This is a genomic window from Aestuariibaculum suncheonense (assembly GCF_014596935.1).
In the GTDB taxonomy this organism is placed as follows: Bacteria; Bacteroidota; Bacteroidia; order Flavobacteriales; family Flavobacteriaceae; genus Aestuariibaculum; species Aestuariibaculum suncheonense.
The window spans coordinates 115,343-346,028 of sequence record NZ_JACVXC010000001.1; the positions used below are offsets into that span (position 1 = coordinate 115,343).

187 protein-coding genes, 1 tRNA gene and 1 pseudogene (1 of these 189 only partly in view) are annotated in these 230,686 nt (G+C 35.9%); 109 read left to right on the forward strand and 80 right to left on the reverse strand.

Annotation, left to right across the window (positions count from 1 at the left end):
- Nucleotides 1-30: 30 nt before the first annotated feature.
- Nucleotides 31-705, reverse strand: coding sequence for an SCO family protein (locus ICJ84_RS00570; protein WP_188215406.1), 675 nt, complete (start codon nucleotides 703-705; stop codon nucleotides 31-33).
- 163 nt (nucleotides 706-868) lie between these two features.
- Between ICJ84_RS00570 and rseP the strand changes: the two genes are divergently transcribed.
- Nucleotides 869-2,215 carry an RIP metalloprotease RseP gene (gene rseP / locus ICJ84_RS00575; RefSeq protein ID WP_188214417.1) on the forward strand — a complete coding sequence of 449 codons (1,347 nt, stop codon included), beginning with the start codon at nucleotides 869-871 and terminating at the stop codon, nucleotides 2,213-2,215.
- 79 nt (nucleotides 2,216-2,294) lie between these two features.
- A tRNA-Asn gene (locus tag ICJ84_RS00580) sits at nucleotides 2,295-2,368 on the forward strand.
- 194 nt (nucleotides 2,369-2,562) lie between these two features.
- Here the strand turns inward: ICJ84_RS00580 and ICJ84_RS00585 are convergent.
- The gene (locus tag ICJ84_RS00585) at nucleotides 2,563-2,856 is read right to left on the reverse strand and encodes a hypothetical protein (RefSeq protein ID WP_188214418.1); all 294 of its coding nucleotides are present in this window, start codon (nucleotides 2,854-2,856) and stop codon (nucleotides 2,563-2,565) included.
- A 226-nt stretch (nucleotides 2,857-3,082) separates the two neighbouring features.
- Here ICJ84_RS00585 and ICJ84_RS00590 point away from each other — a divergent pair, with 226 nt between their 5' ends.
- The 18 genes from ICJ84_RS00590 to ICJ84_RS00675 all read left to right on the forward strand — a co-directional run bounded on the left by ICJ84_RS00590 (nucleotide 3,083) and on the right by ICJ84_RS00675 (nucleotide 40,642).
- Complete coding sequence (locus ICJ84_RS00590) at nucleotides 3,083-3,481, forward strand: Arm DNA-binding domain-containing protein (RefSeq protein WP_241748692.1); 399 nt, start codon at nucleotides 3,083-3,085, stop codon at nucleotides 3,479-3,481.
- Nucleotides 3,482-3,610: 129 nt separating this feature from the next.
- Entirely contained in the window at nucleotides 3,611-3,757 is a 147-nt protein-coding gene (locus ICJ84_RS00595) for a hypothetical protein (protein ID WP_188214420.1), read from the forward strand.
- Nucleotides 3,758-3,880: 123 nt separating this feature from the next.
- Nucleotides 3,881-4,621, forward strand: coding sequence for a helix-turn-helix domain-containing protein (locus ICJ84_RS00600; protein ID WP_188214421.1), 741 nt, complete (start codon nucleotides 3,881-3,883; stop codon nucleotides 4,619-4,621).
- Between the two features lie 12 nt (nucleotides 4,622-4,633).
- A complete protein-coding gene (locus ICJ84_RS00605) occupies nucleotides 4,634-6,349 on the forward strand; it encodes a sodium:solute symporter family protein (protein WP_188214422.1) in 1,716 nt (571 codons plus the stop codon).
- Nucleotides 6,349-8,664 (forward strand): FAD-dependent oxidoreductase, encoded by a 2,316-nt coding sequence (locus tag ICJ84_RS00610; RefSeq protein ID WP_188214423.1) that lies wholly within the window; start codon nucleotides 6,349-6,351, stop codon nucleotides 8,662-8,664. Before ICJ84_RS00605 ends, ICJ84_RS00610 begins: the two co-directional genes overlap by 1 nt.
- 80 nt (nucleotides 8,665-8,744) lie before the next feature.
- Entirely contained in the window at nucleotides 8,745-11,924 is a 3,180-nt protein-coding gene (locus ICJ84_RS00615) for a SusC/RagA family TonB-linked outer membrane protein (RefSeq protein ID WP_188214424.1), read from the forward strand.
- 11 nt (nucleotides 11,925-11,935) lie between these two features.
- Nucleotides 11,936-13,702 carry a RagB/SusD family nutrient uptake outer membrane protein gene (locus ICJ84_RS00620; protein WP_188214425.1) on the forward strand — a complete coding sequence of 589 codons (1,767 nt, stop codon included), beginning with the start codon at nucleotides 11,936-11,938 and terminating at the stop codon, nucleotides 13,700-13,702.
- Between the two features lie 175 nt (nucleotides 13,703-13,877).
- The gene (locus ICJ84_RS00625) at nucleotides 13,878-15,797 is read left to right on the forward strand and encodes a hypothetical protein (RefSeq protein ID WP_188214426.1); all 1,920 of its coding nucleotides are present in this window, start codon (nucleotides 13,878-13,880) and stop codon (nucleotides 15,795-15,797) included.
- A 460-nt stretch (nucleotides 15,798-16,257) separates the two neighbouring features.
- On the forward strand, nucleotides 16,258-19,224 hold the full coding sequence (locus tag ICJ84_RS00630; RefSeq protein WP_188214427.1) for a CBM96 family carbohydrate-binding protein: 2,967 nt from the start codon (nucleotides 16,258-16,260) through the stop codon (nucleotides 19,222-19,224).
- Between the two features lie 331 nt (nucleotides 19,225-19,555).
- The gene (locus tag ICJ84_RS00635; RefSeq protein WP_188214428.1) at nucleotides 19,556-21,322 is read left to right on the forward strand and encodes a DUF4955 domain-containing protein; all 1,767 of its coding nucleotides are present in this window, start codon (nucleotides 19,556-19,558) and stop codon (nucleotides 21,320-21,322) included.
- A 264-nt stretch (nucleotides 21,323-21,586) separates the two neighbouring features.
- Nucleotides 21,587-22,705: a hypothetical protein gene (locus ICJ84_RS00640; RefSeq protein WP_188214429.1), complete on the forward strand. Its 1,119-nt coding sequence runs from the start codon at nucleotides 21,587-21,589 to the stop codon at nucleotides 22,703-22,705.
- A gap of 393 nt (nucleotides 22,706-23,098) precedes the next feature.
- The gene (locus tag ICJ84_RS00645; RefSeq protein ID WP_188214430.1) at nucleotides 23,099-27,208 is read left to right on the forward strand and encodes a two-component regulator propeller domain-containing protein; all 4,110 of its coding nucleotides are present in this window, start codon (nucleotides 23,099-23,101) and stop codon (nucleotides 27,206-27,208) included.
- Between the two features lie 319 nt (nucleotides 27,209-27,527).
- The gene (locus ICJ84_RS00650; protein ID WP_241748652.1) at nucleotides 27,528-28,625 is read left to right on the forward strand and encodes a glycoside hydrolase family 88 protein; all 1,098 of its coding nucleotides are present in this window, start codon (nucleotides 27,528-27,530) and stop codon (nucleotides 28,623-28,625) included.
- 285 nt (nucleotides 28,626-28,910) lie between these two features.
- The gene (locus ICJ84_RS00655) at nucleotides 28,911-32,126 is read left to right on the forward strand and encodes a SusC/RagA family TonB-linked outer membrane protein (RefSeq protein ID WP_188214432.1); all 3,216 of its coding nucleotides are present in this window, start codon (nucleotides 28,911-28,913) and stop codon (nucleotides 32,124-32,126) included.
- 33 nt (nucleotides 32,127-32,159) lie between these two features.
- Nucleotides 32,160-33,905 carry a RagB/SusD family nutrient uptake outer membrane protein gene (locus ICJ84_RS00660; protein WP_188214433.1) on the forward strand — a complete coding sequence of 582 codons (1,746 nt, stop codon included), beginning with the start codon at nucleotides 32,160-32,162 and terminating at the stop codon, nucleotides 33,903-33,905.
- A 221-nt stretch (nucleotides 33,906-34,126) separates the two neighbouring features.
- Nucleotides 34,127-35,818: a beta-N-acetylhexosaminidase gene (locus ICJ84_RS00665; protein ID WP_188214434.1), complete on the forward strand. Its 1,692-nt coding sequence runs from the start codon at nucleotides 34,127-34,129 to the stop codon at nucleotides 35,816-35,818.
- A 3-nt stretch (nucleotides 35,819-35,821) separates the two neighbouring features.
- Nucleotides 35,822-37,351 (forward strand): sulfatase family protein, encoded by a 1,530-nt coding sequence (locus ICJ84_RS00670; RefSeq protein ID WP_188214435.1) that lies wholly within the window; start codon nucleotides 35,822-35,824, stop codon nucleotides 37,349-37,351.
- Between the two features lie 153 nt (nucleotides 37,352-37,504).
- Nucleotides 37,505-40,642 (forward strand): glycoside hydrolase family 2 TIM barrel-domain containing protein, encoded by a 3,138-nt coding sequence (locus tag ICJ84_RS00675; protein ID WP_188214436.1) that lies wholly within the window; start codon nucleotides 37,505-37,507, stop codon nucleotides 40,640-40,642.
- 344 nt (nucleotides 40,643-40,986) lie between these two features.
- On the opposite strand, the gene ICJ84_RS00680 is transcribed toward ICJ84_RS00675, so the two are convergent.
- Both ICJ84_RS00680 and ICJ84_RS00685 read right to left on the reverse strand, forming a co-directional pair.
- Nucleotides 40,987-42,396 carry an SPFH domain-containing protein gene (locus tag ICJ84_RS00680; RefSeq protein WP_188214437.1) on the reverse strand — a complete coding sequence of 470 codons (1,410 nt, stop codon included), beginning with the start codon at nucleotides 42,394-42,396 and terminating at the stop codon, nucleotides 40,987-40,989.
- A 121-nt stretch (nucleotides 42,397-42,517) separates the two neighbouring features.
- Nucleotides 42,518-42,865 (reverse strand): arsenate reductase family protein, encoded by a 348-nt coding sequence (locus ICJ84_RS00685; RefSeq protein ID WP_188214438.1) that lies wholly within the window; start codon nucleotides 42,863-42,865, stop codon nucleotides 42,518-42,520.
- Nucleotides 42,866-42,941: 76 nt separating this feature from the next.
- Between ICJ84_RS00685 and ICJ84_RS00690 the strand changes: the two genes are divergently transcribed.
- Entirely contained in the window at nucleotides 42,942-43,406 is a 465-nt protein-coding gene (locus ICJ84_RS00690) for a DinB family protein (RefSeq protein ID WP_188214439.1), read from the forward strand.
- Here the strand turns inward: ICJ84_RS00690 and ICJ84_RS00695 are convergent.
- Entirely contained in the window at nucleotides 43,383-44,105 is a 723-nt protein-coding gene (locus ICJ84_RS00695) for a DUF3298 and DUF4163 domain-containing protein (protein ID WP_188214440.1), read from the reverse strand. The two genes, ICJ84_RS00690 and ICJ84_RS00695, sit on opposite strands and share 24 nt — an antisense overlap.
- Before the next feature lie 91 nt (nucleotides 44,106-44,196).
- Nucleotides 44,197-44,991, reverse strand: coding sequence for a THC0290_0291 family protein (locus ICJ84_RS00700; protein WP_425549729.1), 795 nt, complete (start codon nucleotides 44,989-44,991; stop codon nucleotides 44,197-44,199).
- Between the two features lie 323 nt (nucleotides 44,992-45,314).
- Between ICJ84_RS00700 and gdhA the strand changes: the two genes are divergently transcribed.
- The 4 genes from gdhA (at nucleotide 45,315) to ICJ84_RS00720 (ending at nucleotide 50,371) form a co-directional block, all read left to right on the forward strand.
- Nucleotides 45,315-46,658, forward strand: a complete 1,344-nt coding sequence (gene gdhA / locus ICJ84_RS00705) for an NADP-specific glutamate dehydrogenase (protein WP_188214442.1) — start codon at nucleotides 45,315-45,317, stop codon at nucleotides 46,656-46,658.
- Nucleotides 46,659-46,783: 125 nt separating this feature from the next.
- Nucleotides 46,784-49,135, forward strand: coding sequence for a type IX secretion system anionic LPS delivery protein PorZ (gene porZ / locus ICJ84_RS00710; RefSeq protein WP_188214443.1), 2,352 nt, complete (start codon nucleotides 46,784-46,786; stop codon nucleotides 49,133-49,135).
- Complete coding sequence (gene recO, locus ICJ84_RS00715; RefSeq protein ID WP_188214444.1) at nucleotides 49,135-49,854, forward strand: DNA repair protein RecO; 720 nt, start codon at nucleotides 49,135-49,137, stop codon at nucleotides 49,852-49,854. The genes porZ and recO overlap by 1 nt, the downstream gene beginning before the upstream one ends.
- 40 nt (nucleotides 49,855-49,894) lie before the next feature.
- Nucleotides 49,895-50,371 (forward strand): regulatory protein RecX, encoded by a 477-nt coding sequence (locus ICJ84_RS00720; RefSeq protein WP_188214445.1) that lies wholly within the window; start codon nucleotides 49,895-49,897, stop codon nucleotides 50,369-50,371.
- A 54-nt stretch (nucleotides 50,372-50,425) separates the two neighbouring features.
- On the opposite strand, the gene ICJ84_RS00725 is transcribed toward ICJ84_RS00720, so the two are convergent.
- From ICJ84_RS00725 to ICJ84_RS00740, 4 genes are all read right to left on the reverse strand, one after another.
- On the reverse strand, nucleotides 50,426-50,920 hold the full coding sequence (locus ICJ84_RS00725) for a DUF6646 family protein (protein ID WP_188214446.1): 495 nt from the start codon (nucleotides 50,918-50,920) through the stop codon (nucleotides 50,426-50,428).
- A gap of 63 nt (nucleotides 50,921-50,983) precedes the next feature.
- Nucleotides 50,984-51,844, reverse strand: coding sequence for a cupin-like domain-containing protein (locus tag ICJ84_RS00730; protein WP_188214447.1), 861 nt, complete (start codon nucleotides 51,842-51,844; stop codon nucleotides 50,984-50,986).
- A gap of 172 nt (nucleotides 51,845-52,016) precedes the next feature.
- On the reverse strand, nucleotides 52,017-53,105 hold the full coding sequence (gene bioB, locus ICJ84_RS00735; RefSeq protein ID WP_188214448.1) for a biotin synthase BioB: 1,089 nt from the start codon (nucleotides 53,103-53,105) through the stop codon (nucleotides 52,017-52,019).
- Nucleotides 53,106-53,111: 6 nt separating this feature from the next.
- Nucleotides 53,112-54,929 (reverse strand): TonB-dependent receptor plug domain-containing protein, encoded by a 1,818-nt coding sequence (locus ICJ84_RS00740; RefSeq protein ID WP_188214449.1) that lies wholly within the window; start codon nucleotides 54,927-54,929, stop codon nucleotides 53,112-53,114.
- 65 nt (nucleotides 54,930-54,994) lie between these two features.
- On the opposite strand from ICJ84_RS00740, the gene ICJ84_RS00745 reads away from it, so the two are divergent.
- Complete coding sequence (locus ICJ84_RS00745; protein ID WP_241748653.1) at nucleotides 54,995-56,494, forward strand: aminotransferase-like domain-containing protein; 1,500 nt, start codon at nucleotides 54,995-54,997, stop codon at nucleotides 56,492-56,494.
- Between the two features lie 51 nt (nucleotides 56,495-56,545).
- Here ICJ84_RS00745 and ICJ84_RS00750 read toward each other — a convergent pair whose 3' ends face one another.
- Together ICJ84_RS00750 and ICJ84_RS00755 are read right to left on the reverse strand one after the other, a co-directional pair.
- Complete coding sequence (locus ICJ84_RS00750; protein WP_188214450.1) at nucleotides 56,546-57,997, reverse strand: flotillin family protein; 1,452 nt, start codon at nucleotides 57,995-57,997, stop codon at nucleotides 56,546-56,548.
- A 4-nt stretch (nucleotides 57,998-58,001) separates the two neighbouring features.
- The gene (locus ICJ84_RS00755; RefSeq protein WP_188214451.1) at nucleotides 58,002-58,580 is read right to left on the reverse strand and encodes a hypothetical protein; all 579 of its coding nucleotides are present in this window, start codon (nucleotides 58,578-58,580) and stop codon (nucleotides 58,002-58,004) included.
- A gap of 273 nt (nucleotides 58,581-58,853) precedes the next feature.
- Here ICJ84_RS00755 and ICJ84_RS00760 point away from each other — a divergent pair, with 273 nt between their 5' ends.
- The 4 genes from ICJ84_RS00760 to ICJ84_RS00775 all read left to right on the forward strand — a co-directional run bounded on the left by ICJ84_RS00760 (nucleotide 58,854) and on the right by ICJ84_RS00775 (nucleotide 61,996).
- Nucleotides 58,854-60,647 (forward strand): M61 family metallopeptidase, encoded by a 1,794-nt coding sequence (locus tag ICJ84_RS00760; RefSeq protein ID WP_188214452.1) that lies wholly within the window; start codon nucleotides 58,854-58,856, stop codon nucleotides 60,645-60,647.
- An 83-nt stretch (nucleotides 60,648-60,730) separates the two neighbouring features.
- Complete coding sequence (locus tag ICJ84_RS00765) at nucleotides 60,731-61,300, forward strand: DUF2975 domain-containing protein (RefSeq protein ID WP_188214453.1); 570 nt, start codon at nucleotides 60,731-60,733, stop codon at nucleotides 61,298-61,300.
- Between the two features lie 2 nt (nucleotides 61,301-61,302).
- Nucleotides 61,303-61,509, forward strand: a complete 207-nt coding sequence (locus tag ICJ84_RS00770) for a helix-turn-helix domain-containing protein (RefSeq protein WP_188214454.1) — start codon at nucleotides 61,303-61,305, stop codon at nucleotides 61,507-61,509.
- A 37-nt stretch (nucleotides 61,510-61,546) separates the two neighbouring features.
- Nucleotides 61,547-61,996 (forward strand): DUF3157 family protein, encoded by a 450-nt coding sequence (locus ICJ84_RS00775; RefSeq protein ID WP_188214455.1) that lies wholly within the window; start codon nucleotides 61,547-61,549, stop codon nucleotides 61,994-61,996.
- Here the strand turns inward: ICJ84_RS00775 and ICJ84_RS00780 are convergent.
- From ICJ84_RS00780 to ICJ84_RS00795, 4 genes are all read right to left on the reverse strand, one after another.
- Nucleotides 61,988-64,021, reverse strand: coding sequence for a beta-N-acetylhexosaminidase (locus ICJ84_RS00780; protein WP_241748654.1), 2,034 nt, complete (start codon nucleotides 64,019-64,021; stop codon nucleotides 61,988-61,990). The two genes, ICJ84_RS00775 and ICJ84_RS00780, sit on opposite strands and share 9 nt — an antisense overlap.
- A gap of 7 nt (nucleotides 64,022-64,028) precedes the next feature.
- A complete protein-coding gene (gene nagB / locus ICJ84_RS00785) occupies nucleotides 64,029-65,954 on the reverse strand; it encodes a glucosamine-6-phosphate deaminase (protein ID WP_188214456.1) in 1,926 nt (641 codons plus the stop codon).
- Between the two features lie 118 nt (nucleotides 65,955-66,072).
- Entirely contained in the window at nucleotides 66,073-67,668 is a 1,596-nt protein-coding gene (locus tag ICJ84_RS00790) for a RagB/SusD family nutrient uptake outer membrane protein (protein ID WP_188214457.1), read from the reverse strand.
- 5 nt (nucleotides 67,669-67,673) lie between these two features.
- Complete coding sequence (locus tag ICJ84_RS00795) at nucleotides 67,674-70,763, reverse strand: SusC/RagA family TonB-linked outer membrane protein (RefSeq protein WP_188214458.1); 3,090 nt, start codon at nucleotides 70,761-70,763, stop codon at nucleotides 67,674-67,676.
- Nucleotides 70,764-71,002: 239 nt separating this feature from the next.
- On the opposite strand from ICJ84_RS00795, the gene ICJ84_RS00800 reads away from it, so the two are divergent.
- The 5 genes from ICJ84_RS00800 to ICJ84_RS00820 are packed head-to-tail and all read left to right on the forward strand — an operon-like array spanning nucleotide 71,003 to nucleotide 75,660.
- On the forward strand, nucleotides 71,003-72,043 hold the full coding sequence (locus ICJ84_RS00800) for a sensor histidine kinase (protein WP_241748655.1): 1,041 nt from the start codon (nucleotides 71,003-71,005) through the stop codon (nucleotides 72,041-72,043).
- Nucleotides 72,040-72,762: a LytR/AlgR family response regulator transcription factor gene (locus ICJ84_RS00805; RefSeq protein WP_188214459.1), complete on the forward strand. Its 723-nt coding sequence runs from the start codon at nucleotides 72,040-72,042 to the stop codon at nucleotides 72,760-72,762. Before ICJ84_RS00800 ends, ICJ84_RS00805 begins: the two co-directional genes overlap by 4 nt.
- A gap of 11 nt (nucleotides 72,763-72,773) precedes the next feature.
- Entirely contained in the window at nucleotides 72,774-73,871 is a 1,098-nt protein-coding gene (locus ICJ84_RS00810) for an acyltransferase family protein (RefSeq protein ID WP_188214460.1), read from the forward strand.
- A 54-nt stretch (nucleotides 73,872-73,925) separates the two neighbouring features.
- Nucleotides 73,926-75,182: a Y-family DNA polymerase gene (locus ICJ84_RS00815; protein ID WP_188214461.1), complete on the forward strand. Its 1,257-nt coding sequence runs from the start codon at nucleotides 73,926-73,928 to the stop codon at nucleotides 75,180-75,182.
- Between the two features lie 37 nt (nucleotides 75,183-75,219).
- Entirely contained in the window at nucleotides 75,220-75,660 is a 441-nt protein-coding gene (locus tag ICJ84_RS00820) for a LexA family protein (RefSeq protein WP_188214462.1), read from the forward strand.
- Between the two features lie 82 nt (nucleotides 75,661-75,742).
- Here the strand turns inward: ICJ84_RS00820 and ICJ84_RS00825 are convergent, their stop codons facing one another.
- The 7 genes from ICJ84_RS00825 to ICJ84_RS00855 all read right to left on the reverse strand — a co-directional run bounded on the left by ICJ84_RS00825 (nucleotide 75,743) and on the right by ICJ84_RS00855 (nucleotide 86,648).
- Nucleotides 75,743-76,036: a FoF1 ATP synthase subunit delta/epsilon gene (locus ICJ84_RS00825; protein ID WP_188214463.1), complete on the reverse strand. Its 294-nt coding sequence runs from the start codon at nucleotides 76,034-76,036 to the stop codon at nucleotides 75,743-75,745.
- A 26-nt stretch (nucleotides 76,037-76,062) separates the two neighbouring features.
- Nucleotides 76,063-77,571, reverse strand: a complete 1,509-nt coding sequence (gene atpD, locus ICJ84_RS00830; RefSeq protein ID WP_188214464.1) for a F0F1 ATP synthase subunit beta — start codon at nucleotides 77,569-77,571, stop codon at nucleotides 76,063-76,065.
- 166 nt (nucleotides 77,572-77,737) lie between these two features.
- On the reverse strand, nucleotides 77,738-79,264 hold the full coding sequence (locus ICJ84_RS00835) for an SGNH/GDSL hydrolase family protein (RefSeq protein ID WP_188214465.1): 1,527 nt from the start codon (nucleotides 79,262-79,264) through the stop codon (nucleotides 77,738-77,740).
- Nucleotides 79,265-79,274: 10 nt separating this feature from the next.
- Nucleotides 79,275-82,022 (reverse strand): TonB-dependent receptor, encoded by a 2,748-nt coding sequence (locus ICJ84_RS00840; protein WP_188214466.1) that lies wholly within the window; start codon nucleotides 82,020-82,022, stop codon nucleotides 79,275-79,277.
- A gap of 201 nt (nucleotides 82,023-82,223) precedes the next feature.
- Nucleotides 82,224-84,071: a glutamine--fructose-6-phosphate transaminase (isomerizing) gene (gene glmS, locus ICJ84_RS00845; RefSeq protein WP_188214467.1), complete on the reverse strand. Its 1,848-nt coding sequence runs from the start codon at nucleotides 84,069-84,071 to the stop codon at nucleotides 82,224-82,226.
- Between the two features lie 8 nt (nucleotides 84,072-84,079).
- Nucleotides 84,080-85,813 (reverse strand): DUF4270 domain-containing protein, encoded by a 1,734-nt coding sequence (locus ICJ84_RS00850; RefSeq protein WP_188214468.1) that lies wholly within the window; start codon nucleotides 85,811-85,813, stop codon nucleotides 84,080-84,082.
- A gap of 28 nt (nucleotides 85,814-85,841) precedes the next feature.
- Nucleotides 85,842-86,648 carry a glycogen/starch synthase gene (locus tag ICJ84_RS00855; RefSeq protein WP_188214469.1) on the reverse strand — a complete coding sequence of 269 codons (807 nt, stop codon included), beginning with the start codon at nucleotides 86,646-86,648 and terminating at the stop codon, nucleotides 85,842-85,844.
- A gap of 254 nt (nucleotides 86,649-86,902) precedes the next feature.
- Here ICJ84_RS00855 and panC point away from each other — a divergent pair, with 254 nt between their 5' ends.
- The 9 genes from panC to ICJ84_RS00900 all read left to right on the forward strand — a co-directional run bounded on the left by panC (nucleotide 86,903) and on the right by ICJ84_RS00900 (nucleotide 98,220).
- The gene (gene panC, locus ICJ84_RS00860) at nucleotides 86,903-87,754 is read left to right on the forward strand and encodes a pantoate--beta-alanine ligase (RefSeq protein ID WP_317173617.1); all 852 of its coding nucleotides are present in this window, start codon (nucleotides 86,903-86,905) and stop codon (nucleotides 87,752-87,754) included.
- A gap of 13 nt (nucleotides 87,755-87,767) precedes the next feature.
- On the forward strand, nucleotides 87,768-88,118 hold the full coding sequence (panD, locus tag ICJ84_RS00865; protein ID WP_188214471.1) for an aspartate 1-decarboxylase: 351 nt from the start codon (nucleotides 87,768-87,770) through the stop codon (nucleotides 88,116-88,118).
- Nucleotides 88,119-88,130: 12 nt separating this feature from the next.
- Nucleotides 88,131-89,090, forward strand: a complete 960-nt coding sequence (locus ICJ84_RS00870; protein ID WP_188214472.1) for a lysylphosphatidylglycerol synthase transmembrane domain-containing protein — start codon at nucleotides 88,131-88,133, stop codon at nucleotides 89,088-89,090.
- 64 nt (nucleotides 89,091-89,154) lie between these two features.
- Entirely contained in the window at nucleotides 89,155-90,303 is a 1,149-nt protein-coding gene (locus tag ICJ84_RS00875; RefSeq protein WP_188214473.1) for an alpha/beta hydrolase, read from the forward strand.
- Nucleotides 90,303-91,661: a DNA repair protein RadA gene (gene radA, locus ICJ84_RS00880; protein ID WP_188214474.1), complete on the forward strand. Its 1,359-nt coding sequence runs from the start codon at nucleotides 90,303-90,305 to the stop codon at nucleotides 91,659-91,661. Before ICJ84_RS00875 ends, radA begins: the two co-directional genes overlap by 1 nt.
- Before the next feature lie 71 nt (nucleotides 91,662-91,732).
- Complete coding sequence (ileS, locus tag ICJ84_RS00885; protein ID WP_188215410.1) at nucleotides 91,733-95,137, forward strand: isoleucine--tRNA ligase; 3,405 nt, start codon at nucleotides 91,733-91,735, stop codon at nucleotides 95,135-95,137.
- A gap of 4 nt (nucleotides 95,138-95,141) precedes the next feature.
- Nucleotides 95,142-95,522, forward strand: a complete 381-nt coding sequence (locus tag ICJ84_RS00890; protein ID WP_188214475.1) for a TraR/DksA family transcriptional regulator — start codon at nucleotides 95,142-95,144, stop codon at nucleotides 95,520-95,522.
- Nucleotides 95,523-95,615: 93 nt separating this feature from the next.
- Nucleotides 95,616-96,242: a lipoprotein signal peptidase gene (locus ICJ84_RS00895; RefSeq protein ID WP_188214476.1), complete on the forward strand. Its 627-nt coding sequence runs from the start codon at nucleotides 95,616-95,618 to the stop codon at nucleotides 96,240-96,242.
- Between the two features lie 91 nt (nucleotides 96,243-96,333).
- Nucleotides 96,334-98,220: a hypothetical protein gene (locus tag ICJ84_RS00900; RefSeq protein ID WP_188214477.1), complete on the forward strand. Its 1,887-nt coding sequence runs from the start codon at nucleotides 96,334-96,336 to the stop codon at nucleotides 98,218-98,220.
- Here ICJ84_RS00900 and ICJ84_RS00905 read toward each other — a convergent pair.
- Genes ICJ84_RS00905 through ICJ84_RS00920 form a run of 4 tightly spaced genes read right to left on the reverse strand, consistent with a single transcriptional unit; the run spans nucleotide 98,217 to nucleotide 101,069 of the window.
- Nucleotides 98,217-98,780: a 5-formyltetrahydrofolate cyclo-ligase gene (locus ICJ84_RS00905; RefSeq protein ID WP_188214478.1), complete on the reverse strand. Its 564-nt coding sequence runs from the start codon at nucleotides 98,778-98,780 to the stop codon at nucleotides 98,217-98,219. The genes ICJ84_RS00900 and ICJ84_RS00905 overlap by 4 nt on opposite strands.
- 9 nt (nucleotides 98,781-98,789) lie before the next feature.
- Nucleotides 98,790-99,764, reverse strand: a complete 975-nt coding sequence (locus ICJ84_RS00910) for a succinylglutamate desuccinylase/aspartoacylase family protein (protein WP_188214479.1) — start codon at nucleotides 99,762-99,764, stop codon at nucleotides 98,790-98,792.
- A gap of 4 nt (nucleotides 99,765-99,768) precedes the next feature.
- Nucleotides 99,769-100,647 carry a 30S ribosomal protein S6--L-glutamate ligase gene (gene rimK, locus ICJ84_RS00915; RefSeq protein WP_188214480.1) on the reverse strand — a complete coding sequence of 293 codons (879 nt, stop codon included), beginning with the start codon at nucleotides 100,645-100,647 and terminating at the stop codon, nucleotides 99,769-99,771.
- Nucleotides 100,644-101,069 carry an ATP-dependent zinc protease family protein gene (locus ICJ84_RS00920; protein ID WP_188214481.1) on the reverse strand — a complete coding sequence of 142 codons (426 nt, stop codon included), beginning with the start codon at nucleotides 101,067-101,069 and terminating at the stop codon, nucleotides 100,644-100,646. Before ICJ84_RS00920 ends, rimK begins: the two co-directional genes overlap by 4 nt.
- 128 nt (nucleotides 101,070-101,197) lie before the next feature.
- Here ICJ84_RS00920 and uvrC point away from each other — a divergent pair, with 128 nt between their 5' ends.
- The 10 genes from uvrC (at nucleotide 101,198) to ICJ84_RS00970 (ending at nucleotide 116,592) form a co-directional block, all read left to right on the forward strand.
- Nucleotides 101,198-102,991 (forward strand): excinuclease ABC subunit UvrC, encoded by a 1,794-nt coding sequence (uvrC, locus tag ICJ84_RS00925; protein ID WP_188214482.1) that lies wholly within the window; start codon nucleotides 101,198-101,200, stop codon nucleotides 102,989-102,991.
- Between the two features lie 6 nt (nucleotides 102,992-102,997).
- Nucleotides 102,998-105,229, forward strand: a complete 2,232-nt coding sequence (locus ICJ84_RS00930; RefSeq protein ID WP_188214483.1) for a patatin-like phospholipase family protein — start codon at nucleotides 102,998-103,000, stop codon at nucleotides 105,227-105,229.
- 202 nt (nucleotides 105,230-105,431) lie between these two features.
- Entirely contained in the window at nucleotides 105,432-106,589 is a 1,158-nt protein-coding gene (locus ICJ84_RS00935; protein WP_188214484.1) for a homogentisate 1,2-dioxygenase, read from the forward strand.
- Nucleotides 106,590-106,636: 47 nt separating this feature from the next.
- A complete protein-coding gene (gene hppD / locus ICJ84_RS00940) occupies nucleotides 106,637-107,797 on the forward strand; it encodes a 4-hydroxyphenylpyruvate dioxygenase (RefSeq protein WP_188214485.1) in 1,161 nt (386 codons plus the stop codon).
- 203 nt (nucleotides 107,798-108,000) lie between these two features.
- The gene (locus ICJ84_RS00945; RefSeq protein ID WP_188214486.1) at nucleotides 108,001-108,780 is read left to right on the forward strand and encodes a DUF3108 domain-containing protein; all 780 of its coding nucleotides are present in this window, start codon (nucleotides 108,001-108,003) and stop codon (nucleotides 108,778-108,780) included.
- A gap of 12 nt (nucleotides 108,781-108,792) precedes the next feature.
- Nucleotides 108,793-109,710 carry a tryptophan 2,3-dioxygenase family protein gene (locus ICJ84_RS00950; RefSeq protein WP_188214487.1) on the forward strand — a complete coding sequence of 306 codons (918 nt, stop codon included), beginning with the start codon at nucleotides 108,793-108,795 and terminating at the stop codon, nucleotides 109,708-109,710.
- Nucleotides 109,668-110,987: a peptidoglycan DD-metalloendopeptidase family protein gene (locus ICJ84_RS00955; protein WP_188214488.1), complete on the forward strand. Its 1,320-nt coding sequence runs from the start codon at nucleotides 109,668-109,670 to the stop codon at nucleotides 110,985-110,987. Before ICJ84_RS00950 ends, ICJ84_RS00955 begins: the two co-directional genes overlap by 43 nt.
- Before the next feature lie 5 nt (nucleotides 110,988-110,992).
- Nucleotides 110,993-112,612 (forward strand): glucose-6-phosphate isomerase, encoded by a 1,620-nt coding sequence (gene pgi / locus ICJ84_RS00960; protein ID WP_188214489.1) that lies wholly within the window; start codon nucleotides 110,993-110,995, stop codon nucleotides 112,610-112,612.
- A gap of 158 nt (nucleotides 112,613-112,770) precedes the next feature.
- A complete protein-coding gene (locus ICJ84_RS00965) occupies nucleotides 112,771-116,055 on the forward strand; it encodes a TonB-dependent receptor (RefSeq protein WP_188214490.1) in 3,285 nt (1,094 codons plus the stop codon).
- A gap of 96 nt (nucleotides 116,056-116,151) precedes the next feature.
- A complete protein-coding gene (locus ICJ84_RS00970) occupies nucleotides 116,152-116,592 on the forward strand; it encodes a hypothetical protein (protein ID WP_188214491.1) in 441 nt (146 codons plus the stop codon).
- 36 nt (nucleotides 116,593-116,628) lie between these two features.
- On the opposite strand, the gene ICJ84_RS00975 is transcribed toward ICJ84_RS00970, so the two are convergent.
- Entirely contained in the window at nucleotides 116,629-117,684 is a 1,056-nt protein-coding gene (locus ICJ84_RS00975; protein WP_188214492.1) for an endonuclease/exonuclease/phosphatase family protein, read from the reverse strand.
- Between the two features lie 132 nt (nucleotides 117,685-117,816).
- On the opposite strand from ICJ84_RS00975, the gene ICJ84_RS00980 reads away from it, so the two are divergent.
- Nucleotides 117,817-120,585, forward strand: coding sequence for a carboxypeptidase regulatory-like domain-containing protein (locus ICJ84_RS00980; RefSeq protein WP_188214493.1), 2,769 nt, complete (start codon nucleotides 117,817-117,819; stop codon nucleotides 120,583-120,585).
- 61 nt (nucleotides 120,586-120,646) lie between these two features.
- Nucleotides 120,647-121,951 (forward strand): DUF5689 domain-containing protein, encoded by a 1,305-nt coding sequence (locus tag ICJ84_RS00985; protein ID WP_188214494.1) that lies wholly within the window; start codon nucleotides 120,647-120,649, stop codon nucleotides 121,949-121,951.
- 53 nt (nucleotides 121,952-122,004) lie between these two features.
- Here the strand turns inward: ICJ84_RS00985 and ICJ84_RS00990 are convergent, their stop codons facing one another.
- On the reverse strand, nucleotides 122,005-122,973 hold the full coding sequence (locus tag ICJ84_RS00990) for an endonuclease/exonuclease/phosphatase family protein (RefSeq protein WP_188214495.1): 969 nt from the start codon (nucleotides 122,971-122,973) through the stop codon (nucleotides 122,005-122,007).
- A gap of 77 nt (nucleotides 122,974-123,050) precedes the next feature.
- Between ICJ84_RS00990 and hflX the strand changes: the two genes are divergently transcribed.
- Nucleotides 123,051-124,262: a GTPase HflX gene (gene hflX, locus ICJ84_RS00995; protein ID WP_188214496.1), complete on the forward strand. Its 1,212-nt coding sequence runs from the start codon at nucleotides 123,051-123,053 to the stop codon at nucleotides 124,260-124,262.
- Between the two features lie 35 nt (nucleotides 124,263-124,297).
- Nucleotides 124,298-126,544 (forward strand): transglycosylase domain-containing protein, encoded by a 2,247-nt coding sequence (locus tag ICJ84_RS01000; RefSeq protein ID WP_188214497.1) that lies wholly within the window; start codon nucleotides 124,298-124,300, stop codon nucleotides 126,542-126,544.
- A gap of 19 nt (nucleotides 126,545-126,563) precedes the next feature.
- On the opposite strand, the gene ICJ84_RS01005 is transcribed toward ICJ84_RS01000, so the two are convergent.
- The 14 genes from ICJ84_RS01005 to ICJ84_RS01070 form a co-directional block, all read right to left on the reverse strand.
- On the reverse strand, nucleotides 126,564-127,040 hold the full coding sequence (locus ICJ84_RS01005; protein WP_188214498.1) for a hypothetical protein: 477 nt from the start codon (nucleotides 127,038-127,040) through the stop codon (nucleotides 126,564-126,566).
- Nucleotides 127,041-127,173: 133 nt separating this feature from the next.
- Nucleotides 127,174-128,118: a DUF3078 domain-containing protein gene (locus ICJ84_RS01010; RefSeq protein ID WP_188214499.1), complete on the reverse strand. Its 945-nt coding sequence runs from the start codon at nucleotides 128,116-128,118 to the stop codon at nucleotides 127,174-127,176.
- 112 nt (nucleotides 128,119-128,230) lie between these two features.
- Nucleotides 128,231-128,737, reverse strand: a complete 507-nt coding sequence (locus ICJ84_RS01015; RefSeq protein ID WP_188214500.1) for a DUF2480 family protein — start codon at nucleotides 128,735-128,737, stop codon at nucleotides 128,231-128,233.
- Nucleotides 128,738-128,771: 34 nt separating this feature from the next.
- The gene (locus ICJ84_RS01020) at nucleotides 128,772-130,610 is read right to left on the reverse strand and encodes an ABC transporter ATP-binding protein (RefSeq protein WP_188214501.1); all 1,839 of its coding nucleotides are present in this window, start codon (nucleotides 130,608-130,610) and stop codon (nucleotides 128,772-128,774) included.
- A gap of 13 nt (nucleotides 130,611-130,623) precedes the next feature.
- Nucleotides 130,624-130,947, reverse strand: a complete 324-nt coding sequence (locus ICJ84_RS01025; RefSeq protein ID WP_188214502.1) for a DUF59 domain-containing protein — start codon at nucleotides 130,945-130,947, stop codon at nucleotides 130,624-130,626.
- A gap of 55 nt (nucleotides 130,948-131,002) precedes the next feature.
- On the reverse strand, nucleotides 131,003-131,425 hold the full coding sequence (locus ICJ84_RS01030; protein ID WP_188214503.1) for a SufE family protein: 423 nt from the start codon (nucleotides 131,423-131,425) through the stop codon (nucleotides 131,003-131,005).
- 39 nt (nucleotides 131,426-131,464) lie between these two features.
- Nucleotides 131,465-131,893 (reverse strand): hypothetical protein, encoded by a 429-nt coding sequence (locus tag ICJ84_RS01035; RefSeq protein WP_188214504.1) that lies wholly within the window; start codon nucleotides 131,891-131,893, stop codon nucleotides 131,465-131,467.
- Nucleotides 131,894-131,966: 73 nt separating this feature from the next.
- Nucleotides 131,967-133,049 carry a zinc metalloprotease gene (locus ICJ84_RS01040; RefSeq protein WP_188214505.1) on the reverse strand — a complete coding sequence of 361 codons (1,083 nt, stop codon included), beginning with the start codon at nucleotides 133,047-133,049 and terminating at the stop codon, nucleotides 131,967-131,969.
- Between the two features lie 140 nt (nucleotides 133,050-133,189).
- A complete protein-coding gene (locus ICJ84_RS01045) occupies nucleotides 133,190-134,404 on the reverse strand; it encodes an aminotransferase class V-fold PLP-dependent enzyme (protein WP_188214506.1) in 1,215 nt (404 codons plus the stop codon).
- A 99-nt stretch (nucleotides 134,405-134,503) separates the two neighbouring features.
- The gene (sufD, locus tag ICJ84_RS01050; protein ID WP_188214507.1) at nucleotides 134,504-135,817 is read right to left on the reverse strand and encodes a Fe-S cluster assembly protein SufD; all 1,314 of its coding nucleotides are present in this window, start codon (nucleotides 135,815-135,817) and stop codon (nucleotides 134,504-134,506) included.
- 9 nt (nucleotides 135,818-135,826) lie between these two features.
- Nucleotides 135,827-136,582 (reverse strand): Fe-S cluster assembly ATPase SufC, encoded by a 756-nt coding sequence (gene sufC / locus ICJ84_RS01055; RefSeq protein WP_188214508.1) that lies wholly within the window; start codon nucleotides 136,580-136,582, stop codon nucleotides 135,827-135,829.
- A 2-nt stretch (nucleotides 136,583-136,584) separates the two neighbouring features.
- Nucleotides 136,585-137,007: a hypothetical protein gene (locus ICJ84_RS01060; protein WP_188214509.1), complete on the reverse strand. Its 423-nt coding sequence runs from the start codon at nucleotides 137,005-137,007 to the stop codon at nucleotides 136,585-136,587.
- Nucleotides 137,008-137,018: 11 nt separating this feature from the next.
- Nucleotides 137,019-138,467, reverse strand: coding sequence for a Fe-S cluster assembly protein SufB (gene sufB, locus ICJ84_RS01065; RefSeq protein ID WP_188214510.1), 1,449 nt, complete (start codon nucleotides 138,465-138,467; stop codon nucleotides 137,019-137,021).
- An 18-nt stretch (nucleotides 138,468-138,485) separates the two neighbouring features.
- Nucleotides 138,486-138,815, reverse strand: a complete 330-nt coding sequence (locus ICJ84_RS01070) for a HesB/IscA family protein (protein WP_188214511.1) — start codon at nucleotides 138,813-138,815, stop codon at nucleotides 138,486-138,488.
- A gap of 228 nt (nucleotides 138,816-139,043) precedes the next feature.
- On the opposite strand from ICJ84_RS01070, the gene thiL reads away from it, so the two are divergent.
- Nucleotides 139,044-140,081 carry a thiamine-phosphate kinase gene (gene thiL, locus ICJ84_RS01075; RefSeq protein WP_188214512.1) on the forward strand — a complete coding sequence of 346 codons (1,038 nt, stop codon included), beginning with the start codon at nucleotides 139,044-139,046 and terminating at the stop codon, nucleotides 140,079-140,081.
- A 99-nt stretch (nucleotides 140,082-140,180) separates the two neighbouring features.
- Here the strand turns inward: thiL and ICJ84_RS01080 are convergent, their stop codons facing one another.
- The 3 genes from ICJ84_RS01080 to ICJ84_RS01090 form a co-directional block, all read right to left on the reverse strand.
- Complete coding sequence (locus ICJ84_RS01080; RefSeq protein WP_188214513.1) at nucleotides 140,181-140,447, reverse strand: hypothetical protein; 267 nt, start codon at nucleotides 140,445-140,447, stop codon at nucleotides 140,181-140,183.
- A 62-nt stretch (nucleotides 140,448-140,509) separates the two neighbouring features.
- Nucleotides 140,510-141,289 carry an alpha/beta fold hydrolase gene (locus tag ICJ84_RS01085; protein ID WP_188214514.1) on the reverse strand — a complete coding sequence of 260 codons (780 nt, stop codon included), beginning with the start codon at nucleotides 141,287-141,289 and terminating at the stop codon, nucleotides 140,510-140,512.
- Nucleotides 141,290-141,306: 17 nt separating this feature from the next.
- Nucleotides 141,307-141,963 carry a hypothetical protein gene (locus ICJ84_RS01090; protein ID WP_188214515.1) on the reverse strand — a complete coding sequence of 219 codons (657 nt, stop codon included), beginning with the start codon at nucleotides 141,961-141,963 and terminating at the stop codon, nucleotides 141,307-141,309.
- 181 nt (nucleotides 141,964-142,144) lie between these two features.
- Here ICJ84_RS01090 and ICJ84_RS01095 point away from each other — a divergent pair, with 181 nt between their 5' ends.
- Nucleotides 142,145-143,470, forward strand: coding sequence for an aspartate kinase (locus tag ICJ84_RS01095; RefSeq protein ID WP_188214516.1), 1,326 nt, complete (start codon nucleotides 142,145-142,147; stop codon nucleotides 143,468-143,470).
- Between the two features lie 162 nt (nucleotides 143,471-143,632).
- On the opposite strand, the gene ICJ84_RS01100 is transcribed toward ICJ84_RS01095, so the two are convergent.
- Entirely contained in the window at nucleotides 143,633-144,925 is a 1,293-nt protein-coding gene (locus ICJ84_RS01100; RefSeq protein WP_188214517.1) for an aminopeptidase P family protein, read from the reverse strand.
- Nucleotides 144,926-145,337: 412 nt separating this feature from the next.
- Here ICJ84_RS01100 and ICJ84_RS01105 point away from each other — a divergent pair, with 412 nt between their 5' ends.
- From ICJ84_RS01105 to ICJ84_RS01120, 4 genes are all read left to right on the forward strand, one after another.
- The gene (locus ICJ84_RS01105) at nucleotides 145,338-146,021 is read left to right on the forward strand and encodes a succinate dehydrogenase cytochrome b subunit (protein WP_188214518.1); all 684 of its coding nucleotides are present in this window, start codon (nucleotides 145,338-145,340) and stop codon (nucleotides 146,019-146,021) included.
- 11 nt (nucleotides 146,022-146,032) lie between these two features.
- Nucleotides 146,033-148,045, forward strand: a complete 2,013-nt coding sequence (locus ICJ84_RS01110) for a fumarate reductase/succinate dehydrogenase flavoprotein subunit (RefSeq protein ID WP_188214519.1) — start codon at nucleotides 146,033-146,035, stop codon at nucleotides 148,043-148,045.
- Between the two features lie 10 nt (nucleotides 148,046-148,055).
- Nucleotides 148,056-148,796 carry a succinate dehydrogenase/fumarate reductase iron-sulfur subunit gene (locus ICJ84_RS01115; protein WP_188214520.1) on the forward strand — a complete coding sequence of 247 codons (741 nt, stop codon included), beginning with the start codon at nucleotides 148,056-148,058 and terminating at the stop codon, nucleotides 148,794-148,796.
- A gap of 119 nt (nucleotides 148,797-148,915) precedes the next feature.
- Complete coding sequence (locus ICJ84_RS01120; protein WP_241748656.1) at nucleotides 148,916-149,797, forward strand: M28 family peptidase; 882 nt, start codon at nucleotides 148,916-148,918, stop codon at nucleotides 149,795-149,797.
- A 3-nt stretch (nucleotides 149,798-149,800) separates the two neighbouring features.
- Here the strand turns inward: ICJ84_RS01120 and ICJ84_RS01125 are convergent, their stop codons facing one another.
- From ICJ84_RS01125 to ICJ84_RS01145, 5 genes are all read right to left on the reverse strand, one after another.
- A complete protein-coding gene (locus ICJ84_RS01125) occupies nucleotides 149,801-149,974 on the reverse strand; it encodes a hypothetical protein (RefSeq protein ID WP_188214522.1) in 174 nt (57 codons plus the stop codon).
- Nucleotides 149,975-150,065: 91 nt separating this feature from the next.
- Nucleotides 150,066-151,211, reverse strand: coding sequence for an efflux RND transporter periplasmic adaptor subunit (locus ICJ84_RS01130; protein WP_188214523.1), 1,146 nt, complete (start codon nucleotides 151,209-151,211; stop codon nucleotides 150,066-150,068).
- 6 nt (nucleotides 151,212-151,217) lie between these two features.
- A complete protein-coding gene (locus ICJ84_RS01135) occupies nucleotides 151,218-155,534 on the reverse strand; it encodes a CusA/CzcA family heavy metal efflux RND transporter (protein ID WP_188214524.1) in 4,317 nt (1,438 codons plus the stop codon).
- A gap of 78 nt (nucleotides 155,535-155,612) precedes the next feature.
- On the reverse strand, nucleotides 155,613-155,972 hold the full coding sequence (locus tag ICJ84_RS01140; protein WP_241748657.1) for a hypothetical protein: 360 nt from the start codon (nucleotides 155,970-155,972) through the stop codon (nucleotides 155,613-155,615).
- An 83-nt stretch (nucleotides 155,973-156,055) separates the two neighbouring features.
- Nucleotides 156,056-159,490 (reverse strand): hypothetical protein, encoded by a 3,435-nt coding sequence (locus ICJ84_RS01145; protein WP_188214526.1) that lies wholly within the window; start codon nucleotides 159,488-159,490, stop codon nucleotides 156,056-156,058.
- A 181-nt stretch (nucleotides 159,491-159,671) separates the two neighbouring features.
- Between ICJ84_RS01145 and ICJ84_RS01150 the strand changes: the two genes are divergently transcribed.
- The 3 genes from ICJ84_RS01150 to ICJ84_RS01160 all read left to right on the forward strand — a co-directional run bounded on the left by ICJ84_RS01150 (nucleotide 159,672) and on the right by ICJ84_RS01160 (nucleotide 162,558).
- Nucleotides 159,672-160,433, forward strand: coding sequence for an exodeoxyribonuclease III (locus ICJ84_RS01150; RefSeq protein WP_188214527.1), 762 nt, complete (start codon nucleotides 159,672-159,674; stop codon nucleotides 160,431-160,433).
- Nucleotides 160,434-160,457: 24 nt separating this feature from the next.
- Nucleotides 160,458-161,414, forward strand: a complete 957-nt coding sequence (locus ICJ84_RS01155) for an OmpA family protein (RefSeq protein WP_188214528.1) — start codon at nucleotides 160,458-160,460, stop codon at nucleotides 161,412-161,414.
- A 103-nt stretch (nucleotides 161,415-161,517) separates the two neighbouring features.
- Entirely contained in the window at nucleotides 161,518-162,558 is a 1,041-nt protein-coding gene (locus ICJ84_RS01160; protein ID WP_188214529.1) for an NADP(H)-dependent aldo-keto reductase, read from the forward strand.
- 24 nt (nucleotides 162,559-162,582) lie between these two features.
- Here the strand turns inward: ICJ84_RS01160 and ICJ84_RS01165 are convergent, their stop codons facing one another.
- Nucleotides 162,583-163,041 carry a hypothetical protein gene (locus ICJ84_RS01165; RefSeq protein WP_188214530.1) on the reverse strand — a complete coding sequence of 153 codons (459 nt, stop codon included), beginning with the start codon at nucleotides 163,039-163,041 and terminating at the stop codon, nucleotides 162,583-162,585.
- 255 nt (nucleotides 163,042-163,296) lie between these two features.
- Here ICJ84_RS01165 and ICJ84_RS01170 point away from each other — a divergent pair, with 255 nt between their 5' ends.
- Nucleotides 163,297-164,076 (forward strand): carbonic anhydrase, encoded by a 780-nt coding sequence (locus tag ICJ84_RS01170; RefSeq protein ID WP_188214531.1) that lies wholly within the window; start codon nucleotides 163,297-163,299, stop codon nucleotides 164,074-164,076.
- Nucleotides 164,077-164,147: 71 nt separating this feature from the next.
- Here ICJ84_RS01170 and ICJ84_RS01175 read toward each other — a convergent pair whose 3' ends face one another.
- From ICJ84_RS01175 to ICJ84_RS01190, 4 genes and pseudogenes are all read right to left on the reverse strand, one after another.
- The gene (locus ICJ84_RS01175; RefSeq protein WP_188214532.1) at nucleotides 164,148-164,666 is read right to left on the reverse strand and encodes a YfiT family bacillithiol transferase; all 519 of its coding nucleotides are present in this window, start codon (nucleotides 164,664-164,666) and stop codon (nucleotides 164,148-164,150) included.
- Between the two features lie 19 nt (nucleotides 164,667-164,685).
- Entirely contained in the window at nucleotides 164,686-165,138 is a 453-nt protein-coding gene (locus ICJ84_RS01180) for a GNAT family N-acetyltransferase (RefSeq protein ID WP_188214533.1), read from the reverse strand.
- A gap of 193 nt (nucleotides 165,139-165,331) precedes the next feature.
- Nucleotides 165,332-166,879, reverse strand: a complete 1,548-nt coding sequence (locus tag ICJ84_RS01185; RefSeq protein ID WP_188214534.1) for an Rne/Rng family ribonuclease — start codon at nucleotides 166,877-166,879, stop codon at nucleotides 165,332-165,334.
- A 421-nt stretch (nucleotides 166,880-167,300) separates the two neighbouring features.
- Nucleotides 167,301-167,600 (reverse strand): annotated as a pseudogene (locus ICJ84_RS01190) (HU family DNA-binding protein); the annotation flags it as partial.
- A gap of 128 nt (nucleotides 167,601-167,728) precedes the next feature.
- Here ICJ84_RS01190 and mutY point away from each other — a divergent pair.
- From mutY to gldD, 4 genes are all read left to right on the forward strand, one after another.
- Nucleotides 167,729-168,769 carry an A/G-specific adenine glycosylase gene (gene mutY, locus ICJ84_RS01195; protein WP_188214536.1) on the forward strand — a complete coding sequence of 347 codons (1,041 nt, stop codon included), beginning with the start codon at nucleotides 167,729-167,731 and terminating at the stop codon, nucleotides 168,767-168,769.
- A 113-nt stretch (nucleotides 168,770-168,882) separates the two neighbouring features.
- A complete protein-coding gene (locus ICJ84_RS01200; RefSeq protein WP_188214537.1) occupies nucleotides 168,883-169,332 on the forward strand; it encodes a single-stranded DNA-binding protein in 450 nt (149 codons plus the stop codon).
- Between the two features lie 48 nt (nucleotides 169,333-169,380).
- Nucleotides 169,381-170,694: a gliding motility-associated protein GldE gene (locus ICJ84_RS01205; RefSeq protein WP_188214538.1), complete on the forward strand. Its 1,314-nt coding sequence runs from the start codon at nucleotides 169,381-169,383 to the stop codon at nucleotides 170,692-170,694.
- The gene (gene gldD / locus ICJ84_RS01210; protein WP_188214539.1) at nucleotides 170,684-171,271 is read left to right on the forward strand and encodes a gliding motility lipoprotein GldD; all 588 of its coding nucleotides are present in this window, start codon (nucleotides 170,684-170,686) and stop codon (nucleotides 171,269-171,271) included. Before ICJ84_RS01205 ends, gldD begins: the two co-directional genes overlap by 11 nt.
- 72 nt (nucleotides 171,272-171,343) lie before the next feature.
- On the opposite strand, the gene ICJ84_RS01215 is transcribed toward gldD, so the two are convergent.
- Nucleotides 171,344-171,724 (reverse strand): heavy-metal-associated domain-containing protein, encoded by a 381-nt coding sequence (locus ICJ84_RS01215; protein WP_188214540.1) that lies wholly within the window; start codon nucleotides 171,722-171,724, stop codon nucleotides 171,344-171,346.
- Between the two features lie 101 nt (nucleotides 171,725-171,825).
- On the opposite strand from ICJ84_RS01215, the gene ICJ84_RS01220 reads away from it, so the two are divergent.
- The 9 genes from ICJ84_RS01220 to ICJ84_RS01260 all read left to right on the forward strand — a co-directional run bounded on the left by ICJ84_RS01220 (nucleotide 171,826) and on the right by ICJ84_RS01260 (nucleotide 180,941).
- Nucleotides 171,826-172,701 carry a DMT family transporter gene (locus tag ICJ84_RS01220; protein ID WP_188214541.1) on the forward strand — a complete coding sequence of 292 codons (876 nt, stop codon included), beginning with the start codon at nucleotides 171,826-171,828 and terminating at the stop codon, nucleotides 172,699-172,701.
- Nucleotides 172,702-172,791: 90 nt separating this feature from the next.
- Nucleotides 172,792-173,232 (forward strand): DUF4199 domain-containing protein, encoded by a 441-nt coding sequence (locus ICJ84_RS01225; RefSeq protein WP_188214542.1) that lies wholly within the window; start codon nucleotides 172,792-172,794, stop codon nucleotides 173,230-173,232.
- Between the two features lie 99 nt (nucleotides 173,233-173,331).
- Nucleotides 173,332-173,814 (forward strand): 50S ribosomal protein L21, encoded by a 483-nt coding sequence (gene rplU, locus ICJ84_RS01230; RefSeq protein ID WP_188214543.1) that lies wholly within the window; start codon nucleotides 173,332-173,334, stop codon nucleotides 173,812-173,814.
- 23 nt (nucleotides 173,815-173,837) lie between these two features.
- Entirely contained in the window at nucleotides 173,838-174,098 is a 261-nt protein-coding gene (gene rpmA / locus ICJ84_RS01235; RefSeq protein ID WP_188214544.1) for a 50S ribosomal protein L27, read from the forward strand.
- Between the two features lie 145 nt (nucleotides 174,099-174,243).
- Nucleotides 174,244-175,818 (forward strand): tetratricopeptide repeat protein, encoded by a 1,575-nt coding sequence (locus tag ICJ84_RS01240; protein ID WP_188214545.1) that lies wholly within the window; start codon nucleotides 174,244-174,246, stop codon nucleotides 175,816-175,818.
- Nucleotides 175,819-175,976: 158 nt separating this feature from the next.
- Nucleotides 175,977-178,832: a TonB-dependent receptor gene (locus ICJ84_RS01245; protein ID WP_188214546.1), complete on the forward strand. Its 2,856-nt coding sequence runs from the start codon at nucleotides 175,977-175,979 to the stop codon at nucleotides 178,830-178,832.
- Between the two features lie 15 nt (nucleotides 178,833-178,847).
- Nucleotides 178,848-179,864 carry a phytase gene (locus ICJ84_RS01250; RefSeq protein ID WP_188214547.1) on the forward strand — a complete coding sequence of 339 codons (1,017 nt, stop codon included), beginning with the start codon at nucleotides 178,848-178,850 and terminating at the stop codon, nucleotides 179,862-179,864.
- Nucleotides 179,865-179,938: 74 nt separating this feature from the next.
- The gene (locus tag ICJ84_RS01255; protein WP_188214548.1) at nucleotides 179,939-180,580 is read left to right on the forward strand and encodes a porin family protein; all 642 of its coding nucleotides are present in this window, start codon (nucleotides 179,939-179,941) and stop codon (nucleotides 180,578-180,580) included.
- 85 nt (nucleotides 180,581-180,665) lie between these two features.
- Nucleotides 180,666-180,941: a hypothetical protein gene (locus ICJ84_RS01260; protein WP_188214549.1), complete on the forward strand. Its 276-nt coding sequence runs from the start codon at nucleotides 180,666-180,668 to the stop codon at nucleotides 180,939-180,941.
- Nucleotides 180,942-181,125: 184 nt separating this feature from the next.
- Here the strand turns inward: ICJ84_RS01260 and ahcY are convergent, their stop codons facing one another.
- Nucleotides 181,126-182,442, reverse strand: coding sequence for an adenosylhomocysteinase (gene ahcY, locus ICJ84_RS01265; protein ID WP_188214550.1), 1,317 nt, complete (start codon nucleotides 182,440-182,442; stop codon nucleotides 181,126-181,128).
- A gap of 129 nt (nucleotides 182,443-182,571) precedes the next feature.
- Between ahcY and ICJ84_RS01270 the strand changes: the two genes are divergently transcribed.
- The gene (locus ICJ84_RS01270) at nucleotides 182,572-183,198 is read left to right on the forward strand and encodes a 4'-phosphopantetheinyl transferase family protein (RefSeq protein ID WP_188214551.1); all 627 of its coding nucleotides are present in this window, start codon (nucleotides 182,572-182,574) and stop codon (nucleotides 183,196-183,198) included.
- Nucleotides 183,199-183,930 (forward strand): phosphoglycerol geranylgeranyltransferase, encoded by a 732-nt coding sequence (locus ICJ84_RS01275; protein WP_188214552.1) that lies wholly within the window; start codon nucleotides 183,199-183,201, stop codon nucleotides 183,928-183,930.
- 130 nt (nucleotides 183,931-184,060) lie between these two features.
- On the opposite strand, the gene ICJ84_RS01280 is transcribed toward ICJ84_RS01275, so the two are convergent.
- On the reverse strand, nucleotides 184,061-185,863 hold the full coding sequence (locus tag ICJ84_RS01280) for a rhamnogalacturonan lyase (RefSeq protein WP_188214553.1): 1,803 nt from the start codon (nucleotides 185,861-185,863) through the stop codon (nucleotides 184,061-184,063).
- Nucleotides 185,864-186,164: 301 nt separating this feature from the next.
- On the opposite strand from ICJ84_RS01280, the gene ICJ84_RS01285 reads away from it, so the two are divergent.
- The 6 genes from ICJ84_RS01285 to ICJ84_RS01310 all read left to right on the forward strand — a co-directional run bounded on the left by ICJ84_RS01285 (nucleotide 186,165) and on the right by ICJ84_RS01310 (nucleotide 191,993).
- Nucleotides 186,165-186,425, forward strand: coding sequence for a thiamine-binding protein (locus tag ICJ84_RS01285; RefSeq protein WP_188214554.1), 261 nt, complete (start codon nucleotides 186,165-186,167; stop codon nucleotides 186,423-186,425).
- On the forward strand, nucleotides 186,409-187,041 hold the full coding sequence (pnuC, locus tag ICJ84_RS01290; RefSeq protein WP_188214555.1) for a nicotinamide riboside transporter PnuC: 633 nt from the start codon (nucleotides 186,409-186,411) through the stop codon (nucleotides 187,039-187,041). Before ICJ84_RS01285 ends, pnuC begins: the two co-directional genes overlap by 17 nt.
- Nucleotides 187,002-187,571 carry an AAA family ATPase gene (locus ICJ84_RS01295; RefSeq protein WP_188214556.1) on the forward strand — a complete coding sequence of 190 codons (570 nt, stop codon included), beginning with the start codon at nucleotides 187,002-187,004 and terminating at the stop codon, nucleotides 187,569-187,571. The genes pnuC and ICJ84_RS01295 overlap by 40 nt, the downstream gene beginning before the upstream one ends.
- Nucleotides 187,571-189,124, forward strand: coding sequence for a DUF4301 family protein (locus tag ICJ84_RS01300; protein ID WP_241748658.1), 1,554 nt, complete (start codon nucleotides 187,571-187,573; stop codon nucleotides 189,122-189,124). Before ICJ84_RS01295 ends, ICJ84_RS01300 begins: the two co-directional genes overlap by 1 nt.
- Nucleotides 189,124-189,531 (forward strand): alternative ribosome rescue aminoacyl-tRNA hydrolase ArfB, encoded by a 408-nt coding sequence (gene arfB / locus ICJ84_RS01305; RefSeq protein ID WP_188214557.1) that lies wholly within the window; start codon nucleotides 189,124-189,126, stop codon nucleotides 189,529-189,531. Before ICJ84_RS01300 ends, arfB begins: the two co-directional genes overlap by 1 nt.
- A gap of 212 nt (nucleotides 189,532-189,743) precedes the next feature.
- Nucleotides 189,744-191,993 (forward strand): TonB-dependent receptor, encoded by a 2,250-nt coding sequence (locus ICJ84_RS01310; protein WP_188214558.1) that lies wholly within the window; start codon nucleotides 189,744-189,746, stop codon nucleotides 191,991-191,993.
- A 48-nt stretch (nucleotides 191,994-192,041) separates the two neighbouring features.
- Here the strand turns inward: ICJ84_RS01310 and ICJ84_RS01315 are convergent, their stop codons facing one another.
- Complete coding sequence (locus tag ICJ84_RS01315) at nucleotides 192,042-192,470, reverse strand: Rieske (2Fe-2S) protein (RefSeq protein WP_188214559.1); 429 nt, start codon at nucleotides 192,468-192,470, stop codon at nucleotides 192,042-192,044.
- A gap of 158 nt (nucleotides 192,471-192,628) precedes the next feature.
- Here ICJ84_RS01315 and greA point away from each other — a divergent pair, with 158 nt between their 5' ends.
- Together greA and ICJ84_RS01325 are read left to right on the forward strand one after the other, a co-directional pair.
- Nucleotides 192,629-193,102, forward strand: coding sequence for a transcription elongation factor GreA (gene greA, locus ICJ84_RS01320; protein WP_188214560.1), 474 nt, complete (start codon nucleotides 192,629-192,631; stop codon nucleotides 193,100-193,102).
- Nucleotides 193,103-193,191: 89 nt separating this feature from the next.
- On the forward strand, nucleotides 193,192-193,581 hold the full coding sequence (locus ICJ84_RS01325; RefSeq protein WP_188214561.1) for an HIT family protein: 390 nt from the start codon (nucleotides 193,192-193,194) through the stop codon (nucleotides 193,579-193,581).
- Here ICJ84_RS01325 and ICJ84_RS01330 read toward each other — a convergent pair.
- Together ICJ84_RS01330 and ICJ84_RS01335 are read right to left on the reverse strand one after the other, a co-directional pair.
- Nucleotides 193,576-193,926 (reverse strand): hypothetical protein, encoded by a 351-nt coding sequence (locus ICJ84_RS01330; RefSeq protein ID WP_188214562.1) that lies wholly within the window; start codon nucleotides 193,924-193,926, stop codon nucleotides 193,576-193,578. The two genes, ICJ84_RS01325 and ICJ84_RS01330, sit on opposite strands and share 6 nt — an antisense overlap.
- Nucleotides 193,927-193,929: 3 nt before the next feature.
- Nucleotides 193,930-195,081, reverse strand: coding sequence for a sensor histidine kinase (locus ICJ84_RS01335; RefSeq protein WP_188214563.1), 1,152 nt, complete (start codon nucleotides 195,079-195,081; stop codon nucleotides 193,930-193,932).
- Nucleotides 195,082-195,197: 116 nt separating this feature from the next.
- Here ICJ84_RS01335 and ICJ84_RS01340 point away from each other — a divergent pair, with 116 nt between their 5' ends.
- The 3 genes from ICJ84_RS01340 to aat all read left to right on the forward strand — a co-directional run bounded on the left by ICJ84_RS01340 (nucleotide 195,198) and on the right by aat (nucleotide 197,175).
- Nucleotides 195,198-196,067, forward strand: a complete 870-nt coding sequence (locus tag ICJ84_RS01340) for a flavin reductase family protein (protein WP_188214564.1) — start codon at nucleotides 195,198-195,200, stop codon at nucleotides 196,065-196,067.
- 35 nt (nucleotides 196,068-196,102) lie between these two features.
- A complete protein-coding gene (locus ICJ84_RS01345; protein WP_188214565.1) occupies nucleotides 196,103-196,480 on the forward strand; it encodes a DUF3127 domain-containing protein in 378 nt (125 codons plus the stop codon).
- Between the two features lie 71 nt (nucleotides 196,481-196,551).
- Nucleotides 196,552-197,175 carry a leucyl/phenylalanyl-tRNA--protein transferase gene (gene aat, locus ICJ84_RS01350; protein WP_188214566.1) on the forward strand — a complete coding sequence of 208 codons (624 nt, stop codon included), beginning with the start codon at nucleotides 196,552-196,554 and terminating at the stop codon, nucleotides 197,173-197,175.
- A gap of 10 nt (nucleotides 197,176-197,185) precedes the next feature.
- Here the strand turns inward: aat and ICJ84_RS01355 are convergent, their stop codons facing one another.
- Together ICJ84_RS01355 and ICJ84_RS01360 are read right to left on the reverse strand one after the other, a co-directional pair.
- Nucleotides 197,186-197,902: a DUF2490 domain-containing protein gene (locus tag ICJ84_RS01355; protein WP_188214567.1), complete on the reverse strand. Its 717-nt coding sequence runs from the start codon at nucleotides 197,900-197,902 to the stop codon at nucleotides 197,186-197,188.
- A 97-nt stretch (nucleotides 197,903-197,999) separates the two neighbouring features.
- Entirely contained in the window at nucleotides 198,000-198,566 is a 567-nt protein-coding gene (locus tag ICJ84_RS01360) for a DNA-3-methyladenine glycosylase I (RefSeq protein ID WP_188214568.1), read from the reverse strand.
- Nucleotides 198,567-198,661: 95 nt separating this feature from the next.
- Here ICJ84_RS01360 and ICJ84_RS01365 point away from each other — a divergent pair, with 95 nt between their 5' ends.
- Nucleotides 198,662-199,279 (forward strand): thioredoxin family protein, encoded by a 618-nt coding sequence (locus tag ICJ84_RS01365; protein ID WP_188214569.1) that lies wholly within the window; start codon nucleotides 198,662-198,664, stop codon nucleotides 199,277-199,279.
- Here ICJ84_RS01365 and ICJ84_RS01370 read toward each other — a convergent pair.
- From ICJ84_RS01370 to ICJ84_RS01380, 3 genes are read right to left on the reverse strand one after another with little or no spacing between them, the layout of a single operon-like run.
- The gene (locus ICJ84_RS01370; protein ID WP_188214570.1) at nucleotides 199,263-199,988 is read right to left on the reverse strand and encodes an energy transducer TonB family protein; all 726 of its coding nucleotides are present in this window, start codon (nucleotides 199,986-199,988) and stop codon (nucleotides 199,263-199,265) included. The two genes, ICJ84_RS01365 and ICJ84_RS01370, sit on opposite strands and share 17 nt — an antisense overlap.
- 46 nt (nucleotides 199,989-200,034) lie before the next feature.
- Nucleotides 200,035-200,736: a tRNA pseudouridine(55) synthase TruB gene (gene truB, locus ICJ84_RS01375; protein WP_188214571.1), complete on the reverse strand. Its 702-nt coding sequence runs from the start codon at nucleotides 200,734-200,736 to the stop codon at nucleotides 200,035-200,037.
- Between the two features lies 1 nt (nucleotide 200,737).
- Entirely contained in the window at nucleotides 200,738-201,535 is a 798-nt protein-coding gene (locus tag ICJ84_RS01380; RefSeq protein WP_188214572.1) for an undecaprenyl-diphosphate phosphatase, read from the reverse strand.
- 117 nt (nucleotides 201,536-201,652) lie between these two features.
- Here ICJ84_RS01380 and ICJ84_RS01385 point away from each other — a divergent pair, with 117 nt between their 5' ends.
- Nucleotides 201,653-202,780, forward strand: coding sequence for a glycerate kinase (locus ICJ84_RS01385; RefSeq protein WP_188214573.1), 1,128 nt, complete (start codon nucleotides 201,653-201,655; stop codon nucleotides 202,778-202,780).
- Here ICJ84_RS01385 and ICJ84_RS01390 read toward each other — a convergent pair whose 3' ends face one another.
- Nucleotides 202,781-203,032: a DUF3098 domain-containing protein gene (locus ICJ84_RS01390; RefSeq protein WP_188214574.1), complete on the reverse strand. Its 252-nt coding sequence runs from the start codon at nucleotides 203,030-203,032 to the stop codon at nucleotides 202,781-202,783.
- Nucleotides 203,033-203,104: 72 nt separating this feature from the next.
- On the reverse strand, nucleotides 203,105-203,983 hold the full coding sequence (locus tag ICJ84_RS01395; RefSeq protein WP_188214575.1) for a cell division protein FtsX: 879 nt from the start codon (nucleotides 203,981-203,983) through the stop codon (nucleotides 203,105-203,107).
- 242 nt (nucleotides 203,984-204,225) lie between these two features.
- Between ICJ84_RS01395 and ICJ84_RS01400 the strand changes: the two genes are divergently transcribed.
- Complete coding sequence (locus ICJ84_RS01400; RefSeq protein WP_188214576.1) at nucleotides 204,226-204,831, forward strand: porin family protein; 606 nt, start codon at nucleotides 204,226-204,228, stop codon at nucleotides 204,829-204,831.
- A gap of 43 nt (nucleotides 204,832-204,874) precedes the next feature.
- Here the strand turns inward: ICJ84_RS01400 and ICJ84_RS01405 are convergent, their stop codons facing one another.
- Nucleotides 204,875-205,789 (reverse strand): DMT family transporter, encoded by a 915-nt coding sequence (locus tag ICJ84_RS01405; protein ID WP_188214577.1) that lies wholly within the window; start codon nucleotides 205,787-205,789, stop codon nucleotides 204,875-204,877.
- Between the two features lie 200 nt (nucleotides 205,790-205,989).
- Here ICJ84_RS01405 and ICJ84_RS01410 point away from each other — a divergent pair, with 200 nt between their 5' ends.
- The 5 genes from ICJ84_RS01410 (at nucleotide 205,990) to ICJ84_RS01430 (ending at nucleotide 213,987) form a co-directional block, all read left to right on the forward strand.
- Nucleotides 205,990-208,986, forward strand: coding sequence for a leucine--tRNA ligase (locus ICJ84_RS01410; RefSeq protein ID WP_188214578.1), 2,997 nt, complete (start codon nucleotides 205,990-205,992; stop codon nucleotides 208,984-208,986).
- A 290-nt stretch (nucleotides 208,987-209,276) separates the two neighbouring features.
- Nucleotides 209,277-210,377 (forward strand): alanine dehydrogenase, encoded by a 1,101-nt coding sequence (ald, locus tag ICJ84_RS01415; RefSeq protein WP_188214579.1) that lies wholly within the window; start codon nucleotides 209,277-209,279, stop codon nucleotides 210,375-210,377.
- Between the two features lie 163 nt (nucleotides 210,378-210,540).
- On the forward strand, nucleotides 210,541-211,239 hold the full coding sequence (locus tag ICJ84_RS01420; RefSeq protein WP_188214580.1) for a zinc metallopeptidase: 699 nt from the start codon (nucleotides 210,541-210,543) through the stop codon (nucleotides 211,237-211,239).
- Between the two features lie 125 nt (nucleotides 211,240-211,364).
- On the forward strand, nucleotides 211,365-213,134 hold the full coding sequence (locus ICJ84_RS01425) for a MutS-related protein (RefSeq protein ID WP_188214581.1): 1,770 nt from the start codon (nucleotides 211,365-211,367) through the stop codon (nucleotides 213,132-213,134).
- Between the two features lie 73 nt (nucleotides 213,135-213,207).
- A complete protein-coding gene (locus tag ICJ84_RS01430) occupies nucleotides 213,208-213,987 on the forward strand; it encodes an amidohydrolase (protein WP_188214582.1) in 780 nt (259 codons plus the stop codon).
- Here ICJ84_RS01430 and ICJ84_RS01435 read toward each other — a convergent pair.
- Both ICJ84_RS01435 and ICJ84_RS01440 read right to left on the reverse strand, forming a co-directional pair.
- Nucleotides 213,974-215,578, reverse strand: coding sequence for an Ig-like domain-containing protein (locus ICJ84_RS01435; protein ID WP_188214583.1), 1,605 nt, complete (start codon nucleotides 215,576-215,578; stop codon nucleotides 213,974-213,976). The two genes, ICJ84_RS01430 and ICJ84_RS01435, sit on opposite strands and share 14 nt — an antisense overlap.
- Before the next feature lie 58 nt (nucleotides 215,579-215,636).
- Nucleotides 215,637-216,314 (reverse strand): ComF family protein, encoded by a 678-nt coding sequence (locus ICJ84_RS01440; RefSeq protein WP_188214584.1) that lies wholly within the window; start codon nucleotides 216,312-216,314, stop codon nucleotides 215,637-215,639.
- Nucleotides 216,315-216,424: 110 nt separating this feature from the next.
- On the opposite strand from ICJ84_RS01440, the gene ICJ84_RS01445 reads away from it, so the two are divergent.
- Nucleotides 216,425-217,969, forward strand: coding sequence for a glycine--tRNA ligase (locus tag ICJ84_RS01445; RefSeq protein WP_188214585.1), 1,545 nt, complete (start codon nucleotides 216,425-216,427; stop codon nucleotides 217,967-217,969).
- A gap of 57 nt (nucleotides 217,970-218,026) precedes the next feature.
- On the opposite strand, the gene ICJ84_RS01450 is transcribed toward ICJ84_RS01445, so the two are convergent.
- Nucleotides 218,027-218,497, reverse strand: a complete 471-nt coding sequence (locus ICJ84_RS01450) for an Lrp/AsnC family transcriptional regulator (protein WP_188214586.1) — start codon at nucleotides 218,495-218,497, stop codon at nucleotides 218,027-218,029.
- Nucleotides 218,498-218,556: 59 nt separating this feature from the next.
- Nucleotides 218,557-219,921: a saccharopine dehydrogenase family protein gene (locus tag ICJ84_RS01455; RefSeq protein WP_188214587.1), complete on the reverse strand. Its 1,365-nt coding sequence runs from the start codon at nucleotides 219,919-219,921 to the stop codon at nucleotides 218,557-218,559.
- Between the two features lie 79 nt (nucleotides 219,922-220,000).
- Between ICJ84_RS01455 and ICJ84_RS01460 the strand changes: the two genes are divergently transcribed.
- The gene (locus ICJ84_RS01460) at nucleotides 220,001-220,387 is read left to right on the forward strand and encodes a DUF423 domain-containing protein (RefSeq protein ID WP_188214588.1); all 387 of its coding nucleotides are present in this window, start codon (nucleotides 220,001-220,003) and stop codon (nucleotides 220,385-220,387) included.
- 73 nt (nucleotides 220,388-220,460) lie between these two features.
- Nucleotides 220,461-222,077 carry a phosphoenolpyruvate carboxykinase (ATP) gene (gene pckA / locus ICJ84_RS01465; RefSeq protein WP_188214589.1) on the forward strand — a complete coding sequence of 539 codons (1,617 nt, stop codon included), beginning with the start codon at nucleotides 220,461-220,463 and terminating at the stop codon, nucleotides 222,075-222,077.
- Nucleotides 222,078-222,159: 82 nt separating this feature from the next.
- Here the strand turns inward: pckA and ICJ84_RS01470 are convergent, their stop codons facing one another.
- Both ICJ84_RS01470 and ICJ84_RS01475 read right to left on the reverse strand, forming a co-directional pair.
- The gene (locus ICJ84_RS01470) at nucleotides 222,160-222,909 is read right to left on the reverse strand and encodes a uroporphyrinogen-III synthase (RefSeq protein ID WP_188214590.1); all 750 of its coding nucleotides are present in this window, start codon (nucleotides 222,907-222,909) and stop codon (nucleotides 222,160-222,162) included.
- Between the two features lie 20 nt (nucleotides 222,910-222,929).
- Nucleotides 222,930-223,577, reverse strand: coding sequence for a DUF4271 domain-containing protein (locus ICJ84_RS01475; protein WP_188214591.1), 648 nt, complete (start codon nucleotides 223,575-223,577; stop codon nucleotides 222,930-222,932).
- A gap of 124 nt (nucleotides 223,578-223,701) precedes the next feature.
- On the opposite strand from ICJ84_RS01475, the gene ICJ84_RS01480 reads away from it, so the two are divergent.
- The 3 genes from ICJ84_RS01480 to ICJ84_RS01490 are packed head-to-tail and all read left to right on the forward strand — an operon-like array spanning nucleotide 223,702 to nucleotide 226,293.
- Nucleotides 223,702-224,424, forward strand: coding sequence for a polyprenol monophosphomannose synthase (locus tag ICJ84_RS01480; RefSeq protein ID WP_188214592.1), 723 nt, complete (start codon nucleotides 223,702-223,704; stop codon nucleotides 224,422-224,424).
- A gap of 13 nt (nucleotides 224,425-224,437) precedes the next feature.
- The gene (locus ICJ84_RS01485) at nucleotides 224,438-225,778 is read left to right on the forward strand and encodes a dihydroorotase (protein WP_188214593.1); all 1,341 of its coding nucleotides are present in this window, start codon (nucleotides 224,438-224,440) and stop codon (nucleotides 225,776-225,778) included.
- Between the two features lie 2 nt (nucleotides 225,779-225,780).
- Nucleotides 225,781-226,293 carry a DUF4296 domain-containing protein gene (locus tag ICJ84_RS01490; protein ID WP_188214594.1) on the forward strand — a complete coding sequence of 171 codons (513 nt, stop codon included), beginning with the start codon at nucleotides 225,781-225,783 and terminating at the stop codon, nucleotides 226,291-226,293.
- On the opposite strand, the gene ICJ84_RS01495 is transcribed toward ICJ84_RS01490, so the two are convergent.
- Nucleotides 226,256-227,263, reverse strand: a complete 1,008-nt coding sequence (locus tag ICJ84_RS01495; RefSeq protein WP_188214595.1) for an NAD-dependent epimerase/dehydratase family protein — start codon at nucleotides 227,261-227,263, stop codon at nucleotides 226,256-226,258. The genes ICJ84_RS01490 and ICJ84_RS01495 overlap by 38 nt on opposite strands.
- Nucleotides 227,264-227,352: 89 nt before the next feature.
- On the opposite strand from ICJ84_RS01495, the gene tyrS reads away from it, so the two are divergent.
- Nucleotides 227,353-228,648: a tyrosine--tRNA ligase gene (tyrS, locus tag ICJ84_RS01500; RefSeq protein ID WP_188214596.1), complete on the forward strand. Its 1,296-nt coding sequence runs from the start codon at nucleotides 227,353-227,355 to the stop codon at nucleotides 228,646-228,648.
- Nucleotides 228,649-228,772: 124 nt separating this feature from the next.
- Here the strand turns inward: tyrS and ICJ84_RS01505 are convergent, their stop codons facing one another.
- Both ICJ84_RS01505 and ICJ84_RS01510 read right to left on the reverse strand, forming a co-directional pair.
- Nucleotides 228,773-229,753, reverse strand: a complete 981-nt coding sequence (locus ICJ84_RS01505; protein ID WP_188214597.1) for a LuxE/PaaK family acyltransferase — start codon at nucleotides 229,751-229,753, stop codon at nucleotides 228,773-228,775.
- Between the two features lie 80 nt (nucleotides 229,754-229,833).
- Nucleotides 229,834-230,686, reverse strand: partial view of a T9SS type A sorting domain-containing protein gene (locus tag ICJ84_RS01510; protein ID WP_188214598.1) — the 3' portion only. It continues 836 nt past the right edge of the window; 853 of the gene's 1,689 nt are visible here — the last part of the coding sequence; its start codon lies off the right edge, out of view; it ends in the stop codon at nucleotides 229,834-229,836.

Here is a 230,686-nt window from a genome sequence, read left to right on the forward strand (position 1 = left end):
ATTTAGGCTAAAAAAATTGTAGGCAAAAAACTATTGCTCGTATTCTTGTTTTAAAATTTCGATATCCTGAAGAAGACGATCAATATCTTCCGGATTGGTGCCGTCGTAAAAGCCGCGAATCTGACGTTTTTTGTCAATCAACATAAAGTTTTCGGTATGTATCATATCGAAAGGACCACCATTACCATCTTCTTTAACCGCCAGATAGCTTTTTCGCGCCAGTTTGTAAATTTCTTTCTTATCACCCGTCACCAGATTCCATTTTCGGTCAATAACTCCTTTAGCAACGGCATAACGTTTGAGTTGTTCAACCGAATCAATTTCTGGAGTGACCGTATGCGACAAGAGCATCACGTCGTTGTATGTCATGGTTGCGGATTGAATAGCGGCCATGTTTTTTGTCATAATCGGGCAAATGGTTCCACAAGTGGTAAAAAAGAAATCTGCCACATAAATTTTATCCTTGTAATCGTCCTGAGTAATCGTTTTTCCGTTTTGATTGATTAAGGAAAAATCGGCAATTTTATGGTACTTTTTTTGATATTGAATTGTGGTGTCTACCAGTTCGGTACTTACCATGGCTGGCTGGTAAATAGGGAGAGGTTGGTAAACATTCAGGGTGTTGTAAATAAGCGATATGATGATAATCGAAATGATGGCAAAAACTATAGCAAAAGTTTTGTATCCTTTAAAAAACGATAGCATTTCTGTAAAATTTGATTCATGCAAAAATACATTGAAAAATACAGACATGGTAATGGAATGAGGCTTAATTTCTTGTTAAAAACCAAGCGATTATATAATTGTCTTTTTAAAGTTGGTTTAAAAGCTTACTTTTGGGCGACATTAAAAAATTGAATGAAGTTATATGGAGTTTGTTATTAAAATATCTCAATTCTTACTGAGCCTTTCGTTACTTATTATTTTACACGAGTTAGGGCATTTTATACCAGCAAAAGCATTTAAAACACGAGTAGAGAAGTTCTATTTATTTTTCGATGTAAAGTTTTCATTGCTTAAAAAGAAAATTGGAGAGACTGAATACGGAATAGGGTGGTTACCGCTTGGAGGGTATGTGAAGATTTCCGGAATGATAGATGAAAGTATGGATACCGAACAAATGGCTCAGGAACCACAACCTTGGGAATTCCGTTCTAAACCGGCCTGGCAACGTTTAATCATCATGTTAGGTGGTGTAACCGTAAATTTCCTGTTAGCGATACTAATCTATATTGGAATGAGCTATTTCTATGGCGATATGTTCCTGCCAAATGCGAATATTAAAGACGGACTTTTAATTGAAAGTACTGTAGCCAATAAGGCAGGGTTATTAACCGGAGATAAAATTTTAGCCGTTGATGGCGAAAAAATAGAAACGTATTCTGAAATTCCTGAGAAAGTATTGTTTGGAAAAGCCGTGACTATCGAACGGGATGGGGTGGAATCTGTTGTGACCTTACCGGAAAACTTTTTAGCGCAGCTAATCGATTCTAAAGAAAAATCATTTATAAGTCTTCGTGAACCATTTGTTGTTGTTCAAGTACCAGATACATCATTTAATATAGACAGTGGATTAAAGAAAGGTGATATTATCGTTGGAGTAAACGGTAATAAGACTAGATACGCCGATCAGGTGAAAGGGTATTTAAATCAATTTAAAGGACAAGAAGTAACAGCAACAGTTTTAAGGGAACAGTCGGAAACAAATGTGTTTTTAAAAATTAGTGAAGATGCTAAGTTGGGTCTTGTCTATGCGGGAAGATCGACGCCAGAAACTTTAGAAGCCTTAGGATATTATACCTATGAAACTAAAGAATATGGTTTATTAGAATCTGTTCCAGTTGGGATAACCAAGTTTAAAGAGCGCATTGTATCTTACTGGGATCAGTTGAGTGCGATTTTCACACCAAGTACAGGTGCTTATAAGGGAGTTGGTGGATTTAAAGCCATTTATGATATATTTCCAAGTTTTTGGAGCTGGCAGGTATTTTGGAGTATTACAGCATTTTTATCCATCATGCTTGGGGTGTTGAATTTGTTGCCAATTCCCGCTTTAGATGGGGGCCATGTTATGTTTTTACTATACGAAATTGTTTCTGGAAGAAAACCTGGAGATAAATTTTTAGAGTACGCTCAAATGGTTGGATTCTTCATTCTCATAGCGTTAGTGTTGTTTGCAAACGGGAATGATATCTTTAAAGCAATTTTTAATTAAAATTTTTTTAAAAAATGTTTGCAGATATCAAAAAGGGTCTTATATTTGCAACCGCTTAGCAAAAGCAAAACATTAACACTCCTCCTTAGCTCAGTTGGTTAGAGCATTTGACTGTTAATCAAAGGGTCCTTGGTTCGAGCCCAAGAGGGGGAGCAAAATTTAAGCCTTACAGAAATGTGAGGCTTTTTTTGTGGAGTGAAATTAAGGGTTTATCCTTATTTACCATACTTTCTCCATATCACTTCAAATTGACAAGTTGCCAAGTTTTATTAAAAAAAGGTGTTTTATTAGGTTTACCATAAAATTCAAAAGGTGTACCATTGAAAAGGGTTAAGGTTTTATATGTTTTATTGAGTTCTCATACTTCTATGTTTTATTGGTCTAATTGAGTTTTCAGAGCTCTCTCCTTCGTAAGAAATTTGAGAAGTTACATTATTTTGCTTTTTTAGTGATTTGCCAACATAATGTAGAAGTTCTTCATGCTCTTCAGGTCTAAGTAAATAACCTTTTCTAGCTCTTTCTTTTTCAGAGCCCCACTTTTTCTTATTAAGAATTATCCATAATACATCACTAATAAAATAACTGATCACTAATAAATCATTTTCAAATAGAATTGTATTATCTCTTACTCTTCTTTTCAAATTATGACTCAAACTTTTTTATAGAAATCTAGTGGTATGCATAATTCTAGTGCTTGAATACGTATAGATTTTCCTCCTTTTCTTCTAATGAAGGATTTTGCTGCTTTTATGATTTTTCTTTTTTTATCCATTCAATCTGAAATGAAGGTGTACGATATTCTTAAAAGTAGTTAAAAAAATAGTACTTAATTAATCAATATGTAAAATAATGAAACTAAATATTCGAATGCTTTTGTATAAATCAAAAGTTAATGCCTCTGGTAAATGTCCTATCCGGTGTAGATTGACTATAAATAAGGTCAGAATGGAATTTTCAACAGGAATTTTTATCAACCCAAAGTATTGGGATAGTAAGCAACAAGTTGTAAAGCCCCCTGAACCAGATGTAGATTATATGAACTCACAGTTAAGCCTTATTAAAACTAAAATTAATAGGGCTTTATTATTGCTTCACGTTAAAGATAATGCTTTTACTGTAGATGATGTTTTTAGCCTGTATAAAGGCGTTAAAACAGTTAAAGAATACAACGTGATTGAATACTCTGAACGTTACTTAAAACGTATTATAACGCTTATAGGAGTTGAGATAAAGCAAGTGACCTACGAGAAAATTGAAATACGTTAAAATGATATTAAAGCTTTTGTGAAATGGAAGTTTAAGACCAAAGATTATCCTCCAAAGAAATTTGATATGAATTTTCTAACTGAGTTATACTACTACCACTAGTACTAGTAGTATAAAATAGGGAATAAAATGATAGGAGAACGAAATATTGGTTTTGCTATTTTGGATTGGCTTGTTCACACAGCTCACCGTAACGATATTAAGGGAGAATCGATGCATGAAGAATTAAAAATAGAACTAAATTTTACCTCAAAAGAATCGATTTTGAGCACTTAGTTTACTATGCTTGGTTTGTCCGCCCTATTCATTTACCCCCTAATTTAAATCGATTTACCCCCTCCTTTTGTTTATCATTATTTATAGTTTTGAATTGCTATAATAGCAACAAAAATATAAAACATGGAAAAATTACCTTCTCAACCAATTTTAGGACTTATTGATGGTATGGAAGTTTTGCAATTACTGGCAGGTGCTGAGGTTCAGATGTCAGGAGCTGATATTTCTAGAACTTTAGGCATTGAAAGAACTAAGGTGAACAGGATTTTAAAAACCTTGGCTTATCAGGGTTTTGCAGAGGTGTCTGTAAATAAAAAATATAGGCTTGGTCCTGCAATTCATGTGTTGTCTGCACAAATCTTACATGGATCTTATTTAATAAAGAAAGCACTTAAATATTTGGTGGAACTTACGGAGTTGAATGTTGTAGTTGCCATGGGGGTATTATGGAAAGATAAAGTCGCTTATACTTACCACTGGGAGCCAGGAATTTCACCTATGGATGGATTAGGAAGGGTCGATTTATTCCCAGCAACGCTTTCGAGTATCGGACTTAAATTACTTGCAGGGAAAAGAGATGAACAGATTCAGGAAATTATCGATTTTAAAAGTGATATTCCAGGTTTTAAGTCTTCTGATGAATTTATGGATAAAATAAACAAAATCCGAGCACAGGGTTATAGTAATACTGTGTATTCTGGAAATAAGAGTATAGCTGTAAAGATAGGAGTGTCTTCAAATGTAGCTATCGCATTGGCTCATATCGGGAACGAAATGCCTATGGAAGACTATATTAAGATTTTAAATGAGAAAGCGCAGTTAATAGAGAAGTGTACTAACAAGGTGCTTTCTAGTAAAGGTTAGACCAATAAAATTATGGCTTTAAAAGATATTATAGTGTTTTTCTTGTATATACTCGGCAATGTTGCTATCAGTGTATATTTAGGTAGAAAAATTAATAACTCAACCGATTATTTTGCTGCAGGTAATCAATCTTCTTGGTGGTTAAGTGGACTTTCTGCTTTTATGACCATGTTTTCAGCAGGAACCTTTGTGGTTTGGGGAGGGATCGCCTTTAAGGCTGGTTTTGTGGCGGTTACCATTTCTATGTGTTTAGGGATAAGTGCTTTATTTGTTGGGCATTATTTAGCTGGAAAATGGCGAAAATTAGGGGTGTCTTCGGCGGCAGAATTTATAAATTTCCGTTATGGAAAATGGGCTCTTAATGTGTACACCTGGTTCAATATTCTTTATAGGTTGTTAGGGATGGCGGTAGCCTTATATTCCTTAGCGGTTGTATTGGAGGCTATTATACCGACAAACTGGAATCAACTTTTTATAAATCATATAGGACTTAGTGCTGTTAATACGATTATAGTGTTTTGTGGTGTTATTATAGTCTTATATACCATATTTGGTGGCTTATGGGCCGTATTGTTAACCGATGTTTTACAATTCGTTATTTTAATGGTAGCTGTCATCTCGGTAATACCTCTGGGCTTTATTAAAATGGGAGGAGTAAATGTCTTTTTAAATGGACTTCCTGATCATTTCTTCAATCCAGTAAATCAAGAGTTTACTTGGGTTTTTATGGCGGCATGGGTGGTTATTCATATGTTTAAAATAGGAGGAGAATGGGCCTTCGTTCAAAGATTTATTTGTGTAACAAATAATAAGGAAGCTAAAAAGGCTACTTATTTATTTGGTGTTTTGTATTTGGTTAGTCCTGTGATATGGATGCTTCCACCCATGATGTATCGTGTAGTCGATTCATCGGCAAATTTCGAACAAGCTTATGTTTTGGCTTGTAAATATGCCCTACCTGAAGGGTTATTAGGGTTAATGATAGCATCCATGTTCGCAGCAACTGTGAGTATGATTGATTCAGAGCTTAATGTTTATGCAGGAGTTTTAACCAAGGATTTTTATAAACGCATTTTTAAAGAAGCTAGTGAGAAGTCACAAGTTTTAGTGGGTAGGTTATTAACATTGATTTTAGGAGCATTAGTTACCTTTTTGGCTATTTTAATACCGAAACTAGGGGGCGCTGAAGATATTGTCTTATCGATTACAGCTTTAGTTGCAGGTGTTACAGTTTTACCTGTTATATGGGGAATGTTTTCTTCTAGAATTAATGAAAAGGGTGTCTTCGTTGCAATTATGGTTAGCACAGTGATGTTGATTTTAATTAAATACGGTTTATTAATACAGAATGGTTGGTTTGTATCTAAAAACACATCAGCTTTTGTTGAGTGGCTCAAAACATACAACAGGACTATTGAAGCCGTTTCAGGTGTTATTGTTCCCATTGTAGTATTAACCTTAGTTGAGATATCTATTAAGACACAGAGTCCTAAGTTCATCAAAATTGATCATGTTGAAGAATCTAATATTAAATTGGAGCCTTCGCTTTTTCCAGGGAAGATTATGGCCGTTGCCATTATGATTTTAGCCTTTATAGTAATGATGCTTGCTATAACTGCAGAAACTAATATTGTATCGCAATGGATTTTATTTAGCACACTTATTTTCATTAGTGTTGTTATTTGGTTTTCAATCAGACGAATAGAAATAAAAAGAAATATAGAATAATGAATAAGAAATTTGAAGATTATCAAATTGTTGTTTGTGGTGGAGGAATGGCTGGTTTTTCTGCTGCAGTAGCTGCGGCCAGACAAGGAAAGAAGACCTGCTTAATTCAAAATAGGCCGGTATTTGGAGGTAATTGTTCTTCAGAAATAGGAGTTACAATTCATGGGGCTGCTGCTTTTCATGCCTATGCAAGGGAGACAGGTATAATATCAGAATTGCTAATCGAGGAACGCGCAATAAATCATGCAGAAATTTATGAAAATGGCTGGATAAATAGCGTTTGGGATATGGTTATGTACGATATGGCTGTTAAAGAAGAGTTACTAACTTTTTATTTAAATACCGAGGTCGTAAATGTTGTATTAACTCCCAATAATAAAACTATTAAATCTGTCGTAGCTAATATTCAAAATGCTGAAACAGAGCTAACTATAAATGGTGAAGTATTTATTGATTGTACAGGAGATGGGGTAATTGCAGATATGGCTGGTTGCGAATGGCGTATGGGAAGTGAAGGACGGGATGAGTTTAATGAAGTTCATGCGCCAGAAAAAGCAAGTGGTGATGTCATGGGGAATTCAATTCATTTTAGAGCTAAAGATATGGGCAAACCAGTGCCTTTTAAAGCTCCAGATTGGGCGGTGAAGCACGAAGATCCTGCTTATTTTTATGAACAAGGACGAATCCCTAAGGAGAAACGCGGCGGGTATTGGTGGATAGAAATAGGAGTTCCCTTTCATACCATCTATGATAATGAAACAATCCGTCACGAATTAACCAGACATACGTTGGGAATTTGGGACTGGATGAAAAATCATGATCCAATCATGAAGGAGCAAACCAAAAATTATGCTTTAGATTGGATAGGGCAGGTACCTGGTAAGAGAGAGAGTCGTCGTATTATGGGCGAATACCTTATAACAGAAAATGATATCCAGAACAAAACCGTTTTTGATGATGAAGTTGGCTTTGGTGGTTGGTTTGTCGATTTGCATACACCTGGAGGATTGTTAGCACAACACGCTGAGGCATCGGCAGCAACCGAAGGAGAAGAATATAATACGTTTAACGAATATATGGTAAAATCGTATTGTGGCCCATATGGTTTTCCGTTAAGATCCTTAATTGCCAAGGATGTAACAAACCTTATGATGGCAGGTAGAAATATAAGTGCTACTCATGCCGCTTTAGGAACTTTAAGAGTAATGGGAACCACAGCGGTTATGGGACAAGCAGTTGGTGTAGCAGCCTCGGTTGCTATTAACAAAAATATGCCATTAAAAAATGTGCCTAAAGATGCAATAAGTGAAGTTCAGCAGCAATTGTTAAGAGATGGCTGTTTTTTACCAAATTACAAAAATCAAGACCCATTAGATTTTGCTAGAACGGCAGTTATCACATCTAGTAGTAACGAAAAGTTAATTGGTGTTGGTCCTGAGTCTAAAGGTATGCATAACGGTTTGGCTATTTGGAAAGATCAACCGCAATATCATAATGAAGTTTTAGAAACTAAGAAAGGGCAAATAATAGCCATTGGAAATACAAAGCTGCAAACTATTTCGGTATGTCTTACCAATACGTCAAATGAGGAACAGTTTGTAGAAGCTTGGATATTTCCTATTCAGCATATTTGGGATTACAGAGTAATTCCAGGTGCAAGCATTGCCAATACTGTTTTAAAAGTTCCTACAGGAGAAAATATCTGGGTTGATTGGCATGTAGATTTAAATGAAAGCAATGGTCTTCTAGATAATCAATATATACGTCTCGATCTAGGGGTTAATGAAAACATAAAATGGAAGGAAGCCGGATGCATAGTGCCTGGTCACACAGCTATGTATCAAATAGGAGAAACAAAGATGAGACGGTATTATAATGGTAATACCCTAAGTTTTAAGGTGTTTCCAGAGCAAGATTGCTTTAAGGCAAGTAATGTTATAAATGGTGTAACACGACCCTATCAATATACAAATGTGTGGATGTCTGATGCTAACCAGCCTCTAGAACAATGGATAAAATTATCTTGGGATGAAGCAAAAGAAGTTGAGTTGATTGAATTAACATTTCCAGGGCATTTACTGCGCGAATATCATGCCTATGCACCATTTTATAAAGACCCTCAATGTCCAAAAGATTATGAAATTTTGGGGTTGGATAATGGTAAGTGGAAAAAACTACTCACAGTAAAAGATAATTACCAACGTCAAAGAAAACATAAACTAACTAAAAAAATTAAACTAAATGAACTTAAAATAATTATTAAAAGCACCAACGGAGATACAAGAGCTTGTATATACGAAGTAAGAGTATATTAAAAAAAAGGCCATTAAAGGGTTGCAGCCTTTAATGGCCTGAATAACCATTATTAAAATAATAATCACTAAACTACAAACTTATGAAAAATTTTTATCGAAAACCCTGTATGACCAAGGGGTTATTTAAAATTTTACTGCTAGTAATTTTAGGCAGTTCAGAGGCTGTTTTTTCCTCGAACGGTTTAATTAAAACGAATGCAGTGAACGATTTTAACGAGGTTCTTCAACAAAGAACAGTAACAGGTAAAGTTACAGACCAATCGGGGATTCCGCTTCCCGGAGTTTCAATTGTTGTAAAAGGAACAACGAGAGGGGTAAGTACAGATTTTGATGGAAAGTACTCAATTAATATAACTGATGGTGAAATCCTAGTTTTCAGTTTTATTGGGTTTATTGAACAAGAGTTTGCGGTTAATGGCAATTCTACTGTAAATATAACTTTAAATGAGGATGTGTCAGAACTTAATGAGGTTGTGGTAGTAGGATATGGAACACAAAGTAAAAAGGATTTAACCGGATCGGTTTCAGTAGTGAAAGCAGATGAAATTATAGCTAGAAGTACTACTAATGTATCTAATGCATTACAGGGAACGGTTTCGGGTGTAAGTGTTACAAGAAGTAATTCGGAACCTGGATCGGGTAATACTATTAGGGTACGTGGTATTACGACCTTACAAGGTGAAAATGGACCTTTAGTACTGGTAGATAATATTCCTGTGGGGAGTATTAATGATGTTAATGCAGATGAAATAGAGTCTATTTCGGTTTTAAAAGATGGGGCTTCAGCATCTATTTATGGGTCAAGGGCTGCAGCTGGAGTAATACTTATTACAACTAAAAAAGCAAAAACAGGCAAATTTACTGCTTCTTATTCTGGTGAATATTTTACCATTACACCAACTCAGGTAAGGCGAACAGTTGGGGCAATACGGTATTTGGAGATGTTTAATGAGCAGGAATGGAACGATGCTGGTAATGCAGCTGGAAAAGAATATCTAAAATATGATGAAGATTTTATCTCAAATTATTTGGCCAATAACCAAACAGATCCAGATAACTACCCAAATACCAATTGGAGGGATTTAATTTTAAAGAAGAACACATCTGGTTATCGTCATAATGTGAGTTTTTCAGGAGGGACAGATAAAATTAAATCTGTGGCCAATTTTGGTTACGAAACCCAGGATGCCTTATATAACCATAGAGATTGGACAAGAATTACAGGGAGGTTAAACAATAGTATGGAGCTGTCTGATAAATTTGGTGCTAATCTTGATTTCGGCTTTAGGTTAACCGATGATAATAGGCCTGTTACAGATCCAACCATAAGAGCAATAGAGTCTGCTCCTATTTATGCGGCTTTATGGCAGGATGGAAGAATTGCAGAAGGGAAAACGGGTGATAATGTTTATGCGAGGCTAGAAGAAGGTGGATTTAGTAAAGATAAAAATTACCTGTTTTATGGAAGATTTGAAGTTTACTTTAATCCTATTAATGATTTAAAGCTGTCTCTTAATATCGCTCCAAGACATCGATTTAATAAATATAAACAATTTAACCAATCCATTCCGTATTGGGCATTCGATAATCCTAACCAAGAAGGAAATCCTGAAGGTTATATATCTTCTCACAATGATGCGCAAATTAGTTTAAAGGAGACCCGCAGGGATGATTTTAGCTTAACTACCCAAGCCTTGGCTAATTATGATAGTTCATTTGGGAAACATAATGTGAGTGCCACCTTGGGCTATGAAGAGTTTTCTTCTAAAAGCGAGAGACTAGGAATCCATGGTCGCTTTTATTTAGACAATAATTATCCCTATTTAAGCCAAGCTCCTGTTGATGGAGTCTTTAATATAGAATATTCATGGCCTGAAAGAGATAATTACACCTATGTGGATGAATATGCCTATCGTTCTGTGTTTGGAAGGGCGGCTTATGATTTTGATAAAAAATATTTAATACAAGGCAGTATCCGTAGAGATGGCTCATCACGGTTTGGTAAAGCATACCGATGGGGATCTTTTCCGTCTGTCGCAGCGGGCTGGGTGGTTTCTGAAGAAAATTTTATGGCACCATTAAAGGGATCTATTGACTTTTTAAAGTTTAGGGCCACTTATGGTAGTCTTGGGAACGATAGGTTGGGTAATTACCTGTATCAATCGGTATTGCAATTTTCAAATGTTTTGATTTCCAATGGATCAAATGTAGAGTCTGTTAGAACAGCGGCACAACGATATCTTGCCGTAGAAGATATTACTTGGGAGACGACCACCTCGTTTAACTTAGGTTTGGACTTAAATATGTTCAATTATAAATTATCGGTTACGGCAGATTATTTCAAAAAAGAAACTACCGATATGTTATTGGATTTAAGTATACCTGCCTTAAGTGGTTATGAAGACCCAACAGATAATGTGGGAAGTATGGATACAAAAGGTTGGGAAGTCGCTGCCATCTGGAAAGATAATATTGGTAAATTAAAGTATTCTGCTTCGTTTAATATATACGACTCTGAATCTATCATTGGAGATATAGCGGACAAACAGTTATTTTCTGAAAATACTATTTCAGAGCAAGGGGTTGAATTTAGAACATGGTATGGCTTGCAATCAGATGGAATTTATCAAACACAGGATGAAGTAGTTAATTCTGCCGTAACAAGTGGGGTTGTAAGTCCTGGAGATATAAAATATAAAGATATAAGTGGGCCGGATGGTGAGCCAGATGGGAAAATAAATGAACATGACAGAACCTATTTGGGAGGATCGCTGCCAAGGTACCAGTATGGCGGGAATATTAATTTGGCGTATAAGGGCTTCGATTTTGGAGTGGCATTCCAAGGCGTTGGTAAATACTTGAAAAACATTGGAACATCTTTTATTAGACCGTTTAAAGAAGACTGGTTGTCTCCTCCTCAGTTATTGGACGGTAACTATTGGAGCGCCTATAACACACCAGAAGAAAACTTAAACGCAATTTATCCAAGATTGTCCAAAACATCGGGAGGGAACAACTACAGGTTTTCTGATTTTTATTTAAAGGACGCTTCCTATTTAAGAATTAAAAATATCACTTTAGGGTATACAATCCCTTCCAAAAGTTTAAAGAGTATTGGGATTTCAAGTCTTAGGCTTTATGTTTCTGGAAACGATTTGTTTACATTCGATAAGTTGCCAGAGGGTATTGATCCAGAACAAGGAGGAGGTAGTTATTTAATTACCAAGTCTTACATTTTTGGAATAAAAGCTAATTTTTAAAATAGTTAAAAATGAAAACATATATATATAAAATACAGTTAAGTTTGGTTTTGGCTTTTATGGCTGTTTCATGTACGAAATTGGATTTGTCGCAACCAGATGTGGCAAGTTCAGGAAACTTTTACCAAACAAAGGAGCAATTTAGACAAGGGCTAAATGAAGGATATAGATCTGGTTTTTGGATTTTTGATAAATCGCAAAATGGGTTTGATGATGATTTTATGCGTCGAACTTTATTAGAGCCAGTAAAGCAAGGGTCTATTTCATCGGAGTATGACCATGCCATAAATACTTGGACCGCTATGTATAAAGGCATTACCAGAATGTTGGTTGTGCTTAAAAAGATTGAAGAGGATACAAGTGTTTTAACCCCTCAGGATAAGGAAACTTATAAGGCAGAAGCGTCTTGTATATTAGGTGCTTATTGGTCTTGGATGATCAATCATTTTGGCGATGTTCCTTTTTATGAAGAAGAATTATCAATTGAGGAATCGTTTGTGATATCAAGAACCAGTAAAAGTGAAATCCTTCAAAAAATTTATAATTATTTTGATGTTGCCATTGCCGGGTTACCTGTAGAACAGGTAGATCGCGACTATTTAACAAAAGGAGCGGCCTATGCCTTAAAAGCCCGTGCAGCTATTTACCAAAACGATTATGCTACGGCTGCCACGGCTGCCAAGGGGTGTATGGACCTAGGGGTTTATGATTTACACCCAAATTTTGGGGAACTTTTTAAAACAGCAACAAGAAGTTCTGACGAAATAATATTTCAAATTCCAAGAAGTGTAGATTTAGGTGAAGCAGAAACTACAAACTGGATGGTGCAAGATTTTCTTCAAAGAAATTTAGGGGGGTATTTAGCTAGAAACCCGACTTGGGAATTATTGGCATCTTTTGAATGTACCGATGGCTTGCCAATTGATGAATCACCGTTATTTGATCCTTTGAATCCATTTAAAAATAGAGATCCGCGTTGTGCCATGACCATTATTCCTTTTGGTTCATTAGAGGATGGTGACGGATTGGATCCAAGCTCTGGATATAATAATTTAGGCATAGAATATACACCGCATCCTTTACGTAAACAGGTGTTAGATTACACTACGGGTAATTTAAGAAGAAATAATGATACTCAATCGGTAGCAGGATTTGCGTCATTCAACGGATTAGGTTGGAAAAAGGGTGTAGATGAAGGCTGGTTAGATTATATAGAAGATAGTAATTTAATTTGGATGCGTTATGCAGATGTACTCCTAATATATGCCGAAGCTAAAATTGAATTAAATCAAATTGATCAAACGGTACTGGACGCTATCAATGAAGTAAAATCAAGAGCTTACAATGGTACTGGAAAATCAGCACCATTGGTTACCACAACCAATCAAAATGAGTTAAGGTTAGAGTTAAGAAATGAAAGACGTATGGAGTTTGCTAACGAAGGGTTACGTTATATGGACTTAATAAGATGGAGGTTAGCAGAAAAAGCATTGTCTAGAGGTATTATTGGGCAGTTGGCTGTGTCAACCAATACAAACCCAAATGTAGTGCCAACAGGACCTCTTATGGATAATGTGGTTAATCCAGGTAAATATTTTTGGGGATTGGTGCCAGAAATTGATGACCAAGATGGGTTGCCTGATTTTACAGCATTGTTAGATGCCAATTTATGTAGAATTCTTGTAGATACAGATTTCCCAGAAAGGCAATATTTATGGCCTATACCAGCAAGTGAAAGGTTGCTAAACAAAAACTTGACCCAAAACGACGGATATTAATTTGTTAGTTATGCTCTCCAACAGTAATCATGTTGGAGAGCTATTTTAATTAGTAGAGAGTACTTTATCTTTAACAAAAGAAGTATATATTGAAGTTTGTTTTGACCTTAAACAGTATTTACTTTACTTATTACGGATATTCATTTATTATTTTAATAATAATAGCATTTATAGTATGAAAAGAGCATTAATATTTTTTGTCGCATTAATTTTTATTGGATGTCATTCTAATTCTACCAAGCAAATCGTTGCCAATAATAATGTAACTATTTATCCAGATAAAATAAAACAAACGGTTTGGGGTATTGGATTCGAAATTCAGAGTGATGCTATCGGTTCAGGAAATACAGGGTTACCAGAAGACAAGCATGCTGTACCTCATGATTTAACCAAGCAAGAAAGAGAGCGATTTGCTACTGAAATGCTAAAAGGCTTTCGGTACTGCAGAATCGCAGGAGGGTTGTATTGGAGAGGATTAGATGCGGAATCTAAATACTTACAACCACGTTGGCCAGAACAGCTGGAAGAGTTAAGAGAAATGATTGATGTTGCCGGAGTTGAAGGTGTTTCCTTGGAATACTGGTCGCCAGCTCCATTTTGGAAAGCCAATAATAGTTATTTAGGCAAAGGAGGTGCAGATAAATACAATACACTACGTTGTTTTGGTCCCGATTTTGGCACAGATCCTATATACAAAGGCGATACCTTAAGGTTTTTAAACGATTTTGCAGAAGCTTGTGTGACCGATTTACAAACCTTAAAAGAAGCTGGTATTAAACCTTTGAAGTGGGGACTTCAAAACGAGCCAATGGTATCTAATAACCAACAATATTCAACCTGTAAGTATTTTTCTAAAGAGGATTATGTTAAGGCTTATGTTGCTGCAGCAAAAGCGATTAGAAACTACGACCCTTCAATTTTATTAATAAGTGATACCGAAAATAAATACCCTGGGAAAATTGGGCCATTTATGTCTGATCCAGAAGTGGCTTCATTGGTAGATGCCTATGTAGTGCACACGGTTGGCTGGGATTCTGAATCAGTAAAAAGTGTAGGCAAACGTATTAACGATAGTTTGCCATATAAACCTTGGTTTCAAAATGAATATGAATATTTAACAGGTGGAGCGACCCCAGAACGCTGTTTAAATACCGTACAACATATTATGAATTCGTTTCAGATAGGTGAAAATCCATCATGGTATTGGATTCATGCCCTTAAGCCTTTTAAAAATTCTGAAGCTAGCGGGTATTCATTGGGGTTCTGGAAATCTTTAGAAGAAAATCATCAAAAAGCTACATCTAATGCTTATCACCGTTGGGTTGGTGGCCCCGAAATTGTAAATCTTCCCGATAAATTTAAAACTATGGAGTTTTTAAATGTTCAACGTAAAACAAACAAAGCCCCTGGTTTAAATTTTAGTTTTATTATTAATAGGCCGGCTACAGCCTATATGCTGGTTGAGCAAAAGGGAGAATATGTTCCAGATGGATGGGAGCTAACAGATATTAAATTAGATAGTGAAAATAGTAATGATCTTGTCTATAAAAAAACCTTAAAAGAAGGAGATCAAAGAATAGCAGAGCATAACGGAGAAGCAAATGGATTTTATGGAGCTCCGCATGCTATTTTTTTAGAATCAGAATTTAAAGACTTTAAGGTAGAGGTTGGTATTAATAGTCCTATAAAGATCCGTTCTGAAGCTTTAAAATTAGAACAAGCTGCGGCTAATTTAAAACCGGGACATTGGATCTATAACGATTTTAACTGGAATGCTGTTGGAAGTTTTGTGAAAAGGATGCCTTGGGACTGTAAGGTGATCGACTTAGTTGAAGATAGTTATAATAAGGATGCCCGAATATTAACTTTTGTTAAGCCAAACGGTAAGCATACTATTGTGGTTTCTAACCGTACCAGTGAAGAATATACATTTAAAATAAATACTGGTATAGCAAACGCTAAATGGAAAGGGTACAGATATTCGCCATTTGAAAGAGGAGAAAACACCATGGGTGTCGAAATTGGAGAACAAAAAGGAGCCATACTGTGTCCATCATTACCAAGCTTGAGCTGGGAATTTTGGGAAGAAGAATAATAATTAATTGAGAGCATGTTAAGGGCTTGACAAGCTTATAGGTTGCTACTTAGTAAAAACCATGGTACTTATTGGGGGTTAAGCCTAATGTGTACCGTGGTTTTTTTCATTTTAATAAACAAGCCATTTGTTTATCTATTTAAAACTATGTTTAGGTATATATAACCACTGTCTAGTAATAGTAATTGGGTAACTTGTTTTCTATAAGTATGGATGCTCATCATGTTTTTAAAGAAATGTTTAAAAGTCGTCATATACAATTAAAAGAGCGACATTAACAGATCAATAAATTAGTAATGCCCTACCAGTATTGACTTTAAGGGAATAAAAAATGATATCCCTCCTAACTTAAACCTAATTTTCCCCTTTTATTTTTTAAATTATTTTTTTCTTTGACATTATGCTTAAGGTATAAGTATTTAAAAATTAAATAATTAACAACCAACTAAACCACTTTTTTATGAAAACAACTTTTACCCAAAGGAGATCCCTTATAACGGTCTTGATACTATTTATAAGTATTGGCATTTACAGGGTTCAAGCGCAAACACCTCAAATATGGAAACGATATACAGGGGAAATAACAGACCCTAATATTCCTGTACTTCCCAATTATTCCTATGCAGGCTATATGAGAGGCGAAATGGCCATACCAGAAACTTTTACTTATCCTATTTTTGATGTTACCGATCCGGCTTATGGTGCTGTTCCAGATGACGCAAATTCTGATCAAGCTGCTATACAGGCTGCTATTGATGCGGCTGAAGCAAACGGAAGTGGGATTGTGTTTTTCCCCCCGGGTGAATATTTAGTCAATACAGACCCTAATAACACATCACCCATTACTATTAATTCCTCCAATATCATTCTAAAAGGTAGTGGATCTACTCCGGGAGGAACCATTATTAATATGAAAAACTATATGCGGTTGCCTTCTGGAGTATCGGCTTGGGATAACAAACCCATGTTTGTGTTTACTCCTGTTAATAGTCCCAGCATAAATACAGCAAATGTTACGCAAAATGCCAGTCGCGGGGATAATTTTATTTATGTGGATAATCCTCAATTGTTCCAAAATGAAAAGTACTGCAAGTTGGTAATGGATGCCAATACAGCAGCCAATAACGACTATTTGGATGGTAAAACACCCAGAAGTATTTGGACAAGCATTATTAACAATGGAGTTGCTTTAAGCGAAACCCATGAAATAGAATCGGTTGATTTGGCAAATAACCGTGTTTATTTAAAAGATCCCATAATAGATGATGTCAATGCGTCGTATAATTGGAGGCTTGAAACGATTACCCTTTTAGAAAATTGCGGATTTGAAGATATCCATTTTAAGGCAAACTTTACAGATAGTTTTGTACATCATCAAGATTACATCCATGACTATGGATGGAAAGCCATAAGATTGAATAAAGCAGCCCATTCTTGGGTTAGGCGAAGTAGATTTAGTGATCTTAGTAATTCGGTAAAATTTACGGGCTCTTCTTACGCCTCATCTATTTTAAATATTTTGGTAGACGGTAATAGTGGACACTCACTATCTATAGTTGATGGTAGTTCTTCCAGAATTCTTCAAGGGTTAATTTGGGATAATACCTCCTCGGGGCAATTTCATGGATCAGATATGTCTGGTAAAGCCTGCGGATCGGTAGTGTGGAGAATAGATGCCCAAAAGGGCAGAGGTATGGATTTACATGCTAGTATGCCAAGAACAAACTTAGTAGACCTTTATACTATGGTATTGGAAAGTGGAGCTGGGGGGAGTTATGTAAACCTCCCTCACCATCTTACTGGACTTACCATGTGGAATATAAAAAGAACGGGAACCTCATCTTTAACACTCGATTTATGGAATGACTGTGGAGGTAATTATTGTGGGCTCACAGTAGTCAACCCCATTATTGTTGGTTATCATGGTAATAGCTCAACGACTTTCGTACAGTCCAATGTTAAGTACGAAGAAAGTAACGGAACTAAAGTAAGCATTGAATCTTTATATGAAGCACAGTTGGAATTCCGTTTAGGAATCAAACCAGCATGGGTAGATGCTGCTATTAGCGAATGGGATACCTTAAGGACAGAATGGTATGCAACTGTTCCACCACCACCTACACCTACAGAATCTACACTTGAACCTATTAATGATGCACATGTAAGAAGTGGTTCTTTTGGAAACACAAACTACGGGAGCTTAACTAGTATGGAAGTGAAAAATGCTAGCGGAAAACAAGCTAGAAAGATTTTTTTATCATTTGATGTTTCTGCCTTAACAAACATTTCAAGTGCTAAGCTGAGGCTAACTCCAGATAGCCCCGGGGCTACAGATTACGATTTAAAATATGTGAGTGACGATAATTGGAACGAAACGAGTATTACATGGAACAATATGCCTACAGCTTCCAATTCGTTGGGTATTCAGCCAGGTGGGTCAGGACCATTAGAATGGGATATTATTAGCCAGGTTCAAAGCGAAATTAATGGCGATGGCATTTTGTCTTTAGAACTAACGGGAGTTAGTTCGAATGTTTATGGCAGCTTTTTTTCTAAAGAACATCAAGATACTAATGTAAGGCCAGTTTTAGTGATTGGCGGAACTTCCAGTACTTCCAGTATAGAATTATTAGCGGAAGAGGACGCCTATGCTCGTTCTGGTAGCTATACTAACACTACTTTTAACGATACAGATTTGATAGCAAAAAATGATGGTGCAGAATATACTAGAGAAGCTTACTTAAAATTTAATCTGTCTTCTATTAGCGATCAGATTGTGAGTGCTAAACTACAACTAGTTCCTAAAACGGGCGTAGATCCAGCCACTAATGTAATCCATGATTTAAAATTTGTGTCAGACGATAGTTGGTCAGAAACTACTATTAACTGGAGCAACAAACCTTTGTCTAGTACACTTCTAGATAGCCAAATTGTTAGTCAAACTGGTACGACAATGCTTTGGGACGTGACCGCACAGGCCGAAAATGAACGTACTGGAGATGGTTACCTTTCCATTCAGTTAAGTACAGCCAGTAATGCATGGGTGGTTTATAATTCAAGTGAATCCGGAAGTGGTGTGCCTAAATTAATTTTAGAGTTGTCCGAAGGGAATTCAAGTAAGCAATCTTCTACAAAGATATCTGCTGAACTTGAAATGTCGATAGCTGATTTAAAATCAGATATCCCCTCTGATTACTTTGGTTATTTTCCAAATCCGACTAAGGATTATTTGAATTTAAAATGGGGCGAGACTATCCGTTCTTATACTATAACAGATTTAGGAGGTCGGGTAATTAAAACAATGAAAAGCATCAACCAAAAAGAAATTTCTATTGACGTTCAAAATATAAAAACAGGAATTTATTTTTTAGAGTTACTTAACTATAGTGCGACAAATAGAAAGGTTGTGAGATTTGTGAAGAAGTAACAACTATTTCGATTCTGTTTAAATAATTTTTAGCAATCGTAAGCAGGAATGCTTACGATTGCTTTTTGTTTTGAAAGCCTAATTTAAGCGTTATATATTCCCTTGTGGTATCTTTTTTCTATAAAAAGAATCTCTTTGAGAACTTGTACTATTTAAGGATAATAACTAAATTTATTAAGGCCTTATATAGATTTGAGAAGCCTTCAGTAAAGGGTTCCAAGTTTAAAAAGAATGATATACCCCCTATCTTAAAGTTAATTTTGCTCTTTTTTTTTAAATATCGTTTATTTCTTTGTTTAGAATCGAAATTAATAGCAAACCCCACCCAATTATGAAAGCAGTTTATACTCAAAAAAATATAGTTATAATAGCTTTAATAGTGTTTATAAATAGTGGTGTTTGTAAAATTATGGCACAAACACCTCAAATATGGAAACGATATACAGGGGAAATAGCAGAGCCTAACATTCCTGTACTTCCCAATTATTCCTACGCAGGCTATATGAGGGGGGAAATGGCCATACCGGAAACTTTTGTATATCCTGTTTTTGATGTTACCGATCCGGCTTACGGTGCTGTTCCAAATGATGAAAACTCGGATCAAGAGGCTATACAGGCTGCTATTGATGCAGCCGAAACAAATGGTGGCGGGATTGTGTTTTTTCCTGCTGGAGAATACTTGGTCAATACAGACCCCAATAAAACTTCTCCCATCACCATCAATTCCTCAAATATTATTTTGAAAGGAAGTGGCTCTGTTCCTGGGGGAACCATCATAAATATGAAAAATTATATGCGCTTGCCTTCTAGAGTGTTGCCTTGGGACAATGTTCCCATGTTTGTATTTAACCCTGTAAACATGCCTGCTGTAGAAAGTACATCAATTACTAAAGATTCTAGGCGGGGTGATAATTTTATTTATGTAGACAACCCGGTACTTTTTTTAAAAGCAAAATATTGCCGTTTGGTAATGAATGCTAACACAGCTGCCAATAATGTGTATTTAGAAGGTAAAAGGCCTAGAAGCATTTGGACAACCATTATTAATAATGGAGTGTCCTTACAGGAAATCCACGAAATAGAATCGATTGACATAGCTCATAAGAAGGTATATTTTAAGGATCCTATAATTGATAATATAAATTCAGCACACCATTGGAAAGCACAAACTTTTACGTTACTTGAGAATTGTGGCTTTGAGGACATCCATTTCAAGGCTAATTTTTTAGAGACTTTTGTCCATCATAAGGACTATATTCACGATTATGGTTGGAAAGCGTTAAAAATGAGTGGAGTGGCACATTCATGGGTAAGACGAAGTCGTTTTTCTAGTGTAAGTAACTCTGTAAAAATTACAGCTTCATCTTATGCTTCCTCCATTTTAAACATTTTGGTAGATGGTAATAGTGGTCATGCCCTCTCTATTGTCGATGATGGCTCTACAAGAATATTGCAAGGTTTAATTTGGGACAATACCTCCTCAGGCCAGTGGCACGGTGCAGACATGTCTGATGAAACCTGTGGATCGGTGGTTTGGAGAATATATGCTCCTAAAAAATATGGTATGGATTTACATGGTAGTATGCCAAGAACTAACCTTGTGGATTTATATACCATGAGTTGGGTAAGTGGTGCTGGTGGCAATTATGTAAACCTCCCTAACCATCTTACGGGGCTTACCCTATGGAATGTTAAAAGAACAGACAGTAGTTCTACAAAAGTTAACTTGTGGAATGATTGTGGAGGTGATTACTGCGGTTTATCTATTGTAAATCCCATTATAGTGGGGTACCATGGTAAGGCTTCTACAACTTTTGATCCGGCTCAGGTTAAGTACGAAGAAAGTAACGGTACAAAAGTAAGCATAGCATCTCTGTATGAAGCGCAATTGGAACACCGTTTAGGGGCTAAACCCGATTGGATTGATAGTGCTTTAGACAAATGGAACACCTTAAAAGAAGATTGGTATGCTACAGATACATTAGAATTGATGCCCAGAGGAGATGCTCACGTAAGGAGCGGAACTTGTGGTTATATCAATTCTGGACAATCTACAAACCTTGAAATAAAAAGAGATGGAGGTAGCTATCAAAGATAAGTCTTCCTAACTTTTGATTTGTCTAGAGTACAACTCTTATCAAGCGCTAAATTATTATGGATGTTCAAGATCTGAACAAAGGCATTTTTATTGTTGAATTATACAAAAGTAATACTGGTAGCAGGTCTGTTTAAAAGTTTGAGAAAGAATAATAATACCCTTAAAATAGATTAGTTACGTTGGTCAATTGCAAAGAACTACCAGCAAAATAAAACGTTCTTATGCTCATTAAATTTTAAATCTTAGTTTTAAATGAAAAGTAAAATGAAAAAAAAGTTATCACATTTTTTTAGCTTGTTAATTGTCACAATTTTATTTGTTAATTGCTCTGGTGATAATCAAGTTGAAGAACAACCAGAAGAAGTAGTCGATGATGGCAAGGTACTAATAGAAAGTCTTATTGCCGAATTCGCCAAAGTAGGTGTTGATGGAGGTATTCCAAGTGGTTTACAGGTTGTAAAAACCTTAACACAAGGTGACGATATTCAAACAGCAATTGATGAAGTTGCGGCTACAGGAGGCGGTGTAGTAGTGTTAAAATCTGGGCAATATCCGGTATATACTACTTTAAACCTTAAAAGCAATGTTGTTTTACGTGGAGAAAACAAAGATGATGTCGTTATTAATTCCCTAATAAGGTCCTACTGGAGTCAAGGTAAGAAAAATACCATAAATTTTGATGCAGTCTCTTATGCGGGTTTAGAAAATTTAACTATTAATTATAAAGTAGAGGGTTTTGAGCCCAAAGACAGGGAAACATGGTTAACCGGATACTGGTGTGGTGAGTGTTTTGAAAATGATCCTGATGGACAAACCGATCTATATGTAAGGCAGGTAGCATTAACATCGTCTGCCAAAAATTGTTGGGTTACTGATTGTAAAATATTAAATTCAGGAACAGACCCTATTTTGGTTGCAGGAGAACATAATACACTTAAAGGTAATTATATAGATAGGTGTTTTAACAAAGGTGGTTCCGGTAATGGGTATTATGATATTAGGGGTAAGTATAATTTAATTATGAGTGAAACTATAAAGAGAATTAGGCATTTGGCTATTCAGCAAGGGGCTAGTTACAATGTTATATCGGATTGCTATATAGAAGGCGATGTGAATTTTCACAATGGAGATAAAGGTAGAAATCTTGTGGAGAAGACTGAAATCTATCTTCCAACTTGGCACGGTTGGGACATATTTGGAACAGGGGCTGCAGAATATGGACACAAACCACCAGGAGATGACAATATTCTTGTAAACAATATTACAAATTATAAAAATGAGGGACCTAGGTATGCCAATCCTAATACTATTTATTCATTTAAAGGATTTGGAAAGCCTGTCATTACCAAATATACTTTACCTGAATCTGGAAAGTTTTATTGAGAATATATAAAGGAATAACACAAGTTGGTTAAGGACAACCATTTGTTTTCAGATATTTTGTTGCGTTAAAATGAAATTAGGTTACCCTTAGTAGGGAAATTGTAAAGAGGAACAAATAAAGAGTAGGCTTTTGGAAATTAGCCTGCTCTTTGTTCGCTATATAATAATGGGTTTCAAAATAAAAACAGGAATGCTTTTTAAGCACTTTTAAGGTTCTGTCTCCATTTTATTAAGTTATGACTATAATTCTTCTTCTTATACTTTAGAGATTTATTATATTATAATTTTTGCTATATTATCCTGTATAAAATGAACCATAACAATTCTTGATACATGCCTAGATGATTATTGGTGAATTACATCTGACCGATGAAAAATAATAAATTTAAACAGATGAAAACTGTCTTTAAAATAGCATTAATATTTTTATGCATTAGCCTAAGTTTTGGACAGGAAGAGCAAAGCCCATATTCAAAATTAAATTTCAAGCACTTTTCAACACAAGATGGACTTTCTCAGAGATCAGTTGTTTCTATATTACAAGACCATCAAGGCTATATATGGTTTGGGACAAGGTATGGACTGAATAAATTTGATGGACAAACATTTAAAAATTATTACTCAAGTTCTACAGACTCTAATAGTTTAAGTAATAACAGAATTTTTTCAATAATTGAAGATCGAGAAAAAAATATTTGGGTTGGAACAAAAAACGGGCTGAATAAATATATTCCTGCTCAAGACAGTTTTGAAAGGGTTTTTTTAGATAAAGACCAAGAGATTCCTTATGATATTGAAATTTTAGACATAAAAGAAGGTAAGGGGGCTTTTTTATGGATTGCAACCAGTAATGGATTACATCGTTTTAATACGAAAACGTATCGCGTACTAAAATTTAAACACAATGAGCATGTTCCTTCAAGTATTAGTTCAAACCAAACCAATTCTTTAGTACTGAATAAAAATTCTGAATTATGGATTTGTACCTCGAAAAGTATAGACAAGTATGAACCTAAAATTAATACATTTATACATTTTTCATACCCTAAAAATGCTTCGCCAAGTGTTACAAAAAGTAATACGACTACGTTATACGGCGATTCAGATAACAATATATGGCTTGGTTATGAAAATGGCTTGGCGCTTTTTGATAAAAAAGATCAGGTTTTTAAAGATTTTAAACTGACTCCACAATCAGAAAAAGCCATTTCCAGTGCAGTTCGAACCATCTATGAAGATCAGTTTAAAAACTTATGGGTTGGTGCTTACAATGGGGTATATTACTTAAACAAAAGCACACAACGTATTTACCATTATACGCATGATAAAAAAAATCAGAATAGTTTAAGTGATAATTCTATATATAAAATCTTTGAGGATACCAAAGGAGATTTATGGGTAGGTACTTGGGCTGGGGGTGTAAACTATCTAGACAAAAACTCCAATGCATTTTCATCTTATGCCGAGGGGATCTACCAATTATCACTAAATAATAATATTGTAAGCTCCATAATAGAAAATCAGAATAGCGATCTATGGATAGGAACTGAAGGGGGGGGCATCAATGTTTATAATCAAACAACTGGGAAATTCTCGTATTATTTGCACGACCCCAAAAACACTAACAGTTTAAGTGGTAATAATGTTAAGGCCATCCTTAAAGATAGTGATGGCAATTTTTGGGTAGGTACTCATGCCGATGGGCTTAATAAGATAGCTTTTAATGGCTCTCAATTAAACTATAAAAGATTTAAAAACATTCTTGGAGATACAACTAGCTTAAGCGATAACAAAATAACCTGTTTGGCAGAAGACTATTTACATAATATATGGATAGGAACCAATAGTGAAGGCTTAACTGTATTTAATAAAAAAATATCTGCTTTTTCTCGAGTTAAGGACCCCGATACCCTAATTGGACCTTTTATTCATACCATATCTAAAACCTATTTAGACAATAAACTTTGGGTTGGTAGTGATAATGGTCTTTTTAAGGTTGATATCAATTCCAGACAAATACATCCCGTCAAATTCCAAGAAACAACAGATAGGGCTTATATAGCAAAAAATGTTATTAGTGTATATCAGGAATCCTCTAATATACTTTGGATAGGTACTGAAGGCGATGGATTGTATAAGTATAACCTGAGCACCCACGAAAGCAAACGGTTTGCTGTACATCAAGGACTTCCAGATGAAGTTATCTATGCCATTCAACCCGATGATAATAATTGTATTTGGGTGAGTACTAATAATGGCCTTAGTAAAATAGACTTAAGAACAAATCAAATTAAAAATTTCAATGAATCGGATGGTCTTCAGGGAAAGGAATTTAACTATGGGGCGTCCTACAAGACCAAAAGGGGAGAGTTGATCTTTGGAGGCACAAACGGATTTACTATTTTCAACCCTAATGAAACTACTCAAGATTCATTTATCCCTCCCATTGTTATTCGTACCATTAGTATTAGCAATAAACCGTATCTTAATGTAACAGATTCTATCCATTCGGTAACCTTAACCCACAAACAAAATGATTTTAGTTTTGACTTTGTGGCCTTGGGATTTTCCAAACCAAATAAAACCCAATATGCTTATAAATTGGAAGGGTTTGATGAGCATTGGAATATGGTTGGAAATAAATCAACAGCTACATATACTAATTTAGAACATGGTAATTATGAATTTAAGGTAAAGGCCGCGAATAGTGATGGTCTTTGGAATAAAAAGCCAGCATCAATAAAATTAAAGATAAGGCCTCCACTATGGAAAACATGGCCAGCTTATGTGCTCTATACTGTACTGGTTTTAATCTTAATATTTATTACCAGAAAAATTCTGCTTACTAGGCTTGCAGAACGAAATGCCTTAAAGGAAGCAAGGCTGGAAAAAGCTAAAATGGAAGAATTGAACAAGCTTAAATTACAGTTGTTTACTAATATTTCCCATGACTTTAGGACTCCTCTTACTTTAATTGTGGGGCCTTTAAAACGATTAATGGATAATACAAAAGAAAATAATTACGTTCAATCACAATTAGAAGGCATTTATAGAAATGCTAATATTTTATTGCAATTAATTAACCAACTATTGGATTTCAGGAAAGCAGAAAGTGGTAAATTAAAAATGCACTTCTCTAAGCGTAACATGGTGTCATTTCTTGAAGGCATTAAATTGTCATTTGACGAATTAGCAGCAGAAAAAGACATTCAATATAGTTTTACGTGCGCAACACCTATATTAGAGGTTTGGTTTGATAAGATAGAAATAAAAAAAGCATTGCTCAATATCTTATCCAATGCATTTAAATTTACGCCTGTTCATGGCATTATATCAATGCACCTATCTGAAGATAACGATTCTAACTCGATTAAACTGGAAATTCAGGACAGTGGTAAAGGCATATCAGAAAAGGATCTTCCGTTTATTTTTGATAGGTATTTTCAATTAGGTCAACACAATGAATTACGATCGGGCACTGGGGTAGGCCTCACGGTGGCCAAAGATATTATAGATCTGCACCAAGGAACCATTAGTGTCAGTAGCCAGATGGGAAAAGGTACTTGTTTTACCATTTTTTTACCTTTGGGTAGCGACCATATAAAACCAGAGGATAGGGTTATAGAAGATGAAGTTACTATAAATGAAGATACATTGGATTATTATGCGCCGCCTTTTACTACTTACGAATGGACAAAAAAGGATGCTAAGAAAGATGAAATAGGATTTAATAAGAACTTACCTTCAATTTTAATAGTTGAAGATAATACAGAAGTAAGAGATCTTTTGGCAAGTATTTTTACAAATGAATTTAATATATTTGAAGCGAAGAATGGGAAAAAAGGAATAAAGGAGGCTGAACTTCACCCCATAGATATTATTATAAGTGATATTATGATGCCAAAAATGAATGGCATCGAATTTTGTAACGCCATCAAGACTAGTATATTAACCTGTCATATTCCAGTCATTCTATTAACGGCCAGAACCTCCAGCAAAATTCAAAAAACAGGTTACGAAACAGGTGCTGACGCATACATTTCAAAGCCATTCGATCCTGAATTATTAAAATTGCAGGTAGAGAACTTGTTGAAATCTAGATTAAAACTTATAGAGAAATTCAAAAAAGATTTTATACTAGAACCGAAGGAACTAAATTTAGTGTCTAAGGACGAAATTTTCTTAAAAAAAGCAATGGATATTGTTGAGGAAAATTTTTCAGATCCAGAATTTATGGCTGTCACCTTTGCGGAAAAAATGCACATGAGTCAATCGGTTCTGTATAAAAAGTTAAAGGCACTTACAGGACAGACTATTTCAGAATTTATAAGAGCAGTTAAATTTAAAAAAGCTGGTCAATTACTTTCTGGAACCGATATGAATGTTGCCGATGTAGCTTATCAAATTGGGTTTAATGATTTGAAATATTTTAGAAAGTGTTTTAAAGAAGCATTTAATCAAACACCTACCCAATACAGAAAAGCAAATACAAAGCAACATTAAAATTGTATTCTACAGACAGTACAAAAGCGTCTTGTTTTTTGTGTCACTTACTAGATTGGTCGAAAATCAACTAATTGTTAAGTTGTATTGAAGAATATCCCCCCTTAATCAAAACTAAGTTTCATCTTAAAAAGAATAAAACATACCGAAATTGCGTCATATATAAAATTGTGAAATCCATTTAGTATTGACGCCCATGAACAAGGTAAAGTATATTTTTCTTATTCCGTTATTAATAGTTTTGCTTTATAGTTTAACATCAAAGAGTAAAACTAAAAGTGAAATTTTACGGAATGATATTATAGATGTTGTTTCAATTTTGAAAAAAGCTGAACAACAATTATCCCTACAGGTATTGCAAGCCGATAAGGAAAACAGAATTCCTAGAACAGTAACTGAAAATGGAGATATGTATTGGGCTAATTCAAAATTTGATTGGACTGAAGGCTTTTTCCCTGGAAGTTGCTGGTATATGTATGAGTATACAAATAACGAAGATTGGAAAGTTACTGCTGAAAAATATCAGGCTTTGTTCGAGTCTCATAAATACATAACAACGAACCATGACCTAGGTTTCGTCTTTAATTGTTCGTTCGGTAACGGTTATAGGATTACCGAAGATGAAGTATTTAAGCAAGTTTTGATTGAAGCAGCAAATTCGTTATCAACACGCTTTAATTCTTCTGTAGGGTGTTTAAAGAGTTGGGATGTTAATGGTGGATGGCAATCCAAAAGAAATTGGAAGTTTCCTGTCATCATAGATAACATGATGAATTTAGAACTTTTGTTTCTAGTGAGTGAAATAACAGGAAATCCTAAATACAAGAAAATAGCAATAGCTCATGCCAATACAACTTTAGCCAACCACTTTAGGGAAAATAACAGTTCCTATCATGTTGTGGATTACGATCCAGAAACTGGTCAGGTTAGAAGTAAGCAAACTGCTCAGGGTTTTGCCGATGGAAGTTCTTGGGCGAGAGGACAGGCCTGGGGACTTTATGGTTACACGGTTTGCTATAGGTATACAAAAGACAAGGCCTATTTAGAGCAGGCCCAAAAAATTGCCAAATATATTTTGCATAACAATGCCATTCCAAAAGATGGAATCCCTTTTTGGGACTATGATGCCGATAATATTCCTAACGAACCTAGAGATGTTTCGGCTGCCGCCATTACCTTATCGGCATTAATAGAGCTTGATGAGTATACGTCCCAATCTTATTTGTCTACAATTAACAACCTCATCAAATCACTTGCTTCAAATGATTATACTGCTCCAATAGACGAAAACCAAAATTTCATATTGATGCATTCGGTAGGTAGTATTCCCCATAATAATGAAATAGATGTACCTCTTAATTATGCCGATTATTATTATTTGGAGGCCTTAGTGAGATACCAAAATCGATATTGGTAAAATCGACCTTTAGATGTTTCAAAACGCCATCGAAAATCCGAAAAAATTATTGACCAACAAAGAAGTGAATCAATTACTATTTTAAAAAAATGAACTATATGAAATAAAATGACCAAAAATTAATGTAACCAATTCTTGTTATGAAATTAAAAAAATAAAACAGTAAATAATTTCATGAAATTAACTAAAAATCAATTAACCAAATATTTTGAAAATATGAATAAACAAGAAAAAATAAAGAGGGATCCTCTAGGTATTTTTAAGCTTAGATTAAAACCAAAGTTTATGATACTTTTTGTTTTTGCAGTAATGTTTAATGTACAGGCAAAAACAGTTATAAAAGATGATGGAGTAGATAAAATTGCAGGACTTAAACTTACGCAGCGATTTGAGATTAAAGGTGTTGTGACAGACCAAAACAATCAACCCTTGCCGGGGGCCAATGTTCTGGAAAAAGGAACTTCTAATGGTGTGCAAACCGATTTTGATGGTAAGTTTTCGCTGGAAGTATCAAATAAAAATGCTGTTTTAGTTGTTTCGTACATAGGCTTTAAAACCCAAGAAGTAGTTGTAAAGGGACAAACAAAATTTTCAATAGCATTAGAGGAAGATGCAGGCAAGTTAGAAGAGGTTGTTGTGGTAGGCTACGGGGTCCAAAAGAAGATAAACGTAACAGGTTCTGTAGCCTCTATTAAGGCAAATGATGTTGTTACCACCCCAGCTACTAATGTTAAAGGTTTAATTATTGGACAGGTTCCCGGGGTTATTACAAATCAGAATCCAGGTTTGCCAGGTGAAGACTCTGTTGACTTAAGTATTCGTGGTTTTGGGAACCCTTTGGTAATTGTAGATGGTGTAGAATCCTCTATGGATAGAATAGACCCTAATGATATTGAAAACATTTCCATTTTAAAGGATGCATCGGCAGCAATTTATGGTGTTAGAGGGGGAGACGGAGTTGTGCTTATTACAACAAAGCGAGGAAAAGAAGGTAAGGTTCAGTTCAATTACCATGGTTATACTGGTATACAAAAACCTGTAAAGTTCCTGACTCCTGCTTCTGCAGCAGATTACATAAAGGCCAAGCGTAATGGTCTTTTTAACGCACAATACGATCCTGCCGATCCTAATGCTGCTATTGCTTATGGAGATTTTACCGAGGCCTATTTGGCAGAATACGAATCTGGTGCAAAGAAAAGTTACAATTGGGTAGATGCCCTGTTAAAACAAGGGGGCAGTCAATTAGCCTCTCATAACTTTAGTGCCAATGGAGGATCAGAAAAAGTACGGTTTTACACGTCTTTAGGGCTTTTGGCTCAGGATGGTATTTTTAAAGGGGATTACAGCTATAAAAAACTAACTCTTACCAACAATCTGGATGCACAAATTACAGATGACCTAACGTTGGCCTTAAATAGTTCTTATATAGACGAAACAAAGGATTATGCGGCCTACGGCGTTAAGACCATTTGGGACGATTTAAAAACGGCGCAACCGTTTTTTAGTCCGCAATTACCGAACCCAAACCGAGCGCCTTACAGTGGTTTTACAGAACGTTCACCAGTGGCCAGGACTCAGAAAAAATTTGGGGGCTACAGTTTAACAACCTCAGAGACCTTGGCTGCTGCAATGGAGCTTAAGTACCAGACGCCCTTTTTAACAGGTTTAACCATTGGAGCTAAGGCTAATGTTAGGATGCGACGGGTCTATTTGGAAGATTTGAGCAAAACATATACCGTTTACCAATATCATGAAGAAGATAACAGTTATTCTCCCGTACAAACTGTAAATGCGAATCCGAGCTTTTCCAAAGGGGTAACCAGTAAAGCTAACGATCCTAGAATGCGTTTCCTGTCACGTTTTTATATGAATTATGATAACACGTTTGGAAAACATAAAATAGGCGCATTGGCATTTGCTGAAAAAGAAGATAATGAGGTAGATAGGTTAGTTGTTTTAAGATCAGATTTATTATCTGATGCGGTTCCAACAATTACGGCTGGAGATAATTCTTTAACTCAAGTATTAAATGATGAAGATGATGAAGAAAGACGAAGTACTGCTTTACCTCAAGAATATTCGCGTATTAGCTATGCTGGACGGTTTAATTATGCATATGATGATAAATACCTATTAGAGGCCACTTTCCGTGCTGATGCCAGTTCTAAAGTATCTCCTAAAGTGAGATGGGGTTATTTTCCATCGGTTTCTTTAGGTTGGAATGTCGCTAAAGAGAACTTTTTGGACGGCTCAATTTTTAATGAGTTAAAGTTACGCTTGTCATACAGTGAAACAGGAAAAGACGATAAAATCGGGAACACCACTTTCGATTACCTTACCGGGTATAATGAATTGAGTTCTGTTTATTATTTAGATGGTAATCCAGTAACCAACATTATTACGGCCGGTTTGGTTAACGACAGACTCACCTGGACAGAAAACACCCTATATAATGCCGGGTTGGATTTTAGGTTATTAAACGGAAAATTCTATGGTAATGTTGATGTTTTTTACAGGCTTAGTGAAGGAATTGTAGCCCCAGATGAAGAAACTGTACCAACCACTTTTGGGGCCGTTTTACCACTAGTAAATTTAAACTCAACCAACGACCATGGTTTTGAATTTGTATTGGGATATAAAGGCAATATAGGTAATTTAAAGTTGGATCTGTCTGGTAATTTTAGTTATGCTCGTCAGCGATATGGCGATTGGGCTCAAGATATCAATATGGATGACCCTAACGTGGTACGTATGGATTTAAAAAACGGGCAGTATGTAAACAGAAGTTTTGGCTTTATAAGTGATGGATTGATAAATACCCAAGCAGAATTGGATGACTATAAGGCTTCACATACATTTCAAACCTTGAGTGGAACACCTAAAGTAGGCGATATTCGCTATTTAGATGTAAATGGCCCCGATGGAGTACCAGATGGTGTAATTAACAACTACGATAGACGTGAGATTGGATATGGTTCCGAGCCTGATATTACCTTTGGATTGAATACTCGCTTAAGCTATAAAAACTTTTCATTGGCTATGCTCTGGCAAGGGGCTTCGCTTTTTAATGTTACTATTGGTGGAGGGAACATGCGGGCACCATTCGGGTCTGAAGATGTACCACTTACCTTGCACAGTAAATACAGCTGGACACAAGATCCGAACAACCCTGGTGTAGGTAACAATCCAAATGCTCAGCTACCCGCATATAACAATGATGGAGGCAGAGCATGGAATAACAACGGTTCAGATTTTTGGAGAAAAGACGGTACTTATGTACGTTTAAAAACGGCTACATTATCTTATGACTTGCCACAAAAAGTTTTAGAAAAGATAGGTTTTAATAACTGTGCATTTTACCTAACCGGAGACAACTTGTTTGCCTTTACGAAGCTAGGTATTTTTGAAGATTATATTGACCCAGAACAAGCGTATAATAATTCGGGCTTTTCGTTGCCGCTACTAAGAACCTATACATTTGGAGTTCGCATAGGGCTTTAAAAGATTGAAAATCATTTATTAAAAATATAAAACATGAAAAAAATCTTATACATATTCAGTTTATCTTTGTTGCTCTTGGGCTGTGAAGATCAATTGATCAAGGACGCTAACTTCATTTCAGAAAATGTTGTTTTCGAATCGGAACCGTTAACAGAGGCTTATATTGCCAACTTATATAGTCGCTTGCAATTTCAATATGCTGAGAATCAAAATATGGGGATGTGGGCCGCTGTAGGTGCAGAACATACTAATTATGCGGACTGGCAAGCACCCAACCATGCCGTTTTAAGGAGTTTTTCAGAGGCGAGAGGACCAGGTGACTTAGACTATTGGAACTATTCACTTAACAGGGATATTAACTTTTTGTTGGAAAAGATAGAAAGCAGTGAAAACTTAGAGCCAGAGTACATAAGGTCCAAAATGGCAGAAGCCCGTTTTTTAAGAGCTTTTAATTATTTTGAAATGGTTAAACGCTTTGGAGGGGTTCCAATCATTACCAGAGTCCAAAATCGGGATGATGCCTATGATGAACTTTACCTACCCAGAAATACTGAGCAGGAAGTTTATGATTTTATTTATAATGAAACACAGGCTATTCTAGGCGATTTTGATGATGAGAGAATAGGAGCAAATGGACGTGTAGATAAATATACTGTACTCATGCTACAAAGCAGGGCCATGTTGTATGCCGCCAGTATTGCCAAAAATGGTAATGTGGGGCCTAATGGTGTTACGGGAATTAATGCCTCATCGGCTACATCCTATTTTCAAAAAAGCTACGATGCTTCTAAAGCTGTTATAAATTCAGGTCAGTTTATTTTAATTAATTCAGGTACTGATAAAGTGTCGAATTACGCATCTATTTTTTTAACTGAAGGTACAGATAATAAAGAAACCATTTTTGCAGAAGTTTGGGAACCTGTTATTAAAGGTCATGGTCTAGATAATTATGCTTATCCTGCGGGTTTTGGTGCATCGTGGAATTCTAATTTCCCTGTACTTTACGATTTTGTTGAGTTGTTTGATTTTACAGATGGACGCTCTGGTAAGATTGACAGGGGCTTATTGACAGCTTCCAATGAATGGGATATCAATGATTTCTTTGGAAATAGAGACCCTCGTTTTAGAGCGTCTGTTTTTTACCCAGAGTGTGAGTTTAAGGGGGAGCGTGTTTGGTTTCATACAAAGACCATATTGGCAGATGGTTCATCGGTTAATAGTACAAGTACAAAGGTTACTCGATTGGATGGTACGGAAATGCCACAGGCCAGTGAACCAAGAAACCGAAGAAATACTTCATTGCTGAGAAGAAAGAAAGTAGATGGAGATAATCCAACCCCAGTCTCTGGTTATTCTGGACAGGACTATATTATATTTCGCTATGGAGAGACTTTGTTGAATTTTGCAGAAGCGGCTTTTTATTTAGGTGAGACAAGCGAAGCCTTGGACGCGATTAATCAAATTCGTGATCGTGCAGGTATGCCATTGCGAACTGAAGTAACAGAGGGTAACATTCGTCATGAACGTCAGGTAGAACTGTGCTTTGAAGATCACAGGTTCTGGGACCTTATTCGTTGGCGAACGGCCCAGCAGTACTTGGATGGTGTTAGAACAAAAGGTTTGGTATTCAATTATAAGTTGGAAACAGACACATATGTTATAACTTTAAAAAATGCAGAGACCCAAGTGAGATCATTTGGTACGGAACGCTTTTATTTACCATTTAGCAGTTCTCGTTTAGGTGATAACCCCAAATTCGTTCAAAACCCAGGTTATTAATTTTTATTAAGGAAAGCATCCAAGGGCATTAGCTCTTGGATGCTTTAAATTTACTTTTTACGGACACTTGAATTACAAAATAGAAGATATAAATAGGGAGCGTGCTTTACTTTAAGGGGAATATTAAATTTTGCCCCAAAGCATATCTTAGGCATACATTGTAGATCCGTTAAAAAATACAAACAACTAGATTGATCTTTAAGAACAATAAAAAAACAAAAATGAAGATTAAATTATTTACTATAGTATTAAGTGTTTTAATATGTTCATGTGCTAACAAGTATGCAGAAATTATCAACGCAGAAAGTGATTATCAAATTATACCTAAACCTGTATCCCAGAAGATATTAAAAGGTAGGTTTTTGGTTGATGGAGATGCCAAAATTACATGTGATGAAAGTTTAGAAAATGAAGCGGACTATTTATCTGAAATTTTAGGCTTGGCAATTGGAAAAAAGGTCCCGATTGATTTTAAAGAAAAGGAAGGTAATATAATATTAAAGTTAGACGATCAAATTTCTAATGAAGAAGGTTATGAATTAACCGTAAGTTATCGAGACATAGTTATTTCAGGAAAATCGGCTACCGGCGTGTTTTATGGTATTCAGACCTTAAAACAGTTAATTCCAACTACCATAGATAAGAATGGCGCTTTAGAAGAAACGATTACGATACCTGCAGTGAATATTGCAGATAGCCCAAGATATAAATATAGAGGAATGCATTTAGATGTTGCGCGTCATTTTTTTCCAGTATCCTATATAAAAAAGTATATCGATTTAATCGCCATGCATAAAATGAATACATTTCATTGGCACCTGACAGAAGATCAGGGTTGGCGCATAGAAATAAAAAAGTACCCTAGGCTTACAGAAGTTGGAGCGTGGAGGAATGGTACTATTATTGGACATAGCCCTGGTACGGGTAACGATCAAAAAAAATATGGTGGCTTTTACACCCAAGAAGAAGTAAAAGAGGTTGTAAAGTATGCGGCAAGTAAGCACATTACAGTCATACCAGAAATTGAAATGCCTGGACATAGTGGAGCAGCTATTGCGGCTTATCCCTATTTAAGTTGTTTTCCGGAAGAGCCTACAGATAAAAACTACAACATGTTATCTGAAAAAAGTAAGGCACTTCAAAAATCAGGAACTCCTAAGGTTGTATATGAAACATGGGGTGTCATAAGAGATGTATATTGTGCAGGAAAAGAAGGGACCTTTACATTTTTAGAAGATGTTTTGTTGGAAGTTATGCCATTGTTCCCTTCGGAATATATTCATATTGGTGGCGATGAATGTCCTAAAGAAAATTGGAAACGTTGCCCAAGTTGTCAAAAAAGAATAAAGTCCCTGGACTTAAAAGATGAGCACGAGTTGCAAAGTTATTTTATCCAACGTATGGAGAAGTTCATTAATTCTAAAGGAAAGAAAATTATTGGATGGGATGAAATTCTTGAGGGTGGATTGGCTCCTAATGCTACTGTTATGTCCTGGAGGGGCGAAAAAGGAGGCATTGAAGCAGCCAAACAACACCATAATGTTATTATGACGCCTTCCCATTCTTGTTATTTTGATCATTACCAAAGTGAAGATAAAGACAATGAGCCATTGGCGATAGGAGGATTAACTACAGTAGCGGAGGTCTATGCCTATAACCCAAGTCCAAGTGAATTAACACAAGAGGAACAGAACTATATTTTAGGGGCTCAAGGTAATGTATGGACCGAGTATATTGGAACAACAAACTATCTCGAATATATGGTTTTGCCCAGGATGACCGCTTTGTCTGAAGTCGTTTGGACACCTCAAGACCTACGTAATTGGGATGATTTTAAGAAACGGTTGCCACATTTAATAGAACGATATAAAGTGCTTAACTTTAATTATGCTAAACATAGTTTAAATAAATAATAAATGAGAAGTTTTAAGTTAAAAACCTTTGGATTACTAATACTTGCTGTTTCATGTAAAAGTAATTCTCATGAACAATTAAATAAACAGAGCACAAGTAAACTGCCCAATATTGTTATTATTTATGCAGACGATTTAGGCTATGGTGATTTAAGTGCCTATGGAGCTACAGAGATTAGCACCCCTAATATAGATAAACTGGCAAATGGAGGTATTAAATTTACCAATGGTTATGCCTCATCAGCTACCTGTACACCTAGCCGATATGCCTTGCTAACAGGTTCATATCCATGGAGAAATAAAGATGCCAAGATATTACCGGGAACGGCTCCACTTTTAATTGACACCGCGCAGGTAACCATTCCTAAAATATTAAAGACTAAGGGATATCATACAGGTATTGTAGGGAAGTGGCATTTAGGATTAGGAAATGGAAATATTAATTGGAACAAACATATTTCTCCAGGACCAAATGAAGTAGGTTTTGATTATAGTTACATAATGGCAGCAACCCAAGATAGGGTGCCAACAGTTTATATTAGAAATGGTTATGTTGAAAATCTAGATCCAACAGACCCTATTGAAGTTAATTATCAAGAAAATTATGATGGACAACCAACTGGATTAGATCATCCTGAGCTTTTAAAAATGAAATGGCACCATGGTCATAATAATAGTATAGTAAATGGCATTCCTAGAATAGGTTTTATGAAAGGGGGAGAATCAGCCAAGTGGAAAGATGAAGAAATGGCCGATACTTTTTTGTCCCAGGCTAAAAGTTTTGTGAAGCGAGAGAAAAACAATCCTTTCTTTTTATATTATGCTTTGCAGCAACCTCATGTTCCTCGAACACCTAGTCCGGAGTTTTTAGGTAAGTCAGGAATGGGACCACGTGGTGATGTTATTTTGGAAGCGGATTGGTGTATTGGACAATTATTAGAAACTCTGGAAGCAGAAGGTTTGGTTGAAAATACTTTAATTATCTTATCTAGTGATAACGGGCCCGTTTTAAATGATGGTTATTATGACGATGCTGTTGAAAAGTTAGGAAATCATAAGCCTGCAGGGCCACTTCGTGGGGGTAAATACAGTTTGTTTGAGGCAGGAACACGAGTGCCATTTATAACCTATTGGAAAGGAAAAATTGAGCCTGGAGTTTCAGAAGCATTGGTTTCACAAATCGATTTGTTTGCGTCATTATCGACCTTAGTGGGTAGTGATGTAAATAATTTTGATAGTGAAGACTTGCTGGAAACATTTTTAGGAAAAACAGATAAAGGAAGAGAAAGTTTGATAATAGAGGCCACCACAAGAATAGCATTGAGGCAGGGCGACTGGGTGATGATACCACCTTATTCAGGACAAGCCTTAATCCAATCGGTCAATATAGAAACAGGCAATTCAAAGGACTATCAGTTGTACAATTTGAGAGAAGATGTTGGCGAACAAAAGAACTTAGCTAAAACCAATACAGAAAAATTTCAGGAAATGGTATTAGAATTAGAGACCATTCTGCAGCGGGATAAAAATTAGTTAAGCATTTAAGAAATATCATTGTACTTGTCATGAAATTTTATAATTAGAAATAAACTGTAAAACCTATTTATACCTTAAATGAAAATGATATGTCATCCTGTTTTTTTATGAAAAACAAATTTATTTGCTAAAACAAAATCTATGTTATTTATGAAGACTAAATCATTCTTGGAATCGAGGCTATCAATGTTAATGTGCCTGTTTTTCTTTTTTGTTGTTATTTGTTCCTCACAAGGTCAAACTCTTGATTCAATAATAGAGAATCCCGATGTGGTTGGCATCAATAAGCTACCTGCGAGAGCCTCTTTCTATGCTTTCGAATCCAAAGAATTGGCGCTAGGAAACGATATTTCCAAAGCATCGAACTATTTATTTCTAAACGGAACATGGAAGTTTCATTGGGTAAGGGATTCGGAAAAGCGTCCAAGGGATTTTTATAAAGAAAGTTTTGATACAAGTAAATGGGATGATATAAAAGTACCTTCAAACTGGGAGGTAGAAGGGTTTGGCATACCAATTTACACCAATACGAGATATCCCTTCAATATAGATAGCCCCAATCCACCCGATATACCTGATGGATATAACCCAGTAGGGTCTTACAAAAGGGACTTTGAGTTGCCTGCTGGTTGGGAAGGCAAGGATATATTTATCCATTTAGGAGCTGTAAAATCGGCCTTCTTTATTTGGATTAACGGAGAAAGGGTGGGTTACAGCCAAGGCTCAAAATTACCGGCTGAGTTTAATCTTACTGAATTTGTAAAACCTGGCAAAAACAGCATTGCTTTAGAAGTTTATCGATGGAGTGATGGAAGTTATCTCGAATGTCAAGATTTTTGGAGATTATCTGGAATAGAAAGAGATATCTACTTGTATGCAAGACCAAAAGTGCAGTTGATGGATTATTTTGCAAAATGTGGATTGGAAAATAATTATTCTGACGGAGTTTTCGATTTAACTATTGATCTTAAAAATACCGATATAGAAAAGCGAAAAGGCTATGTAGCCATCGAAATCACAAAAGACAACCAGATTCTTTTCGATACAAGCACAAATTACGAGTTGGCACCAAATTCAGGTCGTGCCTTAAAATTTAACAAAATCCTTCCAAACATAAAAAGTTGGTCTGCCGAAACACCCGAGCTTTATCAGTTAAATATAGTTATAAAGGATAAAAAAGGAGTTGTTCTGGAAGCTATTTCAAGAAAATTAGGTTTTAGGACTTCAGAGATTAAAAATGGCAGGTATTTAGTTAATGGTCGACCAATTTTGTTTAAAGGCGTAAACAGGCATGAGCATGACCCAAATACAGGGCATGTTATAGCGAAGGAAGACATGTTACGCGATATTAAAATTTTCAAAGAATACAACATCAATGCCGTACGTACCTGTCATTACCCAAATGACCCTTACTGGTATGAGCTTTGTGACCAATATGGTATTTACGTGGTTGACGAGGCCAATATAGAGGCGCATGGTATGGGCTATGAGGTGCACCGTACATTGGGGAACAATCCTGAATGGCTAAAGGCGCATATAGAGCGTACTGAGCGTATGATAGAGAGAGACAAAAATCACCCGTCCATCGTAATTTGGTCATTGGGGAATGAGTCAGGAAATGGTTATAATTTTTACAACACCTATTTATTGGCTAAGAGGTTGGATGACACCAGACCGGTACAATATGAACGTGCTAAGTTGGAGTGGAACACGGATTTATACGTTCCTATGTATGCCACGCCCAAGGACGTAGAGAACTATGCCAATAATGCCGACTTTACGAAATCGCTCATACAATGTGAATACGCACATGCCATGGGAAATAGTCTGGGAGGCTTTAAGGAGTACTGGGATTTATATGAGAAGTACGATAAACTTCAAGGAGGCTTTATCTGGGATTTTGTAGATCAAGGTCTTAGGACAATAAAGAACGGAAAGGAGATTTTTGCCTATGGTGGAGATTTTGGGCCGGAAGGTACACCAAGCGACAACAACTTTTTAAATAACGGTTTGGTACAGCCGGACAGAAAACCAAATCCGCACATTCATGAGGTTAAGCACATACATCAGAATATTAAATTTTATGCCAATAATCCAGAAAAAGGGGTTATCGATATTAAGAACTGGTACTTCTTTAAAGATCTAGGAAATTACAAATTACATTGGGAGATAATCGCTAATGGAGAAGCAGTGGAAAGTGGCGTTTTGAATGATTTGCATGTAGGTCCACAAGAGACAAAATCCTTTACCATTCCATTTGGGACAAAGTTCAATGTGGGAATGGAGTACTTTTTAAATTTAAGGGTTACATTAAAAGAGGACGAGCAGTTGTTGGCCGCAGGATTTGAAATCGCACATGAACAACTAAGATTGACTCCTGATGTCGAGGTTATCGTGCCAGAGCTTGCTACAAGTCCAGTCTCGTACCAAACAAATAAAGGCATGGTAAAAGTAACAGGCAAAAATTTTGAGATTGAATTCAATAGTGAAACCGGTGTGTTAACCTCTTGGACATTTGAAGGTAAGCGTCTTTTGGACAAGGGACCGGTCGTTAATTTTTGGAGGGCACCAGTGGATAATGACTATGGGGCGCAAACTCAAAAAAAATATTCTGAGTGGAAATCTGCCGGAACAACAGAAAAGGTTAAATATGAGATAGAACAAATCTCAAAAAGCGAATTAAAGGTAAGTTTTCTAAAAAATATTTTTGACGGAGATGCAGTTTATACACAAATTTATCATGTCGATGGTAATGGAACCATAAAAGTAATAAACGATTTAAGGGCTATAAAGGGCAATCATTCTGACTTGTTTAAGTTTGGCAACAAAATGATTCTACCCAAGGAGTATGGGAATGTAACTTGGTATGGTAAAGGGCCTTTTGAAGCTTATGTCGACCGACAGCACGCCGCAAAAGTAGGGTTATACAAGGGTACAGTTGCTGAACAATATTTTCCTTACATAAGGCCTCAGGAAACAGGGAATAAACTGGATGTAAGGTGGGTAACTCTTTCTAAGGTGGATGGTTCTGGTATAAAGATATATGGGGATGGATTGTTGCAGGTTTCTGTTTTGAACTACACTGTTGAAGATTTGGATTCGGGCGCAGATAAAGCACAACGGCATGCTAGGGAGATTGTTCCAAGAGAAGAGGTTTATGTAAATATAGATGGATTCCAGCAAGGGTTGGGGTCCATTGATAGCTGGGGTGCATTGCCCTTGGAAAAATACCGTTATCCATACCAGTCCTACAACTATTCGTATTGGATTGTGCCAATATCCAAATAAAAATTAATATAGTTAAATAATTTATTATTAAAGCTCAATTTCAATGTATAGTGAAAAAAAGCTGCTTTTTTAAAAAGCAAACATTTGGAAATTTTAAAATATGATAACAAAACTAAAATATTAGTTAACTGTCCGCAATTTGAAAGGTATACAAAAAGGCTGCTGCAAAAGCTGGAAACCTGACAAATAATTAAAAGTGAATCATTTACCTTGTTCTTGGGGAGCCTAAGAGAGGAGCAAAATTTAAGTCTTACAGAAATGTAAGGCTTTTTTTGTGGAGTGAAATTATTATATAAAAAAGGGAACTATAAGCTCCCTTTTTGTTAATCGAAGAATAGGATATTTTATTTCACACTGCCTATCTCACCACTTAAAATTTTAGCACCTAAAATAGATTCAAGCATGCTGGCTTGTTTGTTGTCTGTACTGCCGCTAAAAACAGTATTAGGTAGTTGAAGTCCATTTGGTCCTGCTAGAGCCTTTGTGCGTTGTACACTAGCGTCTAATTCCATTTGTAATTGCTTTTCCGGTGTAATACCCGCTGATACCTTCTTGGAAATCTCGTAAGCTTCGGCATCAGCTATGATTCTAATTTTTTCAGCTGATTTTTTAGCCGCTGCTAAAAGGTTCGATTCTTCTTGTTCTTTGTAAGAAGCCGTTTTTGCTGCGGTTTCCGCTGTAATAGTTTTTTCTAACTGTATTTTTTCAAGTTTTACACGAGTTTCTGCTTTTTCACGCTCTCCTTTTGCAATGGCTTTTTGAGTGGCATAGTATTCTTTCTCAGCTTCTTGTTTTTCTAATTGCGTTTGAGCAACCTGTTCTTTTTGGTCTTTAAGTCGGTTGTCGAAACTGGCTTCCCAATCAATGCTGGTAACAGCTACTTGTTGTACTGTAAGTCCGTAACGTTTTAATGAGTTTGAAGCATCTCGAATTGGATCGCCATTTTTATCTTTACGAATTCTATAACGTTTTTCGCGTTTTTCATTATTAATTTTTCCTTTGGCAACGGTTCTGGTAGAATCTAAGGTAGTGATTGGACTAATGTCTATATCTTCGTAAACTTCTTCGGTTAAATACATGCCATTTTCCATTTGGTCTTTTAAATAGTAGTCAAATTGCGAAGAAGCTCCTGAGATATAATCCTGAGCATCCATCAATTTACAGGTGTTTTTTAAAGCCTGGTCGTAAACCGGATATATTCTGGCGTAAACCAATTTACTTTCCGATCGGTTTTTATCGGCCATTTCCAAAAACAAATCTTCATTGTTGTAATCTATTGAAACAATTAATGCAGCAGCAATATCGGCTTTAATCGCGTCAGCAAACTCACGGGTTTGCGCATTTCTGTGATAAATTCCTTCCTCGGTACCGCTGTTATCAATAATTCTGTTGCCTTGTTTATCGTATTCGATTATTTGATCTTGTAAGGCAATTTCAAAAGAAATAGGAATGGTTTTTCCCCACAGTTTTAGTTTTACACCTTGTGTGGTTACAGCTGCATCCCCTCCCCATAAATATTGAATGGCGGTTGCTGTACCTGCAGGATTATAAAAAAACATACCGCTAAGACTTACTAAGAAAGCACCTAATAAACCCAGGTAAGCAGATTTTTTTAACGACCAAAGATTAACTAGTTTTTGGATAAAAAGAGGAGTTTTAGATTCTGAATCTGTTGATGTGTTAGATGAAAAAATATTGATGGTAATAGCCAGTAAAATGGCTAGTACGATTAAAATAATACCAGTAATAGTCATGGTTAATAAATTAAGTTTTGATGATAGTTTGTTTGTAAAACCTTAAAAGAAAGATTTTGCAGGTTAGTTGTTGTTTTAAGAATTTTGTTACAACAATTTTATAAAATTTGTAGTTTGAGTGTTACAATGCCGCTTTAGCAGCTTCAACCGTTTTTTTGCTGTTTCCTATAAAAATAGCATCATCAATAATAATCACTGGTCGGCTTAAAAACGTATAATGTTCCAAAATATAGTTTTTGTAGTCACGTTCGGTAAGATCTTGGTTTTTTAAATCCATGTCCTTGTAAAGTTTCGAGCGTTTACTAAATAATGCTTCATAACTTCCTGAAAGCGCATGCATTTCTTCTAATTGCTTAACGGTGATTTCTTCGGTTTTTATATCCTGTAAAATAAAGTCCGATGGTAGGTTTAATGCTTTTAATATTCTAACGCAGGTGCTACAGGTTTTGAGGTAATAGACTTTTTTCATGTTGTTATTTTGTGAAATTTATGCCAAAATAAAAGTAATTTTGTCATTTAAAGTATCTTTATCAAAAAAATAAACCATGCAATTTACTCTAGACGTTTTAACTAAAACAAGACAATTTTTCAATCAGTTTATAGAAAATACTTCACTTGAAGATTTAAATAAAGTTCCGGAAGGATTTAATAACAATATCATTTGGAATATTGGGCATATAGTAGTGACGCAGCAATTATTAGCTTATAAATTATCTGGGTTACCTATGATGATTGATGAGGTTATGATTTCAAAATACATGAAAGGTACAAAGCCAGAAGGAAATGTATCTCAGGATGAAGTCGATGACATTAAAGTATTGCTGTTTTCAACGGTTGAAAAAACAAAAGAAGATGTGGCTAACGATGTGTTTAAGACCTTTAATGCCTATACCGTTTCAACAACAGGAAATACGTTAAATACCATTGAAGACGCCTTCGAATTTATTTTATTTCACGAAGGGATGCACTTAGGCTATGTTATGGCACTAGTAAGGGCTATTAATGGCTAGTACATCATTGACCTTTTCGGCAGGGATTGTATATTCAATAATTCCTGCGGAATAGGATGCAATTTCGTAGGTGTTGTAAAGCAGAATAAGGCCTTCTTCACTGAAACCTATAGTTTGAGCTAATTGAAATGTTTCAGGCTCGAAAAGTTGAGCTTTATCTTCAATAGACTCGTCAAAATACCTTTTAGCTAAAGCTTTAAATGTTTCTTGATTTTTGAAAAGTACTTCATTTTCAAATCGTTTTCCTGTTGTAGGATCAAAATTTAAGAATGAAATATGAACAGTCCCATGAGCGCCTCCAGTATTCATATAGGAGGTGATGGAAATGCTGATGACTTCTGGAGATTGGAAGATAACTTCACCATCTATTTGGGCTTCCCAAGGGAAGGTGCTTTCCGGAAAATCTTTTACGAAATTGTTGTATTCAACATTAAACTTTTCAATTTTCTCTTCAATAGTCGTAGCATTGTCTGGTTTGCCTTCGCCAGTATGTAAGGCTGCTGAAACAGCTTTTGTTATTTCAGTATTTATTTGATTGGATATAGCATCATCGCCTTCTGCGTTTGGAATATTAATTTCAACTAATTTGTTATTAGGCGTAGTAATCGTAATTATTGAAAAGGAGGTATTGCTGTCTTCATTACATGAATAGAGAATGAAAAGTGTTGTAAAGAAGAAAAGTAAGTGTTTAATCGACATGGTAGAAAAGCTTTTGTGCAATAAAGGTAGCTATTGTGAGCTAATCCGACAATAAATGAGATGGACGTTGATGTAAAATTAAAGAAAGGATTTAGTCTAGATAGTAAACGTAGCCGAAATTTAACCAAACCAGCCAGTCGTTTTTGCGGTCGTAGTTTCTCCAGTTATGGTCAAAGCCATCAATCCAGTCACTAAAGTAGTATTGCCATCTTAAATCGAGCATTAAATCTGATAAAATCCCTAATTTGTAACGAACACCAACACTACTCACAACAGACCACGTGCTGCCGCCGTCAACATTAATCGGGTAGGGTGCTTCGCCGGCATTATAAGCGTCAAACCAAAAAGGGTATAGGTTGGATTGGTCATAAATATCCCCGTAGACATCAGGATTTGGGTTGTTGTATCTTGTGCTGGCTTTGGGGTTATATGAAGTATAATGAACACCTAAGCTCACAAAAGGCGCTATTCTGTAGGCAAAAGCTTGAAACGAACGAATACTTAAGGGAAAGTATTCCAGTTGCATCCCAATATCGAAATTTTCGGCTGCACCGCTATGGGCTCGTAACTTATCGGCTTCAACACTGGTTTTGTCTGGGGCTACCCAAAAACCATGATGATCTAAGCGTGTGTAATTGTAAGAGATTTCACTTCGTAGTTTAAAATGGTCGTTAAAGTAAGTGTCAGTGGAATAACAGTTACAATCGGCGGTATAGGCAAAACTGATGTAGTGAATTAAACCGATACCAATGCCTGAATTTCCAAGGTTGGTGGCTTCCTCATTACGACTGCCAAAATCAGAACGAAACTCTACCGGACCAGCAATAACGCCAATTTCGTGAGAAAAACCCAATTGAGAGTACATGGTTTGAGACGTAACAAACATGAAAAAGAGTAGGGCTAAACACTTAAAGTTAAGCATGATAGAAGTTTGTTTAAAGGAGCCATTGTTAAAACAAATATAAAAAAACTGCCCATAGAAACAAATATTATAACTTAGTAGTAGATTAAATGAAAAATAATTGTTATCAAATTCAAAAAATAACAGCAAAATTTTTAAAGATAACGTATATTTGTGGCGATAAATTGTATATTCAATAATTTGATGTCGTTTTTTAGGGGGCTAACGCTCGTAAATAAAATTTCATCATTAACCAGAATTGAACGTTTTATACAGTTTTTTGTTAAACTAAAACATTAAAGTAATTGATGAAAAGTAACATTGAAGCTTTTTTAGATCAAGTTAAAGAGCGTAATGGTCACGAACCAGAGTTTTTACAGGCTGTTGAGGAAGTAGCAGAAACCGTTCTTCCTTATATTGTAGAGCATGATATTTATTACGGTAAAAATATTCTATTAAGAATGGTTGAACCGGAGCGTGTTATCACGTTTAGAGTGTGTTGGGTAGATGATGAAGGAGAGATACAGGTTAACCGCGGTTATCGTATTCAAATGAATTCAGCTATTGGTCCTTATAAAGGAGGATTACGTTTTCATCCAACCGTAAACCTAAGTATTTTAAAATTCTTAGCTTTCGAGCAGGTATTTAAAAATAGTTTAACAACCCTACCAATGGGTGGTGGTAAAGGAGGAAGTGATTTCGATCCAAAAGGAAAGAGCGACAACGAAATTATGCGTTTCTGCCATGCCTTCATGAGTGAGTTATTCAGACATATTGGTCCGAATACCGACGTTCCTGCTGGAGATATAGGTGTTGGTGCTCGTGAAATCGGTTTCCTTTTCGGAATGTACAAAAAGCTAAGAAATGAGTTTACTGGAGTATTAACCGGTAAAGGATTATCTTGGGGTGGTTCCTTAATAAGACCGGAGGCAACAGGTTATGGTACGGTGTATTTTGCTGAAAATATGCTGAAAACTAAAAATAATACAATCGAAGGAAAGAATGTTGTGATTTCTGGTTCTGGAAATGTTGCTCAATATGCTGCCGAGAAAATTTTACAATTGGGAGGTAAAGTATTAACTTTATCAGATTCTTCAGGATACATTTATGATGCCGATGGTATTGATGCTGAGAAATTAGCTTACGTTATGGATCTTAAGAATGTGAAACGAGGAAGAATTAGCGAGTATGTTACTGTTTATCCTTCAGCCCAATTTGTGGAAGGTAAAACACCTTGGGGTGTGAAATGTGACATTGCATTACCATGTGCTACTCAAAACGAGCTTCATGAAGAAGATGCAAATATGCTTTTAGCAAACGGCTGTATTTGTGTGAGTGAGGGAGCTAATATGCCTTCAACTAAAGAAGCTATTGCGGCTTTCCATAAAGCAAAAATTTTATTTGCTCCGGGCAAAGCTTCAAATGCCGGTGGTGTTGCAACTTCAGGGTTAGAAATGACTCAGAACTCGTTAAGATTTAACTGGACAAGAGAAGAAGTTGATAAGAAATTAAAAGAGATTATGGCCAATATTCACGATTCTTGTATTACTTACGGAAAAGGTGAAGACGGTTATATCGATTATGTAAAAGGTGCAAATATTGCAGGATTTGTTAAAGTTGCCGATGCCATGTTAGCACAAGGTATTGTTTAATCAATGGCATTTATAAAATAGTTGAAAAGCTTCCTGAATTTCAGGAAGCTTTTTTGTTTTAATTTATATGATTTTCAGGTAAAACTCGTTACTTATAAATATATTTGACCAATTAAATGGTATTTATGTTTAAAAAACTCGTTGTTTTTATAGTCTGTATAATTCCGGTTTGGCTTCTCGCTCAAGATTTTTCAGCGTCCTGGCAAAGTCACTTTTCATATTATAATATTAAGGAAGTTGCTCAGGGAAACGATAAAATTTATGCAGCTTCAGAAAATGCTATTTTCAGTTTAGATACACAAACCAATCAGTTAGAAGAAATTACTACGATTAATGGTTTGTCTGGAGAAACCATTTCAACCATTTATTATAGCGATACTTATGAATTGCTTGTTGTTGGATATGAAAATGGTTTGATTGAAATTGTTTTTGATAATGATGAGAATGTGTTAACAATTGTTGATATTATCGATAAACCTACTATTCCCCCCACAACAAAACGAATCAATCATTTAAATGGCTATAATAATTTAGTTTATATATCAACCAGTTATGGTATTTCGGTGTTCGATTTGGCGCGTTTAGAATTTGGTGATACCTATTTTATTGGAGATGGCGGAACCCAAATACAGGTAAACCAAACGGCTGTTTACCAGGATTATATTTATGCGGCTTGTTCTGGAGGTAACGGTATACGAAAAGCGTTAACGACTAGTGTCAATTTGATTGATTTCAGTAACTGGCAGACCGTAACTACCGGCAATTTTACAGGAATAGAATCACAGTTGGATAATGTATATGCCGTACGATCAGACAAACGACTGTTCAAATTAGATAATTCAACCTTATCAGAATTAGCTGTTTACCCAGATCAGCCATTAGACTTGCGTTCTGTAAATGATGATTTGATAGTTACTACAAAAAACAGTGTATTTGTTTACGATACCGGTTTTAACCTTTTATCGCAATCAGTAGTCGATCTTGATAATTTCCCTACGGAGTTTACGGCTGCAACAATAGGTGAAAATTATATTTATGTAGGAACTAAAAATTTTGGAGTTTTAAAAACGGAATTTTTAAACCCGATTTCTTTCGAAGAAATTCACCCAGAAGGCCCTTTGTTAAATACTCCGTTTTCTTTACAAGCGACTCCAAATGGGGTTTGGGTAACCTTTGGCGAATATACATTTGATTATAATCCATATCCCCTGAATAGTAGGGGTATGAGTCATTTGAAAGGAGATGAATGGATTAATACGCCTTATAGTGAGGTTTTAGGAGCACGATGTTTAAATACAATAACACTTAACCCATTAAAAGGAAGTCAAGTCTTTATAAGTTCTTTTTTTAATGGTTTGTTAGAAGTGAATGAAGAAGTAGCTACTTTTTTATATAATCAAGACAATAGTGATTTAGAATCTTTGATTTTACCAAGTAATCCAAGCTATATAGATATTAGGTTAGGTAGTACAACTTTTGATAACAATGGGCTTTTATGGACAGTAACATCCAGAATTAAAAAACCTTTAAAATCATATAATCCTACAACAGGGCAATGGAAAAGTTATGATTTTTCTTCAATTATTAGAGATCCTCTTAATGATAATTTAGGGTTTACTGACATTACAATTGAGTCATCAACTGGAACAAAGTTTATAGCCGGATTCCCAAATGGAATTATAGGGTTTAATGAAAACAATGGGAGTCAATTATTAAAAAGTTTGAAAGGGGAAGAGAGTAATATGCCTGATGATTTGGTTTTGGCTTTAGCTTTAGATAAGAGAAATCAATTGTGGATTGGGACATATAGAGGATTGCGGGTGTTGTATAACACATCAAACTTTTTTGATAATGATGTTCAAGTAGATGAAATTATTATTGAAGAGGATGGTATAGCTAAAGAATTGTTATATCAACAATATATTACTGATATAAAAGTGGATGGTTCCAATAACAAATGGATTGGAACTACCGATTCAGGAATTTTCTATTTTTCTTCAGACGGACAGAAAACGATTTACCATTTTACGACCGATAACTCTCCGTTACCATCCAATAGTATTCGAGATATTTCTATTGATGATGTTAATGGCGTGGTTTATATTGCCACAACCCGAGGTTTAGTGTCGTTTCAATCGGGGAGTTCTGGAGCTCTCCAAACATTGGAGAATGCCTATGCGTATCCTAATCCGGTCAGACCAGGATTTGATATTGTTGAAAAGAAAGTTAAGATTAAAGACATTTCAGAAAATGTCAATATTAAGATTACTGATATCGAAGGAAATCTGGTTGCCGAAGGACAATCGAGAACCAATCAAAGATACAGTGGTTATAATCTAGAAATAGATGGCGGTACGGCGTATTGGAACGGTAAAAACCTTGCGAATAATGTCGTGGCATCAGGTGTGTACTTAGTTATGTTATCCGATTTAGATACCTACGAAACCAAAGTGCTTAAAATAATGGTTGTACGATAATGTTAGTTACGACAAATGCCATTGTACTTTCCAAGATAAAATTCAAGGACAATGATTTAATTGTTACCTGTTACACTCAAGAATTAGGTGTTGTTGGCTTCTTGCTTAAAGGGGTTTTAAAAAGTAAAAAATCGGTAAACAAAGCCGCCTATTTTCAGTTGTTATCGCAATTGCAATTGATTATAAATTACAATGCGAATCGGTCGTTACAAGTTGTAAAAGAGTCCAAACCTGTAAATGTATATGCCAGTTTACATATACATATTTTAAAAAGTTCTATTGTGATGTTTTTGGCAGAGGTGTTATATTCTGCGTTGCGGGAAGAAGAACAAAATGAAACGCTTTACAGTTATATTGAAACCGCTTTGCTGTGGTTGGACGAGCAATCTGAGTTTGCAAATTTTCATTTATTATTTCTGTTGAATCTTACTAAATATTTAGGGTTTTATCCCGATACAACCAGTATTGATTTTCCGTATTTTAATTTAGCAGACGGGATGTTCGATTTAAAAGAATACGACAAACATTCGGTTTCTGGAGATAATTTAAAGCTCTTAAAAGAACTGTTAGGTATATCTTTCGACGATTTACCTTCTGTTAAAATAAACGGAAAGCAACGTCAGGCGTTTTTAAATATGTTATTACAGTATTACGAATTGCATTTAGATAGTTTCAGGAAACCAAAATCTTTGGAAATCCTTAATCAGGTTTTTAGTTAATAGTATTTTCAACTTATAGAATTACTATTTTAGCAACGTCATGCAGCAATCAAAACAAACATATACTGTAGAGGAGGCCAAACGAAAGTTAGAACATTACTGTGCCTATCAGGAACGCTGTCATCAGGAAGTGGTTCAGAAACTTATTCAAATGCGTATGATTCCGGAGGCAATAGATGTAATTGTAGTGCATTTACTTCAGCATAATTTCTTGAATGAATCGCGGTTTGCTAAACAATTTGCCAGCGGAAAATTTAAAATAAAGCATTGGGGGAAAAATAGAATTGCATTCGAACTGAAAAAAAAAGACATCAGTAAGATTAATATTCAGGAAGCTCTTAATGAAATTGAAGAAGAGGAATATTTGGAGTTGTTTAATGCAATCGCAGAGAAAAAGGCTGAAAGTATTCGGGAACAAAATGTTTACAAGAAGAAAAAAAAGTTTGCTGATTACTTTTTGTATCGGGGCTGGGAATCTTACTTGGTTTACGAAAAAGCAAACGAACTTATAAAATAAAAAAAGGGTTAAGTTGAAGCTTAACCCTTTTTAGCAATATGTTTTCAGTTTTAATTATAAGCTAAATGACATTCCGAAACTAATAGTAAACTGATTGTGTAATTTTTCAGCAGGTGTTAAATCTTCAGTTTTATATTTTGCTAAAGGCGTATTTAATTCTGTGTAAACACCAAAACCTTGTGTGAAAAAGTAACGCGCTCCTAAATGTCCGCCAAAGTTCTTAAGACTTAAGTTTAAACCAGGATAGAAATCGAAGTTTTCATCAATGTTAATAACGTTTCCTAAGTTCGCATTAAAACGTCCTTTAAGGTCGAAACGATCGCCAAAATCAGCGTTGATATCTTCATTAACCCCTAAAGCATAAGCAGAAGATATACCAATAGAAATGTTATCGCCAAGGCCATAATCGTAAGTAATGTTTAAGCTTGTGGCATTATCTTGTAAGTTTACACCAACTTGAAATTTATTATCATTTACACCACTATAAGCTTGTGCGTTCATAAACGAAAAACTAAGAATGGCAACAGCTAATAAAATTAATTTTTTCATAATTTGAATTTAGTATTTTTGGTAAACAAATATATTACAACTTTTATAAAACGAAGTATTTATTTACAATCCTTTGTGAGTTTTAACAATGGCTCGGTTATTTTTCCAGTCAATCCATTTCTGACCGCGAATTCTACGCATTACATTGTCGAAACTACGCATAAAAATCAGGTTGGAAACAGCCTTACTAAAGTTTTTCGGGTTTCGGGCTATGGCACGTAAACTCATCGAAAATCCAGGCGTAACGTAGCGCATATAGTGCCAGTAACCTTCAGGCATATATAAGACCTCGCCGTGATTTAATTCCGTTTGGAAGCCCTTGGCTTTTTTCAGCATAGGCCATTTTTTAAAATCCGGATTATTAAAATCAATATCTTCTCTGGTAATTAACGAATATGGGATTTTGTATAGATATTGATTTTGTTTCTGGTCGAATAAAATAATCTGCTTTTTTCCTTCAAAATGAAAATGAAAAATGTTAGCCAGATCAATATCGTAGTGCATAAACGTATACGAATCGCGTCCGCCAAAAAACAGCATGGGAATGCCTTTCATCAAGCGTAAACCAAAATCGGGGAAAGTAAAATCGTTTTGTAGTTGTGGAATTTCCTTAATAGCATTCCATAAAAATATGCGGAATTTGGTGGGTTCTCGTTTTAGCAAATCGATATACTCGCCAAGTTTCATTTTGGCATGCGGCTCATTAAAGCCATCTTTATAATCCACAGGTCGGTCATCATACAACGGAATGGTAATATCGCCACCCAGTTCCTTCATATAATCTAAACTCCATTTGCTGTACGCCGGCCAGTCTTCTATAAAACGCTCAATCACCACAGGTTGTTGCGGTATAAAATAATGCTTTATAAAATCCTCCTTGGTGATGGTTTTTACCCGAGGAATGTCTTGTAAGTTTAACGACAAGGTGAAAAATTTAGTGAGCCAAAGTTAAGAAAAGGTTATCACTTGTAAAATAGGCAACAGGGAGTTTCCTTTTTATTCCAAAATCTGCGATTTTAAAATAAAGAGGCCGGACCATACGCTATATCTTTTTAAGCAAAAATTAAAAAAGATGCCGCTGCTATCCCTAACTCACTTATGATTTTCCTTTGACCTTTGCCGCTTGGTTACGGGCAATGGTATGTTCTGGTCGGCTCCATTTAGGTTTTTCACCTAAGCTTTCGTAAGCAGAATCTTTAGCTTCCACGGTTTGTGGTTGCATTTTTTTAATAAAAGGCTTTTGCGGATTTAGACCAAGTAGCTTAAATAATTCCATATCTTCATTGACGTCCGGATTAGGCGTGGTTAAAAGCTTATCGCCCGCAAAAATAGAATTGGCTCCGGCAAAGAAACACATGGCTTGACCTTCCTGTGTCATTTGTGTTCGTCCGGCACTTAAACGCACTTGGGTTTCTGGCATAACGATGCGTGTAGTTGCTACCATTCTTACCATATCCCAGATAGAAACAGGTTTTTGGTCTTCGAGCGGTGTACCTTCAACTGCTACCAAAGCATTGATGGGGACGGATTCTGGTTGCGGATTTAAAGTTGATAGAGCAACCAGCATTCCGGCGCGATCTTCTTCCGTTTCACCCATGCCAATAATACCACCGCTGCAAACCGTAACGTTGGTTTTTCTAACATTATTAATGGTTTTCAGGCGGTCTTCAAAACCGCGTGTAGAAATCACTTGTTTATAATAATCTTCCGAAGAATCTAAGTTGTGGTTATACGCATATAAACCGGCTTCGGCTAAGCGTTTGGCTTGATTTTCGGTAAGCATTCCCAAAGTACAGCACACTTCCATGTCGAGTTTGTTAATGGTTCGAACCATCTCCAACACCCGGTCGAATTCTTCACCATCTTTAACATTACGCCAGGCTGCTCCCATGCAAACACGGGAGCTACCGGACGCTTTGGCACGTAAAGCCTGAGCTTTTACTTGCGTAACGGACATTAAATCGTTGCCTTCAATATTGGTATGATAACGTGCGGCCTGTGGACAATAACCACAATCTTCCGGACAACCACCTGTTTTTATAGATAGCAAAGTACTTACCTGAACTGTATTCGGATCGTGGTGCAAACGATGAATAGTTGAAGCCTTGTAAAGCAATTCCATTAGTGGTTTGTTGTAGATTGCTAAAATCTCTTTTTGTGTCCAGTTGTGTCTAGCCGCAGTCATCGAGGTTTATTTAAAGTTATAACGTAAACCAAATAAGACGTTGCTTGGTGGCATTGGTACAATACCGGTTTCAATATAATCGGCATCGAAAATGTTATTAGCGGTTATGCTTAATTCTAATTGATTAATATTGAAAATAGCCGAAGCGTCTAATACATTATAACTTAAGCCTTGTGTGCGTTCAGCGTATTTGTAAATCACGTTGAAGTTGATGTTTTTTGTAACTCGAGTGCTTAAACGTGATGTGAAATGATGTTTCAGTGAATTGATGGAGTATCTTGAAAAATCAAGATTAATATCACCAATTTTGTCTTCCATAAAAGTATACCCAACCGATAGATTTTGCTTTAAATTACTTATGCTAAAGTTATAAGACGTGTTTACTTCAAATCCTTTGGTTTTCGAATCTCTTATATTTTGTGCCATAAATGGATCGTCGGTATTCGCTTTTACGTAATCAATTAAATTTTCAGCGTCTTTGTAGAAAAATGCAAATGAGGCATTAAATCTTGAAGAGAAAAATTTACCACCAATTTCACCAGACAAAGCCTCTTCAGGTTCTAAATTTTCATTCCCAATAGAAGAAGGATCTCTGTAATATAAATCGGTGTAGGTTGGTACACGGTAAGTATATCCGATATTTCCATACGCTCTAAAACTTTCAGAAATTTTATAACCCATGTCTAAACCTGGGAAAGCGTGAAATTTAAAGTCTGAAAAGTAAGTTATAGCTACACCAGGAGTCACATCTAAATTGTCAAGCTTAAAACGGTGTTCTAAGAAAGCTGTGGTCATGAAACGTTCGCGGTCACCTAAAGTGTTACTCGTCATGTAAATCTGTGATACATCTATACCAAAACCTGTAACTCCAAGATTTGAGGTGTACGAGGCATTAACTTCTGCGCCCACTTTATTGCTTATATGTAAATTCCTGTAAAAGCTTGGTTCGTTACGTCTAAGCATAAACATATCTTGGTTGCGCTTCCAGTACAATCTTGGCTTTATTTTTAGATTTTTAGTCTTAAAAGCTGTTGATAGGCCAATTAAACTATTCTGAGTTTCTTCATATTCATGAAATGTAGCATTACTTGTGTAGAAGTTTTCGGCTCCAAATTTTCTTTCGAAGAATGTTGCAATCATTTCTACAGGTAGTGCGTTTTTATTGAAGATACTTTTTAAGAAGTAATTTGAATTATCGTAATCGGAATTCGTTCTGTAACCACCAGACGATAATTTCCCCATGTGAGCAATATGTGTTGAGTTTTCTAACTCAGATCCTACTGTTACCGATCCATTTAGCTGATTAAAAGAACCAGTTTCAAGATTCGCAGAAACACTATTTTTCAGTTGGTTTTTAGTTACAATGTTTATCGCTCCGGCAAACGCATTTTGGCCAAAAGCTCTGGCGGCCGGCCCTTTTATAATTTCAATACGCTCAATAACTTCAATTGGTAAAGCGGCATTCATGGTATGGTGTCCAGTTTGGGCATCATCCATTTTTATACCGTCGATAAGTAATAATGTTTGGTCGAAACTACCACCGCGAATGTATAAATCGGCCTGGCTTCCAGCTGTACCGCGACGTCTTATATCTACACCTGCAACTTGTTGCAAAAGGTCGGCAACATTAGTAGCTGCACTGTTTTTAATATCTTCTGAAGTTATAATATTTATGGTTCTTGAGTTTTCTTTAAAAGGCAAATCGATTCGTGTTGAGGTAATGGTGATTTCCTGTAGCGAATCTATTTTAACAGGTTCATTTTGTGCTTTAGCGAATATGGTATAAAGCATTACAAATGATATAATTGTCAGTTTGTTTTTCATGATTAAGTTTAAATTTAAAAACAGTGCAAAAGTCGTAACTTAGCGGACTATTAAAGTAGTCCAGTTTGAAAACATTAAATAGTCCGGTTGAGAGTCTTTTTGAAAAACTTGTAGTTTTTGATAAATTGTTATCAAAGCCAGTTTATATGCAGGTTTCCGAACAAATTATTAATTTAATTCAGCGAGGATATTTATTAAAAGGAACATTGTTACCCGGAACACGTAGTTTAAGTCAGTTGCTAAAAGTTCATAGAAACACCGTGGTTGCTATTTACGATGAACTGGCTTCACAAGGCTGGGTAGAAATTTTACCCAACAAAGGCACGTTTGTTTTGGTGCCCGAGCAGCGAACAGCTAAAATTACTGCTCCAACACAGCAAATCGATCAGGCGTATACTTATTCAAAAACCACAGGGTTTCCATTTCAAAAAGCTTTGCATTTGGCATCAACTTCTCAAATAACAAGAGCAAGTTATAGTATTAATGATGGGAAACCCGATTTGCGATTGCACCCTATGCATCAGTTTTCAAGATGGTTTAGTGCGGCAATGAAACGTAAGTCGTTAATCACTAAGTGGCATCGAATAGGAGAGCATACCCATTCTATTTTTGAGCACGAGTTGTGTAATTATTTAAATGCGACCAGAGGTTTTCGTATTCAACCCGTAAATATCATCAATACCCGAAGTACAGAAATGAGTTTGTACATCGTATCTCAGTTACTTATAAAACCAAAAGATGTGGTTTTAGTGGGTCAGTTAAGTAATTATGAGTCGAATATGATTTTTCAGCAAACAGGAGCTTTGATTAAAACTGTTCCGATAGATTCCGATGGATTGGATGTTGATTATATTAAAGCTCACTTTGTAAAAGGAAGTATTCGCTGTTTGTATGTTTGCGCGCAGCGCGATTACCCAACAACGCGAACGTTGAGTGCTGAGCGTCGTTTAAAGTTGTTGCAACTGGCAAAAGATTACGGATTTGCGATTATTGAAGACGATTATGATTATGATTTTCAGTATGAAGGTTCCGCTATGTTACCTATGGCTAGTGCCGATGCCAATGGTATGGTGATTTATCTAGGTAAGTTGGGACAGTCGTTATTTCCGAGTTTCCAAACAGGCTTTGTAGTAGCGCCTGAGAATTTAATTTCTGAAGCAAAAAATTACCTGCAATTGCTCGATAAACAGGGCGATTTAATTCAGGAGCAAATGTTAGCCGAGTTAATTCATGAAGGTGAAATTTCCAGACTAATTAAGAAGAATATTTTAGTTTATAAGGAACGATGCAATGTTTTATGTAGAACGCTTAAAAAGTATTTTGGAGATAAGATTACTTTTGAAATACCTTCGGGAGGCCTGGCGTTGTGGTTACAGTTTGAACCTAAAATCTCTTTAGTAAAACTCACTGAAGAAACTGAAAAATTGGATTTATTCATTCCGAAAATCATTTTATATCAGGATAAAAATACCTGTGCTGTTCGTTTTGGATTTGGTCAGCTAAATGAAGAAGAGATTGAAGCGGTGGTTGAAAAGCTGTATTTGGGTTATAGTCGTTTAGGATAAATAAAGCCCCATTAGTTTATAATGAGGCTTTTAAAAATAAAAATTTAAGTTTTACTCTTTATCGTCAGAATTGTCTTCTATATTAGAAACATCTTCGGCTTGACTTATTGTTGATTCTGATTTCACTTCAACATCTTTTCCTTTTAAATATTCCGGTAATTGCATACCGGCCATATTAAACATGTCCTGTAATGGCGGTACCGATTTATACATGCCCGAAAGGAAATTTGCGGTAGACGATTTACCGTCTTTACTTGTGCTTCCATTATCCCAAACCGTAACTTTATCAATCTTAATGTTTTTAATGGCTTCAGATTGTAATTTAACAAGTTCAGGAAGTTTGTCGGCAATTAATAATAACACAGCATCTCGGGAGTTATTACCGGCAGCTTTAACAATTTCATCAAGACCAGCAGCTTGTTTAGTAAGGACTTCGTAAATACCTTGCGCTTCAGCCTGTGCTTTAAATAAAATGGCATCGGCTTCCCCTTTGGCACGTCTTCTAATACGTTCAGCATCTGCTTCAGCATCGATTTCAACTTTCTTTTTATCAATTTCAGCGGGTACAATAACGTCTGCCATTTGTGATGAACGCTCACGTTCTGCTCTGGCAGTTTCAGCTAATTGTTCGGCAGCATAAGCTTCTTCTAAAGCTTTTGCACTTTGTACTTTTTCTGAAGCGATAGCCACACGCTCAGCTTCCGCCTCTCGTTGACGACGTAAGGAATCGGAATTTGCAACTGCAATTTTAGCGGTATTTTCACCTTCTACAGCCTGTGCATTGGCTGCAGCAACCTGTGTTCTTTCATCTTGTACAGCGTTAGCTTCACCAATCGAACCGTCTCTGTTTTTTTCGGCAACCGATTTACGAGCGGCGTTAATAGCGTGAGCAGCAGCTTCTTTACCTAAAGCTTCGATATATCCGGACTCGTCAACAATATCGGTAATATTTACGTTAATGAGTTTTAACCCCACTTTTTTAAGTTCAGATTCGACACTCTGCGAAATGTTGGTTAAGAATTTATCTCTATCGGAATTAATTTCTTCAATATCCATAGATGCGACCACTAAACGTAACTGACCGAATATAATTTCTTTAGCTAACTCTTGAACATCGTTCATTGATAAACCTAATAAACGCTCGGCTGCATTTTGCATAATACCTGGTTCGGTAGATACACCAATGGTAAAACGCGAAGGTACGTTAACACGAATATTTTGTTTAGAAAGCGCGTTAACCAGATTAACTTCAATGGAAATAGGTGTTAAATCCAGAAACTCATAATCCTGAATGACCGGAAAAATAAAAGCGGCACCACCATGAATACACTTGGCCGATTGTCCGCCGGCAACCTTACCGTAAACCACTAAAATACGATCGGAAGGACAGCGTTTGTAACGGCGAACAAGCACGATGAAAAATACAAAAATGAACATGATGGCTGAAATGACAACCATGGGAAGCCCTAAGCTAAAAGCTTCTTGAGTAATAAGTGTTAGCATTAAATTAGTTATTAAGTTGTTCTACAATTAAAATTCCGTTATCGGTAACATCTTTTACTTTTATAACAGTTCCCGATTTTAAGTTAGTTTGTGAGTCGGTTAAGGCTTCAAGCTCTCTTAAAGCGCCTTGAATTCTTACGTGGGCTTTCCCGATAGATGAACGGTTAGCTCCAATGGTCAGGTATACTTCTCCAACAGCACCAATGGCATTTTTAAAGTTTAGCGTGCCGCTGTGGTTTAGTTTGCGCATATAATAAAACATGGCAGCCATAATAGTCATCATTAATAAACCGGCGATTAAGGAAATGATTATGGTTAATGGTTTCGATAAATTACCGTCGATACATGCTATACCACTCCACCCGAAAATGGTAAAGAATCCTATCAGGTTTTTAAAGGTGATAAACTGAAAGCCAATGCCTGTATCTGTTTCTATTTCGGCATCTGTTTCAAGTTCCAAACTATCTGAATCGCCTCCAATAAAGGTGAGCACAATCATGATGATAAAAATAAGCGAAGCAATTAGAGCAATCCCCCAATAAATTTGAGGAAAAAGCTCAAGACTATAAAACCATTCAGTCATAATAAAAAGGTTTAAATTTTATGATTTCAATATAAAACCTTTTTACGGGTTTATATTACTTTTTTGAAAGTAAAATCGACAAGAATTTCATGAGATTTCTATGTCTGATAATCAACAGGTTCTTAATGAGTTTAATAGTTGATAATAAATTTTACCTTTCAGTTTATATGTAGGTTAAATCGGTAAATTGTTACATAAGAGGGATTATTTTCGATTTTTATAGAAATTGTTGCTGATTCAAAAATGTTATCTTAGTCGTCTAAATCATTAATAATGCGTAGAATTCTTTTTGTCTTCCTTTTTGTTTTTAGTAGTTTAAGTATCACAGCACAAGTTGCTTCAACCTATACCATTTCCTTTGAAAATGCCGCACACCATGAAGCGGTTGTTGAAGCGGATTTCACCAATTTAAAAGAGAAAACTGTCGAGTTTAGAATGAGTAGAACGTCGCCTGGGCGCTATGCCTTGCATGAATTTATGAAAAATATTTATGATGTTAAGGTAACCGATGGCAAAGGAAATGCATTAAAAACCTCAAGACCCGATCCGTATTCATGGACGGTTTCTGAACATGACGGAACGATAAAAGTAAAGTATATTTTATTTGCAAATCGAGGAGGAGGAACCTACTCTCAAATTGATGACACGCATGCGCATTTAAATATGCCGGCGACGTTTATTTATGTGCCAGAATTGGAGGATAAACCCATGGAAGTGACTTTTAAGGTTCGTGAAGATTTAAATTGGAAAGTTGCGACCCAATTAAAACATGTGGAAGGACATACGTATTATGCTAAAAACTTGCAGTATTTTATGGATAGCCCAACGGAAGTGAGCCATTTTAGTAAACGTTCATTTCAGGTTAACGGACAAACCATTCATTTTGTATTGCATCATAACGGAACCGAAGCCGAACTTGATGAATATTTTAGTCGCGTTAAAAAAATTGTTCTCGAAGAAGAGCAGGTGTATGGCGAATTGCCAAAATTCGATTATGGAGAATATACCTTTTTAGTGTGTTATATTCCAAATGCGTCTGGCGATGGTATGGAGCACAGAAACTCAACCATTGTTACGAATACCAGAAGCTTAGCCGATGGTGGCATGGATTCTAATTTAGGAACAGTTGCTCACGAATTTTTTCATTGCTGGAATGTCGAGCGTATCCGTCCCGATGCTCTAGAACCGTTCAATTTCGAAGAGACCAATATGAGTGGGGAGTTATGGTTTGCTGAAGGGTTTACCAGTTACTACACGAATTTAACCTTATGCAGAGCAGGATTAATGAGTGAAGAGAAATATGTTAAAAGTATCACAGGAACGTTTAATTACGTATGGAATTCTCCGGCAAGACAGTTTTTCAATCCTATTGAAATGAGTTACCAGGCACCATTTGTTGATGCTGCACGATCGGTAGATCCAGTGAATAGAGACAATACGTTTATTTCTTACTATTCATATGGGAATATGCTCGGACTTGCTTTAGATTTATCGCTTCGCCAAAACGGATTGAATCTGGATGATTATATGAAATTGGTCTGGAAGAAATATGGAAAACAGGAAAAGCCATATACCGTTGAAGATTTACATAATACCTTAAATGAATATGCAGGAGAAACTTTTGGTTCGCACTTTTTTAAAAATTATATCTATAAAAGTGGTATGCCAGATATGAAGATGCTATTAAATTCTGTTGGAGTGTCTTTAACTCAGAACTTAGACAAACCTGATTTTGGAGGCCCGGTTAATGATGAAGGCTTTATTTCTAAAAATACTATTATAGGGACAGCAGCCTATAACGCTGGTCTGGAAGAAGGTGATAAAATTTTAAAAGTTATCGGAACGGATTTTACATCTTCAAACGATTTCAATGCATTAATAAATAGTTTAAAGCCTAACGATATCATTACTATAGAATATGAACGTTTTGGTTTGCCTAAGCAAACCAAGGTGACTTTATTGCCAAATACAACTTATAGTTTAAACCTCTTTGAGATTAACAACCAAAAGTTAAGCGTCAAACAAAAAGCCGCCAGAAAGGCGTGGTTGGGGTCTAAACAGAAATAGAAATACTTCTTCTTCAATAAATTATTATTGTTTTTCAATAATTTTATTATATTTGTTATTGTTAAACGATAATGATATTTGCTATGACAAAAAATGTTTTGCTTAAAATGACCATTGCGATATGTAACATTTTAAAAAGTCTTTTAGTTTTTTCTTTTTTAGGATTAACATTTCTATTCATTTATATCCAAATAGATAAAAGCCCATTTGATAAAGGAACATTTAATTTTGAAACCAACTCAGGGGGGTATAGTCTGATAACTAAATGGAAAGATAAGTCAGTTGAGGACTATAGTCAGATTTATAAACTCAATAAAATAAAAACGACCTCTTTGTACATAATGTACTTAAAAATGACAGGAATCTTGGTTGTTTTGTTTTTCTGTATAAAAGAATTTTTAAAAGTTATTAAATCTGTAAAGAAAGTTGAAACATTTGGTTTGGGTAATGTGAAATCATTTAGGAGAATAGGTGTGCTGATTTTGATTTATTCTTTTTTAACGAGTTATTATTACATTGGTTTTGAACAGGGAGGAATAAGTAAACTTTCAATTCCATTTGTGCCTCTTTTTTTGGTGTTACTATCATTTGTAATGGCAGAAATATTTAAAGAAGGTGTTTTATTGAAGCAAGAAAACGACTTAACCATATAAATATGTCTATAGTAGTAAATTTAGATGTTGTGTTGGCTAAGCGCAAAATGAAAAGTAAAGATTTGGCTGAAATTATTGGAATTACTGAAGCTAATCTCTCTATTTTAAAATCAGGCAAGGCTAAGGCTATTCGTTTCTCAACGTTAGAAGCCATTTGTAAAGCTCTAAAATGTCAACCAAGTGATATTCTGGAATATGTTGAAGATTAAATTCGTATTTTTGATCATATTCAATCTAAAATATCTTATGAAATCAATAGTTTTTCTTTTATTATTTTTTATCACGTCTGCTACTTTTGCTCAAAATAATTACATTGTTAAAACGGAAGACGGTCGCAGAGTGTTGCTAAAAGCTGATTATACCTGGGAATATATTGATGCCGTTCCTAAAGAGGGAAATAAAATAGATATTAATCATGCGGTAGCAAAGTCAGACGATGCATGCAATCTAGGATCCGATTATGAAGAACCTAAGCTAAATGGTAAAATTCAGTCGCAGTTAAAGAAAGGTAGAGCGACTATTGATGATGTTAAGGCTAAAGTAGCAAAGGACTATAACTGTGCAGTAGAAGAGGTTATTTTATTATCTGCCTCAGAGCAAAAATCTAAAGGCAGATATCAATTTTGTGCTAATGGCAAAAAGGTCGATTATAAGCGAACAGGATTTACCATTATTGAAAATGGCAAGTTATTTTAAGGCTTCAAATAAGTTTTCCATATCGTTTGCAATAACCAATTCTACATCGGCAAAAGGCTGTTTTAAAGTTTCCAATTGAGTTTTGAAGTTTTGCATGTCTTTCTTCGATATCTTTTCATTTTGAATACTTTTCAATAAGAATTTAGAAACCTCCGATAGATTATAGGATAATGATTCCAGAAGCGCTAGCTTAGGGTTTTTATCCATTTTTTGAAAAGCTTTATGATTTTTTGCCCAAGTTTCTAATAGAGAGATAACATCCGATTTGTGTTCTTCGGAAAGTGATATGGTGTAATTTTTAACGACCTGTTTAAATTTCAAAGCATCCTTAGCATCTACATTACAGGCATCGGCGAATAAGGTGAAAGGGGAGAAGGTTTTATATTCTGTGCCACCTTCATTTCGGCTGTAAATTTTAAGCGGTTCACAAACGTTGGATAAGACTTCCAAAGCCGAAATATCCTGATTGTTGCTTAGATTTCTTAAAATCACATTTTTGTTTCTAATATGGGTAATGCCAACCTCTTCCAGTCTGTAATTGATAACTTCTAAGCGTTTAAGCATATTGTCAATATCGGTAACTTCTTTTGGTGACCATAAGCGTTCTGCTATGGCAGCGGTTCGTGGCCAGATTCTGGAGTCAATCGTTAATGGGGTTACCAATTCGCTCCACATGGTTACTTCGCCACCTAAAATGCGTTTGCGTTCTTCAGGCGTTAATTCAATATTCCCAATAGGTTCGGTTAGGTAATGTTTTACCACCGATTCCATGCGGTCTATGTAAAACCCGTTAGATAAAATTGTGTTATAGCCTTTTTTTGCTGCCTCAATTAGTGTTCCTCCTTTAGGTAAGCCTTCATGTTCCCCTCTCCACGAATGAATGATTGCCGTTTTAGGTATGTTTGGTGTCATGATTTCATCCCAACCCACCAGTTTTTTATCTAGTTTATTCAGAATTTGTTCTAATCGAATATTGAAGTACGTTTGTAAATCGTGATTGGTAGCAAGATTATGTTCTCTTTTAAACTTTTGAATATCTTCATTAGCATCCCAGTGTTTACCTTCGTTTTCGTCACCGCCAATATGAAAATAACTATCAGGAAAAAGAGGTGCGATTTCAGTAAACAGATTTTCTAAAAACACATAAACAGCTTCATTTGTTGGGTCTAAAGTCGGGTCGAATACCCCAGAAAAGCGTTCAATTTTATAAGTAGCTCTGGGTTTGCTTCCAAGTTCAGGATAGGCGGTTAAAATGGCTGTAGCGTGACCAGGAACATCAAATTCCGGAATCACCCGTATGCCAAGAATAGACGCATACTCTACAATTTCTTTGATTTGTTCTTGTGTGTAATATAATCCGTCTGAGGCTAGTTTGTGTAATTTAGGATAGGTTTTTGATTCGATTCTAAAACCTTGGTCGTCGGTTAGATGCCAGTGAAATACATTCATTTTAACTGAAGCCATAGCATCCAGATTACGTTTTATCACGTCGATTGGATGGAAATGTCTTGAGACGTCAATCATTAAACCACGCCAAACAAAACGGGGGGCATCGGAGATGGAAACACCGGGTAGATAGTATTCAGAATCGTTATTCGTTAGTAATTGTAAAAGGGTTTCCAGCCCACGAATAGCCCCAACATCTGTATGGGCAACAAGTCTTACTTTATTAGACTCTACATCTAATTGGTAAGACTCGTCGTCTTCAATGATTAACTCAGCAGATTTTTGATATGAAATTTGAATAGGTGCCTGTTCTTCATCGCTTAAGGGAACTGCAAAACCATGACTTAAAAACACTCCACTTCGGTTGGATAGTCGTCTTAAAAAAGATGTTACCGCATGTTGAAGCCGTTTTGGGTCTTCTCCGTCAATGGAAACCGTTAGGTTTTCATTGATAATGAAACGTTGATTGTTTTCCTGTATCGATTTTGGCCAGGGCATTAGATTGAAGTCTGTTTTTAAATCGGATTGTCCAAAACAATTTAATGCGGCAAGGCAAAGTATGGCAAGTAATCTATTCATAGTTATTTTAAAAATGGTAGCGTTTAAAGGCTTCGATAGCGGCATATTCAGCTAAGCCTAAATCATTGTATTTTTTTGCGGTCAGGCGATTGCGATCTTCAGCGCGAACCCAGAATTCTCTTGAATCGTCACCTTGAAACATCACACCGTCCTTTTGCGATTGGTGATAGAAAATAGCATGACGTTTTTTAAGCACCTGATCGGGACTCATAGGAATCGCCATGTCTATTTCGTAGGATTCCCATTCATGCCATGCACCACGATAGAGCCAAACCCAGCAATTGTTCATATAAGGTTCGGTTTTTAATTCATCTAATGCCATAAATAAGGCATTTAAACACACACGGTGTGTACCATGCGGATCGGCTAAATCGCCGGCAGCATATATTTGATGCGGTTTTATGCTTTCAATCAGGTTACACATGATACTGATATCAGCTGAAGTTAAATGCCCTTTTTTAATGGTTCCGGTTTCGTAAAACGGAAGGTCTAAAAAGTGAACATTGTCATCTTTTAAGCCTAAATATCGCGTAGCGCCAAGAGATTCACCTCGACGTATTTTTCCTTTTAAGTTTCGTACTTCCAAGCAATCGATATCACTTTCTCTTTTTGTTTTCAGGTAAGAAATGATTTTATCTATTTCTGCATTCGGTTCAAAAAGACTAGCAATTTCAGCAAATTTTAAAGTCTCTTCATCCGAAACAGCAATGTTTCCAGAAGTCTGATATGCCACATGTACGTCGTGACCTTGCTCCACAAGGCGATCGAAAGTACCACCCATAGAAATGACATCGTCGTCGGGGTGTGGGCTAAAAATGATGATGCGCTTTTTTTCTGGTGTGGCGCGTTCAGGACGGTACGTATCATCGGCATTAGGTTTTCCTCCGGGCCATCCTGTAATTGTATGTTGAAGTTGATTAAACATTTTAATGTTTAAATCGTAGGCCGTGCCTTCTTCGGTTAATAAACCGGACATGCCATTATCGTTATAATCTTTATCAGTTAGTTTTAAAATAGGTTTATTCAGCAATTCGCTAAGCCAAACCACGGCTTTTAATTTTAAAGTGTTGGTCCATAAGCAAGAGGTCACTAACCAAGGGGTTTTTACACGAGTTAGTTCTAAAGCTGCTTCATGATCTAAAACAAAAGTGGTGTTATGGTGTTCCTGTAAATAGGTTGCAGGAATATTTGGAGTTATTTCGCCTTCAATGGCTTGCTGAATAATTTCAGCTTTGTTGTTTCCCCAGGCTAATAAAACAATGCGTTTCGCACTTTTAATGGTTCCAATACCCATAGTAATCGCTTTACGTGGGACATTATCGATTCCTAAAAAAGCAGAGGCTGCGTCTACTCGAGTAATATGATCTAAAGTGATGCTTCGTGTTCCGGAGTTGAGGTGCGATCCGGGTTCATTAAAACCAATATGGCCTGTACGTCCGATTCCTAAAAGTTGAAAATCTAATCCGCCATAGAATTTAATTTTCATTTCATAATCAATACAGAATTGATACAGTTCGTCGGTAGGTACTTTGCCATCAGGAATATTGATGTTTTCAGAAAGGATGTCGATATGATTGAACAGATGTTCATGCATAAAGTAGTAATAACTCTGAATATTGTTTTTATCCATTGGATAATACTCATCCAGATTAAAGGTAACCACATTTGAAAAGCTTAAGCCTTCTTCTTTGTGCATTCGAACCAATTCTTCATACACTTTTACGGGAGAAGATCCAGTGGCTAAACCAAGAATACAAGGCAATCCTTGCGATTGTTTATCCCGAATTAAGGTTGCAATTTCTTGGGCAACAATAGTTGAAGCTTCAAGAGAAGATTCGAAAATTACATTGTGTATTTTTTCGAAGCGTGTTTCTTCAAACTTTCCAGCCTCTCGGTAGGCTATGCTTTTATAATCAGTAATCTCTACTTTCATGTTTATGTGATTTTAAAAGCAAGCAGAACCGAGTTCTGCTTGCTTGTGAAGAGCAAATTCGAATAAGAACGCCCTAACCTAAACTAAACCAAAAAATATATGTGTGTATATGTAAGTTTTAGAAATTGGCAGCACCGGTATCCCACCAAAGTCTTGTGCCGCCGTTATCAGGACCACTTAACATTCCTACAGCAGCGTCGACGTTCGCACCATTGGTGTTTTTTTCGACATCAACAAAATTGATTCTACGAATTTGAATATCGGTATCTATCGTACCACCACTGTTATTTATGACAACCGGGAATACTTTTGGATAGCCTGTTCGTCTGAACTCACTCCATGCTTCTTGCCCATCAGGGAACATGGCAATCCACTTTTGAGTGATTATTTGCTCCAGTTTTTCTTCGTTAGTTCCAGCGTCGTTAAATGCAATGGTAACATCACTTGGATACGCGTAGTCGTTATCAGTATTTAATGAATCAACGAAGTCTGCCGGTGTACTTGTGCTATCGGCTAAATAAGCATCTACACCGCCAACTCCAAATTGAGAAAATGAGGCTTTAACACCCATTTCGTAATTTGTTTTTGCATCGCCTGCGCCTGCCCATCCACGTAAAGCGGCTTCTGCTTTCAAAAAATAAATTTCGGCAGCTGTCATCCAGATTTTATCAGTGCCTTCTACCACCTGACCAATGGTTGAGTGGCTACCGTATTGCGATTTGGCTTCAATTTCTATCCCTTGACGAATCCCCTTGTAATCTCCTAAAGAGGCATCAGCAGGAGCATTGAAGAATTTTTCAATTCGACCATCATTAAATCCTTTTAAAATAGATTCCATTTCAGCACTCATACAGATATCTCCCCAAACATTACTGATGGTATAAACAGGGTGAACGAATCCGCCCATATCAACTAACATGTTTTCTGTTTCCATCAATCCAGCACTGCTTGATAAAGATTTTTCTCCTTCAGCTTTTGCTAAAGTCGCATCAACTTTAGAAACACGAATCGCTAAACGCAAACGTAATGAGTTAGCGAACATGCGCCATTTGGAAATATCACCACCTAAAGACGATTGATCGAAAGGGATGAATTGTGCATCGCCTTCATAAGCTTCGAGACCGTCGATGGCTTCCCCTAATTCAGCAAAGAAGGTTTTATAAGCCGTTTCCTGAGAATCGTATTCGCCAGTTGTAGCAAAATCGTTGAACTTTGAATATCTGATTGGTCCGAATACATCAGAAATTCGATGCATAGCCATGACTTTAATAATGTTTCCTAAGAAAACGAATTTCTCTCCGGAAGGATCGCCTGTTAACTCAACCATTTGTGAAATATCTCTGGCGTAAGGCATAACTCCGTTACCATTTTGAGAATCGTAAGCATCAGCCCAGATAAAGCCATTCCAGCCGTTTACCAAAGCATAAGTTTGATTGTTAATGTTACCAGCAAATGGCGTTGGAGCTGTCATATAACCGGAAAAGATATCGGCATTCAGGTTTTGTTGTAATTGGTAGTTCCATGCTGGTTCTACGCGAATCACATTTGAGAACATTGGAGCAAAATTAGAACCGATATGATTGTTTTGTTGTGTTAACCCTCCAATCAACTCTTCACCGTAAGGATCGGTATTTAAGTCTTCAAAGTGGTCAGTACAATTTGTTAAGCTTATGGCTACAACCGAAGCCAGAGTATATTTTAATATATTTTTCATTTGTCTTAGAAATTTATGTTAATGTTTAACCCTACGCTTCTTGTAGAAGGCTGGTTATAAATATCTACACCTTGTAATCCTAAACCGGTACTTGCTGCAATATTTGGATCGAAAGGAGCATCTTTGTAGAAGAAGAACAAGTTGTTAGCTATTAATGAGAAATTGATGTTGTCTATAAATTTGCTCTGACCCAAGATTAATTTATAACCTATAGAAAGTTCTCTTAAGCTTACGTTAGTCGCATCGTAAACATATTCACCTAACATACCAGCTCTACCACCAATGGCATTGTAGTATTCTTGTGCTGTAATTTGAGAAGCATTTCCTGCTTCGTCAACCACATTAATCATACCACCGTTAGCATTTCTGGCATCGGTAGTAGCTTGAGATACACCATAGTAGTCATTTACAGCTTCAGTAACACTCATAACATCACCTCCAAATTTCCCGTCGATTAAGAAATTGAAATTGAAGTTACCTATCGTAAAGTTATTATTCCATCCTAAAGTAAAATCTGGTTGTGCATGAGCTACAGTTTCAAAATCCGTAGACATTAAAGCTCCAGAATCGTTGATGACAGGAGTTCCGTTTTCATCTCTAACTAAAGAACGCGCTTTAATACTACCAAAGTCTTCTCCTTCTATTAATGAGTACTCATAGCCGTTTACACCACGAGCTGTAATAATCGCATCGCCATTTTGTAACGCTGGGTGAACAGATACTACTTTATTGTCGTTTTGAGCAAAGTTAAATGCTGTATCCCAGTTAAAGTTTTCTCCAGCTACAGGTTTTCCGTTAAGCACAATCTCGAAACCTTTATTGGTAATTTCACCAGCATTAACAATGTTTTGAGAATATCCATAAGGATTTGGTTCTGCTTGAATGTAGAAAATCTGGTTTGTGGTTTTCGTATCGTAGTAGGTGAAATCGAATCCTAAGCGATTACCAAAGAAACGCCACTCGGTACCAAACTCTAACGATTGTTGTAGCTGAGGTTTTAAAGTTTCCCCTTCTTTAGGGCCAACAGATGGTTTAAGAATATTAGAAGATGTTGCACTAATCTGGTATAGTGGGATAGTAGCGTAGTTAGGGATATCGGTTCCTACTTCAGCATACGATACTCTTGCTTTGGCAAAAGAAATAGCTTTAGGAAGCGTTACCATATCACTGATAATACCAGTTAAACCAACAGAAGGGTAGAAGAATGAGTAACTGTCTGTAAGAGCTAATGTTGAGGACCAGTCGTTTCTTCCGGTTACATCTAAAAATAATAAGTTTTTATAACCGAAGTTTACAGAAGCAAATACCGACTGCATTTCTTTTCTTCCAACACTTTGAGCAATATTGTTTGTTGTAGCAAAGTTTGCAATAGTAAAGTAGTTAGGATATTTAAGTCCAACACCATCACGACCAGAATCTAAAAGAATTTTATCCCCAATAGTGTATTTTGTTAAACTGGTCCCTAATAATCCTGTAAAAGAAAAATCATCTCCAAAATCTTTGTTATAGTTAGCAATGAAATCCACATATTGTTGGTTGTTTTCGGTTTTTTCTAGAATGTATCTTCCGTTATCACCAGAGTTTACAGGGTCTGTTCCTGCGTATTGTTTTTTCTCGTAGGAAAAGAATGATTTGTCATAACTTGCTCTAGATTGTAAAGAGAATGCATCGGTAATTTGATATTTAAGCGAAGCGTTAATTAAAACGCGTTGTGCAATATCTTTACTTGGGGTTCTGTAAGCTAACCAATATGGGTTTTGTTGGATGTTTTCATCGAACGACGTGGCATACTGATCCATTTGGTTTAGAGAGGTGTTGAAATATTCAAATTTGTTTTTGTAAATATTTCTGTCAATACCCACAGGGTTTAGGTAATGACCAGTTAACGGGTTGGCATATAATCCATTTGTAGGACGGTTCCAGATACGTTGATCTGATAAGTTAACGCTTGCCGATACGTCTATTTTATCATTTAAAAATTTAGCCGTTTCTCTTAAAGTGATATTGTTTCTTGTCAATCGGTTTTCAGGAATAACCCCTTCACCAATCGTATTAGCATATGATAAGTATGTTTGTGCCTTTTGGTTACCCGCAGTTAACGATAAAGCGTTAATTGAAGTAAATCCTGTATTAAAGAATGATTTTGCATCATTACTTAATCCAGATGTTTTTGCTCCCCAAGATTTAGGATCAGTGATATTTCCGTTTTCAGCAATTGCCTGTCCAACAGAATTGCTTTGGTATTCTGATTGTAGTTTAGGTAAAGACATTACATTATCAGCTGTAAAACTGGAGTTGATGTTTACCGATAAAGCTCCTTCTTTACCTTTTTTAGTCGTAATTAAAATCACCCCGTTAGCACCCTGGCTTCCGTAAAGTGCCGATGCTGAAGCTCCTTTTAATACCGTCATACTTTCGATATCATCAGGATTGATTAAGGACATTGCGTCACCTCCGTCTCGGTTACCTGTCTGGCTACCAAAAATATCGGTACCAGGTTCATTTCCGTTAGCGCCGTTACCACTGTTTAATACGGGAATACCGTCAATTACGTAAAGCGGATCGTTGTAAGTTGTAGAGGCATTACCCCTTAAAACCACTTTGGTCGCTCCACCTAAACCAGATGAACTTCTGGCAATGGTAACTCCGGCAGATTTACCAGATAAACTGTTAATAGGGTTGGTTTGCTTAACACGAGTCAGCTCTTCACCACCCACTTCTTGAGCAGAATAGGTCAGGGCCTTTTTCTCTTTTTTAATCCCTAATGCGGTTACAACAACTTCTGCAAGTTGTTCGTTGTCTTCAGCAAGCTGAACATTGATTGTGTTAGAATCGGCAACAGTTATTTTCTCTGTGGTCATTCCTAAAAAAGAAAATGTTAACACATCGCCTGCTTTTGCCATAATGGTGTAGTTTCCATCAAAATCGGTAAGTGTACCTTTCGTTGTGCCTTGAATAATTACGTTACCTCCGGCAATAGGCATACCGTCCGCTTTCGAGGTAACAATTCCTTTAATTTCCTTTTCCTGAGCAAATAGCTGTATGCTGAAGAATAAGAAGGAAAACAAGAGTGTCGTTTTTAAGTAATACTTCATAATTTGAATTGTTTAGTCTTGTTATTTGCTATCAATGTTATTTATTATAAAAATTGTTTTAAAAAAAAATATCTGAACTACATCATTTTACACATAGAAGACAGATAATTATCGATAAGTGATTTTGTGAATACAAACTCTTAATCAAATTATTGTTAATTAATTATTATATTCTTAAAATTGCTTTAGATAGTGTAAGCCTTTCGTCGATTTTTTAATAATAATTTAAACCAAGAACCTTGTTTAACTTTAAGATAAAGAATACCATTTCCCCTAAATATCATGTCCTTTTTTGGTTTGTTTACTTCATGTTTAATGTCGTAAGGTGGGGAAGTTACTTTAACGATTACTGGTATTCTATCAAGTCTAACCTTGTAGAATTCCCTATTCACATCATTGTGGTTTATATTAATATTTACTACTTAATTCCTCGACTCATACTAAAACGAAGGTATTTAACCTATGTGCTAAGTCTGGTTTTTATGTTGGCTATTGTGTATTTAGTTAGAACCGGTTTGAATTATGTGTTGGTTACCAAAGACATCTGGCCCGAAGCCGGTGGTACGGGGGAGTTTATGCAGCTTAATCATATCATCGCGGTTGTTTTAGGTGAGCTTTATGTGATTGGTTTTGTATCGGCGATAAAACTAGTCATCGATTGGAGTCTGGAAAAGCGCCGGAATGAGAAATTGGCCAAGCTTCAATTAAGTACCGAATTAAAATATTTACGAACTCAGATACAGCCGCATTTCTTTTTTAATACCTTAAACAATTTGTATGCATTAACGTTAAAGAAGTCTGATAGTGCCCCGCAAATGGTAATTAAAATATCAGACCTTATGCAATATGTGCTGTACGAAGTGAATAGCTCTAAAGCCGATTTGCTAGAAGAAATTAATCACATTAATACCTATATTGATGTGGAACGTCTGCGTTTTAATGAGCGTGTAGAATGTGAAATGGATATTATTGGCGACATTGAAGATGTTACGGTACCTCCCTTACTGTTTTTGACGTTCATCGAGAATTGTTTCAAACATGGATTAAAAGGTTGTGAAAACGTAAGGGTAAACATGAGTTTTGAAGTACTTAATAAAGACTATTTAGAATTTAAATTGTCGAATACATTTAATGCCAAATCTAATATAAACAACCAACAAGGTATTGGAATTGCCAATACCAAACGCAGGTTAAGCCTATTGTTTAACAGTGATTACGAGTTTAAAACCACTGTTGAAGACAATGTGTATAACTTGTATTTAAAAATACCTATTCGATGAAAATTAAATGCGTAATTATTGACGATGAAGCACTGGCTATTGAGGTGATAGAAGATCATTTAAAGAACTTCGATCATGTTGAAATCGTAGGCACGTTTACCAATCCGTTAAAGGCTTATGGTGTATTAGAACAGGAAAAAATCGATGTGGTTTTTCTCGACATCAATATGCCACAGCTTAATGGGTTTGCTTTTATCGAAAACCTGAGTTATAAACCGCATGTGGTTATAACCACGGCTTATAGAGAGTACGCCGTAAAATCTTTTGAACTCGATGTTTTAGATTATTTGGTGAAACCTATTCCGTTTAATCGGTTTTTAAAGACAATTAATAAAGTCTATCAGCAGGTATATCTAAATAGCACATCGACCGATATAGGCTTTCAGCAGGAACCACATCTCTTTTTAAAGGTGGGTAAAAAACTGGTGAAGGTAAACCTGAATGATATTCTTTATATTGAAAGTTTAAAAGATTATATCAAAGTCATTACTACACTGGGCGATTATGTTGTGCATAAATCTTTAACGGCCATTTCAGAAGAATTACCACAATCTAACTTTTTAAGGGTTCATAGATCTTATACAATTTCTATAAACAAAGTAAATTCGGTTGAAGGTAATATGATTGAAATTTCAAATCGAAAAATTCCTATCGGAAGAAATTATGTGAAAATAACTAAAGAACGCATACTGAATACAACAGAAGATACCGAAAATTAATTAGTAGCAACATGAATGTAAATCAGAGAATTCAATCGGTCGATATATTACGTGGTATAACCATTGTCGGTATGATTTTAGTGAATAATCCCGGTGACTGGTCGCACATTTATGCACCCTTGTCTCATGCCGAATGGCATGGTTTAACCCCAACCGATCTTATTTTTCCGTTTTTTCTTTTTATAGTTGGGATTTCTATTTTTTATGCATATAAGAGCAAACAACCAAATGCATCAACGTATAAGAAGTTAGGGCTGCGTAGCCTTAAATTAATAGGTTTAGGCTTAGTGCTTAAGGCGTTTACGCCGTTATTTCCTTTTGTTCAAGATTGGGAACATATCCGGTTTATGGGGGTTTTGCAACGTATAGGAATTGTGTTTTTTGTAACTGCGGTGTTGTATTTAAACTGTAACTGGAAAATGCTTTTAGGTGTCGCTGTAACTATTCTTTTAGGGTATTGGTTGTTGTTGGGTTTTGTACCCTTGCCAAATGGTATGGCACCTACATTTGATAGAGCCTCTAATAACTGGTCGAATTATATCGATTTACAGATTTTAGGAACACATATGTGGCAACCCGATTATGATCCCGAAGGTGTGTTAGGAACGGTATCGGCTATTGCAACCTGTATTTTAGGGGTTTTGGTAGGGAAGCTGCTTGATACGCCGCTTAAAAGCAAAACGAAAATTTTATTCCTAACAGGGGTTATTCTACTGACATTAGGTTATTTCTGGAATGCGTATTTCCCAATAAATAAAGCGCTTTGGAGTAGCAGCTTTGTGCTGGTTACTGCAGGTTATGGTACAGTTATCTTGGCTGTTATTTATTATATTGTCGATGTGAAACAATGGCATTTTGGGGCAGTATTTAAGCAGGTTGGCATGAATGCGATAACCATTTATTTTCTTTCAGAATTTATAGCCAAGAGTTTTTATTTAATTCCTGTAGGGGCAGATGCTAATGTGCATTCCTGGTTGTATAATACGTTTTTTAGTTTCGATGGTTTAGTAGCTAAACTCTCCTCGTTGTGTTATGCTTTGGTTATCGTTTTAATTTACGTTGGTTTAGGGACTTACCTTTTTAAAAAGAATATTTTCATTAAAGTTTAACATCACGAACGTATTTTTTGAGTTAGGACTAACAGAAATGACGTAAATTTACACATGTTTGCATTAGTCGATTGTAATAACTTTTACGCGTCCTGTGAACGGGTTTTTAATCCTAGTTTGCAAGGTAAGCCTGTTGCTATTTTAAGCAATAATGATGGTTGTGTGATTTCCAGAAGTGACGAAGCCAAGCAACTCGAACTTCCTATGGGCGCGCCTATTTTTAAATGGGAAGGCTTTTGCAAAGCGAACCATATTCAGGTGTTTTCTTCTAATTACCCGTTGTACGGCGATATGAGTAGTCGGGTGATGTCTATTTTACGACAATTTACACCCGATGTTGAGGTGTATAGCATAGATGAAGCTTTTCTGGAATTCAAGGGGTTTGAGTATTTCAATTTTAACGACTACGGCACTCAAATTCGAAAGCGCATTTTAAAATGGACAGGTATTCCTACCTGTGTGGGTATGGCGCCAACCAAGGCTTTGAGTAAAGTTGCAAATAAAATAGCCCGTAAATTTCCAGAACAAACCAAAGGCGTTTATGTTATCGATTCTGAAGAGAAGCGTATTAAAGCGCTAAAATGGATAAAAATTGAAGAGGTATGGGGAATAGGAAGACGATTGTCAAAGCGATTGAAACTTAAAAACTGCCATACAGCCTTGGATTTTGTGAATTTAGATGACGAATGGGTACGTCGAAATTTTTCAATCACCGAATGGAAACTGAAACAGGATTTAAAAGGCATTCCAGCTTTGCAATTAGATGAAATTAAGAATAAACATGCTATTGCAACCACAAGAAGTTTTGAATATACGTATTCCGATTTAGAGAATTTAAAAGAGCGCATTTCTACGTTTGCTACTAGTTGTGCCGAAAAATTACGAAAGCAAAAGTCGAGTTGTCACAGTATTTATGTAACGATAAGCAGTGACCGGCATAAAACAGATTTAGAGCAGCATAGAGCGGCGAAACAAATAAATCTAACATATCCCACTGATTCCAGTTTAATCATTAGTCAGGAAGCTGTAAAGGCTGTTGCCGAATTGTTTAAAAAAGGGATTAAATATAAACGCGCCGGAGTGATTGTTATGGGGTTGGTACCAACCGATAATCATCAGTTACAATTGTTTGAAACCGAAAACCCTAAACATAAGCCGTTAATGCGAGCCATCGATGGTTTAAATTTTAAATATGCGACCAATAAGGTAAAGCTGGCTAATCAGGATTTACAACGTACCTGGAAGATGCATCAGGAGCGATTGTCGCCTCGATATACCACCAATATTAATGATATAATTAAAGTAAAATGAATACTTTAAATGATTATATTTGATTAAATGATATGTTATGACATTGCACGATTCTAATAGCTTAACTTTTTTTACGCCCGAAGATTCAGATGCGCTTGGTGCTGTGTTTTTCGATACAGGTATTTCTTGTGGGTTTCCTTCACCAGCCGAAGATTTTAAAGAACAACGTTTATCGTTAGATAAAGAGTTAGTACGAAATAAAGAAGCCACATTTTTTGCCCGTGTTAGCGGTCAGTCGATGATAGGTGCGGGACTTGAGGATAACGATTTGTTGGTTATTGATCGAAGTTTAGAGCCACAGAATAACCGAATAGCCGTGTGTTTTTTAGATGGTGAATTTACGGTAAAACGTTTGAGAGTAGAGCAGGGTGAAGTGTGGTTGAAACCTGAAAATCCGAATTACCCGATTATAAAAATCACTGAAGAAAATGAATTTATTATTTGGGGCATTGTCACCAATGTAATTAAGAAGGTGTAATTATACTTCAAAAGATGTATGTATAAAATAAAAAACGCGAAACTAAATGTTTCGCGTTTTTTTATTCTGAATAAAGGAAGGTTTAGTCAACTAAAACAATCACTTTATTATCTTTCATTTCAACAGTGCCAGATTTGATTTTTAAGGTTAAAACTTTGTCATCATCGTGGTGAGGATTAACTTCAGAATGTAACGCATCAAAAACCAGGTGGCTTTGTGTATGTGTATGAATTTTAATGGTTCCTTCAGTTAAAATAGACACGATTGCGGCGTGGTCATTTAAAATCTGAAACTCACCATTAATACCAGGTAATGCTACAGAATCAACTTCTGAGTTAAATAGGGTAGCTTCTGGTGATACAATTTCTAAATTCATAATGTTTTATAATTTTCTATTGAATATTAAGCTTCAGCTAACATTTTCTCTCCAGCTTCGATGGCTTCTTCAATAGTTCCTTTAAGGTTGAACGCTGCCTCTGGTAAGTGATCTAATTCACCGTCCATAATCATGTTAAATCCTTTGATAGTTTCTTTAATATCTACTAATACTCCCGGAATACCAGTAAACTGCTCAGCTACGTGGAATGGTTGAGATAAGAAACGTTGAACACGTCTTGCGCGAGATACTGCTAATTTATCTTCTTCAGATAACTCCTCCATACCAAGGATTGCGATAATATCTTGTAACTCTTTGTAACGTTGTAACAACTCTTTTACACGTTGTGCACAGTCGTAGTGCTCGTTTCCTAAAATATCAGCAGTTAAGATACGAGACGTAGAATCTAATGGATCTACTGCAGGATAAATACCTAACTCAGCAATTTTACGAGATAATACAGTTGTAGCATCTAAGTGAGCAAACGTTGTTGCAGGCGCAGGGTCAGTTAAATCATCCGCAGGTACGTAAACCGCCTGTACAGATGTAATAGATCCTTTTTTAGTTGAAGTAATACGCTCTTGCATCGCACCCATCTCTGTTGCTAAAGTTGGTTGGTAACCTACCGCAGATGGCATACGACCTAATAATGCAGATACCTCAGAACCAGCTTGTGTAAAACGGAAGATGTTATCTACGAAGAAAAGTACGTCTTTTCCTTGTCCGTCTCCAGCACCATCACGGAAGTACTCTGCAATTGTTAAACCAGATAAAGCAACACGTGCACGTGCTCCTGGTGGCTCATTCATCTGTCCGAATACGAAAGTTGCTTTAGATTCTTTCATTTTAGATTTATCTACTTTAGATAAATCCCATCCTCCAGCTTCCATTGAATGCATAAAGTCTTCACCGTAACGGATAATTCCAGACTCTAACATCTCTCTTAAAAGGTCATTTCCTTCACGAGTTCTCTCTCCTACACCAGCAAATACTGATAAACCACCGTGACCTTTTGCAATATTGTTAATTAACTCCTGAATTAATACTGTTTTACCTACACCGGCACCACCAAATAATCCAATTTTACCTCCTTTTGCATAAGGCTCAATTAAGTCGATTACTTTAATACCAGTAAATAAAACTTCAGTAGAAGTTGATAAATCTTCGAATTTTGGAGCTGATCTGTGGATTGGTAAACCCGCTTCACCAGCTTTTGGTAAATTTCCAAGACCGTCAATAGCATCACCAATTACATTGAATAAACGTCCGTAAACATCATCTCCAATCGGCATTTGTATAGGTGCTCCAGTTGCAACAACCTCAGTTCCTCTGCTTAAACCATCAGAAGAATCCATAGCAATTGTACGTACGGTGTCTTCACCAATGTGAGACTGTACTTCTAATACTAATGTAGAACCATCAGCTTTCTTAATTTCTAATGAATCATAAATTTTTGGAAGTTCTGAACCGGCAGCGAACTCAACATCGATAACCGGACCTACTATTTGTGCAACTTTACCTGTAACTTTAGACATTACTTATATGTTTAATATTATGCGTTTTAATTCAATGAAAACACTTTTAGTTTTCGGCTGCAAAGATAATTTTTTTAATTTAAAAAGAAAGTTGTTTTTTCAGGTTTTTTAGAATAAAAAAACACCCTCATTTTGAAGGTGTTAAATTTTATTATTGAAACGCTTGTTATTGCAGAGCTGGCGAATAATTGGTTGGGTAATCTCCGGCTTTTAAAACATTACCAGATTCTGTAAAATTTGAGCCAAACGCTATATCAATAGCTTCTAAAAATTTATTGGCCAAATAAGCATATCCTCTAGCGGTCAGATGTACCCCATCTAAGCTAATGGCACCTCCAGTGGCCAGATTCGCTTTTAATATAAAGTCATCAAAAATGACGCCTGTTGTAGCTAACTGGCTTAATGTCGTATTCAAATCTACCAATGCTAAGTTGTCATTGTTGTTTACTACAGACGCTATGGTTGCGTTGTAAGCATCAGTTGCTGTTTTAATTGATGTTTGTTCTTCTGGAGTTAAAACCCATTTGTCGGCTAAAGGTATTGCAACTCCATTAACAGTTTGAGGATTGCCAGCTACAGCTTCGGTTCCTATAAAATTAGATGCTGTTAATACTATTAAATCATCAGCAGTTGCCTGTCTTATGCTAATTAGGGCTGCATTTAAACTTGTTAAATCTGTTAAACTTTCATCCATTATAACAACCGCATTGGATTCGGAAGCTTCAAAAGTTATTGTTCTTTTTGAAATTTCGGTGTTAGCATCTGCTTGAGACATTAAATTATTGGCTACTAAATAAGCAAAAGCTTGTGTGATCCCTGCATTATATGCACCATATGCAGATGCGCTATTTAAGTAAGCAGCAGTTGCAGCATCTAAAGGAATAGGGTTGTAAGGTACGGTTGTAAAATGTGGCAGGTCTTTTACATAGGGTACATTAGTGACTACTCCTTTGGCGCCATTTGTAGTTAAAGCAGTAACTGCCGCATTAAATGAAGCGGCAAAAACATTAGGGTCAGTAATATCATTTCCTTGATAGGTTGCAGGGTTTGGATTTCCTGTTTGATCTGTGCCATCACCTCCTGCAAGTGCATAACTTAAAACGTCGTTTCCGCCAATTTCAGATAAAGTGAAAAATGTAGGGTTTTGTGCTACTGCTTCTCCTAAAACGGTTGCTGTTTGCGGAGAGGAAGTCATTCTTCCAAAATATGGATTTAGCATGCCATATCCGGAAAATCCTAAATGAAAACTTTTTAATCCTGGTATACCGTAATTGTTAAAGGGTCCGTTTACAGGTGATGTAATTTCGGTAGATGGAGTGGCGTTTAAAACCTTGGGTGAAGACGAAGCAATATCAAAGTATAGTCTTGGAGATGCAGCAACTACTCCGTTTAATAAAAAACCTCCAATATTATCATTCATTAAAGGTTGTTTAAAATCACCACCTTCAGCTAAAGTAAAAATACTGGCGAGCATATTTGGGAATGAATTTTCCTGACCAGCTTTAAATAGAGCGCCATCTGTATATCCCGCTGTAAATGATCCTCCAACAGCTATATAGTTTGAAAAGTCGACATCGCCAGTTGTGAATTCAGGAAAAGTCGTTTCCGCTTCTTCGCGGCTAACATCTTCTATGTCGTTACACGCAGTAAACCCCGATGCAAATAATAACAGGGCTATATATTTTAATTTCATAATGTTCATTTTATAAGTTATTAATTACCCAAGACACATAGTACATAGACCCAATATAACCGGTTCCAAATGCGGTATAATATTCTTTACCGGTTAGGTTAGTCCCTCCAACTTTAAATTGCGATTTAAGGGCAGGAACTTTGTAGCTAATTTGAGCATCTAATACATGGAATTCAGGAACAACACCATCGCCGAAAGTAGCTTCCCAAAAGTAGTCGTCGCTAAAGCGGTAAGCTATATTGAAACCAAAATTCTTAAACAATTCGGTATTACCGAACGAGGCTTTAAATTTATGTTCTGGTGTGTTGAAGTTGGTTACAAAGCTAGGGTATTTAGCCTGATCAAAATCGAGTTTTGCATAGGTGTAACTTCCGCTTAAGTCGAAGTTGCCAAATATTTTTGTAGATAAACCAAGTGAAGCTCCGTAAGAATTAACATCAGCTTCAGAATTTGTATAGGTACCGTAAATTTGATAATCTCCGTTTAAGATGGCATCTTCGGCTAATGCTTCACCGGCAGTTCCGTAAAGGGGAGATACGACTCTACCTTGTGAAATAAAATCTTTGTATTTATTGTAGTAGGCGCTAAAATCAACAATTAAATGGCTGAATTTGCCTCTATACCCTATTTCGGCTGAAGTAACTTGCTCCGGCTTTATGATATCTGGATTTGCAACTTCTAAAATGGCTGTATTTCCTGTAGCTTCGGCAGTTAAGGCAGATGTTGCAGTATATGAATTTTCATAGCCAGCGCGTCCTGTTTGCGTTACTGTTGCTGGTTGTCCTAATAACTGTCCTGAAGTGCTAACGTCATAGCTTCTAGAATAGCGGTCTAAATTGTTAGGTGCAGAACCAACTAAAACATAAGCTCCCGTGTCAAGTCCGATAAACAAATCCTGGGTTGTAGGGTTTCTAAAGCCTGTTTGAACAGAAGCTCTAACATTATGGTCTTTATTGATTGTTAAACCAGCTGAAAGTCTAGGAGAAAAGAAGCCATCGAAAAATTCAGATTTATCGAAGCGTATTGATCCTGTTAGTTTTAATTCTAAAGCATCACTTAATTCTAAGTTTTTCTGAATTTGTGTATAAATTCCAAATTCAGAATAGTCAATTGTTCCGTCTTTATCGGTATAAATAGTTCCAAAGGAATTCAAGTTATACTTTCTGTAGGAACCACCAATTTGAATATCAGCCCAGTCAATTAAATCACTAAAGTTGTAATTTCCGTCGGCATGATAGTATTTTGAAGCATCCTGAAATCGTGAACCTGTTAAAATATCAGGATCGTTTATACTTTTATTAAATGCCGCTTTAAACTCAGGTGAACCAGGTTCAAAACGACCGGTTTCTGCGGCTGCTCTTGCAGCTGCATGAGCCTGATCTTCGGTAGCACCACTTAAAGTAGCGCCTACAAAAGTAGTTATGTAGTCACCAAACCATTGTTCGTCACTTTTCCATGCCCTGTTAATTTGTATGGCTGTGGCAACCATATCGTAAGAATCACCGGCTTTATCGCCCACCATATAACCTCTTAAAAAGAAGTTGTTATTTTTTAATTCTATTTTGTGTTGTTGTTGAAAAAAGCCATCAATATAGTATCTGTTCGTTCCCTGGTATATGGTTGAACCTGTACCTACTTTCCCTTGATAAGATATTTCAAAATCGTTTTCAAACGGACGGTAGTATAACCCCCAGTCAGCTTTAACACTTTCAGCATTGTAATCAGTTAAATCGCTTTCATCGTACCCTGTTCTACTCACAGAAACATTTGGTACGATGCCAAGTCCGCCAGAAGCCGCTCGAATGTTGGTAGAAACGATATCACCATATACGTTTACGCCATTGTAATTTATATTATTCTCTCTCGTGCCTCCAACCATAGTTTTATCTTCAATACTGTTGGCTGCCCAATCCGTTCCTTTTAGGTAACCAAAGTTTATTTTTGCGGCAAATTTGTTACTAAATTTATGGGCGACACGAATTCCAAAGTCAGTATACGGGTTATCTCCTGCTGCTTTTTGGGAGGTTAGACCTTGCTTGTAGTAGGCACTAATGCCCGGATGATCAAATGGATTTTTACTACGCATGAATAAAATACCGTTAAAGGCATTGGCACCATAAAGTGCTGACGATGCTCCTGGCAGCAACTCAACGCTTTCAACATCGGTTTCAATCATACCCACCAAGTTTCCAATTGGGAAGTTTAAAGCAGGCGTAGAATTATCCATACCGTCTACCAATTGCATAAAGCGGTTGTTGGCAAAAGTTGCAAATCCTCGGGTGTTAACCGATTTAAAGGTTAAACTGTTGGTGTTAACATCTACACCTTTTAGATTTTCCAGACCGTCGTAGAAATCGACAGCTGTTGTATTTTTTATGTCTCTTAATCCAAAGCGTTCTACGGTTACCGGAGACTCGAATATGCGTTCTGGTGTTCTGGATGCCGAAATAACGACTTCATCTAATGAGGTTCCTTCTTTTAAAATAAAGGTTATATTTTGTCCGTTTTTAGTAACTTCTACTGTAGCTGAATCAAAACCAACACTACTGGCCTTTACTTGAAAAGGCGGATTCATATTTACAGTTAAATTGAAATTTCCATCAAAATCGCTTACAGTTCCTGTAGATGTTCCCAGAACAACTACATTGGCCCCTGGAACGGGCAGGTCATTGTCGTCTTTGACAATACCAGTTATTGTTGTTTGCGCATAGGAGGCAAAACAGCATAAGAATACATAGAGCGGGAGGAATGTTTTCATTTAATAAATTAGTTAAATTTTAGTTTAGAATAACACAAAACAGATTGCGTATTGATAAAAATATAAAAAATTATGCATGCATAGTATATTTTAGCAAAAAAAATGAATGAATTTTGTGTATTCTGAAATTTGAATAATAAAATAAAAGGCCAGGATTAAATTTAATCTTGGCCTTTTATTTTATAAAGTTATGTTGATTAATTATTCCACGGTAACTGACTTTGCCAGGTTACGAGGTTGATCAACATTTTTGCCTAATAAGACAGCTATATGATATGACAACAGCTGAAGCGGAATGGTTGTTAGTAATGGCGATAAGGATTCTAAAGTTTCTGGAACTTCAATCACATGATCTGCAAGTTCTCTAACTTGTTCGTCACCTTCGGTAACAATACCAATAATTTTTCCTTTTCTCGATTTGATCTCCTGAATGTTACTTACCACTTTTTCGTAATGCCCTTTTTTCGTAGCGATAACAATAATTGGCATATTTTCATCAATTAAAGCAATCGGGCCGTGTTTCATTTCTGCAGCAGGATACCCTTCGGCATGAATATAGGAAATCTCTTTAAGTTTTAAAGCACCTTCCAAAGCTACCGGGAAATTGTATCCGCGCCCTAAATATAGACAGTTGCGAGAATCTTTATATAAATCGGCAATTTGTCTAATATGCGTATCAGCTTCTAATGATTTTTCTACCTTCTTAGGAATCATTTCTAACTCTAAAAGATGCTGACGGAATTCTGAACTACTAATCGTTCCTTTTGCTCTGGCTAATCGTAAAGCCATAAGTGTTAAGACCGTAATTTGAGTCGTAAAGGCTTTCGTTGAAGCCACACCTATTTCAGGTCCGGCATGTGTATAAGCACCAGCATGCGTTTCACGAGCAATAGATGATCCTACCACATTACAAACACCGAATACAAAGGCCCCTTTAGACTTTGCTAGTTTTATAGCGGCTAAGGTATCGGCTGTTTCACCAGATTGTGAAATAGCGATAACAATATCGTTCTCGTTAATTATTGGATTTCTGTATCTGAACTCTGAAGCGTATTCTACTTCAACAGGAATTCTGGCTAAGTCTTCAAATATGTATTCGGCAACTAAACCAGCATGCCATGAGGTTCCGCAGGCTACAATAATAATACGATTGGCATTAAGGAATTTTTTCATGTTGTCCTCAACACCAGCCATTTTAATGATGGCTTCGTTTCTTAAAAGACGACCACGATACGTATCTGTGATAGCTTTTGGCTGTTCGTGAATTTCCTTTAACATGAAATGCTCGTAACCACCTTTTTCAATCTGTTCAAGATTTAATTTTAACTCTTGAATATATGGGTCGACTAAAGAATCGTCTTTTATTTTTCTAACTTTTATCTCTCGATGAAGCCTGATAATGGCCATTTCTTCATCTTCCAGATAAATAGCATTTTTGGTATATTCTAAAAACGGAGAAGCATCACTGGCGATAAAGAATTCATCTTCACCAACGCCAACAGTTAACGGACTTCCCAAACGAGCGATAACAATTTCATCTGGGTTATTTTGATCGAAAACGGCAATAGCATACGCCCCAATAACTTGGTTTAGTGCTATTTGAACAGCTTTGCCAAGTTTAACATTTTCTTGCTTTTGAATTTCTTCAATTAAGTTGATTAAAACTTCGGTATCGGTATCCGATTTAAAGGTGTAACCTCTGGAGATTAATTCTTTTTTAAGTGATTCGTAATTCTCGATAATTCCGTTATGGATAATCGCTAGGTTACCAGAGTTAGAAAGATGAGGGTGAGAGTTTACGTCGTTAGGTACGCCGTGGGTTGCCCAACGGGTATGACCAATGCCTATATTTCCGTATTTATTATTCTCGTTTTCGCAACGTTCTTCAAGGTCAGATACTTTGCCTTTAGTTTTAGATATTTTTAGGTTTTCACCATTATAAAGCGCTACACCGGCACTATCATATCCTCGATATTCAAGACGTTTAAGGCCTTCAATAATGATAGGATAGGCCTCGCGTTTACCTATATATCCTACAATTCCACACATATGTTTAGTTACTTTGGTTCTGTGAAAAATACTTCTAATTTCATTTTTACATCTTCGGAAACATTGTCGTTTGTTCCATGTAAAATAGTTCCTCTTGGTGTGATAATAGATGCAGCAGGGACGTTAGTCACTTCGTCGTTATCACTATTTAGGATTCTTGCATTAGAGGTTGAGTTTACGTTAGTCGATAGAACTAAACCAACTTTTGTGTTTGTTGAGTCTCTTAATAAAATGTTATTTAGATGCTCAGTAATACGAATTTTGTATTTTGCTTGACCATTCTCGTCGTTTTCTCGACGTTGCCCTAAATGTACAATAACAGAATTGTAGGGATCTGCAGTGTTAGAAATTGGGTCTAAAGAATAATCTATTAAAGGAATGTTGTTTGCAATATCGTAAGCATAAATACGGTCATATTTGTGAAAATCTTCATCACCGCCAGTATTCATAGCTTCATCTTCATATATGATTAACTGTGCATCGTTAATTAGACGTTTCAACAAGTAATTACCTCTTTCATCTTTTTTGTAAGTATACTCACCATTAACTTTCCCAAGAGGTATTCTGTGTTTATGTTTAAAAGCATCTAAAGTACTCATGGTTTCACCTTCGTAATCTGAAGTTCCTGCAAATAGGTCTACAATAGCCATAGAACCTTCAGTGCCTTTAAGATATAATTTTGAATCTCCTTCGGTTGAGTTGCCTTCCGGTAAAGTTACCAAATTGTAGTTATTGATAAATGTATTTAAACGTTTTCCGGAAAAACTTAAAGTATAAGTACTGTTCGATGTGGTTGTAGTTGCATTGTCGCCAGTACCTGTTGTTGTTGAGTACGAGTAATATATGGTAATATTCGCATCTGAAGACCCCAAGTTTAACATTAACATTTGACCATCAGTTCCAATCGCTTCAGCTTTAAAGTATAGCCCTCTGAAGTAATTTTGAAAAGCACTAGCGCTTGTTAAAACATCATTATCTTCTTGATTAATGATGTTAGATTCCCAGAAATTGGTATTGTCCAATTTTACGCGAAATGCCGGTGCAATATTAGTGGTAGATGTTATTTCTCCATCTTCATCCTTTGTTTCTAAATTTATTCTTTTTGCACTAGGGGTAAACTCTTCAATTTTTAAAATAGTATCGGTTGTATACTTGTGGTCATCAAAATTAATGGTTGAAGACCCGTTCAATGCAAAATTATCGGTAACATTTATTTCGCCATCAGCTTTAGAATAATAATACTGAGCTTGACCAAGAGGCGCACTAGGATCGAAATCTCTTAAAAAATATTCGTTTTTAAAAACAGTAAGCTTTATAGGTGCTTCGGCATTGCCGTATAGCGAATCTGAAATGGTATATTCATTTAAGCCTTCATCATCAAGTCCAGTAACTCTACTGTAGTACGGAATAGTAATAACTACTGAATCAATAACCGTATTATCACCAAAATTAGGGCTATACGTTGATGGGGTAACCTGTGTGATTATACTTGCCGTGGTTTGACCAAAAGCAGGATCGTTAAAAACACCGAGAAGGTTAGATGTTAAACCATCAATTTGTAACGAGTTTAATTTTTTATTGTAAGCTAGTATGGGTAAGGACTCTTTATTGGTTTGGAAATTCGTGTTGTCTTCTCCTAAAACATCACTATCAACTGAAGCAAAGTCTTTGTCGCAAGCCAGAAAAGAAGATATAACTACTGTACAAACTGCAAATTTAAGGGCGCTAATGGTCTTTTTCATATATAGTTTTGAAAGATATTTGGTTTACTTATAACACGTGTTCATTAAAAAATGTTGTGTAAGCCGTGCCAAATTCATCTTTTGGTTTGTATTCTAAAGTAGGTTTGTTTGATGCGTCTACATAAGCTTTTAAATCTTCAGGAATTTCTTCAGATCCAATAATAAGCGCATCAGAATAATCAATCGCTACTTTCATTAAATTTACGTACGAAGGTTGTTCAAGAACTTTGATGGTGTCTTCGTTAATATTGTCAAATTTAACTTTATTAACCATATCTTCATTTAATGAATTGTTAAAACTTTGGCTGTAAACCGAGGTTACAATCTTACTTTCATTAAATAACGGTTCATCTTTATAGTATTCTTTCAGGTATACTGGTAATAATGAAGCTAGCCAGCCGTGGACATGAATGATATCTGGAGACCAGTTTAGTTTTTTAACTGTTTCGATAACGCCTTTGGCAAAAAAGATAGCGCGCTCGTCGTTGTCTGGAAATAAGTTTCCATCTTCATCGGTTAGGGTTGCTTTTCTCTTGAAATATTCATCGTTATCAATAAAATACACCTGAATGCGCTCTTTTGGTATCGAGGCTACTTTAATAATTAACGGCATATCTAAATCGTTAATCACTAAATTGATACCAGAAAGTCTTATAACTTCATGTAATTGATGTCTTCTTTCGTTAATGTTGCCGTATCGTGGCATAAAAATCCTTATTTGCCCACCTTGCTGATTGACTAATCTTGGTGCTTCAAAAGACATTGAAGAAATTTCGGTTTCCGGTAAATAAGGCACTACTTCAGATGATACATACAATATCCTCTTATCTTTCATGTGTTTTTATTTATTGCTTTATAAGTACTTAATATGTTAAACAGGGGCTAACCTAAATAACGTTTGTTTTAGTTTTTTTTAGTGGCCTAATGCAACAATAATGCGGTATTTCTGCAATTTTAGAAATACAATTTTCTTGTTTAAATAAGGCGTTGCTTTTTTTAATTCAAAATAAAAAACACGCAAAAGTACAAAAATTTATGCAGATTGCTTGTAAAATCTTAAGTTTGCACCCGCTAAATTTAAATAGAACTGTGGAAGTTTACTCAGAAAAACAACAAATTACGAAAGTATTAAGTGCTTTTAAAGACCAAAAGTTAAGCATTGGTATGGTGCCAACTATGGGTGCGTTGCATCAAGGGCATTTGGCTTTGGTAGAAAAAGCATTGAAGGATAACGATAAGGTTGTTGTAAGTATTTTTGTGAATCCAACGCAGTTTGATAATAAAGACGATTTACAGAAATACCCTAGAACTTTAGAACGCGATGTGGAGTTGTTAACGGGGGTTAGTAAAGAGCATATTTTAGTTTATGCACCTTCTGTTGAAGATGTTTATGAAAGTAAACTGGAAGCCGAGCATTTCGATTACGACGGATTGGAGCATGAAATGGAAGGTCGTTTCCGTGATGGGCATTTCGATGGTGTTGGAACTATTGTAAAGCGTTTATTTATAATTGTAAGACCAGATAACGCTTATTTTGGAGAGAAAGATTTTCAGCAGTTGCAAATTGTGAAGAAACTGGTTGAAAAGCATAATATACACGTGAATATTGTGGGTTGCGATATTTACAGAGAAGATTCTGGGTTGGCGATGAGTTCTCGAAACACACGATTAAAACCTGAATACCTTGAAGCAGCGCCATTTATTTACAAAACTTTAACAGTTGCTAAGGAGTATTTTGGTACAAAAAGTGCAGAAGAAGTAACTCAATGGGTTGAAAATGAGTTTAAAAGTCAGCAGTTGTTAGAATTGGAATATTTTATAATTGCCGATGTTGAAACTCTTAAAACCGTAACAGAGAAAGAAAATAACAAACAATACAGAGCGTTTATTGCAGTATATGCAGATGATATTAGACTAATTGATAATATTGCTCTAAATTAATTACCTTTGCCACATGCAAATTCAAGTCGTAAAATCTAAAATTCACAGAGTTAAGTGTACCGGTGCGGAACTTAATTATATTGGTAGTATCACTATCGATGAAGATTTAATGGAAGCTGCCAATATTATACAAGGCGAAAAAGTTCAAATTGTAAATAACGACAATGGTGAGCGTTTAGAAACGTATTGTATTCCAGGTCCTCGTAATAGTGGTGAAATTACTCTTAATGGAGCAGCAGCTCGTAAAGTCGCTGTTGGCGACACGTTAATTCTTATCACTTATGCTATTATGGATTACGAAGAAGCTAAGACTTTCAAGCCTTCTTTGGTCTTCCCAGATGAAGCAACAAACTTATTAAAATAAATTTTCGATTATTTGAAGCTCAGGATAACCAAAGTCTTAAAAATAGTACTTCCTTTATTTTTGGGGGTGTTTTTAGTCTGGTATTCCTTATCTAAAGTTTCGGTTGAAGAAATTTTTCAATACCTAAAAGAATCGGATTACGGTTGGATTCTTTTAGGTGTTTTTTTAGGGCTTTTAAGTCATATGTCCAGAGCCTATCGCTGGCGTTTTCAGTTAGAGCCTATGGGGTATCACGTAAGGTATGCCAATAGCTTTATGGCGGTTTTTGCCACCTATTTAATAAATTACACCATTCCAAGAGCTGGCGAGGTGGCGCGTGCATCGATTCTTTCAAATTATGAAGATGTGCCTTTTGAAAAGGGTTTCGGTACTATTGTTTCAGAACGCATCGCTGATTTGATTGTGATGATGGGGATTATCCTAATCACGCTTTTTGTGCAGTTCGATTTTATTTACGGCTTTTTTATTGAACGATTAGATCCTGTAAAGATTACGGTTTTAGCTCTAGTCGGTGCTGTTGGTTTCTTTTTGTTTGTTACTTATTTAAAGCGAAGCGATTCTAAATTTGCTCAAAAAATAAGAACTTTTGTTTCTGGTTTGGTTGAAGGCCTTTTGAGTATTTTTAAAATGAAGAAAAAATGGCCATTCATTTTTCATACCCTGTTTATCTGGACGATGTATGTGCTTATGTTTTACGTGACGTCGTTTGCGATTCCCGATTTAAAAGGTATTTCTTTAGGTGTTATTTTAGTGGGATTCATATCGGCAAGCTTCAGTATAGCCGCTACCAATGGCGGTATTGGGTCTTATCCGTTGGCGGTTTATGCAGCTTTTTCGTTATTCGGAATTGCTGAAGAGCCAAGTATTGCTTTCGGATGGATTATGTGGGCATCTCAAACCCTTATGATTATTATTTTTGGAGGGCTTTCATTAATTTACTTGCCAATCTACAACCGAAAAAACAAGGAGTAACCCGTTTTATAGTTGTAGTTTATTTCATAACTTGCCCTAATAAATCTCAAATCATTTTCTAACCATGAAATGTATACTTTCTGTTTTAATCCTGTTAGTTTCAATTAATGTGACTCAGGCCCAGGTAAAACTTGAGAAAATTGAATCTTCTAGATTAGGAGATACCCGAGAAATTAAAATCCAGTTACCACGAGGATACGGTAGTGATAAAAACAAAACCTATCCGTTGTTTGTAGTTTTTGATGGTGATTATTTGTTTGAAGCTGTTGTGGGAAACACCGATTATTACGCCTACTGGGAAGATATGCCTGAGGCGATTGTGGTTGGAATTAATCAGTTCGATAAACGTTACGATGATTGTTTGTATTCCGAGCAAAATTCATTACCAATAGAAAGCGGCGCGAGTTTCTTTGAATTTGTGGGCATGGAGTTGATTCCGTATATACAGAATAAGTATAAAGTCGGTAATTTTAAAGTAGCTGTCGGTCACGGAGAAACTGCTAATTTTATTAATTACTTTTTGTTAAAGCCTCAGCCTATATTTCAGGGCTATATTGCGATGAGTCCGGTTTTAGCGCCAGGTATGATTTCATTTTTACCAGGACAATTAAGTAAAACGGTTTCAAAAATATTTTACTATTTATCGTATACCAATAACGATATAGGTTCTGTAAAAGATATGGCTAAGGTGCTAAATCAGGATATGGCTACGGTGAATAATAAAAATGTCGTTTATAAATATCAAGGCTTCGAAGGGCCATCTCATTATTCTGTTCCGGCGCATGCGTTGCCAAATGCTATTGAAACGATTTTTAGCGTGTATAAACCAATAAGTAAACAGGAATATCAGGATGTGATTTTAAAACTTGAAGATTCTCCAGTGGCTTATTTAGAAGCAAAATATCAGTCGATTTACGATTTATTCGGAATTAAAAAGCCAATTTTGGTGAATGATTTTCGAGCTATAGCAGCAGCTATTGAAAAGAAAGAGGCTTTTGAATATTTCGAACGATTGGGCGATTTAGCACGTGATGCTTATCCGGAGACTTTACTCGGAAACTATTATTTAGCAAGGTTCTATGAAGAAACAGGAGACTCTAAAAGGGCTATGAAAACCTATCAGTCGGCTTATATTTTAAAAGAAATTGGAGGTATTACAAAAGATTTAGTATTAGAAAAAGCCGAAGCAATTAAAACAGATTTTGGGTATTAATGGCAAAAGTTAAAACAACCTTTTTTTGTCAGAGTTGTGGTTCGCAGTTTGCGAAATGGCAAGGGCAATGTAATGCCTGTAAAGAGTGGAATACCATTGTAGAAGAGGTGATTCAAACGCCTGAAAAAAGCGATTGGAAATCGCCAACATCACCGGTAAAAAAAGCAGCAGTTCCGCTGCGTGTTAAAGATATTGATGTTTCTAAAGAACCACGATTAGATACGTTTGATGGAGAGTTGAATCGCGTGTTAGGTGGTGGCATTGTGCCGGGATCGCTAACGCTTTTAGGAGGTGAACCGGGTATTGGTAAAAGTACCTTGCTGCTTCAAATTTCATTAAAACTGCCTTATAAAACACTTTACGTTTCCGGGGAGGAAAGTCAGAAACAGATTAAAATGCGTGCCGAACGCATCAATCCAAATAACAACAATTGTTATATTCTAACGGAAACAAAAACCCAAAATATTTTTAAGCAAATTGAAGCCTTAGACCCCGATGTTGTTATCATCGATTCCATTCAAACATTACATAGCGATTATATCGAATCATCTTCAGGAAGTATATCTCAAATTAAAGAATGTACCACAGAGTTGATTAAGTTTGCGAAAGAAACCGCTACACCAGTCATTTTAATTGGGCATATCACGAAAGACGGTAATATTGCCGGACCAAAAATCCTGGAGCATATGGTCGATACGGTATTGCAGTTTGAAGGTGATCGCAATCATATTTTCAGAATTTTAAGAGCGAATAAAAATCGTTTTGGCTCTACCAATGAACTCGGTATTTATGAAATGCAAGGCTCTGGTTTACGTGAAGTAACCAACCCATCTGAAATTTTAATTTCCAAAAAAGATGAAGAACTTTCAGGGAATGCTGTAGCTGCTACATTAGAGGGTATGCGGCCGTTAATGATTGAGGTTCAGGCTTTGGTGAGTACTGCCGTTTATGGTACGCCACAACGCAGTGCTACTGGATTTAATGCCAAGCGATTGAATATGTTGCTGGCGGTTTTAGAAAAGCGAGCAGGCTTTCGATTAGGAGCTAAAGACGTTTTTTTAAATATTACCGGTGGTATTACGGTTGATGATCCGGCGATAGATTTGGCAGTAGTTGCTGCTATTTTATCATCCAATGAAGATGTGGCTTTGGAAAAGGATTTTTGCTTTGCTGCAGAGGTTGGTTTATCAGGTGAAATTCGTCCGGTACAACGTGTGGAGCAACGTATTTTAGAAGCTGAAAAATTAGGTTTCTCAACTATCTTTGTCTCGAAGTACAACAAGATTTCTCTGAAGAATACGGTGATAAAAATTCAAATGATTTCAAAAATAGAAGATCTGGTAGGTTTTATTGTTTAATTTACTTGCAATCGGCACGGCTATTTTGTCAAAATTCCTTAATTTCGCTGCTCGAAATGAAAATTGATAAAATGAGCGCTAAATTCCCTGAATATAAAGGTCTTGACTTGCCAAAAGTAGCAGAAGAAATTCTTAACTATTGGCAGGAAAACAATATTTTTGAAAAGAGTATTTCTACAAGAGAAAATAACGAATCGTTTGTGTTTTTCGAAGGTCCACCTTCAGCAAACGGTCTTCCAGGAATACACCACGTTATGGCACGTGCCATTAAAGATATTTTTTGTCGTTACAAAACGCAAAAAGGATATCAGGTAAAACGTAAAGCTGGTTGGGATACCCACGGTCTTCCTGTGGAGCTAGGTGTTGAAAAGGAATTAGGAATTACTAAAGAAGATATTGGTAAAACCATTTCTGTTGAAGAGTACAATGAGGCTTGTCGTAAGGCGGTTATGCGTTACACCGATATCTGGAATGACTTAACAGAAAAAATGGGATACTGGGTAGATATGGACGATCCGTACATTACCTATAAGCCTAAATACATGGAATCTGTTTGGTGGCTACTAAAACAGATTTACAGCAAAAACTTGTTGTATAAAGGGTATACCATTCAACCATATTCTCCAAAAGCTGGTACAGGTTTAAGTTCTCATGAACTGAATCAGCCGGGAACATATCAGGATGTTACCGATACAACTATTGTAGCTCAGTTTAAAGCAAAGCAAGAATCTTTACCAGAATTTTTACAAAATGAAGGCGATATTCATTTCTTAGCCTGGACGACCACCCCTTGGACTTTACCAAGTAACACAGCGTTGACCGTTGGACCTAAAATCGAGTATGTATTAGTTGAAACATACAATCAATACACATTCGAACCGATTAAAGTGGTGTTGGCTAAAAAATTAGTGAGCTATCAGTTTGCAGGGAAGTTCAAGCAAATTGAAGATCAAATCGAGATTGCGGCTTACAAAGAAGGCGATAAAAAAATTCCATTTTACATTATTAAAGAGTTTGTTGGTAGTGCGTTAGTAGGGATTACTTACGAGCAATTATTACCATATGCCTTACCTAATGATAACCCTGAAAATGCCTTTAGAGTCATTTCTGGTGATTTCGTAACGACTGAAGATGGTACAGGTATTGTGCACACGGCGCCTACTTTTGGTGCTGATGATGCCTTGGTAGCAAAGCAAGCAACGCCTGAAGTGCCTCCAATGTTGGTAAAAGATGAAAACGGAAACTTAGTACCGTTAGTAGACTTACAAGGTAAATTCAGACCAGAAATGGGTGAATATGCCGGTAAATACGTGAAAAATGAGTACTATGCCGATGGCGAAGAACCGGAAAAATCGGTTGACGTTGAAATAGCTATTCAGTTAAAAACAGAAAATAAAGCCTTTAAGGTTGAAAAATATAAACACAGTTACCCGAACTGTTGGAGAACTGATAAACCAATTCTTTACTACCCGTTAGATTCTTGGTTTATTAAAGTTACCGATGTTAAAGAACGTATGTTCGAGCTTAACGAAACCATCAACTGGAAGCCAAAAGCCACTGGAACTGGACGTTTTGGAAACTGGTTAGCCAATGCTAACGACTGGAACTTATCGCGTTCACGTTATTGGGGTATTCCGTTGCCAATCTGGAGAACCGAAGATGGTAAGGAGGAAATTTGTATCGGGTCTGTGGAAGAATTAAAAGCTGAAATGGCTAAAGCTGTTGAAGCTGGTGTTTTAGCTAAAGATGTGTTTGTTGATTTTGAAGTAGGGAATAATTCAGAAGAGAATTATGATAAAATCGATTTACATAAAAATATTGTTGATGAAATCGTGTTAGTTTCGCCAACAGGACAGAAAATGTTCCGCGAAAGTGATCTTATCGACGTATGGTTCGATTCAGGCGCAATGCCTTATGCACAGTGGCATTACCCTTTTGAAAATAAAGAATTAATAGACAACGCAACCTCTTATCCGGCAGACTTTATTGCAGAAGGAGTAGACCAAACTCGTGGTTGGTTCTATACGCTTCATGCGATTGGTACCATGGTGTTTGATTCTGTGGCTTATAAAAATGTGGTGTCTAACGGACTGGTGTTAGATAAGAACGGACAAAAAATGTCTAAGCGTCTTGGAAATGCTGTCGATCCGTTTGAAACTTTAGGAAACTACGGTGCTGATGCGACACGTTGGTATATGATTAGCAACGCCAACCCTTGGGATAACTTAAAGTTTGATTTGGAAGGTGTAGAGGAAGTGAAGCGTAAATTCTTCGGAACTTTATATAACACGTATTCGTTCTTTACTTTGTATACGAACCTGGATAACTTCACATACGCTGAAGCTGATATTCCATTAGAAGAACGCCCAGAAATAGACCGTTGGATTCTTTCAGAATTACATACTTTAATAAAGAAAGTAGATGAATTCTACGCAGAATACGAACCAACAAGAGCGGCTCGTGCTATTTCAGATTTCACTCAGGATTACCTGAGTAACTGGTTTGTACGTTTAAGTAGAAGACGTTTCTGGAAAGGTGATTACCAAAAAGATAAGATTTCGGCGTATCAAACGTTATATACATGTATGGTAACCATCGCGAAGTTGGGTGCGCCTATTGCGCCTTTCTTTATGGATCGTTTGTATTTAGATTTAAATTCAGTAACTAAGAAGGAAGATTTTGACAGTGTTCACTTAGCAGATTTCCCGAAATTCGACGAATCGTTTGTTGATAAGTCATTAGAAAGAAAGATGGAAAGCGCTCAAACCATCTCATCTTTAGTACTTTCATTAAGAGCTAAAGAGAAGATAAAAGTGCGTCAACCACTTCAGAAAATCATGATTCCTGTCGATAGTGAAACTCAGAAAAACGAGATTTTAGCCGTGGCAGACCTGATAAAATCTGAGGTTAACGTAAAAGAGGTTGAAGTTTTAGAAGATGCATCAGATATCTTGGTGAAAACTATAAAACCAAATTTTAAAGTGTTAGGCCCTAGATTTGGAAAAGACATGAAAGCTGTGGCTCAGTTAGTTAATAACTTTACTGCAGATGATATCAAAAAAATAGACCAAAATGGTATTTTAGACGTAGATATCAATGGAAAAAGTATTACTTTAGAGCGAGGAGATGTAGAGATAACATCTCAGGATATTGAAGGATGGTTAGTTGCAAACGAAGGTACTTTAACAGTAGCATTAGATGTAGCGATAACCGACGATTTAAGAAAAGAGGGTATTGCAAGAGAGCTGATTAATCGTATTCAGAATTTAAGAAAAGATTCAGGCTTCGAGCTTACCGATAGAATAGACGTAATCCTTCAAAAAGACGAGCAAGTGGCTAATGCGGTTGATGCAAATATGGCATATATTAAAGCAGAAACGTTAGCTAATGGACTCGAAATAATTGATGAATTAGAAAACGGTATAGATGTTGTATTTGATGATGTAAATACCAAATTGTTTATACAAAAGCATTAAAGTTATGAGTTTAGATTTAAATGTTAGATATTCTGACAAGGATTTAGCCGAGTTCAAAGAACTTATTCAAGAGAAGATTGTTAAAGCACAGCATGATTTAGAGCTTATTAAAAGTGCGTATATGAATGACCATACTAATGGAACTGAAGATACGTCTCCTACTTTTAAAGCCTTTGACGAAGGTAGTGAAGTCATGAGTAAAGAATCGAATTCAGCTTTGGCTATCCGACAAGAAAAATTTATTCGCGACTTAAAAAATGCACTTATTAGAATTGAAAACAAAACATACGGGGTATGTCGCGTTACTGGTAAGTTAATTAATAAAGAGCGTTTAAAATTAGTGCCGCATGCAACTTTAAGCATCGAAGCTAAAAACATGCAATAAATCTTAACGTGTACAATATTAACGTCCCGGTATCATTGTCGGGGCGTTTTGTTTTTATAGAGGCTGGCCTCTAAAGTAATTGCTGAACTATTTATGTCCTTAAAAAAATCAATAGTCTTAATTTTTATAATTCTACTTATCGATCAGGTGAGTAAGATTTACATTAAAACACATTTTAAATTACAGGAGAATATTGAAATTTTTAGTTGGTTTCAAATCTATTTTATTGAAAACGACGGCATGGCCTGGGGCACAAAAATCAGCGATTTTACTTCATTTATTTCAGAACGTACAGCTAAAATAGCCTTGACGATTTTTAGAATTGTAGCCATTTTTGGAATTGGTTACTGGTTGTACGATGCGACCAAAAAACAAAGTTCTAAAATCCTAATTCTGGCGATTACCTTAATTTTTGCCGGCGCCTTAGGAAATATTATCGATTCGGTATTTTACGGTGTTTTATTTGATGATAGTTTTAATCAGGTTGCTCAGTTTTTACCCGAAGCAGGTGGTTATGATACCTTGTTGCATGGTAAGGTGGTCGATATGCTTTATTTTCCATTGTTTTCTGTCGATTTACCTGAATGGTTTCCCATTTCAGCAGGGAAACGCTTTAATTTCTTCGAACCCGTATTCAATATTGCCGATGTGGCTATAAGTACTGGTTTCATCATGCTTATCGTTTTTAACAAAAAAGCGTTCCCTAAAAACAATAAATAAGCTAAAAATACGTACATATACGTATTTATAAAGTTAAAGAGTTTTTTAACTTTATAAATTAATTAATCCAATTTTATAATCTCTCAACTAAATGAAAGGAAAATCCCTCCTCTTTCTATCATTATTGCTATTATCATGTTTCAATGTTTTCTCTCAACACACTTACGACATTGTTTTTCCTGGCAGCGATAGAGACCAAAAATGTAAAACGTGTTTCGATGCGTTCAGACAAAAACCTAAAGAAGTAAAATTTTCAATCAAGCGCGATGGCGCTAAACTGTTTTTTGAAGTTAACGACAAAGATTGGTTTAATACCTTATTTGTAAATTCTGGCGATGGTTTGGCGGTCGATATTGTTTTAAAAGACCGTTATGCCTGCGATCAGGAAGCCATAGAAAATACTCAGTTTCGAGGTTTTCTATTAAAACCTGTCTATGCGCACGCCTTAAAAAGCGGATTAAAAGGAACTTCACAAGACCGTTTTAGTGTGTATATTGGAAATATTCCGGAAGGATTGCTTAACGATGAAATGGAATTCAATATTCTGTTTTTAAGCAATAAGAATCTTTGCCAGTATTATGTAATTTATGATTTGGAATCTTATGCTTGGGATTTACTCGATATGGGAATGTATCTCGACGATTTAACTTATGATACTAAAAAGATTGAATCGGAAACAGGAGAAACCTATGTAGTGAGTAATAAAACCATGAAGTTTATTATTCCGTTTCAAAAAAATAAATCGAATTATTCGCAGGCCGATATTAAACCGATTTACGATTCTTTAAGGTTAACGGATTTCAATATTAAAACTATTGATATCAAAGCATATTCATCAATTGAAGGTATACCGCAACGTAATATCGAATTACAGCAATTACGTGCTAATAGTATTGTTGCTGCTTTGCAAACTTTTCAAACGTCTACTATTAAAACTAATGTAACAGCATCAGAAAACTGGGTAGAGTTTTTTAACGATATTAAAGGAACGAAGTATAATAATCTGTCTAATTTAACGAAAAGCGAAGTGCGTTCAAGGATTGAAGGTGCTGTGTCCAGAGAGCTAGAGCCAATTTTGAAAAATCACAGAAAGGCGGTTATAGAAATGGAACTGGAGAAGAAAGATAAACACAATTCAGAGACGGCAGAGCAGCTATTGGTAAAGTTTAATGAAGCCGTTGCAGGTGGTGATTTAGAAGAAGTTAAAGAGCTTCAAAATTCCATTTTTGAGAAAGTAAAATCTAAAGAGGCGTCACCCGATATTCTGGATAAGATGCAAATTCCACTTCAGGATAAGTTTGTGAAGATATTCAATAAGAATTCGGCGTTTAAATATATGACCGATTTCAGAGAAGCTTTAATTGTGTATAACGAACTTCAGCAATTGGAAAAACTCGCGCCTAAAGATGCCGGAATTAAATATAACATTGCTGCTGTAAAAATTAAATTATGGCGATTTAATGCGATTGATATTGATGACATTGCTCTAAAGAATGAAATTAATGCCTTGAAAAATTACGGTATTGGTAGTGGATTAATAGCCCGAATGCTGGTGAATTACCATATTATTAAAGCTGAAAATGATATGAGTGCTAGAAACTATGCGATTAAGGATAAGGCGGTTGAATATATTAACAGTAACTATAAGAAATTCCCGTTGTCGGATTACGATTATTTAAGTTTGGCGCAATTTTTTAGCTTTTATGCCAATACCGATTTGGCGGTGGAGTTGTTAGATAGAAAAGCTAGAAGTATTGATATCGATGAAGATTTATTGTTCTACTATTTAAATTTAACTTTGATTAATCCGGAGTTGACCAAGGATTCAGATTACAGAACCGTATTACTTAATGCATCTAATATGAATCAAAAGCGTTTTTGTGAACTGTTCAACGCCGTTGAAAAAGGCGGTGTAACATTTCAGTTGTTAGAAGATGAATACCTGCGGAAAAACTACTGCGAAAGTTGCAATAACTAAAAGGTATATATCGCTTTAGGGGTAACGCAATAATCGAGTTTTACATCGTTCTCGTGAGCGTCTTCAATATGCTCTTCGGCATCAAAAAAAGAGAGTCCTATTTTTATGGTTTCGGGTTTACAATCGCTTAAAAAACGGTCGTAAAACCCTTTGCCATAACCAACACGATGGCCTTGTTTGTCGAAAGCCAGTAGGGGGATAAATACTACGTCGATTTTATGGTTTGCGATTTCAATACCGTCAACAGGTTCAGGAATGTTGTAGCTGTTCTTTCTAATAAGTGTGCTGTCAGTTAGGAGATAATTTGTCATGCTTCCCGATTTAAAATCACTTTTAGATACTACAATATGTTTGTCTTTTCCAGATAGAATATTCAAAATGAAATCGGTATCGATTTCTTTGTACTCAGCTATAGAGAGGAAAATATGGTAAAACGACAAATCCCAAATAGGAAGTTTTAAAAGTCGGTTTGCGATTTCTAAACTTAAGTCTTCAATATCATTTATCGATAAATTGTTGCGTAGTAATTTGTAGGTTTTTCGCAGATCCGATTTAAGCATGGCTGTTTTTTAACGTTTTAATTTTTTTGAAATATGAAACAGGGCATCCCCTTGGTATACAATAGGAGCTTCGTTAACATTAATAATATAACCTGAATTTGTGGCTTTTACTTCGTGGTTTAATTTCCCGTAAGGGTCTGTAATATGACCTAAAACGTCCCCTTTCTTTACAGCAACACCAATAGGAATTGTAGCTCTGAACATTCCTGAAAAATGTGCACGAATCCATCGGCTTTCGTTAATAAAAACGGTTTCCTTTTTGGGTTTAGAGGATTTCGATTTAATATTCAGCATTCCAAAATGACTCAAGATGCGTTTAGAACCACTAACACCAGCATTGGTTACCGCTTCGTCGATGTGAAACGATTTTCCGCCTTCAAAAAGTAACATGGGTTTCCCTAGTTTGTAACAGGTATTTCTGAACGATTTGTTTAGGTTTTTGGAGTATAACACGAAGGGTGCGCCAAATATTTTAGCCAAATCGTTGAGTTGCTTGTGTTCTTTTACAATGCGAATTTGCGGCGCATTAAATCGGCCGGAACCACCCGTATGAAAGTCGATAATATAATCGACATAAGGAATAATTTCGTTAATGAGTTTATGTGCCACTCTACTGGCCAGTGAACCATCGGCCGTTCCGGGGAAGACACGATTTAAATCACGGCCATCTGGGAATTCGCGTTTTAAGTTGATGAATCCGAAAATGTTAATTACCGGAATACAAATAATCGTGCCGCATTTGGGTTTGTTGAGCCCTTTGGCAATAAGTTGCCTGACAATTTCAACACCGTTAACTTCATCACCATGAATGCCTGCCGTGAATAAAACAACAGGCCCTGGTTTTTTAGCACGCTCTATGATAACAGGAACATTAACCGGAGATGAAGTATGCAGGTTGGCCACATCAAAATTAACTTCTTTGCTTTCACCCGGTAAAATTCGGGTATCAAGAATAGTTAAAATATCCGGTTTATTGGTGTTCATAGACTTAGCGACGTGTATTTCTTTCTATATAAGTGATGATATTTTTTGCAATATTTTTTCCAGTAGCCGCTTCAATACCTTCTAATCCGGGAGTTGAATTCACTTCTAAAAGTAACGGTCCGCGAGCCGATTGCAGCATATCTACACCACAAACAGGAAGCTTAAGTACTTTTGAGGCATTCATTGCCAGACGCAATTCAGCTTCATTTAATTTAATAATATTTGCCGAACCCCCACGGTGTAAGTTAGAGCGGAATTCACCTTCTTTACCCTGGCGTTTCATCGCGCCAACCACTTGTCCGTCTACAATTAAAGCTCGTAAATCGGCGCCTTTGGCTTCCTTTATAAATTCCTGGACAATTACTCGAGCTTCTAACCCGTTAAAGGCCTCTAAAACCGATTCGGCGGCATTTTTAGTTTCGGCTAATACCACACCTAAACCTTGGGTGCCTTCCAATAGTTTAATAATTACAGGTACCCCGCCAACATGTTCTATAACTTCTTCAACATCGCGAGAATAGTTAGTGAAAACGGTTTTGGGCATGCCAATTCCGGCTTTACTCAAGCGTTGTAAGCTTCGCAGTTTATCACGTGAACGCTGAATAGCATCTGATGTGGCAATGGTAAATACACCCATCATTTCAAACTGTCGCACTACGGCGCAACCGTAAAACGTGATGGAGGCTCCAATTCGCGGAATGACCGCATCGACATAATCTAAATAACGGTCTTTATAAAATATGGTGGGTTTTTCCTTTTCAATAATGATGTCGCATTTTAAAGGGTCGATAATTTCAATGTTATGACCTCTTTTTTCGCCTTCTTCAATAAGTCTTTCTGTTGAGTATAGATTAGGATTTCTAGAAAGAATAACTATGTTCATTTGTTTTTATAATTATAGGAAACATTTTCTAAATCTACATCAACTAAAAATTTGCGTTTTAAAAATTGTCTTCCAATTAATACGGGGAATCTCATGTCGTCGCGTGTGCTTAAAGTTAAGTTAATCTTATATGTTTTCCCAAAAAAGATTACTTCAGATTTAATTTTATATCTGTTTTCCTTAAAGCCATTGCTGCTTTTTACGTTAGTTCGTGAATACTCGTCGAATACGATTTCGGTTTTTCCGAAGTTCTCATGGACATCACTATGAAACGTAACTTTAAGTGTTTTGTTCTCTTCAACAATCTCAGAACAATGAATTGCAGAGGTATAGGCGCCCGTATCAACCTTAACATTGATATCGAATAAGCCCAATTTAGGGAAGCTAATAATGTCTGCCCTGCCTATAATTTTTTTGCTCATCTGGTGTTTTTAAATATGGGCGCAATGTACCAAAATAGTTAATTGAAAAATGATTTACCCATAAAAGTTTGACAGATTTAATATAGTGAATTTTATCAATAAAAAATTAAATAATTACCTTTGAATTGATGGATAAACCTGCTCTAGAAATACAATTAAAAACCCTGCCAAATCAGCCCGGGGTTTACCAGTATTACGATGCTAACGGAACCATTATTTACGTAGGTAAAGCCAAGGATTTAAAGAAACGTGTAAGTTCGTATTTTACCAAAACGCATGATAATGGCAAAACACGAGTACTGGTAAAAAAGATAGCAAGCATTAAACATATTGTTGTAGAAACCGAAACCGATGCATTGTTGTTGGAAAACAATTTAATTAAAAAGTATCAGCCAAGGTATAATGTGATGTTGAAAGATGATAAATCCTATCCCTGGATTTGTATTAAAAAAGAGCGGTTCCCTAGAGTATTTTCAACCCGTCGCGTGTTTAAAGATGGTAGTGAATATTTTGGGCCGTATACGAGCATGAAAACAGTCTCTACATTACTGGATTTAATAAAAGGATTGTACTCGTTACGTACTTGTAATTACGATTTGTCGGAAGAAAAAATAGATGCGGGTAAGTATAAAGTGTGTTTGGAATACCATTTAGGAAACTGTAAAGGACCTTGTGAAGGTTACGAAAGCGAAGAAGTTTACCGCGAACATATTCAGGACATCAAGGAAATTTTAAAAGGAAATTTTAAAGATTCTCTCAATCAGTTTCGAGTTCAGATGAATGCCTATGCCGCCGAAATGCAGTTTGAAGAAGCGCAACGTATCAAAGAAAAAATAGAAGTTTTAGAAAATTATCAGGCGAAGTCTACCATCGTGAATCCAAAAATCAGCAATGTAGATGTGTTTTCCATTGTGAGTGACGAGGGCTATGGTTATGTCAATTTTTTGCAAATATCTTACGGATCAATTATTCGTTCGCATACGCTGGAAATTAAGAAGAAACTGGATGAAAGCGATTTAGAATTGCTTGAATTAGCCATAACGGAAATCAGACAGCGTTTCAATTCAAAATCCAGAGAAATCTACGTGCCTTTTCAAGTCGATTTAGGTGAAGACATAAAAGTTACCATTCCGAAACTTGGGGATAAAAAACATATTCTTGATTTATCCGTCCGAAATGCGAAATATTATCGCATGGAACGTTTCAAACAAATTAAAATTACAGATCCGGACAGGCATGCCAACAGAATCATGGCGCAAATGAAAGCTGATTTACGTTTACATGAAGAACCACGACATATAGAATGTTTCGATAACTCGAACATTCAGGGAACCAATCCTGTGGCAGCTTGTGTTGTCTTTAAAAACGGAAAGCCGAGCAAGAAGGACTATCGCCATTTTAATATCAAAACAGTTGAAGGCCCTGACGATTTTGCGTCAATGGAAGAAGTTGTGTATCGTCGCTATAAGCGTTTGTTAGATGAAGATCAACCTTTGCCACAACTCATAATTATCGATGGAGGTAAAGGGCAGCTAGGTTCGGCTTTGAAAAGTCTGGACGTTTTAGGTTTAAGAGGGAAAATAGCCATAATTGGTATTGCAAAACGTTTGGAAGAACTATTTTACCCAGGCGATCCTATTCCCTTATATCTCGATAAAAAGAGTGAAAGTTTAAAAGTTATTCAGCAGTTACGTAACGAAGCTCATCGTTTCGGAATTGAACATCACCGTAACCGCCGTAGTAAAAATGCTTTAAATACAGAACTTGAAACTATTTCTGGGATAGGTGAAAAAACAATCGTAGATTTATTAAAGCATTTCAAATCGGTAAAACGCGTTGCTAATGCCAAGCTTGATGAGCTGGAAGCTGTAGTAGGAACTTCAAGAGCCGAAAAAATTTATAACTATTACCATAATAATTAGTTTAATATGAGATCCATTTTAATAGTATGTTTTCTTTTTTGTTGTTTTGCAGGATTTTCGCAAGACCTGCAAAAGGAAGATTTTAAAGTGGGACTTGTACTTAGTGGTGGTGGCGCGAAAGGCTTGGCGCATATTGGTGTTTTAAAGGTTTTAGATAGTTTAGGCGTTAAAGTTGATTATATTGCCGGGACCAGCATGGGTGCTGTGGTTGGTGGATTATATGCTTCCGGTTATACCGGAAAACAATTGGATTCTGTTTTTAGAGAAATAGATTTCGATAAATTAATTAATGACGATATTCCAAGATCCTCGAAGGCATTTTTTGAACGAAATAATTCTGAAAAGTACGCGGTAACCTTACCGTTTGAGAATTTAAAAATAAAATTACCATCAGCCTTGTCGCGAGGACAAAACACCTATAATCTGATAGCGAAGTTGACCTTACATGCTAATGAAACTGAAGATTTCTCTAGGCTGCCAATTCCGTTTTTCTGTATCGCAACCAATGTAGAAACTGGTCAGCAAGTGGTTTTAGATCAGGGGAATCTGGCGCAGTCAGTGATGGCTAGTGCAGCGTTACCTTCGTTGTTTCAACCAGTAACCAGAAATAATAAGGTGCTCATAGATGGGGGTGTTGTAAATAATTATCCTATTGATGAGTTGCGCGCAAAGGGTATGGATGTCATTATTGGTGTAGATGTCCAGGATGGCCTGGCAACCAGAGAAGAGCTGTCTTCGGCTTTAGATATTTTGCTTCAAATCAATAATTTCCGAACTATTAACGATATGAAGTTGAAGGGAAAAAAGACAGATGTTTATATAAAACCGGATATAAAGGAATATACGGTCGTGTCGTTTGATGAAGGCAGTAGTATTATTGAAAATGGGGTTCAGGCGGCTTTGGCTAAAGAAGCAGATTTAAAAAAACTGGTGAAATCAACAAATGTTCCACATGGTTCAAAAGTGAAAATTTCAGCCCAGGATTCAATAGCTATTAAAAGTATTGTCGTAAGAGGAAATGATAAATATACCAGGGCTTATGTACTTGGAAAACTGAAATTAAAAAATAATGAAACGGTAAGTTATGCCAAGTTTAATCAAGGAATCAACAATTTAATAGCTACTAATAATTTTGATTCTTTTGAATACAAACTAAAAAAACGTCCGGGAACCAATGGGTATGATTTGGTGACTTACCTTCAGGAGACCAAAGCGACGACTTTTTTAAAACTTGGGTTGCATTACGATGAATTGTATAAAAGTGCCGCCTTAATTAATTTAACTAAAAAGCGATTGTTTTTCGATAACGATCTGGCTTCTTTTGATTTTATTTTAGGAGATAACGTGCGTTATAATTTTGAGTATTTTATCGACAAGGGATTTTACTGGAGTATAGGAGTGAAGTCACGATTCAATCAATTTAATAAGAGTATCAATGCTCAATTGTTGTTGGATAATGAATTTATTGTTGAGCAGGATTTGAATAAAATTGAAACAAGTCTGGAAGATCAAACAAATCAAATTTATGTACAAACGTTATTCAGAAAAGATTTTGCGTTGAGTATGGGGATGGAGCATAAGAGGTTGGAAATGAAGTCAGAAACCTTGTTAGTCGATAATCAGCAAAGAGAAGCCGTTTTTGAAAGCACCGATTATTTGAGTGTGTTTGGTAAACTTAAATTGGATACTTATGATAACAAATACTTTCCGAAACGAGGATTGTATTTTGATGGCGATTTGCATATGTATTTGTGGGCTTCGAGTTTTAATGAAGATTTCGATGATTTTACTATAGCAAAGGCTGATATGGGCTATGCTTTTAGTGTTTCTAATAAACTTGCGTTTAATATTCAGTCTAGTGGAGGGTTTAAAGTAGGTGATAAGTCAACTAATTCCTTAGACTTTGCTTTGGGAGGCTATGGGAACAATTTCATTAATAATCTATCACCATTTTTAGGGTATGATTTTATTGAATTAACTGGTAATAGTTTTGTTAAGGCGACTTTTACTGCAAACTATGAGGTGTTTAAAAAGCATTACATTAGTTTGGAAGGGAACTTCGCGAACATAGAGGACGATATTTTTGACACCGGTGAATGGTTTACTTTGCCCGATTATAGCGGCTATGCCTTGGGTTATTCTGTCGATACTTTTTTGGGGCCTATTCAGGTGAAATACAGTTACTCTCCAGAATTAAAACACAGCAAATGGTATTTTAATGTTGGTTTTTGGTTTTAAAACTGGTAAATAGTTATTTTTTCTATCTTTTTTTTGCGATATTTGTAAAGCTATGCAGATATTTTGGCAAGACTTATTACTGTTTCTACACTTCCTCATCAAGAGAAATCCTGAGTGAGCGAGAGGTTGTGTCTCTGTGTTCATGTAAAGTTTAATTAATAAACTTACATCTTTTCAATTTTTAATTATAAACTTATAAAAAATGCCTTTTTATCATAAATTAGGAAGCATTCCGCATAAGCGTCACACGCAATTTAGAAAGCCGGATGGTTCTTTATATTACGAGCAATTGTTTGGTACTATTGGTTTCGACGGAATGTCTACAAATAGTTATCACGAACAGCGTCCAACGCAGGTGAAAGCGATTAAAAAGCAATACAGTGTTGCTCCTAAAATTGCTAAATCTAATAATATTCAATCCTACCGTTTTAGAGGTTTTCAAGTAAAACCCGAAATGGATTATCTTGAAAGTCGGAAAACTGTTTTAGTTAATAACGATTGTGCCATTATTTTGGCAGCTCCACAACAATCAACCAAAGACTATTTTTATAAAAATACTGATGCCGATGAGCTGATTTTTATTCATAAAGGTTCAGGAAAACTAAGAACCATGTTGGGAAATCTCGATTTCAAGTATGGTGATTATTTATTGATTCCAAGAGGAATCATTTATAAAATGGATTTTGATACTGAAGATAATCGTTTATTTATTGTCGAATCACACCGACCAATTTATACGCCAAAACGCTATAGAAACTGGTTTGGACAATTATTAGAGCATTCACCATTTTGTGAGCGCGATATCAGGCGTCCTGAAGAACTGGAAACGTATAATGAAACCGGCGACTTTTTAATGAAAGTGAAAAAACAGGGAGAGATTATAGAAATGGTTTATGCCACACATCCGTTCGATGTGGTTGGTTATGACGGATATAATTATCCGTATGCCTTTTCTATTCATGATTTCGAACCTATTACTGGTCGTGTACATCAACCACCACCAGTGCACCAAACCTTTGAGACCGATGCTTTTGTAGTGTGTAGTTTTGTGCCACGACTGTACGATTACCATCCGCAGGCTATTCCAGCCCCTTATAATCACAGTAATATTGACAGCGATGAGGTGTTGTATTATGTTGATGGCGATTTTATGAGTCGAAACGATATTGAAGCTGGCCATATTTCGTTACACCCAGCGGGTATACCGCATGGTCCGCATCCGGGAGCTACAGAACGCAGTATTGGTAAATCTGAAACTGAAGAGTTGGCTGTAATGGTTGATACTTTTAAGCCTTTGATGGTTACCGAGGAAGCTATGAAAATAGCCGATGAAGATTATTATAAATCCTGGTTAGAATAGAGATAACCAAAACTAAATTAAACGCATAAATTGTAAAGATTAAAACAATGAGCAAAGACATCAAATCCGTAGATTACGGTTTAGAAAAAATATTTAAAGGGGCAAAAGACTTCCTTCCGCTTCTTGGAACAGATTACGTAGAATTTTATGTGGGTAATGCCAAACAGGCCGCTCACTTTTACAAGACGGCTTTCGGGTTTCAGTCATATGCCTACAAAGGGTTAGAAACCGGATCGAGAGAAACCGTAAGTTATGTTTTAAAACAAGATAAAATCAAGTTGGTGCTAACCACACCTCTAAATAGCAAATCACCAATAAACGACCATATTGTAAAGCATGGTGATGGTGTGAAAGTGGTAGCGCTTTGGGTAGAAGATGCTAGAAAAGCTTATGAAGAAACGACTAGTAGAGGTGCTAAATCATATATGGAACCAACGGTTGAAACCGATGAACATGGCGAAGTGGTGCGTTCTGGAATTTATACCTATGGCGAAACAGTTCATATGTTTGTTGAGCGTAAAAATTATAATGGGACTTTTATGCCGGGATTCCGCGAATGGAAATCAGAATATAATCCAGAACCGGTAGGATTAAAGTACATCGATCATATGGTAGGTAATGTGGGCTGGAATCAAATGAATACTTGGGTAAAGTGGTACGAAGATGTTATGGGGTTTGAAAACTTCCTGTCATTTGACGATAAACAAATTCATACAGAATATTCGGCGTTAATGAGCAAGGTAATGAGTAACGGTAACGGTCGGATTAAATTTCCGATTAATGAACCTGCCGAAGGCAAGAAAAAATCACAAATTGAGGAGTATTTAGATTTTTACGAAGGTGCCGGTGTACAACATATAGCTGTGGCGACTGATGATATCATAAGTACAGTTTCCAGTTTAAGAGCTAGAGGTGTCGAGTTCTTATCAACGCCTCCCGAAGCTTATTATCAGGCAGTACCAGAGCGTTTACAGGCGCATGACCATGAGTTAAGAGAAGATATTGAAACCTTGAAACGTTTAGGGATCATGATTGACGCCGATGAAGAAGGATATTTGTTACAGATTTTTACCAAGCCGGTTGAAGACAGACCAACACTGTTTTTCGAAATCATTCAGCGTATGGGCGCTAAAGGATTCGGAGCAGGAAATTTTAAAGCCTTATTCGAATCTATAGAGAGAGAACAGGCCAACAGAGGGACGCTTTAATTATAATTTTAAGTTTGATGAAAAAGCTATCATTTATTTGATAGCTTTTTTTATGTTTTCATGTAACAATTTAACCTAAAGCTCTTCTTAAATTCACAGGGGGTACAACTAATTTTTATATTTTTGGAATAGTAATTGTAATTCCCTAATTAAAAAACAATAAAACTGTCGTTAGAAAGTTAAATTACATGCACCCGAATCTCATGAAAAAAATTCTACTCATATTATCAGTCATTTTAACAACACCGTTATCACAAGCACAGCAGGAATCCTCTTTTGGTGATGGTGAATGGTTTAAATTTAAAATGAGTTATAGTGGATTTTTAAAGGCAGGAAACGCCACACTTACGGTTAAGGATACTAAATTAGATGGAAAAGACGTGTATCATGTGGTAGGAAAGGGCTGGACAACCGGAATGATAAAATGGTTTTTTCGGGTTGAAGATTTGTATGAAAGTTATTTCGATAAGCAAGCCATTAAACCATATAAGTTTATTCGTAAAATAGATGAAGGTGGGCATATTAAAGACATTGAAATTAATTTTGATCAAACTGCGAATAAGGCGCATGTTTTCAATAAAAGACACAATACAAAACGGGTATTTGATACGCCAGTAAATGTTCAGGATATGGTATCAACTTATTATTATTTGCGTGATAATATTGATATCAAATCGTTAAAAGTAGGACAGGAAATTAGAACCGATATGTTTTTCGATGAAGAAAACTACGGTTTTAAATTAAAGTACTTAGGAGAAGAAACTATTGAAACTGATTTTGGTAGAGTACGCTCGTTAAAATTCAGGCCTTATGTAATGGCAGGTCGAGTGTTTAAAGAGGAAGAAAGTTTAACCCTTTGGGTTTCAAAAGATAAAAATAAAGTACCTTTGCGAATCAAGGCAGACTTAGCTGTAGGGTCTTTACGGGCAGATTTGGAAGCGTATAAAGGTTTAAAGCATTCATTTAAAATTATTGTAGATTAATAAGAAAGCAATTTGAAATCAAAAATCACCAAAGAACTTAAAGAAAAATATGAAGCTATAGACCAGGATGTCGAAGATTATCTGGAAGGTTTATTGCAGAGTAAGCCTTTAAATTATTGGGATTATATACAAACTGATGCTTTGCTGAATCTTCAGGTGCAGCGTACTACTTTTAAGGATGAAATGGTGTTTATCATGTATCATCAGGTCAACGAATTGTTGTTCAAGATGATACTGTGGGAAATCGATCAGGTGGCAAAAACCAAAAAGGTTGAAGCTGATTTCTATACCACTAAAATCATGCGCATAAGTCGGTATTTCGATATGCTTACTTCGTCTTTCAGCATTATGAAAGACGGCATGGATATAGAACAATACAATCAGTTTAGAAAAACTTTAACGCCGGCCAGCGGTTTTCAAAGTGCGCAATACCGAAAAATTGAGTTTGCTTCTACCGAATTAATCAATTTGATTGATAAGCGTTTTAGAGATACTATCGACAGAAACTCGTCTTATGAGAATGCTTTCGAACATTTGTATTGGCAAGCCGCAGGGAAAGACTATAAAACAGGTAAAAAGAGTTATACTTTAACAGTTTTTGAAGAAAAATACAAAGACGAATTCATTAGATTTACCAAATTTTATTTTAAAAACAATTTATACGCGAAATACAAGGCGCTTCCAAAAGAAGCGCGTGAAAATGAAGCGTTAATAAAAGCTATGCGTCATTACGATTATACCGTTAATATTAAATGGGTTATGGCGCATTATAATACAGCAAATCATTATTTAAATATTGGCGGAAAGACCGCCGAAGCAACAGGAGGAAGTGAATGGGTAAAATACATGCACCCGAAATATCAAAAGAGAATATTTTTTCCGGAGTTATGGACAGAGAAAGAAAAAGAAAATTGGGGAACAGATATTTAACAATTATACCGCTATTAGCCTTAGGGTTTTTAAGCTGTAAAGACAAAGAAAAAGAAGTAGTAGTAGACAAACCTGAATTAGCCATAGTTGAGCCAAAGGAGCACATTGAATTCGGATTTAATTTAGACGATTATGTGGTTAAAAGAGATACGGTAAAAGGGGGAGAGAGTTTTGGACAGATTTTAGAACGAAACAAAATAGGCTATCCTCAAATTTTTCATATTGCTGAAGCAGCCAAGGAAACTTACGATATCGCACGTTATTTACAAAAAGGAAGACCTTACACATTATTATGCTCTAAAGACTCTTTAGAAATTCCAGAGAAATTTATTTACCAGCCCAATGTAGAAGAGTATGTTGTGGTGAGTTTTAAAGATTCTATTCATGCGTATTCGAGCAGAAAACCAATAAAGTATGTCGAAAAGATATATACAGGCGTTATTAATAGTAATATTTCTCAAACTTTAGACGATGATGGTTTAAGTTTGGTTTTAGCTTATAAAATGTCTGATATCTATGCCTGGACCATCGATTTTACAAGGCTTCAAAAAGGTGATCGTTTTAAAGTGATTTACACCGATAAATATATTGATGATACCATTTATGCTGGAATAAACAGAATTAAGGCAGCTTATTTTGAGCATAATAACGAACCGTTCTATGCTTTCAGGTTTAAAACGGATAGTGTTAAAGGTTTAACCGATTTCTATAATGAAGAAGCAAAAACGCTGCGTAGGGCTTTCCTAAAAGCGCCTGTGGAGTATAAGCGAATTTCTTCGCGTTATAACTTAAACCGAAGAATTGCTTTGTATGGCAATAAAGTGCGTCCGCACAAAGGAACCGATTTTGCTGCTAATATTGGAACACCAATTGTGGCTACAGCCAATGGCAAAGTAACGAAGTCAAGTTACACAGGAGGTAATGGAAATTATGTAAAAATAAGGCATAACAGTACGTATGAAACACAGTATTTGCATATGCAAAAACGCAATGTGAAACCGGGCGATTATGTGAAACAGGGTGATGTGATTGGTTGGGTTGGAATGACTGGAAATACTTCAGGGCCGCACGTGTGTTACCGCTTTTGGAAAAATGGCGTACAGGTCGATCCGTTTAAGCAAAAATTACCGGAAGCCGAGCCTATTGCCGACAGTTTAAAAACAGAATTTTTAGAGTTTATAAAACCAATAAAGTATCAACTCGATAATACAAACTTTAAACCTCAAAAAAGTGAGGTTGACGAACCAGCACAAACTGTAATTACACAAGCAACTTAATAGTTATGGCATTACCAAACATTAATCCAACCGAAACTACATCTTGGAAAAAACTTCAAGAACACTTTAAAACCATTAGTGATGTACACATGAAAGATTTGTTTGCTCAGGATGAAGAGCGCGCAAATAAATTCACTATTAAATGGGATGATTTTTATGTAGATTATTCAAAAAACAGAATAACCGAAGAAACCCTAAAGTATTTGTTAGAGTTAGCCGATGAGGTAAAATTAAAAGAAGCTATAAACAGTCAGTTTTCAGGTGAAATTATTAATCAAACCGAAGGTCGTGCGGTATTGCACATGGCACTTCGCGCATCAGAATCTGCCGATTTTAAGGTAGACGGGGTTAATGTGATGTCTGAAATATATGAAGTAAAGAAAAAGATTGAAAAGTTTACCAACGAAGTTGTAAACGGACACAGAACAGGGTACACCGGAAAAACCTTTACCGATATTGTAAATATTGGTATTGGCGGATCAGATTTAGGACCTGCCATGGTTGTAGACTCACTACAGTACTATAAAAATCACTTAACCACACATTTCGTAAGTAATGTAGATGGCGATCATGTTAATGAAGTGATTAAAAAACTAAATTCGGAAACTACACTTTTTGTTATTGTTTCTAAAACATTCACAACTCAGGAAACACTTTCAAATGCGAATACTATAAAATCCTGGTTTTTAAAATCAGCCGAAGAATCAGCTATTGCAGATCATTTTGTTGCAGTGTCGACCAATATAGCTAATGTAAAAGCTTTTGGTATTGACGAGAATAATATTTTCCCAATGTGGGATTGGGTTGGTGGCCGTTTTTCATTGTGGAGTGCGGTAGGGTTGTCGATTAGTTTATCTATCGGATATAACAATTTTGAAAACCTGTTGAAAGGCGCTCATAAAATGGATGAGCATTTTAAAAATGAAGATTTCAGTCAAAATATCCCGGTAGTTTTAGCTTTAATTAGTGTTTGGTATAACAACTTCTTTAAAGCCGAAAGTGAAGCGATTATTCCGTATTCACAGTACTTAAATCAGTTTGCGACCTATTTGCAACAGGGTATTATGGAAAGTAACGGAAAAAGTATCGATAGAAACGGAAACTCTATCGATTACCAAACCGGAACGATTATCTGGGGAGAACCGGGAACCAATGCGCAGCATGCCTTTTTTCAGTTAATTCACCAAGGAACTAAATTAATTCCTGCCGATTTTATAGGTTTTGCGCAATCGTTACACAATAATAAAGATCATCAGGATAAATTAATGTCTAACTTTTTTGCACAAACCGAAGCTTTATTGAATGGAAAAACAAAAGCAGAAGTTTTAGCTGAAGGAACCGCCGAAAGTTTAGTACCCTTTAAGGTATTTGAGGGTAATAAACCAACCAATACCATCTTTATTAACAGGTTGTCACCAGAAAGTTTAGGAAAGTTAATCGCCATGTACGAGCATAAAATATTTGTTCAGGGTATTATCTGGAATATTTTTAGCTACGATCAGTTTGGGGTAGAATTAGGTAAACAATTAGCAAACAAAATTTTACATGAATTTAACAATAACGCGGATTCAGCACATGATTCCTCAACTCAAAATTTGTTAAATTATTATAAAGGAATGTTGTAAAACACAGAGATATTCTTATAAAAAGTTAAAAAACGCATCATTATATTTAATAATGATGCGTTTTTTTTATCAATAATTCGCCAAGATATTTAACATGTTGGTAATGAATGTTTTCTGATTATACGTATTTTTACGACGACTAATTCAAATAATTAATTATGAAAAAAAGTTTACATTTTTTATTGTTAACTGTAGTATTCTTGTTTACTACAATTATGATGGCTCAGGTAACTACGTCTAGTATGAGTGGACGAGTTACAGATAATCTGGGGCCTGTTATGGGGGCGAATGTTGTTGCAACGCATACACCATCAGGGACCAGGTATGGAGCTATTACAAATGGAGAGGGACGTTATAACTTACCAGGTATGCGTGTAGGAGGACCGTACACCGTAGAAGTTTCTTTTGTAGGGTATGGTACTAATGTGACCAATAATATCACAATTGGTTTAGGTGCTGCCTATGTTCACGACGTGGTTTTAACGGAAGAAAATGTTTCGTTAGATCAAGTGGTTATTTCTGCTAAAAGAACAAAATTTTCAACTGAAAAAACAGGAGCAACAACTAACATTTCTAGTGAGCAAATGACGTCTTTGCCAACTATTAACAGAAGTATTTCTGACATGGCTCGAGTGTCACCTTATGCTAATGGTATGAGTATGGCAGGAGGAGATGGGCGTTCAACTAATTTTACAATAGATGGGGCTAACTTTAATAATAATTTTGGTTTAAGCTCTAGTTTACCTGGAGGTGGAAATCCTATTTCAATAAATGCTATAGAGGAGGTTCAGGTAGTGATTGCTCCTTTTGATGTTCGTCAGACAAATTTTATTGGAGGTGGTATTAATGCAATTACTAAATCTGGAACGAATAAATTTAAAGGTTCTGCTTATACATATTACACAAATCAAGATATGCGAGGTAACAGAATAGGCGACACAGATTTTGGTGAACGACCAGAAGCATCAACTTCAACTTATGGTGCAACTTTTGGTGGACCAATTATTAAAAATAAACTATTCTTTTTCGTTAACGCAGAGTCTGTGGTTCAACCAGGGCAAGTGGTTAACTGGAGACCTTCAGACGATGGGGTAGCCGATTTAGATTTGTCGCTTTCCCGTACTAGTATTGCAGATATGGAAAGAGTAAGACAACATTTAATAGATAATTATGGTTATGATCCAGGATCATATAATGATTATCCAGCAGATGAAACTAACAAAAAACTTTTAGTTAGAGTAGACTGGAATATTAACGATGCACATAAGTTAAGTGCACGATATAATTACACTAAAAACCAAGGTTGGAATCCTACAAATGGAAATTCAACAGATGCAGGTTTCCGAAATAGAAACATGGATCGTATTTCGCAATACTCTATGGCTTTTTCTAATTCAATCTATTCTATGGATAATCTTGTGAATTCTTTGTCTTTAGATTTAAATAGTAGATTTTCAGATAAGCTTTCAAATCAGTTCTTAGTTACGTATTCTAAAATTCAAGATGCTCGTGGAACAAATTCTTCTCCGTTCCCATTTATTGATATAATGAATGGTGTAACAACAACTGGGGAGCAAATTCTAGAGCCTTATATGTCGGCTGGATATGAGTTGTTTACTTGGAATAATGCTGTTAACAATAATACTTTTACTGTAATAGATAATTTAACCTATTATCTAGATAACCATAAAATTACAGGAGGTTTAAGTTACGAACACCAATTGGCCAACAACTCTTACATGAGAAATGGTACAGGCTATTATCGTTATGCTAGTATTGATGATTTTCTAAGCCAAGCAGCTCCAAGAGATTTCGCGCTAACTTATGGGTATAATGGAGAGAAAAATCCAGCCGCAGAAGTAGCATTTAATCAATTTGGAATTTACGCTCAGGATGAATGGAATGTTAATAATAATTTTAAGTTGTCTTTAGGAATTCGTGCAGATTACTTGAAATATGAAGATAATCTTATTCGAAATAATGCTATTTACGATTTAGATTTTGGAGGTAGAAAAGTCGATACAGGTAAGTGGCCAGATGCTAATATTCAGATATCACCAAGAGCCGGATTTATATGGGATATTAAAGGAGATCAAAGTATGAAACTTCGTGGTGGGACAGGAATTTTTTCTGGAAGATTGCCATTAGTATTCTTCACAAACATGCCAACAAATTCGGGTATGGTACAGGGAAGTTATGCAGCAGTTACAAGATATAATTCTGATGGGTCTGTAAGTAGTGCCGATCCAGCTTTAGCAGGCTTAGCAGGGCCGATGATTACTGATGTAGATGAAATGATTAGTAGGTTAAACTTACCAAATACAATTACCCCTGAAGATGGTGTTTTGCCAAGAGACGTAAACGGTGTTGATCCTAATTTTAAAATGCCTCAGGTATGGAAATCTTCGTTAGCTTTAGATTATGAAATTCCTGTGTCTTTTCCATTATCTGTTAGTGTAGAGGGTATTTACACTAAAAACATTAATGGTGTAATGCTGAAAAATTATAATTTAATGAAGCCTGATGCTTCATGGGAGCGTTTTTCAGGTCCGGATAACAGATATATATACCCTGCAAGTGCAGATATTGAGTATACTTCAAGAGATGCATATGTATTATCTAACACAAGCAAAGGATGGGGGGCCATAGGTAATATTACGGTAAATTCAGAACCTATTGAAGATTTAAGATTAATGGCTGCTTACACATACACCGAGTCAAAAGAAATTTCAGGTATGCCAGGGAGTAACGCAGCTTCTGCATACACAGGCTTAGTTCAGGTAAATGGGCCGCATTTACCAGAACTTCAACGTTCACAATATGTTGTGCCAAGTAAGTTAATCGGATCAGCTTCATATAAAATTCCTTGGTGGAATAACACATTAAAGTCTTCAACCTTGGTTAGTTTATTTTATTCAGGATATTCTCCAAACGGATATAGTTTTGTTTATTCAAATGATATGAATGGTGATGGTATTGCCTCTGATTTAATTTATATTCCTAAAGCTAAAGGGGATATTAATTTTATTACCGCAGAAGATGAAGATGCATTCTTTAATTTTATGGAACAAGATAAATATTTAAAAGCTAATAAAGGAGGATATGCCGAGGCTAATGCTGCTCGTAGCCCTTGGGTTCATAAGTTTGATTTAAGATTGTTACGAGAGTACTATTTTAATGTAGCGGAAACTAAACATACATTACAATTTAGTTTAGACTTTTTAAATGTTGGAAACCTTTTAAATTCTGAATGGGGTATAACTAAAAACAATAATATCTCAAATAATGGTAGAGTTTTGAGATATGAAGGTGTAGATGCAAATAATGAGCCTACGTTTTCTTTTGCTCAGTCTAATAGTAGTTATTTATCAAAAACTTACGATTATAATTATTTCTTTGGAGAAACTTGGAAGTTACAAGTTGGTGTTATGTATTCTTTTTAAATTACTAAGATATAAACTAAAACCCGCTTCAATTGAAGCGGGTTTTTTATGTTTTTAATTAGTACATTTGTTACTCTAATTTAAAAAATAATTTTCATGTTCTACGAAGTTGTAAAAAGCCTGCATTCCTATTGGGCATATTTGGTGTTTATTGTTTTAATCATTACAGTTGTAAATGTTTTGATGAAAGTATTTGGTAAGAAAGAATACGAAGCAAAAGATTTCAGACTAGCGCTTTTTACATTGATTTTAACACACACGCAATTATTAATTGGTATGATACTTTATGTCGTATCACCTCGATTAGAATTGTGGAGTGAATTAGGTGGTGGGGTTATGAAAAATCCGCTTGCACGTTTATATTTAGTAGAACATCCTTTAGTGAATATTTTAGCGATAGCAGCGATTACTATTGGCTATTCAAAACATAAAAAGAAATTAACCTCTCAGGCAAAACTAAAACCTATAGCCATTTTCTATACTATTGGGTTAGTATTGTTATTATCAAGAATTCCTTGGGATGCTTGGATAGGTTAAAAACATAAAAAGGCAGCTATTAGCTGCCTTTTTTATTTATAAATCGACTTCTTTTATTACATAAACATACACCGGAAAATGGTCGCTGTAGCCATCGGTAAAACCACCATTGGCAAAACTACGAAGCGGATAGCCTTTGTACTGGCCTTTATTCCCAATTAAATAATTCTTGTTATAAATACCGGCTTTATATAGTCGGAATGACGAATAGTCTTTATCTAACAAAGGTTTAGTCATCATAATTTGGTCAAACAAACTCCAGGCATCTCTGTAAGCTGTGGTGCCTAAGCCATCTTTAAAAAAAGTTTCATAAGGATTATAAATGCCTTTCAGTTTGATTTTATCACGATCATTTTCGGCTTTTAAAATTTTTTTTATACTGGTGTTGGTGGGGTCATCGTTTAAATCGCCCATAATAAATACTTTAGCATACGGATTGATCACCTGGAGCGAATCTACTAAATGTTTAGTCAGTTTTGCGGCAGCCTCACGTTTAGGTCTGCTTCTGGCTTCACCACCACTTCGCGATGGCCAGTGGTTGACAATAACGCTTATGGGGTCGTCTTCAAGCAGACCACTAACCACCAGTTGATCTCTGGTATAAACGCGTTTTCCACTTTGATCATCATAAATTTTTAACTCGTTACTAGTTGATGCTGTTGGCGTAAATAGCTTTTTCTGATATAATAAAGCCACATCGATACCTCGGGCATCCGGAGAATGGTAATGCACAATACCATAATCTTTATCACGCAGAAGAGAGTCGTTAACCAAATCTTCAATGACTTCTCGGTTTTCAACTTCAGAAATCCCGATAATAGCTGGAGAGTTGTGGGTAACTTCCATGCCAATATCGGCAATAACTTTAGCCATGTTTTGTACCTTTTTTTTATACACTTCAGAACGATTGGTTTTTAATTCCATTATCGGGCTGGATTCATCAAATTTGTTCGGATCGTTGATGGTGTCGAATAAGTTTTCCAGATTATAAAAGGCGATGGTGTGCACTTTAAAGGTTTTTTTAGATTGTGCAAAGGTTATCGTACAAATACTCAATAAAAAAATAGTGAATCCACGTTTAAAATTGTTCATTATAAAAATGTTATGTTATCGTTATTTTGGTTATAAAGATTCAATCAAATTTAAATATTAATTAGAAAAAATGTAAATTAGTGAACATTAAATTGCTGTTAAATAGCAAATTAACTAACTCTATGTTTTAATATGAAAAAAAAACTACTCATTTCTCTTCTTGGGTTTTTTTTAGTTTTCACCGCTTTTGCACAACAAACCATAATTACAGGTAGTGTTAAAGATGCTGTTTCTTTTGAACCCATACCCAATGTTACCATTTCAGTTGAAAAAACAATTTTATCCACACAAACCGATGCCACTGGAAAGTTTATTTTTTCGGATAACGTTCCTTTAGGGGAACAAATGTTAAGCGTATCGAAACCCGGATACTTTTCTAAACGATTTCCAATTGTTGTGAATGAAAACAGAACAGTAGACCTGTCTGATATTACACTGGAAGCCGATATGACAACGTCAGAAGGTTTATTTACCATTACCTTATCTGATGACGAATTAAACGACGATACTAGTGGTGCCGATAATATTTCGGGACTGTTAATGTCATCATTAGATGTATTTCAGCGAACAGCAGCTTTCGAATTTAGCTCGTCATTTTTCAGAGTACGGGGCTTAGATTCTGATAACGGTTTGGTATTGATTAACGGTATCGAAATGAATAAAATGTACAACGGTAGACCGCAATGGAGTAACTGGGGCGGGCTAAATGATGTTGTGCGTAATCAGGAATTAACCACAGGCTTGACCCCTTCGGCTTATAATTTTGGAGGTGTTTTAGGAAGTACCAATATTAATACCAGAGCTACGAATTATAGACCAAGTGGGCAATTGACCTATTCATCATCCAATCGAAGTTATACGAATAGGCTGATGGCAAGTTATTCAACAGGTCTAATGGAAGGCGGCTGGGCTATGACAGTGATGTTGTCAAGACGTTGGGGTAATGAAGGTTATCAAGATGCAACTCTATATGATTCGAAGTCGCTTTTTGCTTCTGTCGAGAAAGTGATTAATGATAAGCACAGTATTAATTTTACGTCTATTTATGCACCGAACCGGCGCGGAAAATCATCACCAAATACTCAGGAGGTTTACGATTTAAAGGGTATTAATTATAACGAATACTGGGGATGGCAAGATGGCGAAAAGCGCAATTCACGTATTAAAGAAGTGGAAGAGCCTATTATAATGTTGAATCACTACTGGGATATTTCGAGTAAGACAACGCTAAATACCAACATAGGCTATCAGTTTGGAAAAACAGGAAATAGCCGACTAGATTACGGAGGAACGCGTCTTAATGATGATGGATTTCCTGTTGGTGGCGGTTCTAACCCAAGTCCGGCTTACTATCAAAAATTACCAAGTTACTGGCTAACACCAACAGCAGGACCTAATTATGCAAATGCCTATTTAGCTGAACAGGAATTCTTGAATGATGGCCAAATAGATTGGAATAGTTTGTATCAAACCAATTTAGAAAACGTAGGGAATTATTCAACCTATATTTTATATGAAGATAGAAATGATGATAAGCAATGGACGTTCAATTCTATTTTAAATTCAGAATTGAATGAAAATATCATTTTAAATGCTGCTGTGAATTATAGAAAGCTGAGGTCTCAAAATTTCGCTGAAATTATGGATTTATTAGGCGGTAACGGTTTTTTAAATGTCGATTCTTTTGATGGCTTCCAGTTCGATTTACAAAACCCTAATCGTATAGCTATTGAAGGCGATAAGTTTAAATACAACTATAACTTATATGCAAACGTGTTGTCAGGCTATGCTCAGGCACAGTTTAAATACAATATAATCGATTTTTATTTGTCAGGAAGCATTACCAAAACCGATTATCAACGAGAAGGGTTGTATGATAACGAAGCCAATACCGGAAATTCACTTGGCAAAGGTGAAAAGTTAGATTTTACAGGAATTGGGGCCAAAGGTGGATTTACTTATAAATTTACAGGTAAGCATTTGTTTGATGTGAATGCGGGGTATATTACGCGTGCATCATCTTTACGTAATACATTTTCAAATGCGCGTGTTAATAATAATATTGTGCCAGACATTACGGAAGAGAAGATTACCTCGTTCGATGCGAGTTATATTTTCCGTTCACCAATCATTAAAGCCAGAGTTACCGGATTTTATATTAAAACGGAAGACGCCAATGAAATTTCGTTTTATTATGCCGATGGTGTAACAGGATTTACCGAAAGTTCAGAGTTTGTGAGTGAAATTCTTCAGGGAATTGATAAAAAGCATTTAGGGGTAGAAACCGGTATAGAAGCGCAGGTTACCCCAACTATTAAATTGAAAGGAGCGGCTTCATTAGGGCAATACACTTACGATAATAACCCGAATTTAATATTAACAGCCGATGCCGCAACCGCACCACAAGGTCCGGCAAATATGAAAGATTATAAAGTAGCCAGTGGTCCGCAAGGTGCGTATTCCGTTGGGTTTGAATATCGCGATCCCGATTACTGGTGGTTTGGTGCTACCGCCAATTTTTTCACGAATACGTATGTTGATATTAGTCCGTTAAACAGAACGGCTAATTTTTATAAAGATCCTGTAGACGGTTTACCATTTAACGATTACGATGAAGATGTGGCCAGGGCATTGTTAAAACAGGAACAGTTTGACGATTATATGGTTGTTAACCTGATTGGAGGTAAATCATGGAAAATAGACGATTATTATGTTGGATTCTTTGCAAGCATTGGGAATGTGCTGGATAAAGAATATAAAACAGGTGGTTTTGAACAAGGACGTGCAGCGAATTACAGAGAGTTAAGAGATGATGTAAATAACGATACTCGAGTATTCGGACCGAAATACTGGTATGGTCGTGGCGCTAATTATTTTCTTAATCTTTATTTCAGATTCTAAAGTATAAAACACAACATTTATGAACTGCGAAGCATTCAAAAAAAATAAAAAAAATAATATCATGAAAACAACGACTATATATTTAACTCTGGCCCTAAGTGTTGTACTGGCCTTTACGTCCTGTGTTCACGACGATGATTATTCGATTCCTAATTTGGAGGTTGAAGAACCAAGCATAGAAGCCAATACCACTATTAGCATTGTAAAAGACATGTATGACGGGAGTCTGGTAGATTTTGATGAAGCGAACAATGGGGGAGAATTGATTATTGAAGGTTATGTGGTGTCTAACGACGAAGCAGGTAATTTTTATAAAATACTGGTTATTCAGGATAAACCGGAAGATCCAACCGCTGCAATTCAATTAGATGTAGATGTTACGTCGTTATACGCTCTATACAAACCAGGACAAAAAGTGTATGTAAAGTTAAATGGTTTAGTTATGGATGAATTGAATAGTGTCCTGCATATTGGAGCCGCTGATGGTACCAGTGTAGGCAGAATTTCAGCTTTTGATTACGATGATTATATTATTCGCTCTACTGTAGTTGCAACAATAGTACCTAAGGTCATTAGTCCATCTGAATATAATGATAATTATATAAACATGTTGGTACAGATTGATAACATGCAGTTAAGCAGTGCCGAAGTAGGGCAACCTTATGCGAATGCCGATAATACATTTACCAAAAACAGATACCTTAAAAATTGTGAAGACAATTCACAAACAATCATTAGAAATAGTGGTTTTGCCGATTTTAAAAACGAGCTGTTTCCAGTTGGTCAAGGATCTATCGTGGCGGTGTTTAGTAAGTATAATTCCGATTATCAATTATTTATTCGCGATACAGAAGATGTTATGTTCGATAGCAGTCGATGTGATCCGTTATTCGAAGATTCTTTTTCTTCAGGAAACTTAAATAAATGGACAACTTACAGTGTTGTTGGAGATCAGGTTTGGTATTATAATACCTTTGGAAATCCAAATGATAGCGCGACAATGTCAGGATATAGCGGAGGAAATAAAGCCAATGAAGACTGGTTGATTTCTAAAGCTATTGACTTATCAGGAGTATCGTCTGCAACCTTAACTTTTCAAACTGTGAAGCGTTATGCAGGTAACGACATTGAATTGTATATGTGTACAGATTATATGGGAGGCGATCCTACAACCGATGGTACCTGGGTGCAATTATCTGCCGATTTCGATACGAACATTAATAGTTGGTCATCATGGACCGATTCTGGTGATGTAGATGTATCAGCAGCTGCAGGAGGAAACTTGTTTGTTGCATTTAAATATACCTCGACAACTTCGGCATCCTCAACCTATGAGATTGATAATGTTCAGGTATTTGGAGAATAGTAATGACGTTTTATAATAGAAAAAACCGCCTGAATGGGCGGTTTTTTTATGTCTTAGTTTTTCTTAAAAATAGCATAAACCGGGAAATGGTCACTGTAACCACCATGGTATTTAGTACCTACGTAAGTTCTGAAAGGTGTACCTTTAAATTTACCGCTAAATTGTTTTAAAAAGTCTTCATCAAAAATATTAGCTTTATAAAATTCTAGGCTATTGGGAGAGTTTTCAAAAAAGTTGGTAGAAATGATAATCTGGTCGAATAAATTCCACTGACGGCTATGATAGGTTGTGCCTCGACTGTAAGAACGAAGCGTTTCCATAGGATTATAGAGATTTTGAGATTCTACCAACGATTTGATACTAACACTAGACGGATCGTCGTTAAAATCGCCCATAATAATCAGTTTAGATTCTGGTTTTTCTGCCCTTAATTTACTAATGGCTTCTTCTAGGCGTTTCGATGCTTCAATGCGTTTGGGTTCGGTTTGTTTTTCGCCTTCTCGTCGTGACGACCAATGATTAACAAGTACGTTTACGGGCAAGCCGTCCAGTAATCCAGATACCAGTAAAATATCTCGGGTGTAATCTGGAGAACCGTCGTCATCAAATAAAGTGATGGTAAAGGTTTCTGAATGGGTAACTTCAAAAACATCCTGATCGTAAATTAAAGCCACATCAATACCGCGCTCGTCCGGGGAGTTGTAGTGTACAAAGCTGTAATTGTAATCTTCAAGGTGTTTGTATTGTATGAGTGCCTGAATAGCTGTGGCATTTTCAACCTCGGCAATTCCAATTAATGCCGGATGTTTACCGGTTTCTCTGCGTCCAATGTTGGAAATAGCATAACTTAATTTTCTAAGTTTGTTCTCATAGCGTTTTGGTGTCCATTTTTTCTTAGAAACAGGTAGAAAATCGTTGTCGTTGGTATGCTGATCGTCGTAGATGTCAAACAGGTTTTCAAGATTATAAAATGCTGTAGTATGTAAATCGGGTCTTACTTCAGCATCGTCAAAATCGGTCATAGAATCTTTTATTTGGCTCTAAAAATATAAAAATTAAAATGGATGCAATTATGTAACTTTGCATATTATTTAGAAGTATGTTAGAGAAAAAAGATATAAACTTAGAGAAAGCTGTATTAATAGGGATTGTCACTAAAGAACAGGACGAAACCAAATCTAAAGAGTATTTAGATGAGCTGGAGTTTTTAACCTATACGGCCGGGGGAGAAGTTGTAAAACGCTTTACTCAGAAAATGGAGATGCCAAACCCAAAGACCTTTATTGGTACGGGTAAAATGGAAGATGTTAGAGAGTTTATTGAAGAAAACGATATAGGTACAGCGATTTTTGATGACGAATTATCGGCTGCTCAAGAGCGTAACATTAGTAAAATATTAAACTGTAAAGTATTAGATAGAACAAATCTGATTCTTGATATTTTTGCGCAACGCGCCCAAACCAGTTATGCCCGTACTCAGGTAGAGTTGGCACAGTGTGAATATTTGTTGCCGCGTTTAAGAGGTATGTGGACTCACCTTGAGCGTCAAAAAGGGGGGATTGGTATGCGCGGACCTGGAGAGACAGAGATTGAGACCGATAGACGTATTGTACGTGATAAAATTTCCTTGTTAAAAGAACGTATTAAAACCATCGACAAGCAAATGTCTGTACAACGCGGAAATCGCGGTGCGATGGTACGCGTGGCCTTAGTAGGATATACTAATGTGGGGAAATCGACGTTAATGAATGTAATTAGTAAAAGTGAAGTGTTTGCCGAAAACAAACTGTTCGCGACATTAGATACGACGGTTAGAAAAGTGGTGATTCAAAATTTACCATTCTTATTAAGTGATACCGTAGGATTCATTCGTAAGTTACCAACACAGCTGGTCGAGAGTTTTAAAAGTACACTTGATGAGGTTCGTGAGGCCGATTTACTGTTACATGTGGTTGATATTTCACATCCTAATTTTGAAGAACATATTGAGTCGGTGAATAAAATTTTAGGTGAGATTGAGAGTGTTAATAAGCCAACCATTATGGTGTTTAATAAAATTGATGCCTATAAACCAGAACCATTTGATGGTGATGATTTCGAGCGTACCAAAAAGAACTATTCGTTAGAAGAATGGAAAAAAACTTGGATGGGTAAAATAGGCGAAAATGCCTTGTTTATTTCGGCAGTTAATAAAGAGAATTTAGAAGATTTTAAAAAACGTGTGTACGATGAGGTACGTAGAATTCATATTACACGTTTCCCTTATAATAATTTCCTCTATCCGGATTACGATGATACTTTAGAGTCGTAATTCGAATGGCTTAGGAAGCCCCAAAAATGAAATGAATGAAAGTACTATTAAAGCGAAAGTGGATTAAGTGGGCGATAATAGTAGGTGTGTCTGTCGTTGGTTTTTTTGCACTTATTTATGTAAGTGTTTTTCTCGGTGTTTTCGGGAAGCTACCAACCAAGGAAGATTTAAGTTCTATCAAGCAGGCTGAAGCCACACAACTTTTAGATAAAAACGGTAAGCTTATTGGTAAATATTACATTTACGACAGGCAGCCGTTAGAATTTAACCAAATTCCAAAACATATTATTGATGCTTTAGTAGCTACTGAAGATGTTCGGTTTTACGAGCATGATGGTGTCGATAATGTAAGTTTGCTTCGGGTATTTGTAAAGAGTATTATTCTTCGTGATCGTTCGTCAGGAGGAGGAAGTACCATAACCTTGCAATTGGCGAAAAACTTATTTGGACGTAAGGATTATGCCGTGTTTAGCATGCTTATCAATAAGTTTAAAGAGTCCATTATCGCCAAGCGTATTGAAGATATTTATTCTAAAAACGACATTCTAACCATGTATTTTAATACGGTGCCGTTTCCTGATAATACCTATGGTATTGAGAGTGCATCCCGCAAGTTTTTTAATAAACCGGCTATCGATTTAAATTATTCTGAAGCCGCTGCTTTAATTGGGACCTTAAAAGCAACCAGTTATTACAATCCCCGTTTACATATAGATCGTACCCAATCACGACGCAATGTGGTATTTCAGCAAATGGAAAAGTATGATTATCTAACGGAAGCTGAAGTTGATTCATTAAGAGCTCAACAACTGGTTTTAAATTACAAATCGTTCAATCACGATGTGGGCTTAGCGCCTTACTTTAGAGAAACCGTAAAAAAAGAGCTTACGACCATTTTAGAAACATTGAAAAAACCGGATGGTGAACCCTACGATTTGTATCGAGACGGACTGGTAGTTCACACCACTTTAGATTCTACCATGCAGGCTTTAGCCGAAGCATCTATGAAAGAGCATTTAACCAGTTTGCAACGAGTTCATGAACAGTCGTATGGTAAATACGCCCCTTGGAATACCAAGAAGGTGGTCGATGCTGCTATAAAGACCTTACCGGCTTATAAAATGTATAAAGCTAATGGCTTAACTGAAAAGCAGATTTTAGACTCCTTGTCTATAAAACGTAAAACGGAATTATTTGAGTGGACTGGAGATACGATAAAAAATGTTTCGACCATTGATAGTTTAAAACATTATCTGAAGTTTTTAAATACTGGAATGTTATCTGTGGAACCACAAACTGGCGCCATTAGGGCTTATGTAGGGGGAATTGATTACCGCTTTTTTAAATACGACCATGTATCTCAAAGCGAGCGTCAGGTAGGGTCTACGTTCAAGCCGTTTGTATATACGGCGGCAATTGAAGACGGTATGAAACCGTGTACCTATTTTTCGTTATCAGCAGTAACCTATACCGATTTTGATGACTGGACACCAACCAATGCCGGCGCTGAAGACACAAATGATGAGTATTTAAACTACAATCTGGAGACTGCGCTAAGTCAGTCGGTGAATACCATTGCAGTTAAGGTATTGAATAAGGTGGGAATTGAAAAAGTAGTTGAGCAAGCGGCAAAAATGGGTATTCAAAAAGAATTACCTCAAGAACCCTCTTTAGCTTTAGGTGTTGCCGAAATTAATTTGAAAGAATTGACCGGAGCTTATGCCAGTTATGTAAACGAGAGCAAACCGGTAAAACCGTACGCGATTAGTAAGATAACCGATAAAAACGGGCACGTTATTGCTGAGTTTAAACCAGAGATTACAGAAGAACAAGCCTATAGCGATTACACACGCGAAGTGATGTTACAAATCATGCAATCGACCGTTAATAGTGGAACAGCTACTCGATTACGTTCGTATTATAATCTGAAAAACGATATTGCCGGAAAAACCGGAACGACTCAAAACAATAAAGACGGTTGGTTTGTAGGGATTACACCTAAACTGGTAACGGTTACCTGGGTAGGGAACGATAATCACAGCATTGGGTTTAAAACCACGGGTATCGGTCAAGGTGCCAACTCAGCTTTACCTATTTTTGCAAAGTTCTATCAAAAACTGAATGCCGATGCACAATTTAATACGATTACCAAATCCAAGTTTGAAACACCTTCCGATGCCGTGCTTCAAGATCTAGATTGTGAACCTGAAAAACGTGATGGTTTCTTAAAACGATTGTTCGGAAACAAGAAAAAGGAACGTAAGTTTAAGAGGAATAACTAAACTAAAGGATTAGATTAATTTAAAAGTTTTGGATTTTATTTTTTTCATCTAAATACTTTTTTTCTGAAATTGATTCAATAGAATTTATATTTCCTTTTTTATCAAGAATTACCTTGGCATATTTTGGCAAATTACTGGTTGTTTGCATAATTGAAGAGTCTATAACAGGAGTGCCCTCAACTACAAATTTTGCTTCACCGTATATATAGGGAATAAACCAAAATTTAGAATAAACAGTTCCATTCATTAAAGCCATACAGCCAGGAAAAGCATCAATGGTGTTGCTAATCGCCCTGTCAATTCTAATTGTTTTAGTTGGAATAAATATAATTATGCTTGCTTTGTCTTCACCTGTTATTTTTTCTGGAGATGTTTGAAGTGAAGCTAGTTTTTCAAGTTCGATATTCTGTGTCGAAACAAGTGTAAAGTTAAATAAGTTTCTAGAGCATCCTGTTAAAAATGTACAAGTAATTATTAAAATGATAATTTTTTTCATTAGTTAAAGTGAAATTTTAAGGGCTTTTTTACTAAATATTTGGCCGGCAAATATACTTTTTATTTATAGATACAAAAGCGGCTGCCTTATTAATTTAAGACAGCCGCTTTTGTATTTTTTAAAAGTTAATTTTTTAGAACTTATAACTCAAACCAAGTGTATAATACGTTTGTAATTTATTGTCTAAATTATCAAACGTAGGTTCTTCTTGAGTAGGAATTGCAGTTGGATCGTATTGACCCAGAGCATAGTCTAATGCTTCCTGTCTGTTGTTTCTTAAGCCAAAATCGAAACCAACACCAATCATTTTCCATAAGGTGTAGCTAAACGAGTTGGTCCAGGTCCAGTTTGAGTAATTGTTACTCTTGTAACTTTGAAACATCGATAGATTGGTTTTAAAATTCACAGCACCGAAAGATCTGGTGTAATCGGCAACAATTTTAGCACCCAGAGACGATTCGTAAATGGTTTCACCACTGCTAAACACAAAATTGTAGTTTAAAGGGTGAATAACCACTATTAAGTTCTCAATTGGCGTCCAGGTGGCACCAATACCTAAATCTAAATAGCCCGGGTCGTTAAAGTTGTCTAAAAGCGTGGTGCGATACTCCATTAATCCAGAAGCGGCCAATGTTTTTGTGATATTTCTACCGTACAGCGATGAGATGTTAAACACATCGGTTGTTGGGTTGAAACTATCATCGTCATTCGGATCATCTTTATCGTCCAGCTTTACCCAGTTTAAGTTTGTGGTTAAGGCATTTCTCCAGAAAAATTTATCCTGAATTAAATTCGCGTAAGCATTTAAAGTAAATCCAATATTTCCGGATTGGTTGTTTGGTGTACCTTGCGAATACCAGTTGCTAAAGTTTGATAAGCTACCACCAATGGTACCAAAGGCACCGATTCTCCAGCCCGGTAAGGCATCAATTTTTGCTTGTATGGCTTTAACTTCAGCAGCTAGTGCATCGGCTTCAGCTTTTTTCTCTTTTTTTTGAGCTTCAAGTTCTTCTTTTGTTTGTGCATTAATGGATACCATGCCAATGAATAATGCCAAGATTAAAAGTGTTTGTTTCATATTGGTTTGTTTATGAATGGAGTATAAATATAATTTTAAATTAAAAGACTTACAATAAAAGCCGTAAATCATTACGGTTTTAGACCCGATTTTTGGTTAGAGTCACTTAAAATTATTTGTTTTTGTAAAGCGGAACGGATGAACAGGCTTCACCATACATAATGGATTTTGCAACAGGTTTTAATTTGGAAGCCAACATAATGTAGGCATTTGGTGGTACCGGCTTTTTCGAGCAGCCTTTAATAATTACGGGCTTATCGTTGTATTCACTAACTTCTAAATTATTAATGATGTCCTGGTACAGGCTGGTTTCTAAATCTTCTAAAGTTCCAATAACCGTATGTTTGGCATAAGGTTCTAAATGCAGGCTGATAAGCATAAAAGCCCATCCCGGAATAATAGCATCACTACTACAGGTTAAAGCGACATAACCGTTTTGGTATTGAGACCAGTCGTGTTCAGAAACCTGAGTTCGAAAATCTTTTTCACGTAAAACAAAGCCTTCAAAAAGCCAGTCTTTAATATCGAGAACAACACGAGGCCCTTTTGGATAGTAATCTTCAAGGTCTATAGTTATTAGCTTACTGTTCGCAACGCGATTTATAATGTCATCTGCCATAATGCAAATTTAAATAAAGTTTAATTAATGTTTTTTATTGATAGCCTTCGGCCTGAAGGGAAAACAAATGCGCATATAAATTGTCATTCTTCATCAGTTCTTGATGAGTGCCCAGTTCCAGAACTTTTCCATCTTGTAACACCAGAACTCTATCGGCCTGCCTTACCGTACTAAAACGGTGTGAAATAATGATACTCGTTTTACCTTCAGTAAGTCCGATAAAGCGCGTAAATACATCGCTCTCAGCTTTGGCATCTAGAGCAGAGGTAGGCTCATCCAAAATCATGACTTCGGCATTTTTCATATAAGCACGTGCTAAAGCTACTTTTTGCCATTGGCCGCCCGAAAGGTCTTGTCCGTTAGCAAAGCGCTTGCCTAATTGCTGGTTATAACCGTGTTTTAATTCTTTAACCACATCATTCGCCAGACTTAACTCCGCGGCGTTTTCAATTTTTGTTTGGTTCTCTAGCTCATCAATATCACCAATAGCAATATTTTCTTTTATCGTGAATTCATATCGGAAAAAATCTTGAAAAATCACTCCGAAAAAGGCTTGATACTCCGCTTTGTTAAATCGGTTGATATTAACTCCATCTAACAAAATGTCGCCGGAAGTCGGTTCGTAAAAGCGTAATAACAATTTAGTTAATGTGGTTTTACCAGCACCGTTTTGCCCCACAAAGGCTAATTTTTCACCAGCTTTAAGGGTGAAATTAATATTTTTTAAAATCTCATGGTCTGAACCCGGATAAGAGAAATGTACGTTTTTAAATTCGAAGCCTTCTTTAATTTTTTTCGGAAGAGGTATATCTTCTTTTGTTTTTGAAGCCACTGAAATATCAATAAAATCGAAATAATCTTTTAGATATAACGCGCTTTCAGAAATGCGTGTAAAACGCGAAAAGAATTCCTGAAGGTTTTTCATTAATCGGTTAAAAGATCCTGATAAAAATGTGAGCTCACCAAGAGTGATTACACCCGAAAGAACGCGATAAATGATAAACATGTAGGCCCCGTAATAACTTAAAGACCCCAGAAGATTAAATAAAAAACCTAAAGCAGAACGTTTAACGGCTAAGGTTCTGTTGAGCTCGTAATATTCTTCCGAAAGATTTTTAAAACGATCGACGATAAAGTCGGTTAAACCAAATAACTTGATTTCTTTGGCGGTTTTATCGTTGGCACCAATAAAGCGTAAATAGTCTAACTGGCGGCGTTCGGCCGTCCAGCTTCTCGCCAAAGAGTATTCCTGTTGACTAAAACGGACTTCGTTTATAAACGATGGAATAATACTTAAAACCAACAATAAAATAAGATACGGTTCAAAGTAAATTAATCCGGCAATTAAAGTAGCAATCGATACAGCACTTTGGGCTTGCCCTAGCACGTTAGACATTAAGCCAACACGACCGGTGGTTTGTGTTCTGGCGCGTTCCAGTTTGTCGTAAAATTCAGAATCTTCTAATAAACTAATATTAATCTGATTCGTTTTTTTTATAATGGTTACCGAGGTTGCAATATTGTATTCATCACCAAGTAATCCATCGGTTAACGAAATGGCTCTGCTTATTAAATCGGATAAAATGACTAAGCCAAATTCAATGGCAACATAAGTCCATAATTGGCTGTAATCGTAAACATCAAGTGAAATTTGATGTATAATTTCGTCGATTATTAATTTACCAATCCATAGAATTATTACGGGAAGCAGGGCGCCAATAAGCCTGCAAAAGGCAGAAAGTAAAAATAGTTTTTTATTGACATTCCAGATTTCTTTAAAGAAACGCGGAATGTAGGTAAGAGCATTAAAAGACGACTTTAAGTTATTTTTCTTAGCGCCGTCTTTTAATGATTTAGGTGTGCGTTTAGCCATCTAAAGTTTGTTATTAAAGCATGCCCAATTCTAATTTGGCTTCTTCACTCATTAAATCCTGTGTCCATGGCGGATCGAAAGTGATTTCAACCTCGGCACTATTTACATCGTTTAACGATTTTATTTTTTCTTCAACCTCGAGAGGTAATGTTTCTGCTACGGGGCAGTTAGGTGTTGTTAAAGTCATTAAGATTTTAACATCGTAATCTTCGTTTACAAAAACATCATAAATTAACCCTAATTCGTAGATGTCTACAGGAATTTCCGGGTCGTAAATGGTTTTTAAAACATTAACTATTTTTTCACCTAAATCGGCAGTGTCAATTGCTTCGCTCATATGTTCAATGTTTACAGGCTTAGTCGGATATTGCTAAGCGACTTAACGAATATTATTATTTTATTTGTGTCTGGTATGCTATGGCATACATTTTAAGTTGTTTTATCATACTAACCAAACCGTTAGCTCGGGTAGGTGATAAGTGTTCTTTTAAACCAATTTTGTCTATAAAACTCATGTCGGCATCGATAATATCTTTAGGATGCTGGTTTGAAAAGACACGAATTAAAATAGCTATGATACCTTTAGTGATAATGGCATCACTATCTGCAGTAAATTCTATTTTATCGTCCTGCATTTCGGCATGTACCCAAACCTTACTCTGGCAACCTTTAATAATATTGCTATCGGTTTTATATTGCTCGTCGATTAGGGGTAAGTCTTTCCCTAAATCAATCATATATTGGTAACGCTCTTCCCAATCTTCAAACATTGAGAACTCGTCAATAATTTCATTTTGAATTTCTTCTATAGTCACAATCTCAAATTTTATGTAAAAATACAATAAGAATATTAGCTATTCAATGTTTTCTGTAATAGATAGTATTTCTTTAACAAGTTCGGCGATTTCCTGTGGCGGATTGCCATGATCAAACGATTGACTTTCATAAATAGAATCCTGATAGGTTATTTTTAGTTTAGCGATGGCTGCAGCATCGTACATACGTTTGTCGGAAGGCGCTTTTAAGTTTGGAATATCCGGAATATCAATAGTTTTTAAGATGTTGTAAATGGTAGACCATTTTTTATCTGAACAGGGCTTAATCAAAGCTTTTGAATTTCTGTTCTTTTGAAATGTGACTTCTTTTTTATTAATGCTTATGTGTTTATACGACCCTCGGGATATTGCAGAATATTCTACAGTAATGGCATCTTCATTGATATTTGAATCGGTACAGCTATTTACATTTAATATTAAACTAATAATGAAGATGAATAGTTTCATAGCACAGTTTTGTTCATTAATAATACAAAAAAGACGCCAAACGAGGCGTCTTTTTAGATATTTTCGATGATTTTTAATTTGATGTTGAAGTCACAAATGAGCTCCTATAACCATCACTAGCGAATAAGGCTCTAGACCTTGTGTGTTGTCCTATGGTAAACATATACATGCAGTCGTCATAAACATAATCCATATAATTCATAGTCATATCATTTGAGTTACATGCAACCATTGGATATGTTGGGCAATAATAATTTGGTCCGTCAGATCTAGGTGTATCGTCAACAAAATCATCATAACTACAACCACCATCACCCCAAATATGTCTTAAATTTAACCAGTGGCCAACTTCGTGGGTAGCTGTTCGCCCATTACCATAAGGGCCTGTTGTTTTACCAAAATAATTAGTACCTATAACAATACCATCTGTTGAAGCTGGTCCACCAGGGAATTGTGCATAGCCTAAAATACCACCTCCAATTTCACAAACCCAGATGTTTAAATTATGGCCAGGGTCAGTAGCATCAATGCCACCTTTTTTTGAAGATTTCATGGCATCTCTGGTACCCCAACTAGCCTTACTTGAAATTTTACGGTAGATGGCATTAACTTTAAAAGATATTTTATAGTCTGCTATTAAACCAGAAAACTCATTGGGCACCCTTGAAGTATTTGGATTATTGTTATTGAAGTCTTCATTTAAAATTGCAATTTGAGATGCGATTTGAGCATCAGTAACCTCACCATTAAATTTCTCTATAATATTTACGACCACAGGAATCTCGATAATGCCATCATATGGAATTGAGGGTTCCGGATCGGGAGAAGGATCATTTGTGTTAGGTCCACCTCCGGGAGTGCCATTTGGTTTTTTCGAAGCTATAAATTTTCTGGTTTGATACTCGATAGAATACATGCGTTGCTCTAAGCCTAGATTTTCATCTAATAGTCTATTTAGATTAGTCATTGTGTAGCAACTACGCCTTGCGATTTTAGAGTTTGTAGTTTTAGCGGTTTGGCTATCGTCTATAGTTGTGTAAACAAAGAAGTCACTCATGTCTATGTCTCGCTCATAGGAATTGTTTTCTGAATCAGAAATGTTACAGGCGACGCATAACAGAGCTAGTGAAATAAGTTTTAAAATATTAGATTTCATCTTGTTAGAGTTTTGTTAGCTCTAATAAAGATATTAATATTTTAAGGAAATTTTAACAAATAATAACTAAGGCTGAAAGTTTTCGATAAAAAGCCAGATAGTGAATTTGAAACGAACTAACAGTAAAGGAAATAATACAGTTAAATAAGCATCATTTTAGCTTTTTTAACGCCTTCAACTAAAGCATCAATTTCGGCTTTAGTATTGTAAAAAGCAAAAGAAGCTCGAACCGTGCCAGGAATAGAATAAAAGTCCATAATAGGTTGTGCACAATGATGACCGGTACGAACGGCAATACCTAATTTATCTAAAATAGTACCCACATCATAAGGATGAATACCATCCAAATTAAAGGAGATTACCGATGTTTTGTGTTTTGAAGTACCGTAAATAGTTAAACCTTCAATGGTTAAAAGTTTGTCTGTAGCGTATTGTAAAAGCTCGTTCTCGTAGGTTGCTATGTTGTCGAAACCAATAGTATTCATATAATCAACGGCAGCTCCAAAAGCGATGCCGCCGCAAATATTTGGTGTTCCGGCTTCGAACTTATGCGGTAAATCGGCATAGGTGGTTTTTTCGAAAGTCACTTCTGCAATCATTTCACCACCACCTTGATAAGGCGGTAATTTTTTCAGCCATTCTTCTTTACCATAAAGCATTCCTTGTCCCGTTGGACCACACATTTTATGAGCTGAAGCTACATAAAAATCGACGCCTAAAGCCTGAACATCTGGTTTTATATGTGGAGTAGACTGCGCCCCATCGATTAAAACAGCAGCACCAACTAAATGAGCCTGTTTAATGATGTATTCGATAGGGTTTATGGTTCCTAAGGCGTTAGAGATATGATTTACGAATACCAGTTTGGTTTTGTCTGAAAGCAGATTGTCGAACTCCGAAATAACCAGTTCCCCATCCTGATTCATTGGAATGACCTTTAAGGTGGCTCCTGTACGTTCACAAAGCATTTGCCAAGGCACAATGTTACTGTGGTGCTCTAATGCCGAAACGATTATTTCGTCGTCTTTGGTGAGTAATGAGGAAAAACCGTTGGCAACTAAGTTAATACCATGGGTTGTTCCTGATGTGAAAATAATTTCGTGCGCATGTTTAGCATTAAAGTGCGCCTGAATTTTTTGTCTGGCCTGCTCATATTTATCGGTAGCTTCCTGACTTAATGTATGTACGCCACGATGAATGTTCGCATTGTAGTTTGAATAATAATCTACAATAACATCAATCACCTGTTGCGGTGTTTGTGAGGTTGCAGCATTATCAAAATATACTAAAGGTTTACCGTTTACTTTTCGTGAAAGGATAGGGAAGTCTTTTCGTATGTTATCTACATTAAACATGGCAGGTATATTTAGCCCCGATAGAGGTATTTGTTGAAGCTCTTCCTGACAGGTGTCGGGAAAGCGACTACCGGTAGCGGGAAAAGCTTCAAAATAATTTTATAAATCGAACCCGATATTAACGCCTAATTTGTTGGCGATAAGCTTGGTGATACGTTGTTTTATTTCTGGAATTTTAACTGAACTTAAAACGTTATTACTAAACGCATACATTAAAAGTCCTTTGGCTTCTTTTTCAGGGATACCACGCGAACGCATGTAGAACATCGCGCTTTCGTCTAACTGACCAATGGTACAACCGTGAGAACATTTTACGTCGTCGGCAAAAATCTCTAATTGGGGCTTGGTATTAATAGTTGCTTTGTCGCTTATTAAAATGTTATTGTTGGCCTGGAATGCATTGGTTTTCTGAGCTTCTTTTTCAACAATAACTTTACCGTTAAATACACCTACAGCACTATCGTCGAAAATACCTTTGTAATCCTGGTGACTTTCGCAGTTAGGCTCGATATGGTGTACCAAGGTGTTGTGATCTACGTGTTGCTTATCACCAATAATGGTCACACCTTTAAGCGTAGAATCGATACGTTCTCCGTTTTGGAAGAAGTTTAGATTGTTACGGGTTAATTTACCACCAAAGCTAAAGGTGTGAACCGAAGCCACACTTTCGCGTTTTTGGTTGATAAAGGTATTATCGATTAATGACGCGGTAAGGTTGTCGTTTTGAATTTTGTAATAATCAACAATAGCACGTTTGTTAGCAAATACTTCGGTCACGCAGTTGGTTAATACCGGGTTGTCGGTTAAACTTTGGTGGCGTTCGATAATCTGCACATGAGAATTCTCGTCAACAACAATTAAGTTACGAGGTTGTAACATCGTGGCAGCTTCATTTCCCGAAGAAAAATGCACAATTTGAATTGGCTTTTCTACCACTTTATTTTTAGGAATGTGAATGAATGCACCTTCACTTGAAAACGCAGTGTTTAAGGATGTTAAACTGTCTTTGCTCGCTATTTTATTAAAATAATTCTCGATCACCAATTGGTATTTAGGTTTGCTTAGTGCCGCAGACATTAAACAGACATCAATACCATCGTGTGTGGTTTGCGATAAGTGCGATGAATATTTTCCATCGATAAATACAATTTTGTAACTATCGATTTCGTGAATGAAATATTTTTTCACATCGCGGTACTCTAAAGCGTCTTCCTGTTTTGGGAATAAGCTATAGTCGTGTTTTAAAACACTGTTTAGTGAGGTGTATTTCCAGGCTTCATCTTTTTTAGAAGGAAAGCCTTTTTCCTCAAATATTTTGATAGCATCGGTTCTAACATCATGAACATAAGCATCGACATCGACGCGATTTTCGAAGGCTAGAAACGATGATACTAGTTTATCTTTTAAATCCATTTTTTCGATTTATTTAGCGTCAACTTCTTCTTTAATCCAGTCGTAACCTTTCTCTTCTAACTCGTGAGCTAATTCTTTTCCGCCAGATTTTACAATACGTCCGTTGTATAATACGTGAACGAAATCTGGAACGATATAATCTAATAGACGTTGGTAATGTGTAATAACCACAACCGCATTGTTTTCATTTTTTAATTTGTTAACCCCGTTGGCAACAATACGTAAGGCATCGATATCTAAACCAGAATCGGTTTCATCAAGAATAGCTAATTTAGGATCTAACATAGCCATTTGGAAAATCTCGTTACGTTTTTTCTCTCCACCAGAGAAGCCTTCGTTTAAAGAGCGCGATAAAAATTTACGGTCGATTTCTAAAAGTTCAGATTTCTCACGGATTAACTTAAGCATGTCTTTAGCAGGCATTTCTTCTAATCCTTGAGCCTTACGAGTTTCGTTAATAGCGGTTTTCATGAAGTTTGTTACTGAAACTCCAGGAATTTCTACAGGATATTGAAACGATAAGAAAATCCCTTTGTGTGCACGCTCTTCAGCAGCTAATTCCTCAATATCTTCACCTTCAAAAAAGATGCTACCATCGGTAACTTCGTACTCTTCTTTTCCAGCGATTACTGAAGAAAGTGTACTTTTTCCAGAACCGTTAGGTCCCATAATAGCGTGTACTTCACCTGGTTTAACTTCAAGGTTAATACCTCTTAAAATCGCTTTATCCTCAACACGAGCGTGTAAATTCTCAATTTTTAACATAACTATTCTTGTCCTAGTTTTACAACATTGTTACTCTCTGGATTGGGTTTTGAAACGTTCAAAATTTCAACTACCTCAACTTTATTATCCCAAAGAATTTTATCGTCTTTTTTATTTGTAATTTTTCCTCTTATTTCTACCGGAACCATGTCGGTAGGTTCGGTTTTATATTTTTCGGCAAGCTTATTCAGCTCTTTCATTTTGTTGGTAATAAATACCCCGTAAATGTCGGCATGTGTTTGTATAACTGCAGCACCATTAAAGTACACGAAGTCACCTTTTAAAAGGGTTAGTCCGTCGCTTTGTTTCGCGGTTCTTTCAGGGCTATCGGCAGTTAAAGTGTCTTCGGTAGTTTCTGTTTTTTTGTCGTTTTTACACGCTGTTAAAACAGTAAGGGATAACAGTAAAACAAATGCTTTCTTCATATTACAGAGATTTATCCAACGCTTCCTTCTAAGCTTATTTCTAATAATTTTTGAGCTTCAACGGCGAATTCCATAGGTAACTTATTAAGTACCTCTTTACTGAATCCGTTTACGATAAGCGCGATGGCTTTTTCGGTATCGATACCACGTTGGTTACAGTAGAAAATCTGGTCTTCACCAATTTTACTGGTTGTAGCCTCGTGCTCGATTTGAGCCGTTTTATTTTTAGCTTCAATATAAGGGAAGGTATGCGCGCCACACTCGTTACCCATTAGTAAACTATCACATTGCGAGAAGTTACGTGCGTTTTCGGCACGACTTGCAATTTGTACTAATCCACGGTAAGAGTTTTGTGATTTACCTGCCGAAATACCTTTAGAAATAATGGTAGATTTTGTGTTTTTACCAAGATGAATCATTTTCGTGCCAGTATCGGCTTGCTGGTAATTGTTTGTTACGGCGATTGAGTAAAACTCACCAACCGAATTATCGCCTTTTAATACACAAGAAGGATATTTCCATGTTACAGCACTTCCAGTTTCTACCTGTGTCCAAGAGATTTTAGCGTTAGTTTCACATAAACCACGTTTGGTTACAAAGTTGTAAACCCCACCTTTACCTTCGGCGTTTCCAGGGAACCAGTTTTGTACGGTACTGTATTTAATCTCGGCGTTGTCTAAAGCGATTAGCTCTACCACAGCGGCGTGTAATTGGTTTTCATCACGACTTGGTGCTGTACAACCTTCAAGGTAACTTACGTAACTTCCTTGGTCTGCAATAACCAATGTTCTTTCAAATTGACCGGTTCCGGCCTGGTTGATACGGAAATACGTTGATAATTCCATCGGGCATCTCACACCTTTGGGAATGTAACAGAAGCTTCCATCACTAAATACAGCACTATTTAAGGCCGCGTAGAAGTTGTCGGTTTTAGGAACTACAGTTCCGATATATTTTTTTACTAGTTCCGGATGTTCTTTAATGGCTTCAGAAATTGAGCAGAAAATAATACCCTGTTCAGCTAAAGTCTTTTTGAATGTTGTTGCTACCGATACAGAATCGACAACGACATCCATAGCCACACCGGCTAATTTTTTTTGCTCATCTAATGAGATGCCTAATTTTGCGAACGTAGCCAATAATTCAGGATCAACTTCGTCTATACTATCGTATTTAGGTTTTTTATTTGGTGCTGAATAATACGAAATCGCTTGAAAATCTGGTTTTTCATAACGTACGTTGGCCCATTCCGGCTCAGTCATACCTTGCCATATGCGAAAGGCTTCTATACGCCACTCAGTCATCCATTCCGGCTCTTCTTTTTTTAAAGAAATAGCACGTACAATATCTTCGTTTAAACCAACAGGAAAAGTTTCAGATTCTATGTCAGTGTAAAATCCGTATTCGTATTCTTTAGTCTTAAGTTCTTCTCTTAAATCGTCTTCAGTATATTTACTCATCAGTCTTCAATTATAGATTTAAAGTGAAAAAGATTCACCGCAACCACAGGTTCTGTTGGCATTCGGGTTGTTAAACACAAATCCGGTACCGTTTAGTCCTCCAGAATATTCTAGAGTCGTTCCTATTAGGTATAAAAAGCTTTTTTTGTCCACAATAATTTGAACTCCATTGTCTTCAAAAACCTTATCGTCATCTGCTTTTTCTTTATCAAACTTTAAATCGTAAGATAGCCCAGAACAACCACCACTTTTTACCCCAACGCGTATATAATCGGTTGTAGGGTTAAAGCCATCTTCTTGCATAAGCTCGACAACTTTTTTCTTAGCTGTTTCAGAAACTTTTATCATAATTATCTATATAAAAATATATATTGTCAAAATTGACTGCAAATATACAATATAAGTCGCGGAATACCATAGAGCCTAACATTATATTCGTATATAGTTTAATAGGTTTTTCTTATTGTTTGAAAAATCAAGTGTTTGTTGTATAATTTTAGTTATTAGGTTAATAATTTGAATTTTTATTAGCCGTTAGGTATTCAATAATCTAAATAAGCTTCTTATTTTTGCAGCATGATAGAAGATAAAAACCAGCAGCGTACAGATTTAAGTGCCTTAGGAGAATTTGGACTAATAGACCACTTAACTAAGAATTTTGTAATCAATCATAAATCGACCATAAAAGGTATAGGCGATGATGCGGCAGTGCTTGGTTTTAAGAAACAAGTTGTAGTAACTACCGATTTGCTGGTTGAAGGCGTGCATTTCGATTTGAGTTATATGCCTTTAAAGCATTTAGGGTATAAGTCGGTGATTGTGAATCTATCTGATGTGTATGCCATGAATGCAACGGCAACACAAATTACTGTGTCTATTGCAGTGTCTAATCGTTTTCCGTTAGAGGCTTTGGAAGAAATTTATGCAGGAATAGAAACGGCTGCAAAAATTTACAATATTGATGTGGTTGGAGGTGATACGACGTCTTCTAATAAAGGACTTTTAATTTCAGTAACGGCCTTGGGTGAAGTCGATAATGCGGTCTATAGAAGTGGGGCAAAACCTAACGATTTGTTAGTGGTTAGTGGAGATTTAGGCGCTGCTTATATGGGACTTCAGGTGTTGGAGCGTGAAAAAGAGGTGTTTAAAGTGAATCCGAATAATCAACCAGATTTAGATCAGTATACCTACTTAATTGAGCGTCAGTTAAAGCCAGAGGCGAGAAAAGATATCGTGAAATTGCTAGCCGATTTAGAGGTGACACCAACAGCAATGATTGATATTAGTGATGGGTTATCTTCTGAAATCATCCATATTTGTACCCAAAGTAACGTAGGTTGCGATTTGTATGAGGAAAAAATTCCTTTAGACCCGCAAGTGATTTCAACCTGTGAAGAGTTTAATATTGACAGTACAACGGTAGCGTTAAATGGAGGTGAGGATTACGAATTGTTAATGACGATTGCTCAGGAGGATTACCCTAAAATTAAAGCGAACCCGCATTTAACAGTAATTGGTTACATGACCGAAGAAAGCGCCGGAATGCATTTAGTGACTAGAGCTGATACTAAAATTCCTATTAAAGCTCAGGGCTGGAAGAATTTTTCAGAGTAATTTCTGTAATTGCCTATTCATAAGGAATAAGGCAATAGTGAGGTTTGTTTAGTGTTTTTTAACCCTAAATCTATTCGTTTATTAAAAGCAAACTAAAGGTTAATATACAGAGGATGTAATTGCTTTTCGTTGTATACGTTCCATTCTGGAATGATGAATACGCTCTAAAATAGCATTGATTTCCTTGAATTTCGGAGTCAGTTCAATTAAGTTGCCATTGCTGTTAGTGGTTAACTGCTTTTTGCAATGCGAACAGGTGTATTCTTTAACGTGGTAGGTGACTTGTTTCGTTACTTTGAAGTTATGACCGAAAAGACTACAATACATTTTCGGTATAAATGCGGTTTTGTTAGTAGTTGTTTTCATGGTTTTTGAGGTTAATTTGTTGGAATAAACATAGTTAAAAAAAACAATACATCGTCAAAACGTTATAAATTTTCGATGAAATGCATAATTGTAGTTGAAAATTCTTTCATATTTTCAATATGACTCATGTGTCCATCGGGTAATTCTACAAGTTTTACATGGCGTCCTTTAGTCTGATTGATGACGTTTTTATAATCTAAAACCGGATCTTTTTTGCTTACAATCATGAGTTTGTCAAATTCATGATCGTCTAAAATGTGGTCCCGATCAGGTCTTATTTTCATGCCTTCCAAAGCGGCAATAATACCTTGCAAAGGCGTTTTCAATGCATTTTCAACTATCTCTTTAATCTTTTCGGAGAAGATTTCTCGATTTTTTGGTCGGAATAAATTATTGATAGCAATTCTTATAAACGTTTTGTGGTTTTGTTTAACGGCTTCTATGGCGCGGTCTCTTCCCAATTTACGTTCTGGGTTGTCAGCTAGAGCTGTAGAATTCATTAAACAAATACCATTGACCATTTCAGGATATTTTTCGGCGAAAGCCAAAGCAACATAGCCTCCCATGGAGTGCCCAATAAGTGTGGCTTTTGTAATATTTAAATCTTTTAGAACGGCTTCTACAGTTTCTGCCATCAATTCCATGATGTGTACATAGCCTAAGCATCCGGTGTCACCATGTCCCAATAAGTCTATGCAGATAATACGGTGTTGTTTAGAAAATTCCGGAAGGAAAGGTTTCCACATGCTCTTGTTTTCCAAAAAGCCATGCAGTAAAACAACGACGCTTCCTTTCCCAGTATCAGTATACGCGATGGAGGTGTTTTTGTATATTAAATTCATAAAATTATCTAAACCTTTTAAGCTTTAACTTTTTTTATGGCGGCAAAGGCTTTATCTACAAATTCGTCTTCAACGAGAATAGTAAACTCGTTGGTGGTTGAGATGACTTCATAAAGAACAATACCCTCCCAGGCTAAACGTTTAAAAAAGTGATAATACAATCCGGCAATTTTCGAGTTGTCTTCGGGAAGGTTTACGCAAATAGCCGATAAACCACTTTGTGAAGCCAAAAACGTTTCGTTGCTCAGGCATTCTTTAACAAAACCATCCAAACTGCTGGAAACAATGAGGTTGCTTTCGTGAATACCACGTGTGAAGGTGTAAAATAATTTTGGTTCCTGATTGATGCGTTCCAGAATTTTGCCGTGGTTATCAATAATGGTGTCTGAATTTTTAACTGTAAAGTCGGTTAGGTTAGAGCGCACGGTAATATCACCCAAATTCTGCATCACCTTTTTCATTTTAACCGAGTTGGTTAAAGTTGTGGGTGGATTGTAGCGTCTTAAGGCCATCATAATCGCACCTGGCTTAACATCTTTCTTCAGCATTTTGCTAATAGGTTCGGTTAATTCAATCGCTAAGGCACTAAAGTTTATAATGTTTCTTGAAAGCGCTTCTTCTAAATAAGGTTGTGTTATTAAAATGTCTTCAACACAGTTTGATACAGTTTTCATGTTAATTATTTAACAATATGTGCAAAAGTAAACATATTTTTTAATAAATATCTTTTTTATAGAAAGGAGTTATAGTTTAGCACCCAAAATAATGAGAATGAAGCTGATAATATGAATTTTCGGTATTTGGAAATTGTAGATATCAGCGTTGAACACTAAATACATTTAAGTATTCATTAATATGAAAGTATTAAAATTTGGAGGGACTTCAGTGGGGTCGGTTGAGAGTATTAGTAATGTGAAAAACATTATTAATGATGGAGATAAAAAAATAGTTGTACTATCCGCAATGTCGGGTACAACAAATCATTTAGTGTCTGTTGCCAAGGATATTGAAGAAGGTAATACAGCTGAAGCAGCTAATAAAGTTAATGCCCTTCATGAAACGTATAAAGTTGTTGTAAATAACCTGTTAAATACGAATGCTGAATTAAATGTTGATGTCCAGGCTTATGTGGCAGGTGTGTTCAATTTATTAATAGAAGCCACTGCTAAGTCGTTTACCAAAGCATTAGAAAATGAAATTTTATCACAAGGGGAAATTTTATCAACGTATATGGTAAATGCCTATTTGAAGCAAGAAGGGGTAAGTTCAACGTTACTTCCAGCTTTAAGCTTTATGCGTATTAATGAAGAGAAAGATCCGGATTTAAATTATATCAAAGCGCATTTAAAAACGGTTTTTGAGAATGCTGAAGAGGCTCAGATTTACATCACTCAAGGCTTTATTTGTTTAGATCACGAAGGTGTTGTTTCAAATTTACAACGTGGTGGAAGTGATTATACGGCAACCATTATTGGAGCGGCTATTAAAGCTGAAGAAGTTCAAATCTGGACCGATATTGATGGAATGCATAACAACGACCCTAGGTATGTTGAAAACACGAGGCCAATTTCAAACTTATCGTTTGATGAGGCTGCTGAGTTAGCATATTTCGGAGCAAAAATTTTACACCCACAAACCGTAACACCTGTAAGGGAAGATAATATTCCGGTACGTTTAAAAAATACCATGAACCCAGAAGCACACGGTACGTTAATTAACGATAACCATTCTGAAGTGGGTATTAAAGCTATTGCTGCGAAAGACGGTATTACGGCCATTAAAATTAAATCGGCACGCATGTTAAATGCGCACGGTTTCTTAAAGAAAGTATTTGAAATTTTTGAAGTTTACAAAACATCAATCGATATGATTACTACTTCTGAGGTAGCTGTATCATTAACGATAGATGATGATAAAAACTTAGATAAAATTTTAGTTGAATTAGAAAAAATTGCAACTATCGAAGTCGATACGAATCAAAGTATCGTATGTTTAGTAGGGCACTCGGTAGTGAATCATCATGATACCTATAAATTGTTCCAGATTTTACAGGATGTAAAAATTAGAATGATTTCATACGGAGGAAGTAACAATAATATTTCGTTGTTAATCAACTCGAATGATAAAATAAAAACTCTTAGCAAGCTAAACGATTATTTATTTGAATTAGTCACTCTGTAAATTATAATTTTAGTATTGTTAAAAAGGGTCGTTGCAAAACGACCCTTTCTTTTCTCGACAATCGAGATTTGAATAATTCTTAAGTTTGAACTTACACCGAAATCAGATTTTTATTTTAAGCTTTTGAGCCGATCTCGATGTGCGTCCTCCTGTATTGTTGAATTAACTATTCATTAAATCTTCAATTTCTTCTACTTCAATCGGAATGTTTGCCATTAGGTTTAATGGTTCTCCTTTTTCCTGAACGACAACATCATCTTCTAAACGAATTCCGAAACCTTCATCAGGAATATAAATTCCAGGCTCAACAGTAAATACCATATTCGCTTGCATTGGTTCTGTTAAAATACCGTAGTCGTGCGTGTCTAATCCCATATGGTGAGACGTACCGTGCATAAAGTATTTTTTGTATGCTGGCCAGTCTGGGTTTTCGTTTTGTACATCGGCTTTGTCTAAAAGGCCTAAACCTAGTAATTCTGAAGTCATCATTTTGCCAACTTCAACATGATATTCACCCCAGAGTGTTCCAGGAACTAGTAATTTGGTAGCTTCGTTTTTAACACGTAACACTGCATTGTAAACGGCTTTTTGTCTATCGTTAAAACGTCCTGAAACCGGAATGGTTCTACTTAAATCACTGGCATAATTAGCGTACTCGGCAGCGGTATCAAATAAAATTAAATCTCCGTCTTTACATTGCTGGTTGTTTTCAACATAGTGTAATACATTGGCATTATTTCCAGCAGCAATAATTGGCGTGTATGCGAAACCTTTTGAACGGTTACGTAAAAATTCGTGAGCCATTTCAGCTTCAATTTCATATTCCCAAACACCTGGTTTTACAAACCCTAAAACACGACGAAATGCTTTTTCTGTAATATTACAAGCATTTTGAATCAGGTCGATTTCAATCTGATGTTTAACAGATCGTAGACGTTGTAAAATGGGGTTGCTTTTTGCTACACTATGAGCAGGATAAGTTTCTTTTAGCCATTTGTTAAAACGGTCTTCACGCGTTTGCGTTTCGACATTAGAGCGGTAGTGTTCGTTAGTATTTATGTAAACCGTATCGCATTGCGACATGACTTCTTTAAAGATTTTGTTGAAATCCTGCAACCAGTAAACGGTTTTAATACCAGAAGTTTGAAAGGCCTGTTCTTTATCAAGTTTAGCACCTTCCCAGATTGCAATATGTTCGTTGGTCTCAGTTAAGAATAAGATTTCACGGTGTTTCGGATTTGGACAGTCCGGGAATAATAATAAAATACTCGATTCCTGATCTACGCCGCTTAAGTAGAAAATATTGCGGTCCTGTTGAAATGGCATCGTACTGTCGGCACCAATAGGGTAAATATCGTTAGAATTGAAAACAGCCAAACTATTTGGTTTCATTTGTGCTGTAAAATTCTTTCTGTTGTGAATAAATAGCGCGTTGTCTATTGGATGATATTTCATGTTATAGAATATTAGATTTTGTGAATGACACAAAAGTAAAAAAATCAAATGTTAATAAATGTTATAATTGGTAATAAGGTATTTAGGAGAGGTTAGGAGGGTGTAATAGGTGGTTGGTTTTAAGTTGACTAAAGTCATTTCAAAGTAATCGATTACATTATTGTTTTGCTGAATTTTTAGTTGAATAGTATAATTCCGATAAAGCGAATACTAAAGATTTGTTAAAGGAAATACTTAGAATTTAATGGTGTTACTTTTGAAAGTATTGATTATTAAAGGGTTTTAATGATAATTAGCTACGTATTTGCTTCTTTAAAACCATTCTAAATACTTAATAAAACCGGGGGTAAAGTTTGTCTAAAATGGGCATGCTCACTACATTTGCATCTAGATATAAACTAACTTCAAAATAATGAGCGGATTTTTTAAATCTTCGATTGGAAGAAAAGTAGCGATGGCGCTATCGGCTTTCTTCCTAATGATTTTCTTATTACAACATTTTGCAATTAACCTTTTATCTGTTTTTAGTGGTGATATTTTCAATGAAGTATCGCACTTTATGGGTACAAATTGGTTGATTCAGTTTGTAATGCAACCAGTTTTAATTTTTGGTGTGGTATTCCATTTTATTATGGGATTCATTTTAGAAATTAAAAACAAAAAAGCAAAAGGAGTAGCCTATGCTAAAAATAATGGAGCTGCAAACTCAACTTGGGTTAGTAGAAACATGATTTATAGCGGATTGGTTATTTTAGCTTTTATCTTGCTTCACTTTATCGATTTCTGGTTTCCGGAAATTAATACAAAGTACATTCAGGGCGATTGGTCTGGTGTTCATGAAGGTGTAGAAGGTTACAGATATTTCCATGAATTACAGGAGAAATTTGTTAATCCGGCAAGAGTAGCAGCTTACATCGTAGCTTTTGTGTTTTTAGCATTACACTTGTTGCACGGCTTTACATCGGCATTCCAATCTATGGGAGCTACAGCTGGAAGAAAGAAAACATTACAAAACATTGGTAAAGCGTATTCAATTATTATCCCTGCAGGGTTTATAATTATAGCGTTATATCATCATTTTAATCATATCCATTAATCTTAGATAATATGGCATTAGATTCTAAAGTACCAAAAGGTCCATTAAAAGATAAATGGACAGATTATAAAAATCATATCAACCTGGTTAACCCGGCGAACAAACGTCACATTGATGTTATTGTTGTTGGTACTGGTTTAGCAGGTGGTTCTGCAGCAGCAACGTTAGCAGAATTAGGATACAACGTTAAAGCATTTTGTTACCAGGACTCGCCTCGTAGAGCTCACTCTATCGCAGCCCAAGGTGGTATTAATGCGGCGAAAAACTATCAAGGGGATGGAGACTCGACTTACCGTTTATTTTACGATACTGTAAAAGGAGGAGATTACCGTTCTCGTGAGGCTAACGTGTATCGTTTAGCAGAAGTTTCAGCAAATATTATCGACCAGTGTGTGGCGCAAGGGGTGCCTTTCGCCCGTGATTATGGTGGATTATTAGATAACCGTTCTTTTGGTGGGGTATTAGTATCTCGTACGTTCTATGCGAAGGGACAAACTGGTCAGCAGTTACTCTTAGGAGCATATTCGGCAATGAACCGTCAAATTGCTCGTGGAAAAATTACCATGTACAACCGTCATGAAATGTTAGACGTTGTGAAAATTGATGGTAAAGCCCGAGGAATTATTGCTCGTAACTTAGTAACCGGAGAAATTGAAAGACATTCAGCACATGCTGTGGTTATCGCCTCAGGTGGATACGGAAATGTATATTTCTTATCTACTAACGCTATGGGGTCTAACGCAACGGCAGCCTGGAAAATACATAAAAAAGGCGCGTATTTCGCAAATCCTTGTTACACGCAAATTCACCCAACATGTATTCCGCGTTCGGGAGATTATCAGTCTAAATTAACATTAATGTCTGAGTCTTTACGTAACGATGGTCGTATCTGGGTGCCTAAAAACATGGAAGATGTTTTAGCGATTCGTGAAGGTCGTAAAAAACCAACCGATTTGTCGGAAGACGAAAGAGATTACTACTTAGAGCGTCGTTATCCGGCATTTGGTAATTTAGTACCTCGTGATGTGGCGTCTCGTGCAGCTAAGGAGCGTTGTGATGCTGGTTATGGTGTGAATTCAACAGGAGAAGCAGTTTACTTAGATTTCGCTTCAGCAATTGAGCGTTACGGAAAAGAGCAGGCTAAGATTCAGAATATTGAAAATCCTTCAGCTCAAAAAATCTATGATTTAGGTAAAAGTGTTGTTGAGGCTAAGTACGGAAACTTATTCCAGATGTATGAGAAAATCGTTGACGAAGATCCATACAAAACGCCTATGATGATTTACCCGGCAACACACTACACCATGGGTGGTATTTGGGTAGATTACAACTTAATGACTACGGTTGATGGCTTATATTGTATTGGTGAAGCAAACTTCTCTGATCACGGAGCGAACCGTCTTGGAGCTTCTGCATTAATGCAAGGTTTAGCCGATGGATATTTCGTATTACCTTATACGATTGGTGATTACCTAGCTAATGATATTAGAACCGGAAAAATTCCAACGGATACTCCGGAGTTTGATGAGGCTGAGAAAAGTGTTAAAGACATGATCGATTTCTTTATTAACAATAAAGGACAGCACTCAGTAGATTATTACCACAAGAAATTAGGTAAAATCATGTGGGATAAGTGTGGAATGTCACGTAACGAGCAAGGCTTAAAAGAAGCAATGGCTGAAATTAAAGCTTTACGTGAAGATTTCTGGAAAAACGTAAAAGTACCAGGAAATGCGAACGAGATGAATCCTGAGTTAGAAAAAGCAGCACGTGTTGCAGATTTCCTTGAGTTAGGTGAGTTATTTGCTAAAGATGCATTAAACAGAAATGAGTCTTGTGGTGGTCACTTTAGAGAAGAATCTGTAGAGTTAGATGGTGAGCAAAAAGGAGAAGCGAAGCGTAACGATAAAGAGTACGCTTATGTTGCTGCCTGGGAATACAAAGGTGAGCCTGCCGATGCTGTTTTACACAAAGAAGAATTAGAATTTAAGGATATAGAACTAAAACAACGTTCGTACAAATAAAATAGACATTATGAATTTAACACTTAAAATTTGGAGACAAAAAGACTCAAATGCAAAGGGTCAAATGGTCGATTATAAAGTTACTGATATTTCAGAACATATGTCTTTTTTAGAAATGATGGATGTTTTGAACGAACAACTTATCAATGCAGGAGAAGAGCCAGTGGCTTTCGATCACGATTGTCGTGAAGGTATTTGTGGAATGTGTTCTATGTATATTAACGGTGAAGCTCACGGACCGGACAGAGGGGTAACTACTTGTCAATTACACATGCGTATGTTTAAAGATGGTGATACTATTACTATCGAGCCATTCAGAGCAGCTGCATTCCCAGTAATTAAAGATTTAGTGGTAGACCGCACTGCCTTCGACCGTATTCAACATGCCGGAGGTTATATTTCTGTAAACACTTCAGGTAATACTCAAGATGCGAATGCTATTCCAATTTCTAAGCATGCTGCTGATGAGGCTATGGATGCTGCAACCTGTATTGGTTGTGGAGCTTGTGTGGCAACGTGTAAAAACTCTAGTGCTATGTTATTCGTCGGCGCTAAAGTTTCTCAATATGCGTTATTACCACAAGGTCAGGTGGAGGCTGCTGACCGTGTACGCAACATGGTTGCTCAAATGGACTTAGAAGGTTTTGGTAACTGTACCAATACTGGAGCTTGTGAGATTGAATGTCCTAAAGGTATTTCATTAGATAACATCGCAAGAATGAACAGAGAATTAATGAAAGCGCAATTCTAAGAATTGTTAATTCAACATATTAATGAAAACCCAGGCTTAGACTTGGGTTTTTTTGTGTAGCTTTAACAGGTTAAATTAATGTGATGAATAAACTGTTCTGCCTGCTCATAATTTGTTTTTTGTCTTTTACTAATGGCTTTTCCCAAACGAAAAGTCAGGTGTATGATCAGCCTTTTTCAGAAGATGCCTTACTTAAGAATTTAGAAAATCTTTCCTCAGACGCTTTCGAAGGTCGAAGAACAGGAACCCGTGGCGGAATAAAAGCCCGAAAGTATATTATTAATGAGTTCCATAAGTTCGATATTCATCCGTTATTGAAGACTTTTGAGCAGCCATTTTCGTTTACAGAAGATGATGTTTATTACGAAGGCGCTAATGTGTTAGGGCTCATAAAAGGAACTAAATTCCCTAATAAATATATTGTTGTTAGTGCGCATTACGATCATGAGGGCATAAAGAACGGAGTAATTTATAATGGTGCCGATGATAATGCTTCCGGAGTGAGTGCGTTGTTTAGTTTTGCTGAATATCTTAAAAACCATCCCCCGCAATATTCGGTGATTTTAGCAGCTTTTGATGCTGAAGAATTAGGACTTCAGGGATCTAAATATTTTGTTGAACATTCAAAAGTAGGGATGAACCAAATCGTTTTTAATATCAATATGGATATGATTAGCCGAAGTGATAAAAACGAGCTTTACGCTGTTGGAACCGGTCATTTTAAATTTTTAAAGCCTATTATTTTTAGTATAAAATCGAAAGAAGGTTTTAAATTGAAAACAGGTCATGATGAAGGAAACTGGCGTGACGACTGGACTCATGCTTCCGATCATGGTTCATTCTTTAAAAAAGGAATTCCTTTTTTGTATTTTGGTGTTGAAGACCATGAAGATTACCATGAACCTACTGACGATTACGAGAATATTCAGCCGGATTTCTATGGAAATACTGTTAAAGCAATACTTTCGGTTTTTGAAAAACTAGATAAAGTAAAATTTTAAATTTTACTTTTTAATGGTGATATAAGAGGTTGGCATCCACCACATGTTAACTCCAAAAGCAACGGTTATAATTTCGTAACCATCTCTAACTTTTTCATTAACTAATCTTTCAGTGTCTGCTCTTAGTGTTTCAGTAGACCACATGGTACTTAGTTTAATAATGCGATGTTCTTTCATTTTTAACTTTTTTAAGAATCGTTTATTAGTTGTTAAAAGTGAAAATTTGTTACAAACTGAAGAATACAAACCTCCTTATATTTATTTTTTACTAATGGTCATGCCCGCCACCTTCCTCGGCCAGAAGCATGTAACCACCTTGTGTTAAAACGGTTTTATTCGTCAAATCATTAGCATTTAAAATTTCGGCATAGGTTTCATTTTGTTGCCCTAAGTTGATTTTAACTTTTTCAAAAGTATAATTTCCATTGTTTTTGTCTTCTAAGACTAGAGCATACATGGCACCTTCGTATTCAATAAGAGCATCTTTAGGTAAGGCTGGTTTATCTTCAGCTCCGCTAATAATATTGGCTTCTACAAACATACCCACAATAAAGTTAGCCTGAGATTCATCTAAAATATGTGCATGCACTTTTACAAATCGGTTTTTTTCGTCAATAGTTGTGCCGACAAGATGAACTTCGGCATCAAAATTTTGGTTAGATGCTTCAGGGATTTTAAATGTTATTTTTTGACCTTTTTTAAGTCGTAATACATCTTTTTCAAACACCGATAATTCCAAGTGAATATGGTCGGTGTCGATAATTTCCATAATCATATCGGAGGGAGATACGTGAATGCCATTGCTCACTTCAACCTTAGTTACATAGCCATTTATTGGAGAATAGATGTTGATGCTTGATGTAAATTGCCCTTGTAGAACAGACTCCGGATTTATGTTGAGCATCTTCAGTTTTTTGTTTAATCCGTTGTATTCTGCTAATACACTTTTATAGGTGCTTTGGGCTTTTAAAAAGTTTTTCTCTGAAGTTATATTTTCATCAAATAGGGTTCGTTGTCTGTTGAATTCTGATTTTAAGTAATTAAGTTGCTCGGCAATTTCTAAGTAACGTTGCTGAATTTCAATAAACTCCGGATTTTCCAAACTCACTAAATGTTGACCTTTTTTTACTTGGTCACCAATTAAAAGTGGCGTTTTAGTAATATAACCATCTACAAAACTACTAATTGTGGCTCTGTTATGCGGTGGTACATCAATGACACCACTGGTAACAATGTTTCTATTAAAGGTGTGCGCTTCCAACTTCCCTAATTGCATCTGTTCGGTTTCAAATTGTTGCTGGGTAACAACAATATCTTCTCTCATATGTTCTTCAGCAACAGGTGTCATGTTATTTTCTGAATTTTTACATGCCATTATCGTAAACAGCGCGATGATTATATGTATGTATTTCATGATCTTTTATTTTATGATAAGATGATTGATGGTGATGATGGTTTGGTTATAAAAATTTAAATTATCGAGATAATTCAATTGAATATCGGTTGTGGTTTCAATGCTTTGTATGTATTGAAAGAAATCGATTTCACCTTCTTTAAAATTGCGATTGGCCGTTTTTATAATTTCGTCTGAAAGTGCCTTACCTTCATTTTCGTAATAGTTGATGGCTTCATTGTACTGTTCTAATTCAGCCAATAATTTTTGGTGCACTGATTTTAATTTCACTTTGTAATTATTTTGTTCGGCTATCGAAGCTTCACGTGCTAATTTGCTAGCTTTAATTTTAGAAGCATTTCCGCTAAACAACAAAGGAATTTTAATTCCGAATTTGTAACCAATAAGATTGTCATTTAACGAACTGTTAGAGCCCTGAAAATACTCCACGCTTAAATCGGGGAGTAGATTTTGTTTCTCCTGCTGATTTAAGGCTTTATAATAATCGTTATAGTGCTCGTAAAAGCCTAATCCGACATTGTCTTCAATAGAAATGCTTTCCAGTTCCAGTTTTTCAAAGTTCGAACTAATTTCAGGTAAGGTATCGGTTTGAACCACTTTTTTAAGCTGTTCTTTAGCCGCAGCAACTTGAAGAAGAGATTGCTTGTATTGGGTTTCCAATTGTTTTTGTTTCGATCGGGCACTAATCATTTCCAGATAATTAGTTTCACCAAGTTCAAAACGACGTTCTGCTGCTTTAGAAAAGTTTTGATACAGGCTATCCAGAAAGCGGTAAGATTCTGCCTTATTTTGCGCATAACACAATTGATAGTATGCCAGAGAAACATCGCGTTTAAGTGTTTCTAGTTGTATGTTATAATCAGTGTTTTGAAGCTCGTATTTCGCTTTGTTCACTTTTTTATCGGCAAAATATAAGGTCGGAAATTTAAAATCTTGACTCACACCAAAGACCTTTAAGGGGATGCCGTTTACTGCCATGTTATTTTCATCGTAATTGTAAAAAAGCTGTGTTTTATCGAAATTGAAAGCACTTCCTATAAGTGCTTTGCTTTCATCGGTTTTTAAGGCGCTGGCTTTCAATCCTGCATTATGTTCTATTGCCAGATTAATAGTTTCTTCTATACTTAAACCACCATTTTGGGCATTGATATTAAAACTAAGCAGCACAATAATAATGGCAGTAATTGCTTTTTTGTTGGGTTTTATATCTTTCTTTTCTTCAAACCAGGCATATAGCACAGGTAATACAATTAAAGTTAAAACGGTTGCTGTAATCAATCCGCCAATTACCACTGTGGCTAACGGACGCTGAACTTCGGCACCTGCGTTGGTAGAAATAGCCATAGGCAGGAACCCTAATGCTGCTGCAGAAGCGGTTAATAAAACTGGTCTTAAACGTTCTGAAGTTCCTCGTTTTATGCGTTCTTCAATATCAAGTACACCAAGTTCTTTAAGTTCTTTAAAATGTTCGATTAGTACAATACCATTTAGTACTGCGATACCAAATAATGCAATAAAACCGATACCTGCCGATATACTAAACGGCATACCGCGTAGCCATAACAAGACGATGCCACCAACAGCCGAAAGCGGAATAGCAGAATATACCATAGCGGCTTCTTTTAGAGAGCCAAATGCGAAGTGTAGCATGATGAAAATTAGAATTAGAGCAACTGGAACTGCCACTAATAAACGGTCTTTGGCACTTTGTAAATTTTCAAACTGGCCACCATAAGTAACGCGGTATCCTACAGGAAGTTTTACTTTTGTATCGATAATATGCTTAACATCATTAACTACCGATTGCAAGTCACGGTTTCTAACATTTATTCCAATTACGATTCTACGTTGGGTATTGTCTCTAGAGATTTTTGCGGGGCCGGTGGTATATTTCACTTCAGCCAACTCGCTTAATGGAATTTTAGCTCCAGTAGGTGTGTCGATGTATAAATTCTGAAGGTTTTCAATATTGGTACGTTTGTTTTTATCTAACCTAATGACCAAGTCGAAACGTTTTTCACCTTCAAAAATATTTCCAACTGTAGCACCGGCAAATCCCATGGTGATAATTTGATTAACATCGGCAATATTCAATCCGTAACGAGCAATTTTACTGCGTTTGAAATTCACGGTCATCTGAGGAAGTCCTTCTACTTTTTCAATAATAATATCTGAGGCACCTTCAACATTATTAATTAGTGATTTAATTTCGTTGGCTTTGCTGGCCAACACCGACAAATCTTCACCAAAAATTTTAATGGCAACATCGGCTCTTACTCCAGTAATGAGCTCGTTGAAGCGCATTTCAATAGGTTGCGTAAATTCCACTTCCATACCGGGAATAATTTTCAGTGCTTCTTTAAACTTATCGGCAAGTTCGTCTTTATTTTCAGCAGATACCCATTGGTCTTTAGGTTTCAGTTTAATAATCACATCACTTTCTTCCATACTCATGGGATCGGTAGGAACTTCGGCGGCACCAATTCGGCTAACCACCTGATCGACTTCAGGGAAATTATCCAGTAATGTCCTTTCTATTTTAGTGGTAATTTCAATAGTTTTACCAAGAGAAGTTCCGGTTTTTAATACCGGTTGAATCACGAAATCGCCCTCGTCTAAGGTTGGTACAAATTCACCACCCATACTGGTGAAAATCCAGATGCTAACAGCTAAAAGAACGCTTGAAAGAGAAACGACTAACGTTTTGTTTTGTAAAGCCCAGTGGATGGTGGGGTTGTAAAACGTGTTTAAACGATTCATAAGTCTAACCGATATGTTTTTGTCACTCTGTTTTACAGGTTTCAAAAACAAAGAAGAGATGACAGGCACATAGGTTAAACATAATAGCATGGCACCGACTAAAGCAAAGCTAAAGGTAAGTGCCATAGGTTTAAACATTTTGCCTTCCACACCGCTAAGTGATAAAATGGGGATAAACACAATAAGAATGATTAATTGCCCGAAAATGGCAGAATTCATCATTTTTGAGGCACTTTTTTGTGTAATATGGTCTATTTTAGCTTGTTGTTCACCTTTGGAAAGCGCATTGATTTTTACACTCTGACTAGTAATTTGAAAAGCTATAAATTCGACAATAATAACAGCTCCATCTATAATGATTCCGAAGTCAATGGCTCCTAAACTCATTAAATTAGCATCAATACCGAAAAGATTCATCAATGAAATGGCGAACAGTAAACACAACGGAATTACGGATGCAACCACTAACCCCGATCGTAAATTTCCGAGCAGTAAAACCACCACAAAAATAACGATGAGCGACCCTAAGATTAAATTTTCGGAAATGGTAAAGGTGGTTTTTCCAATAAGTTCACTACGTTCTAAAAACTCATTGATGTAAACGCCTTCGGGCAAGGAGCTTTGAATGGAAGTAATGCGTTCTTTTACAGCATCAATAACTTGTTTGGAGTTCCCGTTTTTAAGCATCATGACCTGACCAAGTACTTTTTCGCCTTCACCGTTTCCGGTAATCGCTCCAAATCGTGTTGCACTTCCAAAACCAACGTTGGCTACATTCTTTATGTAAATGGGGACACCTTCATTTTTTACCACAATGTTTTCAATATCAGAAATTGAATTGATTAAGCCTTCCCCACGAATAAAATAGGCTTTATTGGTTTTTTCGATATAACCACCACCGGCAATACTGTTGTTTTTTTCTAAAGCATTGAAAATATCAAGATAACTGATATTCATGGCTTTTAACTTTTCCGGATTAATGGCAACTTCGTACTGTTTTAAGTAGCCCCCCCAAGTGTTAATTTCTACGACACCAGGAATTCCGGAAAGTTGTCGTTTTACGACCCAGTCTTGAATGGTACGTAAATCGGCTGTGGAATATTGATCTTTATATTCGGGTTTAACATCTAAAATATATTGATGAATTTCTCCCAAACCGGTCGTAATGGGTCCCATTTCGGGAGTGCCAAAGCCTTCGGGAATTTTTTCCGAAGCCGATTTTATTTTTTCGGCAATTAACTGTCTTGGTAAATAGGTGCCCATATCGTCATTAAAAACGATGGTCACAACCGACAGACCAAATTTAGAAACCGAACGAATTTCGTCAACACCCGGCAAATTGGCCATTTCCAGCTCTACAGGATAGGTAATAAATTGTTCTACATCTTGAGTAGATAAGTTTCGCGAGGTGGTTATCACCTGCACTTGATTGTTGGTTATATCTGGTACCGCTCCAATGGGAATCTGGGTTAGGGAGTAAATTCCAAAACCAGTAATAAAGACGGTGAAAAGTATAACGATTAGCTTATTTTTTAAGCTGAATTTTATAATGTTTTCTAACATAATTCATTGTAATCAAATTAATTAAAAATACTATTTAAAATCTTAAGGTTCTAAATAGTTATAAAAATTGATAAAGAATTATGCTGCTTTAGGAGGTTGAAATACAGAAGGTTTTTCAAATAAAGACACGGGGTCTTTGTAGAAAGAGTCTATTGGTTTTTCTATGACTTCCGAGATTTTAATATCATAGGAAAAATGCTTGTTAAGTATAAACGTTGTGTTTAAATGACATAGCATATGCTGATGTTCTTTAAACGGAAGGTTTTTATGGTCTTCTGGTCTGTCTGGATGAGGCGCTACCTCATTACCATAATGTTCGGCTAAAAACTGAAAAAAATCGTCGCCATATACTTCTTTGTGATATTTTGCATGTTCAATTAAGGTATTGAACTTTGAAAAATCATCAAAGCTGATGTTGAAACTTTGTATAAGTATCAAAAATGAAAATAATATGACGGTTGTTTTGCTCATACTTTGCCACAATAGTACGAAAAATACAGGTGTTTTTTGTTAAGACAAGCTTAAAAGTAAGCTTTCAACTGTATGGTTCCGGTGTGAATGGTTTTACTGGTTTCGGTTTTTCGTCCGTAATAATTTAGGTTTAAATCTAAAAAAGTAGTTAGTTTTTTCTGAGCTAATAAACTCCAGGTGAAGTTTTTTCCAGGTTGTAAACCTTCCAGCATTTGGTAGGCTACAGGAGTATTGGCACTTCCTGAAAAATCGTTTGAAAGAAAATTGAATTCACCAATTATTGAACTTTTTTGATTGTTGGTAAAGGTGAATGATGTGCCGTATTTTGATTGCTTTAAAGCCTCAAAACTACCAATAGTGTTTTCTTTGTTAGCGTATTGATAATAGAGATCAAAGCGTGTATTGTCGTTAAGTAAATAAGACAGTTTCGGGTTCATGCGTGTTTCATCAAAATTATAATTTTTACTGATGAAGTTCTCGCTTAAACTTTCGTTATTCTCAAAATCAGATTGTAAAGTAATCAACCAGCTTTCCTGAATTTTATGGTTGAAATTAAATTGATGACTTTTTAGAGCATTCTCTACAAAACCGGTTGAAAGTATATTTCGTGTTCGGTTGGACAGAAAGGTGTAAGATGTTGTGTAACGCTGTTTGCCTCGGTTGAAAAACAGAATATTTCTAAAATTCAGTTGAAGTCCCAATTGATTGGCTTCATCATTTTCAAACGGATTTAAATTAAAACGATGGCCGTCGCGTTTTAATTTTCGGTCGACTAAATAACTGGTTTGATTATAAAAATGCGACCAGAATTTTTTCGACTTATTATCACTAACCGACCATTGTGCCGGATTTATCGTAACGGTTTGACTCAATCGGTTTTGATGCGTTTTTATATACACTCGGTTTGGTAGAAGTACCCGAATGTATTTTCCTTGGTCTTGAAACTGAGCTATTTCAAATTCTTCCAGTTCTTGAATACCATTACCGTTATAATCAATCCAGGTATAGGTGCCTTGTCCGGGTTCGACTTCTACATAAGTGAAATCCTGTTGTGGTAAGGTCCCCGAATTGGTTTCGAAAAGGGTGTTCCAAAGGATAAGTTGTTTGAATAACTTTTGGCTGAATTGTAATCTGGAATTAACAGAGTTTTCATTAGGAATATCTGCTTCAGTACTTTTTAAGGTTCGGTAATTTGCATATAGAGCCAGATTGGTATTGGTGTTTTGAATAAGTCGCGTATCGAGATAAAAGGTGTTTGAGGTGTTTACTTTTTGTAATTGGTTGTTTCTAATGCTATCGTTTACGCGATTTTTGTAGCCAATTTCAGTAAAAATTTTAGAGCTGTCTCCCACACCAAAAAAGACTTCGTATGATTTGAATTTTTGACTTAATGGTGTTAGTGAATCGGTTAAAAGTTCGCGCTGTTCGTTGTCTTCAATAGCGAGTTTAGTGCCCAGCCAACTGCATTTCATGCTGTAGGTGATGCGATTATATGATCTTAAAAAGGTTGAAGTATTAATGGTTGAATTTGCATCTAAAAGGCTGGAATACGACTGAATATTGAATTTATTTAAATTCATATTTACGTTTGCCAGATGTCGGTTACCATTGAAAAAACCAGAATAGCCGAGGTTTTGAAACTGATAGTTCATATTACCTTTTTCTGGATGAAACAAATTCAGCCCTGAGCTTAGTAAATTCTGGTTGTTATAATCGTTAATAATGGTCCTTCCGTTTAGGTCGCTTAAGTTCCAATCGCGATTAAATTCGGCATTATATAAGCGCTCGATGGTATTAAAGTTTTTCTGAATATAGTCACCATCAACAAAGACATTTAAATTCCAAAGACTATCTTGTTTTATAATGCTTTGGGTGATTTTTAATTTTCCGGCAAAGCCGTCGTTGTTAGTGTCATCAAGATTTGAAAACAGGTTTAAATCTTTTTTACTTCCGGCGATTTCAAAATCGATATTGGTATTTTCGGTAGGGGTGTAGCTTCCGTTTAAAACGGCTATTTGTAATTTGGTAGGCGCCACAAGTTGTACTACAGGTGCATAATTTCCTTGCGGAACACCTAACTGAGGTTCAACATATTCATAAATATTACTAATGGCATTCGTGCTGCTTAAAATATAATCGCCTTGATTGGCTCCAACCTGAGAAAAGGTCACGCGATACAATTCATCATCAGGATTATTTGAAAACACGAAAGCTTCAATACCGTTAATCACTTCTTTTCGGTACAAAATGCGGTTGTCGTTATAAGGTTCCTGAATTTCAGAAGGGGCAACCATTTGTGTGCGGTCGTCTCCAGCTTGTGATAAGATTTGCACCTGATCTTCAGATAGGTTTTGTTGTAAGGGTTGATTTTTGGCATCATTTTCAGAATAAACTGAAACACCAAGTTTTAACTTGTTACTTTCAAAATTCCCACCACCATAAGCGACCAAGCGAGAATAATTACGTTCGCTATATTGATAATCTACCGTTATTCGCATTTCGGAAGTGATAGGGAAGGTGGAGTTGAAAATGATTTCACCGGCGTTATAATCTATAATATAGTCTTTGTTTTCGCCACGTTGTACCACGCTGCCATTCACATAAACGGTTTCACTACCAGAGACGATAAGGACAAATAATTCGCCGTTTTGCCCCTGTAATTTGTATGGACCCTGATTGCCTTCCTGAGCCGTAAACTGGCTTCGTGTAAACTGCCCGCGAACCAGAGCTCCGGCAGCAAAAAGCTGCGTTTGTTTTTCATCGCGTCCAACATCGGCATTTACGAGTAATCCCTGAACCCGTTTTGAGAAATTGGCAAAGTAAGAGGTGTTGTTTTCTAAATCTATATCGCCAGCGCGAACATTCCATTTATTGCTAATTAATTCAATAAAAATCTGATCGAATTCATCCAGACGCTGGCTGTAGCCACTTTCCTGAAGCGGAATGTTAGCATCCTGTATCGAGGCACGTAGCGTTATTTTGTCGTTTAGTTTTCCTGAAACCTGTAAATCCAGTTCACTTTTTAATACCGAGTTTTGGTTATTACCCACCGTAACCCCACGAGAAATACTTCCCGAAGTGGTTAAACCATCAAAAGGGATATAGTTTTTATTCGTATTGGGTTGCGATAGTTGATAGAGTTTTTGAAGGTTATCGGTATTCTCAACAATAATAGTTTCATCTAACTGTTTATAAGTCTTGGTTAAAAAATCAGGAAACTTTAAATAGTTAATTATAATCGAATCTGAAGTTATGCTTTTTTTGAAGCGTAACGTCGCTTTGGGAAAATCTACCGTATAATATGTAGAGTCAATAAGTCGGTTGTCAAGGGTTTTAATCGAAAAATAATTTGGGTTAATACTCACCGAATCGATCGTGATGGTTTCGTTTACAGCTGTCTTTTTGGTTTTATAAGTCGCGTTTTTTTCTTGGGCCATCACCCAAAAACTAACAAAAAACATAAAAAGGAAAACTGTAAATTTCATGTACTACTTAAACAGCAAATTATTTAAAATATTTTGTGAATAGTTTTTGTTAAATGAACCGCAAAATTGTAGTGTAAAAGTAACGCATTATTTAATTTAGCAGAAATTAGATAGACTTATTAGCTTTAGTATGATCATATTTACAGGCAAATAAGTGATTAGTAAAATATTAAAAGACAAGATGAAGATAATATCTTATAACGTAAATGGTATTCGGGCGGCAATAAGTAAAGGGTTTTTAGACTGGTTAAGAAGTGCAAATCCAGATGTGATTTGTCTACAGGAAATCAAGGCTTTAAAGGAGCAATTAGATGTAAATTTGTTTGAAGAATTAGGCTATAAATACAATTACTGGTTTAGTGCTGAAAAAAAAGGATATAGTGGTGTGGCTATTTTAAGTAAAATTGAGCCGAAACATGTCGAGTATGGCACGGGAATTGCTTCAATGGATGCAGAAGGAAGAAACCTTAGAGCCGATTTTGACGGACTTTCGGTGATGAGTTTGTACTTGCCTTCGGGAACTAATGATGCACGCTTAGATCATAAGTTTGAGTATATGGATATGTTTCAGGAGTACATCAATAACTTGAAAAAGGAAGTGCCTAATCTGGTTGTTTGTGGCGATTATAACATTTGTCACGAAGAAATGGATATTCATAATCCAAAAGGATTGAGTAAAGTGTCCGGGTTTTTACCAGCCGAACGTGAATGGATTGGTGGTTTTATCGATAGTGGTTTTATAGATTCGTTCAGACACTTAAATAAAGAGCCGGATAATTATACGTGGTGGAGTTACCGGGCTAATTCGAGAGCCAATAACAAAGGTTGGCGTTTAGATTATGCGATGGTTGCCGAACCGTTACAAGAAAAAATAAAAAGAGCCGTTATACTAAAGGATGCTGTGCATAGTGATCATTGTCCGATTTTAGTAGAAATTGAATAACAGAAACCAAAATAGAACTTAAACATGATTAAAAAATTTGTTTTAGCCACATTCACCTTATCGCTTTTAGCCTCGTGTGTATCGCCAAAAGTGTATAAAGATTTAGAAAATAAATATAATAGTCTAAAAAAGGAGAATCGTAAGTTATTAATGGAAAACGAAACCCTTTTAGATGATAAAACGGTTTGTGAAAACGAACTTAATAAATTAAAAGATTCTTATGCAAGAGCGGTAGAGCAGCGTGATAGGTTAGAAAATGATTACAATGCAGCTAAAACAAATTTAGATAATCTGAAAGCTTCTTATGAAGCCTTAGAACAAAACAGTTCTAAAGCGATTGCAGCCAACTCTCAAAAAAATCGCGAACTTTTAGCAGAATTAGATGCTAAAGAGCAAGCTTTGAATGCCGAGATTACACGTTTAGCGAAGTTGAGATCGGAGTTAGAGGAACGTTCTGCGCGTGTGGCAGAACTGGAACGTCTTATCGCTGAAAAAGAAGAAGCTATGACGGCTTTAAAAGATGCGATTTCTAAAGCTTTAACCGACTTTGAAGGTAAAGGTTTAACCGTAGAACAACGTGACGGAAAAGTGTATGTATCTATGGAAAATAAATTATTATTCAACTCAGGAAGTTGGGCGGTAGGTGTCGACGGTCGCCGTGCGGTACAACAGTTAGGTAGTGTATTAGGACAAAATCCGGATATTGCCGTGTTAATTGAAGGACATACCGACAACGTGCCGTATTCTGGAAACGGACCATTAATTGATAACTGGGATTTATCCACGAAGAGAGCTACAGCTATTGTGAATATTTTAGCCGAAAACGACGATATTTATCCTGAAAACTTAACGGCAGCTGGTCGGGGAGAATTTGCACCGATAGCAAGTAACGAAACACCGGAAGGGCGTGCTAAAAACCGTAGAATAGAAGTGATTTTAACCCCTAAATTAGATGAGCTATCTAAACTTTTAAACGAGTAACAACATTATAAGATTAACATAGATTTAAGCCTTTCAGCTTCCCGTAAGCTGAAAGGTTTTTTTATCTTTAAAGCTTAAATCTTCACAGAAAACATTAAAAGAAATGAAGTATACAACAATACCGAAAACCGATATAAAAGTTAGTAAAATTTGTCTGGGTACGATGACTTGGGGAAACCAAAACACCGAGGCAGAAGGTCATGAGCAACTCGATTATGCTTTAGAGCAAGGGGTTAATTTTATCGACACCGCTGAAATGTATCCGGTGCCGGCAAGTCCGGAAACCCAGGGAGAGACCAGTAGGATAATTGGTAGCTGGTTAAAGAAACGCGAGAATCGCGATCAGGTGGTTATTGCGAGTAAAATAGTTGGGCGTCCAAGTGATTATACCGCACATATTAGAACAACTGGTCTTCAGGGTAATTCGATAGCTGAAGCAGTAGATAGAGAATTAAAACGTCTGCAAACCGATTATATTGATATCTATCAAATTCACTGGCCAGAGCGAGAAACGAATACCTTTGGTAAACGCGATTATGTGCATAATCCGGATGATGAATGGACGGATAATTTTAATGAAGTCTTGCATAAAATGGAGGAACAGATTAAGGCTGGTAAAATCCGTCATGTTGGATTATCCAACGAAAAAGCTTGGGGAACGATGCGTTTCTTGGAAGAATCGAAAACACATGGTTTACCACGTGTAAGAACTATTCAAAATGCTTATTCGTTATTAAACAGAACTTACGAAGGTGATTTAGCTGAAATTTCTATGCGTGAACAAATTGGCTTGTTAGCGTATTCGCCAATGGCTTTTGGTGTGCTTTCTGGTAAATATATTAAAGGAACTGCAGCCGATAATTCCCGATTAAAGTTGTTTCCAAGATTTGCACGTTACAGCAGTGAGCAATGTGCCGAGGCAACGAGACAATACATGAAGATTGCAGAGGATTATGATATGACTTTAGCACAAATGAGTTTAGCTTTTGTGAATCAGCAACCCTTTGTAACCAGTAATATAATAGGAGCAACCTCTATGGAGCAATTAAAGGAAAATATAGATTCAGTTAACTTGACACTAAGTAAAGAAGTCTTAGAGAAAATTAATAATGTACATGCAGTTATTCCTAACCCTGCAACTTAAAAAGTTAAAAGCCTGGATATTAATCTAGGCTTTTTGTTTTACTAATTTTATAACTTGATCTAAATATTCTTTATAAATGTGAAGATTGAATTTGTGTTCTGTATTTTGAATGGTTTTTATATATAGACTATTTTGAAAATCATGTACAGGTAAAAACAGATCTAATAGGTCTTCGGTTAAATCAGATTTTTTAGTAAACTTTCCTTCTACCTCTATTTCTTTAATTTCAGATAATTTAAATTTTGTTTTAAAACTAATAAGTCCAAAAACGTATTTTCGATTTAACTGCAATGTATGTTCATTGATTACAATCTCTTCATAGTAAGTTATGAGAAAAATGAAAAGGATAAAGATGCTTACAGCTAATAAATTCCAATTGAAATTATTCTTTAAAGAGGTTATTGTTACTAAAAGAAGAATAATCAGTAGGCTTTGTATTATAATAGTTTTTAAATAGCGAATGGATGAAAAGGTTGAAAACATGGGTTGATTAATATCTATAAATTAAAATTTAAAGTTAGATTTTATTTGGTGTAATTCAAATGAACTTTTAGTCCATATTGTTTATAATTAAAATCGTTTTTAAAATTTTGTATAAATAAAAGGTGTTTTTTAATTCTCTCCGAAAACGAAATAGTTAATAAGTTTTGTTTTGGGTGTTTATTAACCTGATAAAAGTTAGCTTTTTAAGGACATTCGAGAAGTAATTTTGAAGATATTAACCATCTTTTATTAATTATGATTACTCGATTTTTTAATTATCTGTGTTTTGTTTTGGTTATCGTTTCATGTAATGATACAGTTAACAATTCAAAGGATTTGGCTTTGCATACTGAAAAGCATTGGAGTTATTCCGGAGAAACTTCGCCTATGCATTGGGAAGAAATAAAACGGAATTCGTCTTGTGGAGGTGAATTTCAATCGCCGATAAACATTATACACAAAGATGTAGATTCGGCAAAGCAAACTAATTTGAAAATACTTTATAATGCAACAACTTTTATAAGTAAGGTGGAGAACAACGGGCATTCGATTCAATTTGATTTTGAATTAGGGGATTCTATTAATTACAATAATAATATATCATATTTAAAGCAGATTCATTTTCATGAACCTTCCGAGCATAAAATTAATGGTATTGTTTATCCAATAGAAATGCATTTAGTGCATCTTGATAAATCAGGACAAATTACGGTTCTAGGAGTTTTAGGAGAAGAGGGAGATGAGAGCTCGCTGTTTGAGTTTTTTGAGAGTTTTTTACCTTTAAAAGAAGGTGCGTTTAAAGAAATTAATCAGCATGTAGATTTGTCTGGTTTATTGTTGAATGAGAAACAATATTATTCTTATCAAGGATCGTTAACAACTCCACCTTGTACCGAGGAAGTAAACTGGATTGTTTTTAAGGAGCCTATGATTCTCTCGGTGGATGAGGTTTTAAAGTTAAAAAGTAATATGCCTATTAACAATTATCGTAATGAGCAACCATTAAACGGAAGAAAGGTCGTTTATAATTATTAAAAAAATAGTGCTAAAAAGAAAACCCCTAACTAGAATTAGCAGGGGTTTTTATGTGAGATTTTACTTGGACATTAAGAGGTTTTAGCAATTTTAATGTGTGCTAAATGGTGTTCACAATGCCAGGCATAAATACCAATAGTCGTTTTTAGGTTTACAAAGGATTTAGATTCTGGATGAAAATAGCTTTTGTTTAAATCGTCTGCATTTAGGCTGTCGAGTAGAAGAGTCCATCGCTGATGCAAACCTTCTAAAATGATTAACGAGCTTTCTACTGAAGGATTATTAGCATCAGGTAATGCCGCCCAAAGATTCTCATGATACGGTTTTATGGTTGGCGTATCCTCGGTTAGGGCAAGTTTACATCTGATAAAGCTGTTCATATGGCTGTCGGCACAATGGTGAACCACTTGCATAATGTTCCATCCGTTGGGTCTGTAAGTTTTTTTTAAATCTGATGGAGTTAAATCTTTGATTTCTAATTTGAGTTGTGTAGGGAAATCACGAATTGCTTTTATCCACTCTTTTATTAGTGTTTCGTTAATAATTTCAGGAGATTTAAACTTACCTATTGGATATTTTAAGTGTTCCATTTTGTGTTTATGTTGGAGATTAATTTAAGTGTTTTTCGAAACATTTACTTTCTGAAACATCAGCGTATTGGCCGTAATTTGGTATGTTCTGATAGCCATTTTTTTCATAAAGTTTAATAGCTTCGGGTTGTTTAATACCAGTTTCTAATATGCAGGTGGTATACGATAATTGTGAAGCCCATTGCTCCAATTCGGCAAGTACTAAAGAAGCAATGCCTTTGCCGCGGTAATCTTCGGCGGTGTACATACGCTTAATTTCCATAGTTGTACTATTGCAGGGTTTAATAGCTCCGCAGGCTATGGGAACGTTATCCTTATAAGCAACAACCACATAGTTAATGGAGTCTATTTTGTTGAATTGTGCGTAAAAAGCATGGTCGTCGTCATCGCGTTTAGCTAAATCGGTATCGAGGAGTTTAACCAACGCGATGAAATCGTTGTTGGTTGAGGTTGTTCTGAGTAGCGTAATCATAAAAGCCTATTAGCCCTTCTAAGATAGTTATAACAGTTGAATTTGTATGGATAAATTTGCGTTAGGGATAACAGCGGAAAGCCCACAGTGAGGTACGAACGAGGACATGGAGCGTATAGCCCGACCCGGAGGGTAACGCTATAGCTATAAAAAAGAAAACCCCTAACTAGAACTAGCAGGGGTTTTAAAAAGATTATTTAACCTGATTACCATCTTTATCGAAAAAGTGATATTCTAGGTATGTGTAAGCATCTCTTGGTAAAATTTTCACCCATTTTTTATGTTCAAAAAACCATTTTGAACGTATAGATGGAAAACCTTTTGTTAAAAAGGCTGCTATAAAAGGATGTGTGTTTAAAGTCAACTTTTTATAGTCTTTTTTTAATAGTTTTTCAAGATCGTGAGTTATTTTAGGCACGATACCTATTGGTGCCTCAACCTCTGAATTTTCCATAAGTTCATCAGGGTTTTGTTCCCTAGTTTTTATGTTCATTTCTGGGCGTACACGTTGTCTTGTAATTTGTATCAATCCAAATTTACTAGGGGGCAGTATTTTGTGTTTCGCTCTGTCGTCTTTCATTTCGTCGCGGAAATGGTTGAAGAGCTTCTGCCTGTTTTCTGCATTGGTCATGTCTATAAAGTCGACTACAATAATGCCTCCCATGTCGCGTAAACGCAGTTGTCGGGCAATTTCGGTAGCGGCGATTAGGTTAACTTCTAATGCGGTTTCCTCTTGGTTGTTGGCTTTGTTAGAACGGTTACCGCTGTTTACATCTATAACGTGCAGGGCTTCGGTGTGTTCTATTACCAGATAAGCACCTTTCGCCATAGATACGGTTTTGCCAAACGAGGTTTTAATTTGTCTTTCTATTCCGAATTTTTCGAAAATAGGAACGTTTGATTGATACAATTTAACTATTGATTCTTTGTTAGGTGCAATTTCATGCACGTAATCTTTAATTTTAAAGTAAAGCTCTTCATCATCAATATGAATTGCTGTAAAGGTGTCGTTAAAAATGTCTCGTAATATAGACGAGGCTTTGTTCATTTCACCTAACACTTTACTTGGATGATGGGCTTTATGTAGCTTTTTACACATTGCGGTCCAACGACTCAGCAAATTTTGTAAATCTTTATCTAGTTCAGCTACCTTTTTGCCTTGTGCTACTGTACGTACAATAATACCAAACCCGGCAGGCGTGATACTTTTAACCAAACGTTTCAGGCGTTCTTTTTCTTCTTTGTCTTCTATTTTTTGCGAAATAGAAATACGGTTAGAAAAAGGGACTAAAACAATATATCTACCGGCAATAGATAGCTCAGAGCTTATCCTAGGGCCTTTGGTAGAGATTGGTTCTTTTACTATTTGTACTAATAGCGACTGATTTGATTTTAAGACATCGGCAATTTTACCGTCTTTATCAATATCCTTTTCAAATGGGAAATTTTTTAAAGAAAAATCTTTTAGTTTACCTGTGCTTACACTTTTTGTGAATTTTAAAAGGGAAGGGAGTTTTGGTCCTAAATCATGATAATGCAAAAAGGCATCTTTCTCATAACCTACATTAACAAATGCAGCATTTAGACCAGGAACAGCTTTTCTTATTTTGGCTATAAACACATCACCAACCAAAAAGTTATTACCACCTTCGTCTTTCTGTAATTCAATTAGTTTTCCATCTTTCAATAAGGCAAAATCAACATCATCGGAACTAGATCTAATGATCAATTCTTTATCCATTTAGTTAATTTTTATCCATACGTTTTAGTTAAAAAGTTTAATGTTAAATGTTTGAAACTCTATAAGCTAAAAACCTAAAACCCAAAACCTAAAACCTAAATGGTACAGATGGATTATACTTAATTTTTTAATCTGAGGCCAGTAATAGCAACAGATTTCACAGGATTTTTTAAATCCGTGGAGTTCAGGGAAGGCACAAAATGTACCCACATTCTCTTGAACTCATTTCAAAGAACGTTTTGTTTTGTAAAAACCAAAAAAAGTAGCTATTAACTACTTTTCTTGATTATTTTTTCTTTTTGTGACGATTAGCGCGTCTACGTTTCTTACGCTTGTGCGTAGCAACCTTATGTCTCTTACGTTTTTTACCACTTGGCATAAATAGTGTTTTTTAAATTAATAATTTCTTTTAAATGTTTCGTTATTTAACTTCTACATTAGTTTTAACGCCTTCTACAAATACTTTAGCAGGCTTAAATGCAGGAATGTTGTGAGATGGTATTTTAATAGTAGTGTTTTTAGAGATGTTTCTACCAGTTTTTTCTGCTCTAGTTTTAATGATGAAACTTCCAAAACCTCTTAAGTAAACATTATCTCCCGCTTCTAAAGATGATTTTACTTCTTCCATAAATGTTTCAACCGTCGCTTGAACATCACCTTTTTCAATTCCTAATTTCTCAGAAATTTTTGCTACTAAATCAGCCTTCGTCATTTTAATATATTTTTTTAGATTACTATAATTTTAAAAGGGATGCAAATATAGGAATTTAATATTCAATATTTCAAACCTAATTCATTAAAATTTAAGATTATAAACGTTTATTTTTGTTTGCTGTATTTATTTGATTGATGATATTTTATAAAACTTTAAACAATTGGTACTCAAATAATAAGCGCGACTTACCATGGCGACAAACCACCGAGCCGTATTATATTTGGCTATCAGAAATTATTTTACAGCAGACTCAAGTGAAGCAAGGACTGCCATATTACCGCGCATTTACCGCCGAATTCCCGTCTGTTTTTCATTTAGCAGAAGCCGACGAAAGTCAGGTGTTAAAATTATGGCAAGGTCTCGGATATTATTCCAGAGCGAGGAATTTACATACAACAGCAAAATATGTAGCCAATGAACTGAACGGAAAGTTTCCAGACAACTATAAGGCCTTATTAAAATTAAAAGGTGTGGGTGATTATACGGCCAGTGCCATAGCTTCTATCTGTTTTAATGAACCTTCAGCTGTGGTTGATGGTAATGTGTATCGTGTGCTGTCGCGTTATTTCGGCATCGATACACCTATAAATACCACTCAAGGACAAAAGGAATTTAAAGCTTTGGCTCAGGAGCTTATTGATAAGCAAGATCCGGCGACCTTTAATCAGGCGATTATGGAGTTTGGGGCAACGCATTGTAAACCTAAAAACCCAAATTGTGATACCTGTCCTTTTATTAATAAGTGTATTGCATATAGTAAAGGTGAAGTAGAAAATCTGCCCGTAAAATTGAAAGCCAATAAAGCGAAAACGAAATATTTTAATTTTTTAGTCATACTTTCTGAAAACAATCAAACGGTATTAGAACAGCGCAAGGGAAAAGGAATCTGGCAAAATCTGTATCAGTTTCCTTTATTAGAAACCAAATCAAAGGCCAGTTTTGAAGATGTTTTAGAATTAGCTAAGGCCCACCCAATACTAAAAGATAAACCGTTTGAGTTATCGTTATATAATAAGGAAACGATTGTGCATAAATTATCACATCAGCATTTGCATACGAAATTCTGGATTGTCAAGCTTAATTCTAGTATTGATGAAGGTGTGTCATTTGAAACGGTAACAGATTATGCGGTACCTATTTTAATAGGAAATTTTATTGAAGCTTTTGATTTTTAATTCGGTAATTTATTGCCAGTCGCATTTTTTTGTTAATTTTAAAAAAATGGAAATCGATTCTTATTAATGAAAAGCAATTCTGTAATTTTGCTTTTGTATAAACAACAATATATATGTCTGGAACTTTAAATAAAGTTATGTTAATTGGTCACTTAGGCGATGAGGTAAAAATGCACTATTTTGAAGGGGGTGGATGCGTAGGACGTTTTCCTTTGGCAACTAACGAAACCTATGTTAGTAAACAAACTAACGAGCGTGTGACTAATACAGAGTGGCATAATATTGTAGTCAGAAATAAAGGCGCCGAAATTTGCGAAAAGTATTTAAGCAAAGGAGATAAGGTATATATTGAAGGACGTTTAAAAACCAGAAAATGGCAGGACGAATCGGGTAATGAACGTTACTCTACTGAAATTCAATGTACCGACTTTACGTTTTTAACCACTAAAAAGGAAAGTGAAGCACAAATGGGTAATTCACCAAGTGTGTCACAACCTCAAAAGCCTGTTGAAAGTAAACCTGTTTCGAGCGAGCCTTTAGAAGACGATGATCTTCCGTTTTAAAAAGAAAACACTAAAAGTGTTTTTTATGTTTAACTTAAATATTAGTATTTGGACCCTGAGCCCGCCAGTTTTAGTAGTTTAATAGCCGCAGTTGATTACTCAATTGTATTTGGTTTTGTGTTATTATTTATACTGCTATGTTGTTCCGCACTTATTTCTGGTGCTGAAGTAGCTATGTTCTCGCTTTCGCGCAGTGATATTGAGAAAGGTTTGGAAGAGAAATCCAGACGGATTCAAATTATTTCAGATTTATTAGATCGCCCTAAAAAATTACTGGCAACCATTCTTGTAGCTAATAACTTCATTAATATTGCAGTGGTAATTCTGTTTGCTTATTTAAGTGAATTTTTATTTTCAGGAATAACATCTCCATTAATTAAGTTTATTATCGAGGTGGTTATTGTAACCTTCTTAATTTTATTATTTGGTGAAATTTTACCTAAAATTTATGCCAGCCGAAATAATCTGAAGTTTGCTGTATTTATGGCCTATCCGCTTAAGGTGTTAGATGTGTTATTGTCACCTTTAAGTTTGCCTATGCGAAGTGTTACCATAGCAATTCATAATAAATTAGGAAAACAAAAGTCGAATTTAAGTGTCGATCAGTTATCTCAGGCTTTAGAGTTAACAAGTGAAGAAGACACCACTAAAGAAGAACACAAAATTTTGCAAGGCATTGTGCAGTTTGGTAACACAGATACCAAACAGGTGATGCGTCCGAGAATCGATATTTTTGCTTTAAATATAGAACAGAAGTACGCCGATATTTTACCTGAAATCATTGAGAATGGGTATTCGCGTATTCCGGTATTTCAAGATAATATTGATAACATTAAGGGGATACTTTACGTAAAAGATTTGTTGCCTTATATCGATAGAAAACAGTTTGATTGGACAACTTTAATCAGAGAGCCATTTTTCGTGCCTGAAAACAAAAAACTGGATGATTTAATGGCAGAATTTCAGGAGAAAAAAGTCCATTTAGCAGTTGTGGTTGATGAGTATGGGGGAACATCTGGATTGATTTCTTTGGAAGATATTATTGAAGAAATTGTTGGAGACATTAGTGATGAGTTTGATGATGAGGATTTAACCTATTCAAAACTCGATGACCGTAATTTTGTATTCGAAGGTAAAACGGCACTGAAAGATTTCTATAAGATTATTAAAATTGAAGATGAAACCATTTTCGAGGAAAATAAAGGCGAAGCCGAAACTATCGCAGGTTTTGTGTTAGAGATTTCAAAAAGTTTTCCGAAGTTAAACAGTAAAATAAATTTTAAAAATTTCGTTTTTAAAATTGAAGCTTTAGATAAGAAACGTATAAAGCTCGTTAAATTTACCATTCTTGATGAAGTATAATATTTACTTGTTCCTATTAATTGTATTGTGTGTGTCTTGTGGCGAAGATTATATTCCTAAGCCTAAAGCTTTTTTAAGGTTAGATTACCCCGAGCATAAATACAGCCGGCCAGATTTTACAGGTTTGCCATTTTCTTTTGAAACGAATAAGTTGGCAACCGAAGTTAATGTAAAACCTATGCGATCGTCTGTTGAAAGTTATGGAGTTGATTTGCAATACCCTTCCATGAAGGGAACAATTTTTATTACGTATAAGGCTGTTAATAATGATAAAAAAGTATTGGAAAAGTATTTGCGTGATGCTGAAAAGCTAACTATAGAGCACATGATTAAAGCAGAAGAGGTTCCTCCAATGTTTCCTTTTGAAAACAAGAAAGAGAGAGTTTATGGTGTTTTCTCTGAAGTAAAAGGTGATGTGGCTTCACCAGCGCAGTTTTATGTTACCGATAGTGTGAATCACTTTTTAACAGGGTCGTTGTATTTTTACGCGAAACCTAATTACGATTCTATTTTACCAGCAGCAAATTATCTTGAAAAAGATATTCAGCATATTATGGAAACCTTAAGGTGGAAATAAAAAAACGTCTAGATTTCTAGACGTTTTTTTTAGTTATTATGTATTGTAACGCAACAGGGCTTTGTGTCAGGTTTATTCAGTTGAAAAATGTTCAACGGTTTTCATGTTGCTTACTTTATAAGTGTCGCTAACCAAAGTTACAGTTTCTGTTAAGTTTTCAGGGGTAACAATGGCGTCGTTGTATTCAACCATCGCTAGTTTTTTATCGAAATCTACTTTAGCCGATTTTACGCCGTCCATCTTAGCTAATTTCTTTTCAATGGTTTTAGCACATCCTATCATGCATGTCATACCATCAACGTTAAATTCAGCTTTAGCGTAAGTCGCATTAGGATCTAATTTTTGAGTAGTACTGGTCGTTGCAACTTCTATAGTTTTTATTTCAGCTTCAACTTTATTTTTACAGCTAAAAGTTAAAAGTGTCACTACTGCAACAAGGAATATCTTTTTCATTTTCAATGATTTTAAAAGGTGTTATGGGAACAAAATTACTAAATAATACGGTTTAATGGATTTAGAAGCTTTAATTTTGCGCGCATTAAATAAAATGCTTGGTGAAAACGAATAATTTAAAGTGGGTGTATTTGTTTACACTTTCAGTAATCTGGGGAAGTTCTTTTATACTAATCAAAAAGTCACTTTTAGGCTTAACGCCCATGCAACTTGGGGTTTTACGAAATTTAATCACTTCTCTTATTTTATTGACTTTAGGGTTTAGAGGATTGAAAACCGTGACGCTAAATGAGTGGAAGTGGTTAGCGGTTTCAGGTTTGGTAGGGTCTTTTGTACCGGCCTTCTTATTCGCTATAGCGGAAACTGAGATTGATAGTGCGGTAACTTCGGTATTAAATTCTTTAGTGCCAATGCATACATTTTGGTTGGGCTTGACATTTTTTAATATTCCCTCTTCAAAACGTCAGTTTTTAGGATTGGTTGTTGGGTTTATTGGTTCCTGTGTCTTAATGTTGAATGGAGCCGAGTTGAATCCGAATCAAAACTACTGGTATGCCGGATTTATTCTGTTATCGGGATTAATGTATGGACTCAATGTGAATATCATCAAGCGTTATTTACATAATGTAAAACCACTTACTATCGCAGCTGGTAATTATACCATCATCTTTTTTCCTGCCGTAATCATGTTGTTTTTTGTGGATTTCTTTTCTAGAGAAACTTTTGCTAACCCGGAATTCGGGATGTCTATGATTTATATAACAACTTTGTCCTTTTTTGGAACCGCCATGGCTAAAATTTTATTCAATAAATTGGTGAAAATTAGTACGCCTGTGTTTACATCATCGGTAACGTATGTGATGCCGATTGTCGCTTTAATGTGGGGATTTTTAGATGGAGAGCGTTTTAGTTTTACGCAGGCTGTTGCTGGTTTTGTGATTCTTTTAGGTGTTTTTTTAGTGCATAAAAGGGAGTAATAGTCGGATTTACAGTGAATAATAATTGGGGTTAAATTATTATTATTCAGGAATTTTTACGAAATTTAAGTGAATTAATTTTTGGTAAAAATGAAAAAAATAGCTCTTCCTATCCGATTTGGCCTAGTCACTAGTGCTGTATTAATTGCTTACTTTTTAATTTTAGCATTGTTCCACAGGCACATTTATCCGGCGTTTAGTTTTTTTAATGCGGTTATCACTGCCTTTGGTATTTATGAAGCCATTAAGCTCACCAAACTAGAAAAACCAGAAGCGTTTTCGTATGGAGAAGGTTTTAAAACCGGACTTATTACAGGTTTTATTGCAGCCATTTTATTTACTTTTTTCTTTTTATTTTACATTACCGAAATTAATGCTGGATTTTTATCAGAATTATTTAAAGTACTTAAAGGCGGGTTAGATGCTGATACAGGCTTAGTTACCTTTGTGGTTTTAATCATGGGATTGGCTACAACGGTCATTGCTACTCTGGCAGTTATGCAATTTTTAAAAAATAGCACGCAAACTTAATAAAACGTTTGTTAATTAATTAATTAGCAGTATATTTGCACCCGCCTATTATAGGGCGAGTAGTATTTCATAACAAAATTAATTAATAAACGTTACGCTATGTACGCAATTGTAGAGATAGCAGGGCAACAATTCAAAGTTGAAAAAGACCAGAAAGTCTTTGTTAATCGTTTAGCTACCGAAGAAGGTGAAGCAGTATCTTTTGATAATGTACTTCTTTTAAGCGACGGTGACAATGTTACTGTAGGCGCCCCAGCTATAAACGGAGCTCAAGTAGGAGCAAAAGTTTTAAAACACCTTAAAGGTGATAAAGTAATAGTTTTCAAGAAGAAACGTAGAAAAGGTTACCGTGTAAAAAATGGTCACAGACAAGCTTTAACTGAGATCGTTATTGAAAGTATCGTTGCTTCAGGTGCTAAACCAGCTGCTAAAGCTGAGAAAAAAATAGAAGCTCCTAAAGCTGAAGCTTCTCAAGATTTAAGCGCTTTAACTGTTGCTGAATTAAGAGAAATGGCGAAAGCAAAAGATATTTCAGGATTTTCTACAATGAAGAAAGCTGAATTAATCGCTGCTTTAAGTTAATAATAAAATAAAATCGAAATAAAATGGCACATAAAAAAGGAGTCGGAAGTTCGAAAAACGGTAGAGAATCAGAATCGAAACGATTAGGTGTTAAGATTTTTGGTGGTCAAGCTGCATTAGCTGGAAACATTATCGTTAGACAAAGAGGTAACACTCACCACCCAGGTGAAAATGTTTACCAAGGTAAAGATCATACTTTACACGCTCAAGTTGATGGCGTTGTAAAATTTACTAAAAAGAAAAACAATAAGTCTTACGTTTCTATAGAGCCTTTCGAAGCTTAAGAAACTATTCTTTTTAAGATATATTAACCCTTTCTGTTTACAGGAAGGGTTTTTGTGTTTAATAATTATAGCTTAATATTAAATACACATTTAAGTCATATACAGGATGTTTCTTTAAGGTTTGTTTTAAAAGAAATTTCCAGTTTTGACTTATATTAAACTATTTTTAGTTGCTTTTTTTGTTGCATTGTCTTTTCCAATTAATGCACAGTCTGATACAATAACGTCTCACTTAGTTGATTTAAAATTCAGCCGATTAAAGAATCAATTGCAATCGGCACAAAAGAAGAAGGATTCTGTTGGTATCGCTCATGAATACATTAGATTAGGTGATTTTTATAAGAATTTGTGGTTAGATAGCGAGGCTGTAAAACAATACCATATGGCACAATCGTTTTACAGTAAAACAGATACGGTTTATGTCTATCTCAACAATCAGTTAGCCGAAATTCACCATGGTCTCAAACAATTTGAAGAGGCACAATTGTATTTAAAGCAAAGCCTAGAGGTTTCAAAAACATTGAACTACAAAAAAGGTCTTGCCCGAACTAACGCTTTGTTTGGAAGTGTTGCCGAAAAGGAAAAACGCTACGAAGATGCTTTACGTTATGAAACGACAAGTTTTGAGTTATTTAAAGTATTAAATGATAGTCTAGGGCTTGCTGTTACTAATGAAAACATCGGAAGTATTTATGAAGATTTAGAACAATATGATGTAGCATATCAATACTTCAAAGCGGCTTTCAATTATGTGCAACATAGTAATTCCGATATTAAGATTAACATCATTAATAATTTAGGGGATGTCAATCGAAAATTAGGAAAATACGAGAAGGCACTTGAATATACGCAACAGGCGTTAAAGTTGGCTCGACAAACAAAAAACGGTTCGCAGGAAGAAAGTGCTTTAAAAGATCTGGCCAGGACATATGCTGAAATGGGGGAATTTGATAAAGCATATCATTATTTAACCGACCAGACCATTGCTAATGAACAAGAATTGAAACGCCATAATTCCGAATTGGTTAGCTCGTTGCAAATTTTACATGAGGTTAAAGAACAGGAAACTCAGGTAGAATTACTCAATAAACAAAACCAGTTGAGTCAAACGCGGCAACTCACTATATTGTTATGTAGCGTTGCGTTAACGGTGATATTCATCATCATTCTTTTTTATTTTAAACGGAAAAAAAAGCAGGAAAGCACTATTATTCAATATGAGCAACAATTATTAGAAGCCGATTTAGAACGCAAGATCGCCAAAGAAAAAGCGTTAAAACGTGAAATTGATATTCAGGTTTCAGCCTTAACGAATTATAGTTTAAATCTGGCTCAAAAAAATAAAATGCTTTCTGAAGTTTCAAGAACTTTAGCTAGCCTAAAAGATAGAAATAGTGAGTTAATTAAGAATAAACTTGAAAGCTTGTCAAAGGATATTGAAATAGAATTATCTCAGCAAAATGAATGGAGTGAATTGTTAGGCTTTTTCGGAAAAATTCATCCCGGATTCTTTGAGAAATTAAAAGCAGAGGCCCTTGAAGAGCTGTCTATGTCCGATTTACGTTTATGTATGCTCATCCGTTTGAATTTATCTTCAAAAGATATGGCATCCATACTTCATATCACACCTGATAGCGTTCGAATTGCGCGTTATCGAATGCGAAAAAAATTACCACTTCAACCAAAAGAAAAGTTAGATGTGTATTTGGCTAATGTGTAGCTAATCTTAACGCTATGTTGTGCCAATGTTAATGTTGCTTTGTAATATACCCTGTATACTATGATTTGTTACGGTTTGTTAACATAGGCTTTAGCTAATTGAGTGTGTTGGTAGGTAGTTTTGTTCCTAGAATTTAACTAAAAATAATCAACTTAAAAATGAAACACTATTTAGTTTTTTTAATGTTACTGGGAATCTCTTTCAGTAGCTTTTCACAAACCGGAAATATTCAGGGGGTCATTACCGACGAAAACGGTATTGCGGTACCAGGTGCTACTGTTGCAGTACAAGGTTTTAATAAAGGAGCAGTGACCGATTTCGATGGAACTTATACACTTGTAGAAGTTCGCGAAGGACTTCAAAAATTAATTGTAAGTTTTCTTGGTTACGCCAACGTTGAAAATGAAGTAACCGTTAAAGCAAATCAAACGGTGATTTTAAACATAACTATGAGTTCTAAGTCAACAGAACTGGAAGAAGTATTGGTAACAGGTTATGGTTTGGGAGGACAAGCGAGAGCTTTGAACACGCAGAAGAATAAACAAAATATTACCAACATTGTGTCGACTGACCAGATTGGTAAGTTTCCTGATGCTAATATTGGAGACGCGGTAAAACGTATTCCAGGGATTACCATGCAGGTCGATCAAGGTGAAGCCAGAAACATTATCATTCGTGGTTTATCACCACAATTAAACTCGGTAACCTTAAACGGAAGTCGTATTCCTTCTGCTGAAGGAGATAACCGTAATGTGCAAATGGATTTAATTCCGTCAGACATGATTCAAACTATCGAGGTAAATAAAGCTGTAACGCCAGATATGGATGCAGATGCCCTTGGTGGATCGGTAAACTTAATTACCAGAACATCACCTCAAGGTTTTCGCTTATCTGCTACGGCAGGTTCTGGAGTGAATTTCATTACAGATAAGCGCATCTTAAACGGTTCGTTTTTAGTGGGAGACCGTTCTAAAAATGATAAATTCGGATGGATGGTTTCAGCATCTATCAACGATAATGATTTTGGTAGCGATAACGTTGAAGCAGAGTGGGAAGATGAGTTTGAATACAATACTGGGGTTCAAGATTCAGAAGGAGAGGATATTTTAGAGGAAGTTGTAGTAAACCCGTATGCGAAAGTATTTGAGGTTAGAGAATATTTAGTGCAACGTGTTCGCAGAAGTTTCTCTGCTAACTTCGATTATAAGTTAAACGAAAATAACACCATATATTTTAAATCGATTTATAACTGGAGGGATGACCGCGAAAACCGTTTTCGTTTGGAAAATGAAATTTTAGACGGAGAAGATATTGGTAATGGAGATTTTTCAGTAGATGCTAACGGAAATTTAACCAGTTTCCCTGTGGAAGCGAAACGCCAAACCAAAGGAGGTATTGATGGCGGACGTAATAAAAATGCACGTTTAGAAGATCAGCGTATGCAAAATTACAGCTTAAGCGGAGATCACTTATTTGGTAGTGTAGAATTAGACTGGATGGCATCGTATTCGAAAGCTTCTGAAGAGCGTTTAAATGAGCGTTATTTAGAGTATGAAAGCGAATATGGAGTAGCATTCAATAACAATGGAGATAAGCCGTTATTTACGCCTTTAAGTGCAACAGATTCAGATTTCAGGTTGTTTGAACTTGATGAAATTTCAGAAGAAAATCAGTATACCGAAGAACAGGATGTAAATTTCTTTGTAAATGTTAAAGCTCCACTGACTTTAATTAGCGATAAGGAAGGATTTTTGAAATTCGGATTCAAAAGTCGTTTAAAAAATAAAAACAGGAATAACGACTTTATGGAATACAGCGATGAAACCGGAGCATTAGAGCTTTTAGGCGATATTCCAACAAGAAATTATTCAGATAACGATTTCCTTGCCGGAAGTCAGTATCAGATAGGTAGTTTCGCTTCGAAAGATTATTTAGGAGGTTTAAACTTATACGACAGTAGTCTTTTTGAAGGGGAAGATCTTCCAGATGAATATTTAACAGCTAACTTCGATGTAAACGAAAATGTATACGCTGGCTATGCGATGTTAAATCAGCAATTTTCAGATAAATTCACCGTATTAGCAGGTGTGCGTTTAGAGCATACAGCTATTGATAGTGAGGGAAATACATTGGTATTTAACGAAGATGGTGATTACGATGGTACTCAGGTTGTTAAAGGTAAAGGGAGTTATACAAATCTACTACCGGGTGTGCATTTAAAATACAATGTGGCCGATAATACCGTGTTACGTTTTGCATGGACAAACACTTTAGCACGTCCTAACTATGTAGATTTAGTGCCTTATCAGGAAATTAATAATGAAGATGAGGAGATTTACTTCGGAAATTCAGAACTAAATCCAACAACCTCGATGAACTTCGATATTATGGCAGAGCAGTATTTTAAATCTGTCGGATTATTATCGGGAGGTGTGTTCTATAAGGATATTCAAGATTTCATTTATACTAATGTTTCTGAAGATGAAAACGGTTTTGAAGTTTACAAACCATTAAATGGTAACGGCGCAACAGTTTTTGGGGCAGAGGTGTCTTTGCAACGCCGTTTAGATTTCTTACCAGGTTTTGCTAAAAACTTCAGCATTTATTTAAACTATACGTATTTATCGTCTGATACCGATGGTATTTATAACGAAGATGGTGAAGAGCGTACCGATTTAGATTTACCTAACACTGCGCCAAATATGCTTAATGGATCGTTAGGTTACGCCGATAAACACTTTAGCGTGCGTTTATCAGGAAACTTCTCTGATGCTTATGTTGATGAAATTGGTGGTCGTGCATTCGAAGATCGTTACTACGACAAACAGTTTTTCTTAGATTTCAATGCAAACGTAGCGTTATCAAAACAATTGAGTTTATATGTAAATTTAAACAACATCACGAATCAGCCATTGCGTTATTATCAAGGTGTAAAAGGAAGAACCATGCAAATGGAGTACTACGAAAAACGCCTGAACTTTGGTTTAAAATACGATTTGTTTAAAAAGAAATAAGGTTAGATATAGATGATGAAATTAAAAATAAATTTAGTTTTAGGTGTCGCAGCGTTAATGGTTAGCTGCGGACCTAAACTACCAGAAATTAAAGCTACAATAATAACAGAAACTACACCTCATGATACCGACGACCCTGCGATTTGGGTGAATAAAGTCAATCCGGAGCAAAGTATTGTGTTCGGAACGGATAAAGATGAGGTAAATGGCGGTGTGTATGCGTTTAATCTTGACGGAAAAATAATTCAGGAAAAAAGTTTAACCGGTGTAAGTTATCCGAATAATGTAGATGTGGAATACGGTTTTAAACTAAACGATTCTACCGAAACCGACATTATGGTATTTACTGAAAGAGAAAAGCATCAGGTAAGAGTGTACTCGGTGCCAGATATGACGCCTTTGGATGATGGCGGTTTTAAAGTATTCGCCGATGAAACTGATGTAGAGATGAAACGACCAATGGGTGTTTCAATTTATAAAAATCCGAAAAACGGAACTATTTCCTTTTTTGTAAGTCGAAAAGCAGGACCAACCGAAGGGTATTTACATCAATACGAATTGATGTCTGATTCTTTAGGTGTAAAAGCAAACTTGCTTAGAAAAGTAGGAGCCTTTAGCGGACAAAAAGAAATTGAAGCTATAGCTGTTGATGATGCTTCAGGATATGTGTATTATTCAGATGAAGGTGTTGGCATTAGAAAATACTATGCCAACCCAGAAGGTGGTGATGAGGAAATCAGTTTGTTTGGTAGCGAACATTTTAAATCAGATATCGAAGGGATTGCCATAGCTAAATATGTCGATAAAGGCTTTTTAATCGTATCGAATCAGCAGGCACATACGTTTAACGTGTTCGATTTAAAAACGAATGTGTTTGTTAAGGAAATTAATTTGGGAACTGTTGAAACTGATGGTTGCGATGTTACTAACACCGCTTTAGGTAGTAAATTTCCAAACGGATTGTTTGTATCTATGAGTGATAACAAAACATTTTTATATCACGACTTAGGTTTACTTAAGTTAGTGGATTAGTTAGTTTTTTTGAATGTTTTAAGGCCTTCTCTACTTAAGAGAAGGCTTTTTTGCTTATATATGCAAATAATTATGTGAAATCTTATAATGAGAAAGAGAATTTTCACTTTGTTGCTGGTGCTATCATCAGTTTTTATAAATGTTTTTCCCAATCAAATTTTAAAATTGGCGCTAATATTGGCGGACAGATATCAAGTTTGAGAGGATTTGATTATGACCAACCAGATAATAAATTTGAGTTAGTTCCTGTATTGGGAGTAAATTTTGAGGTTTGTGTAACTTCTTCCTTGTCAGTAATTACAGCTTTTAATTATGAAAGATGGAAAAAGGAAAGAGGTGTTTATTATTATGGAGGCTATTCAAGTTATGAAGGTACAGTAAAAGAGAGTTATGACTTTTTTAATATTCCCTTATTGATGCGGTATAAATTTGGAAATAAAAAACTTTACTTTTTAGAAGGGGGAGGGTTTCTAAATTATTTTAATAAGGGAAATCCAAGTGGTTATATGCCATTATTTATAGATTTTGAAGATTATAATTTTGGATTGGCCTTAGGACTTGGAAGAACTTTTTACTTGAATGATAATTTCGATATTACTTTACAATTGAGAAATGAACTTGGGTTGTCTGATGTCAATAAATATGAAACTATGGTAAGTGGCAATGTTAAAACTAACACATTTAAATTAATAGCTACTTTTAATGTTAATTTGTAAACGTTGGGTGTATAATTCTTTTTTAATTGACTTTTTCGGAATAATTGATTAATTTAAAGCCAATTATCTGCTAAACCATAAGACAATGCAACTTCCTTTTAGATCTGAAATTAGAAATTCCCCAAATCAGCAAATCATTAAAATTTTTTTAGGAGATGAATCATTAGATGAAAAGATAAAAATTCATTTAGAGCGATTTAATGAGATAGAACTAGTAGAAATAGAGGAGACGGTAGGTCAAAATCGTGCGAACGAAAATCTCACGGTCTTTTTGAAGGACGATGTCGATATCAACAAAATGAAATCCGCGATTGACTCCAGTCTGTGGTGGTATTTTGAAGAGGATATGATTGAAGAATAAAACAATGCAATAATGATTGCAGCGGCATACTTTTTTGAAATGCTGAAATACATTCAGTACGAAGAAAAGATAAAGCGGAAAACTTGGCAACTTAGCAATTGCTCAAAATAAAAAAATCCCAAGCCTTGTTGCTCGGGATTTTATGTTTATGTAAGATGCTGAAATAAATTCAGCATGACAGTTTTTAGTATCTGTAGTGTTCTGGTTTGTAAGGGCCTTCAACGGTTACACCAATGTACTTAGCTTGCTCTTCGCTAAGTTCGGTAAGCTCAACACCAATTTTAGCTAAGTGTAATTTGGCAACTTTCTCGTCTAAGTGTTTAGGTAGCATATAAACTTCGTTTCCGTAAGCTTCAGCATTGGTCCAAAGTTCGATTTGCGCTAAAGTTTGGTTTGTGAATGAGTTACTCATTACAAAACTTGGGTGTCCTGTTGCACAACCAAGGTTCACTAAACGACCTTCGGCTAGGATGATAATATCCTTACCGTCTAGGTTGTACTTATCAACCTGAGGTTTGATTTCAACTTTAGTGTTACCGTAGTTTTGGTTTAACCAAGCCATTTGGATTTCATTGTCGAAGTGTCCAATATTACAAACGATGGTTTTGTCTTTCATCGCTTTAAAGTGTTCAGCTCTTACAATATCTTTATTTCCAGTTGTTGTAATTACAATATCAGCATTACCAACAACGGTTTCTAATTTTTTAACTTCGTAACCGTCCATAGCCGCTTGTAACGCACATATTGGGTCGATTTCTGTTACAGTAACAATACTTCCTGCACCTTTAAATGAAGCAGCAGTTCCTTTACCAACATCGCCATAACCACAAACAACAACACGTTTTCCTGCAAGCATCACGTCGGTAGCGCGACGAATCGCATCTACAGCGCTTTCTTTACATCCGTATTTGTTATCGAATTTAGATTTGGTTACCGAGTCGTTTACGTTAATAGCAGGCATTGGTAATGTTCCGTTTTGTACACGCTCGTAAAGTCTGTGAACTCCTGTGGTTGTTTCTTCAGATAAACCTTTAATTCCAGCAGCTAATTCTGGATATTTATCTAAAACCATATTGGTTAAGTCACCACCATCATCAAGAATCATGTTTAATGGTTTTCTATCTTCACCAAAGAAAAGGGTTTGCTCGATACACCAGTCGAATTCTTCTTCGTTCATCCCTTTCCATGCGTAAACAGCAGTTCCAGCAGCAGCAATAGCAGCAGCAGCCTGATCTTGAGTTGAGAAAATGTTACAAGAACTCCAGGTTACTTCGGCACCTAAAGCCTGTAACGTTTCAATTAATACAGCCGTTTGAATAGTCATGTGTAAACATCCGGCAATACGAGCTCCTTTTAAAGGTTGAGAAGCACCATACTCCTCACGTAAACTCATTAATCCCGGCATTTCAGCTTCGGCTAATTCTATTTCTTTTCTACCCCAGTCTGCAAGCGACATATCTTTTACTTTATGTGCTACGTAAGGAATTGTTTTTGTACTCATATCAATACTTTGTTTTGTTTTTAAAACTAAACATTCTTGTGATTAAAACATAAATAGTTAAATTCGCCTGTCAAGAATGTAAAATTGCCTTAGGCGGTGCAAAGATAACTATAACTTTTAGAATATTAAATGCCTCTTTATAAAACCATTACTCCAAATTCACAAACTACTGTTAAAATCTGGAAAATAACAGAGTCGTTTGATGATTTATTACAGGGATTAGCCTTAAAACCAGAAAGTTTGAATCGGGTTTTAGCGATGAAAAGTGAAATGCATCAACGCGGATTTTTAAGTGTTAGGCACCTTTTAAAGGCTTTCGGGTATACAGATTCTGATTTATTTTACGATGAAAATGGTAAACCACATTTAAAGGATGGTAAGCAGATTTCAATTACGCATTCGTTTCAATTTTCGGCAGTAATTGTTAGTGATGGTATTATTGGTATTGATATTGAAAAACAACGAGATAAAATTCAGGTGATTGCTCATAAATTTATCGATTATGAGTACAATTATTTAGATGAAAACTCTGAAGATTACATTAATAAGCTAACTATCATTTGGTGTGTGAAAGAATCGTTATATAAACTTTTTGCAACACCTGGATTAAGCTTCAAACAGCACTGCTTGATGATTCCTGCCTCAGACAATCAGAATGAAACCGTAGCATGGATTGATTACGAAGATAAAAAACACAGATACAACGTTCAGTTTTTAGAGTTTGAAGGTTTTACCTGTGCCTATGCGATGGCTTAAATGAGTGCGGTTTATAAAAACATACTTTCGGCTATTGATTCGGGTAAAAAGTTACTAGCCGTTTTAATTGATCCGGATAAGTTTGCTGTTGAATCGCTTCCGGATTTCATGGCAAAAGTAAATGACTCGTTAGCGACTCATATTTTTGTTGGTGGAAGTACGGTTGAAGATGAGGAGACCGATATTTTAGTTGAAGCGATAAAAAGGTGTTCAAATTTACCTGTCGTGTTATTTCCAGGAGATGTTACTCAGATCACTGAGAAAGCTGATGCACTTTTGTTTTTAAGTTTAATTTCAGGAAGGGATCCGGAATATCTCATCGGGAAACATGTTGAATCTGTTTCCAAGCTACGTAGTTTAGATTTAGAAGTTATTCCAACAGGTTATCTTTTAATTGAAAATGGGAAGGAAACGGCAGTTCAGCGGGTAACAGAAACCAAGCCTATGCCCAGAGCAGATATTCAAAACATTGTTGATACGGCAAAAGCAGGTGAACTTCTTGGCATGAAATTAATTTATCTGGAAGCTGGCAGCGGGGCAATACATTCGATTGCCCCAGACATTATTTCTTCTGTTAAAACAGATTTAAACATCCCTTTAATTGTTGGTGGAGGCATTCGAACCAAAGAGCAATTACAATTAGCTTACAACGCTGGCGCGGATATGGTGGTTATTGGTACTGCTTTTGAACAGGATGAAGCATTTTTTAATGAGTTAAAGTCTGATAATTAAATTCAATTGAATTCCACTTTGAGCATTTCATATTATGAGGCGCAAATTAATTTTGCGATAAATATCGAGAGTCTCTAAATTATCAGATTTAGTCTATCAGAGAATAGGTCTTGAGTTTATCTTAACTAACTTATTTCTTAGTTTTTCTTACAATTCCTACATTCGGTGTTTTAGGTTTTTCCATATCATACCCTAAATAAAAACTAGTGTGCGCTGGTTGATTATAACCCACATTCTGCCACGCAATGCTGACACGATATAGAGGGTCGTGCATCAACGTGAAAATTCGGTGTTCGGTTGGATACGGTGTTGAAAAGATAACAAGCTCAGTATTATCTTCGTTTCTCCAAATAACTTCTTCGCGCCAGTCACCTAAAATATCGGCAATTAAGCATGGATTAGACTTTGTTCCATTGTTGCTTCTTAATCTCATGCCATCATAATCGTAAGCTTGAAGAAGTACGTCGGTAGATTTTTTTTCAGGATTCCATTTGGTAATGACGGTTTTGTCAACAATTTCGCGAAGCAAATCTCCATCCCACCAACCTAACATATTCCAACTTGCCCCACGTCGCCCGGCAGTAGGGTAAATGGTTGAAATAACCTCACCTTTAATATTGTGAATCCCCGAACCATTAGAAGCCCAGCTTTCAGCGCCTAAATGATTAGGATCAATATCGGCTGTAACTCCACGACCAAAATCACCAGCACCTTTTATGCTCCATAACACTTCTCCGGTTTTTGGATCTCTAAAATCGATAGCAGGAATGTTTATTCCATTGGCTTCTTCGTGGCACATAAAATATTCTAACCCTTTGCGGTTGGGATCGAAATCACCCAAATGAGCCGCATCGCCATGTCCGAATTCTGTAGAATATAATCCTGTGCCATCATGATCAATAGCACATGAGCCAAACTGAATTTCATCAAAACCATCACCGTCTAAATCGCCAACTGCTAAATTGTGGTTACCTTGACCAAAATATGCTTCGTTACCTTTGGTATTCGTGTCAAATACCCAACGGCTTTTTAATTTTTTGTTTTTAAAATCGTAAGCAGCGATTACAGAGCGCGTATAATAACCTCTGGTAAATACTAAAGAAGGGTGTTTCCCATCTAAATAAGCAACACAGGCTAAAAAACGATCAACACGATTGCCATAACGATCCCCCCAATCGGCAATATTACCACGTGGAGGATTATAAGATTCGGTGGTTATGGATGCTCCAGTTTCTCCAGAAAATATACTTAAATACTCCGGTCCTTCTAAAATATAACCTCTTTCATTTCTAAAGTCCGCATCAGGGTTTCCTAGAATCTTTCCTTTTCCATCTGTTGTACCATCGGCGGTTTTGCATGCAATTTCAGCTTTTCCATCACCATCTAAATCATAAACTATAAATTGCGTATAGTGTGCCCCTGAACGAATATTTCTTCCTAAATCGATAGTCCATAAAACAGTGCCATCAAACTCAATACCTTGTAAAAAGGTGTTTCCTGTATACCCTCGATGAGAGTTGTCGTGGGAGTTTGTAGGTTCCCATTTTAATACAATTTCATATTGTCCGTCGCCATCTAAATCTCCAACAGAAGCATCATTGGCAGTATATTTATATTCTCGTCCATCAGGAGAAACTCCTCCTTCAGGAGCAGTTATGGAAATGGTTTTGTAAATATTATCCCAGGCTATTACGGGTTGAGATTTTTCCTGCTCTTTGCCGTTAATTATTGCAGAAATACTGTAGGATTCAGATAAGGTTGTCTTATCTACATAATTGCTTGCTCCAGTTATCGGGTTGTCGTTCAGTTTTTTAGATCCACGGTAAATATTGTATGACGCGGTTTCAAATTCGGGAGCTAAAATACGCCAGCTTATTAAAACTTCATTTTCATTTGTTCTAACCGCCAAGGTACCGCGATCTAAATCTTCCATTTGGTTTTGAGCAAAAATGGAAATATTAAATAAAAATAAAGTTGATAAAATTGAGAATATGTTTGAGAGTTTGATTTTTTCTGAATATAACATTTTAGTAAATTATTTAAGTCAGTTATTTGGTTTATAGTGAGTTGGGTTTTGTTTTAAGACTTTGGGAGCTATGAAAAGTTTAATGGCAATAGGTTGGTTTTAATCAAATGTAAATTTTACATATAATAAATCTGTCCTGTACTATCCTGAATCTTAATTTTTCTCTTGATTTAAAAGGTAGTACTTTTAAGGCCTTAAATAATTCTCCATGAAAATATCAGTAGAACTTACGCTAACACCTTTACATGACGATTACGAGCCTGCCATCATTCATTTTATAAAAAAATTAAGGGCTTCCGATTTAACAGTTTTGGAAAATCCTTTAAGTACGCAGATTTATGGCGATTATGATGAAGTTATGCGTTTGCTGACTTCAGAAATAAAAGAAGTTTTTGAATTGATGGAGCGTGGATTATTGTATATAAAGATTGTAAAATCTGATCGTCACGATTATGAGCCACATTTTTAATTGGTTGTTTTCGCAATATCAAGATGTAGACACTCATCTCATTGTACTTGAATTACTCGGAGTTTTCTTTGGCTTTTTAAGTGTATGGTATTCTAAACAGGAAAATATACTGGTTTATCCAACAGGTATAATAAGTACGTCAATTTTTGTTTATATTCTGTGTGTGTTTGGCCTTTTAGGTGATATGCTTATCAATGCGTATTATTTTATTATGAGTATTTACGGTTGGTATTATTGGAGTAGGAAAGATGACCAAAACCAGGAAGTTCCTGTAACAAAAATGACCAAAAAGGAACATATATGGAGTATAGCCATTTTTGTGTTGACCACTTTATTTGTTGTGATTGTCTATGACTTGAATGATAAATTTAATACTTGGACCGCTTATATAGATACATTAACGACGGCCATATTTTTTGTTGGTATGTGGCTTATGGCTAAAAAAAAATTAGAAAACTGGACGTATTGGATTATCGGAGATATTATTTCGGTACCGTTATATTTTTATAAAGGGTTAATTTTTACTTCGTTTCAATATCTCCTATTTACGGTAATCGCCATTTATGGTTATAAAGCATGGAAGAAGACTTTAAACAACAACCTAGCAACTGCATAAAAGTAGTATTGTTTGGACCCGAATCTACAGGAAAAACAACTTTGTCAAGACAATTGGCAAGGTATTATAATTCGGTTTGGGTCCCGGAATATGCTCGGGAATATTTGCAAGATAAATGGAATAACGAACGTAAAACCTGTGAACCAAACGATTTACTGCCAATAGCCAAAGGACAAATAAAGTTAGAAAATGAATTGGCTAAAAAAGTAGATGATATTTTAATTTGTGATACAGATTTACTGGAAACTAAAGTGTACTCTGAAGCGTATTATTTAGGGTATTGCGACCCAGTTTTAGAAAAATATGCATTAGAAAATACGTACAATTTATATTTTTTAACTAATATTGATATCCCATGGGAAGCAGATGATTTAAGAGACAAGCCAAATGACAGAGAGACTATGTTTGAAGCTTTTCACAATGCTTTAGTAGAAAATAATCGGCCTTTTGTATTGCTAAGCGGCGGTAAAAAGGAACGATTAGAAACTGCAGTGGAGTATATCGATAAACTATTGAAAAAGAAAAATTAATGATTACAGAAAAAGAGGTGATGTTCACCGATCAAGATATCCGTCAAATGGAAAATCATGGTCTAACTCAGGATCAGGTTATTGGTCAAATTGAGCGAATCAAATCGGGAATGGTATACTCTAATTTGGTTGAAGCTGCTACTATAAATCACGGTATTTTAAAGCTTAATAAAAACGAAATTCAGCAGTTTGTAAATCTGTATAACGAAAAATTGGAGGGTTTAAATGTTGTCAAGTTTGTGCCTGCTTCAGGTGCTGCAACGCGCATGTTTAAATTCATTTTTCAGTTTTTGAAGGAATATAACGACGATCAAGAGCGTTTAAGTCATTATTTAAAAAATCATAAGAATTTCTGGGTTTTTGTTAATGGGCTTGAAAAATTGCCTTTTTTTGATCAAATAGTAAATAAAATTTCTAATTATAGTCAGTTAGAAATTGAAGAAAAATACATTGCTTTTGTAAAAGTCATGTTGAATGAGGATGGATTAAATTACAGCAATTATCCAAAAGGCTTGTTGCCATTTCATAAATATAAAGATGAGGTCTTAACGGCGTTTCATGAGCATTTACTAGAGTCTACGTTGTATGCTTCTCCAAATGATATTGCGAAATTACATTTTACTATATCGGAAGGGCATACCGATAAATTCCAGAAGGAATTAGATAGAATTCAGGATAAAGTTGAAAATCAAACGGGAACGAAGTTTAACGTGTCATTTTCTTATCAAAGTAAATCTACCGATACCATTGCCATAAAATCGAATAACGAATTATTTCGTACTCCGGAAGGAAAGCTGTTATTCAGACCGGCTGGTCACGGTGCTTTATTAGGGAATTTGAATGCTTTAGATGCTGATATTATTTTTATAAAGAACATTGATAACATTGTTGTTTTAGATCAGAATAAAAAGCAATCTGATTATAAAAAGTTATTGGCAGGTGTGTTATTAGACGCTCAGGAAAAGGCGTTTAATTATTTAAATGAATTGGATAAAGAGTCGGTTTCAGAGCAAAAATTATTGGAAATAGCCATGTTTTTAACACATAGAATGCATGTGAAATTGAACGATGAATTCGATGATTTTCCTTTAACTGAAAAAGTAGTGTATTTACATAGAAAACTGAATCGCCCGATTCGTGTTTGTGGGATGGTTAAAAATGAAGGAGAGCCTGGTGGTGGTCCGTTTTGGGTGAAAGATGCTGAAGGTCATGTATCTTTGCAAATTGTTGAATTCGCTCAAATTAATGTTGAAGACAAGGCTCAAAAAGAGATTGTAAAAAACGCGACACATTTTAATCCAACCGATTTGGTTTGTGGAACAAAAGATTATAAAGGAAATAAGTTTAATCTTCATGATTATGTAGATCATAAAGCGGCTTTTATTACTATTAAATCGCAAAATGGAACCGATATAAAAGCTTTAGAATTACCTGGTTTATGGAATGGAAGTATGGCGGATTGGAATTCTGTTTTTGTTGAAATTCCGTTGTCAACGTTTAATCCGGTAAAAACAGTAAACGACTTATTAAAACCGGCACATCAGGTCCTGTAATGTTTGATAAAAACACCCTAATATTGGAATTGAATTTTAAAGCCGTAAGAAGTTCTGGAGCTGGTGGACAGCATGTGAATAAAGTGGCTTCAAAAGTGGAATTGACGTTCAATTTGCAGAGTTCCGAAGTTTTTAATGACATTCAAAAAAGCAGACTTCAATACAAACTTCAAAACCGATTGACTAATGACGGCCTTTTAATCCTTCAATGTGCTGAAAGCCGAAGTCAGCATAAAAATAAAGAGCTTGTTACTGAGCGATTTCTGGATTTAATAGAAAACGCTTTAAAAGTTCAAAAAAAGCGTGTACCTACAAAAATTCCGAAATCGGTGATCAAAAAACGTTTAAAAGGTAAGAGGAATCAGTCGTTAAAAAAGGAAAACAGAAAAAAGCCCGATTTAGACTAAAATAATCCGTAATTGCTTCTTACCTTTGCGCCGTTCTCATAAAGGGGTGCCAATAATATCGGCTGAGATCATACCCATTGAACCTAGAACAGGTAATGCTGTTTAGGGAGGCGAATAAATCGCTGTTTGGATAAATTTATTTATCAAAAATTTAATCACAATTAGTTAAGAATAATAACCTCTTTTTATTCGATTATAAAGACATAATCGTAATGAAACACATTTTTATTGTTTTAACTGCTTTGGTATTTTCCTTTCAAGTTAATGCCCAAGAGAAACAACAAGATTCAACGCAAGTTGAAAAACTGGATGAAGTTTTACTCTCTGCCACCCGAGCAAAAGATAAAACACCAGTTGCCTTTTCTAATATTTCTAAAAAAGATTTAGAATCAACCAACTTGGGGCAAGATTTACCTATTTTGCTAGATCAGTTACCGTCTGTAGTAACCACCTCCGATGCCGGAGCTGGCGTGGGATATACGGGAATTCGCGTTCGTGGTACCGATGCGACGCGTGTCAATGTAACTATTAACGGTATTCCGTATAACGATGCTGAAAGTCAGGGGACGTTTTGGGTAAATATGCCCGATTTTGTGAGTTCTGTTGAAGATATTCAGCTACAACGTGGTGTCGGAACGAGTACCAATGGTTCTGGAGCCTTTGGAGCGAGCTTAAACTTAAAAACCCTTAATCCGTCAACTGAAGGTTATGCAACCACGACAAATGTTGTAGGATCTTACGACACACGTAAACATAACATCAGTTTAGGTTCTGGTTTAAAAAACGGATTTTATGCCGAAGGTCGCCTGTCTAAAATTATGAGTGATGGTTATATCGATCGTGCATCATCCGATTTATCATCGTATTATGTTGAAGGTGGATTTTTAGATGAAAAAATATCGGTTAAGGCTATTGTTTTCGGAGGAAAAGAAGAAACCTACCAGTCATGGTATGGTACGCCGGAAGCGGTTGTAAAAGGGGATACTCATGGTATTCAGGATTTTATTGATCGAAATTATTTATCGGAAGCTGAAGCTGAAAACCTTTTAAATTCAGGTCGTACCTATAATTATTATACTTACGATAACGAGATTGATCATTACGAGCAAACACACTATCAGTTGCATATATCGCATCAGTTTGATAACCATTTTTCAGCAAACCTTTCAGGAAATTATACACGCGGAAAAGGATATTTTGAGCAGTATAAAGATGGAGAGACTGTTGGTGATTATTTTCCTGAGCGTACATATGCCAATGCGGAAGGAGATGTCATTAGACGTCGTTGGTTAGATAACGATTTTTATGCCATTGTCTCTTCTTTCAACTATAAAAAGGATAACTTAAATCTGTATTTAGGAGGTGGTTACAATAAATATTATGGTGATCATTTTGGTGAATTAATCTGGGATTCGTTTCCTGTTTCTGTGCCAATTCGAACAGATTACTATACAAGTGTAGGGGAGAAAAATGATTACAATGCGTATTTAAAAGCAGAATATACTTTAGATTATAAGTGGTTTTTATTTGCGGATGTGCAGTACAGAGGTGTCGATTATAAATCTAACGGATTAAGTTCCGATTTAGTCCCAATCGATGTGTCTGAAACCTATAACTTTTTCAATCCAAAAGCTGGTGTAACCTATACAATCGACAATTATAATTCGGTTTACGGTTCGTTAGCAATTGCAAATAGAGAACCAAATCGAGACGATTTAACAAAGAATCCGGTATTGCCTCAGCCAGAGCGTTTGTACGATTATGAGTTTGGTTATAAATTAAAAACACCAAACTATTACGCCACTGCTAATTTGTATTATATGAATTATAAAGACCAATTGGTACTAACAGGTGATTTGGATAATGTAGGAGACCCAATTCGAGAGAACGTAAAGGAAAGTTACAGAGCAGGGGTAGAGCTGCAGGTTGGGTATAAGTTTTCAGATATGTTACGTATTGATGCCAATGCAACCTTCAGTCAGAATAAAATTAAAAATTTCGACTATGTGGTTTACGATACACAATACGATCCGAATACATGGGATACGGTATCCTATGAAGCGATTACAACATCTTATGAGGATACAGATATTTCGTTTTCACCAAATGTTGTGGCCGGAGGAACAGTTCGATTTACGCCGCTTGAAAACTTAAATCTGGCGTTTATTTCAAAATATGTAGGGAAACAATATTTAGACAATACCTCAAGTGATAGTAAAAGTATGGATGCCTATTTTGTAAATAATTTTAATGCCACTTATAAGATTAAGCCAAACTGGATTAAAGAAATTGCGTTTAATCTTTTGGTAAATAATATTTTAGATAACGAGTATGTTTCTAACGGGTATACCTATAGTTATTATTACAGACCGCAAGGATCTAATGATAATGCAATAACCGAGAATTTTTATTATCCGCAGGCAAAAATTAATTTCCTTTTAGGGATGACATTAAAGTTTTAAGGAAAGAATTACTATGAAAAAGAAAACGCCCCGATTATGGGGCGTTTTTTAGTTGTTAGAAATATAAAGGATGTTCCCATTTTTTCTCACAGAATAGAATCTCAAACTACACGGAGGAGGGTTGTCTCCTAAAGCTTGTCCGGTTACTAAGCTATATTTGTTTTGATCACTACAACCACAAGTTGCTTCTAAGCCAGACTCTTCTAAAATAGAACATGAACTTTGTTCATGGTTTGGGTCTCGGGCATCCCAGGCATAATAATCAAATCCGGTACTTGCTACAATAATACCCCCGTTACCATAATTTGGAATATAAATAGAGTTGCCGGCAAAGGGCAATTGGCTGTATTCTGGTAAGCTTAAATCAATAGAAAGATTAACATTGATATCTAATAGAAATTTACAGTTTTCATTTTCATAATTGTTGCTACAAGATATTAGTAGAAAAAGGCTAAGTATATATAAAAGAGGATTCATAAAATTCGCAAAATATTCCATTGCAATTTACAACAAAAAGCAAATTGAGATAAATATTTTGTATATTTGTTACTCAATCTCGTGTAAACGGGATTTTTTTTATGCTGAAAATCGATAGACACATTTACAGTATTTTTAATTATTAAATGAATGAAGTTATGAGTAAAGTATCGTACTATACACCGGAAGGATTAAAGAAATTAAGAGACGAATTAAAACAACTAAAAGATATAGAACGCCCAAAAGCATCGCAAGCCATTGCTGATGCCAGAGATAAAGGAGATTTGAGTGAGAATGCAGAATATGATGCTGCAAAAGAAGCACAGGGTTTATTAGAGATGAAGATTTCTAAATTAGAAGAAGTCTTATCTAATGCAAGAATTATTGACGAGTCGCAGTTAGATACGTCTAAGGTTTTGGTGTTGTCTAAAGTGAAGATTAAAAACCAAACCAATGGTATGGAAGTGACCTATACCTTAGTGGCGGAAAGTGAAGCGAATTTAGCAGCAGGTAAAATTTCGGTTAACTCACCTATTGGAAAAGGATTATTAGGAAAATCGGTTGGTGATGTTGCTGAAATTCAGGTACCAAACGGCGTAATGAAATTTGATATCATTGAAATTTCAAGATAAATAACATAGAAAACAACGTTTTTTAAAAGATTCCTGTCTTAATTTAGTCAGGAATCTTTTAAATTTATAACCTCTCATTTTTAATTATTATGGCTTCAATATTCACTAAAATAGTAAACGGAGAAATTCCTTGTTATAAAATTGCTGAAACCGAAGAGTTTTTAGCGTTTTTGGATGTTAATCCCAATGCTTCTGGTCACACACTTTGTATTCCGAAACAGGAAGTTGATAAGATTTTCGATTTAGATGAAGTGACTTATACAGGTTTAATGCAGTTTTCCAGAAAGGTGGCTATAGCCATTGAAAAAGCAATCCCGTGTAAACGGGTAGGGGTAACCGTTATTGGTTTAGAAGTGCCTCACGTTCACGTGCATTTAATTCCGTTAACCACTATGGAAGATGCGCGCTTTATTAAAAAAGTGCCACATACTCCGGAAGATTTTGAAGCTGTGGTAGCGAAAATTAAAGCAGCTTTATAATAGGCTATAAACTACTGTAGCTGCAATACAAACAGCAATAAAAACAATTGAAACAATGGCAAGCCACGTCACCTTTTTTAAATGTGTCGAGGCTTGTTTTGGAGTGAAAGCTTTTTTGTGGTATTCAAAAACACGCTCAATATCTTCAGTCCATTTTACCGGATAAATGGGGGTATTGCAGGTTGTGCAGTCCATTTCGTATTTAATATCGGATGTAATGGATTTGTAAAAACTAGTTTCCACAAACTTCTGTTTAAAGGTGAGTCGTAACCCATCCTTACTGTAGCATTCCGGACAATTGTTGTTAAGATCAACTGCTTTTATTTTGATATAGTGTTCGGCCATAGCTTAAGCGCGTTTAAGTGTTATTTGTATGGTTGTGCCTTTATCTTTTTCAGAGCGTAAAACTTTAATCTTGCCATCATGAAAGTCTTCAATAATACGTTTGGTTAACGATAGTCCTAATCCCCAGCCACGTTTTTTGGTAGTGTATCCTGGTTCAAAAATTTTATTGAAGTCTTTCTTGGCGATACCTTTTCCGGTATCGGTTACGTTAATTTTTACAATATTTTCAATCTGAATAATTTCAACCGTAAGTTTCCCACGGCCTTTCATGGCATCTATGGCATTTTTAACCAGGTTTTCAATTGTCCAGCTATATAATTGTTTGTTCAAATTTACTAAAATACTCCCTTTCGGTACAATAATTTCAAAATCAATTAGTTTCGAGGTGCGCGCTTTTAAGTAATCGTAAGAATCTATAGTCTCTTTTTTAATATCTGCTAATTCTAAGGTAGGAATTGAGCCAATTTTGCTAAAGCGCTCAGTTATAGTTTGTAAGCGGTCGATATCTTTTTCAATTTCAGAAATATAACTCGGATTGACGTTTTCAGATTTCAAGATTTCTGTCCAGCCAATAAGTGATGATAAAGGCGTGCCGATTTGATGAGCTGTTTCTTTAGCCATACCCGACCACAATTTGTTTTGAGTGGCATTTTTATTACTTCGATAGAAAAAGAAAATAACAGCTCCAAACAAGAATACGATAAGTAGTAAAGCTAACGGATAGTATTTTAATTTGTTTAAAAGGGGTGAGTTGCCATAATAAATAGTACTGGCTATACTGTTTCCCAATTTAACAGGGATAGGACGATTCTCCTCAGCAAATTTAGCAATGAGTTTTTGTACATAAAGCGAATCCTGAATTTTAGTTTCATCTAAATTTTTAAAACTGCTTAAACTGCCATCTTCGTTAATAACCAGCATGGGGGTGGTTTCGTTACTGCTCATAATTTTCAGAGTCAGGTCGAGGTTAGTAGCATCGTCATCAGAGTTGATAAACTCGGTTTGAGCGAACGACCAGTTTTCCATTTTGGTACGTTCTTCTTCTTTAAAATGCTGAAAAAACTCGTAAGTTTTCCATAAAATCAAGGAAACGATAATAAGAGAAGCGGCAACAATGACCCAGCGTAGTGTATTACTATATTTAGTAAAAATCATGCGTTATTAATTAGTATCTAATATAATGCAAATCTGTTAATATTATTGTTTAAGTTGTTAGTAAATTGGTTTTTAGTTACAATTTAGATTAGTTACATTTGTTGAAACAAAACTAGATGCTGTCCATAAATCCGAAAGATATAAGAACCAGTTTATTACATGGTTATTTGTTAAGTGCTGTAGCACCAAGGCCCATAGCTTTTGCAAGTACGGTTGATGCTGAAGGCCGTGTAAATTTATCACCGTTTAGTTTTTTTAATGTATTTAGCTCTAATCCGCCTATATTAGTTTTTTCACCATCGCGTCGTGTTAAAGACAATACGATTAAGCATACATTAAAGAATATTCACGCTACTCGTGAGGTTGTTATTAATGTGGTGAATTACGATATGGTACACCAAATGTCGTTGTCGAGTTCAGATTTTGCTGAAGGTGTTAACGAGTTTGAAAAGTCGGGGTTAACTATGTTGAAATCTGATATTGTAAAGCCTTTTCGCGTAGCCGAGTCGCCGGTGCAAATGGAGTGTAAGGTTAACGATATAATTGCCTTAGGAACCGAAGGTGGCGCTGGAAATTTAATTATCTGCGAAGTTGTAAAATTTCATATTGATGAAGACGTTTTAGATAAAGACGGACACGTCATTCAAGAGAAACTGGATTTGGTGGCCAGAGCCGGAGGAAGTTATTACACAAGAGCCAATAAAGGTTTTTTTGAAATTCCGAAGCCTTTATCAACGGTTGGAATTGGTGTGGATCGTTTTCCGGAAGAGATAAAAAACAGCATGGTTTTAACAGGAAATGATTTAGGGATGTTAGGCAATGTGGAAGCTTTACCAAATGAAGATGAGGTGGCTGCATTTGTGCAAGATCTGGGAGGACGTTATCCGAATATAAAAACAGCCTCGCACCGGGAAAAACACAAACTGGCTCAGAATTATTTGAGTTATGGTGATGTAGATAGTGCCTGGAAAATATTATTAAGTTAAGTAAATAAAGTATAAATCTGAATAAATAGTAATACATGGAAGTTCAAGGAAGAATTAAAATGATTGGTGAAACTCAATCTTTTGGAAGTAATGGGTTTAGAAAAAGAGAAGTTGTAGTAACTACTGAAGAGCAGTATCCACAACACATTATGGTTGAGTTCGTGCAAGATAAAACGGATTTGTTAAACAGTTACCAGGTAGGACAACAAGTAAAGGTTAGCATTAACTTACGCGGAAGAGAGTGGGTAAACCCACAAGGTGAAACTAAATATTTCAATACCATTCAAGGGTGGAGAATTGAAGCAGTTCAGACTGGAGCTTCAGGTGAAAATTTACCGCCAGTACCTCCAATGGATGCGTTCGAGCCAGCAGGAAGCTTAAACGAAGATGATCACGACGATTTACCATTCTAGTAAATTGATAGAATATTATAAAAACCTCAATGTTAATGAAATGTTGAGGTTTTTTATTTGATAAAAGACTTATGCATTTTCTAACTCAAGACTTATGGTTCCCTGATTACGATGAAGCTAGTGCCGATGGTTTATTGGCGATTGGTGGCGATTTATCGGTAGACCGCTTGTTGTTTGCTTATGAGTATGGCATTTTTCCTTGGTATAGTGAAGATGAACCTATTTTATGGTGGTCGCCTGATCCGCGGTTTGTGCTATTTCCGGAAAAGTTGAAAGTATCGAAAAGTATGCGCCAAATTCTTAGACGTAATAGTTTTAAAGTAACTGTTAATACAGATTTTCAAAAGGTTATGCAATCTTGTTCTAAAATTAAACGAGAAGGTCAGGATGATACCTGGATTACCAACGACATGATTCAGGCTTATGTAAAACTTCATGAGCAGGGCTATGCAAAATCGGTTGAGGTGTGGCAGGATGATGAACTGGTTGGTGGCCTGTATGGTGTCGATTTGGGTAATGGGGTGTTTTGTGGTGAAAGTATGTTTTCAAAAGTGAGTAATGCCAGTAAAGTAGGTTTTATCACTTTTATTCAAAACAGTAGTTATAGGTTAATAGATTGTCAGGTACATACGAATCATTTAGAAAGTTTAGGGGCAGAAGAGATACCTCGATCTAAATTTTTAGAGTATCTGTAATTCTATATTTTTAAAGTTTCATCGTGGCTTGCGTCAATACAAAGATGTTATGTCTCGATGTTAAATTAAAAGCTTCAAGACGGTACTCTAGTCCTGTTTCCAGTTTCAAATTCTTAGTGAGATGCCAACCAATTTGTGCCGTATAACGCTGGTCTATTTCTGGGCTTAAAACTTTAGAAAAACTCACTAATCCTTCTAGACAACCTTCAAAGTAGGTGTTTTCTGTATCTGGTTTTTTATCGTTTAATGGTATAGTTGCCGAAAGGCGATAGCGTTGCCTGAAAATTGTAGCAAAATCAAGAAGACGTTGTTCCGATCTAAAACGGTGACCAAAGTTTATCCCTTTTTTATGGGTTTTATAATTATACTGCTCTGTAAAGCGTAATTCATCGCTACCAGTTTCAAATATATCCCGGTTTCTGTAATATAAACCTAAACTTACATCGTGGTCTTTACTTAAATTGAAGGTTGAAAAATGAAAAATATCAACTTGTTGCTGGTTGTATTGTGCGATTTGGTTGTGAAGCAAAATGAATCTTGAACGTGTTGTAAAACTCATTTTGTAAAACTCAGATAGGCTATGGTCTATAGATAATATCGTTTCTCCAAAAACAACAGGACTACCCTGGGCTGTGACTTCAAATCCTGTTAAAAGCAGGAATAAGTAAAAAGGAATACAAAAGCGCACGGTAAAGAAACGACGGTAATATGAGGTATGATGCTTCACAATACGGGGTTGTCTTATTCGTTAACTTTAGCAATAATTTAAATCTTCTTTTAGTTTCATAGATTACAAAGATAGAGTAAGATGGAGAATTGATAAACTAAACCTCGTAATATCTGAAGCAGTTTACTTCGTGATCGTTTACCATACCTGTGGCCTGCATATGTGCGTAAATTACTGTAGAACCTACAAATTTAAAGCCTCGTTTTTTTAAATCTTTACTTAAAGTGTCGCTAAGGGGTGTTGTAGCCGGTGCTTCTTTGTAATGCTTTAGTTGGTTTTTTACAGGTTTGCCATTTACGAAATCCCAGATATACTTACTGAAACTTCCAAATTCCTGTTGAATATTCATAAAGGCCTGAGCATTGGTTACGGTCGCTTTAATTTTAAGTTTGTTTCTTATAATACCGGTATCTTCAAGTAAACTATCTATTTTATCCTGACCGTAGTTGGCTATCTTTTTATAATCAAAATAATCAAACGCTTTTCTAAAGTTTTCCCGCTTACGCAAAATGGTAATCCAACTAAGCCCTGCCTGAAAAGTTTCTAAAATTAAGAATTCAAAAAGGGTGTCATCATCATAAACTGGAACGGCCCATTCTTCATCATGGTAAGCCTCGTATAAGGGGTCACCAATGCACCAACCACATCTGCGTTTTTCGTTCATTGTATTTATTGTAAGGATTTATGTAAAAGTATGACAAAAATCATTTTAAATAAAGGGGATAGCTTCTAATTTTGTCCCACATAATAGCATAAACTATGAAGTCTATAATAAAAACTAGTTTAGATCGCAGTATGTCTTATGAGGCATACAGAGATTTAGTAAAACGCTTAGCCGAAGAGCATTCGACTACGGGTTTAGAGCAAACCGAAGGTCATAAGGATTTTACTAAGCTGAATGACAGACGTATGAAACGATGGGATAAAACGATAAAAATCCCTGAAATTTCCCAAAAGCGTATTTCGAAGTTGAGTCAAGATATCACTTGGTTAGTTATTGCTGAGAGTTGGTGTGGAGATGCAGCACATGTATTACCGGTACTTAAAAAGATAGCCGATGTTAATTCACATATCACTTATAGGGTTGTGCTCCGAGATGAAAACCCTGAGTTGATGGATGCCTTTTTAACAAAGGGTGCACGTTCAATTCCTATGGTAATTATTATTGATGATAGTACAGGTGAGGTTTTAAGTACTTATGGTCCAAGGCCGACAGAGGCGACAACATATGTACAACGGTTTATTGCTAAAAACGGAAAATTAACTCCTGAATTTAAAGAAGATTTACAACATTGGTATAACAGCGATAAAGGACAAAATATAGTGAACGATATTACCGAAATACTTTGTGGATTAGAATCTAAGGTTTGCCTATAAAATTAAATGTAATAGTGCCAACTTGTGAAGGTTTTGAGGGGTCTTCGCTAAAAGTGGCTTCTCGGGCATATTCTAAAGCGTGTTCTTTTAGGCATTGATTGTCTGAAGTTGACGATCCGTTTACTGAAGCATCGGTAACGGTCCCTTGGGCGTTTACTGTTATATTCACAACAATTTTTCCACCTTCTTCACACAGATAAATTGGAGTCGGCATAAAGTTGTGCGTTCTGCCTTTAAGAGAGTAACTCATGGTGCTCTTTTTGTTTACGCCTTCACTTTTTTGTTTCTTTAGAAGTTCGCTTACTTTATTAAAAGCTGAAAGTTCTTCTTCCTTGATAGCTTTGTCTTTTGAAAAATTTTCGCCTATAGCATTTGTGTTGTCACTATCACCGGTATCTGTACTGGTATTCGTTTTAGGGACATAGTCCTCTGGCGGTGCAATGGTTTTGTAAGCCTGAGCAAAATGCTTGCTATTGTCGGTTTCGTTAAACGCTTGATTGGTTTCTGCTTTACTACCTTGGAGTTGTTCTAAAGCTTCCAGAACTTTTATTTCCTCTTTGGTAAGTTCTTCTTCTGGTTCCATTTCATAATAGCTCTCAGCGACCAGTTCATTCTGACGTTTTAAATGTAAATTGAACACAAAAAGGAGCACGGTTCCTGCAATAAGAAGCGTGATGAGTAGGGCTTTATGTTGATCTGTTAGGCGCAAATCGGGGTCTATTTTTGTTAGAATACTTTACGAAATATACGTAAAATTACTCTATTTGGTTGTTTAGTGAACTAATGAAGTCTTCAATAGTTATACCGTCAGCCACTTCAAAATCACCAATTTTAGTACGGCGTAACGCCGATAAATGGCCTCCCGAATTCAGAGCTTTACCAAAATCGTTGGCTAAAGAACGAATATAAGTGCCTTTGCTGCAAACCACTCTAAAATCAACATTCAGACCATTAATATTGGTGATTTCAAATTCAGCAATATTGATGTTTCGGGGTTTAATTTCAACGTCTTCACCCGCTCTTGCAAATTCATATAAACGTTTACCGTCTTTCTTTAAAGCAGAAAAAACAGGAGGATATTGTTCAATGTCACCAATAAACTGTTTGGTGGTTTCTTTAATTAATTCTTCTGTAATATGATCGGTTGGAAAGGTCTCGTTGATTTCAGTTTCTAAATCGTAAGAGGGCGTTGTGCTTCCTAAAACAATAGTTCCGGTGTACTCTTTAATTTGCGCCTGAAACGAATCGATTTCTTTAGTCATTTTACCAGTACAAATGACCAATAATCCACTGGCTAAAGGATCTAAAGTTCCGGCGTGACCAACCTTTATTTTCTTCAATTTAAAGGCTTGTTTTATTTCCCAACGGAGTTTATTAACTACTTGAAACGAGGTCCAATTTAAAGGTTTGTCGATGAGTAACACTTTGCCAGCCTGAAATTCTTCCTGTAAACTCATATTAGCCATTTAAAATTGAAAATAGAATAGCAATAATACCAACAATGGCACAGTACACTGCAAAGTAAGTCAGTTTGCTCTTTTTAACCAAGGCAATCATCCATGTACAAGCAAATAAACCCGCCACAAATGCAGCTACAAACCCGATAGAAAGTGACGTGAAATTATTACTATCATAGGTTAAGTCGCCGCTTAAAATATCTTTGGCAATCTTTCCGAAAATTAAAGGTACGACCATTAAAAATGAAAAGCGAGCCGCTTTGGTTTTGTCGTTTCCAAGTAATACCGAAGTTGATATGGTTGCACCTGAACGTGAAATGCCCGGAAGCATCGCGATAGCCTGAGATATACCAATAATAAGTGCATTGGTAAACGATACTTTTTTGTTAGTGTCTTTGGCTTTATCGGCAAAAAATAAAAGGAGTGCTGTTATAATTAACATGCTACCAACCAATAAAATATTGCCACCAAAAAGGGCTTCCAGTTGCTCTTCGAAAAACAAACCGACAATCACCGCTGGAATCATAGAAATAACAATTTTAGCTACAAATTGTAAGTCATCATTCCATTTAAATTGTAATGCGCCTTTAATCAGGCTTAAAATATCTTTTCTAAATACCACGATGGTACTTAAAGCGGTTGCAAAGTGCAAAACAACGGTGAAAAGCAGACTTTCTTCAGGGACAGATTTATCGCCTAAAATGGCTTTCCCTATTTCTAAATGTCCACTTGACGATACTGGCAAAAATTCGGTAAGCCCTTGAATAATACCAAGAATGATAGCGTTTATTATATCCATGGGGCAAAAATATTAAAATAGCGCTATAATTAGTCGCCAATCATCAAAACTTTAAAGGAATAATTAGTAATTTGTTCGATAATCGAAATTTAAATATTTTCATGTTTTCCTTTTTCTATGAAAATCATCATCGCCCCCGATAAATTTAAAAATTCTCTAACCGCATTAGATTTTTGCGATGCGGTTGTGGCTGGTATTTATAAGGTGATGCCCAATGCTGAGATTGTTGCTTTACCCTTAGCTGATGGGGGTGATGGGACTATTGATATTGTTAATCATTACCTTGGAGGGGAAACAGTAAAGGTTATGGTACATAACCCGTTTTTTAAATTGATTGAGGCTTCGTATTTGTATGCTGAACATTCTAAAACGGCATTCATTGAAATGGCGGAAGCATCAGGTTATAAACTACTGAAACCTGAAGAATTGGATTGTAAACAAGCCACGACCTACGGCACGGGAGAATTGATTGCAGATGCAATTAAAAAAGGCGCTAAAACGATTATTTTAGGTATTGGTGGCAGTGCAACCAACGATTGCGGTATTGGTATGGCTAAGGCTTTAGGGTATAGGTTTTTAGATGATTTTGATGAAGGGGTGAAACCTGTGGGTGCTAATTTAAGTCGTATAAAATCTATAGACTATTCTCGCGTGAATCCAAAACTCAAAGATATTACATTTAAAATTGCTTGTGATGTGTCGAATCCCCTATATGGAAAACATGGTGCTGCTAGAGTCTATGCGAAACAAAAAGGCGCTTCGGAGGACGATATTGACATGCTCGATCAAGGACTTAAAGATTTTGCAAAGAGGATTGAAGATACGTTTCATATTAATCCGCAAGAAGTTAAAGGTGCTGGAGCTGCTGGCGGTATGGGTATTGCTTCCAAAATTTTCTTAAATGGCGATTTAAAACCGGGAGTAGAATTAATAAAAGAACTTGCCGATTTCAATAATAAACTTCAGGGAGCCGATTGGATCATTACCGGTGAAGGTTGTTTAGACAAACAAACCTTATCAGGAAAAACGATTCAGGGTGTGTTGTCTTCAGCGAAAGCGAAACAAACACACGTAGCTGCTTTTTGTGGCGATATTCAATTGCCGGAGCAGGATATAAAAGACCTAGGAATAATCTATTCCGATAAGGTGTTAAACTATAGTAAAACGACTGAAGATGCCATGAAAAACGCCAAAAGATATGTGAGTGGAATGGCTGAAACGTTTGCTAAAACGCTTCTCGAATAATTACTTTTCCGGGTTTAATAAAATCGCATACATTTCGATACCAAAACCTAAAAGCACTAGCATAGGCGCCAAACGAATACGACGGAAACTAAAAATGTCTGGGTTAAAAACATTAGGGTCGTCGCTACCGCCGCCAGACATTAAAATAAAGCCCAAAGCGATACAAGCCAAACCAATAAACATGAATTTGTAGTTCTTCTTTCCGAAAATAAACTGGCTTTTATTAGCGTCTTTTTGTTTTTGTTCTCCCATAATGTGTTTAAAAGTCTAACGCAAATTAACGTATTTATTTAAAATGTAAACGTTAACAGGGTTATAAATTATCTAATAATATAATTCGTCGGTTTTTAAATTTAAGAAACGTTGTGTGGCAAAATGGGTGCTTATCCAGGTAATCATGATGCCTAAACCAAATACGAAAGCGAACAATAACACGACTAAAATTGGTGGGTTAAGTAAGCCCAATTCCGGGAAGGTTTTATTTACGTAATACAACACAATGCCCATGCCTATTAAAGCCAAAACGGCGCCGATAACGCCCAAACGGACACTTTTCCAAACAAACGGTCGACGAATAAATTGTTTGGTCGCACCCACCATTTGCATGGTTTTAATGGTGAATCGTTTTGAGTAAACCGATAATCGAATGGAGCTGTTAATTAACAGCACGGCAATTAAGGTGAAAATACTACTTAATACCAGTACCCAGAAACTGATTTTCTTAACGTTTTCGTTCATTAAATTTACTAAGTCGTTATCGTAAGTTACTTCGTCTACAAAGTTTTTCGATAAAGCTTCCTCTGAAATTTTTTCTAGATGTTCCGAAGTGACGTAATCGGCTTTCAAATGTACGTCGATGGAATTTTGTAACGGATTGTATCCCACAAAATCCATAAAGTCTTCGCCGTTTTCAGCTTTCATGAATTCTGCTGCCTGTTCTTTCGAAACGTATTCGGTAGACTTTACGTAATCAGCCATAGCCAGACCTTTTTCCAGCTGTTTGGTCTCAACATCTTTAGCTGAATCTTTCAAGTAAATGGTTACAACCACTTGTTCTTTAAAGTGATCGGAAACCTTTTTCGCATTAAGTACCAGTAAACCTAGTAATCCTAATAAAAACAAAACCAAAGCAATACTTAAAACCACTGAAAAGTACGATGATATAAGTCGGCGTTTTTGGTGTTTCTCGAAAGATGAACTCATAAAAATGTGGGATTAACGATGTAAAAATACTAAAAGAAAAACTAAAAGTATAATTTAATTATTTGAAAGTAATTCTTTGTTCATAGTATAACTTTTAGAAAGGGAAATTGTTGTTCATGGCGTCGATTTTAGCTATTTAAAAGGGGTGTTTTGTAATCTTTAATGCAGCAGTATGCTGCCGTTTTTAGCATTTGTTGGCATGGTTGTTGAAAACCTCAAACTCAAATCGAAAAATAAACATTATGAAAAAGAACATTTTAATTTTATCCCTAATTGCTTTTGCAGCATTCTTTAATCAAGCCCACGCACAGCGTTATAATCAAAGGTATAATAGCAATGATAATTATGTATTTGGCTTAAAAGCCGGGTTAAATGTGTCGTCTTTTCAAGGTGGAAATGATGGAATAAGTCGTAATAGTTTATTAGGATACCATATAGGTTTAACTGCTGAAAATAGAATAAATAGAAACTTTGCGATTCAACCGGAATTTCTTTTTTCTCGTGTTGGGGGCGAAGAAATGTATTCCGATGGTCTGCAAGCAAGATATTTCTTGGATTATATTTCGGTACCTGTGATGGCTAAGTTTTATTTAGGAAATCAACTGAGTTTAGATTTTGGTCCGCAACTAGGGTTTTTGGTGAAGGATAGAGCAAACTATAGTGATGATTATTTCGACTACGATGCTGGTGCCAATACTTTTGATTTGGGTTTTAATTTTGGCCTAAGTTTAGATTTGGATCGTTACTGGTTTGCTCAGGCGCGATATAATATTGGGGTTACCAATGTTTTTAATAATCCAGATGCACAGAACAGTATATTTCAGTTTTCTGTTGGACGCCGATTTTAATTTTGAAAATGATATAAAGAAAATATAATAAGGTCTAAGTTTTTTAGATCTTATTTTTTTGTGGTTTACTCACCAGATATACGCCGATTGCTACCAAGCCACAACTTAATATTTTAATCAGATTAATGTCCTGAGCATATTGGTTTTGCATAAATACATAAGCCATAATGCTTACCATAATAAAACTAATTGCTGGCTGTAAATAAATATAACTGCTGGTTATTGATGGGGCCAGGTGATTTAACGCGTAAATATTAAACAAATAGGCAAAGAAGGTTGTAAATAAAACCACATAACCAATCGTTAGGTAAGTTTCTGTTGTAAAAGCCGAAAAATTGGTGTTTAAAAAGGGGTGTATACCCAAAGGAAATACGTACATAAACCCAAATAAAAAGATCCAGCTTATTACTGTTATCGCATTGTATTTATGCATGAGGGTTTTTGCTAAAATCAAATAGAAGCCATAACTCAAGGCGTTGAGTAATACAAATAAGTTGCCTAAAACCGAGCTAGTACCTGAAACTTTATTTCCGTATAGAATTAATAGTACAGCACCTGTACCTCCGAGAATTATACCTAATATTTTGTTTTTTGTAATGTGTTCTTTTAAAATAAAATAACTAAAAATTAAAACTATAACAGGAGTGATGGTCATAATTATCGAGGCATCGATAGGTGAGGTTAAATTAATACCATGAAAAAAGAACAATTGATTGGCAGCCCCACCAAAAAGACCGCAAAGGGCTAATTTAATTATGTCTCTTTTTTCAACTTTTTCTTTTACAAATAGTAATTTAATCCCCCAGAATAAAAGTACACAGCATGCTAGTCTGATAAAAACAAAAGCTGTCGGGCCAATCTTATTTGGCATGACGCCTTTGGCAATAATATAATTGGCTCCGTATATAATATTGGCTGTTAATAAAGCTAAGTGCGCTTTGGTAGTATCTTTTGTCAAGGTAAGGCTGTTTAAGTCGCGAAATTACAAATTGTCTTTAAAACGGACGCTTAAAGGATTGTTATAATAAAGACATAGAATTCAATTTTATTAATTGTCTATAAAGGCTTTCTGTTTTGTGAAGAAACCGTAAATTTGCGCTTTTAAAAAGCAGAATTACAATAGGATGAATGCCTGTTGAAAGAATAATATATAAGTAGATGAAATACGATTTCAATCAAATCGAGAAGAAGTGGCAAGAATACTGGGCCAAAAATCAAACGTTTAAGGCTGAAAATCATTCAGAGAAACCTAAATATTATGTATTAGACATGTTCCCTTACCCAAGTGGTGCCGGATTACATGTTGGGCATCCGCTGGGATATATTGCCTCTGATATTTATGCGCGTTACAAGCGTCATCAAGGGTTTAATGTGTTGCATCCCCAGGGGTATGATAGCTTTGGTTTACCGGCAGAACAGTATGCGATTCAAACCGGACAGCATCCAGCCATAACTACCGAAACGAATATTGCAACCTATCGTCGTCAGTTAGATCAAATCGGGTTTTCATTCGACTGGTCTCGCGAGGTTCGTACGTCTGACCCGAGTTACTATAAATGGACACAGTGGATTTTCATTCAGTTATTTAATTCGTGGTATAACAACGATGCAAATAAAGCAGAAGATATTTCAACATTAATCAAGATTTTTGAAATTGAAGGAAATACTAAGGTTAATGCGGTTTGTGATGATGCTGTTGAAATGTTTACAGCTGAAGACTGGAGCGTCTTTTCATCGAAAGAACAACAAGCTATTTTATTACAATATCGTTTAACCTACTTGGCAGAAACCGAAGTAAACTGGTGTCCTGCTTTAGGAACCGTTTTGGCAAATGACGAGATTGTTAACGGCGTGTCTGAACGTGGCGGTCATCCGGTAGTGAGAAAGAAAATGACACAATGGAGTATGCGTATTTCAGCTTATGCCGAGCGTTTGCTTCAAGGTCTGGAAGCCATTGACTGGACAGACTCTTTAAAGGAAAGTCAGCGTAACTGGATTGGGAAATCGGTTGGTGCTGCCGTAACTTTTAATGTGAAAAATCACGATGAAGTGATTGAAGTGTTTACCACACGTCCTGATACCATTTTTGGGGTAAGTTTTATGACTCTGGCACCAGAACACGACTTAGTATCTAAAATTACAACGTCTGAACAAAAAGCTGAGGTTGAAGCTTATATTGAAGCGACGGCGAAACGCAGTGAACGTGAGCGTATGGCCGATGTAAAAACCATTACAGGAGCCTTTACCGGAGCGTATGCCGAGCATCCGTTTACTAAAGAACCAATTCCGGTTTGGATTGGTGATTACGTGTTGGCTGGTTACGGAACTGGAGCGGTTATGTCAGTGCCTTGTGGCGATCAGCGTGATTACGATTTTGCGAAGCATTTCAATATTGAGATTCCAAATATATTTGAAGGTGCCGATATTTCGGAAGAAGCCTTTGCTGATAAAGACAAAACCATTATCGCAAATAGCGATTTCTTAAATGGTTTAAACTATAAAGAAGCTACTAAAACGGTTATCGCTGAGTTAGAAAAATTAGGCTGCGGACAAGGGAAAACCAATTACCGTTTACGCGATGCGGTATTTAGTCGTCAGCGTTACTGGGGTGAGCCGTTTCCGGTGTATTACGTCGATGGGATGCCACAAATGATTGATGCAGCCCATTTGCCAATTCAGTTGCCTGAAGTAGAAAAATATTTACCAACCGAAACTGGTGAGCCACCTTTAGGCAACGCCACTGTTTGGGCTTGGAATACTGAAACAAATGAAGTTGTTTCTAACGATTTAATTGATCATAAAACTATATTTCCGTTAGAATTAAACACTATGCCGGGTTGGGCTGGAAGTTCGTGGTATTTTAACCGTTATATGGATGCTAATAATACTGAAGCTTTTGCAAGTGAGGAAGCGTTGAATTACTGGAAAGATGTCGATTTATATATCGGCGGAAGCGAGCATGCTACCGGACATTTATTATATGCACGTTTCTGGCAAAAGTTCTTATTCGATAAAGGGGTTGTGCCTGTTGATGAGTTTGCTAAAAAACTGATTAACCAAGGGATGATTTTGGGTACAAGTGCTTTTGTATTTCGAGTAACATTAATGTGGGTTGATACAGTTCATCATAGAGGAAGTAGAGAGTATTTGGAAGAATTAAATAAATCCTTCCCAACAATTTTATGCTCTTCAGATACATATCAAAAATACTTCAGTGAAGAATTGTCTTTATTTGAATTAAATGAAAAGTATGATATTCCTGAATTAGATAATTTTATTTGTAGTGTGGATACTAATAAAGTGGATTTATATAAGTTATATTTTGGAGACAATATGATTCACGCTGATGTATCTTTTGTAAATGCATCAGATGAATTAGATATTGAAGCCTTTAAAAACTGGAGAGAAGAATATAAAAATGCTGAGTTTATTACTGAAGATGATGGAACTTTCAAAGTAAAACGCGAAGTTGAAAAAATGTCGAAATCGAAGTACAATGTGGTAAATCCAGACCAGATTTGTATCGATTACGGAGCGGATTCTTTACGTTTATATGAAATGTTCTTAGGGCCGTTAGAACAATACAAGCCTTGGAATACTGCTGGTATTACAGGGGTTCATGGGTTCCTTAAAAAACTATGGAAACTTTATGTTGACGATAACGGATTACGAGTAGATGATAGCGAAGCAAGTGCAGACAGTTTAAAAACACTTCATAAAACCATTAAGAAAGTACAGGAAGATATCGAGAACTTCTCATTCAATACTTCGGTATCAACCTTTATGATTGCGGTTAATGAATTAACAGCACAAAAATGTACTTCAAAAGCCGTTTTAGAGCAATTGTTAGTGTTAATTTCACCGTATGCGCCTCATATTGCTGAGGAATTATGGAGTCAGTTAGGGCATAACGAATCGATTTCAACAGTAGCGTTCCCTAAATTCGACGAAAGTCATTTAGTTGAAAGCAGCAAGAATTACCCAATTTCATTTAATGGTAAAATGCGTTTCACCCTAGAGTTGCCGTTAGATATGAGTAAGGAAGATATTGAAAAAACGGTGTTGGCTCACGAAAAAACACAGGAACAATTACAAGGCAGAACGCCTAAAAAGGTTATTGTGGTACCAGGAAAAATTGTAAATATTGTAGGCTAAAACTTCAGCTTAAAATTTTATTAATAAAATCAAAGCATTGCGCATCGAATTATTGTGCAATGCTTTTTTTGTATGCGACTATATATGAGGTGTTTATGTGATTTAATTTTACTTCTTTGAAAGTAAAAATCTTCAATATAAATCTATTAAATCTATAGTATTTATTTAATTCATAATTTATTGTTAAAACCATTAGTAATAATGTATTTAAAACAGACATTTGCTGAAAATTACCAAAAGGAGTTATTTGGTGTAATTATTTTATAACTAACTTTTTAAATAAATTCAAAATGAAAATTGGTGTTCCTATAGAAATTAAAAACAATGAGAACAGAGTAGGGATGACGCCTTCAGGTGTGTTCGAATTAACGAAGAGAAACCACGACGTATACGTGCAAAAAAATGCAGGTTTTGGTAGTGGGTTTTTCGATAAGGATTATATCGATGCTGGTGCAACTATTCTAGAAACCATTGAAGAGGTTTATGAGGTAGCAGACATGATTGTTAAGGTGAAGGAACCTATCGAACAGGAGTACAACTTAATTAAAGAAGATCAGGTTGTATTTACTTATTTTCATTTTGCATCAAGTGAAGCACTTACAAAAGCAATGATCGACAGCAAATCGGTTTGTATTGCTTACGAAACTGTAGAAGATGCTGATGGTTCATTACCATTATTAGTACCAATGTCTGAAGTTGCAGGTAGAATGTCTATCCAACAAGGTGCTAAATACTTAGAGAAGCCAATTAAAGGTCGTGGAATTTTATTAGGAGGTGTTCCTGGTGTAAAGCCGGCTAATGTATTAGTATTAGGTGGTGGTATCGTAGGTATCCAGGCAGCTAAAATGGCAGCTGGTTTAGGCGCTAACGTAACTATCATGGATATCAACATGAAACAACTACGTTACATTGCTGATATTATGCCAGCTAACGTAAATACGGAGTTCTCTAGTGAGTACAACATTAGAAAACACTTACCAAAAACAGATTTAATTATTGGAGGTGTATTAATTAAAGGAGCAAAGGCACCTAAGTTAATCACTAAAGATATGCTTAAAGAAATGCGTCCAGGAACAGTAATCGTTGACGTTGCTGTAGATCAAGGTGGATGTTTCGAAACGACTCATGCAACAACACACCAAGATCCTACTTACATCATTGATGATGTAGTACACTATTGTGTGGCTAACATGCCAGGTGCTGTACCTTATACATCTACAGTAGCTTTAACTAACGTAACTCTACCTTACGTAATTAAATTAGCTAACGAAGGATGGGAGCAGGCTTGTGCTAACAACGCGTCTTTAGCAAAAGGATTAAACGTAGTAAAAGGAGATATCGTTTATAAAGAAATCGCTGAAGCTTTCGGTTTAGAATTTTTAGCGTCTTAATAAAAGAGGTATTGAAATATATTGGAAACGGGGTGTTAGAAATAACATCCCGTTTTTTTATGCGAATAGTTTTAACAAATTTTTAGCGACTGACAGATTATCATATCGCTAACTATGGCTTTATTTTTGTTATATTTAGTTTAGATTTTAAACATTAAAACAAATGATAGGATATTATATATTAATAGGTGGTATTGCCTTAGTAAGCTGGTTAGTTAGTAATCAGTTAAAACGAAAATTTGAACAATATTCTAAAGTACAACTTAGAAACGGGATGAGTGGCGCTGAGATTGCTGAAAAAATGCTGGCCGATCACGGTATTACCGATGTTGAAGTAATATCCACTCCAGGTCGTTTAACCGATCACTACAATCCTAAGAATAAAACAGTGAATTTAAGTGAAGCTGTATATCATGAACGTAATGCCGCAGCAGCGGCTGTAGCAGCTCACGAATGTGGTCATGCGGTACAACATGCACAGGCTTACGAATGGTTAAAAATGCGTTCGGCTTTAGTACCTGTTGTTAGTGTAACCTCAGGAATGTCACAATGGTTAGTTATTGGTGGTTTAGTTTTAGGTGCGGCCGAAAGTGCAGGAATGGGATTTTATGTTGCTGTTCTTGGTTTAATATTTATGGCTGCTGCAACCTTGTTTAGTTTTATAACTTTACCGGTAGAATACGACGCCAGTAATCGTGCTTTAGCCTGGCTGAAAAATAAAAATATGGTGTCTCAGCAGGAATATGCAGGTTCTGAAGATGCGCTTAAATGGGCTGCCAGAACATATTTAGTAGCTGCGATAGGAGCCTTAGCAAACTTACTATATTGGGGATTGCGTGTATTAGGCGGTTCCAGAGATTAAATCTTTAAGATATTTAATTAAGCCCTGAAGACATTCGGGGCTTTTTTGTTTCTTTACTCGATAATCAAGCTTAAAAAAAAATAAGCTCTAATTTTAAGTCAAAATATTCTTTTCAATACTATCAGATGGAATCACCACTTTCTTATTATAAAAAACACTTAGATATTTATACAGCCGAGGCTCAAAAGTATTACCGACAAATGACAGGTTTGAGCACTTTGCGTTTATTGGTATTTGTTCTAACAATAGGAGGAGTTTATCTGTTTTTTCAACAGTGGCAAATTGCAATTACTATTGCGCTGTTTGGAATTACGGTATTTATTTATCTGTTGTCAAGATATAATGATATAAAAGCTAAACGAAATTTTAATAATGCTTTAGCTGATATTAATGAAGCCGAAATTAAAATTCATTCCGGAGACTTTCATGATCGTGATCAAGGGCTGCAGTTTCAGGATCCAAAACACTGTTATAGTTTAGATATCGACTTGTTTGGACGCGGTTCTTTCTTCCAGTTTATCAATAGAACGACTAATGCCGAAGGCACACTAAACTTAGCCAATTTGTTAAAAGCTAATAATATTGAAGATATTGAAGTCCGTCAGGAAGCCATAAAAGAATTAAGCCATAAACCAGAATGGCGCCAGTTTTATTCGGCAACATCTAGTTTGGTACATGTGGAAACACCTGCAAAACAAATTATAACCTGGCTGAATAGTTACACATCTTTTCTTCCAAAATTCATAAAATGGCTGCCATTAGTATTCACATTTGTAACGGTTGGTCTGGCTGTAGGGGCATTTTTCGATTTTTCGGTTACAGCATATTTAGGATATTGGCTACTTGTTGGATTAGGAATTAGTGGTGGTTACCTGAAGAAAATAAATATTCTGGCTTCTAATACCGATAAAGTTAAAGACACGTTCAGACAATATGCACAGTTGTTAGATTTAATCGAGCAGGAAACTTTTGCTTCCGATTTATTAAAGGAAAAACAGCAACAAATTCAGTTAGACGACGAGAAAGCATCTACTATTTTTAAGGCTTTTTCTCGTTCGTTAGATGCTTTAGATAATCGAAATAATTTAATAGGTGCTATTTTTGGAAACGGCTATTTTCTAACCGATTTAAAAAACAGTTATCGCATAGAAAAATGGATTGAAACCTATGGACATAAGGTTGCCGACTGGTTTGAAGTCGTATCGTTTTTCGGCGCCTATAATACTTTGGGGAATTTCACCTTTAACCATCCGGAATTTGTGTTCCCAGAAATTATTGAAAACGGACCAACGCTTCAGGCGCAACAGTTAGGGCATCCGTTGTTGAATAAAGCTAAACGTGTTGATAGTGACGTAACGATAGCACAGGAACAGTTTTTTATAGTCACTGGCGCTAATATGGCTGGAAAAAGTACCTTTTTAAGAACAATTTCACTTCATATTGTTATGGCTAATGTCGGGTTGCCGGTTTGCGCCAAATTGAGTGTGTATTCGCCAATAAAGCTCATTACCAGTATGCGAACCACCGATTCGTTAACCGATGATAGTTCGTATTTCTTTTCAGAGTTAACACGTTTAAAATACATTGTCGATACCATTAAAACAGAACGTTATTTTATAGTGCTCGATGAAATTTTAAAAGGAACAAACAGTACCGATAAAGCCATTGGCTCTAAAAAGTTTGTTGAGAAATTAGTAGCTTCCAATGCTACCGGAATTATCGCGACTCACGATTTAAGTTTGTGTGAGATTGAACAGGATTTGGAAGAAGTCAAGAATTATTATTTCGATGCTGAAATTATTAATGATGAGCTGTATTTCGATTATAAGTTGAAACAAGGTGTTTGTCAGAATATGAATGCGTCTTTCCTATTGAAAAAAATGGAAATTGTTTAGAAAATATAATCATTGGGTATCGCTTAATTTCAATTAGTTAGTATCTTTAATCTAACTAATAGCCTCTTTTATTATGCAAGATCAATTGAAACTCGCCCTTGTTCAATCCGATTTAGTTTGGGAGAATCCTAAAGCTAATCGGAAAAATTTCAACGAAAAAATAGAAACTATAAAAGGTAAAGTCGACATTATTGTGCTTCCAGAAATGTTTACCACAGCCTTTACCATGAATGCTGAAGCGGTTGCCGAAACTATGGATGGCAAAACCCTGTCTTGGATGCAGAAAACAGCCGAAAAAACAGGAGCAGCCATTACGGGAAGTATCATCATAGAAGACGATAAAACGTACTACAATCGTTTGCTGTTTGTGGAGCCTTCAGGAGTTGTTTCCTTTTATGATAAGCGCCACACGTTTACTTTGGCAGGCGAAGACAAGGTGTTTTCAAAAGGAGATAAAAAAGTAATAATAGAATATAAAGGCTGGAAAATTTGTCCGCAGGTATGCTACGATTTGCGTTTTCCGGTTTGGGTGCGTAATGTTGAAGAGTACGATGTGTTATTGTATGTAGCCAATTGGCCAAAACCACGAATTTTTGCCTGGGACACTTTACTTAAAGCCCGAGCAATTGAAAATATGTGTTATTGTATAGGCGTCAATCGTGTGGGGTTAGACGATTTACAAAATGAGTATTGCGGTAATTCTGAAGTTTATGATGTTTTAGGTAACGCGATTTCTAAACTAAAACCTAATCGAGATATGATAGATGTGGTTACTTTAGAGCGCAACCACATCAATTTTTATCGTAATAAACTGAAGTTTTTAGAAGATAAAGACGCCTTTATTCTCCTGTAAAGTTCAGAGTTTCTTCCAGTCCCCAGTCGGCTCTGATTTCTATTTCTTTAAAGAAGCTTACCTCTTCCGGTTGTGTTTTCTTTAGGTAACTTCCAGTATCAAAAATGCCATTGCCATTACTGTCATGAATCACTCTGATGTAGAACATGCCTGCAGGTAAGTTTTCGAAGTCTACCGGGCCTTCTTTTGTTACTTTTTGTTCGTGTTTAACCTCTCCTTTTTCAGTAGTTAACTGAATAATAACCGGGAGTTTAGCATTTACTAAATTAAAGCGAACATAACCAAACTCTGATGATTTTTTAGTTCTAATCGCGTAGTCAAGCGTATCAGCATTTTTGTTGTCGAAAAAGTCTGTTAACGCTTCCGGCAGAATTTGAATTTTATAATTGTTGTCTTCGGTTTTCTTAAAATCAATGGCATAAGTATTATCCAGACTATCCAGTTTGGTTGTGAAATTAACAGGAACAGAGTCTTTATCAATTAATGTTACTTTAGACGTGTCAAAACTTACAAAAGGAATATTCCCTTTAATTTTAAATAGTTCTGAAATGCTGTTAGCAGGAATGCTTTTAATAATTAACGAATCTTTATCCTGCGGACGAATTTTAACCGTGTAATCTTTTGAATATTCAGCTTTTGAAACTTTGAAAATTAACGAGTCGACTTCAACTTTTGGTCTGTACCAATAATTAAGCGTATCGGTTTTTTCTTCTTTAGTTATACGATGCTCGAAGTATGTAGGCACTTCTGATGTCACATCGATTTTCATGTCGTCAATAGGGCCCTCATATCCAAAAGCAATTTTTTGCTGAGCCGCAATAAACGGACGCGTCGCTTTAAAATCTAAAGTTTCTTTAAACAGTTTAATCGTATAACTGGAATCGGTAGGTACGGTAATAATATGGTCGTAAAACCCTATTTGATCGGTTTTTTGCTGAAATTTATTATCTCCGTTATTGTCTTTCAAAGCCATTAATAAATATTTACCAGCTTTAATATTTTCAATATTGAAGGTCGTAACGCTGTCTAAAGTATTTGTAATATACGTTGGTACTTTATTGTACACAATGGAGTCGTTAAACGTAGAATCTACCTCATAAAGTCCAACATTAACAAAGGTTTCAGGTTTTGTATTTAGAGCATCAATAATTTTTCCTTTTACTGAAAGTGAATCGATGTAACTTCCCGTAGAAAACACATAACGGTAGTATGGATAGGGGTTACCTTCGTTGTTGTCGGTAATACTGTTGCCAAAGTTAAAGGCGTAAGTGGTATTAGGTTTTAAGGTGTCTTTAATTTTTATGGTGATAAACTTACTGGCACCTCCAAGCGGGGTTACCTCTGGCTGGTATTCCATAGGTGGTGAGATAATAAGCTGTTTTTGGAGGTCTTTAATTTTGATGTATTCATCAAAATATATTTTAATCTCGGTACCCTTAAAATTAGTGGTAAAGTTTTCAGGAAGTGATTTTATAATTTGCGGAGGCGTTTCATCTTTTGGACCACCATCTGGTGTTCCTCGGTTGGCACAGTTAACTAAAACCAAGCCAATTAAGGCTATTAAAATAACATTTGAAAGCGTCTTGTTCATTCCCTGTTCTGAATTTTTAGCAAACCTACATAATTTTAAAGATATAACGACTAACTGTTTAGGCTATTGCCATAGTCGCAATGCTTATTTTTATATTCTTGGTTTGCTGTAATACGTTAATGCATGCTTCTAAAGTGGCGCCGGTTGTAATAAGGTCATCAACCAGTAAAATATGTTTGTTTTCCATAGTTTTACGGTCATTTAGTTTGAATAGTTCAGTGTTATTATTCCAGCGCGCAAACCGAATTTTATTCACTTGCGATGCGGTGTTTGTTACTTTCACTAAAACATCATCCCTATATTCGGCATGTAAAGCTTCAGCAATTTGTTGTCCGAATTTAGCAACCTGATTGTAGCCGCGTTTTTTCAATTTCTTTTTATGTAACGGCACTGGAATCACCACGTCTACATTTTGATATTGTGGTAAGGTTTTAAGCTCACTACCTAACCAATCTCCTAATGTAATGCCAATAGTTTCATAACCTTTATATTTTAATCCGTGTATAAGCTGTTGAACTGGCCCCTTCTTTTCAAATCGAAATAGTGCCGTAGCGTTTTCAATTTCTGCACGTCCGTAAAGTACTTTTTTAACGGTGTCGGTATTATCAAAATGAAAATTGGTTACAGGTAAATCGTGTCGGCAATTAACACAGATGTTTTCTTCGTTATCATTCAGAGTGTTCAGGCAGGCATAACACACTTTTGGAAATAATAAATTGATAACAGATTGAAACATTGATTGCGAAAAAATGGGTTCTATAAACTTAAACAAAAAATTAATGTATTGCACCTTTAATTTTTAATGAAGAATTCCATTAGTTAGCAGCGGTTTTTTATTTTTGCAGCATGGCAAATCAAGACGATCAATTTAAAAAGGTAATCTCTCACGCAAAGGAGTATGGTTACGTGTTTCAGAGTAGTGAAATCTACGACGGATTAAGTGCAGTTTACGACTATGCACAAAATGGTGCAGAATTAAAGAAAAACATTCGCGATTACTGGTGGAAAGCCATGGTGCAGATGAATGAAAATATAGTTGGTATTGACGCCGCTATTTTTATGCATCCAACCACATGGAAAGCTTCAGGTCACGTTGATGCCTTTAACGATCCGTTAATAGATAACAAGGATTCTAAAAAGCGTTATCGCGCCGATGTTTTAATTGAAGACTACTGTGCTAAAATTGAAGCTAAAATAGATAAAGAAGTAGCTAAAGCAGAAAAACGCTTTGGTGAAGCTTTTAATAAAGCAGAATTTGTATCTACAAACCCTCGTGTTTTAGGATATCAGGAAAAAATAAATGAGATTCTTTCGCGTATGGCAAAATCTTTAGAAAATGAAGATTTAGCCGATGTGAAAGCTTTAATTGAGGAATTAGAAATTGCCGATCCGTTAACCGGAAGTAAAAACTGGACCGACGTGAAGCAATTCAACTTAATGTTTGGTACCAAGTTAGGAGCCTCTGCTGAAAATGCGATGGACTTATACTTACGTCCTGAAACAGCACAAGGTATTTTTGTGAACTTTTTAAACGTTCAGAAAACCGGACGTATGAAAATACCATTCGGAATAGCGCAAACCGGTAAAGCGTTTAGAAATGAGATTGTAGCCAGACAGTTTATTTTTAGAATGCGTGAATTCGAGCAAATGGAAATGCAGTTTTTTATTAAGCCGGGAACACAGCAGGAATGGTACGAGCATTGGAAAGAAACCCGATTAAAGTGGCACTTAAGTTTGGGGATGGGTGAAGATAACTACCGTTTCCATGACCATGAAAAATTAGCGCATTATGCTGATGCAGCTGCCGATATCGAGTTTAAATTCCCATTCGGATTTAAAGAATTAGAAGGAATCCACTCAAGAACTGACTTCGATTTAAGTCAGCATGAAAAATTCTCTGGTAAAAAATTACAGTATTTCGATCCGGAAGAAAATAAAAGCTATGTGCCTTACGTTTTAGAAACGTCTATTGGTTTGGATCGTATGTTCTTAGCGGTATTCTCGAACTCATTAGTTGAAGAAGAATTAGAAAACGGAACGTCAAGAACTGTTTTAAAATTACCAAGTGTATTAGCACCAATTAAAGCGGCAGTTTTACCATTGGTTAAAAAAGATGGTTTACCAGAAGTAGCGCGTAAAATCGTTGATGACTTGAAATGGGATTTCAACATAGATTACGATGAAAAAGATGCTGTAGGGCGTCGTTACCGTAGACAAGATGCTAACGGAACACCGTTCTGCATTACTGTAGATCACGATACTTTAGAAGATAACACCGTAACGATTCGACATAGAGATTCTATGGAGCAGGAGCGTGTTAAAATTGAAGACTTACGTGAGATCATTAAGAAAGAAGTTGATGTACGCAACTGGTTAATGAAAATGCAATAATCTGAAACTAATTTCAGAAGCTACATAACAAAAATCCCGAGCTTGCTCGGGATTTTTTTATATCTGTATTTGTCGGTCGATTTGCTGATCAAGGGAAATCATTGACTCGGTTCGCAATACCCCGGGAATAGTTTGTATGTCGTTGTTTAGTAAATGCATAAGGTGGGCGTTATCTAAACAAAGTAATTTGATAAATATGTTGTAAGTCCCCGTTGTATAATGGCACTCGAGAACTTCCGGAATGCGTTTTAAAGCTTTTACAATAGATTCATTATTTGTAGCATGATCTAAATAAATGCCAACAAATGCCATAGTGTTGTATCCTAACACTTTTGAGTTAAGGATAAACTTCGAGCCCGAAATGAGCTTCGATTTTTCAAGCTTTCGTAAACGTTGATGAATAGCTGCTCCCGATATTCCAACATTACGGGCAATTTCTAAAATAGGGGTACGGGCATCGGTAGTTAAGGCTCTCAGTATTTTTTTATCGATACCATCAATAGTAATCGTTTTGGGTTTTGCTTTCATTCATTTCAGTTTAGAACATAAATGTAATTATTTCGTTTTAAATTGAAATAAATATGCAGCTATATGTTTAAAGGATTATAACCGAAATAAGGAACGTCTTCTTCTTTAAATTTAATGCCGTAAGTTTCAAGTTCTTTTAAGATAGGTGTATAGACTTCTTTTGTAATTGGAATTTGAACACCAGGAGTTTTTATTTTACCATTCAAAATAGCCAAAGTCGCCATAGCGACAGGTAAACCAACGGTTTTAGACATAGCGGTATAGGTTTGATTATCTCCCAAGACAACCATACTCGAATCTATTTGATACATTTCTCCGTTTAATTCGTAGCCGAATTTATGATACATAACAATCATGTCTTTATCCTTTTCATCTAATGTCCAGCTATCCATCAATATTTTTTGAAGAATTTGTGCCGGTGTGGCCTTCTTTAATTCCACTTGTTTAGTGTTACTGAAAAGGTCGAGTTCCAAAAGTTTATCCCACATAATATCATCCTGATCGATTTTTAATTGATGGCGCAATTTCAGTTCCACGGAATCGGTTGGGCTGTAGGGTAAAAAGGAATTGATAAAATCGCGATAACTCATATGTTCGCTATCATCTATAGTGTAGCTGTCATCAGTCATGCCAAGAGCTACAAAAATATTCCAGGCACGACTAAATCCAACACGACGAATCGTACCGCGGTATAAGGTTTTAATATCGTTTAAGCCATAGACACTTTGGTATTTTAAAGAGTCGCGGTTGGCGTAAACTTCAAATCGCCCGTAGTTTTCAATATCAATAAATTCGGTGCGACGGAATAAGCGATTATAAGGAATGTATTTGTAAGTGCCTTCCTGAAGAAATTTTGCGGCACCACCTTGTCCTGCGGTCACTACATTTCTCGGATTCCAGGTGAATTTATAATTCCACAGGTTGTTGTCACTTTCCGGAGCAACTAAACCACCAGTGAAGGATTCAAATAAAATCATTTTTCCGCCTTTGGTACGGATACGGTCAATTACTTGCATGGCGCTCATGTGATCAATGCCGGGATCAACGCCAATTTCATTCATAAAAATCAAGCCTTTCTGTTTGGCTTCTTCATCTAAAGCTTGCATTTCCGGACTGATATAAGATGCGGTTACCATGTTTTTGTTAAAGGCGATACAGTCTTTAGCAACTTCAATATGAAAACGTGCCGGAAGCATTGAAATCACAATATCTGCTTTTTGTATGGCAGTTTTGCGAGCTTCATCATTAAAAACATCTAACTCAATAATGTCAACCGCTTTATGAGAACCAACTAGTTTTTTTGCCTGTTCGGTGTTTATATCGCCAATAGTAATGTGGAGATGTTCGCTTTGAGATTTATCGAGTAAATATTTTAGCAGGTAAGTGGTAGATTTACCTAAACCAATGACTAATATGTTTCGCATAATGAGTTTAGTTGAGTAATTTTGTATGTACTAATTTAGTAAATACAAAACGTATTTATTTAAAAAATAGAATATTGATATGAACAAGCGATTATTAATTGCCGGTGCCATTTTAGGAGCAATAAGTGTGATGTTAGGTGCTTTTGGTGCCCACGGATTAAAATCCTTAATAGAGTCAGAAGCCATAAATACTTTTGAAACCGGTGTGCGTTATCAAATGTATCATGCATTTTTACTATTGTTTATAGGCGTTGTTCCAAATGTGCAGGAAAAAGCAAAAAAAGTCCTGTTTTACCTGGTGCTTACCGGGGTTATTTTGTTTTCAGGTTCTATTTACGCTTTAGCTACAAATGTGTTAACAACTTTCGATTTTAAAACCATTGGTTTTGTAACGCCAATAGGTGGTTTGTTTTTAATAAGTTCTTGGGTGTTTTTGATTATTAATTTCGTAAAAAATAAATATTAAAACAAGTTAAAATTAATATTAGATAAAAAATATTGTATTAGTTTTGTCAAGTATATAATTTTTAAACGAAACTATGGAAAACTATAGTCAAATTACGAAAACGATTTCGTTAGAAAAATATGGAATTAAAAATGCCGATGTAAGGTATCAGTTAACGCCAGACGAGCTGCACCAGATAGCTATTGAAAAAGGGCAGGCTGTCGAGGCTTCTTCAGGGGCTTTGGCTGTTAATACCGGAGAGTTTACAGGACGCTCACCTAAGGACAGATTTATAGTTAAAGACGATGTTACTCGCGACCGTGTTTGGTGGGGTGATATCAACATTCCATTCGACGCTGATAAGTTTGATGCCTTATACAATAAGGTAACCAATTATTTATCAAACAAAGAGGTATTTGTTAGAGATAGTTATGCTTGTGCAGACGAGCATTACAAGTTGAACATTCGTGTTATTAACGAGTACCCTTGGAGTAACCAGTTTGCTTACAACATGTTTTTAAGACCTACTGAAGAAGAATTGGTGGGCTTTGACCCGGAATGGACCATAGTCAATGCGCCTGGTTTTATGGCGAATCCAGAAGAAGATGGGACAAGACAACATAATTTTGCTATTTTAAATTTCACAAGAAAAATAGCGCTTATTGGAGGAACAGGTTATACTGGAGAAATTAAAAAAGGAATATTCTCTGCTTTAAACTTTATTCTACCGGTATTCAAAAATACCTTACCAATGCATTGTAGTGCTAATATTGGTGAGGATGGGGATACAGCTATATTCTTCGGGTTATCAGGGACAGGGAAAACCACCTTGTCTACCGATCCTAACAGAAGTTTAATTGGTGACGATGAGCATGGTTGGACGGCTGAAAATACCGTGTTTAATTTTGAAGGCGGTTGTTATGCAAAGGTAATTAACCTATCGAGAGAAAACGAGCCTGAAATTTACGATGCGATTAAAAAAGGAGCGATTCTTGAAAACGTGATTCTTGACGCCGATAAGAATGTGATTTTTGAAGATACGTCAATTACTCAAAATACTAGGGTGAGCTACCCGTTAAACCATATTGAAAATATTCAGGTACCGTCTATCGGAAAAAATCCTAAGAATATTTTCTTTTTAACCGCTGATGCCTTTGGAGTATTGCCTCCAATATCTAAGTTAACCCCTGCTCAGGCAGCTTATCATTTCATTTCTGGTTATACGGCAAAAGTAGCAGGAACTGAAGCTGGTGTAGTAGAGCCCGTGCCATCATTTTCTGCATGTTTTGGAGCGCCGTTTATGCCTTTACATCCAGCAAAGTATGCAGAGATGTTAAGTGCTAAAATGACGGAATCAGGTGTGAATGTATGGTTGGTAAACACGGGTTGGACTGGTGGTCCTTACGGTGTGGGTACGCGTATGAAATTAAAGTACACTCGTGCTATGATTAATGCAGTGCTTAATGGTGATTTAGGATTGTATAATTATGATAACTATCATATCCACTCTGTATTTGGAGTAGCACAACCTAGAGAATGTCCAGGTGTGCCATCATCAGTATTAAGTCCGAGAGCAACCTGGAATGATGATGAGAAATATTATACAACGGCGTTTAAATTAAGTAACGCTTTCCGTGAAAACTTCAAAAAATTTGAAGCTCACTGTAGTGAAGAAATCCGTCGTGGAGGTCCACAACGCTATGCATTTTAACTTTATCAACTAAACTAAATACCAAAAAAAGGCTGATTTTTAATAAAATCAGCCTTTTTTTATGTTTTTTAAGGAACGTGTATTATTTTCCTTTGTTTACTTTTTCGATGTATTTTTCTAAAGCCATTGTCATAGAAGGGGTTTCTGGTGTTGGTGCAGCGATATCTACACGTAAGCCTTTTTCTTCTACAGCTTGAATGGTTGTATTTCCAAAGACAGCAATACGGGTATCATTTTGCTTGAAGTCTGGGAAATTATGAAATAAAGACTCAATACCAGAGGGACTAAAGAATACTAAAACATCGTAAGTTACATCTTCTAAATCAGAAAGGTCACTAATTACTGTTTTGTAAAAAATAGCTTGTTTCCAGTCTACGCCTAAAGCATTTAATGTATCAGGTACTTCGTCTTTTACTTTGTCTGTGTTAGGTAATAAAAATTTTTCGTCTTTATACTTTTTAATTAAAGGAGAAAGTTCTGAGAAAGTGCGTTTCCCTACATAGATTTTACGCTTTCTGTAAACAACATATTTTTGAAGATAAAAAGCAACAGCTTCAGACTGGCAAAAATATTTCATCGTATCAGGCACTTTAAAACGCATTTCGTCAGCTACTCTAAAGAAATGGTCTACGGCGTTTCTACTGGTTAATATAATAGCAGTGTATTTGCTTAAATCAACTTTTTGTTGTCTAACTTCCTTCGCAGGAACTCCTTCAACATGTATGAACGGGCGAAAGTCTATTTTTACTTTTTGTTTTTCTATTAAATCGAAGTAAGGCGAGTTTTCTATTTTAGGTTCTGGTTGAGATACTAAAATGGTTTTCACTTTCATGGGCGCAAGTTGTTAGGTTGTCATTTAAAAATAAACACCTTGAATAAAATAATATAAGGTGCGATTTCAAGTGTGCAAAGATACAAAATAAAATAAAACAAGTTGGGTTTTATTAAACTTTGATGGGCTTTAAACGAAGTAATTAGTCCCACTATATTGATAATTAATAAAAAGATAATTATAATATAAATGAAATTTAAACTTGGCGTGAAACTATAAAGCAAAATAGCATTTATAGGCAGTAATAGTAAGCCCAAATAGTTTTTGTAGGTAATTTTTTGAAAGAGATAAAGGTCGGTTAATTTTTCAATTTCAAAAATACTGGCTACCAAACGTTCAATAAGAACTTTAATTAATATGAAAACAGCAATTCCTGTAGCTAGTTTTACAATAGCATCGGGGTAAATTGTTGTAGTATTTGTCGTTTTAAGATGTATGATGTATACAAAAACTGAAACCGAAAGTATCAGATTAAAGAACAGTAAGGCTTCAAATTTATCTAGAAATTTTTGCTCTCGAGCATAAATCTTCAGATACTTAGAGTTGCCTATTACATAGGTAAAATCATTAAAACGTTTAGGAGCAATAAGCTTTGTTATGGCTACTGTTATCAGGCCAATGATAATAAAAATAGTGAATAAATCGTTAGATAGCGTTTCTCTAAGCATGTTGTAAAATTATTATAAAAATTTTATAAGAAAAGGTAATTATTAAGGAATATTTAAAATAAATAAACCTGTAATAGTGTACATTTGCTGAAATTAAATTTAAAGTCTCATTTAACACCAAAGAATGACAAACGCTATTGTAATCATTCCTACTTACAACGAAATAGAAAATATCGAAGCGATAATAAAAGCGGTGTTTTCTCAATCTAATGGTGTTCATGTTCTTATTGTTGATGACAATTCCCCAGATTTAACCGCTTTAAAAGTTAAGACGCTTCAAGCCGAATTTCCAAATCGTCTTTTTTTAGAAGAGCGTATGGAAAAATCCGGACTGGGTACGGCCTACATTCATGGGTTTAAATGGTGTTTAGAAAGAACATACGAGTATATCTTTGAAATGGACGCCGACTTTTCGCATAACCCTGACGATTTGGTACGATTGTATCAGGCTTGTCATGAAGAAGGCGCCGATTTAGCCATTGGCTCGCGTTATGCCACTGGAGTGAATGTGGTAAACTGGCCTATGAGTCGCGTATTAATGTCGTATTTTGCATCAAAATATGTGCGTTTTATAACCGGTATGAAAATACATGATACCACAGCAGGTTTTGTATGTTACAAACGTCAGGTACTGGAGATTATAGATTTGAATAATATCAAATTTATAGGATACGCATTTCAAATTGAAATGAAGTTTAAAGCTCATTTAAAAGGTTTTAAAATAACAGAAGTACCTGTCATTTTTACCGATAGAACCCTAGGCGAGTCGAAATTAAGTTCTGGCATAATTTCTGAAGCGATCTTTGGAGTCATCTCAATGAAATTGAAAAGCTTATTTAAGAAGTAGATAAATAATGAAAATGAAACAAACGTTAATAAAAAACGCTCACATTGTAAACGAAGGAACCGTTTTTAATGGTGATATACTGATAGAGGGCGAATATATTAAGGAAATAAGTGACTCTATAAGTGCAAAATCATCAGACGTGCACGTTATCGATGCCGAAGGGAAATACTTGCTGCCAGGGGCTATCGACGATCAGGTGCATTTTAGAGAGCCTGGTTTAACGCATAAGGCAAACATTGAAACCGAATCGAAAGCAGCTATTGCTGGAGGAATCACGTCGTTTGTAGAAATGCCAAATACCAATCCGCAAACCACAACGGTTGAAAAGTTAGAAGAAAAGTTTGCCATAGCAGCCGAAACATCTTCGGCAAATTATTCGTTTATGTTTGGTGGAACTAACGATAACTTGGACGAAATTTTAAAAGTAGATCCGAAAAGTGTTGCCGGGTTAAAACTGTTTTTAGGATCTTCAACAGGAAATATGCTGGTGGATAACCCAGAAGTACTTGAGAAAATTTTTAAAAGTACCAATATGGTCATTTCCGTGCACTGTGAAGATGAAGCCACTATCAAAAAGAATTTTCAGGAACATTTAGATAAGTATGGAGAAGATATTCCTGTGAAATGTCACCCGATTATCAGAAGTGAAGATGCCTGTTATATTTCGTCATCTAAAGCGATTGAATTAGCAAAGAAAACAGGAGCACGTTTGCATGTGTTTCACTTATCAACAGGAAAAGAAACGAAGTTATTCAGTAATAAAATTCCGTTAAAAGATAAAAAGATTACGGCTGAAGTTTGCGTACATCACTTGTGGTTCTCTGATGAAGATTATGATAAAAAAGGCACTTTAATCAAGTGGAATCCAGCGGTAAAAACTAAAGAAGACCGTGACCAGTTATGGGAAGCTTTATTAGACGATCGTATTGATGTGATTGCCACAGACCATGCGCCACATACTATAGAAGAGAAGAAAAACGTTTATACCAGTGCGCCTTCAGGTGGACCGTTAGTACAGCATGCCTTGCCGGCGATGTTGGAAATGTACCACCGTGGTAAAATTTCAATTGAAAAAGTGGTTGAGAAAATGTGTCACAATCCGGCGATTTTATTTGAAATTGAAAAGCGAGGCTATATTAAAGAAGGGTATTTTGCCGATTTAGTACTAGTTGATTTAAACAATCCGTGGACGGTAAAGAAAGAGAATATCTTATACAAATGCGGATGGTCTCCGTTTGAAGGAACAACCTTCAGGTCGAGAATTACACATACGTTTGTAAACGGAAGTCTGGTATATCAGAATGCTAAGTTTAGCAAGGTGAAAGCAGCTAAACGATTAACTTTTAATAGATAATGTTGAAGCAATTCATAACATATTTTTGTATTGTAGTTATAGCGACCTCCTGTGGTAATTTAAACGGACCTAAAAAACCTGAAAATTTAATTCCGAGGGATAAGATGGTCAATATTTTAATTGATGCGCGTTTAGTGGGTTCTGTTAACGGTACTAACAAGCGTCTTTTAGAAGATAAAGGTTATGATTTGAAAAATTATGTTTTTGAAAAGCATGGCATCGATAGTTTGCAATTTGCAGAAAGTAATGATTATTATACCTATCACATTAAGCAGTATCAGGATATTTTCGATAAAGCCATTGATAGCCTTGAACGTTTAAAAGGAGTTCTGGAAAAGAAACAAGAGGAAGAACAAAAAATAAGAAGGCGTAAGGAGTTAGACTCTGTAAGAAAGATAGAGAAATTAAAAGACTCTTTAATTAATTTAGATAAAAGGAAACTAAATAACGAGGTGGAAAAGGAGGATGGCATTTTGGCTAAACCTCTTTTAGAAAAAGATACCCTACCTCGGTAATTGAATCACTAACAGCTTTAAACTCGTAGTTTAGGGCTGTTTTTATTTTAGTGTTACTGTATGTCTTATTAGATGTTAAGGTCGTAGTTAAATGTTTCGTTAACTGTCTTCGTTTGCCAGTTAGTTTATGTTTTACCCAGTCTAAACGCCAGGCAAGGTTCAATAGTTTTTTAGAAGCTAATTTTTTAGGAATTTTAGCATTAACCGATGTTGCTAAACTTTGAAGAAAATTTTTGTAATGCCAGGTTTCAGCAACCAAAACAAAGCGTTCATTGTTGATGTTGCTCGCCATCAGTTGAATCAATATGTTTGTGACGTCTTTCACATCGACTAAACCAATTGTTCCGGAGGTATAATATTTAATTCCTTTGTAAGCTCTTTTAAATAGACTACCAGAACCGTATTTCCAGATGCCGGCACCAAGGATAACTCCGGGATTCACAATCACAGCATTCAAACCCTCTTGAGTTCCGCGCCAGACTTCGATTTCGGCACCATACTTAGTAATCGCGTAAACATTATTATCGTCTTCCGGATTCCATGCGGTTTCTTCATCAATAGTAGCGTTATTTATCGGTTTACCTAAAGCAGCAATAGAACTGACATAGCACAGCTTCTTGATGTTTTTAGCAAGGCAAATATTTACGATATTGGCAGTACCTTCAATATTAGTTTTTCGAAGTAATTGATATTTGTCGGGTTCAAAAGAAACAAAGGCAGCACAGTGATAAACGTAGTCAATACCGGTAAAGGCATCTTCTAAAGCCGGAATATCTAATAAATCGGCTTTTATCCATTCAATAGCATTAAAAAGATTTTCATACGACTCGGTGTAATTAGCAAACACAGCGTTTACCTGAGCTAATTTTGCTTCAGTTCTATAAATTGCTCGTACTTTTTCGTTGTTACTTACCAGTTTATAAAGCAAGTGTGAACCAACTAAACCAGTGCCTCCTGTTACTAAAATCATGCATCTAATGTAAAGAATTATTCATTATTCTAAAGTAATTCTACATTGATTTTTATCTTTGCCCTACTTATACAATAAATGAATACGTAATGATAAAGAATTTTGTTGAAGAATTAACTTGGCGCGGCATGATCCAGGATAGTATGCCAGGTACCGAAGAGCACTTAATGGAAGCTATGCGTTTGGCATATGTTGGGATTGATCCAACTGCAGACTCGTTGCATATTGGGCATTTGGTAGGTGTTATGGGACTTAAACATTTTCAATTATCAGGACACAAACCAGTGGCGCTTGTAGGAGGAGCAACCGGAATGATTGGTGACCCATCAGGGAAGTCTGCTGAGCGTAATTTATTGAACGAAGAAACCTTAAGGCACAATCAGAATGCGATTAAAGAGCAGTTGTCACGCTTTTTAGATTTTGATAGTGATGCTGAAAATGCTGCGGTTATTGTGAATAACTACGACTGGATGAAAGAGTTTTCATTTTTAGAATTTATTCGCGATGTTGGTAAGCATATTACGGTAAACTATATGATGGCTAAAGATTCCGTTAAGAAGCGTTTATCGTCTGAATCTTCAGTGGGGATGAGTTTTACTGAGTTTACGTATCAGTTAGTTCAGGGGTACGACTTTTTACACTTATTCCGCGAAAAGAACTGTACTTTACAAATGGGAGGAAGCGACCAATGGGGTAACATTACAACAGGTACCGAGTTAATTCGTCGTGTAGATTCAGGAAAGGGTTATGCCTTAACTTGGCCGTTAATTACAAAAGCTGACGGAACTAAATTTGGTAAAACCGAAGGCGGAAACATTTGGTTAGATGCAGAAAGAACATCGCCTTATAAATTCTATCAGTACTGGTTAAATACCAGTGATGTTGATGCTGAAAAATACATTAAAATTTTCACCTTCTTAACGCGTGAAGAGATTGAAGGTTTAATAGAAGAGCATAAGGAAGCTCCACATTTACGTGTGTTACAAAGACGTTTAGCGGAGGAAATTACTATTATGGTGCATTCTAAAGAAGAATTAGATAATGCCATTAAAGCAAGTGAAATCTTATTCGGGCAGTCTACAGGTGACGATTTAAAAGGCTTAAATGCGAAAACCTTTTTAGAAGTTTTTGAAGGGGTGCCATTAACTGAAATTTCACGAGAAGACATTGAAAACGGATTAGATATTATCGGTGCATTAGCAGAAAAAGGCGGTTTTTTAAAATCGAATAGTGAAGCCAGACGAGCTTTAAAAGAAAACTCTATTTCGGTAAATAAGGAAAAAGTTAAAGAAGATTATAGTATCACCGTAGAGGACTTAATAAACGATAAGTTTGTGCTGTTGCAACGAGGTAAGAAGAATTACTTTGTATTAAGTATCGTATAAAAGAAAAAGCCTGATGTCAAACATCAGGCTTTTTAATTAACCAACCTAAAAATAATTAATCTTTTAGTTTTGCTTTCTCAGCAAGAAGTTGGTCGTATATTTTAAATAAAACTTACATTATGCTTTATAAAACCATAAGGTTGCATCCGCGAATATCAGAATTGTCAAAACGGCCAATAACCTCAAAAGAATTATCCTTGTAAACTTTACCTAAATCCTGTGTCGCAATAAACGAACAGGAATTAATATTAGCTAAATCAATCACATTAATACCGCCGGCTTTGCCTTTTGGTAAAATGGTTAGGGCATCTTCGGTATCTCGCGTTAAAATCCGCATCCACTTCGGGCAATTAAAAACGCCATGTCCTTTCGAATAGCCCTGACTTAATAATTCGGTCATGCCATATTCACTATGAATGGCATCAACGCCCAATCCTTGTTTTAAAATATAATGAAGTTCTGCGCGAATTAATTCTTTTCGACGGCCTTTCATACCCCCGGTTTCCATAACAATGGTATTTTTCAGTTGAAACTGATGTGCTTCGACAAGATCGAGAAGAGCAAATGAAACTCCGATAAGTAAAATCTTTTTCCCGGAAGCATCTAAGTTAATTAAGGTGTCTTTTAATTCCGAAAGGTTATTGAGATAAAATCCGCTTTCAGCATGTTTAGATTGCTTAATCATGGCATTGACCATATAGATTAACGAAGATCCTTCACGTTCCAGATAAGACGGTAATAACGCTAAAACCACATAATCTTCAACCTTGCCGTAAAACGATTCAAAACCTTTAAAGAAACTATTTTCATAAATATTTAAATCGGTAACCAGATGTTTACTGGTTAAACTTCCTGTTGTCCCTGAACTGGTGAATGTAGTTTTAATTTTGTCTTCAGAGCTTAAAATCTCATGGGATTTAAAAAACTGAATGGGTAAAAAAGGAATGTCGTTTATGGTTTTTACATCACCTGGATGAATGTATAGTAAATCGCAAAACGATCGGTATACCCGATTGTTTTCGAACTGATGCCTGAAAACCTGCAAGGCAACGTTTTCAAACTCCTGGTCGTTCTTAATATTGAAAATGGAGGTCGTGTCTATCATATCTAAATTACCGAAACAAAAGTAGATAAAATAAAAAAGCGCCACCAAATGGTAGCGCTCTAAAATTTATAAAAAGGAAATTATTTAATAACTAATTTTTTTGTTGAGGTGGCGCCATCTTGACTGACTTTCATGATGTATACCCCGGCTTTTAATTCTGAAACATAAAGTTTATTATTATTAACAGCTTGTTTAAGGACTTGCTTGCCTAATAAGTCGAATACCTCAATATTCATGTTAGAAGTGATTTTCGAGGTAACATTTACATACCCTAATGATGTTGGGTTAGGGAACATGTTGAAACCTTCGATGTTGAAGTATTTGTTTGAAAGAGCTAATGGAGTAGCCGCTGTCCAAGAAGTTGTGATAATTAATTCATCCATTACAATGCTAGGGGTTTTTGTACTAGAATCCTGTCTAATTAAAAATTGAGTAAAGGTATTTCCTGATGAATTTGAAGCTTCACTTATATCAGGTGTAGGCTCAGTTTCTCCTAAGCTAGGGTTAATCCATGCATTTACTGTGTTGTTATCTATATCATAATTAAAAACGACAAATATAGTTTCGTCTAGCGTATAATCGGTTGTAGGGGTGTTGATTTGGCTTAGAGTAGCACCATTACTAATTCCTATTCTGTACGATGAACTGCTTGTTGGAGAAATCCAAAGACGAGATTCATAATCGCCACCATTTGTTCTTAGTACTGCAAAATAACCGTCAATAGAAGAAGCATCAAATGCTGTTACTTTTAGCATAAAAGCAGCATAAATCCTTCCGGATGATGTAGGAGTATAATCTAATACGGGATCTGTTCCGCTTCCATCAAATGTTATAGAGTTTCCTGTGCCATTTAAGGAGGCGTAAGATAAACTTCCGGATTGAATTATTACATCATCACCTGTAAAATAATTGGTCCAAGATGTTTGTGCTCCG

What these genes read in the sequence shown, in the direction of transcription:
- ICJ84_RS00795 (WP_188214458.1), bottom strand. Translation starts at nt 70,763, where the DNA reads ATGAAGTATTACTTAAAAACGACACTCTTGTTTTCCTTCTTATTCTTC.
- ICJ84_RS01275 (WP_188214552.1), top strand. Translation starts at nt 183,199, where the DNA reads ATGAGTGCGGTTTATAAAAACATACTTTCGGCTATTGATTCGGGTAAA.
- ICJ84_RS01360 (WP_188214568.1), bottom strand. Translation starts at nt 198,566, where the DNA reads ATGAACGAAAAACGCAGATGTGGTTGGTGCATTGGTGACCCCTTATAC.
- ICJ84_RS01250 (WP_188214547.1), top strand. Translation starts at nt 178,848, where the DNA reads ATGAAATTAAAAATAAATTTAGTTTTAGGTGTCGCAGCGTTAATGGTT.
- ICJ84_RS00990 (WP_188214495.1), bottom strand. Translation starts at nt 122,973, where the DNA reads ATGACCGATTTTGACGATGCTGAAGTAAGACCCGATTTACATACTACA.
- ICJ84_RS00750 (WP_188214450.1), bottom strand. Translation starts at nt 57,997, where the DNA reads ATGCTAACACTTATTACTCAAGAAGCTTTTAGCTTAGGGCTTCCCATG.
- ICJ84_RS00965 (WP_188214490.1), top strand. Translation starts at nt 112,771, where the DNA reads ATGAAAAAAAGTTTACATTTTTTATTGTTAACTGTAGTATTCTTGTTT.
- ICJ84_RS01185 (WP_188214534.1), bottom strand. Translation starts at nt 166,879, where the DNA reads ATGGATAAAGAATTGATCATTAGATCTAGTTCCGATGATGTTGATTTT.
- bioB (WP_188214448.1), bottom strand. Translation starts at nt 53,105, where the DNA reads ATGACTGCGGCTAGACACAACTGGACACAAAAAGAGATTTTAGCAATC.
- ICJ84_RS00910 (WP_188214479.1), bottom strand. Translation starts at nt 99,764, where the DNA reads ATGAACACCAATAAACCGGATATTTTAACTATTCTTGATACCCGAATT.
- ICJ84_RS00970 (WP_188214491.1), top strand. Translation starts at nt 116,152, where the DNA reads ATGTTCTACGAAGTTGTAAAAAGCCTGCATTCCTATTGGGCATATTTG.
- ICJ84_RS00670 (WP_188214435.1), top strand. Translation starts at nt 35,822, where the DNA reads ATGAGAAGTTTTAAGTTAAAAACCTTTGGATTACTAATACTTGCTGTT.
- ICJ84_RS01310 (WP_188214558.1), top strand. Translation starts at nt 189,744, where the DNA reads ATGAAACACATTTTTATTGTTTTAACTGCTTTGGTATTTTCCTTTCAA.
- ICJ84_RS01105 (WP_188214518.1), top strand. Translation starts at nt 145,338, where the DNA reads ATGAGCGGATTTTTTAAATCTTCGATTGGAAGAAAAGTAGCGATGGCG.
- ICJ84_RS01365 (WP_188214569.1), top strand. Translation starts at nt 198,662, where the DNA reads ATGAAGTCTATAATAAAAACTAGTTTAGATCGCAGTATGTCTTATGAG.
- ICJ84_RS01485 (WP_188214593.1), top strand. Translation starts at nt 224,438, where the DNA reads ATGAAACAAACGTTAATAAAAAACGCTCACATTGTAAACGAAGGAACC.
- ICJ84_RS01400 (WP_188214576.1), top strand. Translation starts at nt 204,226, where the DNA reads ATGAAAAAGAACATTTTAATTTTATCCCTAATTGCTTTTGCAGCATTC.
- ICJ84_RS01020 (WP_188214501.1), bottom strand. Translation starts at nt 130,610, where the DNA reads ATGGCTAAACGCACACCTAAATCATTAAAAGACGGCGCTAAGAAAAAT.
- ICJ84_RS01435 (WP_188214583.1), bottom strand. Translation starts at nt 215,578, where the DNA reads ATGAACAAGACGCTTTCAAATGTTATTTTAATAGCCTTAATTGGCTTG.
- ICJ84_RS01110 (WP_188214519.1), top strand. Translation starts at nt 146,033, where the DNA reads ATGGCATTAGATTCTAAAGTACCAAAAGGTCCATTAAAAGATAAATGG.
- ICJ84_RS00805 (WP_188214459.1), top strand. Translation starts at nt 72,040, where the DNA reads ATGAAAATTAAATGCGTAATTATTGACGATGAAGCACTGGCTATTGAG.
- ICJ84_RS00905 (WP_188214478.1), bottom strand. Translation starts at nt 98,780, where the DNA reads ATGCTTAAATCGGATCTGCGAAAAACCTACAAATTACTACGCAACAAT.
- ICJ84_RS01200 (WP_188214537.1), top strand. Translation starts at nt 168,883, where the DNA reads ATGTCTGGAACTTTAAATAAAGTTATGTTAATTGGTCACTTAGGCGAT.
- ICJ84_RS01480 (WP_188214592.1), top strand. Translation starts at nt 223,702, where the DNA reads ATGACAAACGCTATTGTAATCATTCCTACTTACAACGAAATAGAAAAT.
- ICJ84_RS00605 (WP_188214422.1), top strand. Translation starts at nt 4,634, where the DNA reads ATGGCTTTAAAAGATATTATAGTGTTTTTCTTGTATATACTCGGCAAT.
- ICJ84_RS00975 (WP_188214492.1), bottom strand. Translation starts at nt 117,684, where the DNA reads ATGAACAATTTTAAACGTGGATTCACTATTTTTTTATTGAGTATTTGT.
- ICJ84_RS00660 (WP_188214433.1), top strand. Translation starts at nt 32,160, where the DNA reads ATGAAAAAAATCTTATACATATTCAGTTTATCTTTGTTGCTCTTGGGC.
- recO (WP_188214444.1), top strand. Translation starts at nt 49,135, where the DNA reads ATGTTAGTTACGACAAATGCCATTGTACTTTCCAAGATAAAATTCAAG.
- ICJ84_RS01045 (WP_188214506.1), bottom strand. Translation starts at nt 134,404, where the DNA reads ATGTTTAATGTAGATAACATACGAAAAGACTTCCCTATCCTTTCACGA.
- ICJ84_RS00665 (WP_188214434.1), top strand. Translation starts at nt 34,127, where the DNA reads ATGAAGATTAAATTATTTACTATAGTATTAAGTGTTTTAATATGTTCA.
- ICJ84_RS01245 (WP_188214546.1), top strand. Translation starts at nt 175,977, where the DNA reads ATGAAACACTATTTAGTTTTTTTAATGTTACTGGGAATCTCTTTCAGT.
- ICJ84_RS01080 (WP_188214513.1), bottom strand. Translation starts at nt 140,447, where the DNA reads ATGAAAACAACTACTAACAAAACCGCATTTATACCGAAAATGTATTGT.
- ICJ84_RS00595 (WP_188214420.1), top strand. Translation starts at nt 3,611, where the DNA reads ATGATAGGAGAACGAAATATTGGTTTTGCTATTTTGGATTGGCTTGTT.
- sufD (WP_188214507.1), bottom strand. Translation starts at nt 135,817, where the DNA reads ATGGATTTAAAAGATAAACTAGTATCATCGTTTCTAGCCTTCGAAAAT.
- ICJ84_RS00855 (WP_188214469.1), bottom strand. Translation starts at nt 86,648, where the DNA reads ATGAAAGATAAGAGGATATTGTATGTATCATCTGAAGTAGTGCCTTAT.
- ICJ84_RS00655 (WP_188214432.1), top strand. Translation starts at nt 28,911, where the DNA reads ATGATACTTTTTGTTTTTGCAGTAATGTTTAATGTACAGGCAAAAACA.
- ICJ84_RS00685 (WP_188214438.1), bottom strand. Translation starts at nt 42,865, where the DNA reads ATGAAAAAAGTCTATTACCTCAAAACCTGTAGCACCTGCGTTAGAATA.
- ICJ84_RS00890 (WP_188214475.1), top strand. Translation starts at nt 95,142, where the DNA reads ATGAGTTTAGATTTAAATGTTAGATATTCTGACAAGGATTTAGCCGAG.
- ICJ84_RS01095 (WP_188214516.1), top strand. Translation starts at nt 142,145, where the DNA reads ATGAAAGTATTAAAATTTGGAGGGACTTCAGTGGGGTCGGTTGAGAGT.
- ICJ84_RS00740 (WP_188214449.1), bottom strand. Translation starts at nt 54,929, where the DNA reads ATGAAAAACAAACTGACAATTATATCATTTGTAATGCTTTATACCATA.
- porZ (WP_188214443.1), top strand. Translation starts at nt 46,784, where the DNA reads ATGTTTAAAAAACTCGTTGTTTTTATAGTCTGTATAATTCCGGTTTGG.
- ICJ84_RS01495 (WP_188214595.1), bottom strand. Translation starts at nt 227,263, where the DNA reads ATGATTTTAGTAACAGGAGGCACTGGTTTAGTTGGTTCACACTTGCTT.
- ICJ84_RS01340 (WP_188214564.1), top strand. Translation starts at nt 195,198, where the DNA reads ATGCTGTCCATAAATCCGAAAGATATAAGAACCAGTTTATTACATGGT.
- ICJ84_RS01330 (WP_188214562.1), bottom strand. Translation starts at nt 193,926, where the DNA reads ATGGCCGAACACTATATCAAAATAAAAGCAGTTGATCTTAACAACAAT.
- ICJ84_RS00635 (WP_188214428.1), top strand. Translation starts at nt 19,556, where the DNA reads ATGAAAGCAGTTTATACTCAAAAAAATATAGTTATAATAGCTTTAATA.
- ICJ84_RS00700 (WP_425549729.1), bottom strand. Translation starts at nt 44,991, where the DNA reads ATGTTTGTTACGTCTCAAACCATGTACTCTCAATTGGGTTTTTCTCAC.
- ICJ84_RS00690 (WP_188214439.1), top strand. Translation starts at nt 42,942, where the DNA reads ATGCAATTTACTCTAGACGTTTTAACTAAAACAAGACAATTTTTCAAT.
- ICJ84_RS01015 (WP_188214500.1), bottom strand. Translation starts at nt 128,737, where the DNA reads ATGGCAGATGACATTATAAATCGCGTTGCGAACAGTAAGCTAATAACT.
- ICJ84_RS00600 (WP_188214421.1), top strand. Translation starts at nt 3,881, where the DNA reads ATGGAAAAATTACCTTCTCAACCAATTTTAGGACTTATTGATGGTATG.
- ICJ84_RS01420 (WP_188214580.1), top strand. Translation starts at nt 210,541, where the DNA reads ATGATAGGATATTATATATTAATAGGTGGTATTGCCTTAGTAAGCTGG.
- ICJ84_RS00980 (WP_188214493.1), top strand. Translation starts at nt 117,817, where the DNA reads ATGAAAAAAAAACTACTCATTTCTCTTCTTGGGTTTTTTTTAGTTTTC.
- ald (WP_188214579.1), top strand. Translation starts at nt 209,277, where the DNA reads ATGAAAATTGGTGTTCCTATAGAAATTAAAAACAATGAGAACAGAGTA.
- ICJ84_RS01070 (WP_188214511.1), bottom strand. Translation starts at nt 138,815, where the DNA reads ATGATAAAAGTTTCTGAAACAGCTAAGAAAAAAGTTGTCGAGCTTATG.
- ICJ84_RS00610 (WP_188214423.1), top strand. Translation starts at nt 6,349, where the DNA reads ATGAATAAGAAATTTGAAGATTATCAAATTGTTGTTTGTGGTGGAGGA.
- ICJ84_RS01505 (WP_188214597.1), bottom strand. Translation starts at nt 229,753, where the DNA reads ATGATAGACACGACCTCCATTTTCAATATTAAGAACGACCAGGAGTTT.
- ICJ84_RS01455 (WP_188214587.1), bottom strand. Translation starts at nt 219,921, where the DNA reads ATGCGAAACATATTAGTCATTGGTTTAGGTAAATCTACCACTTACCTG.
- greA (WP_188214560.1), top strand. Translation starts at nt 192,629, where the DNA reads ATGAGTAAAGTATCGTACTATACACCGGAAGGATTAAAGAAATTAAGA.
- ICJ84_RS01035 (WP_188214504.1), bottom strand. Translation starts at nt 131,893, where the DNA reads ATGAAACTATTCATCTTCATTATTAGTTTAATATTAAATGTAAATAGC.
- ICJ84_RS00900 (WP_188214477.1), top strand. Translation starts at nt 96,334, where the DNA reads ATGAAAGGAAAATCCCTCCTCTTTCTATCATTATTGCTATTATCATGT.
- rpmA (WP_188214544.1), top strand. Translation starts at nt 173,838, where the DNA reads ATGGCACATAAAAAAGGAGTCGGAAGTTCGAAAAACGGTAGAGAATCA.
- ICJ84_RS01060 (WP_188214509.1), bottom strand. Translation starts at nt 137,007, where the DNA reads ATGAAGAAAGCATTTGTTTTACTGTTATCCCTTACTGTTTTAACAGCG.
- ICJ84_RS01280 (WP_188214553.1), bottom strand. Translation starts at nt 185,863, where the DNA reads ATGGAAGATTTAGATCGCGGTACCTTGGCGGTTAGAACAAATGAAAAT.
- ICJ84_RS01155 (WP_188214528.1), top strand. Translation starts at nt 160,458, where the DNA reads ATGATTAAAAAATTTGTTTTAGCCACATTCACCTTATCGCTTTTAGCC.
- ICJ84_RS00820 (WP_188214462.1), top strand. Translation starts at nt 75,220, where the DNA reads ATGACATTGCACGATTCTAATAGCTTAACTTTTTTTACGCCCGAAGAT.
- ICJ84_RS00930 (WP_188214483.1), top strand. Translation starts at nt 102,998, where the DNA reads ATGAGATCCATTTTAATAGTATGTTTTCTTTTTTGTTGTTTTGCAGGA.
- ICJ84_RS01260 (WP_188214549.1), top strand. Translation starts at nt 180,666, where the DNA reads ATGCAACTTCCTTTTAGATCTGAAATTAGAAATTCCCCAAATCAGCAA.
- ICJ84_RS01450 (WP_188214586.1), bottom strand. Translation starts at nt 218,497, where the DNA reads ATGAAAGCAAAACCCAAAACGATTACTATTGATGGTATCGATAAAAAA.
- ICJ84_RS01180 (WP_188214533.1), bottom strand. Translation starts at nt 165,138, where the DNA reads ATGATTACGCTACTCAGAACAACCTCAACCAACAACGATTTCATCGCG.
- ICJ84_RS00780 (WP_241748654.1), bottom strand. Translation starts at nt 64,021, where the DNA reads ATGAATAGATTACTTGCCATACTTTGCCTTGCCGCATTAAATTGTTTT.
- ICJ84_RS00720 (WP_188214445.1), top strand. Translation starts at nt 49,895, where the DNA reads ATGCAGCAATCAAAACAAACATATACTGTAGAGGAGGCCAAACGAAAG.
- pgi (WP_188214489.1), top strand. Translation starts at nt 110,993, where the DNA reads ATGGCATTACCAAACATTAATCCAACCGAAACTACATCTTGGAAAAAA.
- atpD (WP_188214464.1), bottom strand. Translation starts at nt 77,571, where the DNA reads ATGTCTAAAGTTACAGGTAAAGTTGCACAAATAGTAGGTCCGGTTATC.
- ahcY (WP_188214550.1), bottom strand. Translation starts at nt 182,442, where the DNA reads ATGAGTACAAAAACAATTCCTTACGTAGCACATAAAGTAAAAGATATG.
- ICJ84_RS00825 (WP_188214463.1), bottom strand. Translation starts at nt 76,036, where the DNA reads ATGAATTTAGAAATTGTATCACCAGAAGCTACCCTATTTAACTCAGAA.
- ICJ84_RS01380 (WP_188214572.1), bottom strand. Translation starts at nt 201,535, where the DNA reads ATGGATATAATAAACGCTATCATTCTTGGTATTATTCAAGGGCTTACC.
- gdhA (WP_188214442.1), top strand. Translation starts at nt 45,315, where the DNA reads ATGAAAAGTAACATTGAAGCTTTTTTAGATCAAGTTAAAGAGCGTAAT.
- ICJ84_RS00570 (WP_188215406.1), bottom strand. Translation starts at nt 705, where the DNA reads ATGCTATCGTTTTTTAAAGGATACAAAACTTTTGCTATAGTTTTTGCC.
- arfB (WP_188214557.1), top strand. Translation starts at nt 189,124, where the DNA reads ATGTTTGATAAAAACACCCTAATATTGGAATTGAATTTTAAAGCCGTA.
- ICJ84_RS01085 (WP_188214514.1), bottom strand. Translation starts at nt 141,289, where the DNA reads ATGAATTTAATATACAAAAACACCTCCATCGCGTATACTGATACTGGG.
- sufC (WP_188214508.1), bottom strand. Translation starts at nt 136,582, where the DNA reads ATGTTAAAAATTGAGAATTTACACGCTCGTGTTGAGGATAAAGCGATT.
- glmS (WP_188214467.1), bottom strand. Translation starts at nt 84,071, where the DNA reads ATGTGTGGAATTGTAGGATATATAGGTAAACGCGAGGCCTATCCTATC.
- ICJ84_RS01300 (WP_241748658.1), top strand. Translation starts at nt 187,571, where the DNA reads ATGATTACAGAAAAAGAGGTGATGTTCACCGATCAAGATATCCGTCAA.
- ICJ84_RS01000 (WP_188214497.1), top strand. Translation starts at nt 124,298, where the DNA reads ATGAAAGTACTATTAAAGCGAAAGTGGATTAAGTGGGCGATAATAGTA.
- ICJ84_RS01170 (WP_188214531.1), top strand. Translation starts at nt 163,297, where the DNA reads ATGATTACTCGATTTTTTAATTATCTGTGTTTTGTTTTGGTTATCGTT.
- radA (WP_188214474.1), top strand. Translation starts at nt 90,303, where the DNA reads ATGGCAAAAGTTAAAACAACCTTTTTTTGTCAGAGTTGTGGTTCGCAG.
- ICJ84_RS01090 (WP_188214515.1), bottom strand. Translation starts at nt 141,963, where the DNA reads ATGAAAACTGTATCAAACTGTGTTGAAGACATTTTAATAACACAACCT.
- tyrS (WP_188214596.1), top strand. Translation starts at nt 227,353, where the DNA reads ATGATAAAGAATTTTGTTGAAGAATTAACTTGGCGCGGCATGATCCAG.
- ICJ84_RS01145 (WP_188214526.1), bottom strand. Translation starts at nt 159,490, where the DNA reads ATGAAATTTACAGTTTTCCTTTTTATGTTTTTTGTTAGTTTTTGGGTG.
- ICJ84_RS00840 (WP_188214466.1), bottom strand. Translation starts at nt 82,022, where the DNA reads ATGAAAACATTCCTCCCGCTCTATGTATTCTTATGCTGTTTTGCCTCC.
- pckA (WP_188214589.1), top strand. Translation starts at nt 220,461, where the DNA reads ATGGAAAACTATAGTCAAATTACGAAAACGATTTCGTTAGAAAAATAT.
- rplU (WP_188214543.1), top strand. Translation starts at nt 173,332, where the DNA reads ATGTACGCAATTGTAGAGATAGCAGGGCAACAATTCAAAGTTGAAAAA.
- pnuC (WP_188214555.1), top strand. Translation starts at nt 186,409, where the DNA reads ATGAGCCACATTTTTAATTGGTTGTTTTCGCAATATCAAGATGTAGAC.
- ICJ84_RS00955 (WP_188214488.1), top strand. Translation starts at nt 109,668, where the DNA reads ATGGACAGAGAAAGAAAAAGAAAATTGGGGAACAGATATTTAACAATT.
- ICJ84_RS00775 (WP_188214455.1), top strand. Translation starts at nt 61,547, where the DNA reads ATGAAATCAATAGTTTTTCTTTTATTATTTTTTATCACGTCTGCTACT.
- ICJ84_RS01295 (WP_188214556.1), top strand. Translation starts at nt 187,002, where the DNA reads ATGGAAGAAGACTTTAAACAACAACCTAGCAACTGCATAAAAGTAGTA.
- ICJ84_RS00760 (WP_188214452.1), top strand. Translation starts at nt 58,854, where the DNA reads ATGCGTAGAATTCTTTTTGTCTTCCTTTTTGTTTTTAGTAGTTTAAGT.
- ICJ84_RS01175 (WP_188214532.1), bottom strand. Translation starts at nt 164,666, where the DNA reads ATGGAACACTTAAAATATCCAATAGGTAAGTTTAAATCTCCTGAAATT.
- ICJ84_RS01315 (WP_188214559.1), bottom strand. Translation starts at nt 192,470, where the DNA reads ATGAATCCTCTTTTATATATACTTAGCCTTTTTCTACTAATATCTTGT.
- ICJ84_RS01040 (WP_188214505.1), bottom strand. Translation starts at nt 133,049, where the DNA reads ATGAAATCTAATATTTTAAAACTTATTTCACTAGCTCTGTTATGCGTC.
- ICJ84_RS01130 (WP_188214523.1), bottom strand. Translation starts at nt 151,211, where the DNA reads ATGAAATACATACATATAATCATCGCGCTGTTTACGATAATGGCATGT.
- ICJ84_RS01010 (WP_188214499.1), bottom strand. Translation starts at nt 128,118, where the DNA reads ATGAAACAAACACTTTTAATCTTGGCATTATTCATTGGCATGGTATCC.
- hflX (WP_188214496.1), top strand. Translation starts at nt 123,051, where the DNA reads ATGTTAGAGAAAAAAGATATAAACTTAGAGAAAGCTGTATTAATAGGG.
- ICJ84_RS00770 (WP_188214454.1), top strand. Translation starts at nt 61,303, where the DNA reads ATGTCTATAGTAGTAAATTTAGATGTTGTGTTGGCTAAGCGCAAAATG.
- ICJ84_RS01025 (WP_188214502.1), bottom strand. Translation starts at nt 130,947, where the DNA reads ATGAGCGAAGCAATTGACACTGCCGATTTAGGTGAAAAAATAGTTAAT.
- ICJ84_RS00620 (WP_188214425.1), top strand. Translation starts at nt 11,936, where the DNA reads ATGAAAACATATATATATAAAATACAGTTAAGTTTGGTTTTGGCTTTT.
- mutY (WP_188214536.1), top strand. Translation starts at nt 167,729, where the DNA reads ATGATATTTTATAAAACTTTAAACAATTGGTACTCAAATAATAAGCGC.
- ICJ84_RS01225 (WP_188214542.1), top strand. Translation starts at nt 172,792, where the DNA reads ATGAAAAAAATAGCTCTTCCTATCCGATTTGGCCTAGTCACTAGTGCT.
- ICJ84_RS01100 (WP_188214517.1), bottom strand. Translation starts at nt 144,925, where the DNA reads ATGAAATATCATCCAATAGACAACGCGCTATTTATTCACAACAGAAAG.
- sufB (WP_188214510.1), bottom strand. Translation starts at nt 138,467, where the DNA reads ATGAGTAAATATACTGAAGACGATTTAAGAGAAGAACTTAAGACTAAA.
- ICJ84_RS01005 (WP_188214498.1), bottom strand. Translation starts at nt 127,040, where the DNA reads ATGAAAAAAATTATCATTTTAATAATTACTTGTACATTTTTAACAGGA.
- ICJ84_RS01215 (WP_188214540.1), bottom strand. Translation starts at nt 171,724, where the DNA reads ATGAAAAAGATATTCCTTGTTGCAGTAGTGACACTTTTAACTTTTAGC.
- ICJ84_RS01150 (WP_188214527.1), top strand. Translation starts at nt 159,672, where the DNA reads ATGAAGATAATATCTTATAACGTAAATGGTATTCGGGCGGCAATAAGT.
- hppD (WP_188214485.1), top strand. Translation starts at nt 106,637, where the DNA reads ATGAGCAAAGACATCAAATCCGTAGATTACGGTTTAGAAAAAATATTT.
- ICJ84_RS00675 (WP_188214436.1), top strand. Translation starts at nt 37,505, where the DNA reads ATGAAGACTAAATCATTCTTGGAATCGAGGCTATCAATGTTAATGTGC.
- ICJ84_RS01135 (WP_188214524.1), bottom strand. Translation starts at nt 155,534, where the DNA reads ATGTTAGAAAACATTATAAAATTCAGCTTAAAAAATAAGCTAATCGTT.
- ICJ84_RS00755 (WP_188214451.1), bottom strand. Translation starts at nt 58,580, where the DNA reads ATGACTGAATGGTTTTATAGTCTTGAGCTTTTTCCTCAAATTTATTGG.
- ICJ84_RS01285 (WP_188214554.1), top strand. Translation starts at nt 186,165, where the DNA reads ATGAAAATATCAGTAGAACTTACGCTAACACCTTTACATGACGATTAC.
- ICJ84_RS01425 (WP_188214581.1), top strand. Translation starts at nt 211,365, where the DNA reads ATGGAATCACCACTTTCTTATTATAAAAAACACTTAGATATTTATACA.
- ICJ84_RS00725 (WP_188214446.1), bottom strand. Translation starts at nt 50,920, where the DNA reads ATGAAAAAATTAATTTTATTAGCTGTTGCCATTCTTAGTTTTTCGTTT.
- gldD (WP_188214539.1), top strand. Translation starts at nt 170,684, where the DNA reads ATGAAGTATAATATTTACTTGTTCCTATTAATTGTATTGTGTGTGTCT.
- ICJ84_RS00935 (WP_188214484.1), top strand. Translation starts at nt 105,432, where the DNA reads ATGCCTTTTTATCATAAATTAGGAAGCATTCCGCATAAGCGTCACACG.
- ileS (WP_188215410.1), top strand. Translation starts at nt 91,733, where the DNA reads ATGAGCGCTAAATTCCCTGAATATAAAGGTCTTGACTTGCCAAAAGTA.
- ICJ84_RS01395 (WP_188214575.1), bottom strand. Translation starts at nt 203,983, where the DNA reads ATGAGTTCATCTTTCGAGAAACACCAAAAACGCCGACTTATATCATCG.
- ICJ84_RS00645 (WP_188214430.1), top strand. Translation starts at nt 23,099, where the DNA reads ATGAAAACTGTCTTTAAAATAGCATTAATATTTTTATGCATTAGCCTA.
- nagB (WP_188214456.1), bottom strand. Translation starts at nt 65,954, where the DNA reads ATGAAAGTAGAGATTACTGATTATAAAAGCATAGCCTACCGAGAGGCT.
- ICJ84_RS01115 (WP_188214520.1), top strand. Translation starts at nt 148,056, where the DNA reads ATGAATTTAACACTTAAAATTTGGAGACAAAAAGACTCAAATGCAAAG.
- thiL (WP_188214512.1), top strand. Translation starts at nt 139,044, where the DNA reads ATGATAGAAGATAAAAACCAGCAGCGTACAGATTTAAGTGCCTTAGGA.
- ICJ84_RS00945 (WP_188214486.1), top strand. Translation starts at nt 108,001, where the DNA reads ATGAAAAAAATTCTACTCATATTATCAGTCATTTTAACAACACCGTTA.
- ICJ84_RS00920 (WP_188214481.1), bottom strand. Translation starts at nt 101,069, where the DNA reads ATGAGCAAAAAAATTATAGGCAGGGCAGACATTATTAGCTTCCCTAAA.
- ICJ84_RS00810 (WP_188214460.1), top strand. Translation starts at nt 72,774, where the DNA reads ATGAATGTAAATCAGAGAATTCAATCGGTCGATATATTACGTGGTATA.
- panD (WP_188214471.1), top strand. Translation starts at nt 87,768, where the DNA reads ATGCAAATTCAAGTCGTAAAATCTAAAATTCACAGAGTTAAGTGTACC.
- ICJ84_RS00790 (WP_188214457.1), bottom strand. Translation starts at nt 67,668, where the DNA reads ATGAAAAATATATTAAAATATACTCTGGCTTCGGTTGTAGCCATAAGC.
- ICJ84_RS00875 (WP_188214473.1), top strand. Translation starts at nt 89,155, where the DNA reads ATGAAATGTATACTTTCTGTTTTAATCCTGTTAGTTTCAATTAATGTG.
- truB (WP_188214571.1), bottom strand. Translation starts at nt 200,736, where the DNA reads ATGAGTTTACAGGAAGAATTTCAGGCTGGCAAAGTGTTACTCATCGAC.
- ICJ84_RS00895 (WP_188214476.1), top strand. Translation starts at nt 95,616, where the DNA reads ATGTCCTTAAAAAAATCAATAGTCTTAATTTTTATAATTCTACTTATC.
- ICJ84_RS01345 (WP_188214565.1), top strand. Translation starts at nt 196,103, where the DNA reads ATGGAAGTTCAAGGAAGAATTAAAATGATTGGTGAAACTCAATCTTTT.
- ICJ84_RS01430 (WP_188214582.1), top strand. Translation starts at nt 213,208, where the DNA reads ATGCAAGATCAATTGAAACTCGCCCTTGTTCAATCCGATTTAGTTTGG.
- ICJ84_RS01410 (WP_188214578.1), top strand. Translation starts at nt 205,990, where the DNA reads ATGAAATACGATTTCAATCAAATCGAGAAGAAGTGGCAAGAATACTGG.
- ICJ84_RS01475 (WP_188214591.1), bottom strand. Translation starts at nt 223,577, where the DNA reads ATGCTTAGAGAAACGCTATCTAACGATTTATTCACTATTTTTATTATC.
- ICJ84_RS00615 (WP_188214424.1), top strand. Translation starts at nt 8,745, where the DNA reads ATGAAAAATTTTTATCGAAAACCCTGTATGACCAAGGGGTTATTTAAA.
- ICJ84_RS01440 (WP_188214584.1), bottom strand. Translation starts at nt 216,314, where the DNA reads ATGTTTCAATCTGTTATCAATTTATTATTTCCAAAAGTGTGTTATGCC.
- ICJ84_RS00815 (WP_188214461.1), top strand. Translation starts at nt 73,926, where the DNA reads ATGTTTGCATTAGTCGATTGTAATAACTTTTACGCGTCCTGTGAACGG.
- uvrC (WP_188214482.1), top strand. Translation starts at nt 101,198, where the DNA reads ATGGATAAACCTGCTCTAGAAATACAATTAAAAACCCTGCCAAATCAG.
- ICJ84_RS00850 (WP_188214468.1), bottom strand. Translation starts at nt 85,813, where the DNA reads ATGAAAAAGACCATTAGCGCCCTTAAATTTGCAGTTTGTACAGTAGTT.
- ICJ84_RS00640 (WP_188214429.1), top strand. Translation starts at nt 21,587, where the DNA reads ATGAAAAAAAAGTTATCACATTTTTTTAGCTTGTTAATTGTCACAATT.
- ICJ84_RS01160 (WP_188214529.1), top strand. Translation starts at nt 161,518, where the DNA reads ATGAAGTATACAACAATACCGAAAACCGATATAAAAGTTAGTAAAATT.
- ICJ84_RS01460 (WP_188214588.1), top strand. Translation starts at nt 220,001, where the DNA reads ATGAACAAGCGATTATTAATTGCCGGTGCCATTTTAGGAGCAATAAGT.
- ICJ84_RS01325 (WP_188214561.1), top strand. Translation starts at nt 193,192, where the DNA reads ATGGCTTCAATATTCACTAAAATAGTAAACGGAGAAATTCCTTGTTAT.
- rimK (WP_188214480.1), bottom strand. Translation starts at nt 100,647, where the DNA reads ATGAACATAGTTATTCTTTCTAGAAATCCTAATCTATACTCAACAGAA.
- ICJ84_RS00680 (WP_188214437.1), bottom strand. Translation starts at nt 42,396, where the DNA reads ATGACTATTACTGGTATTATTTTAATCGTACTAGCCATTTTACTGGCT.
- aat (WP_188214566.1), top strand. Translation starts at nt 196,552, where the DNA reads ATGCATTTTCTAACTCAAGACTTATGGTTCCCTGATTACGATGAAGCT.
- ICJ84_RS01390 (WP_188214574.1), bottom strand. Translation starts at nt 203,032, where the DNA reads ATGGGAGAACAAAAACAAAAAGACGCTAATAAAAGCCAGTTTATTTTC.
- ICJ84_RS00695 (WP_188214440.1), bottom strand. Translation starts at nt 44,105, where the DNA reads ATGTCGATTAAACACTTACTTTTCTTCTTTACAACACTTTTCATTCTC.
- ICJ84_RS01335 (WP_188214563.1), bottom strand. Translation starts at nt 195,081, where the DNA reads ATGATTTTTACTAAATATAGTAATACACTACGCTGGGTCATTGTTGCC.
- ICJ84_RS00765 (WP_188214453.1), top strand. Translation starts at nt 60,731, where the DNA reads ATGACAAAAAATGTTTTGCTTAAAATGACCATTGCGATATGTAACATT.
- ICJ84_RS00590 (WP_241748692.1), top strand. Translation starts at nt 3,083, where the DNA reads ATGCTTTTGTATAAATCAAAAGTTAATGCCTCTGGTAAATGTCCTATC.
- ICJ84_RS01125 (WP_188214522.1), bottom strand. Translation starts at nt 149,974, where the DNA reads ATGAAAGAACATCGCATTATTAAACTAAGTACCATGTGGTCTACTGAA.
- ICJ84_RS01470 (WP_188214590.1), bottom strand. Translation starts at nt 222,909, where the DNA reads ATGAAAGTGAAAACCATTTTAGTATCTCAACCAGAACCTAAAATAGAA.
- rseP (WP_188214417.1), top strand. Translation starts at nt 869, where the DNA reads ATGGAGTTTGTTATTAAAATATCTCAATTCTTACTGAGCCTTTCGTTA.
- ICJ84_RS00835 (WP_188214465.1), bottom strand. Translation starts at nt 79,264, where the DNA reads ATGAAATTAAAATATATAGCCCTGTTATTATTTGCATCGGGGTTTACT.
- ICJ84_RS01445 (WP_188214585.1), top strand. Translation starts at nt 216,425, where the DNA reads ATGGCAAATCAAGACGATCAATTTAAAAAGGTAATCTCTCACGCAAAG.
- ICJ84_RS01270 (WP_188214551.1), top strand. Translation starts at nt 182,572, where the DNA reads ATGCCTCTTTATAAAACCATTACTCCAAATTCACAAACTACTGTTAAA.
- ICJ84_RS00625 (WP_188214426.1), top strand. Translation starts at nt 13,878, where the DNA reads ATGAAAAGAGCATTAATATTTTTTGTCGCATTAATTTTTATTGGATGT.
- ICJ84_RS00630 (WP_188214427.1), top strand. Translation starts at nt 16,258, where the DNA reads ATGAAAACAACTTTTACCCAAAGGAGATCCCTTATAACGGTCTTGATA.
- ICJ84_RS00985 (WP_188214494.1), top strand. Translation starts at nt 120,647, where the DNA reads ATGAAAACAACGACTATATATTTAACTCTGGCCCTAAGTGTTGTACTG.
- ICJ84_RS01385 (WP_188214573.1), top strand. Translation starts at nt 201,653, where the DNA reads ATGAAAATCATCATCGCCCCCGATAAATTTAAAAATTCTCTAACCGCA.
- ICJ84_RS01165 (WP_188214530.1), bottom strand. Translation starts at nt 163,041, where the DNA reads ATGTTTTCAACCTTTTCATCCATTCGCTATTTAAAAACTATTATAATA.